The organism is Roseibium porphyridii (assembly GCF_026191725.2).
Classification (GTDB): Bacteria; Pseudomonadota; Alphaproteobacteria; order Rhizobiales; family Stappiaceae; genus Roseibium; species Roseibium porphyridii.
This window is the reverse complement of the sequence record NZ_CP120863.1, coordinates 403,004-629,436: the sequence shown is the minus strand read 5'-3', so window position 1 is coordinate 629,436 and position 226,433 is coordinate 403,004. Positions and strand designations below refer to the sequence as shown.

Sequence of the window (226,433 nt, the reverse complement as noted above, 5' to 3'; positions counted from 1 at the left end):
AATCAGATGATCCGCTATCAGGTTGAGGAAGGGTTGAATGCCGAAGAAATCTATCAACCCGTACAGATGGTTGGCCGCTTGTCCTTGCGAACCACGCGCCAGGAAATCACGTTGCTGGATGGCCAGGTGGACATGATTGCCGCATTCGACATGGACGTTTCCGAAATTCGCAACATGGATCGGCCAGCAAGATCATCCGGCAACCGATTATTGAATTTTTTCACCGGACGCAAAGTGACGCCGCATCAATAACCGCGGCAAAGAAAAAGGCGCGTAAAGGCGCCTTTTTCGTCCTTTAGGGCGTTCATTTGCTCCCAGTCCGCGTGCCTTGGACCCGAGTTTTAATGCTATTCCTCATGCTGATGCCACATGTCAGCGGCCACTTCCCAGCCTTCGTCGCCAGGTTGCAGGACATAGAGATAAGTGCCTGTTGCGTCCATACCAGCGCTTTCGATCTTGGCATCGACTGATCCGATCATTACCGCAAGCGTTCCATCGTCAGATACGAAAAGCGTATCGATCGAATGACTGACGTCTCCCTTGTTCGAGGTAACGAATTCGAACAGCTTCTTGGGTTCTTCCAATCCCTTGACGGCAGGCTTTCCGGGTGCAATCCAGATCGTGTCGTCCGCATAGAGCGACAGGATACCGGCTGCGTCGTGGTTGGAGGCAGCTGCGTTGAAACGATCATTGAGGCCTTCCAGGGCTGCGATAGCGCCTTCCTGATCCGCCGACACGACCAATGGCGCGGCGGAGAGCATTAAGGCGATCGAAAGGCCTACGGTCTTCAATTTGAAACTCATCTGATTAGTCCTGATTTTATTGAGAAGCAGATGCCCGACCCGTGAGCGACCCAGGCAATCTAGGAACCTGTTGGTCTAGGAAACCGGCCTTGTAACAATCACTTCGCGTGTAATTTGCCAGCGATTGTCCTGATTGACCAAATCAATACCGAGCGTGATCTGCTGATTGGGCCCGGTCAGCTCGTTGCGTCTGGAAAGCAGAACATGTGCCGTATCACCATTGACGGAGACATGATGAAACCTGGCCCAGGTTCCGATGGCGCCGTTATTCTGTTCAAGGGTTTTGGTGACGGTTTCGGTCATTTGCTTCTTGTCCAGAACAATGGCCTCGTCCTCAGGGCTCAGCATGATGACGGTCATGTCGTCATGATAGGTGTCATCGAGGATTGAAGCCGTGTTCGAGGAAACATTTTCAATCAGCCGCTCAATTACCGCTTTCGCTGCTGTTGCTTGGTCGTCAGTTCTGGACATGATGTGTTCCTCGGATCGGATAGTTGTTTTCCGGATTTTTGATGAAATTCAGCCCCATCAAGACGGATGAAAGAGCCGGCCGGGCGAACGGTGCATTGGAGATATCCGTGACCTGCAGTTTGCCGGCGTCATTGATCACAAAGAGCCCAGGCTCAGCAAAAGGCCGATCTGTTTCTTCCGCAGATCGAGGATCAGAAACGTAAAGCCCGAGTTGGCGCATCTGGTCGACGGTCAATTCAATGCCGACGGGAAAATCTGCACCGGCTTCGGTGACCTGGGCCTGCGCACGGTTTTCAGGGTCCGCTGAAACGGCAACGACATCGACGCCGATCTTGCTCAAATCGGGAAGAATGGCGTTGAGCTCAGACAAATAGCGGGTACAGATAGGACAGTGTTTGCCGCGGTAGACCACGACCAGCTGCCAGTCATGGCCAGCGCCGGGTCTACCGAGTGTCAGCTCTCCACCACCCAGTTTGGGTACGGTGATTTTTGGGAATACGTCCCCTACAAGAGGCTTTGGATTTGCCATCGAGTGCTCCTTGAGATATATAATGATCGATACATAAATATACGAAATGAGCGCAAGTCAAGGATTATATATTGACCGATACAAAAAAAATGGGTCGTCCGCGCACCTTTGACAGTCGCGAGGCGCTAATGGCGGCGATGAATGTGTTCTGGGCGAAGGGCTATGACGGCGCTTCGCTGAAAGACCTGACAGGTGCGATGGGGATCAGCGGACCCAGCATGTACGCGGCCTTTGGCGACAAACGGGAACTTTTTCTGAAGACCATCGACCTTTACGGCGATGTCGATGGCTGTGCACCGGTTGTGGCTTTTGAAGCCGAACCGGATATCGAGCGCGCCGTCAAGGGGTTCCTGGAGCAGGTGATCATCTACGCCACTGCGCATGAAAGCGGCGCAAAGGGCTGTTTTCTGGCATCGAGCGTGTCAGCCAGCATTGGTGAAGTCGAGGGAGTTTCAGAACGGGTTGAAAAGGCCATCGACGACACGGACAAGCGGCTGGCCGCTCGTTTTGACCTGGAAAAGGAAAAGGGTGTGCTGCCGCCGGATTTCCCTTCTCTGGAGCGCGCCCGCTTCCTGTACGACATTCGTCAGGGATACATGTTTCGGGGCCGTGCAGGCTGGACAGCGGACGCCATGCGCAAGGACATTGACCATCGCGTCAAGATGATCCTGGCCACGCAATCTGCCGGGTGTGCCTAGAGCAACAAAAAAGGCGCCAAATGGCGCCTTCTTCGGATTTCGGTTGGCAGGTTGATCAGCCGTTGGCGATATACTGGCCGCCATTGATGGTCATGACGGCACCTGTCATGAATGCCGCAGAGTCCGACGCCAGATAAACGACGGTCTGTGCGATTTCCTCAGGATGGCCAAGACGGCCGACAGGGATGCCGGAGACGATGCTTTCAAGAACCTTTTCCGGCATTGCAGCGACCATATCGGTGTTGATGTAACCCGGGCAGACGCAGTTGACTGTGATGCCTTTAAAGGCGTTTTCCTGGGCAAGCGCCTTGGTGAAACCGATCACCCCTGCTTTTGCTGCGGAATAGTTGGTCTGGCCCATCTGGCCTTTTTGGCCGTTGATGGACGAGATGTTGATGATGCGCCCCGACCCGCGCCCGCGCATGCCGTTGATGACAGGCTTGGTCATCGTGAACATGGAGTCCAGATTGGTGGAGAGCACTGCCCGCCACTGATCGAAGTCCATCTTGTGGAACATGCCGTCGCGGGTGATGCCCGCATTGTTGACCAGAACCTCGACCGGCCCCAGCTCCTCTTCAACCTTTGCAATGCCCGCAGCGCAGGCGTCAGGATCGGAGACGTCCCATTTAAAGACGTGGATACCGGTTTCTGCCTTGAAGGCTTCGGCCTTTTCGGTATTGCCGGCATAAGTGGCCGCCACCGTATAGCCTGCGTCCTTAAGACCACGCGAAATGGATTCGCCGATGCCACGCGTTCCACCAGTGACCAATGCGACCTTGCTCATTCCCCTTCCTCCTGAATTCCGGTTTCGGACCCTTAGGGCCTCGAGGTTTTTGAACTCTCAGTTTCTTAAAAGCCATGGCCGGACGACGCCGGCCATGATCCAAATCATTTGAACGCTTAGCGCTCCAGACACATGGCAACGCCCATACCGCCGCCGATACACAGCGTTGCAAGGCCCTTCTTGGCGTCACGACGGTTCATTTCGTGGATCAATGTACACAGAATGCGGGCACCTGACGCGCCGATCGGGTGTCCGATCGCAATTGCGCCGCCGTTGACATTGACGATGTCAGGGTTCCAGCCCATGTCCTTGTTGACGGCACATGCCTGCGCCGCGAAGGCTTCGTTTGCCTCGACCAGATCGAGATCAGCAGCGCTCCAGCCTGCCTTGTCCAGAGCCTTCCTTGACGACGGGATCGGACCTGATCCCATGATCGCCGGATCGACGCCGGCCGTTGCCCAGGATGCAATCCGCACCAAAGGTGTCAGCCCACGCTTTTCGGCTTCCGCGGCGCTCATCACCAAAAGCGCAGCCGCGCCGTCGTTGATGCCGGAAGCATTCGCGGCTGTCACAGATCCTTCCTTGTTGAAGGCCGGACGAAGTTTTGCAACGCTTTCTAGGGTCGCGCCATGACGAATATATTCATCATCCTCAACGACACGCTCCGACCTGCGCTCCTTCACGGTGACCGGTGTGATCTCATCCTTGAATTTTCCGGCCTTCTGAGCTGCTTCTGCCTTGTTCTGGGAAGCGACCGCGAATTCATCCTGCTGCTCGCGGTTGATCTGCCACTTTTCAGCGACATTCTCGGCGGTCTGACCCATATGGTAGCCATTGAACGCGTCCCACAAGCCGTCTTTGATCATTGTATCGATCATCTTGTAGTCGCCCATCTTGTAGCCGTTGCGCATATGTGCCGCATGCGGAGACAAAGACATGTTTTCCTGACCACCGGCCATCATGATGGATGCATCGCCGGTCTGGATCTGCTGTGCCGCAATGGCGACCGTCCGCAGGCCGGAACCGCAAACCTGATTAAGGGTCCAGGCGGTCGAACTGTCGGCGATACCTGCGTTGATGGCTGCCTGCCGTGCAGGGTTCTGGCCTTGCGCCGCAGTCAACACCTGACCGAAAACCACCTCGTCGATATCAGCGCCGTCGACACCGGCCTGTTCCATCGCTGCTTTCATAACAATGGTACCAAGATCATGTGCCGGCACATTGGCAAAAGAACCGTTGAACGACCCGACAGGGGTGCGGGTCGCGCTGACAATGACAACATCGGTGGAAGCGCTCATCATACTCTCCAGGACTTGAGGCCGGACGGCCATAGAATGCTGGTACCGTTAGGGCACCTTTGTTCCTTATCGATGAGGCGACTAGAAACCGCACCGGCATGCGTGTCAACCGTGACTCTCCGTATGCGCGGCCTGATTTCGCATTTGCGGCATTATCCTTTCGTCGGCGCACATAAAAAGAGTGGCACGATCCGCTACGATTGGCTTAGTCTCTTAGTTGGAGGAGATGACGCGTCTGCGAAGACGGCGCCATCAAATGCGAAACGAGACGGGAGCAAATCCCGTTCCAGCCGTAAGGCAGATAGGCGGAAGTGACGGATGGCCAAAACCAGCGAGCCAACAATCATCAAGAAATACGCCAACCGGCGGCTCTACAACACGGGCACCAGCACCTATGTCACCCTTGAGGATCTGGCGGTGATGGTGAAGGGGGAAGAAGACTTTGTCGTCTATGACGCAAAGAGCGGCGAGGATATCACCCGGTCTGTTCTGACCCAGATTATCTTCGAGCAGGAAGGCAAGGGCCAGAACCTGCTTCCCGTGACTTTCCTCAGACAACTGATCCGCTTTTACGGCGACAGCATGCAGGGTCTCGTGCCGAGCTTTCTCGAATATTCGATGACATCCTTGACGAAGGAACAGGAAAAGCTGCGATCTCAAATGAGCGAAGCTTTCGGAGCCACAGCCTTCGACGCGATCGAGGACCAGGTCAAACGCAATACTGAAATGTTTGAACGGGCGATGAAGATGTTCATGCCGTTCCCGACAGGTGAGGCCGGAGCCGCATCGGAAGCACCGACAGCCACGGGCAACACCAAGACCGAGAAAGCCGAAACGGCTGATCTTGACGATATGAAGCGTCAGCTCGAGGAAATGCAGAAGAAGATCAATAAGCTCTCCGACAAGCCCTGATCTTTGACGGCGCGCGTACTCGCCGGAATTCTGCCCCTGTCTGACCTTCCGCGGCAGCTTGGGCAGATCGCAGACTTGTATCAGGTCAGTTGGCCGCACTGGTATGGGCCAGGCGGTTCAGGTGACGCAAGAAAAGACCTGAAGGCCTGCCTAATGACGTCAGGCATCTTGCCGCAATGCCTGGTGGCGGTAGATCGAGCCTTACTGCCAATTGGAACCGTATCGCTCAGGTCAACATCTCCAGGCTCCGACGTCTATCCCGGCGCTTGGTTGACGGCTTTGCTTGTGCCGGAAGCCCTGCGCCGAAATGGCATCGGAAGCGCGCTGGTTGCTGCTGCGGAAATCGAGGCGGCGCAACTCGGATTTGATCACATCCTTGCTACGACAGGTTCGGCAACGACCATTCTGAAAAACAGACGCTGGGAACAGATCGATCAGGTGGAAACGGCCAGCGGAAAACTGGCCATATTCCGAAAAGGCCTCTCAACCCGTTGAACCGGATCAGCCGCAATCGGCGACAAGACCGGCAGCAACAATGCCGGCAACTGCGCACGCTTCGTCATTGTCAGAGGTATCTCCGGTTATTCCGACAGCGCCAAGGGTCTCTCCACTCTCGCCTTTGATCAGAACACCACCTGGAACAGGCACGATCGCACCGCCGGAGACGCCGTTCAGCGCGTTGACGAAATGAGGCCGCGACTCCGCGTTTGCATTCAGCCAGCGTGTACCGGTTCCGACAGCCAATGCTCCAATGGCTTTTCCGGCTGCAATCTGAGGGCGCATAATGGATGAGCCGTCCTGCCGTTTGACCAGAACCGCATGACCGCCCGCGTCCAGAATCGCAACGGTAAGAGGCTTCAGTTTGAGTTCGACTGCTTTTTCCAATGCGGCGGAAGTGATTGCCTCTGCCGTTGAAAGTGTCATTCCAAGAGTCATTGTTTACCGCCTGTCTGGTCTGTTGGCCGGTTGGCACCTTGTCCGGCTTGTTCCGCCGCATCGAAGAAACCCGCTCATGCAGGTTTGCGCAATTAACCGCTTCTCCTTAAGGTGCTGCCCGCGATCGGGATTTGCTAGCAAATTGAACGGGTGCCGAATAGGTGGGAAAGTCGGGAAACACTTGCGGCAATTCGGAATAAATAGGCGTTTCGGGCAGGAGATTTTCAGTGAAGCGTGATTTTCAGGCGCCAGGCCGGTCACCGGTTTTTGCGCGCGAAGCAGCTGCGGCAACATCGCATCCTCTGGCAACAAGCACCGCGCTGGAGGTTCTGCAGGACGGAGGCAACGCAGTGGACGCGGCCATCGCCGCCGTTGCCGTGCAATGTGTCGTCGAACCGCATATGACAGGCATCGGCGGTGACTGCTTTGCAATCGTTACCGAACCGGATGGCCGGCTGACCGGCTTTAATGGTTCGGGCGCAGCACCGCGTGCGGCAACACCCGAAAAACTCGCAGAACTCGGTGTAAAGGACATCACCGACACGTCCGCCCATGCGGTAACTGTGCCGGGTGCTGTGCGCGCTTGGGAAACCCTGCACAAGGCGCACGGATCAACGGAATTCGGCAAACTTTTCAAGCGTGCCATTCAATATGCCCGTGAAGGGTTTCCTGTTGCGCCCCGCGTGGCAAACGACTGGGCCAACAATGTCGAGAAACTGGCCTCTGATCCGGTATCGACGGCACGGTACCTCATTGATGGCAACGCACCTGCCATAGGCACGATCCTCAAATACCCGCATCTTGCCGCAACACTCGAGGCTATCGCCACCGATGGTGCGGATGCGTTTTATTCCGGTCCGATTGCCAGCGATATCGTCGAAGCTCTGCAAAGCCGCGGCGGCTTGATGACGGAGGACGACCTCGCCGCGTGCCATACGACCGCTGTCTCTCCTGTCATGAGAGACTACAAGGGGCATACGGTTGCGGAATTGCCGCCCAATGGACAAGGCATCATTGCCTTGGTGATGCTCGGGATTCTGGAAAAGTTCGACCTTGAAAACCTGGATCCAATGGGCCCGGAGAGGTTCCACCTGCAGATGGAAGCAACACGGCTTGCCTATGCAGTCCGCGACAGGTTCGTAACGGATCCTGGCTATATGGACGTTTGCCATTCCGGGTTGATTGCGTCGGATTATCTCGACCGGCTTGCCGCAGAAGTGTCGGTCAACAAACGCATGGCTTCCCTGCCTCAATCTTCACTGAGCCCGCAGACCGATACGGTTTATCTGACCGTTGTAGACAAGGATGGGCTGGCCGTTTCCTTCATAAACTCGCTGTTTTCGGATTTCGGCTCGGGGATCGTTGCACAGGACAGCGGTGTGCTTCTGCATTGCCGTGGCCGAGCGTTCAAGGCGCAGGCAGGTCACGCAAACTCCATTGACGGCGGCAAGCGGCCGCTCCACACGATCATTCCGGCTATGGTGCTCAAGGATGGCAATCCATGGCTGTCCTTCGGTGTAATGGGTGGCCAATACCAGGCCTGCGGACATGCCCACCTGCTGACCAACATCATCGACTATGGAATGGACGTACAGGCTGCAATCGATTTCCCGCGCATGTTCATGGACCTGGATACGCACGAACTCCAGGCAGAGAAACTGATCCCGCCATCGACACTGGACGGCCTCAGAGCACTTGGCCATCAGGTGACGCCGGCCAAGGGAGCCATTGGCGGCAGTCAGGCCATCATGATCGACAAGGCACGGGGGTTGTTGACAGCCGGGTCTGACCCGCGCAAGGACGGCCACGCAGCAGGTTATTGACGAATTGCCCAGCACTATCGGGTACTCTCACTTTGTCCTTGCGAAAGCGTGCGCCTGCGTGTTGATTGCGCCAGGACGCGCCTTCAAATCATAAGGACAGTCATGCCTTCAGTATCAAGGCGAGAATTGTTGCTGGGCAGCGCGGGCGCAGTTTCAGCGTTTGCGGCAGGAGGCCTTGCGGCAAAAGGCTTTGCGGCTACCGATTCCGCAGAGCATATCCTGAGACTTTCCAACCAAGATCACTCCATTTTGCCCGGGACGCTTACGCGCGACATGATGAGCTTCCTCCCTGATGCGCCGCCGCCGGTACTGCGCATGAGGCAGGGACAAAAGGTGGCAATCGATGTCATCAACGATCTGGATGAGCCGACCGTCGTGCATTGGCACGGACTTAGAATTCCCAACCGGATGGATGGCGTGCCTTATCTGACCCAGTATCCGATCGAAACGGGTCAGTCCTTCCGATACGAATTCACGCCGCCAGATGCAGGGACGTTCTGGTATCACCCTCATTGCAATACGCTTGAACAAATTGCGCGTGGCCTGACCGGGATCATGGTGGTCGAAGAACCGGAAGATATTGGTTTCGACCAAGACCTGCCATTGAACATTCGGGACTTTCGCCTCGGCGGCGACGGTCAGTTCATTGCCTTCTCAAAGCCGAGAAATGCTGCGCGCGGAGGCACGCTCGGAACGGTGTCGACCGTCAATTGGCAGAAGGAGCCTGTTTACGAACTGCAGGCGGGAAGCCTTGTCCGCCTCAGACTGGCCGTTACCGACCTGACTCGCGTTGGAACTTACGAACTTGAGGGCGGCGAGGCCCGGGTCATCGCTATCGATTCTCACCCATTACCCAAGCCCCTACCGGCGAAAGACCTGGTCCTGTCGCCCGGTCAGCGTGCGGATATTGCGTTGAAGGTACCGGACCAGGACGGCGAAACGGTAAAATTGTTTCTACGTCGTGCCAATGGTGACCGGCTTCTGGCAACGTTCAGCGCAGCTGGCCAAAGCGTCCGACGAGATTTGAAGGAATTAAAGCCGCTTCCTCCCAATCCGGTGCCTGAGCCGGATCTCGCCAATGCCGAAGTGATCGATTTCGTGTTCGGCTGGTCACCGGAAGGAGATGCTCCGCAAGCCAGCATCTGTGGCTCACTCGGATATACATTCTGGTCGATCAACCGGGTGGCCTGGCCGGGGGATAAGCCTGGACCTTTCGACCCATTGGCGACGATGAAGCTGGGCAAGTCATATGTGCTGCGTCTCAGAAACGAATCTCCGAACGCCCATCCGATCCATCTTCATGGCGTTTCCTTCAAACTGCTGCGGTCAAACAAACGCACCCTGCCGCCGCTCGTGACCGATACGGCTTTGCTTTTGAAGGATGAAACGATGGAAGTGGCCCTTGTCGCTGACAATCCCGGTGATTGGGCGTTCCATTGTCACGTCATCGAGCACCAGAAAACCGGTTTGGCCGGCTTTCTGAGGATCGAGACTTGATAAACCATCACCAGAACCAAATCAGGCAGACAGTGAGATCGTGAAGGAAGTTTCTTCGCTGTCTTCGGAGGCAGTGGCGTATTGCGCCAAATGCTGCTGACGCTCCATTTCGGTCTCAGCGGACATGTTATGGCTCGCCAGAAGCTGGGTTGCGTATTCTGCATGTGAACCGGCGTGAAGGTCACGCTGCAGCTCTTCTGCGGCCTGGTGAGCCGGCATCATGTCGACACCAGCGAATGTTCCTTCAGATACTCCAAAGAGGTCTGAATTGGGAACGAAGTCTGCTGATGGTTTTTGGCGAATTCGCAGGGCGTGAATCGCTGAAACAGGTTTTACTTGCATCTTTTGCTCCGTGGTGGGCCAGTCCGTGGCCAGTCTTTCGGAGGTCCGGGGATTCCGGATCTGCGTTGAAACCTATCGTGACTCGCAAGAGAAAAATGTGACGCGCGTCACAAAAGGGTTGCCAGCTCCGCCGCAACAACAAAAGCAAGCGGTCCAAATCTGCCTGACCCTCAAAAAAGTCGGCGCTAAAAAAGAGCCCGGAGCGATGCTCCGGGCCGAGGCTATCCAGTGGTACATCTGGAATTCAAAAAATCGAGAGATCAGCGCTCGGTCTTGAGAAGGTGACCTGCCCCACGCTGTCGTGGCAGAGCTGCCATGGCCCGATAGCTGTTAGCACCTGACAGAGTGTCTGCTGGGCGGACCTGACGGGCCTGGATGTCATAGTCGCGTGTTGCAATCAGATGAGCCAGAAAGACCGAATTCGGGTAATACCGTCCGGTGTAGGCATCATGGTCACGCTCAAGATCCGGCTTGGGCGGCTCTGGCAGGTAAGACGCAAAGCTATTGCCCTGGCGCTCGCTTTCCGTCTCTCCCATTGAGGGACGTTTGCGCCTCACATTGGCACGTCCTGCCGATGTTACAGGGTTCACTCGCACGTATTAACGCCTCATTGTTTCAAATCGGCACAATCAGTGCCTTCCTGTCTGAAACCTCGCAATCACCATGCCAATATAGGAAGGCGTTAACCTTTTGTCCGCGGAAAACCGCCAAAACAGGGTCACAAAAGTTAACGAAAGTGTGCGCGAATGGGCCAGGTAAGGGGGAAAACGAGGATATTGCGCGCAAGAAGAAAAAGAACTTGCCTTCGCAAAACCGGCAAATCCCGTCCCAATTTGTGATTCTGTCCTGTTTTGATCAGGCTTGGACCAAGGCTCCGGTTTTGGGACTCGGCAAATCAAAGTCGGAAGCATCCAAGCGTCCGGTCTTCAGAAGATGCTGCAGGCAAACCGTGATCGACATTGCGTCATCGAGTGCATCATGATGACGGCCGGGTGGGGTCGGCAACCCGAAGTAGGTCGCAAGTTCACCGCTGGTCGTCCTGCCAATATCCTCCAAAGACATACCGGCCTTGTTCAAAAGGCTTGCCGCGTTCCCGAACCTGTGCGCCGGAATTGGCGGAACCATGCCCGCCACGTAGCAGCTGACTGCCATCAGAAACATTTCGTCCTTGCCCCAGGACCACAGCGTCGCATCGCCGGCGATTCGGGCAAGCCTCAAATGTGCGTCTTCAGGTCTTATTCCTTCAGCGTCGATCCGAGCCTGGGTAATACCGGTCAATTCAGTGAAGAATGGATCGACAACGGTCGGCTTTCCATATCGATCCGCGGTCTTGATAAATATTCGCTCCGTTTCAAGCACACGAAAGCCCGGCTCAAGCGACAGCTTCACAGCACCGATTTGGGCGACACACGGATCGGGGTCCAATGGCCCGCACCACATGCGGTCCTTCGCACCGGGGGCTGTCAGAAACTCGCTGTCAAAGACAATAGTGTGAGACATTCGACCTTCATCGCTTCGTTGCCGGAGAGCACTGAACCTAACAGGGCATGCGCAACACGGTCACGCAGACAAAAGAAAAAGCGCGGCCCGCTAAGGCCGCGCTTTCAAGAAATTTTGTTCCAAACCGCCTGAATTAAGCAGTCAGAGCGCCCTGTGCCTTGTCAACCAGAACCTTGAAGGCATCCGGCTGATTGATCGCGAGATCGGACAGAATCTTGCGGTCGACTTCAACACCAGCCTTGTTCAGACCGTCGATAAACCGGCCATAGGTCAGGCCGTGCTGACGGGTTGCTGCGTTGATGCGCTGGATCCAGAGCGAGCGGAAGTTACGCTTCTTGGCCTTGCGGTCGCGATAAGCGTATTGGCCTGCCTTCTCGACAGCCTGCTTGGCAACGCGGATGGTGCTCTTGCGGCGGCCGTAATAACCTTTAGCGGCCTTCAGAACTTTCTTGTGACGAGCGTGGGCGGTTACGCCCCGTTTGACGCGTGACATTTAGGTGATCTCCTTCGGGGCTGGCGTTATGCGTAAGGCAGGAACTGCTTCACGATCCGTGCATCCTGATCGCTCAACGTGGTGGTGCCACGAGCGTTGCGGATGAACTTGTTCGTGCGCTTGATCATGCCATGGCGCTTGCCGGCCTGCGCGGTTTTCACCTTGCCGGTCGCAGTCACTTTAAAGCGCTTTTTAGCGCCGGACTTCGTCTTCAGCTTGGGCATTTTGCATCCTTTCCTTGGTGCGTCCGCTCAAACGGGCGCTTCTTTCTTGGTGCATTCAGAGCCGACACGGCATGCCCTTGGTTGTCGATGGAGGCCTGCAAGAGAATGCAGAAGACCAGTCCACGACGAGCCGGACGACTCTGGACCGGGCGCTTATATGGGAGGATCTGCGGAAATGCAACCGGAAACGGGCGTTTCCTGGCACCCCGAAATGCCTGCACCCGTCGCACCAACTTGGCGCAACGGGTATCGGCTGATCTGATCTTCAAAAACTGGGCGATGGAAGCCCTGGCCCGAAGTCTTTTTTCATGGCCTATACAGCTCGCTTCGCTTCATCTTTGGCGGCCTCGAGCCTGTCGGCAAATGCATCGGCCGCCGCTATTGCCGTACCTTGCACATGAACGAATTCGACACTCTCTACGCCCAGGAAGTTCAACAGGAATTTAAGATATGGCTGTACAAAGTTTGCTGCGGAAAAGGGTTCACCCGCCAGGTATCCCTCAGCGCCATAAGTACAGACAACAACCGCACGACGCGTTTTGACCAGTCCCTTGAAACCGCCTTCTCCCATGGAAAATGTGTGACCGATGCGGGAAATCTGATCGACCCAGGCCTTGAGTGCAGCAGGAATGGAGAAATTGTAGATCGGGACTGCGAGCAATAGCGTATCTGATGCCTGAATTTCTGCGATCAGACTATCCGACAGGGCTGTTGCGGCTTGCAGTTCAACAGAAAGACCATCCTGAGGGGCATAGAACCCTTCAATGGTTTCTTGGGCGATGAACGGGATTGAGCCGTCGGAAACATTTCGGGTAATGACCCGGCACCCTGGATACTGTGTTCTGAATTCAGCTTCGAAGGCGTCTGCCACGGCTGCAGAATGCGACCCCTGCAGACGGGAACTTGAATTGATGCGAAGCAACTGTGTCATGAACTGACCTCCTTGGTGAATGGTCAGTCGGATTTAGTTTCATGCGCTAGTTCGAAAAATACGTCGAAATGCATCGAAGTCGTGCGTAAGCTGCACGAATGGAACTCTCAACACTCAAGACGGCACTCCTCGTGCGCGACCTTGGCAGCTTCGCTGCCGTTGCCAGACTTCTGGATCTCGACGCTTCGAGCGTGTCGCGCGTCATCGCGCAGCTGGAACAGGATGTCGGATTTCGGTTGTTCCAGCGAAGCACCCGCAGTCTTGCTCCAACAAGCGAAGGGGAACTTTATCTGAACCGCATTGCGCCGCTGTTGGAAGAACTTGAAGCTGCGGGCGACGAAGCCCGAACGACGGCAATTTCTCCGAGGGGAACCTTGCGCATGACGGTCAGCATTTCCTTCGCTCAGGAATGCTTGCTCCCGGTTCTGCCCGAATTCAAGGAAAAATATCCGGAAATTGACGTTGAGCTTCTGGCGTCGGACTCAAACCTCGATTTGAGGGCAGACGGAATTGACCTTGCAGTTCGGTTCGGCTCCATGCCGAAAGGAGACTGGATTGTCAGCAAACTGATGACGACGCGATACCGCGCTGTTGCTTCGCCGGAGTATATTGAAAGAACAGGGCCCGTCCGTCACCCGGACGATCTGTCGGAGCGGGAGTGTATCCGTTTCGCCATCCCAGGCTTTCGAACCTATTGGCAGTTTCGGGAGCATGACAGCACAGAAGCATTCGCCGTCCCGATTGGTGGCGCGACTGTCATATCGAACGCCTTGTCGATCAGGTCGGCGGCCCGTCTCGGCATGGGCATCGCACTCATGCCGATCATGCTGATCAGGCGGGACCTGCAAAAAGGAACGCTGGTTGACCTTTTTCCGGATTACGCCTGCGCGGCAGCATCTTTTGAAACAGCCGCCTGGCTTGTCTACCCGAGCAGGTCTTATCTTCCGCAGAAGGTCAGAGTTATGATCGATTTTCTGAAAGAGCATTACGGGCGGCCTGCACTCTGACCGCCCAGACACCGCATCAGGCGTTCACATCGACCACGACACGACCCTTCACCTGTCCCTTGAGGATATCGGCTCCCAGTTTGGGCAGGTCCTCCAGTGTCGCGGGCTGAATCATTGCCTCCAGCTTGTCCATCGGCAGGTCCTTGGCCAATCTCTCCCAAGCCTTCAGGCGCGCGTCATACGGCTTCATCACGCTGTCGATCCCAAGAAGATTGACACCGCGCAACAGGAAGGGGACGACGGTTGCCGGCAATGCCGCACCACCGGCCAGACCAACCGCTGCGACGGACGCGCCGTATTTCATCTGACCCAGGACCCTTGCAAGCATCGATCCGCCAACCGCGTCGATACAGCCAGCCCAGGTTTCCGATTCCAGAGGACGTTTGACGGTCTCGGCGACATCGTCTCGCGGCACAATGCGGCTGGCACCGAGCGATTTCAGATAATCCCAGGTGCTTTCGCGCCCTGTAACAGCAGCCACTTCGTAACCAAGATTGGCCAAAATGGCTGTCGCGACGGATCCGACACCACCTGCGGCTCCTGTCACCAGAACAGGGCCATTCTCAGGCTTCAGGCCATGCTCTTCCAGCGCCATCACCGCCAGCATTGCGGTGAAACCGGCTGTCCCGATCGCCATGGCATTCCGGGTGCTCAAACCGTCCGGCAACGGAACCAGCCACTCGCCTTTCACGCAGGCCTTTTGCGCATATCCGCCCCACCAGGCTTCACCAACGCGCCAGCCGGTCAGCACAACCTTGTCGCCCGGCTTGTACCAATCGTCGTTGGACTCCTCGACAGTGCCTGCGAAATCGATCCCCGGCACATGCGGGTAGTATCTTACCAGCCCGCCACCCGGTCCGACGCACAAACCATCCTTATAGTTCAGGGTTGAATAATCCACCGCAACAGTCACATCACCTGCCGGCAATTGTGTCTGATCAATTTCCTGAACGGAGGCATTTGTCTTGCCGTCTTCATCCTTGTCGACAATTAGGGCTTTGAACGTCATTTCATCTGGTCCTGTTAAACTGCTGTTTCGGCAATAGACCTGGCCTGTTGGCGCAGGACAAATTTCTGGATCTTACCGGTTGCGGTCTTGGGCAACTCGGTGAAGACAATCTTCTTGGGTCGCTTGAAGCCAGCCATGTTCTCACGGCAAAAGCCAATCAGACTTTCCTCTGTTTCCGCGCTGCCATCCTTCAATTCGACAAAGGCGCAAGGAACCTCGCCCCAGGTTTCATCAGGCAAGGCGACGACGGCGGCCAGCACCACATCCGGATGCCTGTGCAACACGCCCTCAACCTCGACAGAGGAAATGTTCTCTCCGCCTGAGATTATCACATCCTTCAACCTGTCCCGGATCTGGATATAGCCGTTTTGGTGGCGAATGGCAGCATCGCCGGAGTTGAACCGGCCGCCGGAAAACCCATCGGCTGTTGCCTCCGGGTTCTTGTAGTAGCCTTTCATCACGGTGTTGCTTCTGATGACAATCTCGCCTTGCGTTTCCCCGTCCCAGGGAACAGAAACTCCGGTGTCGCGGTCGATGACATCAATCGTTTCCGTCATCGGAAAACCGACACCTTGCCACGATTGCCGCTCGGCCTGTACGTCCGCAGACAGATCGTCCCATTCCTCGCGCCACAGGCATTGCGCGACATGTCCATAGGTTTCGGTCAGGCCATAGACCTGCATTACCTCCAGGCCCAACTGCTTTACGCCGGCGAGAACCGCTGCTGGAGGCGGTGCGCCTGCGGTCATGACCTTGACCTTGTGGCTGATGGCCTTCCGTTGGTCTTCGGGCGTGTTCAAAAGCATGGAGAGGACGATCGGCGCCCCGCCAAGATGTGTTATCTGGTGTTCGGCGATCAGCCTGAAGACCGCCTCGCCGGTGATCTGACGAATACAGACAATCGTCCCGGCCATCAGTGTCATGGTCCAGGCATGACACCAGCCATTGCAGTGAAACATCGGGACTGAATAGAGATAGACCGGATGGCGCGGCAGTTCCCATGCCTGGGGCGTACCCATGCACATGAGATAGGCTCCACGGTGATGATAGACGACACCTTTGGGCCGACCTGACGTTCCCGACGTATAGTTCAGGGCAAGAGCGTCCCATTCGTCGCCAGGCCCTTGCCACGGGAAGTCCGGATCGCCTTCCTTCACCAGTTGGTCGTAGGTCGAAGACCCAATGCAGGCCCCGCCAGGGCCCTGAGCATCAATGATATCGACGGCAGGAACGATGGCCTCATTGATATCAAAAGCCTTTTTGACAACATCAGAAAAGGCAGTGTCAACGAAGACCAGCTTCGCATCGCTGTGATCCAGAATGTAAGCAACCGTTTCGGGTTCCAGCCTCGTATTGATCGTGTTCAGCACAGCTCCTGTCAAAGGGACTGCATAATGCAGCTCGAACATTTCAGGGGTGTTCGCTGCCATGACAGAGACAGTGTCTCCAGGCTTGATACCCATCGCGACCAATTGCGCTGCGACCCTGCTGACACGGTCCTTGACTTCGGACCATGAGTATCGGCGTTCGTTATAAATAATGGCGGTTCGCGCAGGAAAGATCGCCGCTGTCCTTTCAAGAAAGGAAAGCGGGGACAAGGGCACGTAGTTGGCTGCTTGCCTGGAGAAGGCGTCGTAATGCTCCTTCATCTCAGGGCTCCTGATGAATAAACGGCTTTTCCCAGACTGTGGCGGCCCTCATGCCGTGCGGGGTGTCGACCTGCACCTTGGTTCCATCATCCCAATGCGTCATGCGCACCATGCCGAGCGCGACATTGGTCCGATAATCCGGGGAATAGGCTGCCGAGCTCACCGTACCGACTTGGCGCCCCCCTGCAATGATCGGCCACAATTCGTCGCACGGCGGTACCGGATCACCGTCAATCGCAACGCTGCGGATTTGCCTGACAGGGCCTTCCACGGCAACGCGCAGCAATGCATCCCTGCCGATGCAGCCGATGGCGTCCTTCGTCTGGCAGAACCGCCCCAACCCGCATTCATGGGGTGTGTTGTTTCGAGTCATGTCATTGCCATAAGACAGCAACTGACCTTCGATCCGCTCAATCAGGTTTGGGCAACCGGCGCGGACATCCATGTCTTCCCCGGCTTCCATCAAGGCATCCCAGACAGGTTCGCCAAGATCGAACCCTTCAACATAGAGTTCAAAGCCTCCCTGTTTTGAATAGCCTGACCGGGCCAGAACCAGCCTCTGACCCTCAAACTCGACATAGTCATAGTGAAAGAAACGAATGGAGCGGATCCGTTCTCCAAAGACCCGCGCCACCAGGTCTTCGGCTTTCGGCCCCTGGATCGCGAGCGGAGCGACATCGGGTTCATCGACATCGACCTCCAGCCGGAAAGCATGGGCGAGGCCCTTGATCCAGAACAGAAGATCGCTATCGGCCACCGACACCCAGAACTTGTCTTCGGCAAGTTTTGTCGTCACCGGGTCATTCAGCATGCCACCGGTTTCATCGACCATCGGTGTATAGTAGCACCGCTCTTCGCTCATTCCGGACAGGTCGCGCGGCGTCAGCATCTGCGCCAACCGTGCGGCGTCAGGCCCCCAAAGCTCCACCTGCCGTTCGCACGAAACATCCCAAAGCTGAACTTTGGATTTCAGATGACGATAGTCCGCTTCCACGCTTTCAAACACTGTCGGCAGAAGCATATGGTTGTAAACCGTATAACCCTTGACACCGGCGGACTGAACGCGCCGGGAAAATGGGGTCTTTCGGGTACGGCGAGAAACTGAAAGCGCGGGGACCTGCATCTCGATCTCCTTTATGCAGCCTGTTCGGCAGCCGGACCCGACCAGTCGATCTGGCAGATCTCTGCACTGCGGCCATCGAAATCCCAGACCCGGCCAAACGCCCGCACGCGGCCCTGCGTTGCGGTGGCAACGGTGATATCGCGGCCCATCCAGTATTCGGTGTTGGAAATAACGATGTCTTCATCCGGATTGGCACCCGGCACCGGCACGACTTCTCCCTTGATGGCCTTGCCCACCACCAAACGGCGCGTCTTGCCCTCATTGGTGTAAGACACTGGCGCGCGCTCTGCTCCAAGAAACTCACTCACGAGCACTTTGAACAAACCGGTCGTTCCCCGGGCCTGACCTGAGAAGATTTTCACAAGACCGTCAAACGCTTTATCACTTGCACGATCATCAATGAATACGGCGGCTTTCCAGTTTCCACGCGCCATCAATCCGGGTATCTCAATCAAAAGCCCGATATTCAGGCCGGACAGGTCCTCACCCTGATAGTGCCCTTCGTCGATGCGAATTCCTCCCCAGGTCTGGCAGTAACCCTCGGTCGGCGGATGCTTTCCAAGCGACACCACGCAGGGACAGAAGACCGTACAGTTGCAGTTCAAGATCAATTCACCGCGAATGGCCCATCCGGACATTAGTATCTCCCTAGACTGATTGCGTTGTTACGAGTGGCAGGAGGACGACGGTCAGTCCTGCCACAATTAGAAAAACACCAAGCGGTGCGCTGATCCGGGAGCCGATTTGCGCCAGTTTCTCCAGCGTCATCAGCACCATCGCAAGACCCATGAACGCAAGGTTCATTGTGCCCGCCACAAAGGCCAGCAGCATCAAGGCCCAGCAACATCCAAGACAGACAGCTCCGAGCCGCAGGCCAAGTTGAAAGGCTCCCGATACGCCCGGTTTCCAGTGGCTCATGAAAAACGTCAACGGGCTCTGGCAAGCTTTAAGACAAGCCTCCTTGAGCGGACTGAACTGATAGACGCCGGCCAGGATCAAGAGGCCGCCATTGACGAAAACCGAAGTGACCTGGCCGAGCGGATTGAGAAGGCCGGCGCTCGCCAACCACACCTGGATCACGGCCGCCGAAACAGAAAATCCCAGCCAGATTGCCAGGTAACCGCCTCCTAGGGCTGCAAAGGACCAAGTACCTGCAGCTTCGGTGTGGGTCAGATCTGAGTAAGTACGAAGAGCCGGAAATGCGGTCGGCGCCATCATCGCAAGCGCCATCAAAGACCACATCACCACGGCCGAACCGAGCCCGGCATCAGCAGCAGATTGCGAACAAAGCGACAGCAGAAATTGCGCAGCCGAGCCTTGCCACTTCAAGGCCGGATCAACGGCAGCCTGCATGGCGAACAGGACACTCCAGGCCACCAAGATGCTCGCAAAAAACGTAAGCCACATCGCCTTGTGGCCGGGCAAAAGTCGGTCGATAGCCTTCACCCTGTCCTCCCAGACTTGATTGCGCTTACGCTGCTCCTCGTGAATTGAAAAGTCAAACTTTTAATTGTCTGACATTTGTTTTTTCCATTTGACCCTCGAGTCGACGGCCATTAGGTTGATCAGGCTGAAATGAAACTGCATGGCGGGAGAGCTCATTGGCGATTGAATTCAATACGATTCAGAAGGAAGGACTCTCGGTCCAGATCGCCAATGCCATCCGAAATGCCATTCTCGAAGGCCGTCTCGCCGGAGAGGAGCGCCTTCCGAGCGAAGCTGAATTGTCAGAACGTTTCGGTGTGTCACGCTCAACGGTGCGCGAAGCCCTGAAAAGGCTGGCCGCCCAAAACCTGATCCGCAGTGAACGCGGCTCTTCCGGTGGCGCTTTCGTCAACCGCATGACCTGGGACGAAGCCAAAGCCAATCTCGTGACGACCACGCGTCTGCTTATCGGCATGAACGATATTCCGTTTGAAGATGCGATTGAATCCCGGTTCGCACTGGAAATGGCAGCACTGCCGATGGCGGCCCTGAACCGAACCGAAGAACAGCTTGAAGCACTCGAAACAGAGATTGCCCGCCAACGGAATCCAAACACAAGCGACGAAGACTTCTGTGCATCGGATGTCAGCTTTCATTCGGTCGTAGCCGATGCCACTGACAGCCCATTGCTGGCATTCCAGCTTTCATCGGCTTTTGAAGCCATGCAGCCGCTGATGAACATGCTGGTTTATCGACTGCGCGACCGCGAGCGCATCGCCGAAATTCATGAGGCGATGCTTGGTGCGCTGAAGGCCGGCGACAGCGACGCTGCGTCAGCTCAGCTAGAAGCCTTGTCTGCCTACACCCGCGAACTTGCCGCTCAGCGCCGAAAGCCTATCGGCAACTGACTGGCGGCTTCAGACAATTCCACCACCTGCACCGGTCACCGCCGGCCGTATCTCGGCGACCTTGTTCCGATACCCGGAGGCGCGGTATGCCGAAACCGGGTCGATGACACCCCCATTTTCAAGTCGGGCCATGGCAAGAATGGGTTCAACGTCAGTTCTGAAGGCTTGCTTCAGTGTCGCTGAGGCCATCAGGGCGTCGTTGTCCTGCTGAAAGTCATGCAGCGCCGATCTGTCGACAATCAGTGCCTGCGCATAGGCGCGTTGAACTTCCATGGCGCTCACCATGAGGCTCTCGATCGGGTCGGTCACGTTGTGCGACTGATCAAGCATATGCGCAGGAGCGAAACCTTCAGCACTGCGCGTCTCCGCGTCGACCAGCTCGTTGAAGACCAGAAACAGCCGGTAAGGATCGATCGATCCGGTATCCAGATCGTCGTCACCATATTTGCTGTCGTTGAAATGGAAACCGCCCAGTTTCTGGAATTGAATGAGCCGAGCTACGATCATCTCGATGTTGACGTTCGGCGCATGATGCCCGAGATCAACGAGGCAAAAGGCCCGGTCTCCAAGCTCCTGCGCAATGAGGTAATTGGTGCCCCAGTCCTGCACGACTGTCGAATAGAAAGCTGGTTCGAAAATCTTGTGTTCCGTGAAAAGCCGCCAGTTCTCGGGCAACTCCGCATAGATTGCCTTTGCTGAGTCCAGATATCTCTCGAACTGCCGGACAAAATGCGTCTGCCCCGGAAAATTGGAGCCGTCTCCAACCCAGACCGTAAGCGCCGTGGAGCCGATGGCAGTGCCGATCTCGATGCACTCCAGATTATGGTCAATCGCCTGCTGGCGCGTTGCCGCATTGGTATGCGTCAGAGAACCGTATTTATAGGAATGTGCTTGGCCAGGCTGGTCCTGAAAGGTGTTGGAATTCATCGCATCGAACCCAAGACCAAGCGATAACGCACTTGCTTTGAGGTCCGACGGATCCGCCTTGTCCCAGGGAATGTGCAGGGAAACCGACGGCGTCGCGCGGGTCAATTGATGAATAACCGCGCAATCCTCAAGCTTGTCGAATATGTGCCGGGGCTCACCTCTGCCGGGAAAACGCGCAAATCGCGTCCCTCCTGTTCCAACCCCCCAGGAGGGGATAGCAACACCGTAGCCGGAGACCTTGGCTTTTATGTCGTCTATCGCGATGCCGCGACGATCCAGCTGTTCTCCCAGTGTTGCATAGTCGCGGTTCAAGGCAGTCAAAGCCGCTTCGTTTTCCTGGGCGATCACAGAGTTGTCGATCATCATCTTGAAGATCCTTTCCTGACCCTTCCCGGCCGTTGGTCACCAGGCGGTCCGGCACTCGATAGGGGGTGAAACAATGTCTGAATGTGTCTTCCAACCGTGGGGATGTCATCCTGCTCGAACCAGTGCTCCAGGCGACCGCCGGGTTGGACGCTAGCGCGTAAAAGACTGCACATTTCCGGCGTCGACATTGATGATGTTGCCGGTTGATTTTGACGATACGTCGGAAGCGAAGAAATAACTCGCTTCAGCAATATCTTCCGGCAGAACGGATCGCTTCAGAAGAGATCGCTGACGGTAGTGTTCTTCGAGTTCGGATGTGTCTTTGCCGTAGGCTTCCGCCCGTTCCTTCAGCCAGTTTCCGGACCAGATCTTGGATCCTCGAAGCACCGCATCCGGGTTGACCACATTGACGCGGATCCCTTCAGGAGCACCTTCCAGCGCCAAACACCTGGCAAGATGCAGCTCCGACGCCTTCGCTGTGCAATAGGCACTGGCACCCGGTGAGGCCGCCAATCCGTTTTTGGATCCGATGAAAACGATGGAACCGCCTAGCCCTTGTGTCTTGAGAACCTGAAATGCCGCGCGCGACACCAGAAAATAGCCGGTCGACAGGATGGAAAGGTTGCGGTTCCAGAGATCCAGCGTCGTCTCCTCTATCGGCGCAGAGGAGGCAATGCCTGCATTCGACACAAGGATATCGACGCCACCGAATTCCAGCGCAGCCCGAGAAAAACTCTCTGCGACCGCGTCTTCACTCGTGACGTCCATTGTGACGGCCCGGACAACATCCTTGGAGTAGCGCCCGCTCAGATTGTGCGCGGCGGCCGCAAGGGCCTCCTTGTCGATATCCGCCAGGACAACACAGGCTCCTTCGCGCAAAAACCGCTCAGCCGTTGCCGACCCTATTCCGCCAGCACCTCCGGTCACCAACGCAATCCGCCCCGCCAGGCTTTTCGGGTTTGGCATACGCTGCAGCTTCGCCTCTTCGAGCAACCAGTACTCAATGTCGAAAGCTTCCTGCTCACGCAGTCCGCAATAGGTCGAAACGCTGGAAGCGCCCCGCATGACGTTAATGGCATTGGTATAGAATTCGCCTGAAATTCGGGCAGTTGCCTTGTCCTTGGCAAAGGTGATCATGCCGACACCCGGCACCAGATAGACGACGGCGTTCGGATCCCGAAGCGCTGGACTGTTGTCGTATTTACAACGTGCATAATAGGCGGCGTAATCGTCCCGATAGGTTTCCACCGCCTCGCCCAGGCCGGAGAGCGTGGCTTGAATGTCTGGATTGCCCGGGTCGAAATCGACAACAAGCGGCCTGATTTTGGTTCGCAGAAAATGATCGGGACAACTAGTGCCCAGAGCCGCCAGGGCTTCCATGTCATTGGAGTTGACGAATTCCAGAACTGCGTCACTGTCGTCAAAATGTCCGACCATGTGCTGCTTCCCGGAAATCATGCCTCGAATTGCCGGCATGAGACTGGCGGCGATGTCCCGCCGCTCAACCGGCGGCAGAGCATTGAACCTGGCACCGCCAAAGGCGTTTGTGCCCGCAGTTTTGTCCTCGAACCAGCCTATCGCCTTGTTGATGATTTCCAACGTCGTTTCGTAGCACTCCTTGGCGGTATCCGCCCAGGTAAACAATCCATGGCTTTCAAGAACGACACCCCGTGCCTGCGGGTTCGCCTCGCAAAACTTTTCAAGCCACAGACCCAACTCATATCCAGGCCGTTTCCAGGGCAGCCAGCCAATGTCCTCGCCAAAAATCTCTCGTGTGAGCTCCCTGCTGTCAGCTGCCGCGGCGATAGCGATGATTGCGTCGGGGTGCATGTGATCGACATGCGGCATGGGCACATAGGCATGAAGAGGCGTGTCGATCGACGCAGCACGCGGGTTCAGGTTGAAGGTACAGTGTGGCAGGTAGCCGACCATCTCATCTTCAAACTCAAGCCCCCGATAAAGACCTTTCAATGCGCGCAGCTTTTCCATGTAAAGCGTCGCAAAACCATCCATCTCGATGGTGCCGACGTCGCCTCCTGAGCCTTTCACCCACAGGACCTCAACTTCGTCGCCAATAAGCGGATCCTTCTGAAAAACCTTCGCGGATGTGTTGCCACCACCGTAGTTTGTGATGCGCTTGTCGGATCCAAGAAGGTTCGAACGATAAAGAAGAAGTTCAGGCTCACTCATGCCCGACGCCTTTTGATCGTCCCACAGGTTTTCCAGCCGGGACCCGGCGGCCGAATTCAACATGGTGTCCTCCCAGAATACGCCTGACAGCGGTCGTTTGTTTGGCTAGACACTCGCTTGATCAGAATCGAATGTCAATCAAAAACAATCATATCCAATCATATTGCACTGCAAAATGATTATTATTGATCTTTTTTGATTGACAGTGACTGATAATGATGAAAACGTTTGATCAACGGGAGGACTATATGCACGAGAAAGAGCGCCACAGGATCATCTTGTCCGCTGTCCAGGATCGGCCGGTTGTTACGGTCCAGGAATTGGTGGCGTTGACGGATTCCTCGGAAGCAACCATACGTCGCGACATTGCTCAGCTGCATGTGCAAAAGAAACTGCGCCGTGTGCGTGGGGGCGCGGAATCAATTCACCCACCACAATTTGTCGGCCTGGCAGGACGTCCTTTCAGCGTAAACGAAACGATCAACATCGCGCAAAAGCGCGCAATTGCTCAAAAGGCTGTCGAACTCTGCGAAGACGGCGATGCGATCATCATCAACGGCGGCACCACGACATTTCAAATGGTCCACCCGCTGGCGACAAAACGGATGCAGGTATTCACCAACTCCTTCCCGATTGCCGAACATCTTCTCAAGAACTCCAAGAACACGATCATGCTGTCCGGCGGAGCGATCTACCGGGAGCAGAACATCATCTTGAGCCCCTTCGACAATGACGTGACCCGAAATTTCTATGCAAAGCGGATGTTCATGGGTGCGCAGGGCCTCGGCCCTCTCGGTCTCATGGAAGCTGATCCGCTTCTGATCCAGGCCGAACAGAAATTGATCGGCCAGGCGGACGAACTGGTCGTGCTTGCGGATTCATCCAAATTCAGTGCGCGTTCCAGCCTGATCCTGTGTGCGCTTGACCGGATCTCAACCGTGATCACAGACGAAGGCATTCCGGACAACGCGGCCAAGATGCTGGAGCAGGCCGACATCAATCTGATCGTGGCATCGGTAAACGCCACACAGAGCAAGGCGACCTCAAGCGGGTAGCCGGCATTCTGCCGGAACCCTCAACGGGCCGGCAGTTCATTTAGGGAGGAAGCAATGAAACTCTTCAAGTCACTATTGGCTGCAACAGCAGTTGCCGCCGTTTGTATCGCCGCTCCTGCGCAAGCTGAAGACAAGCGCATTGCGTTGGTCGTCAAGGCTCTCGGGATCGGTTTCTTTGAGGCTGCCGCTAAAGGCGCGGAAGAAGCTGCCAAGGAATTGGGCGACGTGGAAATCATCTACACTGGCCCGACAGACACGACAGCGGAAGGTCAGATTGAGGTGATCAACGCCCTGATCGCGCAGAAGGTCGATGCTATCGCGATTTCCGCAAACGATCAGGATGCGCTGGTTCCAGCACTCAAAAAGGCCATGGACCGCGGCATAACAGTGATTTCGTGGGATTCAGGCGTTGCTCCGGAAGGCCGTCAGTTGCACCTCAATCCGTCGTCAAACCCGTTGATCGGCAACATGATCATCAAGCTGGCAGCTGATCATCTGCCAGATGGTGGCGATGTCGCGGTCCTATCTGCATCAGCTACCGCAACGAACCAGAACATCTGGATCGAGGAGATGAACAAGGTCAAGGACAACTACCCCGGCATCAATGTGGTTGCGACCGTGTATGGTGACGATCTGGCAGACAAGTCCTACCGCGAAGCCCAGGGCCTGATGCAAACCTATCCCGATCTCAAGGCGATTATCGCACCGACCTCTGTCGGCATCGTCGCCGCGGCCCAGGCAGTATCGGACGCTGAAAAAGCCGGACAGATCAACGTTACCGGTCTTGGATTGCCATCTGAGATGGCCGGACATATTGAGTCGGGCGCATCCAAGTCGTTCGCCATCTGGAACCCGATCGATCTGGGCTATTCAGCCACGATGCTGGCCTACAATCTCGCGACCGGAAAGGCTGAAGCTGCACCCGGTGCTGAAATTGAAATGGGCCGAATGGGCAAACTTGAGCTGAACGACAACAACGAAGGCGCAATGGCCGACCCGTTTGTCTACGACAGCTCCAACATCAACGACTTCAAAGATATCTTCTAAGCCTTTGCTTAGATCCATCTTAGGATGTCTTGGACCCGGTGCCCTGCACCGGGTCTCCTGAACCAACTAGAACAACTGGCTCCGGGATATGGTTATGCTTGCGAACACGCACGGCATTAAAGACGCGCATCCTCAGTCCGCCAGGGGATCCAAACCGGCTCTGTCCCTGACAGGCATCTCCAAGTCCTTTCCCGGGGTCAAGGCACTGTCTGAGGTTTCCCTGGAGCTTTATCCTGGCGAAGTCACAGCACTTGTCGGCGAAAACGGTGCCGGTAAATCCACCATCGTCAAGATATTGACCGGCATCTACCAGCCGGATGAAGGTGAAATCGTCATAGACGAAAAACGCGTCGCGTTTCCGACTGCTCAAGATGCAGGACGCGCCGGCGTGACCGCAATTCATCAGGAAACTGTTCTGTTTGATGACCTGTCGGTCGCGGAGAATATCTTCATCGGCCACGCCCCCAAGACCCGTTTTGGCTTGATCGACCGGCGCAAAATGCTCATTCAAGCGCAAAATCTTCTGGACAGAATTGGCGCGTCGATCGACCCCCATGTCACACTGAGAGACCTCGGGATTGCCAACAAGCATCTGGTGGCGATTGCTCGCGCGCTCTCTATTGATGCCAGCATCGTCATCATGGACGAACCGACGGCATCGCTCTCGCACAAGGAAATTGAAGAGACCTACGAGCTCGTTGAACGGTTGAAGGCGGAAGGAAAGGCCATCCTCTTCATCAGTCACAAGTTCGATGAAATCTTTCGGATCGCAGACCGTTACACCGTATTCAGGGACGGACAGATGGTCGGTGCCGGACGCATCAATGAAGTATCCGAACGTGAATTGGTCAAACTCATGGTCGGGCGCTCGGTCGATCAGGTCTTCCCGAAGCGCTCTCCGCAGCTCGGCAAGGAAGTGCTCAAGGTTGCCGGCTATTCGCATCCGACCGAATTTGAAGATATTGGCTTCGCATTGCGATCGGGTGAAATTCTCGGTTTCTATGGCCTGGTCGGTGCCGGTCGAAGTGAATTCATGCAGGCGCTCTTCGGTGTAACGCGTCCCTCGAAGGGCGCTATTCGCATCGACGATCAGATCGCCGTTATTCGAGATCCAAATGAAGCCATCGGCCACGGCATCGTCTATGTCCCGGAGGACCGGGGCAAGCAAGGCGCCGTCAAGGGATTGCCGATTTTCCAGAACATTTCCCTGCCGTCCTTGAAGGAAACATCCAGAAACGGCTTTCTGAGGCTGGCGGAGGAATTCAAACTTGCCCGCGACTACACCAGGCGCCTGGACTTGCGTGCCGCGGCGCTCGACCAGGACATTGGTGAATTGTCCGGCGGCAACCAGCAGAAAGTCGTCATCGCCAAATGGCTGGCAACGAAGCCACGGGTCATCATTCTCGACGAACCGACGAAAGGCATTGATATCGGTTCCAAGGCTGCCGTTCACGAGTTCATGGCGGAACTGGCGGCAGAAGGCCTCGCAGTGATCATGGTGTCCTCCGAAATCCCTGAAATTCTTGGCATGTCGGATCGCGTGATCGTTATGAGAGAGGGCCGAATTGCAGCCGAGTTTGAAGGGGCGGAGCTGACTCCGGAACACCTGGTCCGGGCAGCGGCGGGAATTGTGGAGACGCACTCATGATCCACTCTCTGATTAAGTCCCGTGAGACTGTTCTGGCGGCCGCCATTCTTGTCCTCATCGGTGCCATTGCCTCACGGTTCCCCGCCTTCGTCGCTCCGTCAAATCTTGTAAATGTTTTTAACGACACGGCACCACTGATCATTCTCGCACTCGGTCAGATGGTTGTGATCCTGACCCGGTGTATCGACCTGTCGGTTGCCGCCAATCTGGCCCTAACAGGCATGGTTGTCGCAATGCTCAACACGATCTTTCCGGATCTTCCCGTACCGTTGATCATGGTGATTGCCATCGGACTGGGATCAGTGATGGGCCTCATCAACGGTCTTCTTGTATGGAAACTCGACATACCGCCGATTGTTGTCACGCTCGGCACCATGACCATCTTTCGCGGCATCATTTTTGTAATCTCCGGCGGTGAGTGGATCAACGCGCACGAAATGAGCGCCGCCTTCAAGGCGTTTCCGCGGGAGGTCGTCTTCGGGCTGCCGGTGCTGTCATGGATCGCAATCCTGGTGTTGATCGGCTTCATCGTCCTGATCGGACGCACGGCGCTCGGGCGGGCCTTCTTCGCGGTCGGCGGCAATCCACACGCCGCTGTTTATACCGGCATCAACGTCGGGCTGACCCAATGTGCAGCTTACGTCATTTCCGGCGCTCTGGCTGGCCTCACCGGCTACCTTTGGGTCGCGCGATACGCTGTTGCCTATGTCGACATTGCTGGCGGGTTCGAACTTGAAGTCGTGGCTGCCTGTGTCATCGGCGGTATCTCGATTGCGGGCGGCATTGGGTCGGTTGGTGGCGCGCTCCTGGGCGCGCTTTTCCTCGGCATCGTCAAGAACGCCTTGCCTGTGGTCAATATCTCTCCGTTCTGGCAACTCGCCATTTCAGGCAGCGCCATCATCATCGCCGTTGCCTTCAACGCGACATCGAACCGGACCAAAGGCCGGGTGATCCTGAAAAAAGCGGAACATGCAACATGAGCCTTGCGACACACCAGGCCTCAACCGGACGGCAGATCCCGGATCGATTGAAAACCCCGTTACATCGCTTTCTGGCAAGTTGGGAACTGCTGCTACTTTGCGTCGCCGTGGCTGTTTTCATCCTGAACAGCTTCGCTTCTCCTTATTTCCTCGATCCCTGGAATCTTTCCGACGCGACCTACAATTTCACCGAAAAGGCGATGATCGCCTTCGCGATGGCATTGCTGATCATATCGGGCGAGATCGACCTCTCGGTCGCCTCGATCATCGCGCTAGCGTCAACCGCGATGGGGTTCGCCGTGCAACTCGGCGCGGAAACCCCGGCTCTGATCCTCATAGGGCTTGGCGTCGGCCTCCTGTGCGGGGCCTTCAACGGCTTTCTCGTCACAGGCCTCGGTTTGCCGTCCATCGTGGTCACAATTGGCACGATGAGCCTCTTTCGTGGCATCTCCTATATCGTCCTCGGAGACAAGGCTTACACCGGCTATCCTTCTGATTTCGGCTTTTTCGGCCAGGGCTACGTCGGGTGGGTGATAACCTTCGAACTCGTTCTCTTCGCAATTACCGCCGTCCTTTTTGCCATACTCCTACACAGGACCAACTTCGGTCGGGCCGTTTTTGCAATCGGCAACAATCCGGTTGGTGCGCTCTTCTCCGGCATTCGAGTGACCCGCGTTAAGTTTGCGTTGTTTTTGCTCACCGGTCTCATGTCGGGCGTTGCAGCCATCTGCCTGACTTCGCGCCTTGGTGCCACGCGGCCTTCGATCGCCTTCGGCTGGGAGCTTGAAGTGGTCACCATGGTCGTCCTTGGCGGCGTCAGCATCTTGGGCGGCTCAGGATCAATCCCGGGTGTTGTTATCGCTGCATTCGTGATGGGTATGGTGACCTTCGGCTTTGGCCTTTTGAATGTACCGGGCATCGTGATGTCAATTTTCATCGGCCTTCTGCTGATTGCGGTCATCGCATTGCCGAGAATTGTCCGCCAGATCCTCGCCAGACGGAAAGCCTGATCACATGGAAAAAGTCGCTTTCAAGATGTTGCTCAATCCCGGCATGGAAGACGAATACAAGAAGCGGCATGACGAGATCTGGCCAGAGTTGGTCACCCTGTTGAAGGATGCAGGCATCCGGGACTATTCCATTCATCTTGACCCAGACACCAACATCCTCTTCGGAGTTTTGTGGCGCGAAGACAATCACACCATGGAGGCACTGCCCGACCACCCCGTGATGCAGAAATGGTGGGCGCACATGGCTGACATCATGGCCAGCGAACCCGACAACAAGCCTGTCGTGACAGACCTCAAGTCCGTCTTTCATATGGATTGACGGCAAATGGTCACCATCCGGCATGTCGGCGTCATCGATATCGGCAAGACCAATGTAAAAGTTGCTGTTGTCGATCTGGAACAGCGGGTGGAAATTGGCGTTTTGACCCGGCCCAACAACGTGCTCCCGGGGCCGCCCTATCCGCACTATGACATTGATGGCCATTGGCATTTTATTTGTGACGCGCTCAAAGAACTCAATCTCGCCCACGGCATTGACGCCCTTTCGGTCACCGCGCATGGCGCAAGTGCCGTACTCCTGGACAAAGAGGGGCGGCTGGCATCTCCGGTGATCGACTACGAGTTTACCGGACCCGACGACCTTGAAACTGAATATGATGAAATCAGGCCTGCATTTTCCGAAACGGGATCGCCGCGCTTGAGCATGGGCCTGAATGTTGGCGCCCAGATTCATTGGCAGCTGAGCAACGACCCGACGCTTCACGATCGTATTGCCACTGTTCTGACCTATCCTCAGTACTGGACCTACCGTTTGACAGGGAAACTTGCCAATGAGGTGACGTCTCTTGGTTGCCATACCGACCTCTGGTGTCCACAGCAGGCAAGTTACTCAAGCCTCATTGGCAAACTGGACCTGGGTGCACGGATGGCCCCGGTCAAAAAGGCTGCGGACCTTATGGGCCCCCTGTTGCCGGACGTTGCCCAAGAAATCGGAATTCCGGCCGACTTGAAGGTCACTTGCGGCATTCACGATTCCAACGCATCCCTCTACCCGTATCTACAGGAGCGGCGCCCTCCATTTTCCGTCGTCTCCACCGGCACCTGGGTCATCACGCTCGCCATTGGCGGTGTTGACGTTACGCTTGATCCAAGTCGAGACACCTTGATGAATGTGAACGCGCATGGTGACCCCGTCCCTTCGGCGCGATTCATGGGCGGAAGAGAATTTGATCTCGTCATGAGCGGACGCGAGGCTTCCTGCGCGGCCCGCGACGTTGAGCACGTTCTCACCGAGCCAATCTTGCTGTTTCCTGCTGTCGACCCGCGCTCAGGGCCCTTTCAGGGAAAGACCCATAGCTGGAACACCGATGAGACAAACCTTTCTGACGGAGAGCGCTATGCCGCGGTGTCTTTTTACCTTGCCCTGATGACGGCAGAGTGCCTGAAGATAACAGGAGCTCTCGGCCCAAGCCTTGTAGAGGGCCCATTTGCTCGCAACTCCCTTTATCTGGACATGCTGGCAGCAGCGACGGAGCGTTCGGTGGAGACCTCATCAGGCTCCTCCACGGGAACGAGCACCGGCGCTGCATTGCTGCTCGACAAAAAGGTCACCGCGCAGGCTTTTGGATCGGACTTTACAGACAAGGCAGAAACATTCGATGGCCGTTTGACCGGTTACGCAAGCGAATGGAAAAGCGCAGTCCAAAGCCAGCTCAATCGGTCAATTCCGCAACGTTGATCTGGTTTCCTCCGCTATCGGCAGATCACAAAATTGTGACTCAGGGCACAGCAATCGATTCGCACTTGCCGTAACGTGAGATCTTCAGGGGTGCGAGCTTAAGGATTATCGAAAATGCCCGACGTTACCGCACAACAGGCCCAGCAATTGATCTCCTTCGCAACCCAGCGACTTGGCCGGGTTGAGGGCAACGGTGAATGCTGGACACTCGTCAACAACGGTTACCAAAGCGTGGGCTTTATTAAGCCTTCAGGCACATATGTCTGGGGACGTGTCGTTCAACAACTAAGCCAGGCTCAGCCGGGCGATGTGTTTCAGTTTACCCGATTTGAAGTCACGACAAGGGTCACGAACTCGGACGGCAGCTGGTCTGAAACTGTCATGAGCCGGGGCGCACCCAGGCACACCGCCATCCTGGAAAGCATCGATGCAAATGGACTGGCGTCCTTCCTGGAAAGCAACGTGACCGAAGACCAGGTTGTCGTTCGCAACAACTACGGCACCCGAACCTACTCTTCTACCGACGACAACGGTGTCAGAACTTCTGTCACAGTTAGCGGAAGTTTCATCATTTATCGCCCGCAGGTCGCTGCCACACCCTGATGTCCGAAGCCTGTTACGGGACGATCACCATATTCGTCCCGACACCAGCAAGAGATAGCAGCAGCCGCATGTGCGCGGGCGCTACGGCGACACAGCCTTCGGTAGGGCTGTAGTCCTCGCGCGCGATGTGGAAAAAGATGGCACTACCGCGCCCCTTCACGGCTGGAGACATGTTGCAGTCCAGAACAACGACGACATCGTAAAGCTGGTCATCGCGCCACATTTTTTCATGACCGGCGCCGAACGGCAGATCAACGGGTCTGTTGTAACGGCTGTGCGCCGGGTCATCGCACCAGCCGGAGGAAGGCGACAGAGGTTCATGCGGCAAGTCGGTCGGAGGAGGCAAACCCTTGTCGGGACGATAGTAGACATGAAGCAGTTCGAACCGTCCTGCTGGTGTGGCGCCATCACCCTCTTTTTTCCGTGTCACAACGCCTGATCGGCCAAGCGCACACGGAACCGTGATCTGGCCGAGACGCAAAATGCCCTTGGTTCGATCAAGCGGTCGCGCACGAACTTCAAGCGTATCTGCCGTTTTCCGGTGGGCTGTCATTTGATATCCGTTCCGTTTAGTCTGCAGGACAGAAGAACTTGATAAACCAGCCTTAAACCCCGCGTGAAGAAGAATTGACGACGCATGGCTTGTATGGCGAGAATTTCCCACGCACATAGAGGCAGCAACACGCATGTGTAGTTTGCACAAATCAGCGTGATCAGTTTTGAAGATTTTTGGCGAGGACCTCGACAATGACCGCCCGCACGATTTTGATAGTCGACGACGATAACGAACTCCGTGAAGCGCTGGTGGAACAGCTTTCTCTTTATGATGAGTTCGAGACCATCCAGGCGGATTCAGCCACGTCCGGCATCGGCCTTGCCAAGGATGAGCATGTAGATCTGCTCCTGATGGATGTCGGCCTTCCGGATATCGATGGCCGTGAAGCCGTTAAGCTGCTGCGCAAAAACGGCTTCAAAGCACCGATCATCATGCTTACGGGCCATGACGGAGACAGCGATACGATCCTTGGGCTGGAAGCCGGTGCAAATGACTATGTCACCAAGCCGTTCAAATTCGCAGTGCTTCTGGCCCGCGTCCGCGCTCATCTGCGCCAGCATGAGCAGAGCGAAGATGCCACATTTGCAATTGGCCGCTATTCGTTCCGTCCGGCCGCCAAAGTCATGCAGGATGATGCAGGCGGCAAAGTTCGGCTGACCGAGAAAGAAACCTCCATTCTCAAATTTCTCTATCGCGCTGGTGAAAAGCCGGTGACCAGAGACGTGCTGTTGCATGAAGTGTGGGGCTACAATTCCGGTGTCACCACACACACACTTGAGACCCATATTTATCGGCTGAGGCAGAAAATTGAGCGTGATCCATCCAATGCCGAGCTTCTCGTGACAGAAGCCGGTGGATATAAGCTTGTGCCCTGAGAGCTATTCAGCGTAAATCTTGGGCATGAGCCTTGCCCAAGATATTGCGATTCTCAAACAAATCCCGATGCTGTCGGACTTCGCTGAGGACCAGTTGCGTCTGCTCGCCTTCAGCGCCGAAAGCATGGAGTATGGCAGCGGCCAGCGCTTGTTCGATCAGGACGAGCGCGCCGATGGTGGACTTGTTATCACCAGTGGCACGGTTAGTCTGCAAATTCGGGGCGAGGATGGCTTCGACGAGGTCGACCGTGTTGGCGAAGGAACGTTGTTGGGCGAAACCGCGTTGCTGGCGGAAAACAAGCGTCCATGCCGCGCCGAGGCGATTGAAGGCGTTCGCATAATCCGCATTCGCCGCGCGCTCTTCAAACGCATGATCCAGGAATACCCGGAACTCGCCAAACGTCTCTTCGACCAACGGGTCAATCAATTCCGCCACACGGTTTCTGTCCTCCGTCCACTCGGCGACAAGATGGCCGAACTGGAGCAGCTGAACGCGGAACGGCGCGTGCGGGACGACGAGAAGAAGTCGTAGCTCAATAAAAGAGTTTTTTGGAATAGATATTAAAGGGAATGCCGTGAATGGCTGGAGCGGCACGGACGAACCCGAACCCCATTTTCTTTAGTAGCTCTAGCTCTGCATTCATGATTGGTGTTGCGTGAATGGCTACGGAAGAATTCCGATCCCGGCGCACCCTCCAGATACAAACTTCAAGCAACCGTCTAGTGAACTCATGTGTGTCTAGGCCTGGAGGCACAAACAAGTACCGGATGAGGGGCACTGACAGATCAAAGCAGTCCGGTTTGTCGCCCCATGAAGGTATGAAATGCACCGCTGCAACCGGGCCAATTTCTGTTTCAGCAACATAGGCTTCATGCAGAAATTGATAGCTCGGCAGGTTCCCAACCCAACTTGAGAACGCTACCGGATCGCTACAATGGCTCTCCAGAACGTTGCAAGCTGACCTAGCGATTTTGGCAATGGCTGGCTGGTCGCCTATCCGGCCTGGACGGATTGCAACCTTCACCAGACTAGTATCGACATTACGACTTCATGAATCGCGTTGCTATCAAACCCAGGGACGGCTTTCGCCCATGGAGCCTTCGAAGCTGTCGATCTGCTCAGACTTGGCCATGGTCAGACCGATGTCATCAAGGCCGTTGATCAGGCAGTGCTTGCGGAACTGGTCGATTTTGAACGCAATGTCGCCGCTCTCCAGGCCCTGGATCTCCTGTTTTTCCAGATCGATGGTCAGGGTGAAATTGGATCCGCGCTCAGCAGCATGCAGCAGGGTTTCCAACTCGTCTTCGGAGACTTCAATCGGCAAAATGCCGTTCTTGAAGCAGTTGTTGTAGAAAATATCTGCGAACGATGTGGAGATCACGCAGCGGATGCCGAAGTCGAGAAGGGCCCAGGGCGCATGCTCACGGGACGATCCGCAACCGAAATTATCACCTGCGATCAGGATCTTGGCATCGCGATAGGCCGCCTTGTTCAGGATGAAATCGACGTTTTCAGAACCATCGTCATTGGTGCGCATTTCATGGAACAGCGCGGTTCCAAGGCCGGTGCGTTTGATCGTCTTCAGAAATTGCTTCGGAATGATCATGTCCGTGTCGATATTGACGATCGGCATCGGTGCCGCAACACCGGTCAGGGTTTCGAATTTTTCCATCATGGTCTCCTGAAGGGTCAGGCCGGGAGCATCACCTCAAGCCGCAAGGCTTGTGGTCTGATCAACTCCAAGCATCAGATTGAGGTTCTGGACGGCAGCGCCTGATGCGCCTTTGCCCAGGTTGTCGTAAACGGCAATGATCGCGGCCTGTGCGCGCGCATCATTGGCAAAAACGTGAAGGCGTAACCGGTTGGTGTCGTTGAGCGCCTGTGGATTGAGCTCGTCCGACCGTTCCAGCGCTTCCAGAGGAGCAACATCGACGAACCCATCTGGCGCATTGGCATAATGGTCGCTCAAGGCTGCGTGGATTTCAGCACCTGTCGGCACCTTGTCGAGTGCTGCAAGGTTCAGCGGAACGACTGTCAGCATGCCTGTGTAATAGTTGCCGACTGTCGGAGTGAACAGGGGCGCCCTTTCAATCAGTGCATATTCGGTCATTTCCGGAAGATGCTTGTGATTGAAGCCAAGCCCATAGGGCGCAAGCACATTGGCGCTGACACCAAGGCTGTCATATTCGGCGATCATGCCTTTGCCGCCGCCCGAATATCCGGATATTCCGTGAAAATTGACCGCAAAGTCCGACGGCAGCAATTCCGCTGCAACAAGGGGCCGCACAGATGCGATCAGACCCTGAGGCCAGCATCCCGGGTTTGCAACGCGCAGGGACGCGGCAATGACGTCGCTTTGGTTGCGGTCCATTTCCGCAAAACCATAGGCCCAGCCTTCGGCGACCCGATGAGCGCTCGAGGCATCGATCACACGCGTAGTGTCGTTTTCAATAAGCGTCACGCTTTCCTTTGCCGCCGCATCCGGCAGACAAAGGATCGCGATATCAGCCTTGTTGAGGAAATCAGCACGCGCCGCAGGATCTTTCCGGCTTTCTTCCGGAATGGAGAGCAGCTCCAGATCACCGCGCATGGCAAGGCGCTCACGGATTTGCAGACCCGTTGTACCGACTTCACCATCTATGAATACGCGCGCAACCATCGCCCGATCCTCTCCTTATTGGCGGTTTCCCGAAAATCGCCCTGCGTCATACACCCAATCGCGCGACTTGTCACCGTTCCGGCACGCTAGAAGAGCTCAACGAGCCCTTGAGTGATACTCATCATTTGGCCGCATGTCGGTTGCTGCAGCCACCCGATTGGTCATGTTGAAGAAGGCCGCGACGGAAGCGATGTCCCAGATGTCGCGATCCGAGTAGCCGGCATCCCTCAAGCCTTGCCGATCACTCTCCAGGATTTCTGCCGGCCGCTCTGTCAGTTTGACGGCGAAATCGAGCATTGCCCTTTGTTTCTCCGAAAGGTCGGCCACCCGGTAATTCATCACCATCAATTCGCCGAGTTCCGGATCTCCCGACAATTCGCGCACAGCGCAGCCGTGGGCGGTTAGGCAATAAAAACAGTGATTGACGGACGATACCGCAACGGCAATCATCTCTCTATCAAGCTTGGAGAGACCGCTCTCGCTGAGCATGAGGTCGTTATACATGTCCGTGAAGGCGCGCAGTTTGGTTTCGTCAAATGCATAAGCTTTGAGAACATTGGGCACCAGACCCAGCTTCTCCTCGCATAATTCGAAATACGCCTGCGTTTTTTCACTTAATGTTTCAATTGAATCGATTCGCAAGGCCGTGACTTTACTTGACAATTTACTCCTCCCGTCATGAAAACTTTCAGGTCGCCGAAATATGAACTTAAGTCTTAGAACCAGCGCGCGACAGAGCCAAACCAAAAGATCGCCTAAGGGGATGGAAAATGCCGGACAAACACGACGTCGAGAAACTGAAACTCATCGACGCTGTCCACACCACCTTGAACAAAGAGGACCCTGACCTCGCGGAGTTTTCCAGCGCGTTTTACGACCGTGCCGCGGCGGAGGATGTGGTTGCCTACTCCAGTGAAGAACTCACTGCTTTCGTCAAGGATGCCTGGCAGGATTTCCAGACCCACAAACTCGGCACGCACCGGGTCAAACTTTCAGATCCCGCCTTCAAGGCAGCCGGCAACAAAGCCAGCGAACTCACAGTCATCGAAATCGTCAATGACAACATGCCGTTTCTGGTCGATTCGGTTATGGATGAGCTGCAGGAAAGCAAGCTTGAGGTTCATCTCGTCCTGCATCCGATCTTCATCGTCGAACGCGACGACGACGGAAAACTACTTTCGGCGGTGGCCCGCAAAAAGCCGGCAAAGCGCAAGGACCGTCAAGAAAGCCTGATCCATATTCACATCACCCGGGTCGATTCCGACAAGGCTCGTCAGGCCCTGCAGGACAGACTTGATGCGGTTTTGAATTCCGTGCGTTCGGTTGTCACCGACTTCAAGCCGATGCAGGAACGTCTTGCCGAGGCAATTGACACTTACAAAACCACGCAGATCCCCGGAAGCAGCGACGAACTCTGGGAAGCCATCCATTTTCTTGAATGGATGGAGAACGACAATTTCATTTTCCTCGGAATGCGCGAATATACGTTCGAGGGCGGCGTCGAGGAAGGCGAACTTTCGCCCCATGAAGGAACCGGCCTCGGTTTGTTGACCGACCCTGATGTGCGAGTCCTTCGGCGCGGATCTGAATTTGTACAGATAACGCCGGAAATTCGAGAATTCTTGAACAAGCCGGAACCGCTCATCATTGCCAAGGCCAATGTGAAGAGCAACGTTCACCGGCGCGTTCACATGGATTATGTCGGCGCTAAACTCTATGATGACGACGGCAACATGATGGGTGAATTGCGGATTGTCGGCCTATTCGCCTCAACCGCCTACACCGAGCCCACCAACACAATTCCCTTCCTGCGCCGCAAGGTCGCCAGCGTTCTCGCCCGCGCCGGATATGGCTCGGAAAGCCATTCGGGACGCGCGCTGCGCAACGTGCTGGAAGCCTATCCACGCGATGAGCTCTTCCAGATCGATCGCGATCTGCTGTTCAGTTTTGCCATTTCGATCCTTCAGCTGGACGAGCGCCCGCGCATCCGCGTCCTGTCACGGCCGGACAAGTTCGATCGCTATGTCTCGATCCTGGTATTTGTACCCCGTGATCGCTACACAACCGAAGTGCGCCTGAATGTCGGCACGTATCTGGCGACCGTCTATGAAGGCCGTGTGTCCGCCTGGTACGTCACCTATCCTGAAGGACCGCTTGCGCGCGTTCACTACATTGTTGGCCGGGACAAAGGCGAAACACCTGAGCCGCCTCAAGAAGAACTGGAAATTGCGGTCGCCGACATGATCCGGACCTGGTCCGACAGTGTCCGTGACGCGCTCAAGCAGGAGTTCGCGCCCGCGAAGGCACGCTCGCTGGCGGATCGCTATGCCTTGTCGTTCCACGGCGGCTACAAGGAAGTTTACAATGCGCAGTCCGCGCTGCTCGACATCGTTAAACTGGAAACACTGACGGATGAGCACAACACGACGATCACCTTTCACAGGTTGAAGGGATCCAAGGACAACAGGCTATCACTGAAGGTTTATCACAGCGGCTCTCCGATTCCGTTGTCTGCCCGCGTGCCCCTTTTGGAAAACATGGGTTTCCGCGTCATCAACGAGCGCACCTACCGCGTCACGCCTGCAGACCTTGGCATGTCATATCTTCACGAAATGACCCTGGAGGCCCAGGCAGGGGAATCCTTTGAAGTCGGTGACGAACTCCAGTCGCGCCTTGAAAGCATGTTCATGGCGGTCTGGTCCGACCAGGCCGAGAACGACGGCTACAACCGATTGGTCCTGACGGCGGATCTCGCCTGGCGTGACATCGCGGTCATTCGCGCATTGTCCAAATATCTGCGTCAGGCAGGTATTCGCTTTTCCGAAGACTACATGTGGGGCACCTTGAACCGTTATCCGGCCATTGCCGGCAAGCTGGTCGAACTGTTTCACCTGCGGTTCAATCCCGATGTCACCGAAAAGGACCGCACCAACGGCACCAAACGCCTCGAGGAAGAGCTGACAAGCAGCCTGGAAGACGTGTCCAGCCTCGATGATGATCGTATCCTGCGCCGTTTCCAGAACGCGATTGAATCGATCCTGCGAACCAACTTCTATCAGTTGGATGAGGCAGGGCTGCCCAAATCCACTTTCGCGTTCAAGGTCGACAGCCGGTCGATCGACGATCTGCCGCAGCCGAGGCCGTACCGAGAAATCTTCGTTTACAGCCCGAGAGTCGAGGGCGTTCACTTGCGCTTCGGCATGGTAGCGCGCGGTGGCCTTCGCTGGTCCGACAGACCTCAGGATTTCCGCACCGAGGTGCTGGGTCTCGTCAAAGCCCAACAGGTGAAGAACGCCGTGATTGTTCCGGTCGGCGCCAAGGGTGGCTTCCTGCCCAAAAGACTGCCTCCGATGAGCGACCGCGAAGCCTGGTTCACTGAAGGTACCGAGAGCTACAAGATCTTCATCAATGCGCTCCTCGACGTCACCGACAACCTGGGAGAAGACAGCATTCTGCCGCCGGAACGTGTTCAGCGCTTCGATGGTGACGACCCTTATCTCGTCGTTGCCGCCGACAAGGGCACAGCGACATTTTCCGATACGGCCAACGGCATATCCGAAGGACGGAATTTCTGGCTTGGCGATGCGTTCGCATCGGGTGGTTCAGCCGGATATGACCACAAGAAAATGGGCATCACCGCCCGTGGTGCCTGGGAGGCTGTCAAACGACACTTCCGGGAAATGAACAGGGACATTCAGAGCGAACCCTTTACCGCTGCAGGTGTGGGAGACATGTCGGGCGATGTCTTTGGCAACGGTATGCTGTTGTCGAAGGCAACCAAACTTGTGGCCGCATTCGATCACAGGGATATATTCATTGATCCCAATCCGGACCCGGCCAAGACCTGGGACGAACGCAAGCGTTTGTTCGACATGGGCCGCTCTTCGTGGAAGGACTACAATCAGGACCTGATTTCCAAGGGTGGCGGGATCTTTTCCCGTCAGCTGAAATCCATACCTCTGTCTCCGGAAATTCAGAAGCTTCTCGACCTTCAGGTTGCCAGCGCGACTCCGCAGGAAGTCATGATGGCCATTTTGAAAATGGAAGTTGACCTGCTCTGGTTCGGCGGGATCGGCACCTATATTCGCGCTACGACGGAAACCGATGCCGATGCCGGCGACCGGGCGAATGATCCGATCCGCATTACAGCACCGGAACTTCGCACCAAGGTGATCGGTGAAGGTGCAAACCTTGGCCTGACCCAACTGGCTCGCATCGAGTTCAACAAGAAGGGTGGACGCTGTAATTCAGACGCAATCGACAATTCCGCCGGTGTGAACTCCTCCGACATGGAGGTCAACATCAAGATTGCGTTCGGTGCAGCCGTCAAAGCCGGCAAGTTGAACATTGAACAACGCAATGAGCTCCTGGCTGAGATGACCGACGAAGTCGCGGATCTGGTCTTGCGGAACAACTATCTGCAGACCCTCGCGATCTCCATGACCCATTTGCGCGGCATGGAAGACTTCGGTTTCCAGGTCCGCATGATGCGCCAGCTCGAGCAAGCCGATCTTCTGGATCGGGTTGTCGAACAATTGCCTGATGAAGCCACTCTCGACGAGATGCGCAAGGCAGGTCAGTTGCTGACACGTGCGGAGCTTGGTGTGCTCCTGGCCTATGCCAAGCTCACGCTTTACGACGCGTTGCTGGAAAGCACGGTTCCCGACGACTCCTATCTTGCCCGCGAGCTTTTCCGTTATTTCCCGGACCAGATGGCAGAGACCTACAAGGACGAGATCAACGGACACCGGCTGCGCCGCGAGATAATCGCAACCATGCTGGCGAACTCGATGATCAATCGCGGCGGAGCGACCTTCATTACCCGCCTGCGCGACCAGACCGGCGCGACGGCAACAGAAATCGCTCAAGCCTTCGTTGCAGTTCGCAACAGCTTCGACCTGACCGACCTCAACACCGAGATTGATGTCCTCGATACAAAAATCGACGGCAAACTGCAGCTAGAGCTTTATTCCGAAGTGCAGTCCCTGTTGCTGGAACGGGTGGTCTGGTTCAAGCGGAACGTTGCCTTCGACAAAGGGCTGTCTGCTGTTGTAGAGCGTTTCCGGACAGGAATCTCCGCCCTACGTGGCCGCCTCGAGAGCCTGTTGCCGGAAGAGCCGGGTGCAATTTTGAACCAGCGCACAGCTGACTACATCAGCCGGGGCGTGCCGGAAGACCTTGCCAAACGCATTGCCTGGTTGATCGCCGAGCAAGCGATTCCTGACATCGTCATCGTTTCTGAAGAAACCGGTGCTGATCTCGATACTGCTGCAACTGCCTATTTCCAGGTTGCACATCACTTCAGGATCGGAGCCATGCACGAACGCACCGATGAGCTTGATGTGCGCGATTACTATGACGGCCTTGCTCTTGACCGTGCACGGGCAACGCTCTTCGGCGCGCACCGTGCGCTCGCAATTCAGGCCGTCAAATCAGGTGGCTTTGACGGTTGGCTGGAATCCCACACTGCAGAAGTCGCACGCACACAAAGGTCCGTGACCGAAATTCTGGACGGTGCGCTCAGTGTCTCCAAGTTCTCGGTCGCCGCAAGCCTGCTTGCCGAGATTTGCGGCACGGCGTGACCTGGAAAACATGCTAGGACTGAAGAGGGTCGGCAGGACTGCTGCCGGCCCTTTTCGTATCGGCACAGGATGCTCTGATGACAACAGTTGCTGACACCGGCACCCTGAAGACTGATCGCCGTGCCGTTCTGTCCTGGGCACTTTTTGACTGGGCTGCCCAGCCATTTTTCACCCTGGTCACGACCTTCGTCTTCGCTCCCTATTTTGCCGCCTCTCTCGCCTCGACACCCGCGGAGGGACAGGCGTTATGGGGCTATGCAACGGCAGCCGCCGGTCTTGGCATTGCCCTTTCGGCACCGGTGCTCGGATCAATTGCCGATGCAACGGGTCGGAGAAAACGCTGGATCCTGTTGTTTTCCATTCCGTTTCTGATCTGTTGTTGGGCGCTTTGGTACGCCGCTCCAGGCGGAGCCCACAGCATTACGATCGCCTTGTTCGCGTTTGCCATCGGCACACTTTCCATCGAGGTGGCGACTGTATTCAACAACGCCATGATGCCTTCGCTGGTTCCGGCAGCAAAAATCGGGCGGTTGTCGAGTTTTGGCTGGGCAATGGGCTATGTCAGCGGGCTGGTCACATTGGTCATCGCGCTCGGGTTTTTCGCGGCAAGCCCGGAAACCGGACGGACACTCCTGGGCTTCGAACCGGTTCTCGGTCTCGATGCGGCCACCCGGGAGGGAGACCGCGCGGTCGGGCCCTTCTCAGCCGTCTGGTTCATTATCTTCGCGATACCGATGTTTCTGTTCGTTCCCGATGTGCCAAAGCGGGCAAAAATCGGAGCAGCGGTTCGCAAAGGCTTGTCCGAACTCGGCGAAAGCCTCGCCCAGGCCCGCGCCAACACAAACATCTTCCTGTTCCTGGCTTCAAACATGATTTTCAAGGACGGGTTGGTCGCCTTGTTTGCCTTCGGCGGCATTTATTCAGCAGGACAACTCGGCTGGGGATCTATCGAAATCGGGACCTTTGGAATCATTTTGACCATCACGGGTACGCTGGGGCTGCTTCTGGGCGGTCCGATGGATGATCGCTTCGGCGCTAAACTTGTCATTTTGTTTTGCCTGATTGTCCTGATGATCTGTGGCCTTGGAATGATTTCTGTCGACAAGACAACCGTCTTTTTTGTGATCAAGTCAGAGCCTGCACCGGAAGGCGCGCTGTTCGCTTCACTGCCTGAACAGGTTTTCATTGTGTTGGGAGCAATCATCGGTGCTGTTTCCGGCCCGCTTCAGGCATCGTGTCGCAGCCTCTTGATCCGACTGGCGCCGCATGAGCACATGACACAGTACTTCGGGCTGCTGGCACTTTCCGGGAAGGTCACAAGCTTCCTCGCACCTCTTGCGGTTGGTGTCGTAACTGCGATCACCGCCAACCAGGCAGCCGGAATGTCAGTTATTCTCGTGTTCTTCTTTGTGGGTCTGGTCCTGCTCACGATGGTCAAAGAAAAACGCGCCGGATGATCTCCGGCGCGCTCTTTGGTGCTGAATTGAACAGGTCCTAGCCAACCTGACGGACATTATCCAGAAAGCCCACGACTTCCTGTTTCAGGCGATCGGCCTCCTTCTGCAGGACGTCTGCAGAAGCTGAAACCTGCCGCGCCGCATTACCGGTGTCGTCGGCGGACGCTGCGACCTTGACGATGTTCTGTGCAACTTCCTGGGTACCATTGGAGGCTTCCTGAATGTTGCGAGCGATCTCGTTGGTGGCAAGGCCCTGCTGTTCAACCGAGGTTTCAATGCTTGAGGAAATCTCGTTCATTTTCTCGATGGTTTCGGAAATCCCCTTGATGGCTTCAACCGAACCGGCCGTCTCCGTTTGCACGGACTGGATCTGCAGCGAAATTTCTTCCGTCGCCTTTGCCGTCTGATTGGCCAGCTCCTTGACCTCCGCCGCCACAACCGCGAAACCCTTGCCGGCTTCGCCAGCGCGCGCAGCCTCGATTGTCGCATTCAGCGCCAGCAAGTTGGTCTGCTCAGCGATGTCGGTAATGAGTTTGACAACTTCACTGATCCGGTTGGCGGCTTCGGCAAGACCTTCGATCTTTGCGTTGGTCACCTGCGCCTGCTCCACTGCATGCGAAGCAATCTCGGTCGACTGTCCCATCTGGCGGGTAATTTCGCCAACCGATGCCAACAACTCTTCCGCCGCCGAGGCAACGGTTTCCACGTTGGACGATGCCTCTTCGGAGGCGGCCGCCACGGTGGTGCTCTTTTCGCTGGTATCGTCCGCACCCGCTGTGAGTGTAACCGAGGCCGAATTCAGATCCTGAACCTGGCTCATCACCGTTTCGGTCAACTCGGAAATCTGACGGTCGAAATTTTGGGAAAGATCACTGATCCGTTCAGCACGCGCCAACTGTTGACGTTGTGCTTCTTCCTGCTCCGCCGTCAAAGTCTCGGCTTGCTGTGCCTTTTCGCGGAAAACTTCCAGAGCCTTGCTGATTTCGCCGATTTCGTCGCTGCGCTCGGTGCCGTGGATCGGCTCGTCGTACCGACGATCGATCAGGGCCTGAATGCTGCGTACGGACTGTTCCAGCGGACGGCGCACAATTGCGTTGCCGACCAGGTAGATGGAAAGCGCGACGACCAAGAGCAGGACGCCTCCGACGGCCAGGATCATCGTCAGGATCTGCGTTGAAGCCGCATTGAGCGTCTCAAGTGGCACACTTACGACAACGGCAAGTTTCGACCCGGTTTCTCCGATCGGAACAGGCACCACGATACGATGAACATCCGCTCCAAGCGAATTGGAGTATCCCTGATAGTCAAACCGGTTGCCGCTCTCAACGGCTGCAAGCAACTGATCCTGATGCGCCAGATCGGCTTCAGAGCGACCTTCAGACCAGCTCTTTCCAAGGACAGCAGGGTCAGGATGCGCGATCCAGACACCATTTTGCGACAGCAGGTGAACCGACCCCGAACCAAGCGGCTTCTGCTGAGCGAGAACGTCCGAAAGCGGCGTCAGCAAAATGTCGCCACCGGCAACACCGATGACCTTCTTTTCGTTGAAAATCGGGATGCTGAACGAAACGCCGGTAACCGTTTTGCCGTCTGCCTCCCAGCTGTAAGGCTCGGTAACGTAGTCCTTGCCGGAGACATAGGCACCATTGAACCAGAGTTCGGCGGGATCGCTTGTGTCTCCCACATCAATTTCCTCAATCGGACGATAGGCAAGCGTGCCATCGGCCTTGCGGAAGAAATACGGCTGCCATTCGCCGCCGGCGGCCCATTTTTCATTGCCTTTGAATTCAGCGTCTTTCCCGTCAAGCTGGTCACCCGTGACCACGCCCCATGCGCCGGACAGATCCTTGTTGGTGAGTGCAAGATTTTCGACTACCGAATTCCATGCGTCACGATCGACAGCGCCGGCGTTCTTCAATCCGCCAAGGGCACTGGCCAGGGCTTGCGCAGATTTGAGCCCCTTCTCAAGGCCCCGCTGAACAAATTCTGCCTGCTCGCGTGCAACGGTTTCAGCTTCTGTGCGAGCCAGCTTTCCCGTGACATTCGAGGCTTGCCAGCCAATGGCTGTGATGCCGATCGCCAGGGCGACCGTCATGGCCGCAGCGCTGGCACCAATCAGCTTCGTGGTGACCTTCGCTTTCTTAAACACCAATATTCTCCGCGAATCGATAGGCGGCAGATGAGGTCTGCCGGAATGCTCGCGAAGTTACAATTTGAGAGTTAACAAGGTCTTCAAAATCCGAAGTAATTCCGAAGACCTTTTGTCAATTTTTACAGGATTTATATATAGTTAGACTGCAAATCACAGTATTAGTGTCGAAAATGTCGCATGCCGGTCATCACCATGGCGAGCCCGGCTTCATCCGCCGCAGCAATGACATCATCATCGCGCATGGATCCTCCTGGCTGGATAACCGCGGTGGCTCCAGCCTCTGCCGCAGACAGCAGTCCATCGGCAAACGGGAAAAACGCATCGGACGCGACAACACACCCATTTGTAAGCGGTTCGGATAGTCCGGCAGCTTCGGTCGCATCAAGCGCCTTTCGCGCTGCAATCCGCGCTGAATCCACCCGACTCATCTGACCAGCACCAACACCGACAGTTGCACCGTCCCTGGCGTAAACGATCGCGTTGGATTTGACATGTTTCGCGACCCGGAATGCGAATTTGAGATCTGCCAGTTCCTGGTCGCTAGGCGCCCGTTTGGTGACAACTTTCAGATCGAGATCATCGACCACACCATTGTCGCGGGATTGCACCAGCAATCCGCCTGCGACCGACTTGACATAAAGACCCTTCGCACGGGCATCCGCAAGACCGCCCGTTGTCAGAAGACGCAGGTTCTTTTTGGCTGAAATAATCTCTCGCGCCGCGTCGTCGGCGTCCGGAGCAATAATGACTTCAGTGAAGATCTTGACAATTTCTTCTGCTGCAGCGGCGTCCAGGACCTTGTTCAACGCAACGATACCGCCAAAGGCAGAGACAGGATCGCAGCGAAGAGCCTTTTCATAGGCCTCCTTAAGGTCTGCACCCTCTGCAACACCACATGGATTGGCGTGTTTGATGATCGCAACAGCGCTTGTGCGCGACGGATCAAATTCGCTGACCAATTCGAAGGCAGCATCGGTATCGTTGATATTGTTGTAGGAAAGGGTTTTGCCCTGAAGCTGCCGCGCGGTCGCAACGCCCGGACGTTTTTCGCCTGTTTTATAAAAGCCTGCCGTCTGGTGCGGGTTCTCACCATATCTCATCACCTCGGCGAGCGTGCCGCCGACTGCCCGGTGTGCCGGTGTTGCGTCCTCAAGCTGATCAGCCATCCAGTTGGAAACCGATGCATCGTATGCAGCCGTACGGGCAAAAGCCTTGAGCGCTAGTTTCTTGCGCAAGTCCAGCGGCGATTGGCCACCATTCGCGTCCAGTTCGGAAATAACCGTCTCGTAGTCAGCCGGATCGGTCACAACCGTGACATAGGCATGGTTCTTGGCAGCCGCGCGGGTCATTGCCGGACCACCGATATCTATATTTTCAATACCGGTTGCATAGTCGGCACCCGATGCTACGACATCTTCAAACGGATAGAGATTACCGCAGAACAGATCAATCCCGGTGATACCGTGCTCACCCATGGCCAGTTGGTGGTCATTGTCATCGCGGATGGCAAGCAGGCCGCCATGAACCATCGGATGGAGTGTCTTGACCCGACCATCCATGATTTCCGGAAAACCGGTCACCTCAGATATGTCCAGCACCTCCAGACCGGCGTCTTTCAAAGCCTTGTAGGACCCACCTGTGGAAACCAGTTCAACACCGCGCTCTGCCAGCGCCTTTGCGAAATCGACGAGGCCTGACTTGTCGAATACGGAAAGAAGGGCGCGCTTAACGGAAACCAGTTCAGGAACGGGAACGGCTTTGGACACAATGGCCATGAATATGCCTCGCGATTGGGACAGTCTGGGAAGGTTGCCGTCGCCCTATCACGTCTTTGGTCAAATCGAAAGCTGCTTGCTTGGCTAATGCGCCTATTCTTCCAATGGAAGTTCACCGACATCGTCGAAATCGCTGGTGCCCCTGCGGCTCAGCTTGGCAGTCGCAGTTTTGCGGAACTGCCACCCGACGGAAGGCGTTGCCAAGAGTGCACCCGCGACAACAATCTGCTCGCTCTTACGGTGCCCATAGACATCCGACAGATAAATGCTCTCTTCCAGAACGATCTCACTGCCCGGGGCTTCGAACTCCCAGGCTTCGCCATCCCGGCAAACCAGCAGGACGGCCGAACCTCCCCTGATGAGAGACGTGCGCAGCGATGGATGAAGGTGAAACCGGATGGCAAACCCGTGTTCCGGATCAACGTTGCCGATCGCCGAGAACGTATCCAGACCGTCAAGCACCGTGCCATCCGCTGAGAGACTGACATCGCGTTTGTGCAGCACCCGGAACTCGGCAGCATAACCGTCATGGGACGCCGAAATTCGGCTGCCGGCCCTGTCGTCCTCCCGCTCAACCGGAACATTTACCGGACCTGAGAGGATCGGAGCGCCAAGCAGATGACCGAAGGGTTTTTCAGAGAGGAAACGGCTGGAGGACGTGTCCTCGATCGTTGCTGTGGAGTGGGCCGCTGTCGACCGGCTCACCTTGCGCCACAAAGGGTTGGATTTCGGAGAGACCCCGCAGTTGACGACGATGCGATTGGTCGCCGATGAAAACTCAAGCGATAGGCAACCCGCATGGGCATCGCCCGAGACACTCAAGACCGGGGCCGGGCCTGTATCCAGAAGGACGACCGACGACCCACCGCTAAGCCTTTGATATCCCGAATGAGGTGCATTGACCGGTGGCGCGCCACGCGCATCGTCATAGGCCAGAATTGTTGCCACAAGATCGCCCGGTGTTGATCCCATACCGTTGAAATGCGCCAGCGCGCCATCTCCATGACGGAAAAAACGCAGTAGGGGCATCATCCGATCAACCGATTGAAGCATGGCCGGAGGCATCTCCAGCCCTTGCGCGACAAATGCCTGACGAACGGGAAGAAGGTCGGCCAGTATATCGATCAAAGCCCTTGGATTGCGCGATATGTGGCCGCCATCGGGTAGAATCTGCCGGTTCAGTTCGTGTTCCAGACGGCGGATACTCTGGCGGGCGAAACGTCCTTGTCCGGCCATTGAGATGCAGGCTGATGCAATCGCAAGGGCTGCGTGAAGCCGCTCAACACCATCATCGGTCTCGTTGATGGTCTGACGGAGAAATCGAACCTGACGCGCGAGAGACTTGACGAAGCTGCGATAAAAATCGTGGTCGCCATCCTGGAGAATAAAAGGCGAATGGGCGAGCCAGGACAGAATTCGGCGGGTGACAACACCTGCTTCCCAACCGATCTCATGCCAGCGTCCGCTGTATTTGATCCAGTCCTCAACCAGGGCACGCGCATTCTGCCGGGCAATCTGGCTGTCGGCCGCCCGCAGATCCCGGAGCCAGCCGAAGCTGTGCAGCTCGCGCTGCCAGTCCTCATGCACGGCTTTCAGTTCGAACGGTGATTTGCCCTGTGTTTCAACCAGGTGGCCGGAAAACAGAAATCGTCCGCCATAGATATCGGCAGCATTGGTCGCGTCGGCGGTGCGCAGATCCTGAGGCGCAATCAGGAGTCGTGCCGGCACAGACGAAAACGGCTGCATGCGGAACAGCGGTCCGCCATGCATCCATTTCAGGGAGCGTTGCCAAACATGCAGGGCCACAAGACGCCAGATCCGGCTTCTTTCGTTGAGGCTTGCGATATTCACCAAACCATCTCCAACATCGATGGTTCACGCGCGACGATGATACTCTCCGATCACAAACTGAAGAAACGGATCGTTAAGGTTAGCATTTCATTTAGGGAATCATTGCAAGTGAACAGTTTATGCCACGTTAAGACCGCCTGAATCTGGCAGCGAAAAATCCGTCCATTCCCGTAGTTTCCGGCGTTTCACCAGCCTCGTAACACGGCATGCACCGCAAATAACCCTCAGCCGTAATGCATTCTGTGAGACCACCGATCTCATCAGCGTTTATCTCAACCACTTCGATTTTCCCGGTTTGCCGCGCCAGGAACGCACTTACCTGGGTTTCCCCTTCCGCAGCTTCAAGGGAACAGGTGCAATAGACGATCAACCCGCCAGGCTTGACCCAGGCGATCACCCGATCCAGCAGCTCTGCTTGAATTTCCGAAAGTTTCTCAATGTCATACGGCTTCTTGATCCAGGGAACATCCGGGTGCCGACGGATCGTACCGGTTGCGCTGCAGGGTGCATCCAGCAAGACCGCGTCAAATGGCACCGCCGGTTCATAACTTCGAAGGTCAGAAGCAACGGTTTCAACGGACAATCCCAAACGCTGCATATTTTCCGACAGCCTCTTGAGCCGGCCTTTGGAAATGTCGATTGCCGTGACAGTGGCTCCTGCAGCTGCAAGCTGTGCTGTCTTACCCCCAGGGGCCGCACAAAGATCTGCAACCTTCAAGCCTGCAACATTCCCCAGCAAGTGCGCTGGAAGTGCCGCGGCAACATCTTGAACCCACCACGCACCGTCATCAAACCCCTCCAGAGCCTCGACAGCTCCTTTCTTGAAGAGACGCACGGTGCCGACGCCGACGGGCACGCCGTCGAGGCGGCGTGCCCAGTCGGCCGGGTTTTCCTTGACGGAAAGATCAAGCGCAGCTTCTTTTTGATGCGCCGTGGAAATCTTGCGCGCCAAATCTTCACCATAGGCTTCCTGCCAACTGGTCCAGAGCCAATCAGGCGTGTTGAGAAGTTCGGCATCAAGATCTTCAGTAAGGTCACTTCGCTCCCGCCCCAAGCGGCGCAAAACGCCATTCACCAACCCTTTGTAGGGCCGCGCGCGGCGATCCAGACCCGCATGATCCACCGCCAGCGAAACTGCCGCTCTGTCTGGAACATCCAGGAAAAGCATCTGGGCAATGGCAACATGAAGAATGTCGAGAACCCGGCCGGTTTTCTCCGGAATATCCCGATCCAGCAGTCTGGTCAGGATTTCGGCAATCTCGCCCCTGTGCCTCAGGCCCGCTCCGACGATGGCCCGCACCAGGGATCTGTCGTTACCGGCAAGCGCACGAAACCCGGAGTGACCCGACTGTGTGTCCAGCTCTCCGTCTAACGGGCGTTTCTTATGGACGACATTGCCGAGAATATCAGCAGCGACCTTGCGTGCGGCAAAGCCCGGTTTGTCGGCTGGCTGGCTTCCATCAGTGGCAGCAGGTCTACGATTGTTGTTCGGCCGTCTCGTCAAGTCATCTTACCATGTTCAGGAAAACCAAGCGCCGCAGACGGGGGCTCCGGCTGCGGCGCGATGAAACAAGTTTAAGGTGCTGAGGGCAGTTGGCAAAGAAGTTTTTGCGCGTTCGCCTTGTGATCAGCCCCAAGGGCCCTTCGGACTGCGCGGCGGACTTGCCGGTTCTGACCGGCCAGATCCGGCCCAGGGGCCAGATTGCGGAGAAGAGCCGCGGCTGAATGACATCCGGCCACCGGTTCCAAGCCCACCATCGGCAAGTTTGCGCAACTCGTTGATCCTGTTCTCCGTGTTCGGGTGCGTGGAAAACAGATTGTCCATGCGCTCGCCGGACAGCGGATTCATGATGAACATATGCGCTGTTGCCGGATTGGCTTCCGCATCCGGATTGTGAATTCGTTTCACCCCGCCAGCTATCTTGCCAAGCGCGGATGCCAGCCACATGGGCTCGCCACAGATTTCAGCGCCCATCCGGTCTGCCGCATATTCGCGCGTCCTCGAAATCGCCATCTGCACAACCATCGCAGCCATCGGAGCAACGATCATCATCAGCAACATGCCGACAATGCCAAGTGGATTGTTCCTGTTGCCGCCAAAGAAGAAGGCAAAATTGGCCAGCATGGAAATCGCACCGGCAATCGTCGCCGTGATCGTCATGATCAGGGTGTCGTGGTTTTTCACATGCGCCAGTTCATGCGCCATGACACCCGCAACTTCCTCTGGCGTCAGCATGTTCAAGAGGCCGGTCGTCGCGGCAACGGCAGCATTTTGCGGGTTCCGGCCGGTCGCAAACGCATTCGGTTGCGGATTGTCGATGACATAGACCTTCGGCATTGTCAGATCGGCATTCTGCGCTAGACGCTGTATCATTCGATAAAAATCGGGAGCTGAGCGTTCATCGACTTCTCGCGCATGATGCATGCGCAAAACCATCTTGTCGGCGTTCCAATAACTGAAAAGGTTCATGGCAGCAGCAATCGCCAGGGCAATGATCATGCCTGCCTGGCCGCCGATCATGAAGCCTATGCCCATAAACAAGGCGGTCATAGCCGCCAAAAGCATTGCTGTGCGAATGTAATTCATCGCCGCCTGTTTCCATTTCCTTGTTCGGTTCGATCCCGGCCCGTCACCGTGCTCTCGCACTTCGGTACCATTTCCAAGATGGGAATTGCTGCCATTCTTGGCAAGATTGCCCTATATACACATGACAAAAGCGTAATCCGGATGAACAGGAACCATGACGGACAAACCGGACACAGCAACTGCTGCCTATTCGCAGACCGACGCCCCTTCCTTGAAGACGGAAATCGAGGCTGTCCCGAAAAAGAAATTTGAAGATCTGCCACCCGCCGCCCAGCGCGCACTGATGGAAGCAGAAGCGCGACGCAAAGAGATAGACGGTAAGCAGGAAGCGTTGCCTCAAGAGGTCAACGGTCGCGGGGGGCTGGAGCCCACACGCTATGACGATTGGGAAATCAAAGGCCTGACGGTCGACTTCTGATTGCCCCATGTCAGAGACCCTTCGCACAATACTTTCGGCGTGGGACGGCAAGGATACCGGCAAACTGGAAGCCCTTTTCGAAAGTGAACGCGCCAATCCGGTTTTTGTCCAGGCGTTGGTAGGGCTGTGTGAGATCGAGGACTGCCAGCGCAGTGCCACCTGGCTTCTCAAGCGCCACTTCGATCTGAAAGGGCCGCCGCTTCCTGAAGATCTCACACGACAGCATCTCGGCCTGCTTGCCAAAATCTCACATTGGGAAGCAAAGCTGCATGTTCTTCAGTATTTCGAGAAGCTCCAGTTGTCACTAGCGCCTTATGGCGAACTTGAGGGATTTGTCGAAACCGGAACCCGTAGCGACAACAAATTTGTGCGGGCGTGGGCCTACTACGGCCTTGCCGTTCTGGCACTTAGCTACCCTGAAATGATCGACAGGGTGCGCAATATCCTGACGGACGCCCGTGACGTTGAAACTGCCGGATCGGTCAGGGTTCGCATTCGTAAGGCGCTTGAAAAGCTGGGAAATTAACTTAGGCCGTATCGAGCGCGCGCACTTCAGCAGCAATCGCTTTTGCCAGATCCGCCTGCGGTGCGGCTTCAAAGTGAATGGCATCAATGTCGCTCACGGATATCACGCTGGACGTATCAAAGAATCCAACGCCATATTCCGCCGCGATCTGCCGGTAGACACCCGCAATCAGTTTCGACTGCTCGCGGCCGTGAGCATTTGAATAAACGCCGGCAAATTCCTTGCCAGTGAAGTCACCCAGTGGTGGTGGTGCCATCAACAGAACTTTCGGAGCTCGACCTTCGACATCGTCCGTCGCACGGGTTGCGGAAAAAAGGATCCGGCCCATGGCGCGTCCAATTGCATCCGCGCTCATGCAGAAACGATCCTGCAGATCGTTCGTGCCCAGCATGATGGTCATGATGTCGATGGGCATGTGGGTTTTGCGAATGCCTTCCAGATGCGCCAACCCGTTCTTGTCACCCCGCACGGGATCTTCGAACACGGTCGTACGGCCATTGATCCCTTCTTCAACCACATAGTATCGGTCGCCCAGCTCTCTTTGCAGCAACCGTGTCCAACGGATGTCGTGCCCGAAACGGGACTTATCGACCGGATTGAAGCCCCATGTGAGCGAATCTCCGAAACAGACGACGGTTTTAGGCTGTTCAGTCACGAAAGAGGCACCCCCGGCTCAATTGTTTTCTGGCCAGATGAGAGCAAAACCTTTGCAATTAAACAAGCAATTCTTGTCGGCCAGCCCGATCAGCGAAACAAGTCGGACCACCTGCAAGCCGTCTCTATGGGAGCAACTCTGAAAAAGCGATCACCTCAGCTCAAATCATGGCTGAAAATCACAAGACGGCCTGCTTGGTTAATAAGAGCTTTACCATGTGGGCGATAGGGTCGTCTCAAAGTTATGCGTAACGACTGCGGATCCTCGATGACTGCCAGCCAAATTGCCTATCAGCGCGGAGCATGCCTGCCGAGCTCCAATCCGTTTCAACGCCTTGCCGAACTGCTGGACGGTGAGACACCTGGTCTTGACCCAATCATCATGACCATTGGTGAGCCACAGCATGCGATTCCCGATTTTACCGGTGAAGTCCTGTCCAAGAATCTCGCCGGTTTTCGGAGATATCCGCCGATCAAGGGATCGCCGGAATTCCGCCAGGCCATCGCTACATGGCTCGACAAGCGCTATTCGCTTGATGGCATGGTAGACGCTGAAAACGGTGTCCTGCCGCTGAACGGTTCGCGCGAAGGTTTGTCCTTTGGCGCAATTGCGGCGCGGGACCAGCTGGACAAGGGCCTCGACCATCCCGCGGTTATCCTGCCCAACCCGTTTTATCAAACGTATGCTGCTGCTGCCCACGTCGCAGACGGGGAAGCCGTTTTGCTTGACGCAGTTCCCGGCAACAATTTTCTGCCTGATCTCGACAGTCTGGACACAGAGTTGCTCGACAGGACGGTCGCATTTTATGTTGCCTCGCCCACCAATCCGGAAGGCTTTGTCGCTGATATTGCCTATTGGCAGCGGTTGATCGGAATGGCACGCAAGCACCGGTTCTTTATCTTCGCGGACGAGTGCTATTCGGAAATATACCGGGAGACACCGCCTCCGGGTATTCTGGAAGCCGCGAAGGCTATGGGCACCGACTTTGCCAACATCATTGTGTTGAATTCATTGTCCAAACGCTCGAATTTGGCGGGTCTGCGCTGCGGTTTTGCCGCCGGTGATCCGGTTTTCCTTGAAAAATGGTCGAAATTCCGGGGCCTCGCCGCGCCCCAGGTACCATTGCCTGCGCAGGCCGTTGCCGTGAGAGCCTACCAGGACGAGGCGCATGTCGCCGAAAACCGGCGGCTCTACAACGAAAAGTTCAAAGCTGCCGAACGTCATCTGGGCCCAATCCTTGGCAAGGTCACGCCTGAAGCCGGGTTCTTCCTGTGGCTCGACGTGTCCAGGTGGGGAGACGGTGTTGCCGTGACCCGATCCCTTTGGACCGATATCGGCGTGAAAGTCGTACCCGGCAGCTATCTCGCCTCAGATCAATCGGACGGCAGCAATCCGGGACGTCATTACATTCGTGTGGGGCTGACAGCACCGCTGGAACAGACCGAAATCGCCCTTGAACGATTTGCAAATTGGTTGGGAGACAAGTCATGAGACGGGCCGGTGCAGTTCGCGGAAACAGCCGCCGGACAGCGGCAGACCTGCTGGATACGGAAAGCCCGCTCAAGCGCTTCCTTAGACGCAATCTCGTGGGTGCGTCCGGCCTTGGCATCATTGCACTTGCAGCCATGCTGGCGGCAAGCCTTGCAACCTGGTCGGTCGCCGATCCAAGCCTGAACCATGCGACCGAAGGACCCGTCCGCAATGCTCTCGGAGCACCGGGCGCTGTTATCTCTGACATCCTGATGCAGACCATCGGCCTGGCCACTGCCGTTTTCCTGATTCCGCTCGTCCTGTGGGGCTGGCGATTGATGACAGGCCACGAACTCGGTATCGGCAGAAGGCGGCTCTTGTATTGGGTCATTGGTTCAGGCCTGGCCGCTGGTGCTCTTGCGGCACTTCCGGTTCCTGAAAGCTGGCCGCTCCCCACTGGTTTGGGCGGCTTCCTCGGTGACACCGTCCATAGCTTCCCGGCCCTGATCACCGGAAACATGACCAGCGGTGCGGCCACGATTGTCGGCGGACTTGGCCTTGGTGTTCCGGCGATATTGTTCCTGCTGGCCGCTGCCGGGTGGCTCGGTTCAATCGGTCAGCCAAAAGAACGCGTCGAGCCGGTGGCAGCGCCAGCTGGCCATGGCCGCGCCATTGAAGACGAATTGGGTCTTGATGACGATGAAGGTGAATCCCGCCTTGGCATGATGGCAACCGCCTTTGTCGGGCAGGTGGAGCATTGGCGCATGTCGACCGGCGCGCATCTCCGCCGCCTGACGGGACTTAAACGGTCACGCCCTGAACCGGATGACGAGGACTGGGACGAAGACGAGGAAGACATCGAATATGAGGCGGAAGAGGACCATCGCGGTGGTCGCCTGAGCGTTTTCAAACGCGCCCTCAAGGGTCGTCTCATGCCGCAGGACGACGACGGCCTCGACGAGTTTTACGGCCGCGGTCGCGGTGGCGACGATTTCGACCATGACGACCCCTATCAGGAACCGCCCTTCGAAGACGAGGGCGAGAGTTTTGAACCCGACGACCTTCTGATCGACAAGGGCCCCGTTACCGGACGTCCGGCCGTTCCCGTCGGCATCGCTGCGCCGGAACAGGCACCAGCACCTTCGCAGCAACCAGGTCAGTCCGCACAGGCAGCAGCTCAGGCAGGCCGGGTCATTCCACCCGCGCCTCGTCCAAAGCAGAGCAAGCGTGCGATTGACGAAGCTCAGCCGTCCTTCCTCGGAGCGCCGGAAGAATACGAACTGCCACCGTTGCGCCTGCTTGAAGAACCCAAAGCCGGCGGCAAAGTTCCGGGACTTTCAGCGGATGCATTGGAACAAAATGCGCGCATCCTTGAAGGTGTCCTGGAAGATTTTGGTGTGCGCGGTGAAATCATCGAGGTTCGCCCTGGTCCGGTCGTCACACTCTACGAACTGGAACCGGCCCCTGGCATCAAATCGTCCCGCGTGATTGGACTTGCCGATGACATCGCTCGTTCGATGAGCGCAATCTCGGCGCGTGTGGCCGTCATTCCCGGCAAGAACGCGATCGGCATCGAGCTTCCAAATGCCCGACGTGAAACCGTATATCTGCGCGAACTTCTGGCCGCGCAGGACTTTGAAAAGTCCAAATCGAAACTGGCGCTTGCGCTTGGCAAGACAATCAACGGCGAAAGCGTTGTAGCCGATTTGGCGCGCATGCCTCACTTGCTTGTGGCCGGTACCACAGGTTCCGGTAAGTCGGTCTCCATCAACACCATGATCCTGTCACTGCTTTACCGACTGACGCCGGACCAGTGCAAAATGATCATGATCGACCCAAAGATGCTGGAGCTGTCCATCTATGACGGCATCCCGCATTTGCTGACGCCGGTTGTCACCGATCCGAACAAGGCCGTTGTCGCCCTGAAGTGGACCGTCCGGGAAATGGAGGACCGTTACAAGAAGATGTCCAAAATGGGCGTCAGGAACATTGACGGCTACAACACCCGCATCAAGCAGGCGTTGGAAAAAGGCGAAAGCTTTACGCGCACAGTTCAAACCGGGTTTGACCGCGAAACCGGGCAACCGATCTACGAGGAAGAGGAACTGCCGCTCGAGGCGATGCCTTACATCGTCGTCGTCGTGGACGAGATGGCCGACCTCATGATGGTTGCGGGCAAAGACATCGAGGGTGCGATTCAGCGCCTTGCCCAGATGGCCCGAGCCGCCGGCATTCACCTGATCATGGCGACCCAGAGACCGTCTGTTGACGTCATTACCGGCACGATCAAGGCCAACTTCCCGACCCGGATTTCGTTCCAGGTCACATCCAAGATCGACAGCCGCACGATCCTGGGTGAAATGGGCGCAGAACAGCTGCTTGGCATGGGCGACATGCTGTTCATGGCTGGCGGTGGCCGCATTCAGCGTGTCCACGGCCCGTTTGTTTCCGATGATGAAGTCGAAGATATTGTGAAACATCTGAAAGTTCAGGGCACTCCTCAATATCTGGAAGCTGTCACGGAAGAGGAGGAAGCCAGCGACGGCCCTTATGACGGTGGTGGCGGTCTTGCGGGCGGCGGAGAGGGCAACGAGCTCTATGACAAGGCAGTCGCCATTGTCCTGCGAGACAAGAAAGCGTCGACTTCCTACATTCAGCGACGTCTGTCAATCGGCTACAATCGGGCAGCATCTTTGATTGAACGCATGGAACAAGAAGGTGTGATCAGCGCCGCCAACCATGCCGGAAAACGCGAAATTCTGGTACAAAATGGCGTAGAAGACGAGTTTTGATTGCCAAACGCCAAAGCTTTGCCACACACTGACCCTAGCTACTGGTCCGAGTGTCACGGCACAAACGATTAGGATTGAAAATCATGCTGACCCGTTTCGCCCATCGCTTTGTCAAACCGCTGGTACGCGTGGCTCTGGCAGGCGCTCTCACGGTGACGGCCCTTTTGCCCGCTCAAGCCCTGAGCGAGAAGGAAAAAACGACCCTTCAGGAACTGAACACCTACTTCAATGCCGTGAAGACGATGCATGGAGACTTTATCCAGTTCGGCCCCGATGGCAGCCAATCCGACGGCAAGTTCTACATGGCGCGACCCGGCAAGGTACGGTTTTATTACAACAAACCTTCCGTTCTGGACATTGTTGCGGACGGCAAATCTGTCTCTGTGCGTGACCGCAAATTGAACACCCAGGACATCTGGCCACTTGGCCAAACGCCGCTGCGGTTCCTGTTGTCAGACAGCATCGATCTGCAGCGTGACACCAATGTCACCAATGTTCTGGTGGAAGAAGACCTTGTTACCGTGACCATCTTCGACAAGACCAAGTTCAACTCGGGCACATTGACGCTGATTTTCGACGCGGAAGATTTTGCACTGAAGCAATGGACGGTTACCGACCAACAGGGCTACGACACGTCGGTCGCGGTTTACAATGTTGTTTCCAACGGACCGACCAACCCCGACCTCTTCAAGATCGACTATCTGGCCAACGCCCGCCAGGACAAAAACTGACCGCCGCAGCGGAAGATTCCTTGGACGACAAACCGGCAACATCCGCCGGCTCCTCAGGTCAGGCAATTGTCTTTCAGTTGCTGGAAGCGTATTGCGCTGAAAAAGGACTTCGACTGACAGCCGGAGATCCTTATGGACATGCCGGATTGGTCGAAGGTCCGTCGGGAGAGAAACGGTTCTTCAAAGGTTGTCGCTTCGACCTCAACGGCTATGGCGCAGCCGAAATTGCAAAAGACAAGGCCTATACAAACCGGTTCCTGGAACTTGCAGGGCTTGCCACACCGGCAAGTCACTTTGTTCCCTCTGACGGCATTGGCACTGTCGCGGAATTGTCAGCGGATGTTCACCAGTTCACGGACAAGACCGGCTATCCGGTGTTCGTCAAACCAAACGAAGGTCAGGAAGGTCGAGACGTCCTAAAAGCAGTGACAAGCAAGGACCTGTTGACCGCCCTGCAAGCACTTTCGACAAGACACGCGGCATTGCTGGTGCAAGAGGCCGTGCCGGGAACCGACCTGCGGATAGTCGTTCTTGATGGCGAGGTCCTGCTTGCGTTCGAACGCCTCAAACCGATCGTGACCGGTGATGGGACCAGGAACGTGTCGGACCTGATCAACGATCAAACGAAGCTCGACAGAACCGATCAGCGTATCGCAATCGAACTGGCACAGCAGGGTTTGAGATTGGACAACGTTCCGGAAACAGGACAAACCATCAGTCTTCTACCTGTGTGCAATCTGTCTTCCGGCGGGACTGCGCGTCTGGTCACCAAGGGCCTGGCGCCTGAGCTTGTTTCCATTGCCTTGCGCGCTGCCAAAGCCCTTGACCTTCGCTTTGCCGGCGTCGACCTCATTGTTTCCAACGAACACAGCCGCGATTCTGCCGCCATTGTTCTTGAAGTCAATGCAGCACCCGGTCTCAACAATCTCTATCGGCAGGGCCGTGTGGAAGCCGAAGCGGCAACCTCAACCTATCGAAAGGTTTTTGAGGCAATGCTTAGGTTCTAATACGAATAACAGCCCCAGCCTCTCGCCACCCTCTTGTCCTGCAACCTACTCTGCAGCGGCACCGCAGGTTTGTCCGCCGGATCCATAGTTCTTTTCGCGAGACGTTTTCCCGATCCCGGGATTGAAACTGTTTGTCGGATCAAGCGTCTGATAGTGGGCGGCCAAGGCAGGCTTTGCCATGTAAAGGTGGCCAACGTTGTGTTCTGCAGGATATTCAGCACCCCGCCGGTCTAAAAGCGACAACATTTTCTGCTTGACCCGTTTTGGATCAGCACCTTTGCGCACCACGTAGTCCTGATGAAAAACATGGCAAAAGAAGTGGCCATAATAGAGCTTTGAGACAAGGTCTTTTTCGATTTCTTCCGGAAGCGCTTCGAACCAGTCTTCATCGTTTCGTGCCAAAGCGATGTCGAGAGCTATGACATCTTCGACCTCGGCTGCGTGCACAGCATGGTACCTTACGCCGGCACCTGCTGCCGCGAAGCGATGCAGCATCGCTTTTTTGGCTTCGGCTTCGGTGCAGGCAAACCAGGCATCCTTGCCCAGTGTTTCTGTCAGGATCGCTTCGATGGCTTCAGCCATTTGCGTCCCAACTTTCAAAATAAGATGATGTTCGTAACGCTCGCGCCATGTCAGCAGCCGTTTCGGAAGTGGTTCGGGGATCAGGTGGCTCAACAGTTGCATCGTGCGATCAACCAGATTGCGCGGCAAGAACGGCACTTTGTTCAACCGTGCGTCCAGAGCACCCTTGATCGAGAAGAACATTGGCAGCCGATCCGTACCGAACCAGTGGATCATCATCAGCGTGTCTTTGCCGTATCGGCGTGCAACGTCAAAAAGCGTTCGGTGCATGTATTCGCCGCAGATCGGCAACTCATCGCAATCGGTCAAGATGCGTCGACGCAAGACCTCCAGGTCCGCCGGGCTGTTTGTACCGATGTAGTAGACGCGTTCCTCCTCAATGGCCGGATAGGAATCGAGTCTTACTGCAAAAACCGCCAGCTTTCCGGCCGAACCCGAGACCTCGAACAACCTGTCCGGATCTGCGTTGTAACGTGAAGGCGTTGAGGCTGTGACATCACGGACTTTGGCGATGTAATCCTCATCCGACGCGCGACCCACTCCATCCTTCACGTCCGCTTCGGTGAACAGGCCCTTCTCAAGCCGGTCCAGGATCTCTTCCGGTGTATCGCCCAGCTCCATTCCCAGGTGGTTTACAAGGCGCAACACTCCATTGCCGTCCACTTGTGCGTAAAGAGCAAGCTCCGTGTAAGCCGGGCCGCGCTGTGTCAGAGCGCCGCCGGAATTGTTGCAAACGCCCCCGACGATCGATGCGCCGATATTGGATGAACCGATGGTCGAATGAGGCTCTCTGCCAAACGGCTTGAGCAGCTTTTCCAATTTGTAGAGTGTGCCACCTGGATGACTGACGATCTGGTGCCCGTCCTTAAGCACATGGATCTTGTCGAGGCGCAACGTATTCATGATCACGACATTGCGGTCATAGGCACCCTTCGGTGTTGAACCCTCGGTCAAACCTGTATTGGCTGCTTGCATGATGACAATCCGGTCAGCCGCCACGCAGACCTGCAACACACGCCACATTTCAAGAAGTGTGCCTGGGATAACAACAATTTCGGCTTCGCCCTGCCCTGAACGAAATCCCTTTCGAAATCGCTTTGTGTCGATGGGGCCGGTCCGCACGAATTGCGCACCCACGATCTCAATCAGCGCGTCAGCGAACGAGGCATCGGTGGCCTGCTGGGCACCGAAGGGTTGGTGGCCGTGGTTCTCGTCTCTTGGCATCTTCCCGTTTCCCGAATTAAGACCATTGGTCGAATAAAGCGCTTGATTAAGTGCGGCCATAATCTCTTTTGGCCGCACTTAGAGGGTCGATATCGCGTCCTTCGGCATACTTGGTGCCGCAGTTGTCGTGCCTGCTTTTTTGTCAGTATGCGACCGACGGCAACCACGTCGCGAGCGCGGGCCAAATGAAGACCAAAGCCAGGCCGAAGAGCTGCAACAGAACGAAAGGTATGATCCCTTTATAGATATCGGTCAGCTTGATCCCCTCCGGGCAAACTCCCTTCAGGTAGAAGAGTGAGAATCCGACCGGTGGCGTCAGGAACGAGGTTTGCAGCGTTACAGCGACCAGGATCACGAACCAAACGAGAGCAGGCTCATCCATCGCGCCGAACCCTGGAATGTCCAGGCCCAATCCATTGACGATCGGACGCATGAGCGGCAGCACGATCAGCGTGATTTCGATCCAGTCGAGTACAAAGCCCAGCAGGAACACGATGCAGAGAATGAAGATCACGGTGCCGCTCGGGCCGAGACCCGTTGAAGAAACCATGCTTTCAATTAGCTCATCACCGCCAAGTTCCCGCAGCACAAAGGAAAACACAGTCGCACCGAGGAAGATCGCAAAAATGTAGGCGGTGGTGTTGAACGTTGCCTTGAGCACGTTCCAGGTTTTGGTAAAGGTTAGCTTGCGGTAGGCAAGCGCAAGGAGCGTCGCTCCGATGGCCCCGATACCGGACGCTTCGGTAGGTGTGCAGATACCTGCGAATATTGAACCGAGCACGGCAAAGATCAATGCCAGCGGCGGGATAAGTGCGACAAAGATATCCTTGATCGCCGCCCAGTCGGGTGAGCGCGCATCGTCGGGAGCCGGGGCAGCTTTCGGATTGAGCAGAGCAAGACCGAAAATATAGAGCAGGTAGATCGCGCCGAGCAGCATTCCGGGAATTGCTGCCGCCATGAAGAGGTCGCCAACCGAAAGCGCCATCTGGTCCGCCATGATGACAAGCATGATTGAGGGCGGGATCAGAATACCCAGCGTGCCGGATGCAGCAACAACGCCGGTTGAAAGGGTTTTTGAATACCGATGTTGCATCATGGCCGGAAGGGACAGGACACCGAGGAGGACCACTGAAGCGCCTACGATACCGGTTGATGCGGCCAGAATAATGCCGATCAGCGTCACGGTGATGGCAAGTCCTCCGCGCACGGTTCCAAAGAGACGGGTCATCGAAGTCATCAAACGCTCGGCAACACCGCTTTCATCGAGCATCAGGCCCATGAAGATAAACATCGGCAGTGCCACCAGCACCGCATTCGACATGACAGCGTAAACACGGTTCACGACAGCGCCGAGGGTCAGGTAATCAAGACCGGTGAAGGTGTCCTCAAGTCCGGTCCAGGCCATGTTGCCCATGTCGAACTGATAGGCGAGGCCGCAGAAAATCATGCCGGTTCCCGCCAGGGTCCAGGCAACCGGAAATCCGGTGAACAACAACCCGACAAAGCTCATGAACATGGCAATGACGAGCATTTCTTCAGTCGTCTCAACCAGCGTCGACAAACCGGCCGTGATGAGGGCAAAAATTCCGATCAACACCAAAAGGCGCGTGAAGCCGCCGCCTTGCCGTTCGCTTGCATCGGCAACGAAAATCGCGTGAACGTCGTGCAGAAGGCGCGCAAGCGCAGCGATACCCAAAAGTACGAAACTGATGGGAATAATGGCTTTGAACGCCCAGCGATAGGCGAGACCGGTGGCGGAGGACGACCGTTCGTTGACGCGGTAGCTTTCAACGAAGTAGTCGAACCCCTGGTCGACCATCAGCCAGATAAAGGGCGCGAGCAGAAACAGAATTCCCAGAATTTCAACGATGCGTTGCGCGCGGCGTGACAACTGCATATGCAGAAGGTCAACCCGAACATGACTATCGGTCGTCAAAGCATATGAGACACCGATCATGGTCACAAGGCCATAGAAGTGCCATTGCAATTCGTCGAGTTTGGGAAAATTCAGATTGAAGGCGTAGCGCAGGACAACCTGGGCGACAATGGCTGCAATCAAGGCGAGGTTCGCCAACATGACGACGTGGCCGGTGACTTTCACAAGGTTGTCGATCGCCACGGCAAGACCAAAACGATCCTGATCCTCGTGTTCGGTTACCGCCTCATAGGTCTCGGCGAGATCGCCCTGGTAATTGACATTCGTGCTCATTGCACAACTCCTCCTCAAGCCGGCCGCAGCTCACCCGTGGGCGCTCCTCGTTGCGCCAGGAACTCAATTGGCTGAAAAATACTGGGCCGTGCCCGGCAAGCCGGGCACGGCGATTGCCGGATCAGAAGCGCGGCAAGAACGCGTTCTTTTCCCAAAGGTCGTAGTTCGAACGGAACTGGCTAAGGTCCGCATAAACTTCAGCGAAGTACTCGTTGTTGGCACTTTCTTCAGCCGCGACCTCTTCCCAGGTATCCCGGAAAGTCTGCAGCATTTCTGGGCTCCACTTGCGGATTTCAACGCCGTTCTCTTCCACGTTGCGCTTCAGAGCATCGAACTGCAGGGCTTCACCTTCTGCAAAGCTGTCGGCCATGGACGCCTTGCAGGCCTCTGCCAGAATGTGCTGGTGCTGTTCGGAAGCCTCGTTCCAGACGTCTTTGTTGATCAGAAGTTCAAAGACAGTGGCCTGCTGATGCCAGCCAGGGAAGTAGTTGTACTTGGCCACTTTGTGGAAGCCGAGGCGCTGGTCGATGGCCGGCATGGAAAACTCGGTTGCATCGATTGCACCTTTCTCAAGTGCCGGGAAAATTTCACCTCCGGGAAGAAGCGAGGTCGCAACGCCGAGTTTCTCCATCACTTTGCCACCAAGGCCGAAGAAACGCATTTTCAGGCCTTTGAGGTCTTCTGCGGAATTGATTTCCTTTGAAAACCAGCCGGATGTTTCCGGAGCAATGACGGCGCACGGCAGTACTTTAACGTTGTAACCGGCCTCGTCATACATGCGCTGATAGAGATCCAGGCCATTGCCGTAGTAGATCCAGGCCATGTATTCGCCCGCTTCAGGACCAAACGGAATTGCCGAGAAAAGCGGTGCTGCAGGGATCTTCCCTGCCCAGTAGCCCGCAGTGGTGTAACCCGCATTGATTTTGCCCGAGGACACCGCATCCAGGATTTCAAAGGCCGGCACCAGTTTGCCCGGCTCATAGACTTTCATGCGCAGCGTTCCACCGGACATGATCTCAACTTCTTCGGCAACTCGCGGGATCGGCGTGCCGAGGCTCGGCAGTTCGGTCGAAAACGCAACCGGCACTTTCAAAAGCAGCTTGTCAGCGGCAATGGCGGGCTGGGCGGCAAGGCCGGCGGCCAGAACAAGGCCGGTCAAAAATTTGGTCATCGTAACTCCTCCACAAGACCGGGGCAGCGCTATTCAGACAGCTGTCCCGCAACTAAGACACAGAGGTAAATAAAATTATCCACTAAATCAGTCAACAATTTTATTTACCTCTGCGTAGGTGCTGCGCCAATGAAACGGTCGTTCCGATAGGTAAGAAGCTGAATCTTGTTGGGTTTTCTGGCTACATCAGGAAAAACACTTGCCACTGAGGTAAACCAATATTACCTCTACTGACGGAGGTGCCGCATGAATGATCTCAACAGTCTGTTCGAGCCGATAGCTGCAGAGTCAGTGGTCGACCTGGTTGCGAACCAGATTGAAAACCTGATCGTCCAGGGCATCCTTCCCGAAGGTGCGCGGCTGCCCTCGGAACGGGAATTGTCGGAAAAGTTCGATGTCTCACGCCCCAAGGTTCGCGATGCGCTTAAGCGGCTGGAGGAGCTGGGACTGCTTCATGTCCGCCATGGCGAGGGCACCTTCGTTGCCCAACTTTCCGGACAGGCCATGACACCCGCGCTCATTGACCTATATGCGCGACACGGCATGGCCTTTTATGACTATCTTGAATATCGCAAGGAACAGGAAGCCTTTGCCACACGCTTGGCGGCTGAGCGCAGCACGCCGTCTGACAAGGCAGCAATCGCCGAAATCATCGAAGAGTTGAAACAGGCGCACGAAGCCGGTGACCTGGACACTTCGGAGCAGGCGGATGTTCGCCTGCACACCGCAATCGTGAATGCCAGCCACAATGCCATGCTGATCCACATGATGCGGTCTATCTATGATCTCACGCAGCGCGGCGTCTTCTACAATCGCCGCTATTTGCGCACAGTCGATGGCTCTGGCGACTCGCTTCTGCAACAACATATTCGCATTGCCGATGCCGTGATGTCGGGAGACCCAGGTGAAGCCGAAGCTGCCGCCCGCGATCACCTCGATTTTGTCGAGATGTCCTTCCGCATCGGCGAGGAACGTGAGCGCCGCGAAGCCTTTGCCAAGAAGCGCAAACTGGCATTGGAAACCACTGCGGCATCACCCGGACAGGCAAACGGCAGACCATCCAAATAAGCGATGTCAATGAAGAAGGCGGACACAGGATGTCCGCCTTCTCGTGTTTTTAGCAGGTAATACAAGGCCTTAAAACGAAAGGCCAAAGCCGTTCTGTTTCGACCCCGCTTCAGGCGGCAGCCACTCTGGCAAGGAAGTCGTCGACAACGACCTTCAGCCGGCTTGCATGATCAGCCACCTCGTTTGAGGCTGCCTCCACCTGCCCTGCGGACTGCGCTGCCTCAGCAACGGCATTCATGACACCAGAGATACTGTCCGCAACGCCCTGAGTTCCCTCAGCCGCTTCGCGCACATTCTGTGAGATCATGGACGTCGAAGCATCCTGTTCTTCAACAGCTGCAGCAATGGCCGAAGTTGTCTCGTCCGCCTGCTCCATCGTATCCCGGATTTCCTGGATTGCTGTCACACTCTCCGTCGTCGCACTTTGGATTGCCTCGATCTGCGTGGCAATCTCTTCCGTAGCATTCGACGTCTGAGTGGCGAGTTCCTTGACCTCTGCGGCAACAACCGCAAAGCCCTTGCCTGACTCGCCGGCCCTTGCAGCCTCGATGGTCGCATTGAGCGCCAGCAGGTTGGTTTGTTCGGCGATCGCGCGGATCAGGGTCACGACTTCGCCGATCCGGCTCGCAGCTTCTGCCAGTTCAGAAACCTTACTGGTCGTTGTCCGGGCACTTGCCGATGCACCTGTAACGATCTCGGTTGCCCGGGCAACCTGCTCGCCGATTTCCGCAATCGAACCGGCAAGCTGCTCGGTCGCAGCAGCAACCGATCCGACGTTTTCAGACGCTGCAGCAGAGCTGCTTTCCGCTTCGGAGGCCTGCGTCGTTGTCTCAGTTGAGATCTGGTTCAGAACCTGCGCAGTCGACTGCATCTGCTCCATATTGCCGGTAACAGTGCTGAGCACGGCTTCGATTTCATTGCGGAAATCCGTAATCAGATGCTCGATGGTATTCTGGCGGTCCTGCTGCGCATCCTGTTCGGACCTTGCAACGGCTTCAAGATTGTTGCGTTCGACCGCATTCTCCTTGAAGACTTCCATCGCCTGCGCCAAGTCACCGATTTCATCGCGGCGGGCCGTTCCGGCAACCGCGACGTCGAGTTGACCGTCTGCGAGTGCACGCGTGGCATCGACGAGCCCCAGAAGCGGACGAACCATGCCTCGGTCGACAACAAAGACACCGATGGCACCGGCAATCACCAGGCTTGCCAGACCAACGGCAATCAGAGCCATGGAGCCGTTTTCAAAAAGCTTGTTGATGCGCGTGGCCGCAACGTCGACTGCTGCAATTTCCATTTCGATGAGGGATGCAACTGAACGTCCAATCCGCTCCACCGCATAGAACATCTCGTTGACCTGAGCATTCGATTCCGCTGTGCTCTTCAGCTCTTCGAGGTGATCTCTCAGGAGGCCGTTCTCAGGATCACCATAGGCGAGCAGTTCATTCAGCTGGGCCTTGATTTCCTCGGAGTTCAGGCCCTCAAAGCCGTCGCGCATGTGCTTGGCGTCTGCGGTCACTTTTTCCTGAATGGGAACCAGCATTGCCGGGTCGTCGGTCAAGCCACCTTGAACCAGGGTCGCGACGAATTTGTTGGCGAAAGCCTGCGCTTCCAGCGTGCTTTTCAACTGACCGACCTGATTGTTCAGGAGATCGGAGATGATGGCCGAATTTTCCTCAACCGCTGTCTCGGTGTCGATGGTCAGGGTGAAGAGCTGATCGTCAATCTGCATGATGAGCGCATCATCAATGGCTTTTTGCAGTCCGATGGCTTCGTTCAATGTCGCCTTTTGCTGACCAATGCTGAGGGAATTCGAGCCGCGTTTCTCTAGCGTGGTTGCAGCCAGTGTCCGGAGCTGATCGAGTTCGTCGTCAGCGCCGGTGCTCAAATCCAAAGCGCTCAATTCACTCTGATATTGATCGATCTTCGCCTTCGTTGCGATGATCTTGTCTTCAAACACCGTCATAAGAGCCTTGTCGTCGACAAACGCAACTGTTTCAGCCAGTCCGACAAGCAGGTTCACTTCAGCACGGAGTTCCAAATAGAGTCTCAGCTTACCCATCTCGTCATTGGCAAGGCTGTTGACCAGGGATTTGCTTTGTTCTGCGGCATCTTCACCGCCCAGAACCACGGTGAAATAAGCATCGTCCACAATGGGTGTGATCGCATTGTGGACACCGTCATAGGCTTTGAAAAGTGCCGCCATGCGCGCATCTTTTGCATCTCTTGCCGCGATCTTTTCCTTGGTTGCAAGGTCCAGAACACCCAAAGTCTGCTGGAAGGTCTGGCTTTGGGAAAACAGTTCGTCGACGATTGTCCGGTTGGCATCGGATTTTACGAACTTGGCCTCGATACCTTCGATGACCGATACGGACTTTTCGAGTGCCTGAAAGGAAACTTCCTGGGACTGAAGCGTGACGCTGTTGGCAACGGCGGCCGCCGCGGTGGCGACTTCCGTGCTTGTCAGTGCAAGTTGAGCTGCATTTTCAATGGAAGGCAGGCGCTGTTCGGAAAGTTCAGCAAAGCCGCTCTCCACCCTTTGAAACGAGAACAGACCGATCCCGATTGCGGTTGCCGTCAAAAGAACAAGTCCGGCAAATGCGGTAAAAAGCTTCCCGCGAATTCTCAAATTAAAGATCGACTTTTCATTCGACCCACCAAAATTCAATCCCCGAAACCCAAGCATGGCACCCACAGTCCCCAAAAAACACGCATCTGTCGTCACGCCCGAAACCGGAACGACACGTTAAATCCGCTGGCCTGAACAGGTCAGGCCAGCAGATGTGTTTGCTTAGCTGGCAGGCTTGTCGATAGGTGCGAAGCTGCCGTCTTTCTGGATCGTTGTCAGGAACACATCGTCCATGCCCTGGTTGTCATCGGCTCCGAATGTAAGCGTTACACCGCCCAGATCGAATGCACCTGTGGACCAGAAAGCATCAAGGAAACCTTCGCGGGTGACGTCCTTGCCGGCTTTCTCAAGACCCATGACAGCCAAACGGCCGACAATGTAGCCTTCAAGGGAAACGAAACCCGGCTCAGCGGAAGCGTCCTTTGCCTTCAGGGCAGCCTGGTATTCTTTCACCAGCGGTACAGTCACATCCCACGGGAACGGAACAACCTGAGAAATGATGACACCTTCACCGGCATCGCCCAGCTCTGCGGAAAGAGCCTTGGAACCCACGAACGAAATATTGACGAATTCAGCGTCGAGCTTGACCTTCTTGGCCAGCTTGATGAATTCGGCAATCGGCTTGTAGGCGCCAACCATGACGACCGCCTGCGGCTTGGCTTTGCGGATTTCAAGAAGCGCAGATTTCACAGCTGTTGTGTTGCGCTGGTATGTGCCTTCGGCAACCAGTTCCAGGCCGCGCTTTTCAAGAGCTGCCTGCACGCCGGCGAGACCGACGCGGCCAAAACCATCGTCCTGATAAAGAATCGCAATCTTGTCGAGGCCCAGCGCACCGTTGAGATGCTCAATCCAGGCTTCTGTTTCGGCACCATAGGTCGCACGCACATTTACAATGTTGCCATGCGCCGGATCACGCAGGAAGCCGGCTCCGGTGAACGGACCAACAAACGGAACCTTGGCAGCCGTAGCAATCGGCTGGGTCGCCTTGGAAGTTGGTGTGCCGACCGGACCGATCAGGCTGAACACCTTGTTGTCGTTGATGAGCTTGTTGACGGCGGCAATCGAACGATCCGGCTCATAGCCGTCATCCATGCTGACAAGTTCAACCATACGGCCATGAACGCCACCGGCTGCATTTGCCTCGGCAAAAGCGGCTTCGATGCCGAGTTTCATTCCGGTACCCAGCGCGCCGGCCGGACCTTCAAGAGCGGCCGCCTGGCCGAACAGAATTTTGGCGTCACTGACACCGTCTTCCGCATTCGCAGAACCAAATGCAAACAGACAAGTTGCAGCCATAGCTGCAGCAAAAGACTTCCTGGATTTCGACAACATGTGTTACCCCCTAGAGTAAATAGCGTATAGCGACGCTAATTCCTTAGTCTAAGGCAAAGTTGTTAAGTGACCGTTTCGCTCGTTTATGTTTTTATTGTCATAAATACGCATAAAGCAATTTTAAGTTCCCGTAGTAGAGCTAATAGAATATTTAGAAAGTACTGGCCGCTATAATATAAGTTGCTAAATTTAATCGAGACAGCTCATAGGACCCGTTTTGCCTGTGTCACTCTGAGCGGACCCGAATGTGCCAAAACGACGTCTGCAACCTTCCGAAGATCTGCCGGCTTGGGTCGCCATTTTTGCTAAAACCAAGCTTGCCGGTTCAGACGCAAAACAGGATCTGAGAACAAATCTCTACCCTCCGCCACGCTCCCGGTGCATAAACCCAGCTCGGAGGATTTCTGCACATGCATCTCTTGATAATCGGCGCTGCCGGCATGATCGGCCGGAAACTTGTGGCTCGGCTCGCAGCTGAACCGGATTGTTTTGGTTTTGACGTCGATCGGCTGACGTTGGCCGATGTCGTTGAACCCTTGGCTCCTGAACCACTGAAAGATGTCACAACAACGAGAACACTCAGTCTGGCCGATCCCGGCGCTGCCGAAAGCCTGGTCTCCGGCCAGCAGGATACGGGCAGACCTGATGTGATCATTCACCTCGCGGCGATCGTCTCAGGCGAGGCTGAAGCTGACTTCGAAAAAGGATACATGATCAACCTTGATGGCAGCCGTTTTCTTTTTGAGGCGATCCGCAAGGAAGGTTTGCGTCAACCCTATTGTCCGAGACTGGTTTTCGCATCATCTCTCGCCGTATACGGTGAACCTTTCCCGGAGAAAATCGGCGACGAATTTCATCTGACACCGCTCACCAGTTACGGAACGCAAAAGGCCATCGCAGAACTGCTGATCTCTGACTATACGCGCAAAGGCATTTTTGACGGTATCGGCCTGCGGCTGCCAACCATCTGTGTGCGTCCCGGAAAACCGAACAAAGCGGCCTCCGGTTTCTTCTCCAATATTGTCCGCGAGCCGCTGGCAGGTCAGGAAGCCGTCTTGCCTGTTGAAGACAGCGTTCGGCATTGGTTCGCAAGCCCACGCGCCGCCGTCGGTTTCTTCGTCCATGCCGTTCGCCTTGATACCGAGCAGGTCGGTCTTCGCCGCAACCTCACCATGCCGGGCCTTTCCGCTCGTGTCGGCGACCAGATTGACGCCTTGAGGCGTGTTGCCGGTGACAAGGCAGTCAACCTCATTCGCCGGGAGCCAGATGCGGGGATCGCAAGCATCGTCTCCGGCTGGCCGCGAGACTTTGTACCACAACGCGCTCTCGAGCTTGGATTTGAAGCCGAGACGCGTTTTGACGAAATCATTCACATCCACATTGAAGACGAATTGGAAGGCAAACTGATATGAACGCTAACGGGTTTGATATAGATGGCCGGATCGCACTCGTCACCGGGGGCGGCAGCGGCGTCGGCAAGGCCGTAGCGCGCGGTTTGGCATCTGCAGGATGGCGGGTTGTCATCGCCGGACGCAGGTTGGGCGTCCTGGAAGAAACAGCAGCTGCATTGACTTCAGAAACCGGCGGCGACGTAATTCCGATGTCTGCAGACATCGGTGATCCTGCAGCGGTAAAGGCTCTGTTCGAGGCGATCGGCACACGCTTTGGCCGCCTTGATCTCCTTGTCAACAATGCCGGCATTTCAAATTCTGCAGTGCCGCTTGAGGACATCTCCTTTGAGGAATGGAACAACGTGGTCGGCGCCAATCTGACCGGGGCGTTCCTGTGCACGCAGGAAGCGTTCCGGCTGATGAAGGCACAGAAGCCGCAAGGGGGTCGTATTGTAAACAATGGATCGATTTCGGCGACGACGCCACGCCCCTTCTCCGCGCCCTATACGGCAACGAAACACGCCATCACCGGACTGACCAAGTCATCCGCTTTGGACGGACGTCCGTACGATATTGCCTGCGGCCAGATAGATATCGGCAACGCCGCCAGCGAGATGACGTCAAGGATGGGGGGCGGCGTGCCCCAGGCCAATGGCGAGATTGCCCCGGAACCGACAATCAATCCTCAACACATTGCGGATGCCGTGGTCTATATGGCCGGACTGCCACTCGATGCGAATGTGCTGAGCCTGACGGTTATGGCGACAAAGATGCCGTTTGTCGGACGCGGCTAAGCACACTCAAGCCCTTGTTTGGAGATCCCGATGCGCGCAATCACATATGATCGGTTCGGCTCTGCCGAAGATGTTTTGTGCCCGGAGACCCTGCCGGATCCGACGCCTTCGGGCGGCGAGGTGCTGGTCCGAGTGCACGTATCCGGCGTTAATCCATCCGACGTGAAAGCCCGCGCCGGCTCGCGTCCCGGGGTAACCGAGCCGCCATTTCCAAAAATCATTCCGCATAGCGACGGGGCGGGTGTAATTGAAGCCGTTGGCGAAGGCGTCGATCCATCAAGAATTGGCGAGCGGGTCTGGATCTGGAACGGCCAATGGCAACGTGCTTTCGGCACGGCGGCAGAATTTGTTTCACTGCCTGAGGACCAGGCTGTCACGCTCCCAGAAAACGTTTCCTTTGAAGTTGGCGCCGCACTTGGCATTCCAGGCCTGACAGCGGTTCAGGCAGTGCTTGGCAGCGGTCCTGTCTCGGACGGAACAGTCCTTGTCAGCGGTGGCGCTGGAACGGTCGGCCATCTGGCAATCCAGGTTGCCGCAGCTTCCGGGGCCCGGGTTCTGGCAACGGCAAGAGGCGACGAAGCTCTGGCAGCGGCGCGGCAAGCCGGCGCAGAACATGTGTTCGACTATACCGATGAACGGCTTGCGGACCAGATCATGGAGGCAACAGGCGGCGCTCCGGTGGACCGCATAGTCGAAGTAGAATTTGGTCAGAATGTTGAGACCAACACCCGTATCATCGCCGAACGCGGCACAATTGCAGCTTACGGGTCAGCAAAGAACATGACCCCGACCCTGCCGTTTTATCCGTTGATGTTCAAAGCCGTGACGATCGATCTGTTGCTGATCTACATTCTGTCGAAAAAAGAGCGGGATATAGCAACACAACAACTGACCGGTTTGCTTGAACGTAACGCTCTCAACTTCCGGATCTCTGAAATACTGGATCTGACAGACTGCGCCAGAGCTCACGATATGGTCGCCTCAGGGCAGCGCTCTGGATCCGTCCTGTTGAAGGTCTGATGACCAGCAGCTTCAAGCATGCTCCCCTTTTGGCCGACTGGAAGTCCAGCGCCAGGAAGGGCATGCTTATAATTGTCTTTTGAAACAAGGTCGGATCGATGAAAGAGATTGTAATCGCAAGCGCAGCCCGAACGGCGGTCGGGAGTTTTGGCGGCTCGCTCAAGGACACACCGCCCATCGACCTTGCAACCAAGGTTGCCGAAGCGGCCATCGAGCGTGCCGGGATTGAAGCGGGGTCCATCGACCAGGCATTTCTTGGCAACGTGATCCACACGGAGCCACGTGACATGTATATCGCCAGGGTCGCGTCCCGTCAGGCAGGTGTGCCGGATCATGCGCCCGCTCTAACCATGAATCGCCTCTGCGGCAGCGGTTTGCAGTCAATTGTCTCTTCAGTGCAAGCCATCACACTTGGTGATGGCGACGTCACGCTTGCGGGCGGTGCAGAGAGCATGAGCAGAGCAGGATATTCGTTGCCTGGCGCACGTTTCGGCCAGCGCATGGGAGATGCCCAGATCGTCGACATGATGACAGGCGCTCTGCATGATCCGTTCGGCATAGGTCACATGGGTGTAACGGCAGAAAATGTCGCCGAAAAGTATGGCATCGATCGTGACCGTCAGGATGCATTTGCTCTCGAAAGCCATCGCAGAGCCAGTGAAGCCATCAAGGAAGGTCGGTTCAAGGATCAGATCGTTCCGCTGAATGTTGGCCGACGCGGCCGGGAAACGGTGTTTGACACCGATGAACACGTCCGCAATGACGCCAAACCCGAAGACATGGCCAAGCTGCGTCCAGTGTTCAAGAAGGATGGCATGGTTACAGCAGGAAACGCGTCCGGCCTCAATGACGGCGCCGCCGCGCTTATTTTGATGTCGGCGGAAAAAGCCAAAGAGCTTGGCGTGGTTCCACTTGTGCGCATCCGGTCCTACGGAGTTGCCGGGGTTGATCCTGCCATCATGGGTATTGGCCCGGTACCGGCGATGCAAATCGCCATGACACGGGCCGGCATCCAAGCGGATGACCTTGCCGTCGTTGAATCAAACGAGGCATTTGCGGCACAAGCATGTGCGGTCAACGATCAACTGGGGTTGCCGTCGGAGAATGTCAATCCGAACGGAGGCGCCGTGGCACTCGGTCATCCCATCGGTGCAACGGGCGCGATTATCATGACCAAGTTGATCTACGAACTGCGTCGGCGCGAAGAAAGCCTTGGAGCAGCCACCATGTGCATCGGCGGAGGTCAGGGAATTGCCGTGATCGTGGAAAACTTGATGTAGGCTGCACTGCCCCGTTTTTTTAACACCCGAATATTCGGCGGCAGCAACCGGGCTTGCCGCCGAAGCTCCGCAAACTCAATGGGTCAGTAGTCGCCGAGTTTCATATCCCGCGAATAGGTCTCACCCTCGACGTCTTTGGTGACGGCCTGACCGCAAATGGTGGCGCCGCGCGTCGCATCGTAGGTAAGTGACGGGGACCCTTGAAGTTGCCAGCCCTTGTTGAGGGCCTGAGTAACACGGTGACAGAACTCGCTGTCGTCGACGCCGGTGATGAACCGATACAGTTTCATGGAAATTCTCTTTGGTCCTGTGCAGCTGATTGCTTCTCCCGCATGTAGCCCGCTGGAACGTCATCGTCCACCCGGCGCATGCGGAGAAGTCTTTTTTGTCAGCAGCCTGTCTGGATCCTTTTCGAGAAAATACCGGCCGGTAAACTCAGGCCGTCGCGCCCCGGTGCCGGATGGCACAGCCAAGGCTGCCGGCCAGAACACCGACCAGAACTGCGATTGCAAGGTCGAAATAACCAATTTCAGAAGCATGGAAGCCCGCAAAAACAACGGTTTCAAAAACACCGACGAGCCCGCCCATTACCGCGGCAACCAGCCAGTTCCGTGTCATCATCCCAAGCGCCAGGCCCAGGATACCGGGCAGGCTGAGTATGTTGCCCCCAATGGTTCCGAGTAGATCGAGAATGCCAAGCATACTTTAGCCTTTTCTTTCTCTGAGCAGTTGAGAGCGCCAACCGTTGGAATTGGCGCTCAAAGCGTTTTACTTGGACAGTTTGCCGACATAGGACTGAATCGCTGCAACATCGTCGGTCTTCGGAGACAAAGGCGCTTTTTCAGCCTGAATCTCATCAACGATGCGCTTGTATTCCTCCAGGTGCCCCGGTGGCAGCGCGTGTGCGATGCCCTGGTGACAGTCGATGCAGGTCATGTTTTCATCGATGGCCCGCTGGTGTTCGGCTGCCGCCCGGTTTTCCTGGATTGTGAAGTCCATATATTCGAACGAATGGCAATTGCGACACTCCCGGCTGTCGGAAGCTTTCATTTTCCGCCAGACCAGCGATGCCATCTCAAGCCGATGAGCTTCGTACTTTTCAGGCGTACTGATTGTGCCCATGATCTCGTGATAGACGTCTTTCACCGCGATGATCTTGGCCTTGACCTTGTGCTGCCATTCGTGCGGGACGTGGCAATCGGAACAGATCGCACGCACACCCGAATGGTTGTTGTAGTGGATGGTCTCGCGATATTCGCCAAGGTTGGTTTCCATCGTGTGGCAGGAAACACAGAACTCCTCTGTGTTTGTCAGCTCCATGCTCCAGTTGAATGCACCCCAGAACAGGACACCGCCGAGAAACCCGGCAATGACGATGAACCCTACGCTGAAGGCCGATACCGGGCTCCAGAATCCGTTCCATAGCCTGCCAATCAGGCCACGCTTCGGTTTGTCGTTGGGATCTTTCATGATCTCTTATCTCCCGTTCCCTTGTCAGCGCGACGTGCTAGAGGATTGAAAGTCATTTCCGACAAGTTCAGGGGCATTGGCCTGCGGAACGTGGCACTGGTTGCAGAACCAACGGGTTCCGGCAACGGTGTCCAGCTGGTTGCCTTCCCGGTCGAGATAATGGGTCATGGACAGGGTTGGCGCTCCGCGCTCACCGGCAACCGCCCAGTCATGACAACTGAGGCACTGGTTGGTGCGCTTGTCCATCTGGTACTGGGAGATGGAATGCGGGATCAAAGGCGGCTGCTGGCGATAATTGCGTGGCATGCGCCCTTCGATCTGTTTGTGAACGCCGTCGACGGCCCGGGTATCTTCCAACTCGGCACCCCGCAAACTCTGGACACTGCCAGACGACTGGGCGATCGCGAAGCCGGCCAGGACTGTCGTGATCGCGATGGCGGAAATTCCCAAAAGGACCGGCATTTTCATGTCTATTCTCCGATGCTCCGTTCAAGCGGCCTGTTCAGTTGCCGCATCCACCGCCGTGGAGACGGTTTTTTTGGCTCGATTGTCATAGCGGTGGGTAAAGGCGAAAACGTCGACCGAACAGACGTCAATGCAGCGTCCGCAGTTGGTGCAGTCCGGTGACAAAATCAGGGGTGTTTCTCCGTCCTTGCCTTTCAGGGCCGGCGAAATCACATGGTTCTCGGGGCAGACCGCATAGCAATCCATGCAGTCATCGCAATCAACGCGATTCACGGCGCTGACACGCAAGACGCTCTTTGTCCCAACGAGACTGTAGAATGCGCCGACCGGGCAAATATGGCTGCACCAGCCGCGCCGCGACACCACGAGGTCAAAGAGGAATATTGCAACGACAAGCGCCCAGACAAAGCCCATCCCGAATATCAGTCCGCGATGCAGCATCGTGATGGGGTTGATCAACTCCCAGGCGACCGTGCCGGTTATCGCACTGACCAGAAGTACGGTTCCAAGGATCCAGAAACGGGTCGTGCGCTTTGGCTGCCAGCCTTTCTGCAAACCGAGACGCTCATGCAGCCAATGGGCAGCATCGGTGATCGGATTGATCGGACAGACCCAGGAACAATAGACCCTGCCGCCGATCAACGCGTAGACCGCCAGTACAATGACAGCCCCGACAAGAGCGGTGACTTCGGGCAAATGGCCGGCAACAATGCTCTGTGCCAGAACAAGCGGGTCCGTCAGCGGCAACACTTCAAATGTGCGGGAGCCGGCAAGCGTACCGACGACCCACCAGATGCCGAACCAGGGCCCCAGCAGAAAAAGCAGCAGAAAAAACGCCTGTGACAGGCGACGCAACAACAGGAATCGATGAGCGTTGAACCATCCCTTGAGCTGAATGGCTTCCTGGCCAACGGGAAGTCTGGTCTTGGCACTCATTGGCCGCCTCCCGGAAGTTTGAAGGCCGGTTCAAACGCCGGCACTTCAGAGCTGGTACCAGGTATCTCCGGCATTCTGTCCGGCAGATCGATTATGCCTTCAACAACGGGCGCGCCCTTGCGCTCCTTCTCTTCCCAGCCCTTGAGATAGTGCTCGGCAGACGAGCCGCGCGCCAGGCGCGTTGGCAGAACCTTGATGGCCGCATCCGGCAGGACGCAGCTCCTTTCGCAAACGCCGCACCCCGTGCAATGGTCGGCATGCACGGTCGGCGAGAAAATGGCGTGGTGACCCGAACGGGTGTTGTGGGACGGCTCCAGCGTGATTGCTTCGTCAATCACCGGACAAACGCGATAGCAGACATCGCAGCGAAGCCCCAGAAAGTTCAGACAGTTTTCCTGATCCACCAGCACGGCTGTTCCCATGCGAGCGTCATCGATGTTTTTCAGACCGGGATCGAGGGCTCCCGTCGGGCACGCTTCGACACACGGAATGTCGTCGCACATTTCGCAAGGAACCGTGCGCGCAGTGAAATAGGGAGTGCCTGTGGCCGGTCCGTCTTCACCCAGTTCCGCGAGTTTCAGTGTGTCATAAGGGCAGTCGCGCACACACAGGCCGCAGCGGATACAGGCAGACAGAAAGTCAGATTCAGGCAGGGCTCCAGGTGGCCGAAGCGCTTCAGCAGGCAAGGCACGCGCATCGCGTGCCAGATAGGCAAGCAGCGTGCCCGCCACCGCGCACCCGCCCGCCATCCGCGCCGTATCCGTGAGGAAACGGCGGCGGTCGACAGATCTCGGTTTTCCGGTGGCGGACATTGCTAGCTACCTTGGCTTCAATCAGGCGCGCTCGACTTTACAAGCGCACTTCTTGAAGTCGGTTTCCTTGGACAGTGGGCAGGTTGCGTCGAGCGTCAGCTTGTTGATGAGCTGTCCCTCGTCGAACCAGGGCACAAACACCAGGCCTTTCGGCGGCTTGTTCCGGCCGCGCGTTTCCACTCGGCTGAGCATCTCGCCCCGACGTGTGGAGATCAGGATTTCCTGACCGCGACGCAGATCACGTGCACGCGCATCATCGGGATGCATGTAGACGACCGCTGATGGATAAGCCCTGTGAAGTTCCGGCACCCGGCGGGTCATCGACCCTGAATGCCAGTGTTCGAGCACGCGACCGGTGCAGAGCCAGAGATCGAATTCTTCGTCCGGGCTTTCAGCTGCGGCTTCATAAGGCGCGAAGATGATATTCGCTCTGCCGTCAGGCTTGCCGTAGAACTCGACACCTTTGCCTTCCGCAACGTAGGGGTCATACCCCTCGCGGAAGCGGTAAAGCGTCTCCTTGCCGTCAACAACCGGCCACCGCAGGCCACGTGCCTGATGGTAGACGTCGAACGGTGCCAGATCGTGCGCATGACCGCGGCCGAATTCGGCATATTCTTCAAACAGGCCTTTCTGGACGTAAAACCCGAAATCCTTGGATTCGTCGTTTTCGAAACCTTCGGCCGTTTCGGACAATGGGAACTTGTTCACCACGCCGTTGGCAAACAGCACTTCGTAAAGTGTCTTGCCAGCCAGTTCGGGTTTCTTGGCAACCAGTTCCTCACCCCAGGCTTCCTCAACCGTGAAACGCTTGGAGAACTCAATGATCTGCCAGACATCCGACTTGGCATCGCCCGGAGGGCTGACCTGCTGACGCCAGAACTGTGTGCGGCGCTCGGCGTTGCCATAAGCTCCTTCCTTTTCCACCCACATGGCCGTGGGCAGGATCAGGTCGGCAGCCAGGGCCGTGACGGTCGGATAGGGGTCTGAGACGACAATGAAGTTGTCGGGGTTCCGGTATCCCGGGAGCCCTTCCTCATTCATGTTGGGCGCCGCCTGCATGTTGTTGGTGCACTGGACCCAATAGGCGTTGAGATCACCGTCCTTCAGCTTACGATGCTGCAGAACTGCGTGGAAACCGGGCTTCGCCGGAATGGTTCCGGCAGGAATGTTCCAAGCGGTCTCGCAGATTTCACGGTGCTTGTCATTGGCCACAACCATGTCGGCAGGCAGTCGGTGTGCAAAGGTACCGACCTCACGTGCCGTGCCGCAGGCCGAAGGCTGACCGGTCAGCGAGAAGGGTGAATTGCCTGGCTCTGAAATCTTACCCGTCAGAAGATGGACGTTGTACATCAGGCCGTTGACCCAGGATCCTCTGGTGTGCTGATTGAAGCCCATTGTCCAGAGAGACATAACCTTCCGGTTCGGATCGGCATATTGCTGGGCCATGCGCTCCAGCTGCTCAGCCGGAACCCCGGACAACTCGGACACTTTGTCCACGGTATATTCGGCAACGGATGCCGCATACTCATCGAAACTCATGTCTGAAAGCTTGCCGGAATTGGGATTGGCGGCTTCCTGTTGAAGCGGATTGCTGTCACGCAAACCATATCCGATATCCGTATCGGTCTTCTTGATGTTGACGTGAGCGTTGACGAAGTCCCAGTTCACCGCATCGTTCTGAATAATGTAGTTGGCGATGTAGTTCAGGATCGCCAGATCCGTCTGCGGCGCGAACACCATGCCGTTGTCGGCCAGTTCGAATGAGCGATGCTCGAATGTTGACAGGACATGGACTTCGCAATCCGGCTTGGTCAGGCGCGTATCCGTCAGACGCGACCACAAGATCGGGTGCATCTCCGCCATGTTCGATCCCCAAAGCACGAACGTGTCGGCGTGCTCCAGGTCGTCATAGCAGCCCATCGGCTCATCGATGCCGAAGGCACGGATGAATCCGACCACCGCGGACGCCATGCAGTGACGGGCATTTGGGTCGATATTGTTGGACCTAAGGCCCGCTTTCATGAATTTGGCGGCGGCATAGCCTTCCCAGACAGTCCACTGACCGGATCCGAACATACCGACGGAGGTCGGCCCCTTTTTGGCCAGCGCCTCTTTCCATTTTTCGGCCATGACGTCGAAGGCTTGGTCCCAGCTCACCGGCTCGAAGTCGCCATTCTTGTCAAAAGCGCCGTTCTTCATGCGCAGGAGCGGGGTTGTCAGGCGATCCTTGCCGTACATGATCTTCGACAGGAAGTAGCCCTTGATGCAATTGAGCCCACGGTTCACGGGTGCATCCGGGTCGCCCTGAGTCGCAACAACCCGGCCTTCCTTTGTGCCCACCAGAACAGAACATCCGGTGCCACAGAATCGGCAAGCGGCCTTGTCCCAGCGGATATCCGGGGAACGGGGCTGCGCCACGACAGATCCAGCGGTCAGCGGAATGCCTGCGGCGGCGGCAGTGCTTGCCGCTGCAGTCGCTTTCAGGAACGTGCGGCGGGATTCCGAGATAGTCATATCAGGTCTCCGGCATTAGGGAGTGGCGCAAGCATCCGGCTGCGACAGGTCCTCGAAGTGGTGGTAGTTGAGCGTGACGGACATCACGCCGGGAATTTGGTGCATGGCCATGATTTGGTCGGAAGCAATGGTGGTTTCGGTGTCTTCGACAACGACCACGAGGCGGCCATCTTCGCTGGCAGCATGAACTTCCGTTCCGGGCATCGCCTCGATGCCGGCGCGAGCGGCCTCAACCGCTCCCGTGGTCACGTGGACCAGGCAGCCGCAGATATTCATGTTTTCTCCCTCGCGCTCAAATCTTGAGCTCTCTTGAATTGGACAGCTTGTGCCGGGCAAGAGTGTGCGCATTCGCCGCACCCAGTGCATTGATCAAGATCAATGACCGGCTCGGCCTTGCCGCCAACCGCAAGCTTGAATCGAATGGCTCTCGGCTCACAGACATCTTCGCAGGTGCGGCACATAACGCCTTGCAAAGAAAAGCAATTTTCTTGAACTTCGGCGCGCCAGATCCAGCTTTCAACCTGCCCGGCGACCAGCGCGCCCGACGTGCAGGCTTCGGCACAGCTATCGCAAAACGTGCACGCGCCCAAAGCAAAATCAACGACTGGAAGGCGGTCTTCGCCGACTCGAATGATCTTCTCCGGACAGGCCGAAACGCAATCGCCGCACTCTGTACATAGCTTGGCGAACTCGGAAACCGATCCGGGTGGCCGCATGACATTTGCGTCTACAGCGCGGAACCGTCCCCTTAAAAAGTTTCTTCGGCTGGGAGAGGGAGTCGTCAAATTGCCTATCCTTCAGGAATCGGTGGGTTTTCTGATCCTCAAAGGCCTCATTTCGTTCTTGGTGATCCGAATTGCTCAAGCTGCACTGACCGTGCCTCAAACACACTGAAAACACCGGTTTTCAGCCGGTTGCCTATTCAGCTTGAGGTTCACGGTAAAGAAAGAGCGGGGTGACTGCCTTGCTAAAAGTCAAAACGTGCGAAATTATTTTGCAATCGCCGCTTAAGAATTAGGCAATGCGAACAACGTTCTGCTCGCAATCAATCGGCAGATAAAGTCGAAATTCCAAGCACTCCCGAATACACCGGTTCGGTGGCACAAAATCGAACGTTTTCGATCTTACACCACCTCCAGGGAGTACAACTGGGGCTCTATCTATTGCTTGTAACGGCTTACGCCACTGTCAACCACGGGCCGCGATGCTATCGGCGATGCCGATCACCCTTTTGCCCATTTCCGCGTGGAGGCGCTCAACCATCTTGCCGTCGACCTGAATTGCCCCCTTGTCGGAGTTTTCCGGCTTCTCGAACTCCGCGTTGATCTTTCGAGCCCAGGCAATCTCGTCTTCAGTCGGGCTGAAGGCCTTGTGGCAGGAAACGATCTGCTTGGGATGGATAAGCGTTTTGCCGTCCATCCCCATGTCGGCCCCTTGAGCACACTCTTCGGCAAATCCGTCTTCATCTTGAAACGCATTGAAAACGCCATCCAGAATATCGATACCGCCGGCACGGGCGGCCGCAACGCAGGTCATCAGCCAGGGCATCATGGCAGCCCGCCCCGGTGAGAGGCGGGCACGCGTTTCCTTTGCAAGATCGTTGGTTCCCATGACAAAGCAGGACAACCGAACCTGAGTATCCTTGCCACAGGCGCCGATGGCACCTGCATTCAACATGGCCTCCGGGGTTTCCATCATCGCCCATAGCTTCAAGTCAGGCGAACCGCCAAGTGCTGAGATCTTGTGCGCAACCCTTTGAAGATCGGCAGGACTGTTCACCTTTGGCACGAGCACCGCATCCGGATTTGCCCCGACCGCTGCCTCAAGGTCCGCTTCGCCCCAGGGGGTATCAATACCGTTGATCCGGACGACAACCTCCCTGGACCCATAACCGCCAGCTGAAACAGCCTCTACGATCTGAGATCGCGCCAGATCCTTTGCGTCCGGTGCCACGGCATCTTCCAGATCAAGAAGAAGGCAGTCGACGTCAAGCGACTTCGCCTTTTCAAGCGCTCTGGCGTTTGAACCCGGCATATAGAGTGCGGAGCGACGGGGACGGAACGGTGCAGACATAGAGTGATCTCAACATTCAACAGGAAACGGAATTCCAGTTAATCTAGAGGATCGATTTCTCAATTGAAATCAGCCGAAGGGGGAAGACCGGTCCGGAAAAATCATGTGGCTTTGCCGTTGCGTTTTTTGAACAGCATGTCCTTTGCCGCGATCACTGCGCCGAGTGTGATCGCGACACAGGCGATCGCGACCGAGAGCGTCAGAGCCCCAAAGCCAAAAGCAATCAGGAGAAGCGTCGAAAGTAATGGTGCGGAGTAGGCAGCAGCGCCCAGCACCTGAATATCGCCGCGCTTGACGCCGACATCCCAGGTGAAAAACGCCAGACCGACCGGGAAGAGTGCCAGCGCTGCCACTGACGCCCATTCAAGAGAGCCTTCTGGCCAGACGGTATCCTCCAGAGCGACATGACAAAGGGCCGAGAGCAGCGCCGTCATCAGGCAGAACCCGGCAACGGCTTCCGTTGGCACCTTTCCCAGCCGCCGCGACAAGACGGAATAACTTGACCAGAAAAGGGACGAAGCAACCGCCGCGCCATATCCAAGTGCCGACCCGCCCGAAAAATTCAGTCCTTCTCCGCCTGTAATCAGGAGAACAGCCCCCGCAAGACCCAGGAGGGTACCGACAACATGATGAAAGCGTAGATGCTCCCCGGGCAGGAAGGCCGAAAACACCACGATCAGCAAGGGCCAGGTGTAATTTATGAGGTTGGCTTCCACCGGCGGTGCATTGCGAATGGCTGTAAAATAAAAGAAGTGAAAGCCGAACAGCCCGACAGTCCCAAAGGCCCAGACTTTCAGCGGCTGGCGCAGCTGGCCCAACTTGCCTGACACCGCAAGCCAGACAAAAGCCAGCGATCCGGAAATGCCAAAACAAAGCGCATTGAGCAAAAAAGGAGGCACATTGCCTGACCCTGCGCCAAACAGACCCAGCGTCGCCCACATCAGGACCGCGCTCAATCCAATGAGCGTTGCTTTCAGGCGTCCGCTTTCGGTCATCTATCCTGTCCATGCCAAATCGAAGCCGCGGTGATGACATGAAATTCAAGTCGGCGAAAGAGCCGCACCGCAAATTGACAAGGTTCTTGATCCCGATACCCGTTTCAGGACATGTTGTGGCTCAATTCACTGACCTGTCACTTTCGGGGACTTCATGACAACACTGGAAATCAGAGCCCTTGGGCTGAATGATGCCCATCAGCTTGCGCCACTCATTGCTGAAAATGCTCAGGCACTGAGACGTGGCGCGCCGCGGCGCCCGGATGAATACTACGCCGAACGTATTCTTGCTGATAAGACCGCGGAAGCGATCGGTGCGTTCGAAGGTGACATGCTGATCGGCTTTGCCGTATTTTTCGATCTCCCGGAACTGATCACCGGATTGCGCATTGGTCAGATGGACGACATTTATGTTCATCCGGATCACCGCAACAAGGGTGTCGGCCGCCGCATGATTGAAACTCTCGTCTCGGAAGGAAAGAGCCGCGGTTGGCTACATTTGCGCTGGATCGTGCCGGGCAAGAACACACCGGCTGTTGCGCTTTATGAAAAGCTGGCCGAACCGGACCATCGCAAAAGCTATCTGATCCCGATCGATCGTGTTGCAGGTGACTGATCGCAGGCCGACCTGACGGATCAGAAACCGGCCTGGAACAATGGCGGGATCGGCGGCAGCGGGAGAAGTCCGATCCGGGCGATCCCGCGATCGATATTGACCTTCAATGGCACCGTCTTGACGCCATCGACCTCGCTGGCCAAAGGATCCAGGCTTTTCAACACCTGCTCCATCAGTGCCAGTGTCCGATCTCCCGTGGGCGCAAGCGGTTTGAATGCTCCGATAAGAGCCTCGGCATTTCCAAGCGACAGATCCAGTGTTCCGGACAATGTGCCGTCCCCGTTGACGACGAAATCGCCGCCCGCCTTAACCCGGCTTTCACCCAGATTTGCATCGAACACGACAAGCTTTATTGGCAATTCGCCCCCGTTTGACTGCACCAGCCAGGGGAGATTCGCACCTGCCAACAGAGCCGCACCACCAGGAATTTGCAGATGCGCCCGTAAATCGACAGCATCCTGCAGGTTGGGCAATGACCGCAACTGAAGGGCATCGACAGACAGGAACCCTTCGAAAAAATCGGCTTCTCCATCCGACTGCCGCACATGCAACTCCGCCTTTTCTGCGGCGAAACTGCCTGTAGAGACCGGGTTGTTCAAAACAGCTTCGGGTTTTTCAACCACCGCATCGAGTTTGCCGAGTGCGCCGGACCCGAATTTCATGCTGGCCCGGGCGGTTTTCCAAGTCATGTCACCGGACATGCCTGAAAGCGGAATATCCATTACGGCCGGTGCTCCGGCCTCAAAAATAATGTGTGTCGGGTTGTAAATCAGGGCGACGGCTTGGAGGCCGCCGAGTTTTGCGGCAGCGCCCGAACGGTCCGCAGATATCATTTGCCTGCAAGAGACTTCATAGCGAAAGGGAAATCCATTGATCGCCAGATCGGCACAAGATACCTCCAGCCCCTGCGCCGCCATGGTGTTCATCTGGGAATTGAGCTGCTCGTGAAGCAATGATCTGCCGATAAACCAGACTGCAGACCAACCAAGTACGACAATCGCGAGGACGGACATCAGGATAATGTACCGCCGTTTGGTTGGTTTTGAGGGCAGCTTCTCTTTGCTGGACACGTGTTCCCTTACCTTCCTGTAATTCGCTGCAGGTCAGCAGCATTGAATCGGCGGCCACAGATTGTTATCTCCGCACCTGCGCAATTAGAAGACAGGGTGATATGAGCGATTTTTGGGTCTTTGGCTACGGGTCCTTGATGTGGAACCCCGGATTTGATCACCTGCGCGCTGAACAAGCGCTCTTGCGAGGGGCTCATCGCGCGCTTTGCGTCTATTCCTGGGTTCATCGCGGCACTCAGGAAAGACCGGGCCTGGTCTTCGGCCTCGACAATGGCGGCGCTTGCAGAGGACTTGCCTACCAGGTCTCAGAAGATATCTGGCCTCAAACGCTTGAATATCTCCGTGCACGCGAACAAACCACGATGGTCTACAAGGAACACTGGCACCACGTGGAACTGGGCAGTGGCGAGAAGGTCAAGGCACTGGTCTACATGGTCGACCACGGTCATCCGCAATACGCCGGTGCACTTCCGCCTGAAAAACAACTCGAGATCGTCGAAGGCGCCGTCGGGAAGTCCGGCAAGAACCCGGAATATGTCATCAACACAGCTGCACATCTGGAAGAAATGGGCATCGCCGACACGGCTCTCGCCTGGTTGGCCGGCCAGCTGAAAGGCACTGGCAATCCCTGAAGAAGGAGCTGCAAACCCAGGGCTTGGCTCCAACGAAGAAAGGCCGCGCAAACTGCGCGGCCCTTTCTTTTCTCAAGAGCAGATGCTCTTGAAAAGACTTACTGGTGAGGGAAACCTTTTTTGGCAGTGCCGTTCCAGTCGCCGATGAAAGGCAGGATCGTCAGGTTGCTGTCGCTGGCGCGAGTTGCCTGAACGCGAACCGGAACCGGAGTGTTGCCGTTGGAATCACCAACTGTCTGATCCGGGAAGTCTGCAACTGCAGCGCGGTTGACGTAGCTTTTGGTGTTCAGTTTGCCGGCATCGCGAAGTGCTTTGGCGTTAGCGATCTGCATTTGCTGGATGGAAACAGGGTTGTTACCGTTCAGATCACCGACAGTCTGATCAGGAAACTGTGCGAAAGCGCCGCCGATGAGGGCACCGGAAACGAAAGTAGCTGCAACAACAGTCGACAGGATTTTCTTGGAAGTACGCATTTTAAAGCTCCGTATGTATTTACTCAGTTAAGAAATGATGCCGCCCCGAAACTTCGATACTGCATCTGTTTGCGTCTTATCAACGCTGCACACCCGATGTAGGAACTGATTTTGAGAAAAAAACCGAAATAACCTCTATGTGAACTGGTGTTTACTTAAATATACGAGTTCACGCTGCTGTGTTTACCTGTTTACTTAAGTAAAGCAGCATCCATCCGCATATTTTCTTCCTCAAAACAAAAAAGAAAGGCCACGCTCGGAGCGCGGCCCTTTCTTTTTAGTCGGGAGGTTTTTCGGGTCGAAGATTACTGACGCGGGAAACCGTCTTTGCCGCTACCGTTCCAGTCGCCGATGAAAGGCAGGATCAGAAGGTTGCTGTCGGTCTTGCGCGTTGCCTGTGCACGAACCGGAACCGGAGTGTTGCCGTTTGAATCACCAACTGTCTGATCCGGGAAGTCTGCGACTGCAGCGCGGTTGACGAAGCTCTTGGTGCTCAGTTTGCCGGAAGAACGCAGTGCTTTTTCGTTCGCAATCCGCATCTGCTGGATAGAAACAGGGTTGTTGCCATTCAGGTCGCCAACGGACTGATCCGGGAATTGTGCAAATGCACCGCCGATGAGAGCACCGGAAACGAAAGTAGCTGCAACAACAGTTGACAGTGTTTTCTTGATAGTACGCATTTTAAAGCTCCGTGTTTGTTTACTCGTTTAAGATTTGATGCCGCCCCGAAACTTCGATACTGCATCTTGCTTGCGCCTCTTGAACGCTGCAAACCTCATGTGGGGATTGATTTCGAGAAAAAAACACGGATAACCGTCATGTGATGACGTGTTTACTTAAGAATACATAATTCACAGCGCCGTGTGCAGCACGTTACTTAAATACGTCAAATATAACTGAAGCTTTTACTGAATTGCCAAAAACAAACCCTTAGCGTGGAAAAACTCCAGCAAGAACAAGTCTTGTGACGCCCTCGCGGCTTCGTGAGAATGCCGAAGCCTGAGCTCGTCAGAACATCAGTTTGGGGATGTCGCAATGGTTTCCAGCACCGGAGAAGGCTTTGGACCCCGCCTTGCTTCGTCAATAAGGCGATTGCTTGCGGTCTCGATTTCTCGAACCATGCGTTCGTGAAAGACGTCTGCCGGCAGGCCGGGCTGGATCGGCGGAAGGATATCAACGACAACGGTGCCTGGATAAACCTTCCAGGAAGAGCGCGGCCAGTACAGTCCGGCGTTGTGGGCGATCGGCACGACAGGACATCGCAAGTCTTTATAGAGATGCGCAATGCCGTACTTGTATTTAGGCTCAGCCCCTGCCGGTCGACGCGTGCCTTCCGGAAAGATCAGGATTTGGCGCTTCTCTGCGATGGCTTCCTTGGCCGCCTCCATCATTGCCGCGAGCGCTTCGGAACGTTTTCCCCGGTTGATCGGGATTTGTTTGAATTTGGCCGTGTACCAGCCGAAGATCGGAATCCAGCGCAACTCACGTTTCAGAATAAAGGTTGGGCTGGAAAACAGCGGTATCAGTGACACTGTCTCCCAGGCCGACTGGTGTTTCATGGCGGCAATGAACCCGCCATCCGGCAGGTTTTCGCGGCCGCGCACCTCAACTTTCAGGCCAACAGTGATGCGCATCAGCAGCAATAGAACCTTGGCCCAGACCGGCACGACCCACCAGCCCCATTTGCGTGGCAGCAGCATCACGGGCGAAAACAGGATCATCAGAACGAAAGTGACCGAATAGAACAGAACCTGAAAAAGGCTGGAGCGCAGTAAAACCATGGAACCCGTAAATGCTGGATTGGGCGGGAGCCGCTCCGGCTATGCGCTGATCAGCTTCAGCTCACACCCCTCACGGTAATCCGCAGTCGGGCGAGGATATACTTCACATATTCGCGCATGAGAAGCCGGATCGTTGCCGGTTCCCTGTACCAGTCATTCAGGTTCAGGTCTTTTGAGAACACCGGATAGGCAATCAGATCCACCTTGGGCAGTGCACCGGAGAGTTCAACCTCGGCTCGCGGCAAGTGATAAGCGCTGGTCACAACCAGCAAGGAAGAAAACCCGTTCTTTCGGACCCAGTTGGCCGTTTCTGCAGCGTTGCCAGCGGTATTTAGGGCAACCCGGTCAAGATCGACGCTGTTTTTTTCAAGGGGCATGTCCGAAGCCGTCACCGCAGCAAGCTGCTCACGCGTTGTCCCCGGATGAACGCCAGATATCAGCAGCCTGCTTGCCCGCCCTTCTTCCAGAAGACGTATGGCCTCATTGACCCGGGCCTGACCACCCGTAAGCACCACGATTGCATCGGCATTGGCGCTGCCGGGAACTTTCGCACCGGTTACTTGATGGGCAAAAACCAGAAACTGTCCGAGTGCCGCGCCGATAAACGCGGTAAGAACGGCAACCAGCGCAAATCGCAGGCCGAAACGCTTCTTACGCCTTGGCTTTGCGCCGGTCTGCACGGGCTTCAAACTTCTTGAGGCAGGTCTCGATTCGTCCGATGACACGTTCACATGCGAATCCGAGACGATGGGGACACCGTCTTCCAGACCAGGCTCTATGACTGTGTTGGCATGTGACATGGCGGGACTATGATAAGTGATTCGGCCAATTTCGCGGCATTTGCTCCGAAAAATCAATCCACTTTTGCAAGATGGGCTTTCACCGCAAGACCGGATGTCAATGCAGTGAGGATCGCGACCAGGAATACCACGCCGAAAACACCGAAATATCCCGGCAAGCTGACAGATACGGAGCCGACCAATGCCGAGAGTTGATCGGAACTTGCCTGGCCCGACCCCTGCCGTGTCAGCATATCGAGCAGCAGGAAGCTCAGGATAGCGGCCACGCCACCCGATATGCCGCCCTTGAGGCCCAGCATCAGAAAGTGGCGCTGAAATTCACGCGCGATGAAACTGTCTTCTGCGCCAACAAAATGGAGCACTGAAACAACGTCCTTGTTACCAGCCATGGCTGATTGCGTGGCGAAGACCACACTGAGCACCATGGATCCGAGAACGAGGATCATGATTGCAAATCCTCCGGCCACCACGGCACCCGCCATGGCAGACAGGCGAGACGTCCAGACCGAATGATCGTCGAGACTTGCGCCTACGACATTTTGAGAAACGGTGGAAGACAGCTGCTCGAGATTGAGCTGGTCGGGATCAGCCACGGTTATCTGGATTAGCCGAGGCACCGGCAGCCCGTCCAGTTGCAGACCTTCGCCTAGCCAGGGTTCGAGCAACGCTTTGGTTTCGTCGTCAGACATGGCGCGAACCGAACCGATTCCCGGAAACTCTTGCGCAAGAGCGACGGCCTTGTCGATCTCTCGCAGCATATCGACGCCTTCGGTCGGTCGGATCTGGATCGTGATCTCGCGAACCAGATCGTTCTGCCAGGCGTCGGCCGCATCCCAGACAATGGAAACCGCACCAACCGTCAGACATGCCAGAAAACTCATGATTGCCACTACAAGCGTGAGCGCTCGTCCTGCAACGGATTGCGGTGGTACGATGGCCGCAGCCGGCCTCAACTTGGAATCTTCGGTCTGTTCGGTCTTTTTCGGCTTAGGCGCAACTTTGCGCTTGATGCGCTTTGATCTTTTGGGACGCGCTTTCTTACGGGCCGGCTTAACCTCGGCGTCGACGCTTTGCTGATTGTCGGTGTCGTCGGACTGGGCCATTCTGCCGCCTAATCGAAGATTGAAAGGCGCCCGTCGGCAAGCACCATACGTCGGGCATCCACCTGTTCCAGCAATGCGATATCGTGAGTCGCGATGATGACAGATGTGCCCAGTTTGTTTAATTCGATGAACAGGCGCAACAACCGGCGCGCAAGCGGCGGGTCAACGTTGCCCGTCGGTTCGTCAGCCAACAAGACCTCGGGCCGGGTGATCAGGGCACGTGCAATCGCCGCACGCTGCTTTTCTCCACCTGACAGGACCGGCGGCAAGGCATGCATCCGCTCGCCAAGCCCAACCCATTTCAAGAGATCGATGACGTCCGAGCGGTATTCGCTTTCGTCCTTGCCGATCACGCGCAGCGGCAAGGCCACGTTTTCATAGGTCGTCAGATGGTCCAGCAGCCGAAAGTCCTGGAACACAACCCCGATCTTGCGTCGAAGTCGCGGCAGTTCCTGCTTGTCAATCACGCTCAAGTCCCGATCGAAAACCTTTATCAGGCCTCGGGTGGGGCGCAAGGACATGAAGAGGAGCCTGATCAAGCTTGTCTTGCCGGCGCCGGACGGCCCTGTGAGAAACTGAAACGACTGCGGCTCGATCTGAAACGTCAGATCCTGCAGGATTTCAGGTCCCATGCCATATCTTAGTCCGACATTTTCGAACCGGATCACTCAGTTGACTCCTATCGAGGGCTCAAGCAGTGCGCTGAATCTATCCTGTGGCCACCAATCTCACCATGCCGTACCCGGCCTCAGGGAGCCCTCTACATGTGGCTATCCACCAACAATTCAACGTAACTGTTCCAAACCCGCTCTAATGCCTGGCCGTTAACGTTCCATTAATCATATAAAGGTCCATTAGATAACTGAAAGCCCGTCATCGGATTTGCTGGCCCTTGTCCCATATTTCGTGCCGGATTCCGACTTTGTCGGTTACGTAAACGAAACGCGCAAGCAAGCCATGACGAAAGGTCTTCGCGCATGAAGATCAAATGTCCGGACTGCAGTACGTCCTACGAAATAAAGTCAGAGGCGCTCGGCGCAGACGGCCGAAGTGTCAAATGTGCCAAATGCGGAAACCGCTGGTTCGCCAAACCGGAGGAAGAAGAAGAAGGCAACGTTGACTTCGAGGCCGCCAACGGCACGACAGGCACGACGGGTGTCAGCGTCAACAAAGGTCCGACCGAAGACAAGGACGAAGCCGACTGGGCAAAGGATGCTGAGGAAGACGCTGAGGCTGAGGCCGAAGACAACAGCGAACCGGAAGACCTGTCTGAACCCGACATCGAAGACGAAGAAGAGACGGAGAGTTTTTCCGAACCTGTTTCCGAACCCAATATTGGATCCGATGAGGATCGATTTGCCGCAGACCTGAACGAGGACAGCGGCGGCGAAGATCCTTCAGCGAACGCGGATATCGAAAGCTCCGCGAAGCGGCCGAAGATCATCGTTAACCCCGACAAGTTTCGCCGCAATCACCTGGGTGCGCTGTTCAACCTGTTTGCCCGCCTGAATTTCCGGCGCATTGGAGGGGTTTCGCTCTTTGCGGCCGCAATTGCGATCTGTGCCGTCTTCGTCCTGATGCGGGACAACATCGTCAAACAATCGCCGGATCTGGCAAGCCTGTTTCAGGTTATCGGATTTGACGTCAATTTGCGCGGACTTGAATTCCGCAACCTCAGAACCTTTACCGAAGTTGAAGACGGCAAGCGTGTTCTCGTTGTTGAGGGGTCAATCCGCAATCTTCAGAACGAGACCAACAGTGTTCCGGCTGTACGGCTCTCCATTCGCAGTCCGGACCTTCAAGAAGTTTATGCTTGGACGGTTGAACCACGCACTCGCGCATTAAATGGGCTGGACGAAACCCGCTTTAGGACGATATTAGCCGATCCGCCGGAGGGCGCATCGGATATTCAGATCCGGTTTGTTGATCGCGGCAAACGCCAGATAGTGCTTGAGTGACCATGACCGCCAATATTCATACGTTGTTTGACGAAGATGCCATTTCCACCAGAGTTGCCGCGCTTGCGGAGGAAATAGCTGAAGGAAAACCGGAAAAACTGCTTGTTGTAGCCGTGCTGAAGGGAAGCTTCATTTTTGCCGCCGACCTCGTCCGGGCCATGCACCGCGCCGGATTGGAGCCGGAGATGGAGTTCATTCATCTCTCGTCTTATGGCGCGGGAACCGAAGGCTCGGAAAACATCCGGATTTTGCGCGATGTTGAAAGTGACGTTAACGACCGCGATATAGTTCTGGTGGATGATATTCTGGAATCCGGCCGCACCTTGGCCTTCGCTCGCGAGCGTTTGAAGAACCGCGGTGCACGCTCTGTGAAGATCGTAGCTTTGCTCGACAAACCCGAGCGCCGTAAAGCTGCCATATCTGCCGACTATGTCGGTTTTGCCTGTCCTGATAAGTTTGTCGTCGGATATGGTATGGATATGGGCCACGCCTGGCGGCAGTTGCCTTATATTGGATACGTTGCTGCACCCGGGGAGGCTGCTGCAGACGGCAAAACAGGAGAGTGAGCATGGCTCGCATTCTTCTTACGGAAGACGACGAAGCGGTTCGCAGCTTTGTGAAACGCGCGCTCGAATTGGACGGGCACACTGTCGAAGCCGCTGAAGATGGTGGCGAAGCGATTGAAATTCTCACCCGTGAAGACGGCAAGTACGACCTTTTGCTATCCGACATCAAGATGCCTGTCATGGATGGCATCGCGCTCGCGCTGCACACAGCGCGCGACTATCCGGACATGCCAATCCTGCTGATGACAGGCTTTGCCGATCAGCGCGAACGGGCAAATGGTTTGGAGAGCCTTGTTCACGACATCATCACCAAGCCATTTTCACTTGCCGACATCCGCAAGGCCGTTCGCGATGCCATTGCAGGCGATATGCCACAGGACACCCGCCGCTACGCCTAAAGCCGGGCATTGTCCCAGTAAGCAGATCGGATCTGAAACGCAAAACCCCCGCTCAAAGAACGGGGGTTTCTTAATTGTAAGCCGCATGCGGGAAGATCAATATCTCTTCAACAGCCGTTCCAGATAGTCCAGCTCCAGCTGCGGACGGGATGGATCTGAGAACCGCCGGCGAAGCTCTTCCAGAATGCGCCGCGCCCTTTGAACGTCGATCTCATCCGGGATCTGTACTCGGTTGTTGAAGTCGGGTCCTTCGGTCCGGCGTGGTCTGCCGAGCGGATCTTCGTCCATGGGCGAGGGTCCATTCGGGGATCCGGCACCTTCGCCTTGCCCCATCATTTGCTCTGTCAGGCCCTGAGCACCACGCCTGAGAGCATCAAGCGCGTTCCCCTGCTGTCCGAGTGCTTGTTGCCCCTCGCCTTCGCCAAGCGACTGTTGGGCATCGCCCATGGATTCGCCCGCCTCGCCAAGCTCCTGGCTCTGGCCCATACCGTTTTGCTGCAACTGTTCCATCAGCTGTTCCAGCTGCTGAGCCAGGTTTCCCTGACCCTGTTGCAGTTGTTCCAGCATCTGTTCAAGCTGCTCGCGGGTCATTTGCTGCTGCTGGCCCTGTCCTTGCTGGCCTTGTTGGCCCTGCTGCTGCTCGCCGCGACGCTGGTTCTGCTGGTCTTGATTGAACTGATGCGTTTCATCCATCAGCTGCTGTTGACGCTGGATCATTTCGCCAAGCTGATTGAGCATCTCCATCATTTCGCTGGACATGTTGTTGGGCATCATCTGAGGGCGCCCTGCCTGCAGGTTTTCCAGCATCTGCTGCATCTGAGCCAACAATTCGCGGGCAGCGTCGCGCGACCCTGTGCGCGCCAGCTCTTCGATCCGGTTCAGCATCTCGGACAAATCTTGTTGGCTGAGCGTTTGCTGATTGCCATCGAAAGGCTGCATGGCCTGCGGGTTCTGCCGCATTTGCTCAGCAAGCGCCTGCATGTATTCATTCAGGGCTTCGCGCAATTGCTGCGTCAGCTTGGCGATTTCTTCATCGCTCGCCCCTTCTTCCAGCGCCTTGCGTAATGCCTCTTGCGCGTCCCGCAGTTTGCGTTCCGCCGCCGACAGGTCGCCATCTTCGATTGACAGTGCCAGATCCCAGAGAAGCGGCAACAACGCTTTCAATTCCTCATCGGAATTTGCCTGAAGCAATTCGCCATAGGCAAAGCGCATACCAAGGTAGTTTCGCGCCTTGAAGTCGAACAATTGCGGCGCAAGCATCAATGCGTCGAAGGCAATGATCACCTGATCATGGTTTTGTGCATCAAGTGCCAGGTTCCGACGCTGCTCCACGATCGCTCTGGCGAGCGGTTTGCCGAAACGGCGTTGCGGCAGAGTGATGCGATAAGCCGGCGACAGGCCTTCCTGTCCAGCCTGATCACGCGCCAACAATGTCAGATCAACTTCCGAACCGGCCCAGGGGTGAGACGTCAGGTCCCGAATGGTTTCCGCGGTCTTCGCGGTACCAGCCCGCGGTGGCAATGAAAGCGGAAATTGAGGCGCTTCGACAAGGGGACGCGGCACACGGCCCCCGTGATCCGGGTTTGGCAGCGGCGAAATGCGTGCTTCCGCGGCAACGACGCCGTAGTCGTCATTGACCAGATAAGAAAATTTCAGTGCGCCGCTAAGCTGTTCCTCAGGATCGTCTGTCAGACGAATTTCAGGCGCATCATCCGGACGCACGGCAAAGACAAAGTTCAGGAACGGCTCGTCACCGGATCTGAGTTCAACAACACCTGTTGTTTCCAGCGTGATCTTGCGCTCGACCGGCAGCAGTTTCTGCAGTTCGGGATCCTCTGTCTCAGACAGTGCCTCGGGCTCGATCGTGGTTGGTTCAACATCATCTGCACCGGCAAACGTCATCACCAGTTCACGAGCGCCTTGCGTCCTGACCACCAGCACCGAGCCCTCGGGAACGGAAACCGGGGCGGATGGATCGCGCAACTGCGCACTTTCGCCAGTGAGATAGATCGGAGGTTCGCTGGTATATAACGGCGGCGTAACCCAGGCATCCAGGCGGCTTGGAGGCTCAACGCTTGTGAACGGGTTCTGGAAAGCGGAAACCAGACGACCGGTATGATCGCCTTGCGCCGTCACAAAACCAATCAGGACCAGACTGGCAGCAAGAACACGCACCGCCCAGGGATCGCGCCTGAAAGCCTGCGGATCAGGCGCTTTTGATTTGATCGCGGCCAGCCGCTCTGCGGTTCGGCGCTGATGAAGGGCCCATATGGCCTGGCTTTCGGCATTTGCCACACCAACCGAAAGATCGTCCTCAAGCGTTGTCAGCGGCCGGTGGTCTACCCCCGACGCATTTTCAACCCGATGCAGGGCATCCTCGCGAGAGGGCCAGCGAACGTTCACAAGATCTCGCGCAGACCAGATTACAAGGGCTGCAAATCCGACAAGACCCAGAGGTGACACCCAGGCCGGCAGCAGCATCCACAGCCCCAGCCAGGAAAGGCCGACAAAGATCCCGACAACGACAAAGACCGGCAGCATCGCGCGCCACAGCCGCTCGACGAAAAGTGCCCATCGGCTCTGTCCGACAAGACGGTTCAAGCGTGCTCGGATGACGTTCCGCCAGCCATAAGGTTCCGGATAGACTGGCCGATCAGACTGCTGATTGCTATCGTTCGGGCTCAATGGCACCTCCGGTTCATATCCCGCCAAGTGCTGTTCCATGTGAAATTTCAGCACGCAGGATCTGCCCACACCCTAATAAGGTGAGGCATTGGAGGCCGTCCGGCAACCTGTTGGATCAACTAATTCTCTGCAGATTAAGTCACGAACCCTTGAGCCAGTCGGGCATTCGGTCGAGTCCGATCAGTTCCTCAAAGCTGGTCCGTGGCCTTACGACGGCAAATTGGTCAGCATTTACGAGGACTTCCGGGACAAGAAGGCGCGAGTTATAGGTGCTTGATTGCACAGCGCCATATGCGCCCGCTGAATAAATCACCAACATATCCCCAGCCTTCACTTCCGCCATTTCGCGGTTTTGCGCCAGAAAATCGCCGGTTTCGCAAACAGGACCAACAATGTCGGCCATGATTCGCTGCCCGTCGCCGGCGTCCTGCTTCACCGGTCGAACCTCATGATGGGCCTCATAAAGGGTTGGACGAATGAGATCGTTCATGGCTCCGTCGACGATCACAAAGGTCTTGTCGGCACCCTCTTTCACGTAAATGACACTGGTGACCATGACCCCGGCATTGCCGGCAATCATGCGCCCGGGCTCAAACATCACAGTGCAATCAAGCTCGCGGACGTGCTTCTTCACCACCTCGGCATAGGCGTCCGGATGTGGCGGCGGATTATTGTCGGTGACATAGGGAATCCCCAACCCTCCACCAAGATCGACATGATCAATCCTGTGGCCTTCAGAGCGCAGATCCGAAATCAGGTCCCCAAGTCTTGCAAATGCATTGTCGAATGGTTCCAGCTCAGTAATCTGGGACCCGATATGCATGTCGATGCCGGTCACTTGGATGCCCGGCAACCGTGCTGCCTCAGCATACACTTCACGGGCACGCTGCCAGGGAATGCCAAACTTGTTTTCTGCCTTGCCGGTCGCAATTTTGGCGTGCGTTTTTGCGTCCACGTCGGGATTGATGCGTATCGAAACGCGCGCAGTCTTGCCCATAGCTTGTGCAACACGCGACAATTGACGCAGCTCAGGTTCAGATTCGACATTGAAACAAAGAATGTCTTCTTCCAGCGCATAGGCTTGTTCAGCCTCGGTTTTTCCAACCCCGGAAAACACGATCTTTTGGGCCGGCACACCGGCTGCGCGTGCGCGTCGCAATTCGCCTTCAGACACAACATCCATACCCGCGCCAAGCTCGGCAAGCGTTGCCAGTACCGCTTGATTGGAGTTTGCCTTCATGGCGTAGCACACCAAAGACGGAATATCGTCAAAGGCGGAGGAGAAGACCTGGTAGTGCCGGGTAAGCGTCGCGGTCGAATAACAGTAGAAGGGCGTTCCGACGGCGTTTGCGATCTCGCTGATCGAAACGTCTTCGGCGTAGAGTTCGCCATCTTTATAATCAAAGTGGTGCAAGGGATGCCCTCATAAGGATCGATCATCCTGCCTTGTTCGAGGCTGCAAACTGCAGTCAGGACGATCGGAATTAGCGTTACGGCGGACCGGCCGTTGTTCCTGTTCGGGAAATCCTACCGAATGAGGAAATCCAAGGGAAAGGTCTTGTCGCTTGCTGGGGGCTCGGTCGGTGGCGGCGCCGGCGCATCAGCTGGATCAACACCGGCATACGTTTGCTGTGTGGCAGCCCCTGGTTCATCAAGTGAGCCCTTTCGGCCGCACCCGGCCAGGGTCAAGCTCAGGCAAAGGCCAATCAGCGCCAGAGTTCCAAACCGGGTTGTCATCACAAAATTGCCCTTTCCGGAATTCGCATTCGGTCCTTCTCCTCGCATGACAGACAGAATTCGGCAAGGCCGCACTGAACCGTCATGCGAAGATATCGGCCAATTGGTGCGAGAAGTCAGCTCTTGGCGAGGTCCTTGAGCCACCGCCGGGCCTGTTTGCGCACATTGACCGGTGACGTTCCGCCATAGCTGGTGCGACTGCGCACCGACTTGTCGACCGAAAGCACGGAAAAGATTTCATCGGTGATCTTCGGCTCGACAGTTTGCATCTCTTCGAGCGAGACTTTGTGCAGTTCGACGTTCTTTTCAACCGCCATGGCAACGATCCGCCCGGTCACATGATGAGCATCACGGAACGGCAGTCCGAGCACCCTCACAAGCCAGTCGGCGAGATCTGTTGCGGTTGAGTATCCCGATCCGGCGGCTTTTTTCATGACTTTGGTCACCGGCTCCAAATCCCGAACCATTCCGGTCATCGCCGCCAAGGCCAGCGATACACTGGCAAGGCCGTCGAATGCCTGCTCTTTATCTTCCTGCATGTCCTTGGAATAGGTGAGCGGCAAACCCTTCATCATCACCAGGAGAGACTGAAGGGCACCATAGATCCGTCCGGTCTTTGCGCGCACGAGTTCGGCCGCATCCGGGTTTTTCTTCTGTGGCATGATCGACGAGCCGGTCGAGAACTTGTCCGAAAGCTTGACGAAACCGAATTGCGCGGAGCACCAGATAACAATCTCTTCAGCGAGACGCGAAAGATGCATCGCGGTCAAAGACGCTGCAGCAAGAGCTTCGATCACGAAATCACGGTCTGAAACGGCATCCAGCGAATTGGCGGCAGGCCGGTCAAAGCCAAGTACATCTGCCGTCATCTTGCGATCGATCGGGAAGGACGTGCCCGCGAGCGCGGCAGCACCCAGCGGGCTTTCATTCATGCGTTTTCGGGCATCGCGCACGCGGCCCCGATCTCTGGCGAACATCTCCACATAGGCAAGCATATGGTGACCGAAAGTAACAGGTTGTGCCGATTGGAGATGCGTAAAGCCCGGCATGACGTCAGCAGCGTGAACTTCCGCCTTTTGCGAAAGAACCTGCATCAATTCGCTCAGCTGCGCGTCAAGTGTGTCGAGCGTGTCCCGAACCCAGAGGCGAAAATCCGTCGCGACCTGATCATTTCTGGAGCGTGCCGTATGCAAGCGTCCAGCTGCTGGACCGATCAGTTCGGCAAGGCGGGCTTCGATATTCATATGAATGTCTTCAAGCGCCCTGGAAAACTTGAATTTGCCACTTTCGATTTCTGACAGGATTGTGTCTAGACCTTGAACGATCTTGTCGGCATCGTCCTGCGTCACGATCTCTTTATCTGCGAGCATGCGCACATGGGCTTTCGAGCCGTCGATGTCTTGCTTATATAGCTTCCGGTCGTAGTCGATGGAGGCGTTTATCTCCTCCATGATGGCGTCCGGTCCTTCAGCGAACCGGCCTCCCCACATGCGATTGCTCATGTCCTGTCCTTTAAGAGGCGCCCCTTGCGAGGTGTGAACGAATGTCGAAGCCAACCGAACCTGCAAAAAACTCACGGCGAGGTCTCGTCCTAGCCGGGCTTGCTGGTGCTGTGGCCGCTGTAGCGGCTCTATACGTGATCGCCGGACCGAATGGCAATATCGCGAGTGCTCAAAGCTGTTCGGTTGCTCTAGAAGCAGCCAAGGCCGCCAAGCCCCACGCCAAGGGAGAAGTTGCCGCTTTCATTCCTGCCAGCCAGCCCCTGGAGTTGAAACAGCTCACCTTCATGGGGCCGGACAACCAGCCTGTCAGCCTCGCCGATTTCAAAGACAGAACAGTGCTTCTTAATCTTTGGGCGACTTGGTGCGCGCCGTGCAGAAAGGAAATGCCGGCACTGGACGAACTTCAGGCAGACCTTGGCAGCGAAGATTTTGAAGTCGTAGCGGTCAGTCTGGATCGCGGAGGCCCCGACAAACCAAAAGCGTTTCTGGAAGAGATCGGCGTTGGCCATCTTGGGTTTTATCAGGACAGTTCAAACGCCCTGCTGCAGGATCTTCGCAAAGTGGCCCGCGCCACCGGATTACCAACGACAATTCTTGTCGGGCCTGAAGGTTGTGAAATCGGAACAATGTATGGCCCCGCCGAATGGGCATCCGGCGAGGCCAAGTCACTTATCGAGAGTACGATGGTGCGGCAAGGCACCTGAGACGGTGCTTGCCAGTCAGGTCTGATTAAACTGAAATGTCGACAGCGTTGCCGAGGCCTGGAATCTTCCGGGCCTCACGGCGCTCTGCTTCATTTGTGACCTGCGCTTCTTCAAGACGTGCGGCCACCTGCCGTTCCTGATCATTTTGATCCCGGATCGCATTTGTGGCCAGCTCTGCTCTCACGGAGGCCGCATTGACTGCAGCTGAAGAACTGTCTGTTACACTCGCCATAATATTTGCTCCTCTGGCGTGGTGTCGGCATTAGACGAAAATGTCGACCCGGTTACCGAGGCCATCTTCCGGCTTGCGCGTTTCCGCACGCTTTTCCAGCTGTTCGGCCTGTCGGCTCAGATTCTCTGTCCGATTTGAACTGAACTTGGCTTGTCTTTGAACCGTTTCAGCAACGGCTTCCGACTGGCGCGCGTTCATAGCTTTAACCTGCTCAGCGACCTTGTCGGCGCGCGGAGTGGCCAGAGAAGGCTGGAAGGCCTGGTTTTGTCCATATCCTACTGCTTCAGGCATCGTTTTCCCAACTTATGGATACGATTTCACCAGTCAAGTATTACAGGAGGACATGAATTCGAGTGTAAACAGAGAGATTAATCTACATTACTGCTTATTTAATTACTCAAGGTAAGCATAAATATTACATAAAATTGTAGCTAAGTTCGTGCAAGCAAATGAATCAATGAATGTTTTAAGATGCAGTATCTGGCGAGAGCACCCAGATCTGCCCGACAGATCAGAGCACGCGAGCCTGTTTCACCCGGTCGACAGGATAGCTCTATACAGTAACTTTAGGGAATTGCCCGAACAGTACGGGTATGGATCAGACCGTGACGTCGACCTGGCTTCCAAGTCCTGGTGCGGGTGCCGCCTGAGCTGATTGCAGATTCTCGGCACCTTCTTGCAGCAAGGCAACCAGATTGGCATCCTGCTGCACCGACATTTTCAGCATCTCCGACTGTAGCGCCTGAGATGTCTGTGCCTGACTTTGAGCAACAAATGTGCTGGCGATACCAACGCTGTCCATCATTCACTCCTAGAACGACGAGCACACTAGCAAACCGCCCTTAAACAAGCGTTAACAAAGCCTTACTTAAAACACTCAAGATTTAGGAACTGGACGGTTTCATGCTGATCAGGGCTTGCCGGCGTATCTTCCCGGACGCCGTACGCGGCAGTTGTTCAACGAGCCGATAAGACTTGGGCTGCTTGTAGTCTGCAAGATCCTTGGTTGCACGCGAAGCAAGGCGCTCCAAATCAAAAGTGTCAGCATCACGCGGCACAACAAAGGCCGTGATCAAGCTGACGCCATCCCGGACAGACACAGCCGTAACAGCGACTTCCGAGACCTGAGGGTCAGTTGCCAGGACCCGCTCGACTTCCTCCGGCGCGACTCTGTAGCCGAACGCATTCATCAAGTCGTCTGCTCGGCCCTCGTACCAGAAATAACCGTCTTCGTCCCTGCGAGCCCTATCACCTGTCAGGAACCATTCGCCGCGGAATGCAGCTTCGGTTTCTTCAGGCGCATTCCAGTAACCAAGCATCAAACCTGGTTCTGAAGAATGAATTGCGAGCAAGCCCGGTTCATTCGCTTCGGCAAAGAGCGACGCGTTCGATGTCTCGCTCAGGATCGACACTTTGCGCCCTTCTTGAGGCTTACCCGGCGAGCCGGGTCTAACCGGCACCGTCGGTCCGTTTGAGAGATAGGTCGAAATCTCGCTCATCCCGAGAGCTTCATAAAGCTCGCGACCAGTGCTGACTTTCCAGTCGTTATAAAGACGTGCTGGCAGTGCCTCTCCGGCCGTTAGCCCATGCCGTAGACTGGGAAACGAGTCACTTGTGATCTTGCCGTATTTCAGAATGCGCCGATAAAGACTTGGCACCGCAGCAAACAATGATGCGTCGCTACCTTCGATAACGCCGGGCCAAATGTCTGGATCACGTGGGCCATCGTAAACAATACTGGTCGCCCCGTTTGCCCAAGGATCCATCAATCCTGCGCCCAGCGTATAGGTCCAATTGAAGGCACCGGCATGCAAAAGCCTGTCCGAAGACGATATTCCGTACCATCCCTGATACATTGGCCGCCGAGCAAAAGCGGCTCTTTGAGCATGCAGCACGCCTTTCGGCATCCCACTGGTTCCTGATGTGTAGATCAGAAATGCCGGATCGTCGGCAGCCGTTTCCGCAAATGTTCCCGGCGCATATTGTTTCAGAAAGTCAATTCCTTGAGGCCCAAGCGAAAGAACCGCGACATTGTCCGGAATTTCAGTCTTGCCGTCGTGCACCAGCAGGCGCGCACCGCTATCGGACAAAATGGAAGACGTTTCACGGGCCGCGAGCTGTGCCGAGGTTGGAACCGGAACAAAACCGCCTGCGATTGCTCCGAAGAAAACCAGCGGAAAATCGACCGAGTGCCCAATTCGAAGCAGGACTCGGTCTCCAGCTTTCAAACCGGTGTTTTTCAACCCGGCAGCCACGGAAAGCACACTTGAAGTGAGCTTTCCATATGTCCAAGCCTCCTCGAGGCCGCCACCGGCACCCACAATTTCCAGCGCCGTCTTGTCCGGCGCCGGCTCGGCATTGGTCAGGCAATAACGGGCAAGGTTCATCAGAGCCGCTTAGCGGGTCGGCACAGGTATCTCGCCGCGGTAGTCATAAAAACCGCGCTGGGTCTTGCGTCCCAGCCAACCCGCCTCGACATATTTCACCAAGAGCGGACAAGGCCGGTATTTGGTGTCGGCGAGGCCTTCATAAAGCACCTGCATGATGGAGAGACAGGTGTCGAGGCCAATGAAATCCGCCAACTGCAACGGTCCCATCGGGTGATTGGCACCCAGGCGCATGGCCTTGTCGATCGATTCGACCGATCCGACACCTTCATAGAGTGTGTAGATCGCTTCGTTGATCATCGGCAGCAAAATGCGGTTGACCATGAAGGCAGGAAAATCCTCGGCGACCGCAATCTGTTTGCCCAGTCGAACACAAAAGGCTTTTGACGCTTCAAAGGTCTCGTCTTCGGTAGCGATACCGCGAACCAGCTCCACCAACTCCATCAGTGGAACCGGATTCATGAAATGAATCCCGATAAAGCGCTCCGGGCGATCTGTCGTTGCCGCAAGACGGGTAATGGAAATAGACGATGTATTGGTTGCCAGAATGGCTTCTGGTTTCAGGATTGGGCAGAGCTGGGAAAAGATTTTCCGTTTGATCTGCTCGTTTTCAACCGCAGATTCGATCACCAGATCCGCATCAGCAAGAAGATCGAGGTCTTCTACCGCCTTGATCCGGTTGAGTGCGGCGTTGCGCTCTTCTTCGGTAATCAGGGACTTGGAAACCTGACGCGCCAGATTGCCGTTGATCGATGCCAGTCCGGACTCGATCCGCTCCATGGAAATGTCGCTCAAACCGACGTCAAAGCCTGCAAGTGAGCAGACATGCGCAATGCCGCTGCCCATCTGACCTGAGCCGATCACGCCGACTTTCTTAATCTCGACTACCATCCTGAAAATCCGATCGTTAAGTGCATGCCTTCAAAGGCCGGGTTGCGGCTATTTTTGGCAAGTCTTGCGCCGAACAGCAAGAACCCCGGAGCGAAAACCTTCATTCGCCCCGGGGTCCGTGTTCAATTTGCCGCAGGTCTTACTTAACGGCAGCCTCAAGTTCAGGCAGCACATCGAACAGATCGGCAACCAGGCCATAGTCGGCAACCTGGAATATCGGAGCCTCTTCATCCTTGTTGATTGCTACGATCACCTTGGAGTCCTTCATGCCTGCAAGGTGTTGGATGGCACCGGAAATTCCGCAGGCAATATAGAGGTCCGGAGCGACGACCTTACCGGTCTGGCCAACCTGCCAGTCGTTCGGGGCATAACCCGCATCGACTGCGGCGCGCGACGCTCCAACCGCTGCACCAAGCGCATCGGCAACCGGCATGATGACTTCCTGGAATTTTTCCTCAGATCCGAGGGCACGGCCGCCGGAAATGATGATTTTGGCAGAAGTCAGTTCTGGACGATCGGATTTGGAAAGCTCTTCCCCGATAAATTCCGAAAGTCCCGAACCGTCAGCGCCGGCGACGGTTTCAATCGCTGCCGAACCACCCGCTTCAGCCGCGGCAAAAGTCGATGTTCTGACGGTGATTACCTTTTTGGGGTCACCTGACTTGACCGTCTGAATGGCATTGCCTGCATAAATCGGACGCTCGAAAGTCTCTGCATCGACAACCGCGGTGATATCTGAAATCTGCATCACGTCCAGAAGGGCGGCGACACGCGGCAATGTGTTTTTGCCGTTGGCAGTCGCCGGTGCAACGATGGCATCATAATCACTCGCAAGACCAACGATCAGGTCCGCGGTCGGTTCAGCCAGCTGGTGCTCGAGCGCATCACTCTCTGCAACCAGTACCTTTGCAGCGCCGGTCAGTTTGGCCGCTTCCTCTGCCACGGACTGAACGCCCTTGCCGGCAACCAGAATGTGTACATCTGCACCAAGGGCAACGGCGGCTGTAAGGGCCTTTGCGGTTGCATCATTCAAGGCACCACCGGCATGTTCTGCCACAAGAAGTGTTGTCATTGTTCTTTCCTCCTGTGACGGGCCTTAAAGGACACCAGCTTCATTCTTGAGTTTTTCGACGAGCTCGCCAATGGAACCGACCTTGATGCCAGCTTCACGGGCGTCGGGTTCCGTAGTTGAAACCACGCTCAGGCGCGGCGTTACGTCAACGCCGTAGTCATCGGGTGACTTTTCATCGATCGGCTTTTTCTTTGCCTTCATGATGTTCGGCAGCGACGCATAGCGTGGCTCGTTCAAACGCAGATCGGTTGTCACGATAGCCGGCAACTTCAACTTGACGGTCTGCAGACCCCCGTCGACTTCACGGGTTACGTCAACCGTGCCATCGCCGAGATCAAGCTCAGAGGCAAAAGTGCCCTGGCTCCAGCCCAGAAGTGCTGCGAGCATCTGGCCGGTCTGATTGCAATCGTCGTCAATGGCCTGTTTGCCGAGGATCACAAGCCCAGGGTCTTCGGCTTCAACAATACCCTTGAGAATTTTGGCAACTGCCAGCGGCTCGGTCGTCTCGTCGGTCTTGACCAGAATTCCCCGGTCTGCACCCATCGCCAGGCCGGTACGCAAGGTTTCGGTTGCTTGCTGTGGCCCGACTGAAACGACAACAACTTCGCTGGCCTTTCCGGCTTCCTTCAGACGAAGAGCCTCTTCGACAGATATTTCGTCAAACGGGTTCATGGACATCTTGACGTTTGCAAGATCGACGCCCGAACCATCCGGCTTGACGCGGACTTTAACGTTGTAGTCGATGACCCGCTTAACGGGTACGAGGATTTTCATTTGGTCTCAACCTCTTGCTGGGCCGGCTTTCACCGCACCGCATTTTGCAGGCTCGTCCACTCCGGTGACGCTAGGTCACAAACGGCGGAAACAAGCCAATCGTGGCGCATGGCGGGGGACGGTACTGACCAGCGAGGCAGCTGTCAATTGCGCTATTTGGTCTAAAAGGGGAAATTGCCGGGCATAGAAAAACACGCGTCGCAAAGATGATAGTTCGGCGGTGCGAAACGGTAGGGAAACCCTACCATAAACACCAAACATCACCTGGCGAACACGTTGTTGGTGACGATTGAAACACGGTTGCCGCTCGTCGGCAGTTTTGGATTTTCGTTCAGAAAATCAGATCCCTGAAGAACTCGGTGAAAAATTATCTGAAATCGGCTCGGCAAATACCGTTGTCCAGGTTCCATTCACATCCCGGCACGCGGTTCCACGGATGGATAGGTCGAGACCGCCAAAGGTTGTTTCTCGAATATACTGCCGGCACCAGTGCCCACTTTTGCTTCGATATGTCTTGATCGGCGTCAGAACCTCACTCCAATTGCCTTCCTGTCCAACAAAGACCGGTTCACCGCTGACCTTGGTTTCCAGGGCCTCCTGAACGGATTGTGCAAGCAGCATCCGTTCGGTTTCCATATGCGCAGCGAGAGACGAAACGGCATCATCCATGCGGGACTGCATCCAGAAAGTCGTGAAGGCGAAAGTCCCGGCAACGAGTATCAGCGCCGCAGCAACCTGGACAAGCGACCCCGTCCAGGCAGGGAACCTGCGCGGTGTGGAGCCAACACCTCGCTTTTCAAACTCCCGGTCAATCAGGCCCTGAAAACGGTCCATGCTTTCATCCGGGATCGCCGCGGGCATTGCGCTTTGCAACACGAAATCGTCTTGAGACATCAGACGAAGCAATTCGTTGCCCTTGGGCGACTGCCGAATATCGGAAAGCAATTCGGCTCGGTCTTGGTCGCCAATTTCTCGATCGAGGATCTTGCCAATTTTCTCAACGAGGGCGATCTGCTCACGCTTTTCTTCAAGTGTCACAACACACCTCCTGGCATGCTTTGTATGGGAACTTCTGGAGCGGTATCGTCCGTTTCCAGCCATTCTCGCAATTTCAATCTCGCTCGCGCAAGCCGGCTGGTAACCGTCCCGATTGGAACACCAAGCTCTGCCGCAACGTCTTTGTAACTCTGGCCTTCAACGGCGATCTTCAAAAGCACTTCTCGATTGTCTTCATCCAATCTGCCGATAAAGTCCCTTACCTTCTGCAATTCAAGGCTACTGGCGGCCGCCTTCGCGCCGTCGTAGCTCTCTTCAAAGTCAAGCATCGCCAGATCGAATAACCTGGCCCGGTTCGCAGAATCCCTCACGGAGTTGAAATAGTGATTCTGCAGGATCCGGAACATCCAACTGTCCAGGCGGGTTGCAGGGTCAAACTGGTCCAGTGACCGTATTGCGCGCTCACACGTTGTCTGCACCAGATCGTCTGCCTGATCCGGGTTCCGGCACAGCCGCAATGCAAAACTCCTCAGCTTGGGGAGCAGACGGATCATCTCCGTCTTCATATTGTCTTCTGGCAAGAAGTTCTCCGCAAAACCGCTCTCGGGGTTACAACACGTGATGAAAACTTTCGATCCCGACTTTTTTTGGACATTCTTCGGGAAGAAAGAAGAACACTCACGTGTTATGGATCAAAAGGCGCGGAATCGCTCTCAAAAATGCCCGCGCAAGAGAACCGCATAGAAACCTGAACTCATGAACCAGACCCGCCAGAAAACATTGCCAGATCGCCTCTCTGCGATGTTCCGCGTGCTTCCAGGCATTGCGGCCTCGGTACTGGTCTTCTCCGTCGCCTTTTTCAACCCTCTATTCGACGTCAAAGATACCAATGCCGCCTTCGCCAAGTCAGGTGACGACAAGGGTAGTCGTAGCGACAAGAGTGATCGTGGTGGTGATCGCGATGACAAAGGTGGCGGCGGCAATAGCGGCAGTAGTAAGAGCAGCGGCAGTGGCGGCGGAAGCGACCGCTCGGACGATAGGGGCGGAAACTCAGGCAATAGCGGGAATTCGGATTCCCGCAACTCTGCCTCACAAAAGCCAGGATCTGGAGGTCTGCTTAATCGCGTGTTTCGTGATGAACGTTTCAATGGCAACAGCGAACAGTCCGGTGGGTCGCTGTCGGAGCGGGAAGAGCGCGAAGCGATACAAAACGGTTGGCAGTAGATCCAAGAGGCAGGATCGGCTTTGAAAATTTTGAACGCGGGGCTCCACACGAAGGGGCCTGTCTTTTTTTGCTTGTTACTTTCAGCAGCGGGCTGCAATTCTGGGTCCGTATCCAATACTCCTGACGTGACAACATCAGCTATCGGTCTGCAGTCGTCTGACCGATCCCTCGCTCAGCAGAACCTGCAAGTGGTTCTGGAAAGCTCTCTGTCTGGAAAATCACAGAGCTGGCAAAACCCGCAAAGCGGTGCGCGCGGGTCGGCAACTCCGTTGAAGACCTGGAAGACGACCGACGGAACCTATTGCCGCTCGTACAAGGAAAGTATCCGCCTGGCGTCGGGAGAATCCATCGATCGTGACGGCGTTGCCTGCCGTTCATCGGACGCTGTCTGGCAATCAACCTAAAGCGATCACTTCACGACATGGCCTGGTCAAAAAGCTTGACCCCCTTGCGACGGAAAAACAGCACGAGGACGGCGCCGGCGATCAAGCCACCGACATGCGCAATCCAGGCAACCTCGCTCTCGGCCGCTGCGAACACATTGTAAAACTGATAAAGCACCCAGGCTCCGAGCAACCACATTGCGGACAGTCGCAAGGGGATGCGGCCGAGCACTAGCACCCACACCTTGACCCTTGGATGAAGCATCAGATAGGCAGCCACAACTCCTGACACCGCACCTGACGCCCCGATAAGTGGCACCTCGGAGTTAACGTCCAGCGCTGCATAGAGAAAACCCGAAAACGCTGCGCAGATCAGATAAAACAGCAAGTATCGAAAATGGCCCATGGCATCTTCGACATTGTCACCGAATACCCATAGAAACAGCATGTTTCCGATCAGGTGCATAAAGCCACCATGCAGGAAGGCGTATGTCACAATAGACGTCCATTCCGGCAACAGCTGCAGCTGCGGCGCAAGTTCACGGATGTCGAAAAGCACCACCGGGATCAATCCGAGCGAATAAGACGCGGCTGCAACCGCTTCTTGGGCGCCGGCACCTTGAAAAAAGACAAAAATTAGAACGTTGAAAGCAATGAGCGTGAGATTGACGTAAGGGATTGGAACATGAACCCGCCGGTTGTGATCGTAGACCGGAATGAACATGCCCCAATGCCTTTCGTTCTGTGCGTCTTGGTCGTTTAACGGTTTTGACCCGGAACCCAGAGAACATCCTGTTCTCCTTTGTCGTTCAGGTAACGCGACGCCACGAAAAAATAGTCAGAAAGACGGTTCATGTATCTGACTGCCGCTGGGTTGATCTTCTCCACGCCTGAAAGTTCGACCATTAAACGTTCCGCGCGACGTGAAACCGTACGGGCAAGATGAAGATGCGCCGACGCCGAACTTCCGCCAGGGAGCACGAAAGAGCGGAGCGGAGACAGGTCTTTGTTCAGCCCATCAATCGCGTCCTCGAGGGCCTTCACTTGCGCGTCGCTGATCCGCAAAGGCTCATATCCAAGATCCTGATCGGTTTCGGGAGTAGCCAAATCCGCACCCAAATCAAACAGGTCGTTCTGGATACGGCCAAGAACGATATCGACCTCTGAAGCACCATCGCCGGTATGCAGCCGGATCAGGCCAACGACAGCATTGGTTTCATCTACCGTTCCGTATGACTCGATCCGCAGATCGTTTTTCGGCCGGCGCTCGCCAGACCCAAGAGCCGTCGTACCGTCGTCACCTGTTTTTGTATAGATCTTGTTTAAAACAACCATTTTGAATGCCCTTGGATGTTGCTCCTGCAGTCGTTTCTAGCGACCGGACCCGAAGAAATAGAGCCCACCCATCACCAGGACAATCACCAGAAACTGCAAACCGACACGCCAGCGCATCAGCATCTGCGAACGGTTACCAGGACCGTTTCGAAACATGTTCCAAAGACCGGCAAACAGAACCAGGGCTACGGCCGCCATGCCAACGGGAATGAGTGCATTAATGACACCAGCCATCTTGTTAGTCCTCTTTCAGCGCGATGACCCGGCAACTCCGGATCCCATGTCGCGCACTATTCTTCACTATCAGCAGCCCGAATGCAGAACCGGTCCAGCAGACTTGTGGGCAAAACACGTTTTGCCGCTGCCATAACTTTTGTCGGTACCGTGACATGATACCGCGCTTTGGGCCGGTTGGCCTCTACCGCATGAATAAGTTTCTTCACCACCGCCTCAGGCGGCAGTTTGAAGGGTCCCGGCTCACCTGCTTCCATACGTACCCGGCGTTTCTCGTAGGTCTTACGATGTACAGAGGCCTTGAGACCAGTTTCTCCGATCCAACGATCGAAATTTTCAAGGGCATTTTCCGTAAATCTAGTGCCGATTGGGCCCGGCTCTATCAGGCTCACATGAATACCCGTTCCCTTTAGTTCCTGCCGCAACGTGTCTGTATAGGCTTCCAAGGCAAATTTGCTCGCCGTATAAGCGCCGCGATACTTCAAGGCAACGAAACCAAGCACCGAAGAACACTGCACGATACGCCCGCCACTATTTGCGCGCATCGCAGGAATCAAACGCCGTGTCAGATCGTGCCAACCTATGAAATTGGCCTCGAACAGCGCTCTCATCGCCTCCGTCGGGATATCCTCAAGTGCGCCGGGCACAGCGTAGGCACCGTTGTTGAATACGGCATCCAGTTTATGGTCAGTCAGTTGAAGAACGCTGTTGGCTGCCGTCTCGATGCTGTTGGGGTCTTCGTAATCTAGCTGCAGGGCTTCAAACCCTTCTTCGGCCAACCGGTCGACATCCTCCTGACGCCGAGCTGTAGCAAAGACGCGCCAGTTCCGCCCACGCAGAATATGGGCCGACACAGCGCCGATACCGGAAGAGCATCCGGTTATTAGGATCGACCGATGCCTCGGGAAACTCTCTGGATAGTCAATCATTCAAATAAAAATCCGGCGCCCAGCAGACCTTACCTGGCAATGTCCTATCAGATTGGCTCCCCGGAAAGCAATTTGGGAACGGGTCCCGCAAACCCGGCAGCTTCCTTGATAAACTGTGTCTTGATGCCCGGCATGCGATCCACAAGGCCGAGTCCGAAATCCCGGAACGCCCGCAGGACGTCATTATCGTTCGAAAACAGCCGGTTAAGCACGTCGGTCACGACGCCCATCTGAAATGTGTCGAAACGGCGCCAGCGCTGATAACGCTCAAGAATATCGAGCCCCCCGGGATCCTGCCCAAGACGGCGCGCATCGACAACCACTTCCGCGAGCGCGGCAACATCCTTGAACCCAAGGTTCAGACCTTGTCCCGCGATCGGGTGTATGCCATGTGCGGCGTCCCCAATCAGCGCAAATCGCGGATTGACGAAGTCGCGGGCCAGTTTCAGTCCAAGTGGATAGGCGCGCCGCGGGCCATCAACCTCGAGCGTGCCAAGGTGATGTCCGAAACGGCGCTCAAGTTCGAGTTCGAAGGTAAACTCATCAGATCGCACAAGTCTGTCGGCATCAGAAGTTTTTTCGGTCCAGACAAGCGATGATCTGTTCCCGGGAAGCGGAAGGATGGCGAAGGGGCCAGCGGGAAGAAAGTGTTCTTCAGCCCGGCCGTTGTGAGGTCGCTCATGCTTTACGGTCGTGACAATACCCGATTGCCCGTAATCCCAGTTGACCGTTCGGATACCTGCAAGGTCGCGAAGCTTGGAGCGAACGCCATCGGCGGCAACGAGAAGCCGGCTTTTCAAAACCGTGCCGTCCGCCAGCTCAAGTTCAACCTGATCCGGATGTGTCCGGAAAGTGTCTGCTGTTCCTGGCGCAAAGAATTTCACACCGAGTTTTTTAGCAGCCTTGTAGAGCGCGGGCATCATCACGCCGTTGGGCATCATGTGAGCAAAGGGTTCGCCTTCTGTCGCTTCGCCGTCGAAGGTCAGAAAGACGGGTCGCACAGCATCGCGTAACTTGCTGTCTGTGACGATCATTTCGTTGATTGGTTGCGATTCGGCTTCGATTTTAGGCCAAACACCGAGCTGCGTCAGCATTCGGGACGCAGCAGCAGCTATTGCCGAGGCACGTGGGTCATTGTGCAGCTGATCCATGGGTTTGGGATCAACAATGGCGCAACTGATGCTTTCGTCGCCTTGCTTGAGCGCAACGGCCAGGGACAGGCCGACATACCCGCCGCCCGCAATAACAACATCGAACATATCGGCAGCGCTTTTACGTTTCGCCATTCAATTACTCCCCGCCCCGGTTTCCCTAAGGACATCTTGACTTTAACGTCAGGCCCCGTCCAAGACTGGGCCCGAAAACTCGCCGAGGCCACTTTCAGGCCCACCTTTTCGGCACATTATGTAACAAGGATCGCGCCGATGAACACGGCCATTGACAACCTTTTGCAAATACTCGACCTAGAACCGCTCGAACGCAATCTGTTCCGTGGTCGCAGTCCCCAGGTTGGCTGGCAACGGGTTTTTGGCGGTCAGGTCATCGGCCAGGCCTTGGTCGCCGCGTCGAGAACTGTTGTTGAAGACCGGCATGTTCATTCCCTGCATGGATATTTTCTGCGTCCTGGTGACCCGGAAGTCCCCATAATTTACGAAGTCGACAGAATTCGAGACGGCGGTAGTTTCACCACACGGCGTGTGGTCGCCATTCAGCATGGCGAAGCGATCTTTTCAATGGCAGCTTCCTTTCAGGTGCGCGAGGAGGGATTGGATCACCAAAGCGACATGCCGGACGTGCCAACACCGGACGCCTTGCCGAGCGAGCAGGAACTTAAGGAAAAGTTCCTGTCACTGGCGCCTGAAAACATCCGTCGGTATTGGGAACGGGAGCGACCGATCGAGATGCGCCCGGTCGACATGACCCACTATTTCAGCAAGAAACCGCTGCCGCCCAAACAATATGTCTGGGTGCGGGCCACCGGACAGCTGCCGGATGACGAGCGCATTCATCAGTGCGTTCTTGCATACGCATCTGACATGACCCTGTTGGACACATCCCTCTTTCCACACGGTACGTCGGTCTTCAGCCCAAAGATTCAGGCGGCGAGCCTTGATCACGCCATGTGGTTCCATCGTCCATTCCGCGCGGATGACTGGCTGCTCTATGCCACCGACAGCACGTCTTCATCAGGCTCGCGTGGCATGAACCGCGGTTCGCTCTACACGAAAGAGGGGGTCTTGATCGCTTCAACGGCACAGGAAGGTCTGATCCGGCTCCGAAAGAAAGATTGATCGATTTCGGCAACAATTTGCGATGCGACGCAGACGCCTTCGCCGCACTAATCACCGGACAGGGCTTGTGAAACCCGATACCGCAAGCGGGTTTTCGCTCAAAGCCTGGTGATCCGGGGTATCCGGAAGCAAAGCACCAGAAAACGCTTCAAACATCTTGCGTACGAAACCTTCAGGCAGATCCTTGGTGATAAAGACCATCCGAGTTCTATGGTCTTCATCCGGCCAGGCCTCAAGCGTGGCGGGCGGGTGAAAGACATGCTGAACGCCATGGATGACAACCGGCCGCCCGGGATCTTCCGCCAGTTGCACAATGCCCTTAACCCGCAGGAGCTTCGGCCCATGTGCAGAGCGCAGCAAATCCAAGAACATTTCGAGAGCAGAAGCCGGCACAGGCCTGTCGGTAGCCAAAGTAAATGCGCGGATGGATTCGCTGTGCCGATTTACGTCATGCGGATGGTCGTGGTCGTGGCCATGACCTTCACCATGACTATGACTATGACCGTGGTTGTGACTATGTCCATGGCTGTGGCCATGATGATGCGCGTGATCGTGATGATCGTGGTCATGCCCGGAGCCTTCATAAGCCTCTGCATTCAGCCAGGCCGCCACATCCGGTATCTTGCTGTCAGGATCGTAAAGGCCAGCATTGAACAAGGTGGTCGGCGTCGCCTCACCAGACTGCGCATCCAGTCGCTTTGCACCGGGGTTCAGCGTTTCGATTTGCCGCAAAAGCTGTTCGAATTCCGCTTGTTCCGCTTCCGATTCGATCAGATCTTTCTTCGTAAAGACCAGGCGGTCCGCAACCGCAGCCTGTTTGCGGGCTTCTTCGTGGTTTTCAAGGGTCGACAAGCCGTTCACAGCGTCGATGAGCGTGATAACACTGTCCAGCCGATAGCGCATGACCAGATAGGGATGAAGCATCACGGTGTGCAGGATCGGCGCTGGGTCGGCAAGACCAGTGGTCTCGATTACCACCCGCCTCAAGCGCTCCGTACGGCCATTGTCGAGATGGCGCAACAGGTTTTCCAGAGTTGAAACCAGATCGCCTCGGATCGTGCAGCAAAGGCAACCGGACGAAAGTTCGATAATTCCCTCTCCAGCCTGGTCAACAAACAGATGGTCAAGACCGATCTCGCCAAATTCATTGATGATAACCGCTGTGTCGGCCATGGCCGGGTCATTTAGAATCTGGTTCAGCAAAGTGGTCTTTCCCGAACCGAGGAAGCCGGTCAGGACGGAAAGCGGGATAGGGGGCTTGGGCCCCTTTTGCGCAGGCTGGTCCGTTGCTTCTTTGGCAGAAGTCATGAGGTCGAAGTCTCCTGATCGTAGAACTGCCGGGCAGGGTGCAATTCATGCGGCACCGCTAGCATTCTTTTCAGGAGTAGGTCAAAGGTGTTTGGATGTTTGCCGACACTCGGCGAGAGTTACCCGGCGTTCAGGACGGGCTCTTCGGCTTCAGCCGTTTCAGCTTCTTTGTCCGCGTCCACGCCATTCTCGCCGGCTGAAAGATCCATTGGAGTCAGATCCTGAGCGAGATCCTCATTGTCAAAGTCTGCCTGATCTTGCTCATCTGCATCGACAACAATACGCACCGCTTCCGCGGCCTTCCGCAATGTTGCGATGACTTCCTCAACCGAAACCCCTTCTTCCAACTGGTTGGCGGAAAGTTCAGCGAGGCTGGCGAGCGCCTTGATTGTGGCAGTGGATCTCGGTTCAATCATCATGCGATCACTCGCTTCTTTAGTTTCGGCATGTTCTATGCCCGGATGACCTGACGTGTCATTGCCTCACTCAGGCGGGCAAGTGCCCACCCAAGAGAATGCTTACTACACTGTTAAGGAGTAGCGTAAATAAAGGGTTAACCGACTTTTCTGCGCATCCTTACAAAGGCTTAGCTCAGCTATCTACCGATCTGTTATTGTCTGCGAGGGCTGGGAGTCGGTACCGGAACGGAAAAATCGAGGCCTTTGCGGAAGATTGACCCGGGTGCGGCCGGAGAGGAATCTCCGCCAGCGACTTGCTCTGTTTGCGGAATTGCACCCACGGCACTTGCCTCGGCAGTCTGCTGAAGTTTGGCACGGATTTGCATCTCGGCACGGCGCATCGGATTGGCAACGGGCAGCGGAATGTTCTCAGCAGGCGCCAGGACCTCAAGCGCTGAAGTTGATGCGCCGGCTGCTGGCCGCCCACTCGGATTGCCAAGGCTTACCTGCAAGGGTTTGTAAGCAAGACGTCGTGGACCGAGCGTCCGGTCAAGTATCTTCGCCCAGTCAGGCTTGCCATTTGATTTGGTATAGCCACTGGCATCGGCGTTCTTTTCTTTGGTCTTGTCGGCCTTGAAGAAAAGAAAACCACCCCGTTTCTCGTTCTGCATATCGAAACGGGCCATGTACCCGTTCGGTCCCGGGCTTTTGTTTCGCCGGCAGTACCCGTTTGCAGGTGGGTTTCCGGATGACCCCGTTAGGGTGCTGACATTCTGGCCACCGCGCTTGCGAAACCCATTGTCAAAAAGCTGCCGGGCGAATGCTGTTCGCTCAAGACCTGAACCAGCCCCAAGAATAATCGCAATCAATGTCCGGCCCTTGCGGGAGACGCTTGCTGCAACATTGTAACCCGAATTGCAGATGTATCCCGTCTTCATGCCGTTTGCTCCGGGAACACGCAGCAGGAACTCCCGATTTGCCGAGCGAAGCGTCTTTTTGCCAAAACGAATTCCGGGATATTTGTAGAAATCCCGTGATTCCGGGAAGTCCCTTCGAAGCGCCATTGCCAGGATCGCCATGTCTCGCGCAGTCGTCACCTGACCGTTATCCGGCAAACCGTGAGGATTGGTGAAACGGGTGTTCGTCATGCCCAAGCGCCTGGCTTCAGCATTCATGGCCGCAATGAAGGCTGCTTCGGAACCCGAGATTGCCTCGCCCAGCGCCACGGCAACATCGTTTGCCGACTTGATAAGAATGATCTTGAGCGCTGTATCGACTGTGAAACGCGTTCCGACCTTGAAACCCATCTTGCTGGGTGGCTCAGATATGGAATTTTTCGATTGAACCACGGCGGAGTTCAGGGTCGCACGGCCTTCACGGATCGCTTTGAAGGTGACATACGCCGTCATCATTTTCGTCAAGGACGCAGGGTACCACTTGCGCGTTGCGTTTTTCTGGTCGATCACCGCACCCGATTTTGCGTCGACGAGAATGAACGCACCGATATCGGCCCTGGCCTCATCAGGAACCAGGCAAAAAAACAATACGGCAAACATTACAACCGCGGATGTCAGGCGGCCGGCCAGGCTTGCAATCACGGGGATCCCTCGCATGTCATCCTGTAAAACAGGGAAACGCACAAACTGCAATCTCAGTCTAAGGTGCATAGCCTAACGACTGTTGAACTCTAAAAAACCGGAACATGTCCCTAAGGGCAACCCCTTCCGTGCAACCGTCCCGCGCCAAAACTTTTATCAATTGCCGTTTTTTTAGGCATCGTAACTGGTAAAATCGCCCTAACCTTTGAAACGATTGGGCGATTGTCCCTTGCAGAACATCACGGCAAGAGCCCAACAACTTTGGCCCGGCTCTTGCTAAGATTACCAAGGGCATCTTGCCTATTGCATCCCGGAAGAAGCTGGGAACAAGGTGGCGATCAGACGTCAAACAACAAAAAAACCGGGATTCCGGGGAGGCACGCAACTTCATGTATGATGCTGGCGTAGCATCACAATCGACTGCGTCCGCGCGCGAATTGCAACGCGTGAATGGTCACGCACGCGCCGGTTTCCGCTTGTCTGAGGGCTCGACCCGTCTCGCCAACCTTTATCAAAGTGGCGCGGCGAAGATCCGATTGCCAAAGGTTTACGATGAACCGACAACAGCCGTCCTCATCAACACCGCCGGTGGTCTGACAGGAGGCGATCGGCTGTCTCTTGAATTCCATCTTGCAGTAGGCGCACACGCGATTGTGACCAGCCAGGCAGCCGAACGCGCCTACCGAAGCCAGACGGGTCCAGCAAAAGTGACCGCAAAGTTCCAAGTCGGCGCAGGTGCAAAACTCGAATGGCTGCCGCAGGAAACGATCCTCTTTGACGCGTCAAACCTTAGCCGCACGATCGAAGCTGATCTGGCGGAAGATGCCGGTTTGCTCATGTTGGAATCGGTCATACTCGGGCGCAAGGCAATGGGTGAGAAAGTCAGATCCGTGTTCTTCAGGGACAGCTGGCGTATTCGGCGGAGCGGCAGGCTGGTTTTCGCCGATGACGTGCGCCTGGAGGGAGACCCGGAAGTATTCTTGGCCGGACCGGCAACAACATCTGGAAATCTGTGCGTTGCAACTCTTTTGGACTGCTCACCACAGGCAGAAGATCATCTGAACCTTGCAAGGTCCTTGATTGGAGCTTTGCCTTCTGACCGTGTCCGGGCAGCAGCCAGCGCTTGGAACGGCCAATTGGTCGCACGATTGACGGCGGTGAGCGGACAGGATCTGCGCACCGCCTTAGTGAGTTTTTTAACCGGATACCGCTCGGCACCTTTGCCGCGGGTTTGGCATTGTTGACAATAAGGAGCCTTCTTCATGAACCTGACGCCCCGCGAAAAAGACAAGTTGCTGATCTCAATGGCAGCCATGGTCGCGCGCCGCCGTCTGGAGCGTGGCGTGAAGCTGAATCACCCGGAAGCGATTGCACTGATCACCGACTTCGTCGTTGAAGGCGCCCGAGATGGCCGCTCTGTGGCTGACCTGATGGCGGCGGGAGCCACGGTCTTAACGCGCGAGCAGGTCATGGATGGCGTCGCCGAGATGATCCATGATGTGCAGGTGGAAGCCACATTTCCCGACGGTACGAAGCTTGTCACCGTTCACGAACCCATCCGCTGACCCGATTTGAGGACAAAGACATGATCCCCGGAGAACTTTTTCCCGCCGAAGGCGAGATAGAACTCAATGCCGGTCTGGAGACGGCGACACTGGAAGTTTCCAATACCGGCGACCGGCCTGTTCAGGTTGGCAGCCACTATCATTTTTATGAAACAAATGAAGGCCTTTCATTCGACCGTGAAAAGGCACGCGGCATGCGCCTTGATATTCCGGCCGGCACTGCTGTGCGCTTTGAGCCGGGCCAGACCAGAACGGTCACGCTGGTCGCTTACCGCGGCGCGAGAACCGTCTACGGCTTCAATCAGAAGGTCATGGGCGAGCTTTAACGCCGGGAGACATGCATGTTTGGGGTGTTATGGGGATTGATACTGGCGGCGGTGCTTGTCTCGCCAGCGCTGGCAGAAGAAAAGGTCGACTGCAGCAATGCCATGACTCAACTGGAAATGACCACTTGCGCCAATCTTGATTGGCAACAGGCAGATGAGGAACTGAACGCCGCCTATAAAGCAGCGATGGCGAAAATGCGCGAAACAGATGAGTTTCTGCCCGAAGATCAGCGGGGGGCGGCAGAAACCCTTCGCGAGGCCCAACGTGCCTGGATTCCATACCGAGACAAGGCGTGTGACGCCTATGGGTTTCAGGCAAGAGGCGGAACAATGGAGCCAATGCTGGTCTATGGCTGTCGCGCGCAGTTGACCGAGCAACGGACCAAGGAACTTGAGGAATTGACGGAAGGACTGGGAAATTGACCCGTGTTTCGTGCTTCTTGTTCCTGATGCTGGGCATCATCTGCTTGGCCTCAACCAATGCTCCTGCAGTGCTGGCGCAAGAGAACATCGATTGCGGATATCCATTGAACAACGACGAGCGAACCTATTGCGCAGAAAAGGCTTTGAAAGACGCAGAGGCAAAAATGGCGGCTGCATACGTCAAACTCCACGCAAAAGTGGTCGAAATGGATGACGCACTGCCCGAGCACCTGAAAGGCAGCCCCGCAGCACTGGAGGAAGCGCAGGCAGCATGGTCGGACTATGCCGACAAGGACTGCAAGGCTTACGCCTTTCCGTTTATGGGCGGGACGCGCGGGCAGGAACTTTACCGAAATTGCAAGATCGTTCTGACGATGACGCGAACGGAAGATCTGACTGCAACACTAGATGACTACGGCAATTAAACGACACGATTTCTGATCGCCGATTGGAGACACAATGGCTTACAAAATGCCCCGCGCCGCCTATGCGGACATGTTCGGACCAACCACCGGTGACAGGCTTCGCCTTGCCGATACGGATCTGGTAATCGAGGTTGAAAAAGACTTCACCACCTATGGTGAAGAGGTGAAATTCGGTGGTGGCAAAGTCATTCGCGATGGCATGGGACAATCGCAGGCGCCCCGCAGTGCCGGGGCCGTCGACACGGTAATCACAAACGCCCTGATTGTTGATCACTGGGGCATCGTGAAAGCAGATGTCGGCCTGAGAGACGGACGGATTGTCGGCATTGGCAAGGCAGGCAATCCGGATGTACAGCCTGATGTCGACATTGTCGTTGGTCCCGGTACGGAGGCCATTGCCGGTGAGGGCAAGATCCTGACAGCGGGTGCGCTCGACGTCCATATTCACTTCATTTGTCCGCAGCAGATTGACGAGGCGCTGATGTCCGGCGTCACAACCATGCTTGGTGGCGGAACCGGGCCGGCGACGGGAACCAATGCCACAACATGCACACCCGGCCCTTGGCACATCACCCGCATGCTGCAATCGGCAGACAGCTTTCCAATGAACCTGGCATTTGCAGGCAAAGGCAATGCCTCCTTGCCTGCAGCGCTGGAGGAACAGATCCTGGCAGGTGCTTCTGCGCTGAAATTACATGAGGATTGGGGAACAACTCCGGCGGCCATCGATACCTGTCTTTCGGTTGCTGACGAATACGATGTCCAGGTGATGATCCACACCGACACTTTGAACGAAAGCGGCTTTGTCGAAAACACAACCGCCGCCTTCAAGAACAGGACCATTCACGCTTTTCATACTGAAGGGGCCGGAGGCGGCCACGCGCCCGACATCATCAAAGTCTGCGGCGAAACAAATGTTCTGCCCTCGTCCACCAACCCCACGCGGCCTTACACGGTCAATACGCTGGAAGAGCATCTCGACATGCTGATGGTCTGTCACCATCTAGACAACTCCATTCCGGAAGACGTTGCCTTTGCAGAAAGCAGAATCCGCAAGGAAACGATCGCCGCGGAAGACATCCTTCACGACATGGGTGCGTTTTCGATCATCGCATCCGACAGCCAGGCCATGGGCCGGGTCGGCGAGGTGATTATCCGCACCCTGCAGACAGCTCACAAGATGAAGGTGCAACGCGGACGTCTTTCAAATGAGATCGGGGAAAACGACAACTTCCGCGTCAAGCGTTACATGGCCAAGATCACAATCAACCCGGCAGTTGCGCACGGTCTTGACGAACATGTCGGCTCTGTCGAAGTCGGAAAACTCGCCGATCTCGTTCTGTGGGATCCGAAGTTCTTCGGGGTGAAGCCTGACATGGTATTGAAACTCGGCACCATCGCCGCAGCACCCATGGGTGATCCGAACGCATCGATTCCAACACCTCAACCGGTTCACTACAGACCGATGTTCGGCGCCTTTGGCAAAGCCATGACCGAAAGCCGGGTGACTTTCGTCTCTCAGGCGGCCTATGAAAACGGCGTCAAGGACAAGGCTGATCTCTCAAGCTTGGTCTTACCGGTAAAGAACACCAGAGGCGGCATTTCAAAGAAATCCATGGTGCTCAACGATGCAACGCCGGAAGTTGAAGTGCATCCGGAAACCTACGAGGTGCGCGCAGACGGTGAGCTGCTCACCTGTGAGCCGGCGGAGGTCCTGCCGATGGCTCAGCGGTACTTCCTGTTCTAGTCTCAAATCGGCAAGCGTCATGAAACTCCTGCCAACGTCACGACCCCGGATTTTTGAAGACTATCCAACCCTTGCGATTGCTTTGAAGAACTGGCAGCACGAGACCTACCGCCTGGAAGAATTGACATTTGAGGCAGGTGAAGAAGTGTTTCTGGAGATTGATGATGAGGAGCCAACAGTGCTGAGCGAAAGCAAGGCATGCGAACTCAATCTCGAGGCCGAGGAGGAACTTGCCAATCTGAAGGACTCTTTCAGGGACGACATTCCCCTGTCGTCCCCGTTGACCACGTTGATTGTGGACAAAAGCGCAGCATCGTTTGTGGATTTCACAAAGCAGATTGGAAAGTCCTGCTCTTTGCTGGCGAGAGAGTTGGATTGGTCGGAATTTGCGATCATTTCCGATTGTCGGAGATCCATACTGTCTCAGGACAATGATCATCCGCCTGTTCGAGCTGCGCAAAAGAAGTTGGCCGAGTTCGGGCTCACAGCAACAGCACCGGATGGCCTGGTTGTCGACAGACAAGGACTTGAGGCAATCATTGGTGATCTCTTCTGGATTGCACGATGCAACGCGTCCGCACCCTATACTTTTGTCTCCGCCAAGGGGTCTTCAACAGTTGCAACGCTTTGCAAATACGGAAATTTCCACTTCGATTTCTATGCAGAAGACGCAGAAAGAGTGTTTGAAATGGCCGTCCCGTCCGCAGGCTTGTCAATTGTGCCCGATGGCATGTGCTATGAGCGTTTTACACATGATAGTTCAATATCAGGCAGAGCCCTGGACCTCTGAGCAGGCCCAATTGCCTTATCGGCAGCCCTCTCGAAGCGGATTGTCGAGCAGCGCTGAACTCGGGAGTTGAAACGAGAATGTACAAAATCATCGGGTTTCCTCGCACACGCGCTATGCGCGTCATGTGGCTGCTGGAAGAACTGGGTGAACCATACGAGATTGATCCGGCACTGCCGCAATCTGAGCCGGTACGAGAAGTCAATGTCAGCGGCAAGGTGCCGGTCTTGATCGATGGCGAGGCTGTCATCACGGATTCAATTGCGATCTGCACCTATCTGGCCGACAAGCATGGCCGGTTCACCTTTCCAGCCGGCACGCTGCAACGCGCCAGGCAGGATGGTTTCACGCAGTTCGCCGTCGATGTTTTGGAAGGCGCGCTTTGGACGGCGGCGAAAAACTCCTTCATCTTGCCTGAAGACATTCGCGTTCCGCAGATCAAGCCCGTCTGCAAATTCGAATTCAGGCAAGGTTTGGAAACCTTTGAGATTATGCTGGCTGATGGGCCATATGCGATGGGCGAGACTTTCACAATCGCCGACATCATCATCGGACATTGTTCAGGCTGGGCCATATCGGCCAATTTCGACCTGCCAATGGAGGGACCGGTCTTCGACTATTTCAAGCTCTTGCGGTCACGGCCGGGTTTCAAAGCTATGAAGGCAAAGGTAGACGCCGCACAATGATCCGGATCGCCCAAATTCATTCGCATGGTAACTGGCAGGGTAAGGCCACAGATCAGGTAACGCTCGACAGAGAAGATCGACATCGCCGCCGAGCCGTTCTGACGTGCGACCAGGGTTTGACTGTTCTTCTGGACGAACCGACAGCCATACACCTTCGTCACGGAGACGGACTGGAACTCGAAGATGGCCGCTTCGTAGAGGTCTTGGCAGAACCCGAAGACCTGGTGGAAATCGAGGCGGCGAACGCCGCACATCTTGTCAAGATTGCGTGGCACCTCGGCAACCGTCACCTTCCGACCCAACTCCTGGACGATCGCCTCAGGATTCGGCGGGATCATGTGATCGAAAACATGGTCCTAAAACTTGGTGGCAAGCTGACCCCCGTAACAGCACCCTTTGATCCGGAAGGCGGAGCCTACGGCCATGGGCGGACCCATAGCCATGATCACGGGCCCGGTCACGGCCACCACCATCATGCCCACGAACACGCTCATGACTGAAGCCGTCACGCTTCCGGCGCTCTACCGCTTGTTGGCCTTTCTGTCTCCGAGCTTTCCGGTCGGCGCATTCACCTATAGCCACGGCCTTGAACAGGCGATTGAAGACGGGACGGTCAAAACTGCCGAGGACCTTTCCCGTTGGCTCGAGGATATCTTGCGGCATGGGGCCGGGCGCAGCGATGCGATCTTGTTGAAAGCAAGCTATGACGCGACCACTAGAGGCGATGAGGGCTCCGTGGCCGAACTGCAAGAGCTTGCTCTTGCGTTGCAGCCCTCCAAGGAACGCCATCTGGAAACCAGCGCGCAAGGGACGGCGTTCTTGGCGGCTGTCAGACAAAGTTGGCGCCCTGACAGCAGCTCGCCGGCCGCCGATCTTTTCAGACGCCGGGCCGAAGACACAGGTCAAGGCTGGCCTTATCCGGTTGCGCTGGGTCTCGTCGCAGCCGCTCATGAAATTCCCGAGGACGCCGCTCTGGTTGCGTATCTTCATGCTTTTGCGGGCAATATTGTCTCAGCTGCCATACGCGCGGTACCACTCGGTCAAAGCAACGGACAAACCGTCCTGGCATCGCTCGAGCCGATCATATTCGAGGTCGCGGCAGTGGCTAAGCAAGCAAGCCTGGAAGACATCGGATCCTCCACGTTTCTGGCAGATATCGCCTCCATGGCACATGAAACTCAATATTCGAGGTTGTTTCGTTCATGACATCCCAAAATGGTCCTTTGCGCGTTGGCATCGGCGGCCCGGTCGGTGCTGGCAAGACCACCCTGACCGACCGCCTTTGCAAAGCCATGCGCGATGACTTTTCAGTCGCTGTCATCACCAATGACATTTACACAAGTGAAGATGCCGAGGCACTGATGCGCAGTCAGGCCTTGACCAGCGACCGCATTCGCGGGGTTGAAACCGGCGGGTGCCCGCACACTGCAATCCGGGAAGATGCCTCGATCAATCTGGCTGCCGTCCACGACCTTACCCGATCGATCCCGGATCTTGACCTGATCCTGATCGAATCGGGCGGTGACAATCTCGCAGCCACGTTTTCGCCGGAGCTTGCAGATCTGACGCTGTATCTCATCGACGTGGCGGCAGGTGAGGAAATCCCTCGCAAGGGCGGACCCGGAATAACCCGCTCGGACTTGTTGATTATCAACAAGACCGACCTTGCACCTCATGTCGGCGCTGATCTTGGCGTTATGGATCGGGATGCGACCAGAATGCGTAAACAGCGCCCGTTTGTATTCGCAAACATGAAGGCAGGCGACGGAGTTGACGCAGTGGTAAGTTTTCTCATCGATAAGGGAGGCCTGAACGCATAAGGGTCAGCCCTCAATCCAAGGCAACGTTTTCATGGATTCCGTCAGACAAAGCACCTGCGCACACAACAATGCGCTCTGGTGCGACTCGGTTCTGAAGGCCGCTGGCGCCAACTCCCGTTTTCAAACGGGTTTTTGGTCTGCAGAAGATAAAGTTCTCCCGCTGTATCCGAATGTCGTGACACTTACAAAGAAACCGGGTGCGGAGCTCTATAGCGTTTTAAGGTCCCTCCCGTCCGGGGCCTCGGTCAAGGACAGTTTCGATGCGCTTGATCTTTCCGCACTTGGATTTCAAAAGCTTTTCTCAGCCACCTGGCTGTTTCGGTCCGATCAGACCAATCGGAAACCGCCAGTGTCTTCAGACTGGTTAAAAATCAATCATCTGCAGGCATTCAAAAAATGGCTCCAGAATTGGAACGGCAACGAAGCACTTCACAACGTGTTACCGGCCAGGCTTATGGACGTTCCAACGGTCGAATTTGCGGCCATCCAGAAAGACGGAGATTTCCGCGCCGGTGCGGTTTTCAACTCCGGGCCGAAACTGGAGGGGCGTGACGTCATCGGATTATCCAACATTTTCTGTCGCCGAAGCTGGCTCTACAGCGCACTCCACGATCTTCTGGCGCCTTTCCCGCATAAATCCGTATGCACCTACGAGAATGATGAGACCATCCTGCCGGTCTATCGTCAGCTCGGATTTGAAGACTGCGGCCACTTGCGCGTTTGGACAAAAATCTGACCCCCTCAAGCGAAAACTGCCGCTTGATCTTTGCCTCAATACCGACCACGCTGTCGTGAAAAATAGGGAGGGTCGCCAATGATGTTCGACGGCATAAACCTGGTTGCGGTTGCGGCAGCGGCAGTTGCATCCTTCATCTTCGGCTCTGTCTGGTATGGCTTGCTCGGCAAGGCATGGATGAAAGCGGCCAGCTTGACCGAGGCACAGACCAAACCAGATCCCGTTACCCTTGGACTGACCTTTGTCTGTCAGCTCGTGATGGCCTTCGTTTTTGCCGGCATTGTCTATCACACCGGCTCAACCGATGTTCGAGCGGGCATCATATCTGCGCTCATGGTCTGGGTCGGCATCGTGATGACCACGCAGATCATCAATCATCGCTTTCAGGGGAAACCCTGGAGCCTCACTCTGATAGACGGCGGCCACTGGCTCGGCGTCTTCCTTGTTCAGGGCATCGTACTTGGTCTGCTGAGCTGACGAATACGTAATTCCTCGCATGTTTTGAACGCATTAGACCAAGGAATCGGAGACTAAAGCACTAAACCTTGGTTCTGGACTTGGCGTGGGCCGTACGCATAATGGCCCCGGAAAATAGGTCATCGGCTGGGCATGAGGATACCCGGCTGCCGGCCCGACAGTTGTTTGTGGGAGGTTCTCATATGTCTGACTCAGTTTTTCCCGTTCCTGCGGAAGTTGCCGCCCGGGCGCATGTCGACAATACCAAATATCTGGAAATGTATCAGCGCTCAGTGGACGATCCGGACGGGTTCTGGGGCGAACACGGCAAACGGGTCGACTGGATCAAGCCGTATACCAAGGTCAAGAACACGTCTTACGACTACCACAACGTGTCGATCAAATGGTTCGAAGACGGCACTTTGAACGTTTCAGCCAACTGCATAGACCGGCATCTGGCAACACGTGGCGACCAGCCTGCCATCATCTGGGAAGGCGATGATCCGAGCGAATCCAAGATCATCACCTACAAGGAGCTGCACCAGGAAGTGAACCGGTTCGCCAACGTCCTGCACGGGCAGGGTGTCAAGAAGGGTGACCGTGTAACCATCTACCTTCCGATGATCCCGGAAGCAGCTTACGCGATGCTGGCCTGCGCGCGCATCGGAGCCGTACATTCTATTGTCTTCGGTGGTTTTTCGCCCGACAGTCTTGCCCAACGGATTGAGGGCTGCAAGTCAGACTGTGTGATCACGGCAGACGAAGGCCTGCGCGGCGGCCGCAAGGTTCCCCTCAAGGCCAATGTCGACATGGCAGCCGAAAAGGCTCCCGTCAAAAGCGTTGTCGTAGTCAGACGCACCGGCGGTGACATCACGATGCAGGACGGGCGCGACGTCTGGTACCACGAAGAAGCCGCACGGGTTTCCGATCACTGTGAGCCGGTGGAAATGAACGCGGAAGATCCGCTGTTCATTCTTTACACCTCCGGTTCAACGGGACAGCCGAAAGGCGTGCTGCACACAACAGGCGGCTACCTCGTTTATGCGTCCATGACCCATGAATACGTCTTTGACTACCATGAAGGCGATATCTACTGGTGTACGGCAGATGTGGGCTGGGTCACGGGACACAGCTATATCGTCTATGGACCGCTTGCGAATGGCGCTACCACGCTGATGTTCGAAGGGGTCCCAACCTATCCTGGGCCAGGCCGGTTCTGGGAAGTCTGCGACAAGCACAACGTCAACATTTTCTACACCGCACCGACTGCCATCCGTGCATTGATGGGCGCCGGGGACGAGCATGTCACCAACACGTCCCGCAAATCTTTGCGTTTGCTGGGGTCCGTGGGAGAGCCAATCAACCCGGAAGCCTGGAACTGGTATTATGATGTCGTCGGCGAAAAGCGCTGTCCGATTGTCGACACCTGGTGGCAGACGGAAACAGGCGGCATCCTGATCACACCATTGCCGGGCGCGACGGATCTCAAACCAGGCTCGGCAACACGTCCGTTCTTCGGCGTTCAGCCTGCTGTTGTCGATGCGGAAGGTAAGTTCCTCGAAGGTGCAACGGAAGGTAACCTCGTGATCAAGGACAGCTGGCCTGGCCAGATGCGAACGGTTTATGGCGATCATGACCGCTTCGTACAGACCTATTTCGCGACCTACAAAGGCCTATACTTCACGGGCGATGGCTGCCGGCGGGACGAAGACGGCTATTACTGGATCACGGGCCGTGTTGATGACGTTATCAACGTGTCCGGCCATCGCATGGGCACGGCCGAGGTTGAAAGCGCACTCGTCGCCCACCCGATGGTGTCCGAAGCGGCGGTGGTTGGTTACCCGCACGATATCAAGGGTCAGGGCATCTATGCCTATGTCACCTTGATGGAGGGCGAGGAACCTACCGACGAACTGAAAAAAGAACTCGTCAAGCATGTGCGCGCCGAAATCGGCCCGATCGCGTCGCCGGACCTGATCCAGTTCTCGCCCGGCCTGCCCAAGACCCGCTCCGGCAAGATCATGCGCCGTATCCTGCGCAAGATTGCGGAAGACAGCTTTGATAATCTCGGCGACACGTCGACCTTGGCAGATCCGACGGTCGTCGACGACCTGATCGACAATCGCCAGAACCGAGCCTGATCAGACAGACCAAGACCAAACAAAAAAGCCCGCCATTTCGGCGGGCTTTTTTAGTTTCCTGCAGCTGATTATCTTGAAATATAGATCTGCTGAATTTTCTTGGCAATGTTTGCGAATGCCTGGATCAAATCACTCGAAGAACTAGCTTGGTAGTAGTTGCCGGTATCCGCACAAGCCTTCATCACCTTGGCACCATTGGAATTTCCGTTTGTTCCAAAATAAACGCCAAACATTTCAATGTCTTCGTCTCTCATTGCATCACAAAGAGATCTTGCGCGTACTGACGACTCACCGTCGTAACCCCACTCTGATCTTTCAAGCCAATAATTTCGCTTTTTACCGCTTTTCTTTGCTTTGCAGGTGCCGGTGTATTCACCATCATCCTTCAGTTTCTCACATTCAGTGTAAGTCATTTTGACTTTCTCATAGTGAGTGTTGAAATCACCGTCTGTCATAATAAGCGCAAACTTGAGGACATCTTCATCGGTGTAAGCTGCACCTACTGACCCAGAAGGCCACAAGTCACTCCAATTTGGAGAGAGTGTATACCAACCCCATCCAATGCCCGTATGGCCAGCCGTGTAACCATCCGTCTCCAGATCGCCGATTGCCTTTAACAATTTCGACCTGTCATCCGTTAGGGGAAGGATTTCTGAGTCCGAACAATCCTGTGTGCGATATGTGCCCGACCCATCGCCAATTGCCGTCTTGGAATAACTAGCGTCCGTATATTGCTGTTTACCTGCGCGTTCGGTTGCACACCGACTGCTGAATTTTTTTGTTGCCGTTTCAGCGTAGTCCCCGAGATTGACGCCAACGCTATAAGGTACAATCGAAATTTTGACTTTGCCGTCCTTGGAGTCATCTGGGATCAGGATGTTTACAACGGCTTCGGCAGCATCTTTAAGGTCTTCAATCTCCCCTGACATTGAACCCGTCACGTCCACAACGAGCGTTAACTCAACATCGAATTTGGAATAGGTAACCTGCGAACTTGTACCGAATACAAAGGATTCCGGTCCAAGGTCATCGTCGATCAGATTGCCCATATCAAGAAAATAGTTATCGATAGTGGCGTTAGACGTGACGGTGACAAGGCCATTTTCCGGATCGACCGTATAGTCAAGATTGTCGATCGCTTCGTCCAGGAAATGTGCATCGGCCAAGTTGGCTCGAAATGAATCTTCAAGTGCTGCCTTGATCTCATCATCCGACATTACAGATGTGGACAAATCAGCAGCGACAGACAAGGCAGCTGCGTCAAGTGCATAGGATAACTTCTCGCGCGCATTCACTGTGCGTGAAATGTCGACCGATGCACCGATGATGACAATTAGGAACACCGCGCAGATAGCGAAGATCGGCAATACCGATCCTTCACGCGAACTTTTTAGGCGGCGAACATGTTGTCCGAAAGATTTAAAGAGCTGAAAACGCATGACTGCCTCATTGTTTCAAGAGACAGTACTACAAAAAAGTACCTAATTTCTTAAACTGTCATTGTAGCAAATATGAATAAACTATTAACATTATTATAAAAATCTTATACAAAACAATTCGACACCATAGTTTCTGCCTTTTTTCTCACGGCTCCAGCTCAGTATCCCAATAGAGAAAATCGAGCCAGCTATCGTGCAGATAGTTGGGTGGGAATGCGCGGCCGTTGTTGTGCAAGTCCTGAATTGTCGGCTGAAACGGCATGTGCATCGGCCACATGTTGAGCTGTTCGCACGACTTGTTGGATTTGCGCAAATTGCAGGGGGAGCAAGCGGTGATGACATTGTCCCAGGTTGTCAGGCCACCCTTTGAGCGGGGAATGAGGTGATCGAATGTCAGCTCTTCCTTGGAGCTGCAATACTGACACTGGAATTTGTCGCGGAGGAAGACGTTGAAGCGGGTAAAGGCGGGATATCGGCTGGGTTTTACAAAGGTCTTGAGCGAGACAACACTGGGCAATCGAAATTCAAAGCTCGGACTTCGGACCGCTGCATCATATTCGGCAACGATGTTCACCCGATCCAGAAAAACAGCCTTGACGGTGTCCTGCCAACTCCACAGGGACAAAGGGTAGTAGCTCAGGGGCCGGTAGTCTGCATTGAGTACCAACGCCGGATGGGCTCCCTGGGAAACCGCTATCGTCACTCTCCGCTCCTTATCGTTTAGAACGATCTCCCTTCATCAGGGCAAATCGCTCCAACTCCTAAAGTCCGATCAGCCAGCATTCCCGCGTCAGCGCGGGAAACCAAGTTGATCGCGCCGGATTGTTCTGTGCCCGGATAATCGGACAGCGGAACATGTCCTTATGTGACCGGAGTATTGTAGTGCCGAGGTGACAGTCTTGTGAAGCCCGCCTTTTTCAATTCCGGTCACAGTTGTTGAAAGGTGTTTTCCGTCAAAGGATTTTTCGTAAATCTATGAATCATTTGCGCAAACGCCACGCCAGCTGCGTCATTGTGACAGATCTACGTTTGAAACGAAAAAGGGCGCCCGGAGGCGCCCTTGATTTGCTTTATCTTGGTCGAATCAATTCGTCGTCCAGTCCCGGATATCGACAAAATGACCTGCAATCGCAGCCGCTGCAGCCATGGCAGGTGACACCAGATGCGTCCGGCCCTTGTGACCCTGACGACCTTCGAAATTCCGGTTGGATGTCGACGCGCAACGCTCGCCCGGCTTCAACTTGTCCGCGTTCATCGCAAGACACATGGAACAGCCTGGCTCGCGCCACTCAAATCCGGCTTCCTTGAACACAAGGTCCAGACCTTCTTCCTCAGCCTGTTCTTTTACCAGACCCGACCCTGGAACAACCATGGCATTGACGTGAGAAGCGACCTTGTGATTTCCGATAACAGCGGCAGCTGCCCGAAGGTCTTCGATCCGACCATTGGTGCAGGAGCCAATAAAGGCCCGATCGATCTTGATGTCCGTGATCTTTGTACCGGGTTCAAGGCCCATGTAGTCGAGTGCGCGCTTTTTGGAATCGCGCCGGTTTTCGTCATCGATTTCGGCTGGATCGGGCACCACGCCTTCGACTGACACAACATCTTCAGGAGAGGACCCCCAGGAAACGATCGGCGGCAGATTGGCAGCGTCAAGTTCCACGACCTTGTCGAAATAGGCATCAGCATCGGAATAAAGGGTTTTCCAATAGGACAGCGCCATCTCCCAGGCCTCTCCCTTGGGAGCTTTCGGCCGGCCGTCGATATAGTCGAACGTGGTCTGGTCCGGGGCGATCAGACCCGCACGGGCACCGGCCTCAATGGACATGTTACACACCGTCATCCGGCCTTCCATGGACAGCGAACGAATGGCTTCACCAGCATATTCGATCACATAGCCCGTGCCACCGGCTGTACCGATCTCGCCGATAATCGCCAGCACGATGTCCTTGGCGGTCACGCCTTCGGGGATCTCACCCTCGACCTTGACCAGCATGTTCTTGGCTTTTTTCTGGATCAGTGTCTGCGTTGCCAGAACGTGCTCGACCTCAGATGTGCCAATGCCGTGCGCCAAAGATCCGAAAGCGCCATGGGTTGATGTGTGGCTGTCACCGCAGACGATTGTCATTCCAGGCAGGGTAAAGCCCTGTTCAGGACCCACAATGTGAACAACGCCCTGGCGCATATCCAGTTCTGAATAATATTCGATGCCGAATTCAGTGGCGTTCTTGGCAAGCGTTTCGACCTGCAATGCAGATTCCGGATCGTCGATACCGTGTCTGCGGTCAGTGGTCGGGACGTTGTGGTCGACGACCGCCAGTGTCTTTTGCGGCTGACGCACCTTGCGGCCATGCATGCGCAAACCCTCAAACGCCTGGGGGCTTGTCACTTCGTGCACCAGATGACGATCAATATAAAGCAGACCAGTTCCATCCGGCTGCATATCGACTGCATGATCGTCCCAGATTTTGTCGTAAAGCGTCCGTGCCTTAGCCATGGATCTCTCCTCATTTTCGACCGGAGATGCGCGCCTGTCATGAGGCAGCGTTTCTCTCCGGAGTTTCTTCGGACTCAGCTGAGTCTCAAGTCGCGTCCTGTAAACTCAAGCTTTGAAAGCCTGCTGGCACCTTGCACGGCGCCGGTTGCCCTAGTGAATGGCGCAGCGTTGCTTGAAGGTCAAGCATTGCCGAGTTGAGTTGAATTCAACTGAGATTGACCGTCAGATCGTCAGCCATCACCAGACTGCAAAAAAGGCGGCCTCTGGGACCGCCTTTCCAAAAAGTGTTTTCAAGCCAGATCGGCTTATTCTGCAGCGTTTTCAGCTGCTTCTGCTTCGGCCTTTTTCGCTTCTGCCTTGGCAACTTTTGCAGCAGCAGCTTCAGCGCGCTGCTCCTCGTTGAGGCGCTTGGAGCGAACATTGGTGTTTTCGGTGATGCGTGCAGACTTACCACGACGGTCGCGCAGATAGTAAAGCTTCGCGCGGCGCACTTTACCGCGGCGGACAACTTCCACGCCTTCAAGCATCGGAGAGTAGATCGGGAAGACACGCTCTACGCCTTCACCGTAAGAAATCTTGCGAACCGTGAAGCTCTCGTTGATGCCGCCGCCGGAACGGGCGATGCAGACACCTTCGTAAGCCTGTGTACGTGTCCGGTTACCTTCGGTGACCTTCACATTGACGCGAACGGTATCACCTGGAGAAAATTCCGGCAGTTTGCGCTGCTCTTCAATTTTCGCCATTTCTTCAGCATTAAGCTGTTCGATGATGTTCATGGCATTTTTCCCTTTTCATTTACAAAGCGGTCAGAGCGCTGTCCGGTTCTAAGGCCGGAAACGGGTTCACCGACTTTGGGCCATGGTGCATTATCTGCCGGAATTTTCTGAGTATTTGCGTCTCAGGAGAAGCAATTCAGGAAACACGCCCCCTATCAGGATGGTCATGCCTCTTCCAACATCGCGGGCGTATACAGGAAATCTCGCAAAATGTCATTAGAGAATATGCAAAAATGGGCTTCTTAATCTGAGGTTTGCCGTCAATTGACGTATTTGGTTCGGCTACGACCTCCCCGGGCACATTCGAGCACTCAATCCACGTCATCTTCATCCGCCATATAGGCATCCCATAGATCCGGTCTGCGTTCACGGGTGAGGCGCTCTGCTTCGGCCATGCGCCAGTCATGGATTTTCTTGTGATTTCCCGAAGTCAGAACTTCTGGAATGGCACGTCCTTCAAATTCCGCAGGGCGCGTATAGTGCGGGTGCTCCAAAAGCCCGGTTTCGAAGCTTTCCGTATCTGCACTTTCCATATTCCCCATGACACCGGGGATCAGCCGGATAATCGCGTCCAGCATCGTGATCGCACCGATCTCGCCGCCCGACAGTATGTAATCGCCTATTGAAACCTCTTCGAGATCCCGCCCGTCGATCACACGTTGATCAACACCTTCAAAACGACCACAGATGATAATTGCGCCGGGCCCGGCGGCCAGCTCGTGGGCGCGTTCCTGCGTGAAGGGAAGTCCGCGCGGGCTCATCAATATTCGTGGACGCGGGTCTTCGGAAGACGCTGCGGCATCGATCGCCTTTGCCAGAATGTCTGCACGCAGAACCATTCCAGCACCACCGCCAGCAGGCGTGTCATCTACTGAGCGATGTTTATCTGTTGCAAAGTCCCGGATCTGGCGTGTCTCAAGGTTCCAAAGGTCCTTTTCCAAAGCTCTACCAGACAAGCTGTGGCCAAGCGGGCCTGGAAACATGTCCGGGTAAAGGGTCAACAGTGTCGCCTTGAACGCCATTGCGCTTCGTCTTTCAGTGCTTTTCCGGCCGGGTTACATCGCCGATATCTGTGCAGTTAGGAATAGGTTAACCATAACAAAAAAAGTCAACGCACCCTTACAGGTTCTTAACCTGAAGGAAGCACTGATTAGGGTACGGCCCATCGTGTGGCAAGTGCGTTTCAGTCAGGTGTCCCAAGGTGGTCAGGTTTCCAGTCTTCCGTTTCAAACTACCGGCGTTCGTGCAGGACCGGATTGACCGGCATTATCTTGATATCTCCATGAGCCGTTTGTTGCCGCTGGTCATCCTGATCAGCTTCGGTGTGCTTGTAGGACTGGTGTTCAACACCGGCGTCAGCCATCCCTATGACAAGGTCATCCATATCGGCTTCTTCGCGTTACTGACCCTTTCCATCCATGCACTGTTTTGTTGTCGCTTGCGGATATCGGCCGTTGTCGCCTTTGCCATGGGTTTGGCAGGAGAAGTGGTTCAAGGGTTTTTACCGCATCACGAAATGTCGCTTCCTGACGCGTTCGCCAATGGTATTGGCGTGACCCTGGTTGTTGCGTTGATTGCCCTTATCCGGTCCGAGGCACGGCAGGCCGTCAAGGACACTCCGGAAGAACTTGATTTCAGTGGTATGGGTCTAGAACCGGTCCCGACGCGTTACCTGTCAGGTGCGCCTTCTGAAGGCTCAGGCGTTCCTTCGGAAAAATAGTCTTCAGGCAAGTCAAGAAGAACCTTGCCATTGGTGAGGTCGATTTCAGGCACAAAGTCCTTCGTGAAGGGCACGTAAAACGTTCGGCCACGCTTAGGACGAATCTCGAGCAGATCACCGGCACCGAAATCCTGCACCGCAACGATCTTGCCCAGGACCTCATTGCCCTGATCCAGCACCGTCAAGCCATTTAAATCTGAATAGTAGAATTCATCGTCATCAGTCTCGGGAAGCTGGTCGCGGTCGACATAGAGTTCGACGCCGTTCAACGCTTCCGCCTGATTGCGATCAGTGACGCCCTTGAAGCTGGTAATCACGACCGTCTTTTGCACACGCGCTTTATTGACCTCAAACGACCGTTTCCCGTCTTTTGTGGTCAGAACCCCATAGTCGGTGAAGGAGAGCGGGTCATCACCAAAAGGCTTGACCCGCACTTCCCCGCGAATGCCATGAGCTGCACCGATCTTTGCAAGGAGGATCTTCTGATCTTCAGACGAAGTCATGTCAAAAGACCTCCAGCGGCAAGACCGGTGCGCTTAAACATCATTGCTTATTCAGCAGCAGCTTCTTCAGTTGCTGCTTCTTCAGCTGCCGGCTCAGCAGCCGCTGCAGCGGCTTCTTCTTCGGCCATGCGCTTGGCTTCCAGACGCTCTTTCGCCTTTGCACCCGGCTCAGCTTTTTTCGGGTTGTTGCGTGCTTCGCGTTTCAAAAGACCGGCAGCATCCAGGAAACGGTGTACGCGGTCCGTCGGCTTTGCACCGTTGTCGAGCCAGTATTGAATGCGCTCGACATTCAAATTGACGCGCTCTTCGGAATCCTTCGGCAGCATCGGGTCGTAAGAACCAACTTTTTCAATGAAGCGGCCATCACGCGGGGAGCGGATATCTGCAACAACGATACGGTAATACGGGCGCTTCTTGGAACCGCCGCGTGCCAGGCGAATTTTCGTAGCCATTTTTATTTCTCCAGTTTCTAGCTGCCGGCTTTCGCGGCAATGGCTTCATGGTGCCGGATCACTTCGCGAACGATGAAGTTCAGCAGTTTCTCGGCAAAATCAGGATCGAGATTGGCGTCGCCGGCCAGTTGCCTCAGCCGCTCGATCTGAATCTTTTCCCGCGCCGGATCAGCCGGCGGCAGGTCGTTTGTGGCTTTCAGTACACCCACTTTCTGGGTGCATTTGAACCGCTCTGCGAGCATGTGAATGAGCGCTGCATCGATGTTGTCGATAGAGGCTCTGAGTGATTTCAACTCACCAAGCGCTTCGCTCTCTGCGAGCCGTGTTTCAGCTTCGCTCATCGCTTTTTGCCCTTACCCATTCCCGGCAATCCGGGCAGCTTCGGGCCACCCAGACCAGGCAGGCCCGGCATACCGGGGGGCAGTCCGGCACCGCCCAGACCGCCAGGCATGCCACCGGGCAGTCCCTTGGGCAGCTCCATGCCACCCGGCAATTGACCGGATTTGGCCATTTCCTCAAGCTGCTTCGGATCGACATCGGGCATTCCGCCGCCCATGCCGCCCATCAGCTTGCCCAGCATGCCTTTGCCCTTGCCCATCTTCTTCATCATGTCCGCCATCTGGCGATGCATCTTCAGGAGTTTGTTGACGTCAGCTACCTGAACGCCGGAGCCTGCGGCAATACGTTTTTTACGGCTGGCTTTCAGCAGATCAGGCTTCTGCCGTTCCGTCGGTGTCATTGATTGAATGATCGCAACCTGCCGCTTGAACATCTTGTCGTCGATGTTGGCCGCTTCGATCTGCTTTTTCATTTTGCCGACACCGGGAAGCATGCCCATCATTCCGGACATACCGCCAAGTTTTTCCATCTGCTTCAGCTGTTCGGCAAGATCGTCCAGGTCGAAATGACCCTTCTGCATCTTCTTGGCCATCTTGGCGGCTTTTTCCGCGTCGATGGCCTCGGCCGCCTTTTCCACCAGCGAGACGATGTCGCCCATGCCCAGAATACGGTCGGCGATACGTTTCGGGTGAAAGTCTTCAAGAGCGTCGGATTTTTCACCGGTACCGATCAACTTGACCGGTTTGCCCGTAACCGCCTGCATGGACAAGGCCGCACCGCCGCGACCATCACCGTCCATACGTGTCAGCGCAATACCGGTGATGCCGACCCGTTCGTCGAAATTCTTGGCCAGATTAACGGCGTCCTGACCAGTCAGGGAATCGGCTACAAGCAGTATTTCGTGAGGCTGAGCTGCGGATTTGACTTCCGCCATCTCGACCATCAGCGGCTCATCGATATGAATGCGGCCGGCAGTATCGAGCAGGACAACGTCATAACCGCCAAGCTTTGCAGCCGACATGGCTCGATTGGCGATCTCAACAGGGCCCTGGCCTTCGATGATCGGCAACGTGTCGATCTCGTTCTGCTCACCAAGAACCTTCAGCTGCTCCTGAGCCGCCGGACGGCGGGTATCAAGCGATGCCATCAGGACACGGCGCTTGTCGCGCAGGGTCATCCGCCGGGCAATCTTTGCAGTCGTGGTCGTTTTACCTGAACCTTGCAGACCGACCATCATGATTGCGACCGGCGCGGGCGCATTGAGATCGATCGGTTGCCCTTCTTCGCCGAGCATCTCAATCAGCTGATCGTGCACAATCTTCACGACCATCTGGCCAGGCGTGACGGACTTTACCACTTCCGCGCCGACAGCCCGGTTGCGAACCTTGTCGGTAAAGGAGCGAACGATCGGCAACGCGACATCGGCTTCAATCAGCGCACGGCGAATTTCGCGCAGCGCTTCATTGACGTCGTTTTCGGACAACGCACCACGGCCCGTGAGCTTGTCGAAAATTCCGCTTAATCGATCGGACAGGCTTTCAAACATCAGTGGTCCTTAAACTCGTCAGTTTCGGGAGAACTCCCGATCCATATGGGCAACCGGTACACAAATCCAAACAGTTCGAGCCATGCAAAGCAGTTTAGCACCCGAGGGCGCAACGCGCTGTCGGGTGTTAACCTCCGGGCTCTCTTTACACCTGTGCGGGTCCCGGTCGGCAGTTCGAATTTCAGTCACTCAAATGGAGTTGGCGGGTCTATGCCTGAAACGTTGGAAGGAGTCAAGGAAGCTGCGGCAATTGCCGTCCCCCGATTGTGCAGCCCGACCGCGCCTAGTAGCCCAGCGCTTTCATCATTGCTGCAACACCATCTTCGACTGTACCCGTGTTTTCAATTCTGACCAGGTTCGCAACCTGGTCCGGCTCCAGATCAGCCCTTTGAAGCCGTCGCCTGATGTCATCTTTGGTTTCCCGCCCACGGGCGGACAGACGCTCGGCAAGCACTTCAATTGGAGCCGTAATCAGAAGAACGATAGCCGATTGATACTTTTGCGCCGCCCGCTCAAGAACTTTCCGTGATCCATTGGCAATCACCGTCACTCCCATGTCGATGGCCGCATCATAGGATTTCGGAATGACATAGCCCAGACCGTGCGCTTCCCAGGAAAGGGCAACCTCCTGCCTCTCGGCAAGTCGTTCGAATTCATCCCGACTGAGCGTATCGTGGTCTTCCGCCTCCGGGTCTGCGTCACGTGTAATGGCGCGACGCGCAAACACCACATCACTTCTGAACTTCAACCGCTCATGGAGGGCCGCCATAAGCGTGTCTTTTCCGGCTCCGCTCGGTCCAACAACCAAAACCATGCGGCCCGGGCCAAGTCCGGCATCATCAACCGGCATGTCAGGCAACCCGCCGGCCCTCACGCCAGACACCCCGGACAATCGGAATGTGTCCGACCATCTTCACCTGGATGAGATCCGCCCGTAGACCCGGCGACAATGCACCTCGGTCAGACAGTCCAATGGCGTTGGCCGGTGTCGATGTCACCATGGCAACGGCTTTCGGCAAAGAGATGCTCTCGATCTCTTCCGCCAGCTGAAACGAGGCCTGAAGAAGAGACACTGGAACATAGTCGGAGGACAAAACATCCAGAACACCGGCTTCTGCAAGTTCCCTTGCAGACACGTTGCCGGAGTGTGAGCCGCCCCGGACCACGTTGGGTGCTCCCATAAGGACCGCCATACCGGCCGCATGAGACGCCTTTGCCGCCTCAACCGTCGTTGGAAACTCAGCAATCTTCGTATTCAGGTTGATCGCCTCATCGACATGATCCTGTGTTGCATCGTCATGACTTGCTATGGCGATACCGCGTGCCAGCGCAATTTCCGAGAGCTTTTGCCGGTTTTCCGGTGCCAGGCCGCTGGCACGCTCCTGACGTCGGCGGATAAACTCCTCCATCTGCGCGTCAGAAAAGCCTTTTTTGCCCTGATAATAGATCTTGTAGGCATCCAGCGAAACGAATTGGCGCTGCCCGGGCGTATGGTCCATCAACGAGATCAGGCGAATGCTGTCGTCGTCTTCGAACACCTTGAAAGCCTCGAGCACATCCGGTGCCGAAACTTCACAGCGGAGATGGATAAAGTGGTCGGCCCGCAGTCGATGTTCCTGCTGTCCGGTTTCGATCGCGTCTGCGAGCTTGCGCATATCCGGATATCTAAGATCAGCGTCTTCATCCATGCCGACCCGCAATGCATCGAACACAGTTGTAATACCGGCGCAGGCAATTTGCGCATCGTGCGCCTGAACGGCTGAAACCGGGTTCCAGCGAACCTTTGGGCGCGGTGCATAGTGTGTTTCAAGGTGGTCCGTATGCAGCTCAACCAGACCTGGAAGCAAATAGTCGCCGTCACAATCGTGACCATCTGTTTCTGTGGGAGACGCGACACCGGCAATCAGCCCCGCTTCGTCAATTTGAAGCGAACCGTTCAACACATCGTCGGGCAGAACGAGTTTGGCGTTCTTGAAGACCTTGGGCTGCGTGCTCATGCGTTCTCCTTGCGGGTGAAACTGTCATCGGAAAGCTGGGCGTTGCACGGCGCTGTGCCGCCTGTGAGTTCAAAGATTTTCCGAACCTGAAATGGTGCCCCCGGCTCAGGCTCCACATAAAGCCCGAAATGGCGGCATCCGCGAGGAATGCCCGTCTCCCTTGCAAAGAAGGCACGCGCGGAACCTGTCAGCTTTTCCGCCTCTGTTTCCACTTCGAGTTTGTTCGAAAGCGTCATGTGAAAACGGAATTCATCAAAGATGTAAGGATAGCCCCAGTCTTTCAGGTAAACGTCTTGCTTTGGGGTCAGGCCGCCTTTGCGTCGCCGCTCCAGATCAGCATCGGAAAGTGGTGCCCTGAATTTTTCAAAGTGACGGACGCACAATTCGGCAAAAGCCTTCAGATCCGGTTCGTCCTGGTCAGGTGTGAGCGCCAGAAACTTTCCCAGCCTGTTGACTCCCAGTTTTTGGATTTCAAAAGGTGCAATGCGGCCAGCGAAATCTTCGCAAGCGCTCACCAGTGCCTTTTCCGTTTCACCCTGGCGCAGAAAGAACGGCGCTTTCAGTGTCCCATGAAAACCGTAACGTCGCGGACTGGACGTCAACTCGGCAAACCGCGTATCAGACAGTCCTTCGATGCCGGGCTGCGCTAGCGGATCTCCCGTGAAAGGGTCCCTGCCAAGCCAGGCATTGCCAAGAAGCATCAGGCTGTCATCTGCCGTAGCGGCGAAATAAATTGCATAGCGCATGGTGAACAATCATGTGAAAGGTGGGCGGCTGCAGACGGCCTATCGGTGGGCAATGACCGTTCTGTGACAATTGTCGCCCACCTGCAAGTCCAGAGCGGCTTTTTGATGTATTTCCTGCCGCCACTAGGCGGCTGCCTCGGAGCTGAATGTCGTGACATCGATAATACGGTCGGCTATTTCCTGGCGCACATCCTGATCATGCAGAATGCCGACCATGGCGACGCCCTGCGCCTTTTTCTCTTCCACCAGCCGGACAACCACCGCCCGGTTGGCAGCATCGAGTGATGCGGTCGGTTCATCGAGCAGCAGGACCGGATAGTACGCAATAAAGCCCCTTGCTATGTTGACCCTTTGTTGCTCACCGCCAGAGAAGGTTGCCGGAGGCAAGGTCCAAAGACGTTCAGGAACATTCAGACGCGCAAGGAGGTTTCTTGCCTTGTCACGGCCTTCCTCTTCGCTTGAACCTTGGGCGATCAGCGGTTCAGCGACAACATCCTCTGCCGAAACACGCGGGATCGTGCGCAGAAACTGACTGACATACCCAATGGTATCGCTGCGCAGTTTCAGTATATCGCGGGGTTCAGCGCCGGCCACGTTGACAATATCGTCACCGACGGTCACCAGAATCTGGCCCTGATCGCAACGATAGTTGCCATAGATCATTTTGAGGATTGAGCTTTTGCCGGCACCGGACGGGCCGCCCAGCACAACGCATTCACCGGCATCAACCGAGAATTCGACCTTGTCGACGACAGGAATGACGGTGCCCCCTTGCAGGTGCATGGTGAATGTCTTGCTGACACTGTTGAGATAGAGACGAACAGCCATTGGAAGTGACCCCGTTCAAACTTGAAGAATGGAAGAGACAAGCAGCTGCGTATACGGCTCGCGCGGATCGTCCAGGACCTGATCGGTCAACCCGGCCTCAATCACATTGCCATGGCGCATGACCATGATCCTGTGCGAGAGCAGCCTTGCCACCGCAAGGTCATGGGTGACGATGACTACGGAAAGGCCAAGGTCGGCCACCAAACGGCGCAAGAGGTCAAGCAGACGAGCTTGAACGGAAACATCCAACCCGCCAGTCGGCTCGTCCATGAAGACCAAACGCGGACGTGTCACCAGATTTCGCGCGATCTGCAACCGCTGACGCATGCCACCGGAAAAGGAGCGCGGGTCATCATCGATCCGGTCGCTTTCGATCTCGACGCGCCCAAGCCAGTCATCTGCCGTGGAACGAATGTTCCCGTAATGCCGATCGCCAACGGCCATCAGTCTTTCACCGACATTTGCACCGGCGGACACATTCATGCGCAGACCATCGGCCGCATTCTGGTGCACAAAGCCCCAATCTGTGCGCATCAGAAGGCGACGCTCGGCTTCCGTCAATTGATAGAGATTGCGCATCGTGCCATCACGCATGCGGTATTCGATTGCCCCTGCGGTTGGTGCAAGACGGGTTGAAAGGCAATTCAGCAAAGTCGTTTTGCCTGACCCGCTTTCTCCGACAATGGCCAACACTTCACCGGGCCAAAGATCGAACGACACGTCCAGACACCCGACCCTGTCGCCATAATATCGCGTGACATTATGAACCTGCAACAAGGGAGCTTCGGATTGAAATACGTTCATCGGACAGTCTCCTCTGGTGCGCCACCGGCAATTTGCGTGGCTGCCGGATCAGCGGCCATCGGTCCAAGATGTCCGTTCGCCCGGCGTTCCTCGCAATGGTCACTGTCAGAACAGACGAACATCCGGCCGCCTTGGTCATCGAGGATGACTTCGTCGAGATAGACATTTTCCGCACCGCAAAGTCCGCAGGGTTTGTCGAATTTTTGAACTTCGAAGGGATAGTCCTCGAAATCCAGGCTCTTCACCTTCGTATAGGGTGGAATTGCATAGATCCGCTTCTCGCGGCCAGCGCCGTAAAGCTGGAGCGCCGGCATCTGGTCGATTTTCGGATTGTCGAATTTGGGTGTCGGCGAAGGGTCCATGACATAGCGGTCATTCACCTTCACAGGATAGGCATAGGTCGTTGCGATATGACCGTTTTTCGCGATGTCTTCGTAAAGCTTCACATGCATCAGACCATAATCTTCAAGTGCATGCATCTTGCGGGTCTCGGTCTCTCGAGGCTCCAGGAACCGAAGCGGTTCGGGGATCGGCACCTGAAAAACAAGGATCTGGTCTTCCCTCAATTCCTTTTCAGGTATCCGGTGACGTGTCTGGATGACGGTGGCTTCGGAAGTCTCATAGGTGGTTCTGACACCTGCCGTCTTTTCGAAGAAGCCACGGAGCGAGACTGCATTTGTGGTGTCGTCTGAACCCTGATCGATCATCTTCAGGCAATCATCCTTGCCCAATATCGAAGCAGTCACCTGAACACCGCCCGTCCCCCAGCCATACGGCATCGGCATCTCCCGGGAGGCAAAAGGAACTTGGTAACCGGGGATGGCGATACCCTTGAGGATCGCTCGTCGAATCATACGCTTGGTCTGTTCGTCCAGGTAAGCGAAATTGTACTCGCCCTGGTCATAGATCTGAGCCGTGTCGTTCATTCCGCAGCCTCCTGGGCAGCATCGCCGCTGTCTTCTTCCTGTCGGCGTTTTTCGAACCATTCGGCACGCATCTGGCGCACCAGAACGAGTTCGGCCTGAAAGTCGACGTAGTGTGGTAGTTTCAGGTGTTCGACAAATCCGGTCGCCTGGATATTGTCAGAGTGAGACAGCACAAATTCGACATCCTGTGCCGGTGCGACCTGCTCTTCGCCCAATTCTTCAAAGCGCATGGAGCGATCGACCATCGCCATGGACATGGCCTTGCGTTCGACCTGACCGAAAACGAGGCCATAACCTCGCGTAAAGGTCGGCGCAGTCTTGGCCGAACCCTTGAACTGGTTGATCATCTGACATTCGGTAACCTTGATGGTTCCGAGCGTGACCGCAAACCCAAGCTCTTCGGCAAAGAACTCAACCTCGACCTCGCCGTAACGGATTTCCCCGGCAAATGGGTGCGTCCGGCCGTAGCCGCGCTGCGTCGAATAGGCGAGCGCCAGGAGAAAGCCCTCGTCGCCGCGGGCCAGGTTCTGAAGGCGCAGATCCCGGTCCGCCGGAAACGACAGCGGTTCGCGGGTCAGGTCGCCGACCGGAGCCGTCTCGTCTGAAACGGGATCCGGCTCCATCAGCCCTTCATCGCCCAGGAGATCCGTGACCCGTGGCATCGCAACCTCGTCGGGCGGTGAGGTTTCGGCCACCGGTTCTGCATTGTCGTCTTCCGCGGCCAAGGCGAAATCGAGCAAGCGGTGGCTGTAATCGAAGGTTGGCCCGAGCACCTGCCCGCCTGGAAGATCTTTGTAAGTTGCTGAGATCCTGCGCTCAACCAGCATGTCCGCGGTATCGATAGGCTGACTGTATCCGAAGCGTGGCAGCGTCGTGCGGTAAGCCCGCATCAGGAAAGCTGCCTCAATGAGATCACCCCTTGATTGCTTGATGGCCAGGGCTGCCAGTGTCTCGTCGTAAAGAGAACCTTCGCCCATGACGCGAGCAACCGCATGGCTGAGCTGCTGCGCAATCTGTTCGAGTGTCAGCGACGGGACGGAAGTATCGCCCCGACGGCGTTTCGCAGTCAGCTTGTGAGCATTGCGGATGGCCTTCTCACCACCCTTGACGGCAACGTACATGGCTCAGATCTCCGAAAACAGAACACGGGAGGAACGGGGCAGGGCGCATATGCGTCCATTGCCGGAGAAGATCAGATCAACTCCTCGCGGAAACAGACGATTGTTGGCCGAGACCTGATCCCAAAAAACCGGCGGTAAAGGCCCAGTCGAGAGGCTTGCCTTATCCTTGATGCCCGGCCCTTCAAGCATCACTGCCTGGTGTTTGCTGAATTCCTGCAAGGACAGGACCACCGTGGTAGAGCGATCCGGATATTCCGCCGAGCCTTGATTGAAGCTGGTCAAGGGCACCAGGTGAGCAGGATCGGCAACAAGTGCGAAGGCCGCCTCAACGGGTTCCTTTACGATCGGAGCCCCCGTGTGAAAACGCAGAAACGATTTGACTGCTTCACTCGTCATCAAGGGCCGGTCAAGCCAGACGGGGGTGTCATAGTCCAGCAGTGTCAAAGCAACGGCCGCAACGGTGGGTGTGAGAGGTGCGGGCGGTGCCAAGTCGACTTCCTGGATCGACTGCTCCGTTCCAGGCCGCGCCATGGCATTCATGATCGCCCGGAAGCACTCTTGTGCATCATGAACCGGATCCTTGAATCCCGCAGCAAGCGCGTTGGACTGCTCACTTGCATTGATTGCCGTGTCCATCAGTTGTCTCCGCGTACCATGGTAAAGAAATTGACTTTGGTCGCTTCGGTCTCCTGCTTGACGGTTTCTTTTTCCGTGCTTTGCAATCCATCAAGCGGCCCAATGATGTCCGTCTCAATCTTGTCGCGGCCATCACTGGTCTGCCAAAGCGCGTCGATCACTGCCGATTGCAGCGCTTTTGTTTTGTTTCGGCCAAGCGCGTAGCTGCTCCCTGTTTCTCCTGTTTTCAGGCGCACGACACAGCGGGTCACCGTCACCTCGCCCAGATTGAACGGACTGCCCGTGCCACCCATTCGACCGCGCACCATCACCAGACCCGTCTCGGGTTGACGAACAAGGTCATAATCGGGCGGCGGCAGTGTCCCGTATTTTTCCGCAACAGCCTCAGGCGAGGCAGCCGCGAGCGTTGCCATGGCTTTCCGGCGGGCTTCCGCCGTTCCGTCCGTCTTGGGTTGAGAAGATTTTTCAGTCATGAAGCGCGCCTTTTTTGCTTGGGCGGTTCCTAAGAAGAAGATGCAGGCAGCACCTGCTTAAGCAGTATTTGTCTATTTGTCTATACAAATAAACTGATTGACTAATTGCTACTGAAATTTGATGACGTTCGCATGACGAACAACAGCTCGGTTGATCGTGGCGCTGGAATAACGGTTTGGCGACAGATCATGGAAACACTCAAGGCTGACATTATTGGCGGAGTCTTTGAGAAAGGCAGCCGCTTGCCGCCGGAATCCGATCTTGCCGCGCGGTTCGGCGTGAACCGACACACAGTCCGTCGGGCAATTGCCGCGCTGACGTCGGAGGGCATTCTCCGGGCCGACCAGGGCCGCGGAACATTCGTTGCTTCAGCGCCGCTCAGTTATCCAATCGGCCCTCGTACCCGGTTTTCGGAAATTGTATCCGGTCAACACCGGGCCCCAAGCGGCCGGCTGATCGGCTCTTCCATCGTAGACGCCGACGCATTCCTGGCCAACCAACTTGGTGTACCGCTGGGAGTTCCCTTGATCAGGGTGGAAACACTGAGAGTGGCAGACGGAACCCCGATGATTGTTGCAACAAGCTGGTTTGAGCAATCTCGGGTGCCCAATCTGGTCGCGGACTATGCCGAAAACGGTTCAGTCACCAAAGCATTGAAAGCCGCCGGCATTGAAGACTATCAGCGCAAGGAAACGCGTATAACAGCCGAACTTGTCGACGCTCAGGACGCCCGCCAGCTTGGTCTCGCACTCGGTCAGCCCGTAATGGTGATGGAAAGTCTGAATCTCGACGACAGCGGAAAGCCGCTCCAATACACACGCGCGCGCGTTGCAGCTGACAGGATCCAGCTCGTCGTCAATGGTGACGGCTAGGCGCGAAGACCTCTTGTCAATTTACCTGGCGAGCAAATCCAAGAAGGAGCGATGCGATTCCCTCAAGGATGAGAGACGCCAAAATCCCTTGATTTCGACCATTGGCCCAAACCCAACTGGTAGGTTCAGCCCTTATTATTTTTTCCTTTGCGGAATAATATCTTTTCTTATTCCACGGCAATGCGTCGACTATTGTGAAGGATAAAGACCTTCATCCTTTAACAAAATTAAACAACAAGAGTTCACGACTGGTCGTATTCGCGAAATGATTCAGAGACTTACTCTAATGCATACACAAGTGTTTCTCATTTTTATGTAAAACGATCATTTTATCTCAAACACAACTTCTGGTATTTCTATCTGAGCTGACTGAGTACGTATTTTACCGTACGTAAAGTCTTTGAGCGCTATCCGTTTTGCAAAGTGGGGACAGAAAAGGCTCGAAGAATGACCGTTCAGCATCGAATATTGATGGGTTTTGGGCTCATTGCTCTATTCATCGCCGCCGTTGGCGTCTGGGCATATATCAGCTTGTCGGTTGTTGGTGAGGACATTGCCGCCATGGAAGACATGAGCGGCGATGCGCTTCTGGCATCCGAAATGAATGCCGATATGGCCAAGGTTCTGGTCAATACCAACAAGTATATTCAGACCCGGTCAGAAGAGGCTCTACAAGCCACAAACGAATTCCTTCGGCAGATGGAAGATGGGATCAAGACCGCCGAAAATGAAATTCGAAACCCAGCGCGTGTGGAACTTGTTCAAAAAATCAAATCCGGTCTGACCGACTTTACCGGCGGCCTTGAACAGGTCGTTGCGCTCTATCGCGAGCGCGATGAACTTGTCCTGAACAAGCTCGACAAGATCGGCCCAATAGCCCGCAAGAATCTTTCATCCATAAACGAGACGGCAACTGAAGACGGTGACTACGAAACCGCGAACCTTGCGGCCAGGGCGTCGCAGGACTTTCTGCTGGCGCGTCTTTACGTTCTAAAATTTCTTGCAACCAACGACACTACAGACTTTGAGCGCGCCATGATGGAAATGAGCGTCATAGAAAAAGAGCTGGCCCTGCTGGATAACAGCATCGAAAACCCGGAACGCAAAGCCACCTTGGCAACTACAATCCCCATGATCGTAGACTATAAGTCCTCGGCCCAGCGCGTTCATGACATCATTGTCGAGCGAAATTCAATTCGAACAGGCGTGCTCGACAAGACCGGTTTTGAAGTCAACGGATGGGCTGCACAAGTCAAGGAAAGTGCCGTTGAGGACAACAGTGCTCTCGGACAAAAAACACTCCGCGAGGCATTCGTTGCCGAATGGCAGATCATCGGCGCATCCGCATTTGCGTTCGTGCTGGCAATAACCCTCGCAATATTCATTTCCTTCGGCATTACGCGCCCACTCGCGCGTCTCGTTGGTGACGCCGGCAGGCTTGCCGACGGCGACACAGCAGTTGAATTCGCCGAAGCACGTCGCCCGGACGAAATCGGCAACGTGGCGAGATCCGTGGCCGGGTTCCGCGATGCAGTAGTCCAGCGTCAGGAGCTGACAATCCGTCAGGAAGCTGAACAGCAGGAACGCGAAAAGAGGAATGCGCGCGTTGCAGACCTCCTTGAAACGTTCAGTGCTCAGATCAGCGATATGCTGAACTCGGTCAAGGGCGCAACGGTTTCAATGCAATCCACGGCCACCCAGATGACACAGACCGCACAGGACACGAGTGGTCAGGCCAGCGACGTCGCCGCGGCTGCCGAAGAAGCAACGACCAATGTTCAGACCGTTGCCAGCGCAACTGAAGAACTTGCCGCCTCTTTGCAGGAGGTTAGTCAGCAAGTCAGCCATTCCTCGGAGATCTCAGACAAGGCTTCCTCGGAGGCCAAAAGAACCAATACGCAAATTGGTGGACTGGCAACCGTTGCAGAAGACATCGGAGAGGTCATAAGCCTCATTCAGAACATCGCTGAACAGACAAATCTTTTGGCGCTCAATGCAACGATTGAGGCCGCACGCGCCGGAGAGGCGGGCAAGGGCTTCGCCGTGGTCGCCGCGGAAGTGAAGGACCTTGCGAGCCAGACTGGCAAGGCAACAGAGGAGATTTCACAAAAAATCTCAGCGATCCAGGCAGAGACACGAGACGCCGTTGGCGGCATCGAGGCAATCGGAGAAATCATCGAGGAAATGAACACCGTTTCCGCCTCGATCGCCTCCGCAGTCGATCAACAGACGTCCGCGACGTCGGAAATTGCCTCCAATGTGGATCAGGCCTCACGCGGTACCACGGTGGTGAGCGAGCAGATCGCCAAAGTGTCCGGCGCAGCCAGTGAAACGGATACCGCTGCACACAGCGTACTTCAAGCCTCAGCGCAGCTGGCACAAAGGGCTGAAGATATGCGCAGCACAATCGAGACATTCCTGTCGGAGGTGCGTGCTGCATAGACACCAATTGACTGAGAAACTTGAGAAAAGGGCGCACAACCGCGCCCTTTTTTGTCGTTTTGAACAAATCTGTCACTTGCGCGGATCACAGAACCTGCCGGCAGACTATTGGCACCGGATGGGCCTCTTTTGACCGCCTCACTGACATAACCCATTGATCTGTTTCGCTTGTGCGCACCGGTCTTGTTGAAAGAAACGGTGCTGAAGTTTGCGGTGAACCTGTGCTTGAAGGGCTATCGGGACACGCCTAAGGTGCGGTGTGCGTGGTTTTCGCGACACCGTGACCAAGAGGAGATCTCACTTGCCTCTCTACCAAACGTCTTCCAGCCGGCGTGACGAAGTTTTCGATATCTACACTCGCGACTTGTCCGAACAGCCCTTGCCGAAATACAGGATGCCTGAGAATTCATCTCTCGCGGACACGGTCTACAACCTCATTCACGATGAGCTGCTTCTTGACGGTAACTCTCGCCAGAACACGGCGACTTTCTGCACCACTTACGCGTCGCCGCAAGTTCAAAAGCTGATGACGGACTGTGTCGACAAGAACATGATCGACAAGGACGAGTATCCTCAGACTGCGGAAATCGAGAACCGCTGCGTGCACATTCTGGCCGATCTGTGGAATGCGCCCGAGGCGGGAGCGACGCAAGGTTGCTCGACAACGGGATCTTCGGAAGCGGCCATGTTGGGCGGCCTGGCCCTTAAATGGAAATGGCGCAAGCGGCGCGAGGCGGAAGGCAAGCCTGCTGACAAACCAAACCTGATTTGCGGGCCCGTTCAGATCTGCTGGCACAAATTCGCCCGATACTTCGACATAGAGCTCCGTGAGCTGCCGATCCTTGATGGCGAATTGGGAATGCGTCCGGACCAGGTGGCGGATGCGGTTGACGAAAACACCATCGGTGTAGTTGCTACGCTCGGAGTAACCTTCACCTGCGTTTATGAGCCTGTTGAGCAGATTTCAGTCATTCTGGATCAGATCCAGGCCGAACGCGGCCTTGATATTCCGCTGCATATCGACGCTGCTTCCGGCGGCTTTATCGCACCATTCCTGCACGAGGACGTCGTCTGGGATTTCAAACTGCCCCGCGTCAAATCCATCAATGCGTCAGGCCACAAATATGGATTGGCGCCCCTAGGGGTCGGCTGGGTTGTCTGGCGCGAAAAACAGGACCTGCCTGAAGAACTGATCTTCAATGTCGATTATCTGGGCGGTCAGGTTCCGACTTTCGCCCTGAACTTTTCCCGGCCTGCCGGCGAAATCATCGCGCAGTACTATCAGTTCCTCCGGCTCGGCAAAAAGGGCTATACCGATGTTCAGGGCGCATGCGCCGCTGCCGCTCAGTACCTCGCTGACGAGCTGGAAAAAACCGGTCACTTCGACATTCTCTACAACGGTGACGGAGGTTTGCCTGCAGCCTGTTACTCTTTGAAGAACAGCACCGAGCGCGGTTACACGCTCTATGATGTTTCCGAACGCATGCGAATGAGGGGATGGCAGATCGCCTCTTACCCGCTTCCAAAGGACAGGCATGATCTGGTCGTGCAGCGTGTCCTTGTTCGACACGGAATGGGCCGCGATCTTATGGCATTGCTGGTGGACGACATGAAGCGAACAATTGCTTTCCTGGATCGCAATCCGTTGTCGAACATAGAAGCAGGACCAACCTTTCATCACGGGAAGTGAAGAAGATGAGCGAGACAGCAAAGCCTGGCGGCAAGACCTCCGCACCCTCCGGAGCCGCAAGGATCTCCGTGCTTGGTCTTGCCATGATGACAGTCGCCGCCGTGGTCAGCCTGCGCGGCCTGCCGCTGATGGCGGACGAAGGCACCGAGCTGCTGTTTTACATCGGCTTTGCGTCAATCATTTTTCTGGTTCCTGCCGCACTTGTTGCTGCAGAACTCGGAGGTATGTTCGCCCGCTCCACGGGCGGCGTTTACGATTGGGTGAAAGCACCCTTCGGGGCGCGTGCCGGCTTTGTCGCCATCTGGCTGCAATGGATCCAGAATGTGGTCTGGTACCCGACCGTACTGGCCTTTGCTGCGGCTTCTCTGGCCTACGTCATCGGCAAGCCAAACTTGGCCGATGACGGAATTTACACAGGAACGGTCATCATCTGCGCTTACTGGTTCGCAACCGCAATCGCATTGACCGGCACCAGCGCCGCCGCGCGCTTTACATCCATCGGATTTGTATTGGGAACCGTCGTTCCCGGCCTTCTGATCATCGCGCTTGGTGCGGCGTGGATCGCGGAAGGCAATGTCATCGCTTTCCTGCCAGCCGCAGCGGAAGGCGCTCACGCTCACATCCGGCTTTTCCCGCACATTACCGGGCTTTCGTCCATCGCCTTTCTGGGCGGTATCGTGTTGCTGTTCGCTGGCGTTGAAGTACATGCGGTCCACGCCAATGAACTCAAGGATCCGCATCGCGATTTCCCGAAAGCCATTTTGCTTTCGGTGCTTGTGATCGTGGTGTTGTTTCTGCTCGGGTCGTTGGCCCTGGCAGCAATTGTTCCTGCAGACAAGATTGCACTCGACCAGGGGCCGATGCAGGCCTTCAGCATCGCATTGGGAGGTTTCGGCTTAAGCTGGCTGGTTCCAATTCTCGCGCTTTTGATTGCGCTCGGGGCACTTGCCGGCGTGATGTCGTGGATCACCGGACCGAGCCGAGGCCTCTTGCGCACGGCACGCGATGGTGAGCTGCCGCCACTTCTTGCAAAGATCAACAAGAATGGCATTCAGGTGGTCATCCTGCTGGTGCAGGGCTGCATCGTCACGGTTCTCGCGTCACTCTATTTCTTCCTGAAAGACGTCTCCGTGGCCTTCTTTCTGCTCTCCGCGATGACCATTACACTCTATCTGGTGATGTACATGATGATGTATGCAGCTGCAGTACGCCTACGCATCACCCATCCCGAAATGCCACGATCCTACAAAGTGCCCGGTGGCATGGCCGGAATGATGGCGATTGCGGGTATCGGCTTCGCCGGTGTCGCCTTTGCATTCGTGACTTCATTCTTTCCGCCCACCCAACTGCCGGTTGGAAGCCCGACGAGCTATGTCGCCGTCGTGGCAACAGGCTTTGTTGTCTTTACGGGTCTGCCGATCCTCATACACTCGCTGAAGCGACCTTCGTGGGTGAAGGTGGAAGAAGAGGAAACATGAGGTTCCGCGATCGCGACCAAGAAAAGATGCACCTTTCCTTGGCAATGATCATCTGACCAAAGATAACAGCTCCTGGAGGTTCCAGGCCTTCATTTCGGGAAAGCTCGATTACGTCCAGAACTTTGGCGTTTCGCGTGTAGCTTCCCAATAGCCTTTGGCGTGTTGCCATTTGGACTGGCATTGAGCCTCATGCCAACCGATGACAAAGCCGATAGCCTGGGTTGCGGCAAGTTCGCCCGCTCCGCTGACCTTGCATTTTTCAGGCAGACTTTCCGCCATGGCGACATCATTCAGATAACCGAAAATGTCCTGGAGTTTCTTCATTCGCTTCAAGAACGGTTTGACCGTCTCCTGCGGATAAAGGCTGCCGTAAAACTCGATGCCATAGCGCATCTTCTTCATAGCCTTGCGCATTTCATGTCGCTCTGGGATCGTCAGATCCTCCAGGTGCTTTCCGAATTTCAGAACCTTCTTCCATTGTTTGGCAAGCGCTTTGCTGGCATGACTCTCGATAGGTTGTGCAAGCAGTGCTGTTTGATCGAAATTTTCCGGATCGAGCCAACCCCGGCCTTCCGTATAGGCGGCAAGGTCCAGCAGAAAGGCGTTCACTTCCTCCGATTGCAGATGATCGGTCAGTGTCTTGCGCGTGTCTTGCCCTCGCAAAGCATTCAGCGTGTCCAGCAGTGCATCGAAGGAAAGCGTTTCGGGAGCCTTATCGACAAGCGGCGACACGATCTCGTCGATCAGAACATCAAGATCGCGCAAGGCTCCGGCCTCGGCCGCAATCTTGCGCGCCATCTGATCCAGAGGCGCTGCCGTTGCCGGATAAAGGATAGGCCTGAAAAGCCGGAATGCGCTTCTCAAACGACGCAGGCCCACCCGGAGCTGATGAGGCCCTTCAGGATCTTCCGATGCGAGGACCGCAAGCCGGTTTTCCGAAATCTGTGTGAGGCAGGAACGCAGGACATCGCGGAACGCAAGCTCGACGCTGGACCCTTTTGAAAAACTGATCGCTTTGGCAAAAAACGGCTTTCGTTCATCCTCCGCGGCGCCCTCGGAAAACCGGAAACCCCGCTCGGCTTTGCTGAAGGGAGAAAACCGGAAGGGCACATCCTTCAAAAGTGCTTTCGCAGCTTCATAGATCGATAGACTTGGACCCGCTTTCAGTTCCATTTCCAGCTCAACCAGCGGCTGGCTGCCAGAGCCCGCCAGGATGTTTCCGGTATCAAAAGCAATCTCGATATGCGAACCGTCTGACGCACGGGTCAGCTCGCGGGTGGTCCGCTTCATCACCGTTTCAAAGCATTCACTCAAAGGCTTTTCGCCAATGATATCGCTGAGCTTTTCCTGGACTGACGGATCCTCGATGACGGAAAAATCAAGGGCCCGGCTCTTCACAGGGTGCTCGGATTCAATTGGCGATGACAGACCGCCCATCACGCCGGTACCCAGTTTGGCCGTTTGCACCCAACTGCGCCCCGACTTCCTCACACGCAAGGAGATTTTAGCCCTGCGCAATGCCTGATCCGGTGTATCAAAATAGATGGATTGCAGGGTCTTGGTAACCGACCTGCTGGCCGTAAAACCTTCAATGGTACCAGCGCTTTTCATGGCATCTTGCGCCATTGGGTCAAGTTCGAGCTTAAGCTCGATTTCACGTCCTGATTTACTCATGCAAATTTTCTATCCAAGGTAAATCAGCTTGTCCAGAAAAAGCGCACAATTTGCGCTTTTCTTCGCAGGCTAAGTAATTTGAGTCGGCGCTTGGGATAGTGGAACACTTTCGGGCTCAGGACGCATCATCCGATGTGCGGGCCTTTTGATCCCGACAATTTAAAGGCTTCCTTTATCCGTTTCACCTGACTACATAAAACAGACACACCGCTTTCTTCTCTAACCGCTTGCATCCTCCAAGACTGCATGATAGGCACGCTCTCCGGTGTCAGTTGCCCCTCTGGCGGAACTGGTAGACGCGCGGGATTCAAAATCCCGTTCCTTCGGGAGTGCCGGTTCGATTCCGGCGGGGGGCACCACTGTTCAAACGCTCAGCCCATTCGCGGCCACGCTTTCAACCCTTCTTCGCAGCCTCAAAAAAACAAACTCGATCCGCATTCCAGTGCCGGACACCCCAAAAAGTGACCGACTGCGCTTATTTCCGTAGGTGACTTTTAACCCCTCTCCAGTTATGGAGGCGACATGTTGAGACGCCTTTATGACTGGACACTGTCCCTCGCTGCCGGACCGCGCGCACCCGCCGCGCTGGGCTCCGTTTCTTTCGTCGAGAGTTCCTTCTTTCCGATCCCGCCGGATATCCTTTTGATCCCGATGGTCATCGCCCGCCGGGAAAAGGCCTGGTGGTATGCATTTTTGTGCACGTTGACCTCCGTTGCCGGCGGTATTCTCGGATATCTGATCGGCATGTTCCTGTTTGAGCAGGTCGCTCAACCGATCCTTTCCTTCTATGGAAAAATGGACAAGTTCGACGAGTTTCGGGTCGTGTTCAATGACTGGGGTTGGTGGTTCGTCTTCATAGCCGGCTTGACCCCGTTTCCTTACAAGGTCATCACCATCGCTTCGGGTGTAGCAGGCCTGAGTTTGCCGGTATTCATCTTGGCAAGCATTGTTTCCAGGGGCATACGCTTCTTTATCGTCGCCGGACTGCTCTATGTTTTCGGTCCACCGATCAAGGAGTTTATCGAAAAACGCCTCGGTCTCATGTTCACCATATTTGTGGTGCTGCTGGTCGGCGGTTTCCTGTTGATCAAATTTATCTAAACCGAACGAGGGTGCGATGTCGGCGGACCGGATGGCGCAAAACCTGATTGGGCTGATTTTTGTCGCGGGGCTGGCAGTCATTGCAACTGCCTGGGGTTTCCAGCTGATCGGCGGCTATATCCCTTGCAAGCTCTGCCTGGAGCAGAGAATTCCCTATTATGTCGGCCTGCCGCTCACTGTTGTGGCTTTCATCCTGCATATTCGTGGACGCAGCGGAATGGCATTGCTGACGCTACTGGCGGTGGCAGCTGTTTTTGTCTATGGCGCCGGATTGGGCATCTACCAATCTGGTGCAGAATGGCAGTTCTGGGACGGACCGAATGATTGTGGCGGCGGGAGCGCTGCGCCGGCTTCAGCCGCAAACATGCTTCAGGCGCTTCAGTCGACACGCGTCGTCAGCTGCACGGAGGCCAGCTGGCGGATGCTCGGCCTGTCCTTTGCGGGCTGGAACGCTGTTGCCTCCGCCGGTCTTGCCGCTCTTGCGCTTTTGTCCGCTTTTCTGTTGAAACGGCGCGAAAATCAAACAACGATAGGCGCATGAGCGGATCCAAGCACCCAAAGGAAAAGCAGCGCGAAGAAGCGCTAAGAGCAATCGACAGGGTTGAAGCGGAAAGCGAAACCATCGTCGGTTCGACCTTCGTGCGCATGGCGGACAGAGCCAAGAACCACCTCAACGCCGCAGACAAGGATCCAGACGACCGGATCGAGATAATTGGCACGCGGATCGGCCGGTCGCTCGGTGTTGTGTTTGCGTTGGGACTGGTGATCTATCTCTTCGTTACCTACGTCATGGGTTAGCGACGACAAATTGAGCGGCGGCGCGAATTGCGGGCCGTCAGGGAACCAAAATGGCATCTATCAACCCGATAAGCAGGAGCGGATGGTCAGAGCGCAGAGCGCCGGGCCTCAAGGATTTCGAGGCCATGGCCAGCGAAATTCTGGCCGGCCTGCCGGACGATTTGCTGCTGCGCTGCGGACATTTGCAGATCAGCCTGGCCGATTATGCACCCGATGACGTGCTGGATGAACTCGGGATTGAGGATCCGCATGATCTTCTGGGCCTGTTTGAAGGTCAGGGGCTGGCACAAGGCGGCGATGCCGTTGGCACCGGCCAGATGCCCAACCGGATTTGGCTGTTCAGACGGCCCATTCTGGACTATTGGGCGGCAATGGACGAAACGCTGGGCGACGTAGTCGCACATGTCCTCATACACGAAATCGGCCACCATTTCGGCTTGTCCGATCAGGACATGGAACGAATAGAAGCCGCAACCGAGCGATAGTTCCGGTCACGGCTTCCAGCAGTTTTGTGAGCAGAACTTATTCAGCGGCTTCTTTTTGCGCCCGCGAAATTGATTCAATGATCAGTTTCTTGGCTGCTTCCGCACCTTCCATACCGGTGACTTTTACCCATTTGCCGGGCTCAAGATCCTTGTAGTGCTCGAAGAAGTGCTTGACCTGCTGGACGGTGATTTCCGGCAGATCGGTGACATCGGAAATCGCGTCGTAGCGCTTGCTCAGCTTGTGTGACGGAACGGCGATGATCTTTTCATCCTGGCCGGACTCATCTTCCATCAGCAACACACCGATCGGACGACAGTTCATAATGGCACCTGGAACGATAGGCCGCTGATTGACAACCACCACATCGATCGGATCGCCGTCACCGCAAAGCGTGTGTGGCACAAAACCGTAGTTTCCAGGATATCGCATGGGCGTATAGAGAAAGCGGTCGACATACATCGCCCCGGCTTCCTTATCCATCTCATACTTGATCGGTTCACCGCCGACGGAAACCTCGACGATGACATTGATGTCTTCCGGCGGGTTCTTGCCGATCGGCACAGCGTCCATACGCATTGAAACACTCCTGTTGATCTGTGGTGCGTCTATCGCAACCCAGCCGGATAAGTGCAAGTCCTTAATTATTGCATTGCACCTAATTGATGAGCATGCCTCTAATGACGGAAAAGCCAGTCAGGGGGAATCCATGTCACCATTTTTCCGAAAGGTATCGCGGATATTGGCCGTTTTCGCGGCAGTCGTGGCGCTGACAACAGGAAACGGCACTGCTGAAACCATCGAAAGTACTTACACCAAAATCCAGCTTCAGAATTGCGTGCAGTTGGAAACCGCCGCGGAAGAGGGCACATTTGGCGGCTCCTGGGAATGCCCCGGATACAAGGGTCAATCGGTCTACGTTGCCGAGGGCGACCTTCGCATGTTTGTCTCTTTCGGACCTTCTGCAGCGGATGAACCGGCGGCCGGCCAGACCTTACCAAACTTCAATACGGTCAATGACACCCTGGAATGGCGGCTGCGAGACGGTCAACCATTTGCGACTATCCTGCGATGGTTTCCAAGTTACGGCGATGGCGGCAAGACAGGCAGCGTCCTGATTGTCACTCAGCTGAAAGCAGGCGGCGAAACCTGCCAGATTGCCCGCGTTGACGCGCAAACGAACAAGAATGCCAATGTTCTTGCAAGACAGGCGGCGGACACGATGGCCGGCCAGTTCGATTGTTCCAGACCGCCTGAAACAATTGGGAATGCAGGAAACACTCAATGAGGAGAAGGGAGAGTCAGCCGCCGGTGGCTGGCCACACATAGATCGACAGTTCCAAACGCCGACCACCCAACCGGTACCATGACTTTGCCGCAAGCCGTCCACCAACGGCCTTGTAGAACGCCCTGGCGGGTTTGTTTTCACTGAGCACCTGGATGGCAATACCGGACAGGTTTCTGGTTTCCAACGTATCCTGAACGCTTTCAAAAAGTGTACGCCCGAACCCGAGGCCCTGATACTCGGGCTTCAGGTAAAGTTCATAGATTTCACCGTCCATTCCGGTTCTGTGCAGACGGCAGGGGCCATAGGTTGCATATCCTGCAGGCGTGTCGGCTATGCTGAGAATTTTGATTTCAACGCCTCTCGCAAGAGCGCCCCGCCACCAGCCGGTTCCCCTGCGTGAGATCATCTTTTGAAGATCAACACCGTGCAATACGCCCCTGTAGGCTCCAAGCCAGGCTTCACTATGAATACCGGCTAGCGCCTCACAATCAGCGGCTCGGGCCGCGCGGAGATCAATCAGGTCCGTAGTCATTCTTTTGAAAGGATACATCAAGCAACGGGACGGAAAAGAGGCAATCCGTTGCGATTGACAAAAAGATGGGGTTGCCAGTTTCGCTGTTCGATTGATTGCGAATGATGGCGCTCGACAACAGGATCTGGAAAATGAAAAGGGCCGGCTTTACGCCGGCCCTTCAGGTGCCCTGATGTTTGACTCACTAAATCTGGCTGGCTGGTAAGAACCCCGGGGGGCTGGGGGGCTAATGCATTCCGCGATCCCTACTGGCCATACCCATCAGGGTATGATGCTAATATGGTGCGCCAAAATGGCTGGCCAAGGGCTGGAATGCGGCAAAATCAAGGAAATTTAGGCGTTCTTTCAAGGCAAACCACCGTTACATTGAGCGCCCTCATCTCATCGGCTTTTTACTCGGCAATTATGACGTAAAAACTGACGTATGTGCTGTTCTTTCATTTGTGGGCTTGCCATCGGGGCCTATGCCAACGCATCATGACAGCTGGGTGACAAACGGGATTCAGGCGTGATTCTCGTTTCAAGCGAAACCGCAAACGGAAATGGAGGCGGAATGAGCGAAGCCGATGACAGCGCGTTTCAGCGCGGTGCGAGATTGACCCTCTCACCGCAAAGCCAACCGGCTCCCCCTCCAAGACCTGTCGTTTCATTTCATCGAAAAGAACTTGATACCATCCTTCGGCTCTACGGCCGCATGGTTGCGGATGGTGAATGGCGCGACTACGCAATCGACCTTCTAAAGGACAAGGCAGTCTTTTCCGTCTTCCGCCGATCCTCGGAGATGCCACTTTTTCGAATTGAGAAAGACCCAAAGCTGGCGCGGCGGCAGGGCGCATATTCTGTGGTCGCCACAGGTGGCATGATCCTGAAGCGTGGCCACGACCTCGCACAGGTGCTCAAGGTCCTTGAAAAGAAAAAGCATCTTCGCGTCGTCGACGCCTGAACCGATTTCCCGTTCAGATAAAAAAAGCCCGGCAAAAGAGCCGGGCTTTTCAGTTTCAGTTGCAGTGCAGATTATTCGCGATTGCCGAACAGCGACAACAGCATCAGGAACAGGTTGATGAAGTCGAGGTACAGACGAAGAGCGCCCATGACGGACTTCTTCGTGGCGACTTCACTGCTGTCACCTTCGTAGTACATTTCCTTGATCTGCTGCGTGTCGTAAGCCGTGAGGCCGGCAAACACCAGAACACCGATCACTGAAACGGCAAACATCAGAGCAGACGATGCCAGGAAGATGTTGACGATCGAAGCGATGATGATGCCGATCAGGCCCATCATCAGGAACGAACCCCAACCAGACAGGTCTTTTTTGGTGGTGTAACCGAAGATGCTCAACGCGCCGAAGGATGCGGCGGTGATGAAGAACACCCGTGCAATGGAGCCACCGGTATAGACCATAAAGATCGGCGCAAGCGAAATGCCCATGATGGACGCGTAGACCAAGAACATTGTTCTGGCGGTGCTAGCGCTCATCGACTGAATGCGCGCGGACAGCCAGAGAACCATTCCGAGCGGCGCAAACAGCAGCACGAAGTAAATCGGCCCACTGAAGAGCGTTTGTGCAACGGCAGGATTGCTGACAGCCAGCATATACGTGCCGAGTGCGAGGAAGCCGGTCAGCGCGAGGCCGAGTGTCATGTAGTTGTAGACACCCAGCATATAGCTGCGCAGGCCCTGATCGATGCCGGCCTCGGCGCGTGCGCCGGCAACCGAGTAGGCACCCTGAGATTGACGGTCAAAGGTCGACATGGTCGTGGTATTCCCCTTCTAGATAGAAGCACGTGAACTTACGTGCAGCACAACTCCCTCAACATATGGGAAAATGCGGACATAAGCTCAAGACGGTTTTCCTGAAAAAATCGTAATCTTTTCCGCTCAAACCCGCAACAATTACCCAAATAGTCTGATTCAGCGCTTATTTCATCGCTTTCAGGCGCGATGCAATTTGCCGATCGCAGTCCCCGCCAGGGTTGCGAACCACCTCTTCGGCGGCAAAATCGAGGATTTCGCGTTCTTTGTCACGCATCTGTTCGACCGAAACGCCAGGCTTGAACCACTGCAAAACAGCGTAGTCACCACCGGCGTCCGTCAGAAACGCCAGCGGTTTGCCGTCTTCCATGATGCCCATGCGGCCGACACGAACTTCCTCAACGGTGACATTGCGAGCGTCTCCATCAACGGTCAGCCGGCTTTTGGACAGCTTCATCTTCTTGAGTTTTGAAGACGCCGTTCCGTTCCAGGTCCGGTAGAACCGATTGCCTTTTTTCTCAACTGAAAGACAGGAGTTCTTGTAATTCGGAATGGACAGACGCTCGGCGGTCACTTCAAACGGCTCTTCACCCTTCGGTGCCAACGTGTATTTCATCGCATGTTCACCCGTCCGGTAAACACGGATGCCGACCGGCGTATAACCACTGTCGTTGATCGTACGGGTAAAGAAATCGAACTGGTTCTGATCATTGGTGCCGGCGCGGCGATAGAGCCAGCGCTTTGGCAGTCCGTCTTCGAACACCAGCCAGTCGCTGACCACAAGCCCGCGCGGCCCATCTTTTGTGTTCAATTGCCAGACGCCGGTATGAAACGGGCTTTCCGCAAATGCGGGCTGACCAAACGAAAACGTCGTTGCGGCAGCAAGTACCACGCCTTTGGCCAGTGATCTGAGAATGGTTTTTTTAGTGAATTCAAGCATGGAACAAGCCCCTGTTTACTCTAGGCCCTAGTCGGATAGCCAAGATCAAAACAGCATGCAAGCGGCGTCGGGCCGAAGTTCGACCGAAAGCGCCTGTTTTTCATGAAAGTTTCCTGACATGGATAATTTCCATATCAGGTCGCTTGTATCAGTCGAGGTCCTAGAGGTTTCTAAGAACCGGGGCCGGCTTTTCACCCAACACGCGCCAAGTGCCGATCAGGCCGAAGCCGACTGTCAGGACGAGTGCAACAAGCGCGGCACCCGCAGCTGTAACCGGCATGACGACGAACGATCCACCCATGATCTGAGTGATCACGTACCAGGCTGCCACACCTCCGGCCACCAGGGCAAAAAGGGCGGTCACCAATCCGAGGATCGCGTATTCGAGGCCGTAGGCAATGATCAGGCGTGTGCGTGTGGCACCCAAGGTCTTGAGTATAACGGCATCGTAAATGCGACTGCGGTGGCCGGCAGCCAACGCACCTGCCAGAACAAGCACGCTGGCAATCAGCGTGATCGAGCTTGCTCCCCGGATGGCCCAGGCAAGTTGTGCCACCAGATCATTGACCTGGGATATGGCGTCCTTGACCCGAACCGCAGTTACGGTCGGGAACGTGTTTGATACGGTTTTCAAAAGCGCCAGCTCAGCGTCCGTCGGCACTTCTTCGTCCCAGCCGAGTGTCATGAGATGGGCATGAGGAGCACCCGCAAAGGTGTTCGGCGAAAAGACCATGACGAAGTTGATTGCCAAGGACTGCCATTCAACATCCCTCATGTTGGCGATCTCTGCGGTAATTTCCCGGCCCAAGACGTTGACCGTGACCTTGTCGCCAATAACCAGCCCAAGGTCTGTCGCGGCCTCGGCGTCGAATGAAACCAATGGTATGCCGCTGTAGTCTTCCGGCCACCATTCTCCTGCCGACAACGTGGAGTTATCCGGAAGCGTGGCCTCGTATGTGATGCCACGGTCACCGCGAAGAACCCAGTCCGAGCCATCTTGTGCCGGCACGAAATCCTCAGACGGGATGTCGTTCAGGCTCACGATCCTGCCGCGCAACATGGGCACGCTTTGGAGGTTGGCGTTCGGCGCTTCGTCCTCAAGTAGCGTCTGGAAGGTGTCGCGTTCATGGCTTTGGATATCGACAAAGAAGAAGCTTGGCGCCTGATCGGCAATCGTGGCCGTCAATTCCCGCCGCAGGTTGCCATCGATCAGCGCGAGTGCCACCAACAAGGACAGCCCAAGACCCAGCGACAAAACAACAGAAGGTGTCAAGGCACCAGGGCGGTGAATATTGGCAATTGCCAGGCGCAGTTCCGTAGATCTGACGCTCGGCAGGCGTTTTGCGGCAAACATGATCAGACGCGCAACAATCACAAGCAAAAGGAACGCACCCGCTGAAGCGACGATGTAAACTCCAGCAATGGTCTTGTCGTGAGCAAGCAGGATTGCAATGGCGGCCAGGGCCACAACCGTGACCATGGTTGCGAACAGATACCGCTTGCGCGGAAACTTAGCCCCGCCTGTCACGATATCCCTGAATAGGGCGGTCGGCGGAACATCATGAGCGCGACCGAGAGGCCACAATGCGAATGCAAGTGCTGTCAGAAGTCCATAGATCAAACCAAGACCGAGCTCGGCAGGATAAATGTTGGCGGCAAGCTGAACCGGCAACACGCCGGACAATGCCGCACCAGCCGCAAATGGTATCAATGCGCCAATGACAAGGCCGATGGCGATCCCGATCAGTGCCAGAACAATCATTTGAACCAGATAGATCTGGAATACAAATCCGCCGGTCGCACCCAGGCACTTGAAACTGGCAATGACTTCACGCTTGGTCTCCAGATACGCCCGGATGGCGTTTGCGACACCCACACCTCCGACCACAAGTGCGGTCAGACCGACGAGCGTCAAAAACTGGGCGAACCGACCGATACTGCGCTGCAAACCAGGCGAGGCATTCGCACGCGAACGTATGCGCCATTCGGCGTCGGGCTGGTTCTGCTTCACGCTTTCCACCACTCCTGAAAGCGTTTCAAGACTGGGGGCCGGATCCATCCGAACGCGGTAGTGCCAGCGTATCAGACTGCCAGGCTGGACAAGGTCGGTATCCGGAAGCGCTGCTTCAGACACCATCAGCCTTGGACCAAACTCCATGCCGCCGGCAAGTTTGTCCGGCTCGATTTCAATGACATCAGAAATACGCAAGGTCGTGCGCCCGAGCGCAATCGTATCACCAACGGAAATATTCAGACGCGCAAGTAGGGCGAGGTCTGCCACGGCACCCCAGACACCATCCTGTTGTGCAATGGCGGTTGTCAGCGGTTGGCCCGACTGAAGGTCGAGTGACCCATAAAGGGGATAAGGGTCATCAACCGCCTTCAATTCGACCAGAGCCTGTTCCGATCCATCCAGTCGCCTGGCCATCGCGCGCATCGTTGCAACGCCTGAGACAGCCCCAAGACTGTCCAGAAACGCGGCTTCCTCCGCATTGGCTTCGCGGTGGATCAGGCGGAAGGACAAATCGCCGCCGAGAATCGCCTGACCTTCGCGGGAGATTCCCTCTGTGAGGGCCCGTGAAACAGACGTAACGCCTGCGATTGCGGCAACGCCAAGAGCGATACAGGCGATAAAAATGTAAAACCCTTTGAGCCCACCGCGCAGCTCTCGCAAGGCAAAACGCGTTGCCAGAGGAAAGGTCTGGTTGCCTGACCCGGTCGTTCCGGGAACAAAGCCGCTCACGCGGAAACCTCTTCAATGCCGGATTTCGCTGATAGCGCTTCTTCGATCTCGCCGGACCGAACCCTGATCATGCGGTCGCATCTCTCTGCCAGCGATGGATCATGCGTCACCAGCACCAGTGTTGTCTTGCGATCGCGCTGCGCGGAAAACATCAGATCGACAATCTGTGTTCCTGTGCTGTCATCCAGGTTACCAGTCGGTTCATCCGCAATAAGAATTTCAGGTTCAACCACCAGCGCTCGCGCAACCGCCACGCGCTGCTGTTCGCCTCCGGACATTTGCGCCGGATAGTGGTGCATCCTGTGACCAAGACCGACGGCTTCAAGCTCGGCAGCCGCTTTCTCGTATGCAGAAGGATCTCCAGCCAGCTCGAGCGGAACAGTGACGTTTTCCAGCGCGGTCATATTGGGGACGAGGTGAAACGACTGAAAGATGATCCCGACGTTGCGCCCCCGAAACCGTGCAAGCTGATCCTCACTCAGAGGTCCAAGTTCCGAACCTGCCACATTGACGGACCCGTCATCAGCACGTTCAAGACCAGCCATAACCATGAGCAGCGTTGATTTGCCCGAGCCGGACGGACCCACGAGTCCGACGGATGTTCCTTTTTCAATGTCCAGATCAATGCCCTTTAGAATATGAACACGTCCGGCACCTTCACCGAGCGTCAAATGAACGTTTTTTAGGGCAATCGCGGGTGCATTTGTCATCGTCAGGCCTCTATAGTGGACACTGGATCGTCGTTCCGACGCCTGCATGCCCTCGACATTTGGTCGCATTGCGACCATATGGGACCGATGTAGCGCCTATTCCAGTCCTGAAAGAATGTTAGCGTGAACCGTCTTATCGCTGTTGTCTTTATCCTGCTCTATTCCTTTTATCCGGTTTCCGCTCAGGCGGCTGACCTGAAGCTCGTGGTTCTGGGCGACAGCCTGTCGGCCGGATATCAACTTCCACCAGACGCAGGGTTTACGACCCAATTGCAAAAAGCGCTGGATTCTCGTGGGCATTCAGTTGAAGTCGTCAACGCCGGTGTGAGCGGCGACACGACGTCAGGCGGCCTCTCCAGGCTGGACTGGTCTGTTGCGCCCGATACCGACGCGGTGATTGTTGAACTTGGTGCCAATGACGCCCTCAGAGGTATTTCTCCGGAGATTACGAGAAAGAACATCGAGGAGATCACCGCGCGTCTGCGTGAGCGTGGAATTGAGGTGATGCTGGCCGGTATGCTTGCCCCCCGAAATCTTGGCCCGGAATACGCCGATGTCTTCGACCCGATCTACTCGGAGGTTGCCAAGGCCCATGGAGCCTTGCTGTACCCGTTCTTTCTGGAAGGCGTCGCACTGAATCCCGACTTGAACCTGTCGGACGGCATGCATCCAAATGCGGATGGCGTCGCTGTCATTGTTGAAAACATTCTGCCGAAGGTTGAAGACCTGTTGGCCAAAGCACAATCGTCATAAGGGCCAGCGCCATTCGGCAGCCAGATATGCCCTTTTCTTGAAAATTGAAGGAAGACCAGATGGAACAGCGCCGGCTCGGACGCACAGACATCAATGTGAGCGCTCTTTGCCTCGGAACGATGACGTACGGCGAGCAGAACTCGGAGGCCGAAGGTCATGCCCAGATGGACTATGCTCTCGATAGAGGCATAAATTTTTTTGACGCAGCCGAGCTCTATCCGATCCCCCCGAAAAAGGAGACCCAGGGCCGCACGGAAAGGATCATTGGCAACTGGTTCAAGAAAAGCGGCAACAGGGACAAGGTCGTCATGGCCACCAAGGTTGTCGGCCGTTCCGAGATGAACTGGTTCCGCAAGAACGGCGAAAAGAGCAAACTGACCCGTGAGCAGATTGAACAGGCCGTCGATCGCAGCCTGACAAACCTGCAGACTGATTACATCGATCTCTATCAGATCCACTGGCCTGACCGGAACCAGGCTGGCTTTGGCTCCATGCCGACACGCTGGAAAGATGCCATTCCGGCCGAAGACGAAAACAGCATCCAATCGACACTCGAAGTCATGTCCGACCTCGTGAAATCAGGAAAAGTGCGCCATATCGGCCTTTCAAACGAAAGCGCATGGGGAACAATGCGGTATCTGGCAGCCTCTGACGTGTTCGACCTGCCACGCGTGGTCTCCATTCAAAATGCCTATTCCTTCGTCAACCGAACCTTCGAGACAGGCATTGCAGAAATCGCCCGCAGGGAAGATGTCGGGCTTCTGGCCTATTCTTCCCTCGCTCAAGGCTATTTGACCGGTAAATACCGCAACGGGGCGCTGCCGGCCGGAGCACGCAAAACCCTCTTCAATCGCATGCAGCGCTATGAGCATCCGCGCACGCTCCAGGCGGTGGATGCCTATCATGCCCTTGCCAGCGAAGCCGGCCTTGACCCTTCTCAGCTGGCGATCGCATTTGCCAAGTCCAGATCTTTCATGACCTCTGTCATCATCGGCGCGACAAGAATGGACCAGCTTGAAACTGACATTGGCGCGGCCGACCTCGTTCTCAGTGATGACATCTTGGAAAAGATCGACGAAATCCACCAGGAATTCGGCAATCCCGCACCTTGATTGCAACTGCAGGTCTTTGAGAATCAAATCACATCAGATGCCGTGTCAGAGATCTTCTGGCGCGGCGTTTTCACATTTGAGTAGAGTTTTTCATATATTTTACAGATACTTAGATTTTTGTCTTGCGATTTTCATGAAGTTGATTCCTCATGGGATTCATCAGCGACAGCGGAGGGAACACCCATGCCGCGCCTATTTACAGGCCTTGAGATACCGTCAGAGACGGCACTCATGCTTTCTATGCTCCGGGGAGGCCTTCGGGGTGCTCGCTGGATCGATCCCGAGAACTTTCACATCACACTTCGGTTCATCGGCGACATAGATGACCGGACAGCAGATGAAGTTGCAGCAGCCCTCGACCGGATCCGCCGGGATCCGATTGATATCCGGCTGAACGGGCTCGGTTCCTTCGGCAATGGCAAGCCACACGCGGTCTGGGCTCGCGTCGAGCCGAATGCAGAGCTCGCCGAATTGCAAGCCGAACAGGAACGGATCATTCAGCGGCTGCACCTGCCCGCAGAACGACGAAAATACGTTCCGCATGTCACGGTGGCGCGTTGCAGGTCGTCGACCAACGAGGATGTGGCCAAATGGCTCAGTGAGCGCGGCAACTTTCAGGCACAGCCCTTTGTTGCAGGCAGATTTGTTCTGTTTTCTGCCAAAGCAAGCGTAGGGGGTGGACCTTATCTGGTTGAAGAAGCCTACCCGCTCGCGGCTTGATCCAATCGCAACGGTTTGGGTGGCTGCAAAGCAGTCTTCTTGGCACTCAGACCGAACTGATCTCAGCCTGCATTGGAGCGACGGGTCAAGAGCCCTTCATAGACCGCAAGCGTTCTGGCGCACATCGTTTCGACTGTGAAGTTTTGTTGCACATGAGCAAGTGCGCGGCTTGTCAGGTCTCTTTTTGATTTTTCATCCATTAGCAACGCCGACCTTATGGCATCAGCCAGAGCCTGAGGATCACTTGCGGTAACCCGCCATCCTGTTCGTTGAGAACCCGGAACATCCGGTGGCGCTAGCACCGTTTCCGGCACCGCTCCCAGATTGGAAACAATCACCGGCACCGACGCGGCCTGCGCCTCCACGGCAGCACGGCCAAAGGCTTCCGGCTCGACAGAGGCAACCACCGCAAGGTCCGACAGTGCCATCGCTGCCGGTACATCGGCACAATGACCCACAAGCCTCACCCGATCATGAAGGCCAAGACCTGCAATCTGATTTTTCAACTCGGCAACATATCCGTCGCGCCCTTGCGCATCGCCGGCCAAAATCGCAATCGGTTCGCTCAAGCCATCATCTTTCAGAAGCGCCATCGCCTCGATCAGAACGGACTGTCCCTTCCACGCCGTCAGACGAGCCATGTTCATGATGATCGGATGGCCGTTTGGAATCCCCCAGCTGTCTTTAAGTGCCTGTTGACGCAACGCACTGACATTATCCGGATCCAGGCTCTTCAGGTCCGACCCCCGCGGGATAATGGCGATGCGGGATTTGGCAAAGGGATGTCGTTTGCCAATCAGTTTGGCAATGAATTCAGAATTGGCGATCACGGCATCACCGCGCGCCATCACGGAATTGTAGTATGCCTTTAGTGCATTCGATTGATTGTAGGTGCCGTGGTAAGTGGTCACAAATGGGACATTCGTGCGTCTCGCTGCCCTCAGCGCCGACCAGGCAGGAGCTCTGCTTCTTGCGTGAATGAGATCCACACCACGTTCTGAAATGAGAGTCGCGAGCCGTTTGGTATTTTTCCAGAGAGTCACCGGGTTCTTGGACTTCACCGGAAGCACGATATGCTCGGCTCCGAAGGACTCCAGCTCCGGCACCAACTGACCGCCCTGGCTAACGACCAACGCCTGAGCGCCGTCTTCAACAATCGCCCGTGCAACATCGAGTGTCGTGCGTTCGGCTCCGCCCGAATTCAGGTCCGGGATCACTTGCAAAACAGTCGAGGCCGGGGGCAGGGGCGGCAATTGAGGCCTCCAAAGTGCTTTTCAAGGCGGGATGTGTGTGCCAAAGGCAGAGTAGAAGAAATAGACTATGTTGAGAGCCTTAATATGGGTGCGCAAGAACCGCAATTCATCTCGGTCGGAAAAAACGACTCTTTGCGGAAGATCGCGGTTTTGAAAGACGCCGGAGAAGCGCCCGGTCTTTTTTGGCTGTCCGGCTTCAAATCCGACATGTCCGGCACGAAGGCCGAAGCGCTTGCTGCTCACGGTGAAAGTCTTGGCAAGCAGGTGGTCCGGTTTGACTATTCCGGTCACGGACAATCCGGCGGCAAATTTGAAGACGCCTGTGTTTCGGATTGGCTGGAAGAGGCAACAGCCGTTTTCGACAGCTCTGCAGACAAGGAAACAGTTCTGGTCGGCTCCTCTATGGGTGGCTGGATTGCTCTTCTGCTTGCATTGAAACGAAAGGAAACTGGCAAAATCAAGGGACTGGTTCTGATCGCTCCTGCTATCGACTTCACCGAGGAGCTGATGTGGAAACAGCGGTTTACCGACGAGATTCGGGAAACCATCCTCACCAGCGGACGCTGGTCCCAACCGTCGGCTTACGACGACAGCCCATATGTAATCACACGCAAACTGATCGAAGACGGACGCCTGCACCTGCTTTTCGACAAGCCGCTTTTTCTTGGGTGTCCGATCACAATTCTGCAGGGTGCTGAGGATCCCGACGTACCACGACAACACGCCGAACGTCTTGTCGATGCATTGCCGCAGGATGACGTGACATTGTCCGTCGTTCCTGACGGAGACCATCGTCTGTCCAGACCAGAAGACATCGACTTGCTGCTAAGATCGGTCGACGCATTGATCGGCAGCTGAGACGACCTCAAACAGGCATGGTTTCCCGGCCCTGCTTCTGAACTCGATACCAGGCCCAGAAGAGACGCGCAGCCACGCCACGATGTGGCGACCAGGCTGACGCAATCTCATCGAGCTGCTTGGGATCCGGCTTTTCCTTCAGCTCAAGCGCATCACGAACCGCAATCTGAAGCGCAAGATCACCGCTTGGAAAAATGTCAGGATGGCCGGCACAAAAAAGCAGGAAAATATCTGCCGTCCAGCGGCCAATACCCTTGATCGAACACAGCTGGGCATGTGCCTCGTCGGCAGGCGCCTCGGCCAGTTGAGTGAGGTCCAGGCCGGATTGGCAAGCCTCTGAAACGGCGCGTAGCGTACGGATCTTCGGTCTCGATAGCCCAGCGCCTGCAAGATCTTCGTCCGAAAAGGCCTTCAGGCGATCTGAAGTCAGTGGCTGCACGAGCGTTTGCAATCGCGCAAATATTGCGGCAGCGCTCGCAACGGAAACCTGCTGACCAGTGATGATTTGGGCAAGGCCTTCAAAGTCAGCAGCCCTGCGCCGCAGCGGAAGTTCACCCGCGGCCAAGGCGATCGTTGAAAGCCTTGGATCAAGGGTTTCCAGTCCACGCAGGCCTGCCTCGATATCATCTGATGTGGCAATCGGTTTCATGATCGGTGTGATAGCTTCAGCAGATTTGCATGACAGACAGGGAATGGTAGGTAGGACTTGAACGACCAACTCCAATCCGTCAACCCGGCTCACCACCTTCATGTCCCGACCCGCCTTCCGGTTTGCCCCTTCGCCCAACGGACATCTGCACCTCGGGCATGCCCTGTCCGCACTCTTGAATGTCAGAGCTGCCAACGCGTTGAACGGACGTTTTCTGCTTAGATTGGAAGATATCGACCTGACGCGCTGCACGCCTGATCTGGAGCGGGAAATGCTCGAAGATCTCGACTGGTTGGGTGTACCGCTGGAAGAGCCTTTGCTTCGCCAGTCGCAGGCATTCGAGCACTACCGCAAAGCTCTTGAACAGCTCCAGGACCTCGGACTTGTTTATGCCGCCTACCTGACGCGCGCAGAAATCCGGACATTTGTCGCCGACTACGAGACCAACGGCAGGATCTGGCCGCGTGATCCGGACGGCGCACCTATCTATCCGGGAGACCATGCCGTTTTGACCGAGCGGGAACGCAAGGCCAGGGCCTCGAGCGACGCTCCCTTTGCTTTGCGCCTGAATATGGCAGACGCTCTTTCGAAAATTGGCAAGCCACTAAGCTGGCAGGAAGGCGGTTCAGAGGGCAAAGCGCTGTTCCAGCCCGATCAGCAGATTGCGGTCGAGGCAGCGGCCTGGGGAGATGTGGTTCTCGCCCGCAAGGACACGCCGACGAGCTATCATCTGTCCGTGGTGGTTGACGATGCGCGCCAGGGCATTACAGACGTTTTACGAGGAAAGGACCTCTATCACGCGACCAGTGTGCATCGGGTCTTGCAGGAATTGCTGGACCTGCCGCAACCGCGCTATCGTCATCATCGTCTGATTTTGGGAGCCGACGGCCGCAAATTGTCGAAATCCAGCAAAGACACGAGCCTCAGATCTTTGCGCGAATTGGGCATGACACACGCCGAATTGCGACGGCGGCTCGAGCTCTAGCTCAACTTGAACCAGATTTCCAAAAAACCGATCCAGAGGCTGGTCGTCACGATGGCGCATAATGTGGTCATGGTAATCGCATTTGCCGACATGGCGTGACCGGTTCCGTATCGGTTCGCGAATATATACGCGTTAATGCCCGTTGGGCATCCGGCCGTCAAAGTTGCAACAGCCGTCCAGAGCGGAGGCAACTGAAAGACAAACGCGCTGACAGCAAAGACCACGCCCGGCATGATGAGGATCTTGATCACGCTGAGCAGAACGCCCGGAAGCACATTGCCACGCATGCCGTATTGAACAAGGCTCATGCCGAGAGACAACAGCGCAAGTGGCAGCGCCGTAGCAGCAATCCTGTTCAGAACATCCTGCCCGATGTCCGGCAGGTCAAAGCCGGTCAGCCGCCAGAAAAAGGCGAGTACGATGGTAACGACAATGGGATTTTTCATCAGGCTCTTCAGTGCGCCTGAAAGCAACCGGCCGAGCGGAGGCAAAGGCTCGCCGCTGTCAATCGCTGCAGCACGCTCCATGACAATGGCCATCGCCACCGTCATGATTGCCAAGTGAACCGAAATCACCAAAAGAAGAGGCACCAGGCCCTCGTCGCCGTAAACAGCTGCCACCAGAGGCAACCCGACAAGAACGGTATTGGCAAATGCAGCGGATATTCCGCCAATCGCTCCGGCGCGGGCATCTCGTCCGAAGCCCTTCCGAATAACCAGGGTTCCAAGCGCCCAGGCAACACCGACACCAACGAAATAGGCGGCCCAAAGCTCAAAAGGAAACCCTGCCGACAAGTCCGCATTTGTCAAAGTACGGAAAATCAGGATGGGAATGGCAACGACGTAGACGAATTGACCCAGTGCCTCGCTGACGGTTTGAGCAAGAACCTTGAAACGGGCAAGTGCATAACCGATCCCGATGAGCAGGAAAACCGGAGCAACAATGGCAAAGTTTTGAGCAAGCATGAAACACTGCGCCGCAAAAGCGCTTTTCAACCGGGTTTGGTGGCAGAACAGTTGACGAAACAGCCGGTCCTGAAGGACCGGATGGACAGCGATGTGCCCGCAAGGTAAGCACGAATGTAGTCAGATTGGCTTTTCCCCGATGGTTCGGCAAGCCCTTTTGGCGTGAAACTGGCGAAGGACATGGGCTTCATGGCAAATCATGATGAAGATGGCGCGAAGATTGCGCTTCTGGCCCACGATCTCAGAACCCCGCTTGCGGCCATGCGGCTGACGGCTGAAATGATCGGTGAGGGGTCTCTGGACGTTGCCCAGGCAGAGCAACTGTCGGTCCTGATACGCTCCATTGATGCCCTGACGCAGCTCACCGGCGATCTCCTGAATGCTGGGGAACAGGTTGAGGAAACCCTTTCGTCCCACTATCGGATTTCCGAAATCATGCTTGAGGTGACCGATCTCTTTCGCCCGGTTGCTGAGGCAAGAAGCCTGACACTTGATGTTGTCTGTGAAGAAGACGTAAGGGGAAAAATGATCCGCAAAGGTGGGTCGCTCCGCCGAGTGCTCACATCGCTGCTGGACAACGCCGTCAAATACACGGACGCCGGAGGCATCATCGTCGAACTGTCGGCCATGACACCGGAAGAAACCTCAGCTTCGCTTGGCGACGACGAATACTGGGTCAGTCTTTCAATTACGGACACCGGACCTGGGATAGATCCCGACGAAAGAGACCGTCTCTTCAGGCCCTTTGTTCGGGGCCGTCATGGCAAGGCTTCTGCTCCCGGCACCGGTCTCGGACTCTGGGGTACCGCAGAACTCGTGAGAGAAATGAAGGGACGGCTCAGACTGGCTCAGCCCAAAAGTGGCGGAAGCTGCTTTGAAGTGCAGATCCCGCTGGAAACACAAGATGCAATCGAACGGTTGACGGATCCGGCACCCTCATCTGGCACGGAACCCGTTGCATCGCGTCCCGGCATGACGCTGCACGTCCTGGTGGTCGACGACAACGAAACCAATTGCAGGCTTCTAGCCGCTCTGCTTGAGTCCTTCGGGATGTCATGCGACATCGCGCATTCCGGTGAACAGGCCATCGGGCTGGTTCAAAAAGAAATATATGACGCTGCACTTCTGGATCTGCACATGCCCGGCATGAGTGGCCTCGAAACGGCAGAAGAGCTGCGCAACCTAGAACAAGGCAGCGAGCTCCCGCTCATTGCAGTCACCGCTGCACTCGAGTCTATTGGCGATCAACGCTTGCGACAGGCAGGTTTTCAGGAAGTCTTGACCAAACCGCTGTCCCCGGCCTTGCTTTACAAAGCCCTTGAACACGCAAATTCTTAAGCGCTCGCCCTAACGGTTTCCAATGCCTGCTCAAGGCGATCATCGCCCCAAAAGAGGGCACCGTTCGGAGCAACAAAACTGGGGGCACCGAAAATTCCAAGCTTCTCAGCTTCGCTCACTGCAGCACGCAGTCCGATTTTCGTTTCTGGCGAAACCGCATCAGCCAGTGCCTGCTTGGCCGGTGCGCCAACCTCAATGAGAAGATCGGCCATCAGGGCTTCGTCCTCAATCTCCAACCCTTGCCCGAATTCTGCAATATAGACCGCCCGGCTAAATGCTCCGATCCACGGCTGATCCCGGCCGGCAAACGCGATCCTTGCCGCCAAAAGCCCATTTTGCGGAAAGGGACTGGGCATCTGGAATGGCAAACCGTATCGCTCACACTGGCGCTCCATGTCGCACCACATGTAGCGGCCCTTTGCCGGCTGAAGGTTGAAAGGGGATGTATTCCAGCCTTGTTTTTTGAAGATAGGCCCAAGCAAAAAAGGCCTCCAGGCGACGCTGACACCGAAATCAGCGGCAAGCGCTTCGATGCGCATGGCTGTGAGATAACTATAGGTCGAAGCGAATTCGTACCAGAATTCGACAACCGGTTCGCGATCCTGCCTCAATGGGACGATATTCGAGCTTGAATCTTGATCTGCCGGATCGTCACTTTGCAATATATTCAACTCCAAAAACACCTTTGCCGACCCTCCCGGCAAGGAAGGATTGGACAGGCCTGCAGGATGCGCTAAAGAGCAGCCATGGAACGAGACAGCCACCCCAACCATAGTCAGAAGTCTGGACTGCGAAAAGCCGGTAACTGGTGCGTTGCCCACCCGATAGCTTTGGTATGCGCATATGTTGTTGTTGTTTCTCTGTTTTTTCTGGCATTCCCGGGCATTGATCTAAAGGTCAGCAATCTCTTCTTTTTCGGCGAAGCCGGTTTTGCGGCTCAAAACGAGCCCTTCCTGCGGGACGTCAGGCATCTTGGACCTTTCCTGGTGAAGGTCATTGCCGTTGTCTGCGTGCTCATTCTGGTGATCAAGCTGGTAGTGCCTGGACGCCCACCTATTCTGCCCCTGCGCAAGCCGGTCTTTCTTTTAACGACATTGATCCTGGGACCGGGCATCCTGGTCAACGCGATCCTGAAGGACAATTGGGGACGCCCACGCCCGCGCTCAGTTGAAGAGTTTGGCGGAGATCTTCCCTTTCAACCTGTCTGGAAGATGACCGACTACTGCGACAAAAACTGTTCTTTTGTTTCCGGAGAAGCCTCGGCAAGCATTTGGCTTGTCTCGGTCGCATTTCTGGTTCCCGCGAGCTGGCGCAGGGCGGTGCTCGCATTTGTTCTGCCACTTTGCCTCATCCTGTCGGCGAACCGTGTTGCATTTGGCGGTCATTTTTTCTCCGACACCCTGATTTCCTGGGGCTTGACGTTCTTGCTGATCCTGATCGTCTACCACTTGCTCTACATAAAAGAACCGCCCCTTTTCACCGATAGGGGTCTGGACGAGTGGTTCACTGTAAAGGGCCGCAAGCTTCAACGCCTTGTTCGGCGTCTGCTGGTGCGATCGCGTCGGTCCTTGCGGGGTGCTGTTCGGATTTTCTCCGACCGATAGACGCGTCTTCCGAAAAATACAGTCACATCACTTGCGCGGTCTGGTGCGCTTTAAAATGCGCGCAAAGCGCAGGGGCGAGCGGTCCTCCACCCAACTGATTGCATCATTTATCTGAGGAGTTTTTCGCCTTCGATTGCGCAGCATGCGGGCGGCGCTTCGGCTGGTGCCGACAATCACGATCATCCCCAGCGCAAGCAGCGGAACACCCGTTGGTACAGGCAACCAGACAGTTGCCAGGCCGAACAGAATGCAAATCGCGGCCAGTGACCACCAGAAGACTTTCATGAACCAACCATGGAGTGCAATCTCGACGATCACCCATAGCGCAATTTCTGAGACGGATTTATGAACCCTGAGACCGGGAGCCTGAATTTTATGCGGTCACGAGTGCTGCTCCGTCAATGTGCCCAAAAGCCGTTGTCCACCCGCCCTGATCAATCGATAAACATTTTCAAAACTGTCTGACCCGCCGCAATATGGGTCGGGAACTTCCTGCACCGGATCGTCGAGCAACAGCCGGATATGGGCCGTCCCACCATTGCTCCAGCTGTTCAGTTTGGTCAGGTTGCTTCGATCCATGGCAACAATTGTGTCAAAACGGTCGAAGTCAGCATCTTCTACCTGGCGCGCTTTTTGGCCGGAAATATCTACGCCATATTTCGCGGCGATCTCGATTGATCGCGGGTCCGGCGGGTCACCAATGTGCCACGCTCCCGTTCCGGCGGAATCAATTTCAAATTCACCACTTCGCCCCGCATCGAAAACAAGGCTCCGAAACACACCCTCAGCAAGGGGCGAGCGGCAGATATTTCCAAGACAAACGAAAAGAACACTTTGGACCAACAGGCGCCTCCCATATCTATTTGTCCACCGTGCGGACTTGTGCACAGAATTGCAAATGGCTCTATCAGAAACGCAGCACATGCCGGTCCTGTTTGAGTTCGCCTTCACCCTTTCATTTCATTTGAGTAGACTGCCAACTGAGTGTTGGCTGAGCAGGAGAGGCAAATGGTTGAACGATTGAAACCTGAAGATCGGGCGGCCGGGCTTCAAGACCTGCCGGGCTGGCACCTTTGTGACGGTCGCGAGGCAATCACCAGGACTTTCAGATTCCGGGACTTCACCGAGGCGTTCGGGTTCATGACACAGGTAGCGCTGATTGCAGAAAAGATGAATCATCATCCGGAATGGTCCAATGTCTATCGCACGGTCGAGATAACGCTGGCAACGCATGATGTTGGCGGTTTGAGTAGCCTCGATCTGAAGTTGGCTGGTTCCATCGACAAGATTGCCGGTGACGCCTAGTCCGAAAACGGCAGGTTCAATTGTTCGACAATTTCAAATTAAGAAACAATGACCTGATTGATTGTCTGATCTCAACATGCTGACCCGCCTGGATCAATGAGGCTGAATGAATTGGCTTTGGGCGACACAAGAAGTCCTGGAGATCTTTCGACCGATGTTCTCGTCATTGGCGGTGGAACAGCTGGTTTCGGGGCTGCGGTTGCAGCCGGCAGGCAAGGCCTTTCTGTCAGCCTGATTGAGTCAAGCAACAAGATTGGCGGCGTGATGGCTTTCTGCCCCGGAATGCCCTGGGGCGCGGCCTATCCATGCGGCGTGAGTATTGGCGGCTTGATGGAGGAATTGGCCAATCGACTGTTTGAAATGGATCCACCTGCTGCCGAAAAACGGCCTTGCACGCTTGAGAACTTCGGCCACGAAATTCAGTACGATCACGATATCGCAACGCTGACCATGTTCGAGATGCTCGAGGAAGCCGGTGTTGATGTACACCTGAACACTACCGCCTTAGCACCGCGAATGGTGAGTCAAAAAATCGCTGCCGTGGAGTGCTTCAATCGGCACGGCGGTTACACGATTGTTGCGGGCATCGTCATCGATTGTTCAGGGGACGGTGACATTTCGGCTAAAGCGGGCGTTCCATATGCACTGGGCGACAGGCAGGGCAACATGATGGGTGTCACGCTGACTTTCCAGATGATTGGTGTCGATCAGGATGCCGTTTTTGCCGAAGGCGATCCATATTTCGAACGGTTTGCGGCCAGGGGAATTGCAGAAGGACGATTGCATGAGGATCTTGCAAAACTCTATCTGATGCGGGGATTTCACGCGGACACGGTTTTTTGCAATTCCGTTGTTATCCGCGGTGTTGATGGAACTGATGCCGGTGCCGTCAACCGGGCCACGCTTGAAGGCAGGCGCAGATGTCGTCAACTCGCGCAATTCCTGAGAGAGGATGTCCCTGGATTTGAAAGCGCAAGATTGATGTATCTCGGCCCAACGGTCGGGGTTCGCGAGACGCGAAAGCTCGAAGGTCAGTATCGGGTGACAGGCGACGACCTTGCAAACGCCACCAAGTTTTTGGACGGTGTCGTCTGCTGCGACAATCCTGTCGATGACGTCATGCGCGGAAACGGCGCCATGACCCACGACGCAGTTGTAGGAGAGGGTGCCTACTACACAATCCCGTTTCGATCACTTGTTCCCAAAAACATTGAAAATCTGATGTTCGCAGGCAGGATTGTTTCTGCTGATGCCGTCGCATTTGCATCGGTTCGCGGCATGCCTCAGTGTGTTGCAATGGGCCAGGCAGCGGGGACTGCAGCCGCAATGGCGCTGAGAAACGAACAGACCATTCAGGAAATCGACAGTGACGACCTCATCGCCGCGCTTAAGGAGCAAGGGGTGAATGGTTTGCGCGGAGAACGATTGAAGGACAATTGTTAGGCTGAGGTTGCGATCTTTGCTGTCATAAATCGTGCCCCAAGTGTCAGCCACCTTTCGCAAGCTGGAACCTGTGGCCTCCCTCCAGCTTTTCGGCCGCCAGCAACTCGTGACCATTTTCCTGGCAAAAATGCGGGATGTCTATTTCCGCCATCGGATCGGTCGTCAGCACCGTGAGTTGGTCGCCGGTATTCAGACGCGTCAATGCCTTTCTGGTCTTCAGCACTGGTAGCGGGCATTTCAATCCCTTTAGGTCAAGCAGCGTTTCCGTCACAGATTGATCCTATCCCTTGTCTTCAAATTCGACCTGACACTTGGCAGCAAGTCGCTAAGATAGTCACGCAAGTGGGAAATTGACAGTGTTCGCAGAAGATTAGATGCTGCCTGCACTATAGACTTAGACACGTTCGGAACAGGACAGACAATGACAAGCCGCGCAATTTCCGCACTGGATATTCTTGATTTCTGGTGGCGGGCCGGACCTTCAAAATGGTTCGCGAAAGACGACAAGTTTGACAAGTCCTGTAACGACCGGTTCCTGCCTGCGATTGAAGCCGCCAAGGAAGGCAAGCTCGACCATTGGGCAGAAACCGCAGACGGCACATTGGCTTTACTGCTGCTTCTAGATCAGATGTCGAGAAATGTTTACAGAGGTTCTCCCAAAGCCTTCGAAGCAGATGAAAAAGCCGTTTCAATCGCCGAATACGCCATCGCTCACGGCTTTGATCGTGCGTTCCCGATAGAGGCAAGAGGGTTTTTTTACCTGCCTTTTGAGCACTCGGAAGACATGAGGCATCAGGAGAAATCGGTCGATCTGTGTCGCAGGCTCGGTGACAAGGAACTTTATCATTACGCGTTGATACACATGGATGTCATACGCAGGTTTGGGCGGTTTCCCCATCGAAACAAGGTTCTTGGTCGAAAAAGCACCGAGGAAGAAGAAGCCTATCTGGCCGATGGAGGTTTTTCGGCCTGATCGCATTAACCTTGGTCGATATGCCATTGATTTTGAAGAAATGATCGGTCGAGCAGTCTGCCGTTTTTTTATGCGAGTGCTCGGCTCCGATTCAGAGTGATCAAAATTTAACCAGCGATTACATGTCTGCATAAAAAATATGCAGAAAAACTGCCTCCAAAGGCGTCATTGAATTTTTCCGTTAATTTTCATTTCCTCCCGCATTTCCTCAGAGTCCGCAGAAATCCGCGAAAAACAAGGTGAAAAGAGCAAGTTGGCACGGTCCTTGATTAAGAAAGGCCGACACCGACCCGACGCCATTCACTGTGGCCAGGCCAAAGACCTGAAAAGACCCTTCCAGAGGGGACATCAACCAGGCGGCAAGTTGGGGACGGTCGGCCGAGCTTCTTCGACGGGAAGGGGCACTAATAAGGGGAATGGAACGAGCAATGAAAATCGTGATGGCCATCATCAAGCCGTTCAAGCTCGACGAAGTGCGTGATGCCCTCACCGGCATCGGCATCCAGGGGCTGACGGTGACCGAAGTGAAAGGCTATGGCCGCCAAAAGGGGCACACCGAAATCTACCGCGGAACCGAATACGCAGTCAGCTTCTTGCCGAAGCTGAAGATCGAGGTCGCCGTGGATTCTGGCTCCGTCGACAAGGTCGTCGAAGTGATTTCAGGTGCAGCAAAGACCGGTCAGATCGGTGACGGCAAAATCTTTGTCCACTCGATCGATCAGGTCGTGCGCATCCGTACCGGCGAAACCGACGCCGAAGCTCTGTGATTTAGGTAAGGAAACGTAACATGAAAAATCTTGTCGCTAAGGGCGCGACGACGCTGACCGTGTTGAGCCTCATGGCTCTTCCGGCACTCGCCCAGGATACCGATGCGGCGGCAGCTCCGGCTGTATCGCCAGAAGTCGCCTACATCTTCAACACTCTGCTGTTCTTGATCGGTGGTTTCCTGGTCATGTGGATGGCAGCCGGCTTCGCCATGCTTGAAGCTGGGCTCGTTCGCTCCAAGAACGTCTCCATGCAGTGCCTGAAGAACATCTCGCTTTATTCCATCGCGGGCATCATGTTCTGGATTACGGGCTACAACCTTATGTACACCGGTGTTGACGGTGGCTTCATGGGTTCATTCGGTCCCTATTCCTTTGACGCTGTTGGCGGAGACGCGCTCGACACCGGCTATTCCACAGCATCTGACTGGTTCTTCCAGATGGTCTTCTGTGCGACCACGGCATCGATCGTTTCCGGTACACTTGCAGAGCGCATCAAGCTTTGGCCGTTCTTGATTTTCACTGTTGTTCTGACCGGCTTCATCTACCCGATCGCAGGGTCCTGGCAGTGGGGCGCAGGTTGGCTGTCCGAAATGGGCTTCTCCGACTTCGCTGGTTCCACGCTGGTTCACTCTGTCGGTGGCTGGGCTGCTCTTGCCGGTGCGATCATCCTTGGCGCACGTAAAGGCAAGTATGGTGCCGACGGCAGCGTTCACCCGCTTCCTGGATCTTCCATGCCTTTGGCAACACTGGGTACTTTCATCCTGTGGCTCGGCTGGTTTGGCTTTAACGGTGCATCCCAGCTTGCAATGGGTTCCATCGGTGATGTGTCCGACATCTCACGCATCTTCGCCAACACAAACATGGCTGCAGCCGCTGGCGTTGTCGTCGCCGTGATCCTGACTCAGGTTCTCTACAAGAAAGTCGATGTCACGATGGCCCTGAACGGCGCCCTTGCCGGTCTGGTATCCATCACCGCTGAGCCACTGGCACCAAGTGTTTGGCAGGCTGTCCTCATCGGTGGCGTCGGTGGTGCGATCGTTGTCTTCACGGTTCCGCTTCTCGACAAGCTGAAAATCGACGACGTCGTCGGCGCTATCCCGGTTCACCTGATTGCAGGTATCTGGGGCACGCTGATTGTTCCGCTTTCCAACGGTGATGCTTCCTGGGGCACGCAGATCGTCGGCATTGTTGCCTACGGCGCGTTCACTCTGATTGCTTCGGCTGTCTTCTGGTTCATCCTGAAAGCTGCCATGGGCATCCGGGTATCCGACGAGGAAGAAGCGCTTGGTCTCGACAAGGTTGAGGTTGGCGTGGAAGCCTATCCGGAATTCGGCACCGGTTCTCAGCGCCTCTAACAAGAAGCGCTGATACAAAATCTCCCAGGCGGTCTATTGGCTCAGACCGCAAACTTGGAAAGCCCGGGGGCAACCCCGGGCTCTTTTTTGCTTACCTCATAAGCTCGACGTTTAGCCGGCCACTTTCAGGCTACTTGCAACCAGCTGCACCGCTTCGGAGGCTTGCTTGGCCAGTTCGATATTTCGGGCAGATCCGGTAATCGCGCTTTCGGTGTCCTGACGAACTTTTTGCAGGTTGGAAGACACTTCGTCCAAGGCGGTGGTGCGTTCCGTCATTTGGCGAAAGGTTGTTTCATTGCGAGCCGTCAACTCGTTCAGGTATTCCTCAACGGATGAAACTTGTTCAAGACCATCAGCACTTTGGGATTCGGAAAGCTTGAGCTTGTCGGTTGTCGTCTCGATCAGATCACGTGACCTCGAAATCGATCTGTTCATTTCCGAAAGAATACCGGAAATGGATTCAACAGCATTTTCGGTCGACCCGGCCAGCACCTTCACTTCTCCTGCTACGACCGAAAAACCCTTGCCGGCGTCTCCCGCACGTGCAGCTTCGATGGTTGCATTCAGGGCAAGCAGGTTGGTTTGAGCTGAAATTGAGGATATTTCCTGTGCCAGAGCCTCCACATCGCCAAACCGGCCAGCGAGCTCCTCAGTGGCTGCACTCAATTGACCTATCAGGTCTGCTGCTGAAAGGCAGGTATCGACAACACCTCGAATACTTTCGCGCGCCTTGGTCATGCGGCCGCCAGCATTTACCAAATCGTCCGTGCAGTCCTTGGCCTGCAAACCAACAGACTGAAGGTCTTCCTGAATTTGCTCTGCAGTTGAAATCAGATCGGCTAGGAATTCCGCCCGTTCCTTGCTCGCGGCATTTACTGCCCTCGCGTTCTGGCCAATCTGTGAAACATCAGCGCCGGCTTTCGCCAGCTGTTCAATCTGATCGCTTGCGTCACGGTCACTGCCTGCAATCTGGTCAAGGTCGGTTTCTCTGATCTCTAGAGCCTCCGGACGTATGTTCACGTCTGTTTGGTCCAGAGGCTGAGGAACCGCTGGCCCCTGTCTTAATGTCATCTTTGCGCTGACGATTGAAACGGTGAACGGCACGGCCGTCGAAAGCAACGCCTGCCAAATGACAAATTCCGCGTGGCCCATAAAAACATCGATCTGATTGATGCCTGTCAGGATCGATCCAACAATAAGTGCGGTAATGACAGCTCGTTTGAACATTTCAACCATTTCTCAATGTGAGTGTCCTGCTAGGGTCGCTCAACATAGTTAACACCGAAGAAATAGCCCTCAGTAAGCTGATCTCGTACTGACTATAAATTAAGCTGATGCCACTTTTTTAGTCTCGCAGATGTGACTGTTCGCGCCATGAGACAACGCCATTCGATCAAAAGATCGGCAGTTTTCTGCCCTATCTTTCACCGTTTGCCCGTTTGGCATGCAACTTGAATGCATATCTCCCCAAAACGCATAACGAATTGGCAAATTGCCTAACTGGGGGTCAATCATGAATTCAACTGGAGTGGGCGGCGACGTCTTTTTTGTGCTGGTCGGGGCAATCCTCGTCTTCGCAATGCATGGCGGGTTCGCCTTTCTTGAGGTCGGAACCGTTCGGCACAAAAACCAAGTCAATGCACTGGTGAAAATCCTGGTCGATTTCGCGTTGTCGACTGTCACGTACTTCTTTGTTGGTTACGCATTCGCCTATGGCACGACGTTCCTCGTCGATGCCGCAACATTGTCCGGTGGTGGCGGAGGATTTGAACTCCAAGGCCTGACATTGGTGAAATTCTTTTTCCTGACCACCTTTGCCGCCGCCATCCCCGCGATTATCTCCGGCGGAATTGCGGAACGAATGAAATTCTGGCCCCAATGCGTGGCAACAGTGGCATTGGTTGGCATCGTCTATCCACTCTACGAAGGAATTGTCTGGAACGGGAACTTCGGTTTTCAAGCCTGGTTGGAAGCAACTTTCGGGGCACAATTCCATGACTTTGCCGGATCCGTGGTCGTTCATGGGGTTGGCGGCTGGATCGCGCTCGGCGCCGTGCTGCTGCTAGGTGCGCGCATGGGCCGTTACGATTCCAAAGGACGTCCGATTGGCATTCCACCATCTTCCTTGCCTTGGCTTGCCATGGGGTCCTGGATGCTTTGTGTCGGCTGGTTCGGTTTCAACGTTATGACAGCAGGCTCCCTGGACGCGGCTTCGGGTCTCGTTGCAATCAATTCGCTTATGGCAATGGTCGGCGGCATTCTGGCGGCGCTGGTCGTGGGCAAAAACGATCCGGGTTTCGTTCACAACGGCGCACTTGCCGGTCTGGTCGCCGTTTGTGCGGGGTCTGACATCATGCATCCGATTGGCAGCCTGATCGTTGGAGCAGGTGCCGGCGCAATCTTTGTGATCGGTTTTGAGATGTGCCAGAACAAATTGAAAGTCGACGACGTTCTGGGCGTCTGGCCACTTCACGGTATCTGCGGTGCATGGGGCGGTATCGCTGCCGGGATCTTCGGTCTTGAATCACTCGGTGGCCTTGGCGGCGTTTCCTTGATGTCACAAATAATCGGAACCGTAGTCGGGGCAACATATGCACTGGCTGCCGGGTTTGTGGTCTACGGCATCTTGAAAAGCACTATGGGCCTGAGGTTGTCGCAAGAGGACGAGCATCTGGGCGCGGACCTTGCGATTCACAAGATCAGTGCAAATCCGGAGCATGACCTTGGACGGTGACTGAACTGACAATTTTGGGATTGGATCGGCGGCCCACCCGGGCCGCCGGTTTTATGCATGGGCACCGTTGTTCAACAATTCTGCCAGGTTCTGGTGAGTATCAACGACCCGATGCGCGCCGGCTTCTTCAAGCTGCGCAGCATGCGTATCATGGCTGTGACCGCCGCCAACAAAACCCCACACGGTCATTCCCGCTGCAAGCCCGGCTTTCACGCCGTTTGAGCTGTCTTCAATCACCAATGTATTCGCGGGTGAAACACCGAGCTTTTGAGCCGCAAACAAAAACAGGTCCGGGGCAGGTTTTCCGTTTTCCACCTGCTCGCCGGAATAGATATGCGGGTCGAAATACGCAAAAAGCCCTGTGTGTCTAAGCTTTTGAATCAACCGCTGTAATCTGGATGAGGAAGCGACCGCCCGAGGGCCCTCGTGTTCATTCAACAGCTGTTTGATACCTGAGATTTCCAACAGCTCCGTTTCCATCCGCCGCATTGTTGCAACATCCAGCTCTTCGAAGAAGTTTTCAGGCAACGGCCCTTTGCCAAGATCACGATGGTCCCGGTCGAGCGCGGCCCAGAAGTCCTCGCTCCCGAGGCCCTGAAATCGATCCATGTACTCATCCAGATCGTATTGAAGGCCAATCCGCGCGAGATGCTCGCGTTCCACCTGCACATAAATCGTTTCCGAATCGACCAGTACACCGTCGCAATCAAACAGGATTGCCTCAAAAGCCATCGAACCCTCTTCCCTTATGTCATTCTCAATGTGAACCGTCGAACAGACCCTTAACCACCTGTCTTTGAAACAAGATGACAAGTAGAGCCGGCGGCAGGATTGCCAAGATAGCCAGTGATAGGCCGAACAGGCTCGCACGGCCGAAAAACTGCATGCCGCGAACGAGCGTATAGGTACTTTCTTCAGACGTGACGATGACCGGCCAAAGATACTGGTTCCATCCGGTCACAAAGAGGACCAGAAAAAGCGCAGCCGCGGTTGGAACCGACAGGGGCAGCAGAATATCCTTGAAAAACTTGATTGCACCGGCCCCATCAAGACGCGCCGATTCCATCAGCGTATCTGGAACCGTCATGAGAAACTGCCTGAAAAACAGCGTTCCCAACCCAGACGCCACGAGCGGCACGATCAGGCCTGCGCGCGTGTTGACAAGACCCAGATCAGCGACAACGGCGAAAGTTGGCAAAAAACGCGATTCCAGCGGAAACATAAGGCTGAGCAGCAGCAGCCAGAAAATGATGGAAGCGTACTTCACCCGGAAATAGATCAACGAATAGGCAGCCAGCAAGGAAACTGAGACCTTCAACGCGGCAAATCCCGCGCCAAGCAGAAACGAGTTCCAAACCATCGTCAGCACAGTAACATCGCCCGTAAATCCGGCATTCGCGGATATCAGAGTCCCATAATTCTCCAGGACAGAAGAGCCCGGGTCCAGACGCGGTACCACCGGAACGCCTGGTGCATGTGTTGTTGCAGCAAAAATCGAATAGACCGGCAAACACATGAAGAGGGCACCCGCGATGAGTATCGCGTGATCAACAATACGGGCCTGCCACCGGCGAAATGAATGCATCAGTGTTTCTTCCAGTCTCCGCTCACGCGTCTACAGCCAGCAGCATCAAAGAACGACAATACCGGAATGCTTCGCCTTGTGTTCAGGTTCCACATGAATGGTAATCCGCGCGCCCGGCACATCTTCCGCAATGGCAACCTCAATCCTGTCGCAGATTTCATGCGCCTCTTCCACCGACATCGTTCCGGGCACAACCAGATGAAAATCCACGAATGTCGATCTGCCTGCGATGCGTGTTCTGAGATCATGTGCCTCAAGAGCGCCTTCTCCGTGTTCGGAGATCAAAAGTCTAATCTTTTCAAGTACATCACTGGATGCAGCCTCGTCCATCAGGCCACCAACTGATTCCTTGACCAATTCCCAGCCAGTCCAAAGAACCGTCAAACCGACAACCACAGCCAGCATCGGATCAAGGATTGTCCAGCCGGTCATCAAGACAAGGACAACTCCGGCAAGAACGCCAGCTGAACTTATGACATCCGTCATCAGGTGCTTGCCGTCAGCGACCAGAGCCGGTGACCTGGTCTGCCTGCCAAAATGCATCAGGTACCTGGCCCAGGCACCGTTTATCAACGCTGCAGCCAGGTTCATTGCGATGCCTTCAAGGGAGTATTCGGGCCTGTCACCCTGAACGAAACCGAGCCAAGCAGCCCTGAAAATCATGATCGCGGCCAACACAATCATGACACCTACGAGAACGGCGGCAAAATACTCCGCCTTGTCGTGTCCATAGGGATGGTTGCTGTCAGCAGGTTTCGCGGCAAACCAGATCGCCGCCAATGCCGCTATGGACGACGCAATATTGACGATGGTTTCTAGTGCGTCGGAATAAAGAGCGACAGAGCCCGTCAGCAGGTAAGCGCCAACCTTTAGGCACAGAACCAGAATACCGATGGCAATGCTTGCAAAGGCAATCCTGAGCCTTGGTTTCAGGTCCACTCCAGTCCCCCGGGCACAATCTGCAAGACACTCAGGTCAGGCAGCACTGTTGACCCGGCAAGGGGTAGCAGTTTTTTCGTCGGTTACAACCCGGTCCAGGAAATTAAATCCGGCGCTGGAGGGTTTCAAACCAGCTGAAACCATTCCCTGACGGTCTAGGAACCGCCATTCCAGTCCATTACCGCTGCTCCGATGATTTCGCCAGGTCCATCAGGCCCTTCGACCTGTACCAGAATTGCGCACCGCGCATCGCCTTTCAGCATCAGTTTGGATTTTGGCATCCGAAAGGTCTCGGCGCCTCCCGACCACATGCCCAGGGGCTGAATATTTCGAACCACGTTGACATACTTGATCTTTCGTCCGGCATTTTCACCCCGGCCGATATCCACCATCGCCTCATCCTGGATCTTAAGGAAATAGACGGTCGCCATCTCGGCGCCTTCAGGCAAGAGGCCATCGACCTTCGCCTCGACAACCATATCGGTAATCTTCAGATCCACTTTGGAGGTAAACGGCTGAGCGCGCGCGAGCGCAGCACGGACTTCCCCTTCCCGGCTTCCGACCACATGCTCTTCGCCATTAATGACCATTTGCGGCGTATAGACAGACCGGTCTCCGCGCTGATTTGCGTAGGCGCGCTGCCGCTGGGAGTGAACCGGGCTGGCAAGCGTGTCCTTCCAACCGAGATAGTCCCAATAGTCCACTGGCATCAAAACCGTAAGCGTATCGTCGCTGTTGTTCTTCACCAGGTCTTCTGCCAATCGGTCTGCCGGCGGACAGGACGAACACCCCTGGCTCGTGAACAGTTCAACGACTTTTTTCGGCTGTGCTTCTGCTGTGTTCCAGGCTGTTGTTACTATTAACGCGGCGACCGCGACCAACCCGGACCGGAATGCCTGCCCGGCTTTCCAGCGAATATGACCCACCATTTGGCTCGTTTCCCTTGTTTGCTTGATGACAAGATAGGCAAACAGACCTTCAATCGCGAGTCACGAGCCGGTGACTTTACCCGCGATTCAAAGGTTTCGCAGAAACGTGACTTTCACCAAAGTTCCGGTGACCTCACTCAGCGGAGGTGATTTCTATTCAAAAACAGTCCCGTACTCAGCCACCGGCGAGTATTTTCTCAAGTTCCGGGAGGAAAGTTTCTGAATAAGACTGCGGGCCAAGTGGACCGATAAACTTATACCGGATCATGCCGTTTTCATCGACAATGAAGGTTTCCGGCACTCCGTAAACGCCCCAGTCGATCGCAGCCCGGCCGGAAGCATCCGCGCCGACACGGTCATATGGGTTTCCCAGGCTGCCAAGAAACCGCCGGGCGTTTTCAGGTTTGTCCTTGTAGTTGATACCGACCATTTCGATGCCATCAACCTTGGCAAGCTCTTCAAGAAGCGGATGCTCCTGCCGACAGGGCCCGCACCAGGATGCAAACACATTGACGACAGAGACCTTGCCCTTGAGATCTTCACTGGAAAACCCGGTAACTGCTTTGCCGTCCTTCTCCAAACCCTCCACAGGTGCAAGTACAAACTCAGGCGCAGGTTTGTTGATCAAGGCAGACGGGATCTTCTGAGGGTCCCCGCCGAGCGTCAGCTGAAACAGGAAAAGCCCAGCCAGGGCCGCAAAAACCACCAGAGGCAACAGAACGAGGATCGGCACGCCGCGCTTTGGTTGTTTTGGACCGGCTTCTGTGTCGGATGCGCTCATGGAACTACCTGCTCCCATCCTGCGGTCGTGCACGCACGATGCCCTGATCCGCCAGTTCTTTCAGAGCCTTTTCCTGATTGGCGCGGTCGATCCTGACCCACGCAATCAGCACAATCACGGTCAACAGACAAAGGCCATAGGAGGAAAGAATGAAACCCGCATGTGGTCCAAGATCCATCTGATTACTCCGCGGCCTGTGTGGAAGCTGTGGCGGTGCTCGGGAAGGAAACGCTTGCAGCCCGTTGACGCAATGCCCTCACTCTGCGGCGCATGATCTCGTTGCGCATGGCCATGAGATGCAGAACAAAGAACAGCAAGGTGAAGGCAATAGCCATGATCAGAAGGGGCCAAAGAATGTCCGGGTGAATGGTAGGGCCATCCATCCGCACCACACTTGCCGGTTGGTGCAAGGTATTCCACCAATCGACGGAAAATTTGATTACCGGCAGATTGAGAGCACCCACAAGTGTGAGCACAGCCGCAGCTTTACCGGCCTTGATCGGATCATCCATTGTCCGCCAAAGCGTCATCAGTCCGAGATACATGATCAGGAGAACAAGAACGGATGTCAGGCGCGCATCCCACACCCAGTAGGTTCCCCACATGGGCTTTCCCCAGAGAGACCCGGTCACCAAAGACATAAAGGTGAAAGCCGCGCCGATCGGCGCCGCGCTTTTGGCCGAGACATCTGCCAGCGGATGTTTCCACACCAGAGTCCCGAGCGACGACATCGCCATGATCGAGTAGCACATCATCGCCAGCCAGGCCGCCGGAACATGAATGAACATGATCCTTACAGTGTCACCTTGCTGATAATCCTCAGGTGCTACGAAGAAACTCATGTAGAGACCGGCAGCGAAGGCCAGTACACACAAACCGATCAGCCAGGGCAGAACAATCTGCACCAGCCTCAAAAACCGCGTCGGATTTGCATAGTCCCAAATAGACATCGAAGCTCTATCTAATTCCCTCTCCGCTGTCCTTCAATGCACTGAAAAACAACAATCGCGCCTTGCTTTCGATCAATTCTAAAAATTTAAGCCAGAAATCCGGTTCAGTCACCCGCAAAACGCAGCGCAAGGGCTGCGGCAATCGGCCCAATCACGGCAGCGATCAGCGACAGAGAACAAAGGATCAGAAACGGCGTCATGAACGGCACCGGATCATGGATGGCGGCATCGGCCGCGCTGACACCAAAAATCAACACCGGTATAGCAAGGGGCACAACGAGCACGGCCAGCAACAAGCCACCTCGGCGCAACGATACGGTCAAGGATGCTCCAATCGCCCCGATCAATGTGAGTGCCGGCGTGCCCACAAGAAGTGTCAAGGTGACCGCCCCCATCGCAACAGGATCGATATTCAGAAAGATCGAAAGAAGAGGCGCGGCAACAACCAATGGAAGGCCTGTCGCCACCCAATGGGCAAGACACTTGATCAGAACAACCAATTCCAGCGGCCGTCCGGCCATCAGCATCAGATCGAGTGTTCCGTCCTCCCGGTCTGCCTGGAATAGCCGATCAAGCCCGAGAAGCGTCGCAAGCAGCGCTCCAATCCAAAGTATCGCGGGTCCAATCCGGGCCAAGAGATTGAGGTCCGGCCCGACACCAAAGGGAATGACGGTTACAACGGCAAGAAAAAACAGCACGCCGACGAGCGCACTGCCGCCAATCCTCACGGACAAGCGCAAATCACGCTGAAACAGCGCCATGGCCCAGGATGACATCAAAAGTCCTCCTCGGTCAGCTGCGTCTCTACGATTTCCGCCTTCAGATGCAAGATCTGAACTTGGTCGAGCGCCAGATCTGTATGGGTCGCCGTCACGATAAGCCCCCCAAGTGCAAGATGCCCGTTCATGAGTTCGAGCAATTGGCCTTCCGATGCCTTGTCGAGTGCCGATGTTGGTTCATCCATTAGCCAGACAGGGCGTGGCGTCACGAGCAATCGACACAATGACAGTCTGCGCCTTTGTCCAGCGGAAAGGTAGGCTGCCGGCAAATATGCGGTATGACCGATACCCAAAATCTGCAGAGCCTCAAGTGGCTCCATTTTTTTACCGGCAAAGGCCGAAACCGACACAGGCGCAGAATAACTTTGCCAGAAGACGAGGTTTTCAAGCACCGACAAGGCAGGCTTCACCGCATCCTGATGACCAAAATAGTGAGCTTGTTCCTGTGGCTGCCTGTCATCTTGCCCACCTTCCAGGCGAATTTCTCCCTTGCTCAGAAAGACCAGTCCGGCGAGCGTACGAAGCAGTGAAGATTTGCCAATGCCATTCGCGCCCGTGACAACGAGCGCGGTACCGCTTTCAAGCGTAAAGGAGAGGTCCTGAAAGACACGGCGTCCGCCACGGTCTATGGTCAGGTTTTCCGCAATGAGTTTCAGAAGATGCTCCGGCGTTCTTGAAAAGGACAGGCCTTGTTAGTGTGCACTGAAGGTCGTTGGCAAGAGCGCCATGAATGGCATCAGTTTGCCAACATGCCCTTGATCTCGGTCATTTGGCGATCAATTGACCTCTTTCAGCTGCGCACAAAAAAGACCAGAACCCGTTCCAGCTGCTCTGATCTTCTATTAAGTAAAATGAAAACAAGGGCTTATCGAGTTTCGACGCCAAGTTTCCTGCACAGCTCATCCAATTGCTCAAGCGACGTGTATTTGATTTTCAAGTCGCCGGATTCCTTGCCAGGTTTATGACCAACGGTCACTTTGAGCCCCAGCGTGTCAGCCAAACGCTTTTCCAGCGCCTTCGTATCGGCATCCTTTTCAGCCTTCACGACCGGTGCCTTGTCACCCTTCAATCGGGCAAGGGCATCCGGATCCTGCGAAATCTTTTCCGCATCGCGGACCGTCAGGCCCTTTTCGACGATCAACTCGGCAAGAGCCGCCGGGTCATCAACGGTAATCAATGCGCGTGCATGGCCGGCTGTGAGCAGGCCCTCCGCAAGATAGTCTTTCACGGAATTCGGCAGTTTCAGCAGCCGCATCGTATTGGCTACATGGCTGCGGCTCTTGCCGATCACTTTGGCAAGCTCGCCCTGGCTGTAACTGAACTCCGCGGTCAGCTGCTCATATCCCATCGCCTCTTCGATAGGGTTTAGGTCGGCCCGCTGAACATTCTCAATGATTGCCAGTTCCAGAGCTTCCTGGTCGGTGACATCCCGCACGATGATGGGCGCTTCATGCAGACCTGCCCTTTGCGCGGCTCGCCACCGACGTTCACCGGCTATGATCTCGAACCGTTCCGATTTGCCGGCTTCCGGGCGCACCAGAATTGGCTGAACTATCCCTTTGGCTTTCAAAGACTCGGCAAGATCGGCAAGATCTTTCTCAGTGAAGGTCTTGCGGGGATTGCGCGGGTTCGGAACCAGATGCTCAATCGGCACCTTGCGCGTATCTCTTACGATTTTCTCAGGCGCTGCGGTGGCTTCCGGGGCAGAATCGCCGATCAATGCTGCCAATCCTCGGCCCAAACGCTTGTTTTTGCCGTCTCTTTCCGCCATATCGCACCTTTTTCTTCTTATAAATCAATAGGTTAATTCGACAGCACCAACAACGGCACTGCTGAATGAACCCATCGAACCGGATCCGAATCTTATCAGGCAGCCACTTTGCGCAGCTGACGCTCTCGCTGGATGATCTCGGAAGCGAGCCGCAGATATGCCTGACTGCCGGCACACTTCAAATCGTACAACAATGCCGGCTTGCCATAGGACGGCGCCTCGGAAATGCGGACATTGCGCGGAATGATGGTTTCGTAAACTGCGTCGCCCATCGTTTCTCGAACATCGGCAACAACCTGATTGGAAAGGTTGTTGCGGCTGTCATACATGGTGAGAACAATACCATGAATGCTGAGCTCGGCGTTCAATGCGCTCTTGACCTGCTCCACTGTACTGAGCAACTGGCTAAGTCCTTCAAGTGCAAAGAACTCACATTGCAGAGGTACCAGAATGGAATGAGATGCTGAAAGAGCGTTGATCGTCAGAAGGTTCAGTGAAGGCGGACAATCGACCAGCACGTAGGTGAAGCCAATTTCCTGAAACAGCCTTGACCTGGTCAGACTTTCAATTGCAGCGCGCAACCGGAATGCTCGATCGCTTGTCGACGCGATCTCGAGCTCAAGACCCAAAAGATCCATGGTGGAAGGTGCGACCCAAAGACGTTGCACCGCGGTTTCACGGACAGCCTCAGCCAGAGAACAGTCACCGCTCAGAATTTCGTAAGTCGACAACCCACGGTCCCGGTGTTCAATCCCGAGACCCGTCGAGGCGTTGCCCTGAGGATCGAGATCAATCACGAGTACCTTCTCACCAATCGCAGCAAGCGCAGTACCGAGATTGATTGCAGTGGTGGTTTTCCCCACCCCGCCTTTTTGGTTTGCCAACGAAAGCACACGCGGCATTTCGGGAAGCATGCTCATTGCCACAACACCTTCCTGGGCTACTCCGGCCGGTTGGAAATATTTGAGAAAAGAAGCATCCGGCTCTCAGGATCAACAAGACTGATCTTTTCTATCATGTCGAAGTGCCAACGGGCAGAGGCTTCGTTAACTTCTCGTTGAAAATCCTGACCTTTGTGGAAAACAGCCTTTGCTCCCTTCGCTGTGAACGGCTCGGAAAGCTGGAAAAGTAAATCCAAGGACGCCAAGGCGCGCGCGGAAACAGCATCAACCGGCCCATGCTGCCACTCTTTCGCAACCGATTCGATCCGGCCAGCATGTACTGTTCCGTTGGAACCAGTCTCTCGAAGTGCCGTTCGAAGGAAGGCCGCCTTCCGCTGGTTGCTCTCGATCATGTGCACATGAGTGCCCGGATCTTCGGCAAGAAGGATTGCTGTGACCACACCGGGAAACCCGCCACCGCTGCCGACATCGACCCAGGTTTTTGCCTCTGGATAACTCCACTGGGTTTGAAGACTGTCGGCTACGTGACGTGTCCATATGTCTGGAATTGTCGACGGAGCAATAAGGTTTTGTGCGGGTTGCCACTTGAGAACGAGGTCGACATAGATCTGAAGCCGTTCCAACGTTTCACGTGAAACATCCCCATAGTTTTGCACAGCCTGTCCAGAGCTGTTCAACACGATCGGACGGCCCATCAGGCCGCACCGATCTTCTGACTGCCCCGCTTGAGATGAGACAGGATCAGCGTCAAGGCTGCCGGTGTTATCCCATCCATACGAGAAGCCTGACCCAATGTAGCCGGTCGAATGTCGGTCAGCTTCTGCTTCACTTCGTTCGACAGCCCGATAATTGCTTCGTAATCGAAACCATCCGGGATCGCCAAGGCTTCATCCCGCTTCAGTGCCTCGATGTCCGCTATCTGCCGATCGAGATAAACAGCATAGAGAGCATCTGTTGCCACCTGCTCCGTGATCACTGGGTCAATCTCGGAAAGCTCGGGCCAAATGCCTGTCAAAAGCTCGTAGGTCACATTCGGATAGGAAAGCAGATCGAACGCTGTCCGACGCACACCATCCTGGTTGACTGGCAAGCCCTTCTTCTGGGCCTCCGAGGGTGTCACAGACAACTGTTTCAACAAAGCCCGTGCCTCGGCAATGGCCGCCATCTTTCTTTCGAATGCCTGGCGCCGTTCTTCAGAAACACAACCTACCTCAAGACCAAGCGGCGTCAGTCTCTGATCCGCATTATCGGCACGCAGCGACAACCGATACTCAGCGCGCGACGTAAACATTCGATACGGCTCGGAAATGCCTCGGGTAATCAGATCGTCGATCATCACACCGATATAGCCCTGAGAGCGATCGACGACGAACGGCGATTTTCCAGCTTCCGCCAATGCCGCATTCAAGCCGGCCACCAGGCCTTGAGCTCCAGCTTCTTCATATCCGGTCGTCCCGTTGATCTGACCGGCAAGATAAAGACCCTGACATCTCTTTGCTTCCAGCGTCGGCCTGAGCTCCCGCGGGTCGACATGGTCGTATTCAATCGCATATCCCGGCTGGAAGTATTCAACATCTTCAAGACCAGGAATGGTTCTCAAAAAGGCAATCTGGACATCTTCTGGCAAGGACGTGGAAATGCCATTCGGATAGACCGTGTGGTCATCGAGGCCCTCCGGCTCCAGAAAGATCTGGTGACCGTCACGCTCCCCAAACCGAACGATCTTGTCCTCGATTGAGGGACAGTAACGGGGTCCGCGGCCTTTGATCTCACCGGAATACATCGCTGATCTCGAGAGATTGTCCTGAATGATCTGATGCGTTTCAGGCGTCGTCCGCGTGATATGGCAGGGCACCTGAGGTGTCGTGATCGTTTCGGTCATTGTTGAAAACGGAACCGGCTCTTCATCACCTGGTTGGACTTCAAGTCGATCCCAATGGATTGTGCGTCCATCAAGCCTTGCGGGTGTTCCTGTCTTCAGGCGTCCGAGATCAAATCCAATTTGCTCAAGCGATTCAGACAAACCGAGGGCGGGAGCCTCCCCCGACCTGCCGGCAGGGATCTTGCGATCGCCAATGTGGATCAGACCACGCAGGAAAGTTCCACTCGTCAAGACAATCCTGCCGCACGAAACGCTACGACCGTCGGCCAGCTCCAGTCCTGAAACGACATGACCCTCAGCATCATCGTTGAAGAGGATCTTGAAAGCTTCTCCCTCAACGACCGTCAAGCCGTCGATGACGGCAATCTCTTTCTGCATTGCCTCGCGATAGAGCTTGCGGTCGGCCTGAGCGCGCGGCCCTCGAACCGCAGGACCCTTCCGCCGGTTGAGCATGCGAAACTGGATCCCACCCTTGTCGGCAACACGACCCATCAATCCATCAAGGGCATCGATTTCTCTGACCAGATGACCTTTGCCCAATCCACCAATCGCCGGATTGCAGGACATCACCCCAATGGTATCGAACCGATGGGTTACAAGTGCCGTCTTGGCACCGGTGCGCGCCGCCGCTGCAGCGGCCTCACAGCCGGCATGACCGCCACCCACTACGACCACATCAAATGTCAGGTCCTTGTCACTCATAAAGTCTCACCGTCTTGACCGGGGCTGCCACTATGTTCAAGCACCCGCCAAACCATCATCTTCTATTTTCGGGATCCGCATCCGATGCCCAGCATCAGATTATCACAAGGCCGACTGAACGGCACAACGCTGCCGCTTATATAAAGCGGGCCGACCCGTAGGTCAAAGCGGAATCAATGAGAGAGACCAACCGCGGAAACTTCACTTTCAGATACGCGGATAATGCTTCCTGATTCACGTGAAACACATTCCGGTTCAGAATCAATTCAGGAAAATCCGACATTGATTCACGTGAAACAAATTATTTCCCGATACAGAAATCCCTGAAAATCACATCCAGTAGATCTTCAACATCAATACGCCCGGTGATCCGGCCAAGCGCATCCGCTGCACCGCGGAGATCTTCTGCTCTGAGTTCTCCCGGAAGATGGTCTGCGTCAACTGCCGTGCGCAGTCCGGAAAGACACTCCGTGAGATAGTGCCGGTGCCTTTCCCGTGTCGCCAACGGTGACTCACCGATAGAAATCGTTTCCGCAGCAAAACGTGTAAGGTGATCCAAAAGTGATGTCATACCGCCTTCAGATTTGGTTGAACAAGAGATTTCTGGGATTATTCCGGAAGAGTCTTGTTCCGGAAGAGTCTCAAAATCTTGCTTGGTATTGACCGTCCAAACGGGAACACCATCCTCGAGATCAACTGCCAACGCACTCGACGCTTCCTTCATTGACACGCCGTTCGGTTCAACCGCCCACAAGATCAGGTCCGCTTCGCGGCCCTTTGCCTCGGCACGGCGAATGCCCTCTCGTTCTACTATTCCTTCGGTCTCGCGCAATCCGGCAGTGTCTACCAGCGTGACCGGATACCCCGCTAGATCCAGATGCACTTCTATAACATCTCTCGTGGTGCCAGCTTCCTCCGTCACGATAGCGACATCCCGGCCCGCAATGGCATTCAACAAACTGGACTTGCCTGCGTTGGGTGCACCCATAAGCACGACCTGTAACCCGGATCGCAAACGCTCACCACTCTTCGACTTCAGCAAGTGATCAGCGATCTCATCATGGAGATCGGAGGCTTCCACCCAGACTTGGTCAGCTACGCTGCCCGGTACATCCTCCTCGTCGGCAAAATCGAAGTCGGCTTCAATCATTGCTCGCATGTGTATCAGCCGTTTGCGCCAATCTTCATAAAGCCGACCGAGGGCTCCGCCCATCTGCCGAATTGCCTGTTTACGTTGGCTCTGTGTTTCAGCCGCAATCAGATCCGCCAGTCCCTCAACTTCAGTGAGGTCCATACGTCCGGCATCGAAAGCTCTTCGTGTGAATTCACCAGCTTCAGCAGGACGGCTGTTTTCAAATTGGCCAAGTACGGAGAGGACACTGGAAACCACCGCCCTTCCCCCATGGCAGTGAAGTTCTGCAACATCTTCACCGGTAAAACTGCGCGGACCCTTGAAGAAGAGGACCAGGGCCTCATCCAGAAGATCACCCGATTGCGGGTTTCTCAACTTGAGCAGAGAGGCAACACGTGGCTCTGGTATCGTACCGCAGAGACTTCTGACGATCTCCTGTGTACCGGCCCCAGAGACACGGATAACAGCAACTCCAGACGGAACTGCCCCGCTTGAAAGCGCAAAAATCGTGTCAGCCATGTGCGTTCATCCAAGCAGGGTTTGATGCCAAAATCTCTTTATCAAGTCTGCTTTTCCAGGGAAAGGCAGGTCGTCATACGTTCCGTTGACGAATCGAAAAGCTCTAACCGGGTGTCTTAGTCATGTGACTGTTTCACGTGAATCAATTTCCGCCTTCAAGACCTCGAACACTACACTGCTCTCCAGCAGTGCGACGAGCTCCTTTGGCTTTTAAAAAATCCTAGAGATCGCCATCGCTCTTTGAACTTAATTCGCGAACAATCGGCGCAAAGATCAAAAGTTGGTTCGTCGCCGATTCAATTCATTGGATTCACGTGAAACAGGATGAAGTTGCAAGGCTGAGCCGCGAGGCTGTTTCACGTGAATCCAGGTAAGCCCACAGTTCTTCTATTGAACCTGCGTCAGCCAGACGTCTTTGCTCAAGCGGTAAAGAACATGAAGAGCTACCGGATGATCCTCAGGCAAGCTTGGGTGCAGAAAATCTCCCTCAGCGTCGCGGGTCATGCCAATCCGTTCCATGACTTTTTGAGAAGGCAGGTTGTCCGGGATCGTAAAGGCAACGATCTCGTCAAGACCAATTGTTTCAAAGCCGAATCGAAGCCACGCTCGCGCAGCTTCACTTGCATATCCGTGCCCCCAGGACGATTCCTTCAAGCGCCAACCAATTTCAACACAAGGTTCGAATGGAAGCGGTGCGGCGTAGGTTGGTCGATTCAAGCCCACCATACCCAGGAATTCACCCGTATCTTTTACCTCAATCGGTGCCATGCAGAATCCGTCGCTTCCCTGCTTCTCCCGGCATTTCGAAATCAGGAGTTCAGATCTCTCCCTCGACATAACATCAGGGAAATACCGCATAACTTCGGGATCCGCGCATAGAGCTGCAAAAGGATCCAGATCGTCATCCCGCCACGCACGTAACAATAGTCTTTCAGTTTCCAGATAGATGTCTGAGGTCATGAAACGGGTCCGAATCAAAGTCAGTGGATTCACGTGAAACAATGCTTAACAAAACGTAAAAGGCGCAGTCCCTTTGGAACCGCGCCCTTCAATAAAATTCGATCCGTTTGGGATCAAGTGTTCATGCTGTCGAAGAACTCGTCGTTGGACTTGGTTTGCTTCAATTTATCGAGCAGGAACTCAATTGCATCAACAGTGCCCATCGGATTGAGAATACGGCGAAGAACGAACGTCTTCTTCAAACGCTCATGCGGCACAAGAAGTTCTTCCTTGCGCGTTCCGGAACGCTGAATGTCGATGGACGGATAGACACGTTTGTCGGAGATCTTCCGATCAAGAATAATCTCCGAGTTACCCGTTCCCTTGAATTCTTCAAAGATGACTTCATCCATACGGCTGCCCGTGTCAATCAGCGCCGTTGCGATGATGGTCAGGGAACCTCCCTCCTCGATATTACGAGCTGCGCCGAAGAAACGCTTCGGGCGCTGCAATGCGTTCGCATCAACACCACCCGTCAGCACCTTGCCCGAAGACGGAACAACAGTGTTGTAAGCGCGGCCCAATCGCGTGATGGAATCGAGCAGGATAACAACATCCCGGCCATGCTCCGTCAGACGTTTCGCCTTCTCGATAACCATCTCCGCCACCTGCACGTGACGTGAAGCCGGTTCGTCGAATGTGGAGGAAACCACTTCGCCGTTCACCGTGCGCTGCATGTCCGTTACTTCTTCCGGACGCTCATCGATCAAAAGAACGATGAGATAGCATTCTGGATGATTGTTCGTAATCGACTTTGCAATGTTCTGCAGGAACACTGTCTTACCGGTACGCGGTGGTGCAGTGATCAGAGCGCGTTGGCCCTTGCCGAGAGGAGCCACAAGGTCAATGACCCTGGAAGAAAGATCTTTGATGGTCGGATCTTCGATTTCCATCCGGAAACGTTCATCCGGATAAAGTGGTGTCAGATTGTCAAAATGGACTTTGTGCCGTGCTTTTTCCGGATCTTCGAAGTTGATCGTGTTGACCTTCAAAAGAGCGAAATAACGTTCGCCTTCTTTCGGGCTGCGAATCTGCCCTTCGACCGTATCGCCGGTACGCAAGGAAAAGCGCCGTATTTGCGATGGCGAGACATAGATGTCGTCCGGGCCAGGAAGGTAGTTTGCGTCCGGAGATCGAAGGAAGCCAAAGCCATCCTGCAATACTTCGACGACACCTTCGCCGATAATCTCCACATCCTGTGCAGCAAGATTTTTCAGGATGGCGAACATCAGCTCCTGCTTACGCATGGTGCTGGCGTTTTCGACCTCAAGCTCTTCAGCAAATTGCAGCAGCTCTGTCGGTGTTTTTTCTTTTAGGTCTTTAAGTTTCATTTCCCGCATCGAGTTGGGGTTATTGGTGTTGTTTTGGATATTTATTTGGAAGGTCGTTCTGCGCCGGGAAGATGGGTCGGCCAGAAGATATCTGAAAGACGTTTAGATGTGTCCAGATTGTACGGCGTCTGCGGTGCGATAAAACGAACCATCGCCGTTTTGAAGTTGGCGGAAGATACGTTGTTTTCAAGTGAATCGCAAGCCCGCAAATCTGCCGGTCAAATGCACTGATGTCGCACTGCCGCAAAGCAAAACGGCGGCCCGTTTCCGAACCGCCGTTCAAAAGCAGAATTCAGCAACCCTTAAAATGGTTTCACGATCACGAGAATAACAATCCCGATCATCAAAACTGTCGGAACTTCGTTGAGAAGTCGATAGAAACGGGCTGATTTTGTATTCTCATCATTCGCGAATTTCCGCACACAGCCACCGAGGTAACCGTGCATCGCAGACATTGCGATAACGAGTGTCAGTTTCGCGTGAAACCAGCCGTCCTGCCAGGCCTGCAATTCATACGCTGCCCATAAACCGAATATCCAGGACGCGCCCATCGCAGGACCGATGATTGCTTTGTAGAGCCGGCGTTCCATGACCTTGAAGGTCTCGGACTGTACAGACCCTACCTCGGCATCAACGTGGTAGACGAACAGTCGTGGCAGATAAAGCATCCCTGCCATCCAGGCGATGATCGAGATGACATGTAGGGATTTGACCCAAAGAAAAATATCCATCAACTAGCCCTTGCGCACCAACTCGACCATCCGCGCAACATTTTCCGGATCCGCATCCGGAGTCACGCCATGTCCGAGATTGAAAATCAACGGGCCTTTGTCGAACGTAGACAAGACATGGCCAACACCGTCTTCGAGGGCCTTTCCGCCCGCCACCAACCGCATGGGGTCGAGATTTCCCTGAATTGGAACGCGCTTTTGAACGTCGAGCGCAACCTGGTCGGGAGCTGTCCAGTCGAATCCGACGGCATCGACACCTGTTCCATCGATATAAGCAATCATCCGGGCAGATGACGCTTTCGGAAAACCTATGATCTTTGCATCCGGCCGAACCGCACGCACACCTTCGACAATCTGTCTTGTTGGCTCGATCGACCACCGCTTGAAACCGGCTTCGTCCAGCACGCCCGCCCACGTATCGAATATCTGAACGGCATCTGCTCCTGCGTCGAGCTGACGGATGAGATAGCTGATGGAAGCTTCAATCAGTTGATCGATGAACCGTTGCATCAAATCAGGATCTCTATAAGCACCGACGCGGGCAGCCACCTGATCCTGAGTGGTGTGGCCTGCAACGGAATAGCAAGCAACCGTCCAGGGAGCACCGCAGAAGCCCAGCAAGGTGGTTTCCTCGGGAAGCTCTGCTCTGAGGCGAGAAACGGTCTCTATGACCGGTTTAAGGTGATCCTCGGCCTTGTCCTGCTCCAAACGATTGAGAAGATCTGATGAGAGAGGTTCAAGCACAGGACCTCTGCCCTCTTCAAACCGAACCGGATACCCGATTGCATCCGGTACGACGAAGATGTCCGAAAACAGAATGCTCGCATCAAAACCATACCGGCGTATCGGCTGGAGGGTGACCTCAGTCGCAAGATCCGGAGAGTAGCAGAAATCGAGGAAGTTTTTGGCCTTCGCTCTGACTTTCCTGTACTCGGGAAGGTAACGTCCTGCCTGTCTCATCATCCAGATGGGAGGTGGCCAGAGTTTTTCTCCTGCAAGAACCCGCATCACGGCTCTGTCCTGGGATTTCATACGCTTGGCCTTTCCCACATTTCAAATCAAATAAGATTCTTAATTTGAATCTGTTTTTTTAGTTTGTGCGTGGATTACCGGGATCATTTTCTATCCACAATCCTTACGCATGAATTTCTGTCCGGGAAAAACCAGGCCGTCTGTGCAGCTGAATCTCTCCCCAGGAGTCGATAACAGGATTACTTGCATAATTACAGTCACTTGTCGGTTTGTTTACCTTTCGTTAAGAAATTGGGCACTGGTGGACAATCTGTCGATATGTCACAGCGCCTTTGTGAATCCACTTCTATCAACAACCGTTTCGGCATCAGTTCCCGCACGATCAAGCATTGTTAATAAATCATGCTGAGCGGGCATAAACTTCATGCTAGGCACGGGGGAGCAAGAAAGACTCCCAATCGATCAACAGCCCTGGGGATGACACCGTGAATAAGTCGAGACACTACTTCCATCTGCATCTCGTGTCCGACTCCACCGGCGAAACGCTGATGACTGTAGCGCGTGCGGCTACCGTGCAATACGAAAATGTCCAGGAAATAGAACATGTCTATCCTCTGGTCCGGTCGCAGAAGCAGCTGGATCGCGTTATCAGCGAAATCGAAAAGGCCCCGGGCATCGTTCTGTACACTTTGGTGGATGAAGAGATCGCCAATCGGCTTGAACAGAAATGCCGTGAACTCGGTGCACCGTTCGTAAATATTCTCGATCCGGTTTTCGCGGTGTTTCAATCCTATCTGAATGTAACCCAGACGCATCGGATCGGAGGCCAGCACGAACTGGACGCAGAATATTTCAAGCGCATGGAGGCCATCAACTACACAATGATGCATGACGATGGGCAGATTTGGGACGATCTGGAATCTGCCGATATCGTATTGCTCGGAATTTCCCGCACCTCCAAAACTCCGACATGCATTTACCTCGCGAATAGAGGCATCAAGGCCGCCAACGTGCCGTTGGTTCCGGGAATTCCATTGCCGGACCATGTCAAAAAATTGGAAAAACCGATGATCGTGGGGCTGATCGCGTCCGCTGAACGTATTCAGCAGATTCGGCGAAATCGAGTTTTATCTTTAAATTCAGAAGGTTATAATGACACCTACGTTGATCGGAAAGAAATCTCGCAGGAAATCACTATGACGCGGCGGCTCTGCTCCGAGCAGAGTTGGCCGCTGATCGATGTCACGCGCCGGTCCGTTGAAGAGACTGCTGCTGAAATCCTGAGCCTTTTCAGGGACTTCAAGTCAGATCAGACCAATGCGCAAAATGTGTAAATTGAACAGAACACTCAAGAGGGATTGATGGGACTTGTTTTGGCAAGCGGAAGCAGGATCCGCGCACAGCTTCTGGAAAATGCCGGACTGACGATCGAAGTTGATCCGTCCGACGTCGATGAGCGGGCAGTTGAAGCGCCCCTGCTAAAAGCCGAATTTCCACCGGAAGACTTGGCAAGTGTTCTCGCAGAGGCCAAAGCGGAGAATGTCAGTGCGCGCCGTTCCGGTGATCTCGTGATTGGAGCAGATCAGATCCTGGCTTTTGAAGGTCAGCGTCGAACCAAACCCGATGATATGGAAGCGGCTCGACGCCAACTTCTGGAATTTTCCGGCAAAACTCATGAACTTCATTCAGCAGTCGTCCTGTCAAAAAACGGCGAGGCGATCTGGCGAAGAGTGTCCACGGCGCGTCTGACGATGCGCACCCTCAGCCCGGCATTTGTAGGGCATTATCTTGCGAACGCAGGCGATGCAGTTCTTTCCAGTGTCGGCGCTTATCAGCTCGAAGGGCTTGGTGTGCAATTGTTTGAGAAGATCGAAGGTGATTACTTCACCATTCTGGGCTTGCCTCTGTTGCCGCTTCTTGAGCAGTTGAGAGAATTGCAAGTTATTGAAAAATGAGTGAAAAAATCAAAAAATCGGCGGTAACGGGACATCCTGTAGCCCACTCTCGATCTCCCCTAGTTCATGGATACTGGCTGAAGAAGCACGGGCTTTCCGGTTCTTATGACCGGATCGATGTCGCTCCGGAATCCGCGGAAGCGTTCTTCGGTGACTTTGCCGCCTCCGGTCTGGTTGGAGCAAATGTAACAGTGCCGCACAAGGAAGTCGCAGCCAGTGCTTGCGACTGGTTGGATGAAGCGGCTCAAACGATGGGAGCTGCAAACACATTGTGGCTCGATGCGAACGGGCGTCTTTGCGGATCCAACACCGATGGGCTGGGATTCTTGGGAAATCTGGACCAATTGGCACCTGAATGGGACGTTTCACGTGAATCGGCTGTTGTTTTGGGAGCTGGCGGAGCTGCCAGAGCCATAGTCTGGGCTCTTTTGTCTCGAAATTTCACACATGTGCATATCGTCAACAGAACACTGGAAAAAGCCAGGACAATTGCCGGTGAGTTTGGTTCCAAAACAATCGCCCATGATTGGAATAGCCTGGGGAAATTGCTTGGAAAAGCAGATGTTCTTGTTAACACAACGTCATTGGGAATGACAGGTAAGCCAGTGCTTGAAATCGACCTGACCCCATTGCCAAAGTCGGCGCTTGTCACCGACATTGTTTATGTCCCGTTGAAAACCGACCTCCTGAAAAGAGCTGCGGAGCGCGGCAACCCAACCGTCGACGGACTGGGCATGCTGTTGCATCAGGCCGTCCCGGGCTTTGAACGTTGGTTCGGGGTGCGGCCGGAAGTCGACGACGCTCTGCGGACCATCGTTCTAGAAGACCTCGGAGTGAACGGGTGATCAGGATCGGACTGACCGGCTCCATCGGTATGGGAAAATCAACGACTGCGAATATGTTCGCAGCTTCCGGCGTTCCGGTTCATGATGCCGACGCAACTGTTCATGCGCTTTATGCAGGCCGGGCTGCTCCGCTCATCGAAGCTGCGTTTCCAGGAACGGTTTCTGGGGGTCAGGTCGACCGGAAGCGACTATCGCCGCACGTTCTTGGCAGACCGGAGGCCATGAAACGCCTCGAAGCGATCGTGCATCCGCTTGTTCGCGAAGAAGAAGAGGCCTTTCTCGCAGCGGCTCGCCGGGCTCGACAACGCATCGTCATGATGGACATTCCCCTCCTTTTTGAAACGGGAGGCCAGGACCGCGTGGATATGGCTGTTGTTGTAACCGCAAGTCCGGAAGTTCAAAAACAACGAGTTCTGGCCCGGCCTGACATGACCGAAGACAGGTTTAGGACAATTCTCGAACGTCAAATGCCCGATGTCGATAAACGCAGACGGGCACATTTCCTGATTGATACCGGGTTGGGCATGGAGCCAGCCCGTCGGCAGGTCAGAGCAATTTTAAGGGCATTGGCGGCGTGCCAGTAAGCCGGGTCAATACAATCCCAAAACTCGAGCGCAGAACACAGTTTCAGAACCAAGGGTCTTATAGCAACTCGCTGACCCTACTGAATTTTTCCAGTTTTCCCGAATCTGGGTGGCCGGGACATTGTTCAGTTTTACTGCGTCCTGCTGAAGACGTAGAACCGTGACCATCCCGTCGTCCCAGGCGAAGATGAAGGTGGACGCTCCTTCGCCGGGTGTATAGTTCAAATCGCATTCGCCCGCTTTCTGTTGCTGTTTGTCGATCAAGATGCAATCTGGGCCCTTGTCGGTTTGCCAACCACCCGCAAGCACACTCGAACAGAAAACGCTAGACACCATAAAACCAGCAATGGAGCGGCTAATCGCCATTTTGATTTCCTTTCGGTCGCTACTTTCTGCGCGAATTCTGACCGGGGATTGTTCCAGAGATTGAACACCGTGGAAAACACGACCTTCGCCTTGCCTCCGGAACGTCAACCTGCACAGTGAATCGAAGAGGCAAAGGCTAAAAAAATGCGTGAAATATCCTTCGATACGGAAACGACGGGCCTTAATCCCCGCGGCGGCGACCGTCTGGTGGAAATTGGCGGGGTTGAACTTATCAACCACATCCCGACAGGAAATTCCTACCACGTTTACATCAACCCTGAACGGGACATGCCGGAAGAGGCCTTTCGAGTTCATGGCCTGTCCGAGGAATTTCTTTCAGATAAGCCCTTGTTCAAGCAGGTTGCTGACGAGTTTCTGGAATTTGTCGGTGATGCGACGCTGGTCATTCACAACGCAGCCTTTGATATGGGTTTCATCAATCATGAGCTGGCACAGGTCGGCAGAAAATCTATTCCAAATACGCAGGTGATCGATACGCTTGAAATCGCGAGGCGCAAGCATCCGTCGGGACCGAATTCTCTTGATGCGCTCTGCTCCCGTTATGGTATCGACAACTCGAAACGCGTGAAGCACGGTGCGTTGCTCGATGCGGAAATTCTCGCTGAAGTCTATCTCGAGTTGATTGGTGGGCGTCAGACGGCCCTCGGCCTGATGCCGGAGGAAGAGACAACCGCTTCAAGTGGAACTTCGCTTGAGATTGGTGAACTTGGAAGCTTCAACGCCAGACCCAGGCCGGCGCCGCTCGGTTCCTTCCTGGGCGACAGCGAACACCAAGCCCACAAGAATTTCGTCCAGGGTATGGGTGACGATGCAATCTGGCGGAAGTACAGCAGCTAGTCCAACTCTGCGGCAACGGGTCTTCTCGGCCGAAATCCGTTTCCAGAGACGCCGGCGAATTGAGTTTAAAAGAGAGCTTCTAAATCAAGATCCCAGCAGCCATCGTGCCGTATCGAAATGCTTGTAGGCTTGGTCACTACTGAAAGCCCATGCCATTGTCTGGCCGATGGTCCAACAACGCGCACGCTCGCGATCCAGACCGAGATCCGCAGATAACCGGTCCAGACGATAAAGCGCTGCCCTTTTGGTGTGGCCAAACTCGGAGCTTCGCACGATCGGGCTAAGGCAAAACGCCGGGTCACCGCTTAAGGGTTTTGGATCGATTGCCAGCCAGGCGTCTCGGTCAGCTGAAAGAATGTTGTGTCCGTGCAGGTCCTGATGAAGCAGAACCTTTTCGGTTTGATCCTGAGCGAGTGATTTTAGAGCTTCGACTGCGGCATCGACGAGGCGCTGTTCACAGGGTTTTCCAGCCCTGATCCAGTCAGGATGCATCGTCGTGGCCCAGATTTCAGCTTCGCTGGCAAGCGACGAAAAAGGTGTATTTGCCGGAACAAGGAGCTTTTGAAGTAATCCAGTCAGCACCTCCATCTGGTCGATGCCGGACGCTTCGGCAAGAAGGTCGCCTGGTCGGCACCGCTCCAACAACAAAGCACCGAGCTCTGCGTCATGCGCCAGCAGCTTCACCGCTCCATTGCCGTTCCAAAGCTTCAGCGCATCGGCTTCATGGCGGGACTCCCGGTCGATGAATGCGATTTTCAGAACAGCATCTACGCCGTCCTTTTTCGCGGGCAACACGTAGGAAACGTTGCCCCCGGAAAATGGCGGCCCAGACAGATCCAGATTGAAACTGCTTTGTGCTGCCTCCAAAAGATCGGAAAGCGAACGCAGCCAATCACGACCGTCTTCGCGTCGGTTCAACCAAAGAAGCGATTTGGGGATCTGAAACTCAGGCCCTGATAGCGGCAAAATCCAGCCTTTGCTAACGGCTCAAAGCATGGAGGGCAGAACCCGGTCCGGCGGTCGATGCCCATCCATGAAGGTCTTGATGTTGATGATGACCTTTTCACCCATCTCAATCCGGCCTTCAATGGTCGCTGAGCCCATATGGGGCAATAGGACCACGTTTTCGAGTTTGACCAGTTTTGGATTGACGGCGGGTTCGTGCTCGAACACATCCAGGCCGGCTCCTGCAAGTTCGCCCGCCTCCAGCAACCGGATAAGAGCGTTTTCGTCGATGACTTCGCCCCGTGCGGTGTTGACGACATAAGCATCGTTTTTCAGCAGTTTCAGACGACGCGCCGACAGAAGGTGGAATGTGCCCGGCGTGTGCGGACAGTGGATGGAAACCACGTCCATGCGTGCCAACATCTGGTCCAGGCTCTCCCAGTAGGTAGCCTCCAACTCTTCCTCGATGTCTTCGGCAACGCGGCGGCGGTTGTGATAATGGATGGACATCCCGAATGCCTTGGCGCGGCGCGCAACAGCCTGACCGATACGACCCATGCCGATAATTCCGAGCCGTTTGCCCCAGATCCTGTGTCCGAGCATCCATGTTGGTGACCAACCGGCCCAGTCGCTGCCTTCGATCGCCTTGATGCCTGTGGCAAGACGACGCGGCACCGACAAAATCAGCGCCATGGTCATGTCAGCGGTGTCTTCCGTCAGAACACCCGGCGTGTTGGTAACATTGATGCCGCGATTGTTTGCGGTGACGACGTCGATATTGTCGACACCGTTGCCGAAGTTGGCGATCAGTTTCAGGTTCTCGCCTGCCTGCGACAAAACCGACGAATCGATTCGGTCCGTCACCGTCGGAACAAGAACATCCGCAGTTCTGACGGCTTCCACGAGCTCTGCCTGACTAAAAGGCCTGTCATTTTCGTTAAGTCGGGTTTCAAACAGCTCCCGCATCCGCGTTTCAACGACGTCCGGGAGCTTCCGGGTCACAACAACGACAGGCTTCTTTTTCGCCATACCAACTGCCTTTCGCGCTTCGTTGAGGCTTTGTTAACCACAACGGTTTCACCTTGACGCTGCGCTGTGCGCACGCGGAGGAGACCACTCCCTTTTCCATACCAGATGGTCCGGCAGAAACAAGGGATCGGTTTCAATCGACATGTATTGCCCAAGGGCCAAATCTGACCCGCTGGTTTTCGCATGCGAATTTCGGTACAGATTTGCCTCAAAGCAATGATCTAAAACAATTGGACAACCGGACGATATGGCTCGTTTGACTAAAGGTACCCGCCTCCTTGTGTGCTTGATGATCCTTTTTACCGGGTTGTCGGTCGCGACCGTGCCCGCAAAGGCCCAGGACACGAGCAACGGGGCGACGGGATTGCCGCTTCCACGCTTTGTAAGCTTGAAGTCAGACAGGGTGAATGTACGGCTTGGCCCGTCGCGTGAACACGCTGTTGCCTGGACCTTTGTGCAATCGGGCTTGCCCGTCGAGATCATTCAGGAATTTGAGAACTGGCGCCGGATCCGTGATTGGGAAGGCAAGCAGGGCTGGGTGTTCAAGTCTTTGCTTTCCGGCCGTCGTACGGCCCTGGTTACTCCTTGGGAGAAAAATGACCGTACACCGCTTCGCAACCGGTCGCGATCGGATGCCGTGATTGTCGCCGAGCTCGAGCCCTTTGTGCTGACATCCGTTGACCAGTGTGCTGGCGGCTGGTGCAAGGTGAATGGCACGAACTATGAAGGCTGGCTCGACCAGACCCGGCTGTTTGGTGTCTATCCGGACGAGCTGATCGAGGATTGATCGCTCCGGCATGTGTTGAGCAATCGAGCCGAAAACGTCATAGACCAAATAAAAAAGGCGGCCATTCGGCCGCCTTTTCGTTTGATGTCAGCGAAACTCAGTCGGTCTTGGTTTCTTGAGCTTTCAATTCGTCAAGACGCGGCATGGACATGATGTTGTAGCCGCTGTCGACAAAATGAACTTCACCGGTCACACCGCCGGAAAGGTCCGACAGCAAATAGAGTCCAGTCCCGCCGATCTCATCCAGAGAAACTGTCCGGCACAAGGGCGAGTTACGTTTCTGGAAATTGAACATCAAACGGGCATCGGACACGCCGGAGCCGGCCAGTGTCCGGACCGGTCCGGCCGAAATGGCGTTTACGCGAATGTTCTGTTCACCATAGTCGACCGCCAGATAGCGCACCGAAGATTCCAGAGCAGCTTTGGCAACGCCCATGACGTTGTAGTTCGGCATGACCTTGGTCGACCCGCCATAGGTCAGGGTGATCATGGATCCCCCGTCTGTCATGAGGGCGGCCGCGCGTTTGGCGATTTCCGTAAAAGAGAAGCAGGAAATCAACATCGTGCGGGTAAAATTGTCCCGCGTCGTATCGGCGTATTTTCCGCGCAACTCCGCCTTGTCGGAAAAGGCAATGGCATGGACCAGAAAATCGATGCTGCCCCATTCTTCCTTCAAGGTGTTGAAGACGGAATCGACGGAATCGATATCTTCAACGTCGCAAGGCAGCAAAATGTTGGAGCCGACCGATTCAGCAAGCGGCTTCGTCCGTCTCCCGAACGCCTCGCCTTGATAGGTAAAGGCAAGTTCCGCGCCGTGATCGGCGAGTGCTTTGGCGATCCCCCAGGCAATTGAGTGATCGTTGGCAACGCCCATCACAAGGCCGCGCTTGCCCTTCATCAATTCAGACATTCAATTCTCCTCAGCCGTGATAGCGCGACAGGGCAAGCGACGCGTTGGTTCCGCCGAAACCGAAGCTGTTGGAAAGCACGGTATCAAGGCCGGCATTGTCGACCCGTTCGGTGACAATTTCTTCGGGTTTAAGGGCAGGGTCGAGTTCTGCGATGTTCGCGGATGCGGTCATGAAATCATTCTGCAACATGAGCAGGCAGTAGATAGCCTCCTGCACTCCAGTTGCACCAAGGCTGTGACCCGTCAAAGACTTTGTGGACGATGCCGGTGGCTGGTTTTCACCGAAGACCCGGCGAATTGCTTCGATCTCTCCCACATCACCGACCGGCGTCGATGTGCCGTGCGTGTTGACGTAGTCCACCTTACGGTCGCCGAGGGTTTCAATGGCAAGGCGCATGCAGCGCTCACCGCCCTCACCGGACGGTGCCACCATGTCGTAGCCATCGGAGTTGGCCGCATATCCGGTGACTTCCGCGTAGATTTTTGCACCGCGGGCTTTGGCGTGCTCGAGCTCTTCAAGCACCACGACGCCGCCGCCGCCGGCAATAACAAAACCGTCGCGAGTCGCGTCGTAGGCCCGTGCCGCTGTTTGCGGAGTGTCGTTGTATTTCGAAGACATGGCGCCCATGGCGTCGAACAGACAGGAAAGGGTCCAGTCGAGTTCTTCACCGCCACCGGCAAACATCACATCCTGTTTGCCGAACTGGATCTGTTCAGTGGCCGCACCGATGCAATGTGCGGAGGTCGAACAGGCCGAGGTGATGGAATAGTTGATGCCCTTGATCTTGAAAGGCGTTGCCAGGCAGGCTGAGTTCGTGGAACTCATGCCACGGGTCACCATGAAAGGCCCCATGCGTTTGGGCGCACCTTTTTCAAGCACGATCTGATGAGCCTGAAAGAGGTTCTTGGTGGATGGGCCGCCGGAACCCATGATCAGGCCTGTGCGGGTATTGGAAACGTCTTTTTCCTCAAGTCCGCTGTCCGCAATCGCCTGTTCCATGGAAATGTAGTTATAGGCCGCACCGTCGCCCATGAAACGAAGCTGACGCTTGTCGATGAGGGACGGAATATCGACATCGGGCATGCCATGAACCTGACTCCGGAAGCCATGCTCTGCATAATCCGGAGCAAAACTGATACCGGATTTGCCCTCCCGCAGACTTGCCAGCACTTCTTGTGCGTTCGATCCGATGGATGACACGATACCGATGCCGGTGACGACAACGCGTCTCATTGCGGTCTCCTACTTTCCTTTGGCACTGCCGGTACTAAGTCGATTGAGCCCGGGTCTTCTGCCTATACATAATGCGGAAACCGGCGCTCCCAACAACAAAGAAGCACCGGCTACAAATGAAGTCCATGTGGACTGACGTCAGGTCTTGGCCAGACCCACACGCAGATCGGTCGCCTTGTAGATCTGTTGCCCGTCGGCCTTGAGCCAACCATCGGCAATACCAAGAACCAGACGGCCTTTCATGATGCGCTTGAAATCGATCCCGTATTCGACCAGCTTCACGTCCGGTGTGACCATACCTTTGAATTTGATTTCGCCGGTAGAAAGCGCCATGCCCTTGCCTTCCAGGCCGAGCCAGCCGAGGCAGAATCCGGTCAGCTGCCAGAGGGCGTCAAGGCCGAGGCAGCCTGGCATCACCGGGTTGCCCTGAAAATGACAGGGAAAGAACCACAGGTCAGGCTTGATATCGAACTCGGCGCGGGCAAAACCCTTGTCGAACTCGCCGCCGGTTTCGGAAATTTCCGTGATCCGGTCAAACATCAGCATTGGCGGAAGAGGTAGTTGGGCATTGCCCGGGCCAAACAGCTCGCCGCGGCCGCAGGCGAGAAGAGCTTCATAGTCGTAGCTGGAGCGGCGCTCGGTCATTCAAGATCCGTCTTTTTGTTTCCTGCCCCGGGCTCCCTGAGGCGGGATTGAGTCATTTTTCGTGTATTTGAGGCGCCTTCCTAACACAGGGGAACCATGACTGAAAGATGTCAGTTGAGCCAAATGACTTTGTTTTTTCTAGCTGGTTGTCATGATTTCGTGCTGTCACAAACAGATAAATAGATCTCGGAATAAGATGCTTTGGCGTTTAAAACTTGCATATTAGGTACAAGAAATGGCAGATATAGGCCAATGCTGAGGGAAACGGCTGTTGGTATCTCACGGAAAGACTACCAAATTGTCGTTTGAAAACAAAGTTTTAGACTTGGACCGGATGGGAATGACGACACATATCGCAAGCGTATCTGCCGGTAAAAATGTCACCGACATGCTGCGAAGTGCCGGATTGCGGCCAACGCGTCAACGTGTCTCCCTCGCGGAACTTCTCTATTCCCGTGGAGACAGGCACATTTCTGCAGAGTTGCTTCATGAAGAAGCCGTCGCGGCAGATGTGCCGGTGTCACTGGCGACGGTTTACAACACGCTGCACCAGTTCACCGAAGCCGGACTTTTGCGCGAAGTCGCGATCGACGGCAACAAGACATATTTCGACACCAACACCTCCGACCATCATCACTTCTTCATCGAAGGCGAAAACCGGGTGATCGATATTCCAGGTGAAGGCGTCGGTATCGACAAGCTTCCCATCGCCCCGGAAGGCATGGAAGTTGTGCGCGTCGAAGTCGTGGTGCGCGTGCGCGAAAAACGCTGACTACGACATGTTGGTCTATGTGCTACCAAGTTCACAGACAAAATAGTCGGACGTTTCGCCTATTTCATTCAATAAGCGTTGGCCCTGGCCTTTGAAGCCGATCTTTTTCAAAAGGTCGGAAGATCTTCTGTTGTCTGGAGCCGTGATCGCACAGAGCGTCTCGATCTTCAGCTTCTGGCATGAGTGTTCAAGAACGGCCTGTGCTGCTTCACGTGCAATGCCTTGCCCTCTGAATTCCTCCAGAAAGGCATATCCGAGATCTGGATATTCCAGTTCGTCCCGCACGACCAATCCACAGACGCCAGCCGGTTGGCCGGTTTCTTTCACCTCGACGACCCACAGCCCCACATTGAATTGAGCAAATCGAGCCAGGGGCTTGTCCTGTATGTATGCCCTGGCTTCTTCTTCAGAAGTGATACCGTTATCAGCTATGAAACGGATGTAGTCAGGATCCTTCATCAGTTTCAGATAGAAGGCCGCATCATCCAACGACGGCAATCTGAAATTCAGCCGGTCGCATTCGGGCAGGGAACCAGCGGGAAATTTCAAGAGTTGTTATCCTTCTCGGCCAGCGCGCGGGTGCGCACGGCAATTTCCGGTATGGAATCGAACACTTCCCTTTCCGGGCTCTTGCACAAGTCGTAGATGACGCATCGCCGACATTCGGGTTTGCGAGCCTTGCAGATATATCGACCATGCAGAATTAGCCAATGATGAGCATGAAGCGCGAATTCCTGCGGTACCGCCCTTTCCATAGCCTTTTCGACATCAAGTGGTGTCTTGCCGGGTGCCAGTCCAATCCGGTTGCCCAAGCGAAATAGATGCGTATCGACCGCAATGGTCGGGTGCCCAAAGAAGATGTTCAGAACGACGTTCGCAGTCTTTCGGCCAACGCCTGGAAGCAACTCCAGAGCTTCGCGATCTTCAGGAACGTCGCCGCCATGATCGCGGATCAATTGCTCAGACAGGAGTATGACGTTTTTCGCCTTGTTCTTGTAAAGACCGATTGTCCGGATCTCTTCGCGAACCTTGTCTTCTCCAAGCGCCACCATCTTTTCGGGCGTATCGGCAATTTGAAACAGGTTTCTGGTTGCACGATTGACGCCGACATCCGTTGCTTGCGCGGAAAGCACGACGGCAACGAGCAACGTATAGGCATTGACGTAATCCAGTTCCCCTTGAGGTTCGGGATTGTCGGTATGGAACCGTTTGAAGATCGCGAAGGTCTCCGCTTTGGTATAGCGAGAGCGCTTCAAGACCTTGCCCGGGTTGTCGACCGATGGCGACTTTTTGCTCTGCTTCGCCATCTTGGCTGCCTTGCTGCCGCTTTTTCGGGCGCTTGAACTCTTTGCTTGCGTCATAACCTCTCTATAATCTCGCTCTATGAGCAAGAACAATCCGAAAACCGACGGCAACGCGGATTTTGAGGAGATGGATCGGCCGTTTTTCACTGCCGTGCTCACCCCTCATCGGTCACTCGGTCCAAAAGGGTTCATGATCCTTATGGTCGTTTTTGGCCTTGTCTGCTTTGTTGCGGGTGTTTTGTTCTGGCGGATAGGTGCTTGGCCTGTCTTCGGGTTTTTCGGTCTGGATATTGCCATTCTCTGGTTTGCGTTCCGTATGAATTACCGCTCGGCGCGTGCTTTTGAAGAGGTCGTCGTTTCGCGCAACGAAATTGCGATCCGTAAAGTTGGTCCGGGCAACCGCTACCAGGAATATCGTTTCAATCCGTTCTGGGTGCGGCTGAGCGTTGACAGGATTGAAGACGAGGGTGTCGTAAAAATTCAGCTGAACAGCCGCGGCGAGACTGTTGATCTCGGAAACTTTCTCAACCCGGATGACCGAACCAGTTTTGCCGGTGCCATGGCCAATGCGTTGACCGTCGCCAAATCAGGCGGCGTCTGAAAGAGGGGTTCAAATGCGCTCTTCAACGGGTGTCGGCTGAACCTTGAGCGTTGCAATCAGCACCAATAGTGCGAGCAGAGCGCTTCCTGCAGCAACATAGAGCACGGTCTTGAAATCACCTGCACTGGCGATGAAACCCATGGAAACGCTGCCTATCATGCCGCCAAGAAACAGGCTGTTCATATAGACAGCTGTCGCGCGGCCCGGCCGATCCGGTGCGAAACTCTGGACGAAGGTGATCGAAATACCGGCAAACAAGCCGTAATACGTGCCTTCAAGAATTGAAACTACGATCACGTGCCAAATCTCCGTGACCTGTGCGAACAGGACCATGCTGGTTGCCGCAAGGCAGGCAGCCAGAAGCAGAACCTGTCTGGTGCCGATCCGCTCTGCCACATGTACCGAGCCGAAGATGACAAAGATCTCGACCACACATTTGATCGACAAGGAAAGGCCAGGGGTCGCACCTGGAAGACCGGTTTCCTGAACAAAAAACAATGGCATGGCCGAGACGAAAAGTGAGTTGGTGATGACAAATCCGAGACAGATCAGCCCGGCGACCAACAGTTTCCAGTTGATTGGATCGTTCTGGCCTTCAGATTTCGGTTTTCGCTTCGACCTAAAGGACCTTGGCACCACGGTCGCCCAAAGCAACAGATAGAAAAGGGACACGACAAACGCCGCCATAAATGCGGACGAAAACCCGAATTGGGAGACAAGCGTGAAGGAAACGGCTGGGCCAATCATCCATGCGAGCGAAACCGTCATGCGAAGCCACGAGTTGATGCGCGTGATGTCGAGACCCTGGCGTTCTGAATAGACGCGGCAAAACGTGAAGATGGTGCCACCACCCATGTTGGTCAGGCTCATGAGCGGTGCGATGAGCAGGATCAGCATCAAGAGGCTGGTGACCTGCGTTAGGAAGGCTGTCACAAGTACAAAGGCGCAAACGGAAATCAGTAACAACCGTTTAACCCGATAGCCCTGGTCGAGCCGTTCCCCAGCCCAACGATTGGCGACAAGCGTCATGGGCATGAGCAAGCCGGTGTAGAGCCCAACTTGCCAGGGTTCGGATCCGAGCCCCTCGACAATGAAGAAACTCATCAAGGGAATGAGAGATGAGACACCAAGGCTGTTGGTGAACTGCAGCAGTAGTATCAGCACCACCTGACGGGGTAGCTGCGGAAATGAAATCATGAAATTGGGCCGGACGAACGGTATTCTTGCGAAGGTTGTACAGATTAGTTCAGTTCGCTTTAGCCGTCACCTTTTTCCGTTCGGGGCTGTCAATCCGTGCCTTTGTGCGCCCGCAAGGCTTTCAGTCGGTATAGGGCTTCAAGGGCTTCACGGGGGGTCATGTCGTCCGGATCGATTTCCTGCAAGGCATCGTCAAGCGGATCTTCTTCTGCAAAGCCTCCGGCAACGGTTGGCGCAGGCGTCGTAATACTGGCAAAGAGCGGCAATTCGTCAATCAGGCTTTCGGCAGGTGACCGCCTGTCCTGCTCTTCCAGTTGGCTGAGCACTTGCCTGGATCGCTCGACCACTTTCCCCGGCAATCCCGCAAGTTTTGCAACCTGAATCCCGTAGGACCTGTCAGCTGCTCCGGGCACAATTTCGTGCAGGAATATGACATCGCCCTTCCATTCCTTCACCGAGACCGTTGAGTTGGACAGACGTTCGAGCTTTGCCGACAGCGCCGTCAACTCGTGATAATGGGTCGCAAAAAGGGCGCGCGACTTGTTGACCTCGTGAAGGTGCTCGATTGTCGCCCAGGCAATTGACAGTCCGTCGAACGTTGCTGTGCCGCGCCCGATTTCGTCCAGTATGACCAGCGAGCGGTCACCGGCCTGATTGAGAATGGCTGCGGTTTCAACCATTTCCACCATGAAGGTCGATCTGCCTCTGGCAAGATCATCGGCGGCCCCAACCCTTGAAAACAAACGGTCGACGACACCGATATGTGCGGCGGTTGCCGGTACAAAGGCACCCATTTGAGCAAGAACGGCGATCAGCGCATTTTGGCGCAAATATGTCGACTTACCAGCCATGTTCGGACCAGTGATCAGCCATATGTGGCCGATATCTTCGTCCTGATCAGGCCCTAGATTGGAATCGTTGGCGACAAAACTGTCTCCAGCGGACTTTTTAAGGGCCAGCTCAACGACCGGATGTCGGCCGCCCTTGATGTCAAAGGCACGGCTCTCATCGACCGATGGGCGAACGTAGTTTTCTTCCTGGGCAAGTTTTGCAAGCGCTGCGGTGACATCCAGTATGCCGAGGCCGTGCGCAGCCGCCTTGATCGTGTCACCCGCATTGATAATTGCAGCCGTCAACCGCTCGAAAATATCCAGCTCGATGGCAAGTGAACGCTCGCCGGCACTGGCAATCTTGGATTCCAGATCCGCCAACTCGGTGGTCGTGAAGCGCATTGCACCTGCCATGGTTTGGCGGTGAATGAAACGGCCAGGGTCTGCCGTCAGCTGTTCTGTTTGCGCGGTAGGTGCCTCGATGAACCAGCCAAGCACGTTGTTGTGTTTGATCTTGAGGGACCGGAGACCGAGTTCTTCTGAGTAATCGGCCTGCAGCTTTGCAATCACCTTGCGGCTTTCGTCGCGCAATGACCTTAATTCGTCAAGGTCGGCATTGTATCCGGTCGCGATAAAGCTGCCGTCCCGCTTTAACAAGGGCGGATCTTCCTTGATCGCACGAACCAACTCGGCACCAAGCTCATGTGGCGCCTGTTCCAGACTAGCGCGAGCGGCGGCGACCTCGGCCGGAATGTCGTCGGTTGAATGCCCGGTCTGGTCCAGAACGGCACGTGCTGATGCCAAGCCCTGTGCCACTGACAGAATATCGCGGGGACCGCCACGGTTGAGCGCAATGCGTGAGAGCGCTCTGGCCATATCCGGTGCGCCTTTTAATGTCTGGCGCAGTCCTTCTCGCATAATTTCATTTTCGAGAAAGTGCTCGACCGCGTCGTGGCGTTGTTGGATCGCTGAGACGTTGACCAGCGGACCTGCCAGGCGGCTGGCAAGCAGGCGGGAGCCGCTGCCTGTAACGGTCCGGTCGATGGTGGCAAGCAAAGAGCCCTGTTTTTCGCCTGAAAGCGTGCGCGACAGTTCAAGATTGGCGCGTGTTGCCGGGTCGATCAGCATGCGGCCAGCGCCTGCTTCGCGCATTGGCGGGTCCAGCGGTGGCCGTTCACCCAATTGGGTTTTTTCAATATAGGACAGAATCCCGGCAGCAGCCGACAGTTCGGCACGGCTGAATGTGCCAAATCCATCGAGCGTCTTGACCCCGAAATAATGCGCCAGGCGATCCACAGCGGTCGAACTATCGAAAAAAGCGCGCGGCACAGGTGACAGCGCGCCGCCTGCCTGTTCGGCAAGAAGCCGCAACTCGCTTTCTTGCAGCAGGTTGTCTGCCAGGATCAGTTCGCGTGGCGAAACTTGCGCCAGATCGGCTGCAAGACGTTGCTGATCTGTCTCCGAAACTTGAAAGGAACCGGTCGACATGTCGATCCACGCAAGGCCGTAAACCGCGGTGCCGTCCAGTGATCCTCCCTTCAGCCGGGTCAGGGCCATCAGGAAATTGTTCGAACCTGCATCAAGAAGCCGTTCCTCGGTCAACGTTCCCGGGGTAACAAGCCGAACCACGTCCCGTCGGACAACGGATTTCGATCCTCGTTTCTTGGCTTCGGCGGGGTCCTCTGTCTGTTCGCATACGGAGACGCGGAAACCCTTGGCGATCAGCTTCTGCAGGTAGTCGTCGGCGGCATGTACGGGCACACCGCACATGGGAATGTCGTCACCTTGGTGCTTGCCACGTTTGGTCAGTGTGATGCTCAAGGCGGCCGACGCAATTTCGGCGTCTTCGAAAAAAAGCTCGTAGAAATCACCCATCCGGTAGAACAGCAGGCTATCCGGATTGGCGGCCTTGATCTCCAGGAACTGGGCCATCATTGGCGTGACTTTGCCATCGGCCTGAACCGGTTTTTGTACGCTCATCCCACTCATGTCCGATACCTAGCAAACCTCGCCTCCCATTCCACCAAGGGCGTAAGGCATCTTGGCTTGAGGCTTCATTTTCCAGGGGATAAGGTCGAAGACCCGCCCAAGGGTCAGTTTCGACCCGCAAACGCGTGCCCGCGCATCACGGAGAGGAACCGCCCGCGTCATGTCCGCTGAAAAAAAGTCGTCGAAAACAAACATCAGCTTCACTGATCAGGAAGCGCTGCAATTCCATCAGGAAGGTAGGCCCGGAAAACTGGAAATCACGCCGACCAAGCCCATGGCAACTCAGCGTGACCTTTCCCTGGCCTATTCCCCTGGCGTGGCCGTGCCGGTGCTCGCCATCGCGGAAGACCCGAGCCGCGCCTATGACTACACCACCAAGGGCAATCTGGTCGCAGTCATCTCAAATGGTTCGGCGATCTTGGGACTTGGCAATCTGGGCGCGTTGGCGTCAAAGCCCGTGATGGAGGGCAAATCCGTTCTCTTCAAGCGCTTTGCAGATGTCGATTCCATCGACCTCGAAGTGGAAACGGGCGAAGTGGAGGAGTTCATCAACTCGGTCCGCTACCTCGGTCCGTCCTTTGGTGGCATCAACCTTGAGGACATCAAGGCGCCGGACTGCTTCATCATCGAACAGCGGCTTCGAGAACTGATGGATATACCGGTATTCCATGACGATCAGCATGGAACGGCGATCATTGCCGCCGCCGGCCTCATCAATGCTCTACATCTGACCGGCCGGGACATGAAAAACACCAAGGTGGTCTGCAACGGCGCCGGCGCCGCAGGCATTGCCTGCATCGAGCTGGTCAAGGCCATGGGCATTCCGCATGAAAATGTGACCCTGTGCGATACAAAGGGCGTCATTTACAAAGGCCGTGCCGAGGGCATGAACCAATGGAAATCGGCACATGCCATCGAGACGGATGCCCGGTCGCTGTACGACGCGCTAAAAGGTGCTGACGTTTTCTTCGGTGTTTCCGTTAAAGGGGCTCTGACCCCGGATATGCTCAGGGTTATGGCACCCAACCCGGTCATCTTCGCCATGGCCAACCCGGACCCGGAAATCACACCGGAAGAAGCTGCGGCTGTCAGGGACGACGCCATCGTTGCAACGGGTCGCTCCGACTATCCGAACCAGGTCAACAACGTGCTCGGGTTTCCTTATATTTTCAGAGGTGCGCTCGATGTTCAGGCAACGACTATCAACGATGAGATGAAGGTTGCCTGCGCCCATGCGTTGGCGGATCTTGCTCGCGAAGAGGTGCCGGACGAAGTCGCGGCGGCATATCGTGGCAATCGCCCGAAATTTGGACCTGAATACATCATCCCCGTTCCCTTCGATCCACGTCTCATTCACGCAATTCCGCCCGCTGTGGCGCAGGCAGCTATGGATTCAGGTGTCGCCAGACGCCCGATTGTCGATATGGAGGCCTACAAGCACCAGCTTTCTGCCCGCCGCGATCCTGTTGCCGGAACGTTGCAACGCATCTTCTCGAAGGTTCGCCAGCAGCCGAAACGTGTTGTATTTGCTGAAGGCGAAGAGGAGCCGGTGATCCGTGCTGCCGCCAGTTTCGTGTCGCAGGGTCTTGGAGAAGCGATCCTTATCGGTCGCGAAGACGAGATTAAAAATGTGGCAGATCAAGCAGGGATCGACCTCAACAAATCGGGTGTTTCGATCCAGAACGCGCGGCTTTCCGACCGGAATGCGGATTATGCCCAGTATCTTTACGGTCGCTTGCAGCGCAAAGGATATCTGTTGCGCGACTGTCAGCGCATGGTCAACAACGACCGCAACTACTGGGGAGCGATCATGGTGGCGCGGGGTGATGCTGACGCCATGGTAACCGGCCTCACCCGGAATTATTCCGTTGCTCTCGACACGGTGAAGGCAACAATCGATCCGAAGCCGGGTCACCGGGTGATCGGTGTGACGCTTGCACTGGTTCGGGGTCGGACGGTCCTGATCGCAGATACGGCAGTGATCGATATGCCAAATTCAGAAGAATTGGCCGATATCGCGGAAGAAGCGGCGCATGTTGCTCGTAAGCTCGGATATGAACCAAAAGTGGCTATGCTCGCTTACTCGACCTTCGGCCATCCGCGTGGAGAACGCTCTGAAAAAGTCATCGAGGCCGTGAAGATACTCGATCGCCGCCGCGTTGATTTTGAATATGACGGCGATATGGCTGCCGACGTCGCGCTCAACATGGAACGCATGGCAGCCTATCCATTCTGTCGCCTGTCCGGCCCGGCCAACGTGCTGGTCATGCCGGCGTTCCACTCCGCATCGATTTCAACAAAGATGCTTCAGGAGCTGGGCGGTGCCACGGTGATCGGTCCGCTTCTGGTTGGTTTCGACAAGCCAATCCAGATCCTGCCGATTGGCGCGAAAGACAGCGACATCGTCAATATGGCTGCGATCGCGGCGTTCAACGTCACCTGATAGCTTAAGGTCTTGCCTGTTCGGGTCGGAGTTCCTCCGGCTCGAACCAGGGCTCATTCTCAAGCGCTTTCACAAGATCACGCACCCGATCGGCATTGTTCTCGGCCAGCAGGCCATCTCGGTTCCAAAGACCGTTCTCAAGGCCGATGCGTGCCTTGCCGCCATTCCTGATTGCCGAGACCAAACAATCGGTTTCCTGATGGCCAAAGGCACATACGGCCCAATCAAGTTCCAGATCTGCAGGGTGCGTTTCAAGTGTGTTCAGGTACGGCATCAAATCTGACGGGGTACTTTCCTGGTCGTCGGCGTATCGGCCAAGGACAAAAAGCAGCTGATGCCGTTTACCTGGAATGGTGCCGTCCTTCGCGAGTTCGAAAAAACGAACCAGGTCCTCTGCGCGATAGAGAATGTGCTGGATCGTCGTCCCATTGGCACGTGTTCTTTCATAGAATGCCCGCACCGTTGCACCAGCTTCGTGCGGAACCATTTCAGTCACCGCAATCGAAACCCAGCTTGGCTTGAGATCATCGACAAGGTCGCGCTGGGCCTTGTCGTCATAAATCCCTGCTGCTTCTGTCGTAATTTGGACCCGCATCCTTGGGACTGAGAGGCGCATTTCCGCGAGCAGCTCGCGGTAGAGCCCGGCATCCAGAACATGAGTGCCATCCGGCCTGCGGACGTGGGCGTGAATTGCACCAGCGCCTTCCTCAAAGCAGCTTTTGGCTGCTGCAACGGTTTCCGCAATTGTGACCGGCAACGCCGGATGATCTCTTTTTGTGCGACGAGCACCGTTTGGCGCTGCCATGATCAGCGGCAGCGCGTTGCAAGAGGTTTTCAGTGTCATTTTTCAAAAGACTGCTTTGAACGCCTGGTTCAGTTTGTCGGTGACTTCGTCCACCTGAGCGTCACTCATGATGAATGGAGGCGCCAGAAGCACATGGTCGCCCTGAACTCCGTCAACGGTTCCACCCATCGGATAGCAAATGAGACCGGCTTCGAAAGCGGCTTTCTTCAGCGCTTTGTTGATACCTCGCGCCGGTGCAAAGGGAGACTTGGTGCCACGATCCTCGACGATTTCCAGACCACGGAAAAGGCCTCGCCCGCGAATGTCACCCACGTTGGCATGCTGGCCGAAGGCGTCTTTGAGCGCTGCGTCCAGCTTGCTGCCCATCGGCATGACCCGATCGGCAATGCCGCCCTGCAGTTTTTTGAATACGGCCAAAGCCGCCGCACAGGCTGTTGGATGGCCGATATAGGTGTGTCCGTGCTGAAAGAAACCTGAGCCTTCCTCAATGGCTCTGTAGATTGCGCTCGTGCACAGCATCGCTCCAATAGGCTGGTAACCGGCTCCAAGGCCTTTGGCGATGCACAAGATATCAGGGGCCACATCATCTTGCTCGCATGCGAAAAGCGTTCCGGTCCGACCCATTCCGCACATGACTTCGTCCAGGATCAGAAGAACACCGTGTTGATCACAGATCTCGCGGATGCGCTTGAAATAGCCCTCGACCGGCGGCACGGCGCCAGCAGTCGCCCCGACGACCGGCTCTGCAACGAAGGCCATGACATTTTCCGGACCGAGACGTTCGATTTCCGTCTCCAACTCATTGGCAACGCGCTGACCATAGTCAAAAGCCGTTTCGTCATCCCGACGACCCCGATATTCGTAGCAGGCCGAAATATGCGACGTTTCGATCATCAGCGGTGCAAATGGCTCTCTCCGCCACTGGTTACCGCCTGTTGCGAGCGCACCCAGGGTGTTGCCGTGATAACTTTGACGACGCGCGATGACACGGTGCCGAGAGGTTTCGCCTTTTTCCAGAAAGTACTGCCGCGCTAACTTCAAGGCGGCTTCCATCGCCTCAGATCCGCCAGAAACGAAATAAACCCGGTCAAGGCTTCCAGGAGCCGCTTCGATCAGGTGGTTCGCGAGATCTTCTGCAGGTTCGGAGGTGAAGAAGCCCGTGTGAGCGAAGGCGATTTGATCGACCTGCGCCTTGATTGCTCGCGTTACGTCCGGATCGCTGTGACCGAGGCAGGAAACCGCCGCACCGCCGGATCCGTCAAAGTATTTTTTCCCATTTTTATCAATGATATAGCAGCCATCGCCTTGAGTGGCGACGGGTGGATTGGCTTTGGTATGGCGGGGAAAAACATGGGACATAATTCAATTTCCGGAAGGAGGGTCAGATATCATGGCAGGCGGCTTTGTGACATTTGTATCAGAAATTGCCGAATCCTGAAACATTTGTTTCTTGTCTTTGTTAACCACGTTTTTCATTCAAATTTTAATCAAATTCCGGGACCTTGGTGCGGGGGAGTGTATTGCAACCGATAATCGACAGGGCCCGCCAGTTATGCGTCAGCGCGTCTTAGCTTGGACAGTTTTTCTCGGATTGATCACCGCTCTAGCAGGTTGCGGCACCGTCGCGGGTGTCTCCGGCATGGGCTGGATGACGGCCTCCCACAATTCGATCAACTACAACGACACCGCCTGGTGTGTTCCGCGCAAGCTCAAAAAGGTGCTGAATCGCGTTGCCAAACGGTATGGCAAGGTCACGGTTCATTCCACCAAGCGGTGGTGGCTGGAAAACTGGTGGAAGGGCGGCGCGAAGGATTCCTACCACCTGAATTGTCAGGCCGTTGATTTTTCAGTGGCCGGAAACCCGTCTTCAGTTATTGCATTCCTGAAATCGCAAAGGGAAGTCGGCGGTTACAAGCACTATTCTTCCGGTCACTATCACATCGACACCGGTCCACGCCGCACCTGGTAAACTTGGCAGCTACTTCAGTTCGCCGAGTTCGAGGGCCATTTCCCAGGCCACGGGGTCAAATCCGACAAAGTTCTTCGCTTCGCCTTCAACAATCGGTCGCTTGATGACTGACGGGTGCTCGATCATGACATCGAGTGCGCTCTTGGCGTCTGTCACGCCTTCCTGGGTTGCCTCATCAAGGCGGCGCCAAGTGGTTCCTCGCTTGTTCAAGATCGAGTCCCAGCCAAACTCACCGACAAATTTGGCGAGTTTGTCCGCGTCCACACCATCTTTCTTGTAGTCGTGGAAATCATAGGAAACCCCGGCTTCTTCCAGAAATTTCCGCGCTTTTTTGACCGTGTCGCAGTTCTTGATTCCGTATAGCTTCATGAATTGGCGTCCCTGTATATTCGTCCTGCAGGACACTTGCCGTTAAAGAAGCGCGTTTCAAGAGGGCAACGTTTGTTGCTGAATTCTTTCCACTATCCGGCTTGACCGAACCTGACTCTCGGGTCACTGATCTTTAGACGCGAAGTAATCTGGCGCTTTGCCTGCGCTTTTTTGGATCGAGACTATCAAGCGGAGAGGACGTTACGGCACGATGACCGTTCCCGGAACAACATCTGTTTCCGAAAACGCGCAAGACCCCAAAAATGCCGCTACGCCGGGATCGGGTACCTGGCCACAACGCTTGCAGCTGTGGAGTGGTTTGATCCTTTTTGCCTTTTGCCTGAGCCACTTCATCAATCATGCCCTCGGTATTGTCTCATTTGATGTGATGAACAAGGCGTCTTTCTGGCACTACTGGGTCTGGCGCAGTGTGCTTGGCGAAAGTGTACTCAGCATCGCTGCGCTCACACATGTCGGCCTTGCCTTGTGGCGGACAAGCAAAAGACGGACGTTGAAGATGTCGCGCTGGGAGTTCGTGCAACTCACGCTCGGCCTTTATATTCCATGGCTGCTGATACCGCACATCACGACAACCATGGGCCTTGCAAACGCATTTGACTTTTCTCCGACCTATTCGCAAATGCTCACAATACTTTGGCCCAATCACGGGCTTGGGCAGTCAATCCTGTTGCTGATTGTCTGGATCCATTCAATGCTGGGATTGCATTTCTGGCTAAGGCTTTATCCGTTTTATTCTCGTGTGATGCCCGCAATTGCCGTTTTTGCGGTTGCTTTGCCGGTTGCCTCGATCTGGGGATGGATTGAAGCGGCGCGTCGTCTGGCCCTGACCCAGGACATCGCGGTCAAGATCACCGAAGAACAGCAGCTCTGGGCCCGAGAGGCGATTGTGCAAATTCGCTCCGTTGCCTTAGGACTGATTGCCGTAAGTCTGCTGGCGATCCTGATCCGCTATCTTTTCAGCTTGAGGGCGCGGAACCTTTCAATCGACTTTCCCGGTGGACTTTCCATCAAGGCACAACCGGGTGCAACGCTCCTTGAAATCAGCCGCATGAATGATATCCCGATTGCCTCCGTTTGCGGAGGACGGGCGCGCTGTTCCACCTGCCGGATCAAGGTGTTGGAGGGGGCGACGGCCCTTGGCCAGCCAAGCGACGCAGAGGCATCTGTTCTTGCAAGGATCGGCGCAAACGAAGATGTGAGGCTGGCATGCCAGGTCCGGCCACAGAAGAACATATCGGTACAGCCTCTGGTTCCGGTCAAAGCCAAAGGCACAAGTGGCGAAAACCTTCAGGATGCCTATTACTGGGGCGTCGAACAGGAAGTTGCGGTCATGTTTGTGGACCTGCGCAACTTCACAGGCATTACCGAATCCCAGTTGGCCTATGACGTTGTGCATCTTCTGAACGAGTACCTCGACCAGGCATCTTCAGCCATCCGTGCCGAAGGCGGTTATGTCGACAAGTTCATAGGCGATGGCATCATGGCAATCTTCGGCATGGATACTGGACCGCAAACGGGCGCTTGCCAGGCCCTGCGTGCAGCAAGGCGCATAGAAGCGGTAATGCAATCGCTGGATTCCGAAAAGGGGCCGCAGTTTCATGACCCGATCAGGCTGGGCATCGGACTTCATCTCGGGCCGGCTATTTTGGGTCGCATCGGTTCGGCCGGTTCCGCTCGTGGCCTGACCGCGCTTGGTGATGTTGTGAACACAGCAAGCCGCTTGGAGACCGCAAACAAGGATCATGGCAGTTTTCTGGTTGTCTCGAAAGCCGTTGTCGACGCTGCGGAAGCTGGCATTACTGGTGCAGAAACAGCGGAAATCAAGCTCAGAGGCAAGGAAATTCCCTTGCAGATCTTTGCTATGAAAAGTTTAGATGGACTCAGATTGCCGGGGGATGCTCCCACCGACGCCTGACGACAAACCGGAGGTTACGTGAGCCGTATCTATACGCCGCGGGAGATGCTGGAGAAGCTGATCTCCTTTAACACCGTGTCCGATCAAAGCAATCTTGGTTTGATTGCCTTTGTCGAAGACTATCTGGAAAGCCATGGTGTTTCGTCGACACGGGTGCCAGACGACACCGGTCAAAAGGCAGCGCTCCATGCCACCATAGGTCCCGAGCGGGATGGCGGTGTGGTTCTATCCGCCCATACGGATGTGGTGCCGGTGCAGGGTCAGGCCTGGTCGAAGGATCCCTTTGCGGCCTGGGTGGATGGTGACCGGCTTTTTGGCCGGGGTTCAGCGGACATGAAGGGATTTGCCGCGACGGTTCTTGCAAAGGTGCCCGACTTTCTGGCAACGGAACTCAAAAGTCCGATACACATTGCGCTTTCTTATGATGAGGAAGTTGGTTGCCTCGGTGCACCACCCCTTATTCGAGATCTCCTGTCCAGGGGATCGCGACCCGATCTCGTTGTCGTCGGCGAGCCGACAAATATGAAAGTCGTTACGGGTCATAAGGGGATTGTGGTTTTCAAAACCAGTATCCAGGGGTATCCAGTTCATTCCAGCCAGCTTCATCGCGGCGTATCGGCGATTTCCGCGGCAGCTCGATTGATCTCCTGGATGGATGCCAAGACGGCAGAAAACAAGGCGGCGGCAGATCCCGAGTGTCCTTTTGAACCTCCTTTTACAACGCTGCACTGTGGACAGATCGCTGGTGGTGAAGCGCACAATATTACCGCGGAACGCTGCGAGTTTTTAACCGATATCCGGCTGCTTCCGGGTGACAATGCCGAAAACTGGCTGAATGCGTATCGCAGTTTTATTGAGACCGAGGTCCTGCCGGGAATGCAGGCTATCTCTGAAAACTGCCGGATCAATATCGAGGTGATCGCCAATGTTCCAGGGTTGACAGAGGAAGACGACGGTTTGGCGGAACGGACAGTGCGACGGTTGACAGGCGACAACGCGCGGCATGTCGTGGTCTACGCCACGGAGGGCGGAATTTTTCAGGAACACGGACTGTCGACGGTGGTCTGTGGTCCGGGGTCGATCGATCAGGCGCATCAGCCCGACGAGTATATTGAATTGGCCGAACTCGATCGTTGTTCGGCCTTTCTGGACAGGCTCGCAGGAGAGATGACGTAATTTCCTGCCCAAACAGGTTTGAACACAGACAGTTACAGTGTCATAGTTCAGTCAATTCAGGCGTGCGGACAATACTGAAACCAGTAGCCGTGCATCTGTGAATTCCGACTTTCGGAAGAAAAAGAGGGGAAAATGAAAACCAAATCAATCGTGGCCGCCGCAGCATTGCTGACGGCAGGAGCAGGTTCGGCCGTGCAGGCTGAAACACTCAAGTTTGCGTTTCAGGGCACCTTGAACAACCTGGATCCTTATACTTTGAACGAAACATTTACATTGTCGTCGCTCGGCAATGTCTATGAAGGTTTGACACGCAGGGGTTCGGATCTGGCCATCGAGCCGGCGCTGGCCGAACGTTGGGAGATCGTGGAACCGAACCGTTGGCGCTTCTATTTGCGCAAAGACGTGAAATTCCACAACGGCAATGATTTCACGGCGGAAGACGTGGCATTTTCGGTCGAGCGTGTTCAGTCGGAGGGGTCTGATCTGACGACCCGTGTTCCAGCCGACGCCAAAGTCGAGATTGTGGACGACCACACGGTCGATTTCGTTCTTTCAGGTCCAAATCCCATCCTGCATTACGAATGGGACACCTTCTACATCATGGACAAGGAGTGGACGGTTGAAAACGACGCGGTCAAGGTGACCTCGGCTTCCGATTCCACGGCAAATTTCGCAGCTCTCAATGCCAACGGCACTGGTCCCTTCAAGGTTGCCAGTCATGAAGCTGGTGTGAAAACGGTTTATGAGAAAAACGACGGTTGGTGGGATACTCCGACACACAATCTCGATACGGTCGAATTTACACCGATTTCATCTGACGCGACCCGGGTTGCCGCCCTATTGTCCGGCGAATTGGACATGGTGTATCCGATCCCGGTTCAGGACATCAAGCGGATCAATGACAACGCTGGTACCGTGGCACTGACCGGTCCCGAATTGCATACGATCTTCCTCGGCATGGATCAGATGCGTGACGAGCTGCTCTATTCGGACGTCAAGGGCAAGAACCCGTTCAAAGATGCCAAGGTGCGCAAAGCGTTCTATCAGGCAATCGATATTGAAGGCATCAAGAAGAAGGTCATGCGGGATCTGTCGACACCGTCGGCAATCATGATTTCTCCGTTCCTTTTCTCAAAGGCGGGTGCATTCGAGCGGTATCCCTATGATCCGGAAGCCGCGAAGGCTCTTCTTGCAGAGGCAGGCTACGCAGACGGCTTTACGGTTGGCATGGATTGCCCGAATGATCGTTACGTCAACGATGAAGCAATCTGTCAGGCAGTGGCCGCCATGCTGGCGCGCATCGGTGTGAAAGTTGATCTGAACGCACAGCCGAAGGCAAAGTACTTTGCCAAGGTGCTGGCATCAGGCAATTTCGACACGTCGTTCTATCTGCTGGGTTGGACACCCGGTTCTCTCGACAGCTGGAACGTACTTTCCAACCTGATGAACTGCCGTGATGAAGCCGGAACTGGCTCTCCCTTCAACCTCGGCGGTTTCTGCGACGAGAAAATCGACAGCCTGACCAAGGAAATCCTTGTGGAAGTCGATCCGGAAAAACGCGATGGCCTGATTGAAAACGCTTACCAGATCAGCCACGACAACGCGTATTACATTCCGCTTCACCAGCAGGGCCTTGCCTGGGGTGTTGCTGACAATGTCGAGCTGGTTCAGCGGGCCGACAACCAGTTCAAGTTCCGCTTTGTGACCAAGAACTGATCGGCCACTGCCAACGCGCGCTCCCGGCACAGCCGGGAGCGTTTTTTCCTATCTGAACCCAAAGAGCCGTAATGATTGGTTTTGCAACGCGCCGTTTGCTTCAGGCGGTGATTGTCATGCTGGTGGTCGCACTGCTGGCCTTCACCATGTTCCGTTTCGTCGGAGACCCCATCAATCAGATGGTCGGGATCGAAACGTCAATCGAAGAACGGGAAGCCTTGAGGGAAAGGCTTGGTCTGAACGACCCGATTGCGGTTCAGTTCTATCGCTTCATCACCAAAGCAGCCCGGTTTGATTTCGGCACCTCCTACCAGTTCCGTCAGCCGGTGTCTGAGCTCTTTGCCAAACGCATTCCGGCGACGCTTGAGCTCAGTCTGACCTCGGCCTTATTTGCTTTGATTGTCGGTATTCCAATGGGAATTTACGCCGGTCTGAACCGAGAATCGCCCATTTCGAAATTGTTCCTGTCTGTGTCCCTGGTCGGCATATCGTTACCGACCTTCTTTATCGGCATATTGCTGATCTTCTTGTTTTCCGTGACGCTTCAATGGCTGCCGAGTTTCGGGCGCGGCGAGACCGTCCAGATAGGTTCCTGGTGGACAACCGGATTTCTGACCGTTTCAGGTCTCAAAGCGTTGATTTTGCCATCCATCACGCTGGGCCTCTATCAGATGACGCTGATCATGCGTCTTATCCGGGCAGAGATGCTGGAAGTTATCCGCACTGATTACATCAAATTTGCCAGAGCGCGCGGCTTGCCGGACAGGCTGGTCCATTTCCGGCACGCGCTGAAGAACACCCTTGTGCCTGTGATCACCATCACCGGCCTGCAACTTGGCGCGATCATCGCCTTTGCAACCATTACCGAGACGGTGTTTCAGTGGCCCGGCATGGGACTGATGTTCCTGCAGGCGGTTCAAAACGTCGATATCCCGATCATGTCGGCCTATTTGCTGCTGACAGCGTTCCTCTTTGTCGCAATCAACTTCATTGTCGACATGCTCTATTTCTTCATCGACCCGCGTTTGCGGGTTGGCCGGCCGTAAGGGGACTGACCGACCATGCCCTATGTCTCCAACGAAGAAGCGAAAGCGGCGGTTGCCGACCGGTCCGGATCTGAGGCGGCTCCGGGACGGCTTTCAAAGATTGTCGACAGTGATCTCTTCCATTCCTTTTTGAGATCCAAGGTGACGGTCGTCGCAGCCTGCGGGACTTTTATCTTGTTCCTGCTGGCTATTCTTGCGCCCTGGGTTGCGCCCCACAATCCGTTCGATCTTGCTTCGATCTCCATTCTGGATGCCCGCGTTCCGCCGGTCTGGATGGAATATTCCGATCCGCGCTTTCCACTCGGCACGGACGACCAGGGACGGGATCTGCTGTCCGGCATTTTTTACGGCATGCGAATTTCGCTTATCGTCGGCTTTTGTTCTGTGATCGCTGCGGCTGTTCTGGGCATCACGCTCGGTCTCGTCGCCGGTTACATGGGTGGCCGCACGGATGCCGTCATCATGCGTATCGCCGACGTTCAGCTGACTTTTCCGGCCATTTTGATTGCACTGCTGATTGACGGAATCGCAAACGGAATTTTCGGCTCCCTCGATCGGGAGGTCTTCGCGTTCTACATCCTGATCGTCTCGCTGGCATTGTCGTTCTGGGTGCAATATGCCCGAACCGTTCGCGGATCCACGATGGTTGAAAAGAACAAGGAATATGTTCAGGCCGCGCGCGTGATAGGTATTCCTTCTGTGATCATCATGGCGCGCCATATCCTGCCCAATGTCATGGGCCCGGTGATGGTTATCGCAACGATCAATCTTGCGCTCGCCATTGTGACCGAAGCGACCCTCTCCTTCCTTGGAGTTGGCATGCCACCCACCCAGCCTTCGCTCGGCACACTTATCGCCGTCGGAAACGATTTTCTCTATTCGGGCGAATGGTGGATTGCCATTTTCCCTGGTCTTGCCTTGGCGC

At 55.4% G+C, this 226,433-nt stretch carries 229 protein-coding genes and 1 tRNA gene (2 of these 230 running past the window's edge); 94 read left to right on the top strand and 136 right to left on the bottom strand.

Annotation, left to right across the window (positions count from 1 at the left end; genetic code table 11):
- Positions 1–252, top strand: the 3' end of a protein-coding gene (locus K1718_RS03035) for a DUF3299 domain-containing protein (RefSeq protein WP_152499345.1). The gene continues 477 nt to the left of window position 1, outside the view; only the last 252 of its 729 coding nucleotides appear in the window; the start codon falls outside the window, past its left edge; its stop codon occupies positions 250–252.
- Positions 253–347: 95 nt separating this feature from the next.
- Here K1718_RS03035 and K1718_RS03030 read toward each other — a convergent pair whose 3' ends face one another.
- From K1718_RS03030 to K1718_RS03020, 3 genes are all read right to left on the bottom strand, one after another.
- The gene (locus K1718_RS03030; protein ID WP_265679792.1) at positions 348–803 is read right to left on the bottom strand and encodes a YybH family protein; all 456 of its coding nucleotides are present in this window, start codon (positions 801–803) and stop codon (positions 348–350) included.
- A 75-nt stretch (positions 804–878) separates the two neighbouring features.
- Positions 879–1,274 (bottom strand): hypothetical protein, encoded by a 396-nt coding sequence (locus K1718_RS03025; RefSeq protein WP_265679793.1) that lies wholly within the window; start codon positions 1,272–1,274, stop codon positions 879–881.
- Positions 1,261–1,803 (bottom strand): redoxin domain-containing protein, encoded by a 543-nt coding sequence (locus K1718_RS03020; RefSeq protein ID WP_265679794.1) that lies wholly within the window; start codon positions 1,801–1,803, stop codon positions 1,261–1,263. Before K1718_RS03020 ends, K1718_RS03025 begins: the two co-directional genes overlap by 14 nt.
- 71 nt (positions 1,804–1,874) lie before the next feature.
- On the opposite strand from K1718_RS03020, the gene K1718_RS03015 reads away from it, so the two are divergent.
- Positions 1,875–2,501: a TetR/AcrR family transcriptional regulator gene (locus tag K1718_RS03015; protein ID WP_265679795.1), complete on the top strand. Its 627-nt coding sequence runs from the start codon at positions 1,875–1,877 to the stop codon at positions 2,499–2,501.
- A 55-nt stretch (positions 2,502–2,556) separates the two neighbouring features.
- On the opposite strand, the gene phbB is transcribed toward K1718_RS03015, so the two are convergent.
- Positions 2,557–3,285, bottom strand: a complete 729-nt coding sequence (gene phbB / locus K1718_RS03010; RefSeq protein ID WP_152499341.1) for an acetoacetyl-CoA reductase — start codon at positions 3,283–3,285, stop codon at positions 2,557–2,559.
- A gap of 116 nt (positions 3,286–3,401) precedes the next feature.
- Entirely contained in the window at positions 3,402–4,583 is a 1,182-nt protein-coding gene (locus K1718_RS03005) for an acetyl-CoA C-acetyltransferase (protein ID WP_265679796.1), read from the bottom strand.
- Between the two features lie 318 nt (positions 4,584–4,901).
- Between K1718_RS03005 and phaR the strand changes: the two genes are divergently transcribed.
- Complete coding sequence (gene phaR, locus K1718_RS03000; protein ID WP_265679797.1) at positions 4,902–5,495, top strand: polyhydroxyalkanoate synthesis repressor PhaR; 594 nt, start codon at positions 4,902–4,904, stop codon at positions 5,493–5,495.
- 153 nt (positions 5,496–5,648) lie between these two features.
- Positions 5,649–5,990 carry a GNAT family N-acetyltransferase gene (locus K1718_RS02995; protein ID WP_265679798.1) on the top strand — a complete coding sequence of 114 codons (342 nt, stop codon included), beginning with the start codon at positions 5,649–5,651 and terminating at the stop codon, positions 5,988–5,990.
- A gap of 6 nt (positions 5,991–5,996) precedes the next feature.
- Here K1718_RS02995 and K1718_RS02990 read toward each other — a convergent pair whose 3' ends face one another.
- Positions 5,997–6,431, bottom strand: coding sequence for a GlcG/HbpS family heme-binding protein (locus K1718_RS02990; RefSeq protein ID WP_265679799.1), 435 nt, complete (start codon positions 6,429–6,431; stop codon positions 5,997–5,999).
- Positions 6,432–6,658: 227 nt separating this feature from the next.
- Here K1718_RS02990 and ggt point away from each other — a divergent pair, with 227 nt between their 5' ends.
- Together ggt and K1718_RS02980 are read left to right on the top strand one after the other, a co-directional pair.
- Positions 6,659–8,254: a gamma-glutamyltransferase gene (gene ggt / locus K1718_RS02985; RefSeq protein WP_265679800.1), complete on the top strand. Its 1,596-nt coding sequence runs from the start codon at positions 6,659–6,661 to the stop codon at positions 8,252–8,254.
- A gap of 102 nt (positions 8,255–8,356) precedes the next feature.
- On the top strand, positions 8,357–9,751 hold the full coding sequence (locus K1718_RS02980; protein ID WP_265679801.1) for a multicopper oxidase family protein: 1,395 nt from the start codon (positions 8,357–8,359) through the stop codon (positions 9,749–9,751).
- Positions 9,752–9,772: 21 nt separating this feature from the next.
- On the opposite strand, the gene K1718_RS02975 is transcribed toward K1718_RS02980, so the two are convergent.
- From K1718_RS02975 to K1718_RS02950, 6 genes are all read right to left on the bottom strand, one after another.
- Positions 9,773–10,093 carry a hypothetical protein gene (locus tag K1718_RS02975; protein WP_265679802.1) on the bottom strand — a complete coding sequence of 107 codons (321 nt, stop codon included), beginning with the start codon at positions 10,091–10,093 and terminating at the stop codon, positions 9,773–9,775.
- Positions 10,094–10,353: 260 nt separating this feature from the next.
- A complete protein-coding gene (locus tag K1718_RS02970; RefSeq protein ID WP_265679803.1) occupies positions 10,354–10,650 on the bottom strand; it encodes a hypothetical protein in 297 nt (98 codons plus the stop codon).
- Positions 10,651–10,948: 298 nt separating this feature from the next.
- Positions 10,949–11,593, bottom strand: coding sequence for a 3'-5' exonuclease family protein (locus K1718_RS02965; protein WP_265679804.1), 645 nt, complete (start codon positions 11,591–11,593; stop codon positions 10,949–10,951).
- A 133-nt stretch (positions 11,594–11,726) separates the two neighbouring features.
- Positions 11,727–12,086, bottom strand: a complete 360-nt coding sequence (gene rplT, locus K1718_RS02960; RefSeq protein ID WP_152499332.1) for a 50S ribosomal protein L20 — start codon at positions 12,084–12,086, stop codon at positions 11,727–11,729.
- Positions 12,087–12,112: 26 nt separating this feature from the next.
- Positions 12,113–12,310, bottom strand: a complete 198-nt coding sequence (gene rpmI, locus K1718_RS02955; protein ID WP_145345317.1) for a 50S ribosomal protein L35 — start codon at positions 12,308–12,310, stop codon at positions 12,113–12,115.
- Positions 12,311–12,623: 313 nt separating this feature from the next.
- Entirely contained in the window at positions 12,624–13,241 is a 618-nt protein-coding gene (locus K1718_RS02950; RefSeq protein WP_265679805.1) for an FMN-dependent NADH-azoreductase, read from the bottom strand.
- A gap of 98 nt (positions 13,242–13,339) precedes the next feature.
- On the opposite strand from K1718_RS02950, the gene K1718_RS02945 reads away from it, so the two are divergent.
- The gene (locus tag K1718_RS02945; RefSeq protein WP_265679806.1) at positions 13,340–14,248 is read left to right on the top strand and encodes a LysR family transcriptional regulator; all 909 of its coding nucleotides are present in this window, start codon (positions 13,340–13,342) and stop codon (positions 14,246–14,248) included.
- Positions 14,249–14,264: 16 nt separating this feature from the next.
- Here the strand turns inward: K1718_RS02945 and acuI are convergent, their stop codons facing one another.
- Genes acuI through K1718_RS02920 form a run of 5 tightly spaced genes read right to left on the bottom strand, consistent with a single transcriptional unit; the run spans position 14,265 to position 19,475 of the window.
- Positions 14,265–15,257, bottom strand: coding sequence for an acryloyl-CoA reductase (acuI, locus tag K1718_RS02940; RefSeq protein WP_265679807.1), 993 nt, complete (start codon positions 15,255–15,257; stop codon positions 14,265–14,267).
- A gap of 14 nt (positions 15,258–15,271) precedes the next feature.
- Positions 15,272–16,906, bottom strand: coding sequence for an acyl-CoA synthetase (locus K1718_RS02935; RefSeq protein ID WP_265679808.1), 1,635 nt, complete (start codon positions 16,904–16,906; stop codon positions 15,272–15,274).
- A gap of 1 nt (position 16,907) precedes the next feature.
- The gene (locus K1718_RS02930) at positions 16,908–18,029 is read right to left on the bottom strand and encodes a dimethylsulfoniopropionate demethylase (protein WP_152499327.1); all 1,122 of its coding nucleotides are present in this window, start codon (positions 18,027–18,029) and stop codon (positions 16,908–16,910) included.
- Positions 18,030–18,040: 11 nt separating this feature from the next.
- Complete coding sequence (locus K1718_RS02925) at positions 18,041–18,667, bottom strand: DUF1326 domain-containing protein (RefSeq protein WP_265679809.1); 627 nt, start codon at positions 18,665–18,667, stop codon at positions 18,041–18,043.
- Positions 18,668–18,677: 10 nt separating this feature from the next.
- Positions 18,678–19,475 carry a DUF2182 domain-containing protein gene (locus K1718_RS02920; protein WP_265679810.1) on the bottom strand — a complete coding sequence of 266 codons (798 nt, stop codon included), beginning with the start codon at positions 19,473–19,475 and terminating at the stop codon, positions 18,678–18,680.
- Between the two features lie 155 nt (positions 19,476–19,630).
- Here K1718_RS02920 and K1718_RS02915 point away from each other — a divergent pair, with 155 nt between their 5' ends.
- Positions 19,631–20,362, top strand: a complete 732-nt coding sequence (locus K1718_RS02915) for a FadR/GntR family transcriptional regulator (RefSeq protein ID WP_152499325.1) — start codon at positions 19,631–19,633, stop codon at positions 20,360–20,362.
- Positions 20,363–20,371: 9 nt separating this feature from the next.
- Here the strand turns inward: K1718_RS02915 and rhaI are convergent, their stop codons facing one another.
- Together rhaI and K1718_RS02905 are read right to left on the bottom strand one after the other, a co-directional pair.
- Positions 20,372–21,655 (bottom strand): L-rhamnose catabolism isomerase, encoded by a 1,284-nt coding sequence (gene rhaI / locus K1718_RS02910; protein WP_265679811.1) that lies wholly within the window; start codon positions 21,653–21,655, stop codon positions 20,372–20,374.
- Between the two features lie 150 nt (positions 21,656–21,805).
- Complete coding sequence (locus K1718_RS02905; protein ID WP_265679812.1) at positions 21,806–23,908, bottom strand: bifunctional rhamnulose-1-phosphate aldolase/short-chain dehydrogenase; 2,103 nt, start codon at positions 23,906–23,908, stop codon at positions 21,806–21,808.
- A 185-nt stretch (positions 23,909–24,093) separates the two neighbouring features.
- On the opposite strand from K1718_RS02905, the gene K1718_RS02900 reads away from it, so the two are divergent.
- The 8 genes from K1718_RS02900 (at position 24,094) to K1718_RS02865 (ending at position 31,926) form a co-directional block, all read left to right on the top strand.
- The gene (locus K1718_RS02900) at positions 24,094–24,900 is read left to right on the top strand and encodes a DeoR/GlpR family DNA-binding transcription regulator (RefSeq protein WP_152499322.1); all 807 of its coding nucleotides are present in this window, start codon (positions 24,094–24,096) and stop codon (positions 24,898–24,900) included.
- Between the two features lie 54 nt (positions 24,901–24,954).
- Entirely contained in the window at positions 24,955–25,947 is a 993-nt protein-coding gene (rhaS, locus tag K1718_RS02895) for a rhamnose ABC transporter substrate-binding protein (protein WP_152499321.1), read from the top strand.
- Between the two features lie 94 nt (positions 25,948–26,041).
- Positions 26,042–27,595: a sugar ABC transporter ATP-binding protein gene (locus K1718_RS02890; protein ID WP_265679813.1), complete on the top strand. Its 1,554-nt coding sequence runs from the start codon at positions 26,042–26,044 to the stop codon at positions 27,593–27,595.
- A complete protein-coding gene (locus K1718_RS02885; RefSeq protein ID WP_173005841.1) occupies positions 27,592–28,575 on the top strand; it encodes an ABC transporter permease in 984 nt (327 codons plus the stop codon). Before K1718_RS02890 ends, K1718_RS02885 begins: the two co-directional genes overlap by 4 nt.
- A complete protein-coding gene (locus tag K1718_RS02880) occupies positions 28,572–29,585 on the top strand; it encodes an ABC transporter permease (protein ID WP_265679814.1) in 1,014 nt (337 codons plus the stop codon). Before K1718_RS02885 ends, K1718_RS02880 begins: the two co-directional genes overlap by 4 nt.
- Positions 29,586–29,589: 4 nt before the next feature.
- A complete protein-coding gene (gene rhaM / locus K1718_RS02875; protein WP_152499318.1) occupies positions 29,590–29,904 on the top strand; it encodes an L-rhamnose mutarotase in 315 nt (104 codons plus the stop codon).
- 6 nt (positions 29,905–29,910) lie between these two features.
- Positions 29,911–31,323 carry an FGGY-family carbohydrate kinase gene (locus K1718_RS02870; protein ID WP_265679815.1) on the top strand — a complete coding sequence of 471 codons (1,413 nt, stop codon included), beginning with the start codon at positions 29,911–29,913 and terminating at the stop codon, positions 31,321–31,323.
- Between the two features lie 114 nt (positions 31,324–31,437).
- Entirely contained in the window at positions 31,438–31,926 is a 489-nt protein-coding gene (locus K1718_RS02865; RefSeq protein ID WP_152499316.1) for a hypothetical protein, read from the top strand.
- Positions 31,927–31,939: 13 nt separating this feature from the next.
- Here K1718_RS02865 and K1718_RS02860 read toward each other — a convergent pair whose 3' ends face one another.
- Positions 31,940–32,479 (bottom strand): L,D-transpeptidase family protein, encoded by a 540-nt coding sequence (locus tag K1718_RS02860; protein ID WP_265679816.1) that lies wholly within the window; start codon positions 32,477–32,479, stop codon positions 31,940–31,942.
- Between the two features lie 194 nt (positions 32,480–32,673).
- Between K1718_RS02860 and K1718_RS02855 the strand changes: the two genes are divergently transcribed.
- A complete protein-coding gene (locus K1718_RS02855) occupies positions 32,674–33,357 on the top strand; it encodes a response regulator transcription factor (protein ID WP_152499314.1) in 684 nt (227 codons plus the stop codon).
- Between the two features lie 25 nt (positions 33,358–33,382).
- Positions 33,383–33,889 carry a Crp/Fnr family transcriptional regulator gene (locus tag K1718_RS02850; protein ID WP_152504080.1) on the top strand — a complete coding sequence of 169 codons (507 nt, stop codon included), beginning with the start codon at positions 33,383–33,385 and terminating at the stop codon, positions 33,887–33,889.
- A 535-nt stretch (positions 33,890–34,424) separates the two neighbouring features.
- Here K1718_RS02850 and leuD read toward each other — a convergent pair.
- The 3 genes from leuD to K1718_RS02835 form a co-directional block, all read right to left on the bottom strand.
- Positions 34,425–35,030, bottom strand: coding sequence for a 3-isopropylmalate dehydratase small subunit (leuD, locus tag K1718_RS02845; RefSeq protein ID WP_152504079.1), 606 nt, complete (start codon positions 35,028–35,030; stop codon positions 34,425–34,427).
- A gap of 36 nt (positions 35,031–35,066) precedes the next feature.
- Positions 35,067–36,017, bottom strand: coding sequence for an N-acetyl-gamma-glutamyl-phosphate reductase (argC, locus tag K1718_RS02840; RefSeq protein ID WP_152499313.1), 951 nt, complete (start codon positions 36,015–36,017; stop codon positions 35,067–35,069).
- A 96-nt stretch (positions 36,018–36,113) separates the two neighbouring features.
- Positions 36,114–36,680: a peroxidase-related enzyme gene (locus K1718_RS02835; RefSeq protein WP_152499312.1), complete on the bottom strand. Its 567-nt coding sequence runs from the start codon at positions 36,678–36,680 to the stop codon at positions 36,114–36,116.
- A gap of 107 nt (positions 36,681–36,787) precedes the next feature.
- On the opposite strand from K1718_RS02835, the gene K1718_RS02830 reads away from it, so the two are divergent.
- Positions 36,788–41,599, top strand: coding sequence for an NAD-glutamate dehydrogenase (locus K1718_RS02830; protein ID WP_265679817.1), 4,812 nt, complete (start codon positions 36,788–36,790; stop codon positions 41,597–41,599).
- Between the two features lie 77 nt (positions 41,600–41,676).
- Positions 41,677–43,056 carry an MFS transporter gene (locus K1718_RS02825; RefSeq protein ID WP_265679818.1) on the top strand — a complete coding sequence of 460 codons (1,380 nt, stop codon included), beginning with the start codon at positions 41,677–41,679 and terminating at the stop codon, positions 43,054–43,056.
- Between the two features lie 37 nt (positions 43,057–43,093).
- Here K1718_RS02825 and K1718_RS02820 read toward each other — a convergent pair whose 3' ends face one another.
- The 5 genes from K1718_RS02820 to htpX all read right to left on the bottom strand — a co-directional run bounded on the left by K1718_RS02820 (position 43,094) and on the right by htpX (position 51,421).
- Complete coding sequence (locus tag K1718_RS02820; RefSeq protein ID WP_265679819.1) at positions 43,094–45,205, bottom strand: methyl-accepting chemotaxis protein; 2,112 nt, start codon at positions 45,203–45,205, stop codon at positions 43,094–43,096.
- A gap of 161 nt (positions 45,206–45,366) precedes the next feature.
- Positions 45,367–46,983, bottom strand: coding sequence for a bifunctional phosphoribosylaminoimidazolecarboxamide formyltransferase/IMP cyclohydrolase (gene purH / locus K1718_RS02815; RefSeq protein WP_265679820.1), 1,617 nt, complete (start codon positions 46,981–46,983; stop codon positions 45,367–45,369).
- A gap of 93 nt (positions 46,984–47,076) precedes the next feature.
- On the bottom strand, positions 47,077–48,834 hold the full coding sequence (locus K1718_RS02810; protein WP_335343016.1) for a heparinase II/III family protein: 1,758 nt from the start codon (positions 48,832–48,834) through the stop codon (positions 47,077–47,079).
- A gap of 127 nt (positions 48,835–48,961) precedes the next feature.
- Positions 48,962–50,338, bottom strand: a complete 1,377-nt coding sequence (locus tag K1718_RS02805; RefSeq protein ID WP_265679821.1) for an RsmB/NOP family class I SAM-dependent RNA methyltransferase — start codon at positions 50,336–50,338, stop codon at positions 48,962–48,964.
- 123 nt (positions 50,339–50,461) lie between these two features.
- Complete coding sequence (gene htpX, locus K1718_RS02800) at positions 50,462–51,421, bottom strand: zinc metalloprotease HtpX (RefSeq protein ID WP_265679822.1); 960 nt, start codon at positions 51,419–51,421, stop codon at positions 50,462–50,464.
- Between the two features lie 154 nt (positions 51,422–51,575).
- Here htpX and K1718_RS02795 point away from each other — a divergent pair, with 154 nt between their 5' ends.
- Both K1718_RS02795 and K1718_RS02790 read left to right on the top strand, forming a co-directional pair.
- Complete coding sequence (locus K1718_RS02795) at positions 51,576–51,839, top strand: DUF1674 domain-containing protein (RefSeq protein ID WP_265679823.1); 264 nt, start codon at positions 51,576–51,578, stop codon at positions 51,837–51,839.
- 7 nt (positions 51,840–51,846) lie between these two features.
- Positions 51,847–52,365 (top strand): hypothetical protein, encoded by a 519-nt coding sequence (locus K1718_RS02790; protein ID WP_265679824.1) that lies wholly within the window; start codon positions 51,847–51,849, stop codon positions 52,363–52,365.
- 1 nt (position 52,366) lies between these two features.
- Here the strand turns inward: K1718_RS02790 and K1718_RS02785 are convergent, their stop codons facing one another.
- Positions 52,367–53,020 carry an SGNH/GDSL hydrolase family protein gene (locus K1718_RS02785; protein WP_265679825.1) on the bottom strand — a complete coding sequence of 218 codons (654 nt, stop codon included), beginning with the start codon at positions 53,018–53,020 and terminating at the stop codon, positions 52,367–52,369.
- Between the two features lie 267 nt (positions 53,021–53,287).
- On the opposite strand from K1718_RS02785, the gene K1718_RS02780 reads away from it, so the two are divergent.
- The 4 genes from K1718_RS02780 to K1718_RS02765 all read left to right on the top strand — a co-directional run bounded on the left by K1718_RS02780 (position 53,288) and on the right by K1718_RS02765 (position 59,020).
- A complete protein-coding gene (locus K1718_RS02780) occupies positions 53,288–54,511 on the top strand; it encodes an aminotransferase class I/II-fold pyridoxal phosphate-dependent enzyme (protein ID WP_152499302.1) in 1,224 nt (407 codons plus the stop codon).
- On the top strand, positions 54,508–57,282 hold the full coding sequence (locus K1718_RS02775; RefSeq protein ID WP_265679826.1) for an FtsK/SpoIIIE family DNA translocase: 2,775 nt from the start codon (positions 54,508–54,510) through the stop codon (positions 57,280–57,282). The genes K1718_RS02780 and K1718_RS02775 overlap by 4 nt, the downstream gene beginning before the upstream one ends.
- An 83-nt stretch (positions 57,283–57,365) precedes the next feature.
- Positions 57,366–58,013, top strand: coding sequence for an outer-membrane lipoprotein carrier protein LolA (locus K1718_RS02770; RefSeq protein WP_265679827.1), 648 nt, complete (start codon positions 57,366–57,368; stop codon positions 58,011–58,013).
- A 20-nt stretch (positions 58,014–58,033) separates the two neighbouring features.
- Entirely contained in the window at positions 58,034–59,020 is a 987-nt protein-coding gene (locus tag K1718_RS02765) for an ATP-grasp domain-containing protein (RefSeq protein WP_265679828.1), read from the top strand.
- Between the two features lie 45 nt (positions 59,021–59,065).
- Here the strand turns inward: K1718_RS02765 and dld are convergent, their stop codons facing one another.
- The 3 genes from dld to K1718_RS02750 all read right to left on the bottom strand — a co-directional run bounded on the left by dld (position 59,066) and on the right by K1718_RS02750 (position 64,206).
- A complete protein-coding gene (dld, locus tag K1718_RS02760) occupies positions 59,066–60,886 on the bottom strand; it encodes a D-lactate dehydrogenase (RefSeq protein WP_265679829.1) in 1,821 nt (606 codons plus the stop codon).
- An 82-nt stretch (positions 60,887–60,968) separates the two neighbouring features.
- Positions 60,969–63,035, bottom strand: coding sequence for a TRAP transporter large permease subunit (locus tag K1718_RS02755; RefSeq protein WP_265679830.1), 2,067 nt, complete (start codon positions 63,033–63,035; stop codon positions 60,969–60,971).
- 121 nt (positions 63,036–63,156) lie between these two features.
- On the bottom strand, positions 63,157–64,206 hold the full coding sequence (locus K1718_RS02750) for a TRAP transporter substrate-binding protein (RefSeq protein WP_152499296.1): 1,050 nt from the start codon (positions 64,204–64,206) through the stop codon (positions 63,157–63,159).
- Positions 64,207–64,452: 246 nt separating this feature from the next.
- Here K1718_RS02750 and K1718_RS02745 point away from each other — a divergent pair, with 246 nt between their 5' ends.
- Positions 64,453–65,274 carry a FadR/GntR family transcriptional regulator gene (locus K1718_RS02745; RefSeq protein ID WP_152499295.1) on the top strand — a complete coding sequence of 274 codons (822 nt, stop codon included), beginning with the start codon at positions 64,453–64,455 and terminating at the stop codon, positions 65,272–65,274.
- 109 nt (positions 65,275–65,383) lie between these two features.
- On the opposite strand, the gene K1718_RS02740 is transcribed toward K1718_RS02745, so the two are convergent.
- Positions 65,384–67,957 (bottom strand): methyl-accepting chemotaxis protein, encoded by a 2,574-nt coding sequence (locus K1718_RS02740; RefSeq protein ID WP_152499294.1) that lies wholly within the window; start codon positions 67,955–67,957, stop codon positions 65,384–65,386.
- 105 nt (positions 67,958–68,062) lie between these two features.
- Positions 68,063–69,232: an ABC transporter substrate-binding protein gene (locus K1718_RS02735; RefSeq protein WP_247649326.1), complete on the bottom strand. Its 1,170-nt coding sequence runs from the start codon at positions 69,230–69,232 to the stop codon at positions 68,063–68,065.
- A gap of 410 nt (positions 69,233–69,642) precedes the next feature.
- Between K1718_RS02735 and denD the strand changes: the two genes are divergently transcribed.
- The 4 genes from denD to bktB all read left to right on the top strand — a co-directional run bounded on the left by denD (position 69,643) and on the right by bktB (position 73,717).
- A complete protein-coding gene (denD, locus tag K1718_RS02730) occupies positions 69,643–70,644 on the top strand; it encodes a D-erythronate dehydrogenase (RefSeq protein WP_265679831.1) in 1,002 nt (333 codons plus the stop codon).
- The gene (locus K1718_RS02725; RefSeq protein WP_265679832.1) at positions 70,641–71,417 is read left to right on the top strand and encodes an SDR family oxidoreductase; all 777 of its coding nucleotides are present in this window, start codon (positions 70,641–70,643) and stop codon (positions 71,415–71,417) included. Before denD ends, K1718_RS02725 begins: the two co-directional genes overlap by 4 nt.
- Before the next feature lie 30 nt (positions 71,418–71,447).
- Positions 71,448–72,437 (top strand): NADPH:quinone reductase, encoded by a 990-nt coding sequence (locus K1718_RS02720; protein WP_265679833.1) that lies wholly within the window; start codon positions 71,448–71,450, stop codon positions 72,435–72,437.
- A gap of 98 nt (positions 72,438–72,535) precedes the next feature.
- On the top strand, positions 72,536–73,717 hold the full coding sequence (bktB, locus tag K1718_RS02715) for a beta-ketothiolase BktB (RefSeq protein ID WP_265679834.1): 1,182 nt from the start codon (positions 72,536–72,538) through the stop codon (positions 73,715–73,717).
- Between the two features lie 83 nt (positions 73,718–73,800).
- Here the strand turns inward: bktB and K1718_RS02710 are convergent, their stop codons facing one another.
- From K1718_RS02710 to yddG, 11 genes are all read right to left on the bottom strand, one after another.
- Positions 73,801–74,007: a DUF1737 domain-containing protein gene (locus K1718_RS02710; RefSeq protein WP_152499289.1), complete on the bottom strand. Its 207-nt coding sequence runs from the start codon at positions 74,005–74,007 to the stop codon at positions 73,801–73,803.
- Positions 74,008–74,152: 145 nt separating this feature from the next.
- Positions 74,153–74,419: a hypothetical protein gene (locus K1718_RS02705; RefSeq protein WP_209006781.1), complete on the bottom strand. Its 267-nt coding sequence runs from the start codon at positions 74,417–74,419 to the stop codon at positions 74,153–74,155.
- 66 nt (positions 74,420–74,485) lie between these two features.
- Positions 74,486–75,187 carry a NapC/NirT family cytochrome c gene (locus K1718_RS02700; protein ID WP_152499288.1) on the bottom strand — a complete coding sequence of 234 codons (702 nt, stop codon included), beginning with the start codon at positions 75,185–75,187 and terminating at the stop codon, positions 74,486–74,488.
- 24 nt (positions 75,188–75,211) lie between these two features.
- Complete coding sequence (locus K1718_RS02695; RefSeq protein WP_265679835.1) at positions 75,212–75,655, bottom strand: nitrate reductase cytochrome c-type subunit; 444 nt, start codon at positions 75,653–75,655, stop codon at positions 75,212–75,214.
- Positions 75,656–75,676: 21 nt separating this feature from the next.
- Complete coding sequence (gene napH, locus K1718_RS02690; RefSeq protein ID WP_152499286.1) at positions 75,677–76,588, bottom strand: quinol dehydrogenase ferredoxin subunit NapH; 912 nt, start codon at positions 76,586–76,588, stop codon at positions 75,677–75,679.
- Positions 76,585–77,400, bottom strand: coding sequence for a ferredoxin-type protein NapG (gene napG / locus K1718_RS02685; RefSeq protein WP_152499285.1), 816 nt, complete (start codon positions 77,398–77,400; stop codon positions 76,585–76,587). Before napG ends, napH begins: the two co-directional genes overlap by 4 nt.
- A gap of 21 nt (positions 77,401–77,421) precedes the next feature.
- A complete protein-coding gene (gene napA / locus K1718_RS02680) occupies positions 77,422–79,914 on the bottom strand; it encodes a nitrate reductase catalytic subunit NapA (RefSeq protein ID WP_152499284.1) in 2,493 nt (830 codons plus the stop codon).
- Positions 79,915–79,929: 15 nt separating this feature from the next.
- Entirely contained in the window at positions 79,930–80,190 is a 261-nt protein-coding gene (locus tag K1718_RS02675) for a chaperone NapD (RefSeq protein ID WP_152499283.1), read from the bottom strand.
- Positions 80,187–80,630 (bottom strand): ferredoxin-type protein NapF, encoded by a 444-nt coding sequence (locus K1718_RS27490; RefSeq protein ID WP_418068105.1) that lies wholly within the window; start codon positions 80,628–80,630, stop codon positions 80,187–80,189. Before K1718_RS27490 ends, K1718_RS02675 begins: the two co-directional genes overlap by 4 nt.
- A 472-nt stretch (positions 80,631–81,102) precedes the next feature.
- Positions 81,103–81,987, bottom strand: a complete 885-nt coding sequence (locus K1718_RS02665; protein ID WP_265679837.1) for an HpcH/HpaI aldolase/citrate lyase family protein — start codon at positions 81,985–81,987, stop codon at positions 81,103–81,105.
- A 101-nt stretch (positions 81,988–82,088) separates the two neighbouring features.
- A complete protein-coding gene (yddG, locus tag K1718_RS02660; protein ID WP_152499280.1) occupies positions 82,089–82,982 on the bottom strand; it encodes an aromatic amino acid exporter YddG in 894 nt (297 codons plus the stop codon).
- 154 nt (positions 82,983–83,136) lie between these two features.
- On the opposite strand from yddG, the gene K1718_RS02655 reads away from it, so the two are divergent.
- Complete coding sequence (locus tag K1718_RS02655) at positions 83,137–83,598, top strand: GNAT family N-acetyltransferase (protein ID WP_152499279.1); 462 nt, start codon at positions 83,137–83,139, stop codon at positions 83,596–83,598.
- A 20-nt stretch (positions 83,599–83,618) separates the two neighbouring features.
- Here K1718_RS02655 and K1718_RS02650 read toward each other — a convergent pair whose 3' ends face one another.
- Positions 83,619–84,668 (bottom strand): DUF2125 domain-containing protein, encoded by a 1,050-nt coding sequence (locus tag K1718_RS02650; RefSeq protein WP_265679838.1) that lies wholly within the window; start codon positions 84,666–84,668, stop codon positions 83,619–83,621.
- Between the two features lie 101 nt (positions 84,669–84,769).
- Here K1718_RS02650 and K1718_RS02645 point away from each other — a divergent pair, with 101 nt between their 5' ends.
- Positions 84,770–85,300: a gamma-glutamylcyclotransferase gene (locus K1718_RS02645; protein WP_265679839.1), complete on the top strand. Its 531-nt coding sequence runs from the start codon at positions 84,770–84,772 to the stop codon at positions 85,298–85,300.
- 98 nt (positions 85,301–85,398) lie between these two features.
- Here K1718_RS02645 and K1718_RS02640 read toward each other — a convergent pair whose 3' ends face one another.
- The 6 genes from K1718_RS02640 to ftsE form a co-directional block, all read right to left on the bottom strand.
- On the bottom strand, positions 85,399–85,773 hold the full coding sequence (locus tag K1718_RS02640) for a hypothetical protein (RefSeq protein WP_152499276.1): 375 nt from the start codon (positions 85,771–85,773) through the stop codon (positions 85,399–85,401).
- A gap of 305 nt (positions 85,774–86,078) precedes the next feature.
- The gene (locus K1718_RS02635; protein WP_152499275.1) at positions 86,079–86,453 is read right to left on the bottom strand and encodes a hypothetical protein; all 375 of its coding nucleotides are present in this window, start codon (positions 86,451–86,453) and stop codon (positions 86,079–86,081) included.
- A 336-nt stretch (positions 86,454–86,789) separates the two neighbouring features.
- On the bottom strand, positions 86,790–87,554 hold the full coding sequence (locus K1718_RS02630) for a lysophospholipid acyltransferase family protein (RefSeq protein ID WP_265679840.1): 765 nt from the start codon (positions 87,552–87,554) through the stop codon (positions 86,790–86,792).
- Between the two features lie 56 nt (positions 87,555–87,610).
- On the bottom strand, positions 87,611–88,354 hold the full coding sequence (locus tag K1718_RS02625; RefSeq protein ID WP_152499273.1) for a YdcF family protein: 744 nt from the start codon (positions 88,352–88,354) through the stop codon (positions 87,611–87,613).
- Positions 88,355–88,407: 53 nt separating this feature from the next.
- A complete protein-coding gene (locus K1718_RS02620) occupies positions 88,408–89,457 on the bottom strand; it encodes a cell division protein FtsX (protein ID WP_152499272.1) in 1,050 nt (349 codons plus the stop codon).
- A gap of 8 nt (positions 89,458–89,465) precedes the next feature.
- On the bottom strand, positions 89,466–90,125 hold the full coding sequence (ftsE, locus tag K1718_RS02615) for a cell division ATP-binding protein FtsE (RefSeq protein ID WP_152499271.1): 660 nt from the start codon (positions 90,123–90,125) through the stop codon (positions 89,466–89,468).
- A gap of 309 nt (positions 90,126–90,434) precedes the next feature.
- On the opposite strand from ftsE, the gene K1718_RS02610 reads away from it, so the two are divergent.
- The 3 genes from K1718_RS02610 to K1718_RS02600 are packed head-to-tail and all read left to right on the top strand — an operon-like array spanning position 90,435 to position 92,379.
- Positions 90,435–91,415 (top strand): MJ0042-type zinc finger domain-containing protein, encoded by a 981-nt coding sequence (locus tag K1718_RS02610; protein WP_265679841.1) that lies wholly within the window; start codon positions 90,435–90,437, stop codon positions 91,413–91,415.
- Positions 91,416–91,417: 2 nt separating this feature from the next.
- Positions 91,418–91,981 (top strand): hypoxanthine phosphoribosyltransferase, encoded by a 564-nt coding sequence (gene hpt, locus K1718_RS02605; RefSeq protein ID WP_152499269.1) that lies wholly within the window; start codon positions 91,418–91,420, stop codon positions 91,979–91,981.
- Between the two features lie 2 nt (positions 91,982–91,983).
- A complete protein-coding gene (locus K1718_RS02600; protein WP_265679842.1) occupies positions 91,984–92,379 on the top strand; it encodes a response regulator in 396 nt (131 codons plus the stop codon).
- 96 nt (positions 92,380–92,475) lie between these two features.
- Here K1718_RS02600 and K1718_RS02595 read toward each other — a convergent pair whose 3' ends face one another.
- The 3 genes from K1718_RS02595 to argH all read right to left on the bottom strand — a co-directional run bounded on the left by K1718_RS02595 (position 92,476) and on the right by argH (position 98,303).
- A complete protein-coding gene (locus K1718_RS02595; protein ID WP_265679843.1) occupies positions 92,476–95,103 on the bottom strand; it encodes a TIGR02302 family protein in 2,628 nt (875 codons plus the stop codon).
- A 100-nt stretch (positions 95,104–95,203) separates the two neighbouring features.
- Positions 95,204–96,478, bottom strand: a complete 1,275-nt coding sequence (gene lysA, locus K1718_RS02590) for a diaminopimelate decarboxylase (protein WP_265679844.1) — start codon at positions 96,476–96,478, stop codon at positions 95,204–95,206.
- A 439-nt stretch (positions 96,479–96,917) separates the two neighbouring features.
- Complete coding sequence (gene argH, locus K1718_RS02580) at positions 96,918–98,303, bottom strand: argininosuccinate lyase (RefSeq protein ID WP_152499264.1); 1,386 nt, start codon at positions 98,301–98,303, stop codon at positions 96,918–96,920.
- 41 nt (positions 98,304–98,344) lie between these two features.
- Between argH and tlpA the strand changes: the two genes are divergently transcribed.
- Positions 98,345–99,007 (top strand): thiol:disulfide interchange protein TlpA, encoded by a 663-nt coding sequence (gene tlpA / locus K1718_RS02575; RefSeq protein ID WP_265679845.1) that lies wholly within the window; start codon positions 98,345–98,347, stop codon positions 99,005–99,007.
- 25 nt (positions 99,008–99,032) lie between these two features.
- On the opposite strand, the gene K1718_RS02570 is transcribed toward tlpA, so the two are convergent.
- From K1718_RS02570 to K1718_RS02530, 9 genes are all read right to left on the bottom strand, one after another.
- Positions 99,033–99,239 (bottom strand): hypothetical protein, encoded by a 207-nt coding sequence (locus K1718_RS02570; protein WP_152499262.1) that lies wholly within the window; start codon positions 99,237–99,239, stop codon positions 99,033–99,035.
- A gap of 30 nt (positions 99,240–99,269) precedes the next feature.
- Positions 99,270–99,530, bottom strand: a complete 261-nt coding sequence (locus K1718_RS02565) for a hypothetical protein (protein ID WP_152499261.1) — start codon at positions 99,528–99,530, stop codon at positions 99,270–99,272.
- A gap of 307 nt (positions 99,531–99,837) precedes the next feature.
- Positions 99,838–100,044 carry a putative motility protein gene (locus K1718_RS02560; RefSeq protein ID WP_152499260.1) on the bottom strand — a complete coding sequence of 69 codons (207 nt, stop codon included), beginning with the start codon at positions 100,042–100,044 and terminating at the stop codon, positions 99,838–99,840.
- Positions 100,045–100,123: 79 nt separating this feature from the next.
- Entirely contained in the window at positions 100,124–101,626 is a 1,503-nt protein-coding gene (locus tag K1718_RS02555; RefSeq protein WP_265679846.1) for an acyl-CoA synthetase, read from the bottom strand.
- Positions 101,627–101,635: 9 nt separating this feature from the next.
- A complete protein-coding gene (locus tag K1718_RS02550) occupies positions 101,636–102,517 on the bottom strand; it encodes a 3-hydroxybutyryl-CoA dehydrogenase (RefSeq protein WP_152499258.1) in 882 nt (293 codons plus the stop codon).
- A 139-nt stretch (positions 102,518–102,656) separates the two neighbouring features.
- Positions 102,657–103,589: an electron transfer flavoprotein subunit alpha/FixB family protein gene (locus K1718_RS02545; RefSeq protein WP_265679847.1), complete on the bottom strand. Its 933-nt coding sequence runs from the start codon at positions 103,587–103,589 to the stop codon at positions 102,657–102,659.
- A gap of 24 nt (positions 103,590–103,613) precedes the next feature.
- Positions 103,614–104,363 (bottom strand): electron transfer flavoprotein subunit beta/FixA family protein, encoded by a 750-nt coding sequence (locus K1718_RS02540; RefSeq protein ID WP_265679848.1) that lies wholly within the window; start codon positions 104,361–104,363, stop codon positions 103,614–103,616.
- A 339-nt stretch (positions 104,364–104,702) separates the two neighbouring features.
- Positions 104,703–105,401, bottom strand: coding sequence for a hypothetical protein (locus tag K1718_RS02535; RefSeq protein WP_265679849.1), 699 nt, complete (start codon positions 105,399–105,401; stop codon positions 104,703–104,705).
- Complete coding sequence (locus K1718_RS02530) at positions 105,398–105,940, bottom strand: RNA polymerase sigma factor (protein WP_285806057.1); 543 nt, start codon at positions 105,938–105,940, stop codon at positions 105,398–105,400. The genes K1718_RS02535 and K1718_RS02530 overlap by 4 nt, the downstream gene beginning before the upstream one ends.
- A gap of 175 nt (positions 105,941–106,115) precedes the next feature.
- Here K1718_RS02530 and K1718_RS02525 point away from each other — a divergent pair, with 175 nt between their 5' ends.
- Together K1718_RS02525 and K1718_RS02520 are read left to right on the top strand one after the other, a co-directional pair.
- Positions 106,116–106,583: a hypothetical protein gene (locus K1718_RS02525; RefSeq protein WP_265679850.1), complete on the top strand. Its 468-nt coding sequence runs from the start codon at positions 106,116–106,118 to the stop codon at positions 106,581–106,583.
- Between the two features lie 126 nt (positions 106,584–106,709).
- A complete protein-coding gene (locus K1718_RS02520; protein WP_209006780.1) occupies positions 106,710–106,988 on the top strand; it encodes an RT0821/Lpp0805 family surface protein in 279 nt (92 codons plus the stop codon).
- Between the two features lie 10 nt (positions 106,989–106,998).
- Here K1718_RS02520 and K1718_RS02515 read toward each other — a convergent pair whose 3' ends face one another.
- The 5 genes from K1718_RS02515 to K1718_RS02495 are packed head-to-tail and all read right to left on the bottom strand — an operon-like array spanning position 106,999 to position 110,751.
- Positions 106,999–107,691, bottom strand: coding sequence for a rhomboid family intramembrane serine protease (locus tag K1718_RS02515; RefSeq protein WP_265679851.1), 693 nt, complete (start codon positions 107,689–107,691; stop codon positions 106,999–107,001).
- Positions 107,692–107,726: 35 nt separating this feature from the next.
- A complete protein-coding gene (locus K1718_RS02510) occupies positions 107,727–108,302 on the bottom strand; it encodes a cob(I)yrinic acid a,c-diamide adenosyltransferase (protein ID WP_152499250.1) in 576 nt (191 codons plus the stop codon).
- Positions 108,303–108,338: 36 nt separating this feature from the next.
- Positions 108,339–108,536: a twin transmembrane helix small protein gene (locus tag K1718_RS02505; RefSeq protein ID WP_152499249.1), complete on the bottom strand. Its 198-nt coding sequence runs from the start codon at positions 108,534–108,536 to the stop codon at positions 108,339–108,341.
- A 56-nt stretch (positions 108,537–108,592) separates the two neighbouring features.
- Positions 108,593–109,465: an SDR family oxidoreductase gene (locus tag K1718_RS02500; protein ID WP_265679852.1), complete on the bottom strand. Its 873-nt coding sequence runs from the start codon at positions 109,463–109,465 to the stop codon at positions 108,593–108,595.
- 47 nt (positions 109,466–109,512) lie between these two features.
- On the bottom strand, positions 109,513–110,751 hold the full coding sequence (locus K1718_RS02495; protein ID WP_265679853.1) for a ubiquinone biosynthesis hydroxylase: 1,239 nt from the start codon (positions 110,749–110,751) through the stop codon (positions 109,513–109,515).
- Between the two features lie 138 nt (positions 110,752–110,889).
- Here K1718_RS02495 and tesB point away from each other — a divergent pair, with 138 nt between their 5' ends.
- Positions 110,890–111,756 carry an acyl-CoA thioesterase II gene (tesB, locus tag K1718_RS02490; protein ID WP_152499246.1) on the top strand — a complete coding sequence of 289 codons (867 nt, stop codon included), beginning with the start codon at positions 110,890–110,892 and terminating at the stop codon, positions 111,754–111,756.
- A 51-nt stretch (positions 111,757–111,807) separates the two neighbouring features.
- Here the strand turns inward: tesB and K1718_RS02485 are convergent, their stop codons facing one another.
- From K1718_RS02485 to K1718_RS02475, 3 genes are all read right to left on the bottom strand, one after another.
- Positions 111,808–113,064, bottom strand: a complete 1,257-nt coding sequence (locus K1718_RS02485; RefSeq protein ID WP_265679854.1) for a CobW family GTP-binding protein — start codon at positions 113,062–113,064, stop codon at positions 111,808–111,810.
- Between the two features lie 119 nt (positions 113,065–113,183).
- A complete protein-coding gene (locus tag K1718_RS02480) occupies positions 113,184–113,483 on the bottom strand; it encodes a hypothetical protein (RefSeq protein WP_152499244.1) in 300 nt (99 codons plus the stop codon).
- A gap of 191 nt (positions 113,484–113,674) precedes the next feature.
- On the bottom strand, positions 113,675–115,075 hold the full coding sequence (locus K1718_RS02475) for a D-alanyl-D-alanine carboxypeptidase family protein (protein ID WP_209006779.1): 1,401 nt from the start codon (positions 115,073–115,075) through the stop codon (positions 113,675–113,677).
- 374 nt (positions 115,076–115,449) lie between these two features.
- On the opposite strand from K1718_RS02475, the gene K1718_RS02470 reads away from it, so the two are divergent.
- The 14 genes from K1718_RS02470 to acs all read left to right on the top strand — a co-directional run bounded on the left by K1718_RS02470 (position 115,450) and on the right by acs (position 126,172).
- The gene (locus K1718_RS02470; RefSeq protein ID WP_265679855.1) at positions 115,450–116,304 is read left to right on the top strand and encodes an urease accessory protein UreD; all 855 of its coding nucleotides are present in this window, start codon (positions 115,450–115,452) and stop codon (positions 116,302–116,304) included.
- An 18-nt stretch (positions 116,305–116,322) separates the two neighbouring features.
- Entirely contained in the window at positions 116,323–116,625 is a 303-nt protein-coding gene (locus K1718_RS02465; RefSeq protein ID WP_265679856.1) for an urease subunit gamma, read from the top strand.
- Between the two features lie 20 nt (positions 116,626–116,645).
- On the top strand, positions 116,646–116,951 hold the full coding sequence (locus tag K1718_RS02460) for an urease subunit beta (protein ID WP_265679857.1): 306 nt from the start codon (positions 116,646–116,648) through the stop codon (positions 116,949–116,951).
- A 15-nt stretch (positions 116,952–116,966) separates the two neighbouring features.
- A complete protein-coding gene (locus K1718_RS02455; protein ID WP_265679858.1) occupies positions 116,967–117,374 on the top strand; it encodes a lysozyme inhibitor LprI family protein in 408 nt (135 codons plus the stop codon).
- On the top strand, positions 117,371–117,799 hold the full coding sequence (locus K1718_RS02450) for a lysozyme inhibitor LprI family protein (RefSeq protein WP_209006778.1): 429 nt from the start codon (positions 117,371–117,373) through the stop codon (positions 117,797–117,799). Before K1718_RS02455 ends, K1718_RS02450 begins: the two co-directional genes overlap by 4 nt.
- Positions 117,800–117,833: 34 nt before the next feature.
- Entirely contained in the window at positions 117,834–119,546 is a 1,713-nt protein-coding gene (gene ureC, locus K1718_RS02445; RefSeq protein ID WP_152499239.1) for an urease subunit alpha, read from the top strand.
- 19 nt (positions 119,547–119,565) lie between these two features.
- The gene (locus tag K1718_RS02440) at positions 119,566–120,336 is read left to right on the top strand and encodes a hypothetical protein (protein ID WP_265679859.1); all 771 of its coding nucleotides are present in this window, start codon (positions 119,566–119,568) and stop codon (positions 120,334–120,336) included.
- Positions 120,337–120,413: 77 nt separating this feature from the next.
- Complete coding sequence (locus tag K1718_RS02435; protein WP_152499237.1) at positions 120,414–121,019, top strand: glutathione S-transferase family protein; 606 nt, start codon at positions 120,414–120,416, stop codon at positions 121,017–121,019.
- Complete coding sequence (locus K1718_RS02430; RefSeq protein ID WP_265679860.1) at positions 121,016–121,519, top strand: urease accessory protein UreE; 504 nt, start codon at positions 121,016–121,018, stop codon at positions 121,517–121,519. Before K1718_RS02435 ends, K1718_RS02430 begins: the two co-directional genes overlap by 4 nt.
- On the top strand, positions 121,461–122,225 hold the full coding sequence (locus K1718_RS02425; RefSeq protein WP_265682420.1) for an urease accessory protein UreF: 765 nt from the start codon (positions 121,461–121,463) through the stop codon (positions 122,223–122,225). Before K1718_RS02430 ends, K1718_RS02425 begins: the two co-directional genes overlap by 59 nt.
- A complete protein-coding gene (ureG, locus tag K1718_RS02420) occupies positions 122,222–122,839 on the top strand; it encodes an urease accessory protein UreG (RefSeq protein WP_265679861.1) in 618 nt (205 codons plus the stop codon). The genes K1718_RS02425 and ureG overlap by 4 nt, the downstream gene beginning before the upstream one ends.
- Positions 122,840–122,870: 31 nt before the next feature.
- Positions 122,871–123,575, top strand: coding sequence for a hypothetical protein (locus K1718_RS02415; RefSeq protein ID WP_265679862.1), 705 nt, complete (start codon positions 122,871–122,873; stop codon positions 123,573–123,575).
- Positions 123,576–123,653: 78 nt separating this feature from the next.
- A complete protein-coding gene (locus tag K1718_RS02410) occupies positions 123,654–124,052 on the top strand; it encodes a DUF1761 domain-containing protein (protein WP_152499232.1) in 399 nt (132 codons plus the stop codon).
- A gap of 182 nt (positions 124,053–124,234) precedes the next feature.
- The gene (acs, locus tag K1718_RS02405; RefSeq protein WP_265679863.1) at positions 124,235–126,172 is read left to right on the top strand and encodes an acetate--CoA ligase; all 1,938 of its coding nucleotides are present in this window, start codon (positions 124,235–124,237) and stop codon (positions 126,170–126,172) included.
- A 68-nt stretch (positions 126,173–126,240) separates the two neighbouring features.
- Here the strand turns inward: acs and K1718_RS02400 are convergent, their stop codons facing one another.
- The 5 genes from K1718_RS02400 to trmD all read right to left on the bottom strand — a co-directional run bounded on the left by K1718_RS02400 (position 126,241) and on the right by trmD (position 131,906).
- On the bottom strand, positions 126,241–127,611 hold the full coding sequence (locus K1718_RS02400) for a pilus assembly protein (protein WP_265679864.1): 1,371 nt from the start codon (positions 127,609–127,611) through the stop codon (positions 126,241–126,243).
- A gap of 145 nt (positions 127,612–127,756) precedes the next feature.
- Positions 127,757–128,314, bottom strand: a complete 558-nt coding sequence (locus K1718_RS02395; RefSeq protein ID WP_152499229.1) for an HNH endonuclease — start codon at positions 128,312–128,314, stop codon at positions 127,757–127,759.
- A gap of 381 nt (positions 128,315–128,695) precedes the next feature.
- A complete protein-coding gene (gene leuC, locus K1718_RS02390) occupies positions 128,696–130,108 on the bottom strand; it encodes a 3-isopropylmalate dehydratase large subunit (protein ID WP_152499228.1) in 1,413 nt (470 codons plus the stop codon).
- 305 nt (positions 130,109–130,413) lie between these two features.
- Entirely contained in the window at positions 130,414–130,884 is a 471-nt protein-coding gene (gene rplS, locus K1718_RS02385; protein ID WP_152499227.1) for a 50S ribosomal protein L19, read from the bottom strand.
- A 311-nt stretch (positions 130,885–131,195) separates the two neighbouring features.
- Entirely contained in the window at positions 131,196–131,906 is a 711-nt protein-coding gene (gene trmD, locus K1718_RS02380) for a tRNA (guanosine(37)-N1)-methyltransferase TrmD (RefSeq protein ID WP_152499226.1), read from the bottom strand.
- A gap of 179 nt (positions 131,907–132,085) precedes the next feature.
- Between trmD and K1718_RS02375 the strand changes: the two genes are divergently transcribed.
- Positions 132,086–132,604, top strand: a complete 519-nt coding sequence (locus tag K1718_RS02375; RefSeq protein WP_265679865.1) for a VanZ family protein — start codon at positions 132,086–132,088, stop codon at positions 132,602–132,604.
- Here K1718_RS02375 and rimM read toward each other — a convergent pair.
- The 13 genes from rimM to phnG all read right to left on the bottom strand — a co-directional run bounded on the left by rimM (position 132,553) and on the right by phnG (position 142,975).
- Positions 132,553–133,107, bottom strand: a complete 555-nt coding sequence (rimM, locus tag K1718_RS02370) for a ribosome maturation factor RimM (RefSeq protein ID WP_265679866.1) — start codon at positions 133,105–133,107, stop codon at positions 132,553–132,555. The genes K1718_RS02375 and rimM overlap by 52 nt on opposite strands.
- Positions 133,108–133,154: 47 nt before the next feature.
- Positions 133,155–133,559 (bottom strand): 30S ribosomal protein S16, encoded by a 405-nt coding sequence (rpsP, locus tag K1718_RS02365; protein WP_152499223.1) that lies wholly within the window; start codon positions 133,557–133,559, stop codon positions 133,155–133,157.
- 17 nt (positions 133,560–133,576) lie between these two features.
- Entirely contained in the window at positions 133,577–133,900 is a 324-nt protein-coding gene (locus tag K1718_RS02360; protein WP_265679867.1) for a chorismate mutase, read from the bottom strand.
- Complete coding sequence (ffh, locus tag K1718_RS02355; RefSeq protein ID WP_152499221.1) at positions 133,897–135,444, bottom strand: signal recognition particle protein; 1,548 nt, start codon at positions 135,442–135,444, stop codon at positions 133,897–133,899. The genes K1718_RS02360 and ffh overlap by 4 nt, the downstream gene beginning before the upstream one ends.
- A gap of 283 nt (positions 135,445–135,727) precedes the next feature.
- Positions 135,728–136,294 carry a phosphonate metabolism protein/1,5-bisphosphokinase (PRPP-forming) PhnN gene (phnN, locus tag K1718_RS02350; RefSeq protein WP_265679868.1) on the bottom strand — a complete coding sequence of 189 codons (567 nt, stop codon included), beginning with the start codon at positions 136,292–136,294 and terminating at the stop codon, positions 135,728–135,730.
- A gap of 1 nt (position 136,295) precedes the next feature.
- Positions 136,296–137,441: an alpha-D-ribose 1-methylphosphonate 5-triphosphate diphosphatase gene (locus K1718_RS02345; RefSeq protein ID WP_265679869.1), complete on the bottom strand. Its 1,146-nt coding sequence runs from the start codon at positions 137,439–137,441 to the stop codon at positions 136,296–136,298.
- Complete coding sequence (locus K1718_RS02340; protein ID WP_265679870.1) at positions 137,438–138,187, bottom strand: DUF1045 domain-containing protein; 750 nt, start codon at positions 138,185–138,187, stop codon at positions 137,438–137,440. Before K1718_RS02340 ends, K1718_RS02345 begins: the two co-directional genes overlap by 4 nt.
- A gap of 123 nt (positions 138,188–138,310) precedes the next feature.
- A complete protein-coding gene (gene phnL, locus K1718_RS02335) occupies positions 138,311–139,015 on the bottom strand; it encodes a phosphonate C-P lyase system protein PhnL (protein WP_265679871.1) in 705 nt (234 codons plus the stop codon).
- 15 nt (positions 139,016–139,030) lie between these two features.
- The gene (gene phnK, locus K1718_RS02330; protein WP_152499216.1) at positions 139,031–139,819 is read right to left on the bottom strand and encodes a phosphonate C-P lyase system protein PhnK; all 789 of its coding nucleotides are present in this window, start codon (positions 139,817–139,819) and stop codon (positions 139,031–139,033) included.
- Complete coding sequence (locus K1718_RS02325; RefSeq protein ID WP_265679872.1) at positions 139,816–140,745, bottom strand: alpha-D-ribose 1-methylphosphonate 5-phosphate C-P-lyase PhnJ; 930 nt, start codon at positions 140,743–140,745, stop codon at positions 139,816–139,818. Before K1718_RS02325 ends, phnK begins: the two co-directional genes overlap by 4 nt.
- Positions 140,742–141,866 (bottom strand): carbon-phosphorus lyase complex subunit, encoded by a 1,125-nt coding sequence (locus K1718_RS02320; protein WP_152499214.1) that lies wholly within the window; start codon positions 141,864–141,866, stop codon positions 140,742–140,744. Before K1718_RS02320 ends, K1718_RS02325 begins: the two co-directional genes overlap by 4 nt.
- A gap of 3 nt (positions 141,867–141,869) precedes the next feature.
- Positions 141,870–142,502 carry a phosphonate C-P lyase system protein PhnH gene (gene phnH, locus K1718_RS02315; protein WP_265679873.1) on the bottom strand — a complete coding sequence of 211 codons (633 nt, stop codon included), beginning with the start codon at positions 142,500–142,502 and terminating at the stop codon, positions 141,870–141,872.
- Positions 142,502–142,975: a phosphonate C-P lyase system protein PhnG gene (gene phnG / locus K1718_RS02310; RefSeq protein ID WP_265679874.1), complete on the bottom strand. Its 474-nt coding sequence runs from the start codon at positions 142,973–142,975 to the stop codon at positions 142,502–142,504. Before phnG ends, phnH begins: the two co-directional genes overlap by 1 nt.
- Before the next feature lie 132 nt (positions 142,976–143,107).
- Between phnG and phnF the strand changes: the two genes are divergently transcribed.
- From phnF to K1718_RS02290, 4 genes are all read left to right on the top strand, one after another.
- Positions 143,108–143,848 (top strand): phosphonate metabolism transcriptional regulator PhnF, encoded by a 741-nt coding sequence (gene phnF / locus K1718_RS02305; RefSeq protein WP_152499211.1) that lies wholly within the window; start codon positions 143,108–143,110, stop codon positions 143,846–143,848.
- Between the two features lie 447 nt (positions 143,849–144,295).
- Positions 144,296–146,290, top strand: a complete 1,995-nt coding sequence (locus K1718_RS02300) for a HAMP domain-containing methyl-accepting chemotaxis protein (protein ID WP_265679875.1) — start codon at positions 144,296–144,298, stop codon at positions 146,288–146,290.
- Between the two features lie 301 nt (positions 146,291–146,591).
- Entirely contained in the window at positions 146,592–147,980 is a 1,389-nt protein-coding gene (locus K1718_RS02295) for a glutamate decarboxylase (RefSeq protein WP_265679876.1), read from the top strand.
- Positions 147,981–147,985: 5 nt separating this feature from the next.
- The gene (locus K1718_RS02290; protein ID WP_265679877.1) at positions 147,986–149,458 is read left to right on the top strand and encodes an APC family permease; all 1,473 of its coding nucleotides are present in this window, start codon (positions 147,986–147,988) and stop codon (positions 149,456–149,458) included.
- A 108-nt stretch (positions 149,459–149,566) separates the two neighbouring features.
- Here K1718_RS02290 and K1718_RS02285 read toward each other — a convergent pair whose 3' ends face one another.
- Complete coding sequence (locus tag K1718_RS02285) at positions 149,567–151,132, bottom strand: CYTH and CHAD domain-containing protein (RefSeq protein ID WP_265679878.1); 1,566 nt, start codon at positions 151,130–151,132, stop codon at positions 149,567–149,569.
- A 274-nt stretch (positions 151,133–151,406) separates the two neighbouring features.
- Between K1718_RS02285 and K1718_RS02280 the strand changes: the two genes are divergently transcribed.
- The 5 genes from K1718_RS02280 to K1718_RS02260 all read left to right on the top strand — a co-directional run bounded on the left by K1718_RS02280 (position 151,407) and on the right by K1718_RS02260 (position 153,516).
- Positions 151,407–151,491, top strand: a tRNA-Leu gene (locus K1718_RS02280).
- 163 nt (positions 151,492–151,654) lie between these two features.
- Positions 151,655–152,233 (top strand): YqaA family protein, encoded by a 579-nt coding sequence (locus K1718_RS02275; RefSeq protein ID WP_152499206.1) that lies wholly within the window; start codon positions 151,655–151,657, stop codon positions 152,231–152,233.
- Between the two features lie 16 nt (positions 152,234–152,249).
- Positions 152,250–152,774 carry a disulfide bond formation protein B gene (locus K1718_RS02270; RefSeq protein WP_265679879.1) on the top strand — a complete coding sequence of 175 codons (525 nt, stop codon included), beginning with the start codon at positions 152,250–152,252 and terminating at the stop codon, positions 152,772–152,774.
- The gene (locus K1718_RS02265) at positions 152,771–153,031 is read left to right on the top strand and encodes a hypothetical protein (RefSeq protein ID WP_265679880.1); all 261 of its coding nucleotides are present in this window, start codon (positions 152,771–152,773) and stop codon (positions 153,029–153,031) included. Before K1718_RS02270 ends, K1718_RS02265 begins: the two co-directional genes overlap by 4 nt.
- A gap of 50 nt (positions 153,032–153,081) precedes the next feature.
- Positions 153,082–153,516, top strand: coding sequence for a metallopeptidase family protein (locus K1718_RS02260; protein ID WP_152499203.1), 435 nt, complete (start codon positions 153,082–153,084; stop codon positions 153,514–153,516).
- A gap of 37 nt (positions 153,517–153,553) precedes the next feature.
- Here the strand turns inward: K1718_RS02260 and ppa are convergent, their stop codons facing one another.
- On the bottom strand, positions 153,554–154,093 hold the full coding sequence (gene ppa, locus K1718_RS02255; protein ID WP_152499202.1) for an inorganic diphosphatase: 540 nt from the start codon (positions 154,091–154,093) through the stop codon (positions 153,554–153,556).
- A gap of 130 nt (positions 154,094–154,223) precedes the next feature.
- On the opposite strand from ppa, the gene K1718_RS02250 reads away from it, so the two are divergent.
- Positions 154,224–154,802 carry a hypothetical protein gene (locus K1718_RS02250; protein ID WP_152499201.1) on the top strand — a complete coding sequence of 193 codons (579 nt, stop codon included), beginning with the start codon at positions 154,224–154,226 and terminating at the stop codon, positions 154,800–154,802.
- A 13-nt stretch (positions 154,803–154,815) separates the two neighbouring features.
- Here K1718_RS02250 and K1718_RS02245 read toward each other — a convergent pair whose 3' ends face one another.
- Positions 154,816–155,334 carry a GNAT family N-acetyltransferase gene (locus K1718_RS02245; protein ID WP_152499200.1) on the bottom strand — a complete coding sequence of 173 codons (519 nt, stop codon included), beginning with the start codon at positions 155,332–155,334 and terminating at the stop codon, positions 154,816–154,818.
- A 553-nt stretch (positions 155,335–155,887) separates the two neighbouring features.
- On the opposite strand from K1718_RS02245, the gene K1718_RS02240 reads away from it, so the two are divergent.
- A complete protein-coding gene (locus K1718_RS02240; RefSeq protein WP_152499199.1) occupies positions 155,888–156,277 on the top strand; it encodes a DUF2794 domain-containing protein in 390 nt (129 codons plus the stop codon).
- A 71-nt stretch (positions 156,278–156,348) separates the two neighbouring features.
- Here the strand turns inward: K1718_RS02240 and K1718_RS02235 are convergent, their stop codons facing one another.
- The 4 genes from K1718_RS02235 to K1718_RS02220 all read right to left on the bottom strand — a co-directional run bounded on the left by K1718_RS02235 (position 156,349) and on the right by K1718_RS02220 (position 161,479).
- Positions 156,349–157,086: a Bax inhibitor-1/YccA family protein gene (locus K1718_RS02235; protein WP_152499198.1), complete on the bottom strand. Its 738-nt coding sequence runs from the start codon at positions 157,084–157,086 to the stop codon at positions 156,349–156,351.
- Positions 157,087–157,252: 166 nt separating this feature from the next.
- A complete protein-coding gene (locus K1718_RS02230; protein ID WP_265679881.1) occupies positions 157,253–158,026 on the bottom strand; it encodes a hypothetical protein in 774 nt (257 codons plus the stop codon).
- A 160-nt stretch (positions 158,027–158,186) separates the two neighbouring features.
- A complete protein-coding gene (locus K1718_RS02225; RefSeq protein WP_265679882.1) occupies positions 158,187–160,769 on the bottom strand; it encodes an ABC transporter permease in 2,583 nt (860 codons plus the stop codon).
- A complete protein-coding gene (locus K1718_RS02220; RefSeq protein ID WP_265679883.1) occupies positions 160,766–161,479 on the bottom strand; it encodes an ABC transporter ATP-binding protein in 714 nt (237 codons plus the stop codon). Before K1718_RS02220 ends, K1718_RS02225 begins: the two co-directional genes overlap by 4 nt.
- A 123-nt stretch (positions 161,480–161,602) precedes the next feature.
- On the opposite strand from K1718_RS02220, the gene K1718_RS02215 reads away from it, so the two are divergent.
- From K1718_RS02215 to thpR, 3 genes are all read left to right on the top strand, one after another.
- Positions 161,603–162,232 carry an arylesterase gene (locus K1718_RS02215; protein ID WP_152499194.1) on the top strand — a complete coding sequence of 210 codons (630 nt, stop codon included), beginning with the start codon at positions 161,603–161,605 and terminating at the stop codon, positions 162,230–162,232.
- Between the two features lie 59 nt (positions 162,233–162,291).
- Positions 162,292–163,344 (top strand): NADP(H)-dependent aldo-keto reductase, encoded by a 1,053-nt coding sequence (locus K1718_RS02210; protein WP_265679884.1) that lies wholly within the window; start codon positions 162,292–162,294, stop codon positions 163,342–163,344.
- A 183-nt stretch (positions 163,345–163,527) separates the two neighbouring features.
- A complete protein-coding gene (gene thpR / locus K1718_RS02205) occupies positions 163,528–164,064 on the top strand; it encodes an RNA 2',3'-cyclic phosphodiesterase (protein ID WP_265679885.1) in 537 nt (178 codons plus the stop codon).
- Positions 164,065–164,126: 62 nt separating this feature from the next.
- Here thpR and K1718_RS02200 read toward each other — a convergent pair whose 3' ends face one another.
- Positions 164,127–165,317 carry a glycosyltransferase family 4 protein gene (locus tag K1718_RS02200; protein ID WP_265679886.1) on the bottom strand — a complete coding sequence of 397 codons (1,191 nt, stop codon included), beginning with the start codon at positions 165,315–165,317 and terminating at the stop codon, positions 164,127–164,129.
- A gap of 84 nt (positions 165,318–165,401) precedes the next feature.
- On the opposite strand from K1718_RS02200, the gene K1718_RS02195 reads away from it, so the two are divergent.
- Positions 165,402–166,175, top strand: coding sequence for an alpha/beta hydrolase (locus K1718_RS02195; RefSeq protein WP_265679887.1), 774 nt, complete (start codon positions 165,402–165,404; stop codon positions 166,173–166,175).
- A gap of 7 nt (positions 166,176–166,182) precedes the next feature.
- Here the strand turns inward: K1718_RS02195 and K1718_RS02190 are convergent, their stop codons facing one another.
- Positions 166,183–166,824, bottom strand: a complete 642-nt coding sequence (locus K1718_RS02190) for a DNA-3-methyladenine glycosylase family protein (protein WP_265682422.1) — start codon at positions 166,822–166,824, stop codon at positions 166,183–166,185.
- A 100-nt stretch (positions 166,825–166,924) separates the two neighbouring features.
- Here K1718_RS02190 and gluQRS point away from each other — a divergent pair, with 100 nt between their 5' ends.
- On the top strand, positions 166,925–167,809 hold the full coding sequence (gene gluQRS, locus K1718_RS02185; RefSeq protein ID WP_265679888.1) for a tRNA glutamyl-Q(34) synthetase GluQRS: 885 nt from the start codon (positions 166,925–166,927) through the stop codon (positions 167,807–167,809).
- Here gluQRS and K1718_RS02180 read toward each other — a convergent pair.
- Entirely contained in the window at positions 167,806–168,774 is a 969-nt protein-coding gene (locus K1718_RS02180; protein WP_265679889.1) for an AEC family transporter, read from the bottom strand. The two genes, gluQRS and K1718_RS02180, sit on opposite strands and share 4 nt — an antisense overlap.
- A 189-nt stretch (positions 168,775–168,963) precedes the next feature.
- Here K1718_RS02180 and K1718_RS02175 point away from each other — a divergent pair, with 189 nt between their 5' ends.
- The gene (locus K1718_RS02175) at positions 168,964–170,112 is read left to right on the top strand and encodes an ATP-binding response regulator (RefSeq protein ID WP_265679890.1); all 1,149 of its coding nucleotides are present in this window, start codon (positions 168,964–168,966) and stop codon (positions 170,110–170,112) included.
- Here the strand turns inward: K1718_RS02175 and K1718_RS02170 are convergent.
- Positions 170,109–170,774, bottom strand: a complete 666-nt coding sequence (locus tag K1718_RS02170) for a 2-hydroxychromene-2-carboxylate isomerase (RefSeq protein WP_335343015.1) — start codon at positions 170,772–170,774, stop codon at positions 170,109–170,111. The genes K1718_RS02175 and K1718_RS02170 overlap by 4 nt on opposite strands.
- A gap of 84 nt (positions 170,775–170,858) precedes the next feature.
- Here K1718_RS02170 and K1718_RS02165 point away from each other — a divergent pair, with 84 nt between their 5' ends.
- Positions 170,859–171,716, top strand: coding sequence for a phosphatase PAP2 family protein (locus K1718_RS02165; RefSeq protein ID WP_152499186.1), 858 nt, complete (start codon positions 170,859–170,861; stop codon positions 171,714–171,716).
- Between the two features lie 27 nt (positions 171,717–171,743).
- On the opposite strand, the gene K1718_RS02160 is transcribed toward K1718_RS02165, so the two are convergent.
- Positions 171,744–172,034 (bottom strand): hypothetical protein, encoded by a 291-nt coding sequence (locus tag K1718_RS02160; RefSeq protein ID WP_265679891.1) that lies wholly within the window; start codon positions 172,032–172,034, stop codon positions 171,744–171,746.
- 63 nt (positions 172,035–172,097) lie between these two features.
- Positions 172,098–172,559 carry a low molecular weight protein-tyrosine-phosphatase gene (locus K1718_RS02155; protein ID WP_247649322.1) on the bottom strand — a complete coding sequence of 154 codons (462 nt, stop codon included), beginning with the start codon at positions 172,557–172,559 and terminating at the stop codon, positions 172,098–172,100.
- Between the two features lie 165 nt (positions 172,560–172,724).
- On the opposite strand from K1718_RS02155, the gene K1718_RS02150 reads away from it, so the two are divergent.
- Positions 172,725–173,021 carry a 4a-hydroxytetrahydrobiopterin dehydratase gene (locus tag K1718_RS02150; protein ID WP_152499185.1) on the top strand — a complete coding sequence of 99 codons (297 nt, stop codon included), beginning with the start codon at positions 172,725–172,727 and terminating at the stop codon, positions 173,019–173,021.
- Between the two features lie 117 nt (positions 173,022–173,138).
- Entirely contained in the window at positions 173,139–174,464 is a 1,326-nt protein-coding gene (locus K1718_RS02145; protein ID WP_285806056.1) for an FAD-dependent oxidoreductase, read from the top strand.
- Between the two features lie 43 nt (positions 174,465–174,507).
- Here K1718_RS02145 and K1718_RS02140 read toward each other — a convergent pair whose 3' ends face one another.
- The gene (locus K1718_RS02140; RefSeq protein WP_152499183.1) at positions 174,508–174,735 is read right to left on the bottom strand and encodes a sulfurtransferase TusA family protein; all 228 of its coding nucleotides are present in this window, start codon (positions 174,733–174,735) and stop codon (positions 174,508–174,510) included.
- Between the two features lie 150 nt (positions 174,736–174,885).
- Here K1718_RS02140 and K1718_RS02135 point away from each other — a divergent pair, with 150 nt between their 5' ends.
- From K1718_RS02135 to K1718_RS02125, 3 genes are all read left to right on the top strand, one after another.
- Entirely contained in the window at positions 174,886–175,437 is a 552-nt protein-coding gene (locus K1718_RS02135; protein WP_152499182.1) for a DUF924 family protein, read from the top strand.
- A 428-nt stretch (positions 175,438–175,865) separates the two neighbouring features.
- Positions 175,866–176,204: a P-II family nitrogen regulator gene (locus tag K1718_RS02130; RefSeq protein WP_173005836.1), complete on the top strand. Its 339-nt coding sequence runs from the start codon at positions 175,866–175,868 to the stop codon at positions 176,202–176,204.
- A gap of 20 nt (positions 176,205–176,224) precedes the next feature.
- Entirely contained in the window at positions 176,225–177,559 is a 1,335-nt protein-coding gene (locus K1718_RS02125) for an ammonium transporter (RefSeq protein WP_152499180.1), read from the top strand.
- A gap of 111 nt (positions 177,560–177,670) precedes the next feature.
- Here K1718_RS02125 and K1718_RS02120 read toward each other — a convergent pair whose 3' ends face one another.
- Complete coding sequence (locus tag K1718_RS02120; protein ID WP_265679893.1) at positions 177,671–178,786, bottom strand: methyl-accepting chemotaxis protein; 1,116 nt, start codon at positions 178,784–178,786, stop codon at positions 177,671–177,673.
- A 286-nt stretch (positions 178,787–179,072) separates the two neighbouring features.
- Between K1718_RS02120 and K1718_RS02115 the strand changes: the two genes are divergently transcribed.
- Positions 179,073–180,293, top strand: a complete 1,221-nt coding sequence (locus K1718_RS02115) for an ammonium transporter (protein WP_152499178.1) — start codon at positions 179,073–179,075, stop codon at positions 180,291–180,293.
- A gap of 51 nt (positions 180,294–180,344) precedes the next feature.
- Here K1718_RS02115 and K1718_RS02110 read toward each other — a convergent pair whose 3' ends face one another.
- The 18 genes from K1718_RS02110 to hemE all read right to left on the bottom strand — a co-directional run bounded on the left by K1718_RS02110 (position 180,345) and on the right by hemE (position 197,257).
- Entirely contained in the window at positions 180,345–181,025 is a 681-nt protein-coding gene (locus K1718_RS02110; RefSeq protein WP_265679894.1) for an HAD family hydrolase, read from the bottom strand.
- A 25-nt stretch (positions 181,026–181,050) separates the two neighbouring features.
- Positions 181,051–181,878, bottom strand: coding sequence for an ABC transporter permease subunit (locus K1718_RS02105; RefSeq protein WP_152499176.1), 828 nt, complete (start codon positions 181,876–181,878; stop codon positions 181,051–181,053).
- A gap of 45 nt (positions 181,879–181,923) precedes the next feature.
- Positions 181,924–182,811, bottom strand: a complete 888-nt coding sequence (locus tag K1718_RS02100) for a cation diffusion facilitator family transporter (RefSeq protein ID WP_152504069.1) — start codon at positions 182,809–182,811, stop codon at positions 181,924–181,926.
- A 161-nt stretch (positions 182,812–182,972) separates the two neighbouring features.
- Positions 182,973–183,746, bottom strand: coding sequence for a DUF1223 domain-containing protein (locus K1718_RS02095; RefSeq protein WP_152499175.1), 774 nt, complete (start codon positions 183,744–183,746; stop codon positions 182,973–182,975).
- Positions 183,747–183,921: 175 nt separating this feature from the next.
- Positions 183,922–184,527 carry a DsbE family thiol:disulfide interchange protein gene (locus tag K1718_RS02090; protein WP_265679895.1) on the bottom strand — a complete coding sequence of 202 codons (606 nt, stop codon included), beginning with the start codon at positions 184,525–184,527 and terminating at the stop codon, positions 183,922–183,924.
- Between the two features lie 4 nt (positions 184,528–184,531).
- The gene (gene ccmD, locus K1718_RS02085; RefSeq protein ID WP_152499173.1) at positions 184,532–184,705 is read right to left on the bottom strand and encodes a heme exporter protein CcmD; all 174 of its coding nucleotides are present in this window, start codon (positions 184,703–184,705) and stop codon (positions 184,532–184,534) included.
- Positions 184,706–184,709: 4 nt separating this feature from the next.
- Complete coding sequence (locus K1718_RS02080) at positions 184,710–185,477, bottom strand: heme ABC transporter permease (RefSeq protein WP_152499172.1); 768 nt, start codon at positions 185,475–185,477, stop codon at positions 184,710–184,712.
- A 104-nt stretch (positions 185,478–185,581) separates the two neighbouring features.
- Positions 185,582–186,253, bottom strand: coding sequence for a heme exporter protein CcmB (ccmB, locus tag K1718_RS02075; protein WP_152499171.1), 672 nt, complete (start codon positions 186,251–186,253; stop codon positions 185,582–185,584).
- Complete coding sequence (gene ccmA, locus K1718_RS02070; protein WP_335343021.1) at positions 186,253–186,885, bottom strand: heme ABC exporter ATP-binding protein CcmA; 633 nt, start codon at positions 186,883–186,885, stop codon at positions 186,253–186,255. The genes ccmB and ccmA overlap by 1 nt, the downstream gene beginning before the upstream one ends.
- A gap of 236 nt (positions 186,886–187,121) precedes the next feature.
- Positions 187,122–188,027 carry a ParB/RepB/Spo0J family partition protein gene (locus K1718_RS02065; RefSeq protein WP_265679896.1) on the bottom strand — a complete coding sequence of 302 codons (906 nt, stop codon included), beginning with the start codon at positions 188,025–188,027 and terminating at the stop codon, positions 187,122–187,124.
- Positions 188,028–188,122: 95 nt separating this feature from the next.
- Positions 188,123–188,947, bottom strand: a complete 825-nt coding sequence (locus K1718_RS02060) for a ParA family protein (protein WP_152499168.1) — start codon at positions 188,945–188,947, stop codon at positions 188,123–188,125.
- 20 nt (positions 188,948–188,967) lie between these two features.
- Positions 188,968–189,624 carry a 16S rRNA (guanine(527)-N(7))-methyltransferase RsmG gene (rsmG, locus tag K1718_RS02055; RefSeq protein WP_265679897.1) on the bottom strand — a complete coding sequence of 219 codons (657 nt, stop codon included), beginning with the start codon at positions 189,622–189,624 and terminating at the stop codon, positions 188,968–188,970.
- A complete protein-coding gene (gene mnmG, locus K1718_RS02050; protein ID WP_265679898.1) occupies positions 189,624–191,513 on the bottom strand; it encodes a tRNA uridine-5-carboxymethylaminomethyl(34) synthesis enzyme MnmG in 1,890 nt (629 codons plus the stop codon). The genes rsmG and mnmG overlap by 1 nt, the downstream gene beginning before the upstream one ends.
- Before the next feature lie 301 nt (positions 191,514–191,814).
- The gene (mnmE, locus tag K1718_RS02045) at positions 191,815–193,164 is read right to left on the bottom strand and encodes a tRNA uridine-5-carboxymethylaminomethyl(34) synthesis GTPase MnmE (protein WP_265679899.1); all 1,350 of its coding nucleotides are present in this window, start codon (positions 193,162–193,164) and stop codon (positions 191,815–191,817) included.
- A gap of 387 nt (positions 193,165–193,551) precedes the next feature.
- Positions 193,552–194,124 carry a GNAT family N-acetyltransferase gene (locus tag K1718_RS02040; protein WP_152499164.1) on the bottom strand — a complete coding sequence of 191 codons (573 nt, stop codon included), beginning with the start codon at positions 194,122–194,124 and terminating at the stop codon, positions 193,552–193,554.
- A 113-nt stretch (positions 194,125–194,237) separates the two neighbouring features.
- Positions 194,238–195,503 (bottom strand): transcription termination factor Rho, encoded by a 1,266-nt coding sequence (gene rho / locus K1718_RS02035; RefSeq protein ID WP_152499163.1) that lies wholly within the window; start codon positions 195,501–195,503, stop codon positions 194,238–194,240.
- 293 nt (positions 195,504–195,796) lie between these two features.
- Entirely contained in the window at positions 195,797–196,225 is a 429-nt protein-coding gene (gene hemJ, locus K1718_RS02030) for a protoporphyrinogen oxidase HemJ (RefSeq protein ID WP_152499162.1), read from the bottom strand.
- A 3-nt stretch (positions 196,226–196,228) separates the two neighbouring features.
- Positions 196,229–197,257: a uroporphyrinogen decarboxylase gene (gene hemE, locus K1718_RS02025; protein ID WP_265679900.1), complete on the bottom strand. Its 1,029-nt coding sequence runs from the start codon at positions 197,255–197,257 to the stop codon at positions 196,229–196,231.
- Positions 197,258–197,745: 488 nt separating this feature from the next.
- Here hemE and K1718_RS02020 point away from each other — a divergent pair, with 488 nt between their 5' ends.
- From K1718_RS02020 to coaE, 4 genes are read left to right on the top strand one after another with little or no spacing between them, the layout of a single operon-like run.
- Complete coding sequence (locus tag K1718_RS02020) at positions 197,746–198,531, top strand: pyruvate, water dikinase regulatory protein (protein ID WP_285806077.1); 786 nt, start codon at positions 197,746–197,748, stop codon at positions 198,529–198,531.
- A gap of 27 nt (positions 198,532–198,558) precedes the next feature.
- Complete coding sequence (locus K1718_RS02015) at positions 198,559–199,152, top strand: Maf-like protein (protein ID WP_265679902.1); 594 nt, start codon at positions 198,559–198,561, stop codon at positions 199,150–199,152.
- Positions 199,149–199,997, top strand: a complete 849-nt coding sequence (locus K1718_RS02010; RefSeq protein WP_265679903.1) for a shikimate dehydrogenase — start codon at positions 199,149–199,151, stop codon at positions 199,995–199,997. Before K1718_RS02015 ends, K1718_RS02010 begins: the two co-directional genes overlap by 4 nt.
- Positions 199,994–200,581 (top strand): dephospho-CoA kinase, encoded by a 588-nt coding sequence (gene coaE / locus K1718_RS02005; protein WP_265679904.1) that lies wholly within the window; start codon positions 199,994–199,996, stop codon positions 200,579–200,581. The genes K1718_RS02010 and coaE overlap by 4 nt, the downstream gene beginning before the upstream one ends.
- A gap of 6 nt (positions 200,582–200,587) precedes the next feature.
- Here the strand turns inward: coaE and K1718_RS02000 are convergent, their stop codons facing one another.
- Positions 200,588–200,947, bottom strand: a complete 360-nt coding sequence (locus K1718_RS02000) for a hypothetical protein (protein ID WP_152499157.1) — start codon at positions 200,945–200,947, stop codon at positions 200,588–200,590.
- A 144-nt stretch (positions 200,948–201,091) separates the two neighbouring features.
- On the opposite strand from K1718_RS02000, the gene dnaQ reads away from it, so the two are divergent.
- On the top strand, positions 201,092–201,805 hold the full coding sequence (dnaQ, locus tag K1718_RS01995) for a DNA polymerase III subunit epsilon (RefSeq protein ID WP_152499156.1): 714 nt from the start codon (positions 201,092–201,094) through the stop codon (positions 201,803–201,805).
- Positions 201,806–201,889: 84 nt separating this feature from the next.
- Here dnaQ and K1718_RS01990 read toward each other — a convergent pair whose 3' ends face one another.
- The gene (locus K1718_RS01990) at positions 201,890–202,771 is read right to left on the bottom strand and encodes an aminoglycoside phosphotransferase family protein (RefSeq protein WP_265679905.1); all 882 of its coding nucleotides are present in this window, start codon (positions 202,769–202,771) and stop codon (positions 201,890–201,892) included.
- Between the two features lie 21 nt (positions 202,772–202,792).
- Positions 202,793–203,779, bottom strand: coding sequence for a 2-hydroxyacid dehydrogenase (locus K1718_RS01985; protein ID WP_152499154.1), 987 nt, complete (start codon positions 203,777–203,779; stop codon positions 202,793–202,795).
- Positions 203,780–204,068: 289 nt separating this feature from the next.
- Here K1718_RS01985 and K1718_RS01980 point away from each other — a divergent pair, with 289 nt between their 5' ends.
- Positions 204,069–204,566, top strand: coding sequence for an SH3 domain-containing protein (locus tag K1718_RS01980; RefSeq protein WP_152499153.1), 498 nt, complete (start codon positions 204,069–204,071; stop codon positions 204,564–204,566).
- A 97-nt stretch (positions 204,567–204,663) separates the two neighbouring features.
- On the opposite strand, the gene fabI is transcribed toward K1718_RS01980, so the two are convergent.
- From fabI to fabA, 3 genes are all read right to left on the bottom strand, one after another.
- Complete coding sequence (gene fabI / locus K1718_RS01975) at positions 204,664–205,476, bottom strand: enoyl-ACP reductase FabI (protein WP_265679906.1); 813 nt, start codon at positions 205,474–205,476, stop codon at positions 204,664–204,666.
- Between the two features lie 10 nt (positions 205,477–205,486).
- Positions 205,487–206,710 carry a beta-ketoacyl-ACP synthase I gene (fabB, locus tag K1718_RS01970; protein WP_152499151.1) on the bottom strand — a complete coding sequence of 408 codons (1,224 nt, stop codon included), beginning with the start codon at positions 206,708–206,710 and terminating at the stop codon, positions 205,487–205,489.
- Positions 206,711–206,848: 138 nt separating this feature from the next.
- The gene (gene fabA, locus K1718_RS01965) at positions 206,849–207,355 is read right to left on the bottom strand and encodes a 3-hydroxyacyl-[acyl-carrier-protein] dehydratase FabA (RefSeq protein ID WP_152499150.1); all 507 of its coding nucleotides are present in this window, start codon (positions 207,353–207,355) and stop codon (positions 206,849–206,851) included.
- Positions 207,356–207,695: 340 nt separating this feature from the next.
- Here fabA and irrA point away from each other — a divergent pair, with 340 nt between their 5' ends.
- The gene (irrA, locus tag K1718_RS01960) at positions 207,696–208,127 is read left to right on the top strand and encodes an iron response transcriptional regulator IrrA (RefSeq protein ID WP_247649321.1); all 432 of its coding nucleotides are present in this window, start codon (positions 207,696–207,698) and stop codon (positions 208,125–208,127) included.
- A 15-nt stretch (positions 208,128–208,142) separates the two neighbouring features.
- Here irrA and K1718_RS01955 read toward each other — a convergent pair whose 3' ends face one another.
- Together K1718_RS01955 and nth are read right to left on the bottom strand one after the other, a co-directional pair.
- Positions 208,143–208,676, bottom strand: coding sequence for a GNAT family N-acetyltransferase (locus K1718_RS01955; protein WP_265679907.1), 534 nt, complete (start codon positions 208,674–208,676; stop codon positions 208,143–208,145).
- A complete protein-coding gene (gene nth, locus K1718_RS01950) occupies positions 208,673–209,434 on the bottom strand; it encodes an endonuclease III (RefSeq protein WP_265679908.1) in 762 nt (253 codons plus the stop codon). Before nth ends, K1718_RS01955 begins: the two co-directional genes overlap by 4 nt.
- A 76-nt stretch (positions 209,435–209,510) precedes the next feature.
- Here nth and K1718_RS01945 point away from each other — a divergent pair, with 76 nt between their 5' ends.
- A complete protein-coding gene (locus K1718_RS01945) occupies positions 209,511–210,032 on the top strand; it encodes a DUF2244 domain-containing protein (protein ID WP_152499147.1) in 522 nt (173 codons plus the stop codon).
- 9 nt (positions 210,033–210,041) lie between these two features.
- On the opposite strand, the gene K1718_RS01940 is transcribed toward K1718_RS01945, so the two are convergent.
- Positions 210,042–211,229, bottom strand: coding sequence for an MFS transporter (locus K1718_RS01940; protein ID WP_265679909.1), 1,188 nt, complete (start codon positions 211,227–211,229; stop codon positions 210,042–210,044).
- An 89-nt stretch (positions 211,230–211,318) separates the two neighbouring features.
- Positions 211,319–214,048 (bottom strand): DNA mismatch repair protein MutS, encoded by a 2,730-nt coding sequence (gene mutS / locus K1718_RS01935; protein ID WP_265679910.1) that lies wholly within the window; start codon positions 214,046–214,048, stop codon positions 211,319–211,321.
- Positions 214,049–214,208: 160 nt separating this feature from the next.
- Between mutS and K1718_RS01930 the strand changes: the two genes are divergently transcribed.
- A complete protein-coding gene (locus tag K1718_RS01930) occupies positions 214,209–216,491 on the top strand; it encodes an NADP-dependent malic enzyme (RefSeq protein WP_265679911.1) in 2,283 nt (760 codons plus the stop codon).
- Between the two features lie 4 nt (positions 216,492–216,495).
- Here the strand turns inward: K1718_RS01930 and K1718_RS01925 are convergent, their stop codons facing one another.
- Entirely contained in the window at positions 216,496–217,335 is an 840-nt protein-coding gene (locus K1718_RS01925; RefSeq protein ID WP_265679912.1) for a beta-keto acid cleavage family enzyme, read from the bottom strand.
- A gap of 3 nt (positions 217,336–217,338) precedes the next feature.
- Positions 217,339–218,655 carry an aspartate aminotransferase family protein gene (locus K1718_RS01920; RefSeq protein WP_265679913.1) on the bottom strand — a complete coding sequence of 439 codons (1,317 nt, stop codon included), beginning with the start codon at positions 218,653–218,655 and terminating at the stop codon, positions 217,339–217,341.
- A gap of 232 nt (positions 218,656–218,887) precedes the next feature.
- Here K1718_RS01920 and K1718_RS01915 point away from each other — a divergent pair, with 232 nt between their 5' ends.
- Positions 218,888–219,265 carry a YcbK family protein gene (locus K1718_RS01915; protein WP_209006769.1) on the top strand — a complete coding sequence of 126 codons (378 nt, stop codon included), beginning with the start codon at positions 218,888–218,890 and terminating at the stop codon, positions 219,263–219,265.
- Between the two features lie 9 nt (positions 219,266–219,274).
- Here K1718_RS01915 and K1718_RS01910 read toward each other — a convergent pair whose 3' ends face one another.
- The gene (locus tag K1718_RS01910) at positions 219,275–219,634 is read right to left on the bottom strand and encodes an ArsC family reductase (protein ID WP_152499141.1); all 360 of its coding nucleotides are present in this window, start codon (positions 219,632–219,634) and stop codon (positions 219,275–219,277) included.
- 211 nt (positions 219,635–219,845) lie between these two features.
- Here K1718_RS01910 and K1718_RS01905 point away from each other — a divergent pair, with 211 nt between their 5' ends.
- From K1718_RS01905 to K1718_RS01885, 5 genes are all read left to right on the top strand, one after another.
- Positions 219,846–221,570 (top strand): adenylate/guanylate cyclase domain-containing protein, encoded by a 1,725-nt coding sequence (locus tag K1718_RS01905; protein ID WP_265679914.1) that lies wholly within the window; start codon positions 219,846–219,848, stop codon positions 221,568–221,570.
- An 18-nt stretch (positions 221,571–221,588) separates the two neighbouring features.
- Positions 221,589–222,746, top strand: a complete 1,158-nt coding sequence (gene argE, locus K1718_RS01900) for an acetylornithine deacetylase (RefSeq protein ID WP_265679915.1) — start codon at positions 221,589–221,591, stop codon at positions 222,744–222,746.
- Positions 222,747–222,878: 132 nt separating this feature from the next.
- Positions 222,879–224,462 carry an ABC transporter substrate-binding protein gene (locus K1718_RS01895; protein ID WP_265679916.1) on the top strand — a complete coding sequence of 528 codons (1,584 nt, stop codon included), beginning with the start codon at positions 222,879–222,881 and terminating at the stop codon, positions 224,460–224,462.
- 71 nt (positions 224,463–224,533) lie between these two features.
- Complete coding sequence (locus K1718_RS01890; protein ID WP_152499138.1) at positions 224,534–225,508, top strand: ABC transporter permease; 975 nt, start codon at positions 224,534–224,536, stop codon at positions 225,506–225,508.
- Positions 225,509–225,523: 15 nt separating this feature from the next.
- Positions 225,524–226,433 carry the 5' portion of an ABC transporter permease gene (locus K1718_RS01885; RefSeq protein WP_265679918.1) on the top strand. It continues 68 nt past the right edge of the window, so 910 of the gene's 978 nt are visible here — the first part of the coding sequence; it begins with the start codon at positions 225,524–225,526; the stop codon falls past the right edge of the window.

What these genes read in the sequence shown, in the direction of transcription:
- K1718_RS02885 (WP_173005841.1), top strand. Translation starts at nt 27,592, where the DNA reads ATGATCCACTCTCTGATTAAGTCCCGTGAGACTGTTCTGGCGGCCGCC.
- K1718_RS02265 (WP_265679880.1), top strand. Translation starts at nt 152,771, where the DNA reads ATGAGCGGATCCAAGCACCCAAAGGAAAAGCAGCGCGAAGAAGCGCTA.
- K1718_RS02825 (WP_265679818.1), top strand. Translation starts at nt 41,677, where the DNA reads ATGACAACAGTTGCTGACACCGGCACCCTGAAGACTGATCGCCGTGCC.
- K1718_RS02655 (WP_152499279.1), top strand. Translation starts at nt 83,137, where the DNA reads ATGACAACACTGGAAATCAGAGCCCTTGGGCTGAATGATGCCCATCAG.
- hpt (WP_152499269.1), top strand. Translation starts at nt 91,418, where the DNA reads ATGACCGCCAATATTCATACGTTGTTTGACGAAGATGCCATTTCCACC.
- K1718_RS02065 (WP_265679896.1), bottom strand. Translation starts at nt 188,027, where the DNA reads ATGGCGGAAAGAGACGGCAAAAACAAGCGTTTGGGCCGAGGATTGGCA.
- phaR (WP_265679797.1), top strand. Translation starts at nt 4,902, where the DNA reads ATGGCCAAAACCAGCGAGCCAACAATCATCAAGAAATACGCCAACCGG.
- K1718_RS02880 (WP_265679814.1), top strand. Translation starts at nt 28,572, where the DNA reads ATGAGCCTTGCGACACACCAGGCCTCAACCGGACGGCAGATCCCGGAT.
- phnH (WP_265679873.1), bottom strand. Translation starts at nt 142,502, where the DNA reads ATGGACACGGCAATCAATGCAAGTGAGCAGTCCAACGCGCTTGCTGCG.
- rpmI (WP_145345317.1), bottom strand. Translation starts at nt 12,310, where the DNA reads ATGCCCAAGCTGAAGACGAAGTCCGGCGCTAAAAAGCGCTTTAAAGTG.
- K1718_RS02975 (WP_265679802.1), bottom strand. Translation starts at nt 10,093, where the DNA reads ATGCAAGTAAAACCTGTTTCAGCGATTCACGCCCTGCGAATTCGCCAA.
- K1718_RS02435 (WP_152499237.1), top strand. Translation starts at nt 120,414, where the DNA reads ATGTACAAAATCATCGGGTTTCCTCGCACACGCGCTATGCGCGTCATG.
- K1718_RS03005 (WP_265679796.1), bottom strand. Translation starts at nt 4,583, where the DNA reads ATGAGCGCTTCCACCGATGTTGTCATTGTCAGCGCGACCCGCACCCCT.
- rho (WP_152499163.1), bottom strand. Translation starts at nt 195,503, where the DNA reads ATGCGGGAAATGAAACTTAAAGACCTAAAAGAAAAAACACCGACAGAG.
- K1718_RS02260 (WP_152499203.1), top strand. Translation starts at nt 153,082, where the DNA reads ATGGCATCTATCAACCCGATAAGCAGGAGCGGATGGTCAGAGCGCAGA.
- tesB (WP_152499246.1), top strand. Translation starts at nt 110,890, where the DNA reads ATGAACACGGCCATTGACAACCTTTTGCAAATACTCGACCTAGAACCG.
- K1718_RS02515 (WP_265679851.1), bottom strand. Translation starts at nt 107,691, where the DNA reads ATGTTCATTCCGGTCTACGATCACAACCGGCGGGTTCATGTTCCAATC.
- K1718_RS02220 (WP_265679883.1), bottom strand. Translation starts at nt 161,479, where the DNA reads ATGACAAATGCACCCGCGATTGCCCTAAAAAACGTTCATTTGACGCTC.
- K1718_RS02850 (WP_152504080.1), top strand. Translation starts at nt 33,383, where the DNA reads ATGAGCCTTGCCCAAGATATTGCGATTCTCAAACAAATCCCGATGCTG.
- K1718_RS02620 (WP_152499272.1), bottom strand. Translation starts at nt 89,457, where the DNA reads ATGGCCCAGTCCGACGACACCGACAATCAGCAAAGCGTCGACGCCGAG.
- K1718_RS01930 (WP_265679911.1), top strand. Translation starts at nt 214,209, where the DNA reads ATGTCCGCTGAAAAAAAGTCGTCGAAAACAAACATCAGCTTCACTGAT.
- bktB (WP_265679834.1), top strand. Translation starts at nt 72,536, where the DNA reads ATGAAAGAGATTGTAATCGCAAGCGCAGCCCGAACGGCGGTCGGGAGT.
- K1718_RS02000 (WP_152499157.1), bottom strand. Translation starts at nt 200,947, where the DNA reads ATGGCGATTAGCCGCTCCATTGCTGGTTTTATGGTGTCTAGCGTTTTC.
- K1718_RS02195 (WP_265679887.1), top strand. Translation starts at nt 165,402, where the DNA reads ATGGGTGCGCAAGAACCGCAATTCATCTCGGTCGGAAAAAACGACTCT.
- K1718_RS02610 (WP_265679841.1), top strand. Translation starts at nt 90,435, where the DNA reads ATGAAGATCAAATGTCCGGACTGCAGTACGTCCTACGAAATAAAGTCA.
- K1718_RS02325 (WP_265679872.1), bottom strand. Translation starts at nt 140,745, where the DNA reads ATGAACGACACGGCTCAGATCTATGACCAGGGCGAGTACAATTTCGCT.
- K1718_RS02010 (WP_265679903.1), top strand. Translation starts at nt 199,149, where the DNA reads ATGAGTGAAAAAATCAAAAAATCGGCGGTAACGGGACATCCTGTAGCC.
- K1718_RS02095 (WP_152499175.1), bottom strand. Translation starts at nt 183,746, where the DNA reads ATGGTGGGTCATATTCGCTGGAAAGCCGGGCAGGCATTCCGGTCCGGG.
- K1718_RS02110 (WP_265679894.1), bottom strand. Translation starts at nt 181,025, where the DNA reads ATGGCTTTTGAGGCAATCCTGTTTGATTGCGACGGTGTACTGGTCGAT.
- K1718_RS02860 (WP_265679816.1), bottom strand. Translation starts at nt 32,479, where the DNA reads ATGACAGCCCACCGGAAAACGGCAGATACGCTTGAAGTTCGTGCGCGA.
- tlpA (WP_265679845.1), top strand. Translation starts at nt 98,345, where the DNA reads ATGTCGAAGCCAACCGAACCTGCAAAAAACTCACGGCGAGGTCTCGTC.
- K1718_RS01920 (WP_265679913.1), bottom strand. Translation starts at nt 218,655, where the DNA reads ATGTCCCATGTTTTTCCCCGCCATACCAAAGCCAATCCACCCGTCGCC.
- K1718_RS02060 (WP_152499168.1), bottom strand. Translation starts at nt 188,947, where the DNA reads ATGAGCATGCTTCCCGAAATGCCGCGTGTGCTTTCGTTGGCAAACCAA.
- K1718_RS02080 (WP_152499172.1), bottom strand. Translation starts at nt 185,477, where the DNA reads ATGTCTATTTGGGACTATGCAAATCCGACGCGGTTTTTGAGGCTGGTG.
- K1718_RS02505 (WP_152499249.1), bottom strand. Translation starts at nt 108,536, where the DNA reads ATGGCTGGTGTCATTAATGCACTCATTCCCGTTGGCATGGCGGCCGTA.
- K1718_RS02460 (WP_265679857.1), top strand. Translation starts at nt 116,646, where the DNA reads ATGATCCCCGGAGAACTTTTTCCCGCCGAAGGCGAGATAGAACTCAAT.
- rsmG (WP_265679897.1), bottom strand. Translation starts at nt 189,624, where the DNA reads ATGGGCCGTCCGATCGTGTTGAACAGCTCTGGACAGGCTGTGCAAAAC.
- K1718_RS27490 (WP_418068105.1), bottom strand. Translation starts at nt 80,630, where the DNA reads ATGCGGCCACCCGGATCGGTTTCCGAGTTCGCCAAGCTATGTACAGAG.
- nth (WP_265679908.1), bottom strand. Translation starts at nt 209,434, where the DNA reads ATGGCGAAGCAGAGCAAAAAGTCGCCATCGGTCGACAACCCGGGCAAG.
- K1718_RS01910 (WP_152499141.1), bottom strand. Translation starts at nt 219,634, where the DNA reads ATGAAGCTATACGGAATCAAGAACTGCGACACGGTCAAAAAAGCGCGG.
- K1718_RS02165 (WP_152499186.1), top strand. Translation starts at nt 170,859, where the DNA reads ATGGAACGAGACAGCCACCCCAACCATAGTCAGAAGTCTGGACTGCGA.
- K1718_RS02640 (WP_152499276.1), bottom strand. Translation starts at nt 85,773, where the DNA reads ATGCGTACTTCCAAGAAAATCCTGTCGACTGTTGTTGCAGCTACTTTC.
- K1718_RS02190 (WP_265682422.1), bottom strand. Translation starts at nt 166,824, where the DNA reads ATGAAACCGATTGCCACATCAGATGATATCGAGGCAGGCCTGCGTGGA.
- K1718_RS02780 (WP_152499302.1), top strand. Translation starts at nt 53,288, where the DNA reads ATGACTGCCAGCCAAATTGCCTATCAGCGCGGAGCATGCCTGCCGAGC.
- K1718_RS02410 (WP_152499232.1), top strand. Translation starts at nt 123,654, where the DNA reads ATGATGTTCGACGGCATAAACCTGGTTGCGGTTGCGGCAGCGGCAGTT.
- mutS (WP_265679910.1), bottom strand. Translation starts at nt 214,048, where the DNA reads ATGAGTGGGATGAGCGTACAAAAACCGGTTCAGGCCGATGGCAAAGTC.
- K1718_RS01905 (WP_265679914.1), top strand. Translation starts at nt 219,846, where the DNA reads ATGACCGTTCCCGGAACAACATCTGTTTCCGAAAACGCGCAAGACCCC.
- K1718_RS02115 (WP_152499178.1), top strand. Translation starts at nt 179,073, where the DNA reads ATGAATTCAACTGGAGTGGGCGGCGACGTCTTTTTTGTGCTGGTCGGG.
- K1718_RS02925 (WP_265679809.1), bottom strand. Translation starts at nt 18,667, where the DNA reads ATGTCCGGATGGGCCATTCGCGGTGAATTGATCTTGAACTGCAACTGT.
- denD (WP_265679831.1), top strand. Translation starts at nt 69,643, where the DNA reads ATGCATCTCTTGATAATCGGCGCTGCCGGCATGATCGGCCGGAAACTT.
- phbB (WP_152499341.1), bottom strand. Translation starts at nt 3,285, where the DNA reads ATGAGCAAGGTCGCATTGGTCACTGGTGGAACGCGTGGCATCGGCGAA.
- K1718_RS02595 (WP_265679843.1), bottom strand. Translation starts at nt 95,103, where the DNA reads ATGGAACAGCACTTGGCGGGATATGAACCGGAGGTGCCATTGAGCCCG.
- K1718_RS02710 (WP_152499289.1), bottom strand. Translation starts at nt 74,007, where the DNA reads ATGAAACTGTATCGGTTCATCACCGGCGTCGACGACAGCGAGTTCTGT.
- rpsP (WP_152499223.1), bottom strand. Translation starts at nt 133,559, where the DNA reads ATGGCTACGAAAATTCGCCTGGCACGCGGCGGTTCCAAGAAGCGCCCG.
- leuD (WP_152504079.1), bottom strand. Translation starts at nt 35,030, where the DNA reads ATGGAAAAATTCGAAACCCTGACCGGTGTTGCGGCACCGATGCCGATC.
- K1718_RS02870 (WP_265679815.1), top strand. Translation starts at nt 29,911, where the DNA reads ATGGTCACCATCCGGCATGTCGGCGTCATCGATATCGGCAAGACCAAT.
- acs (WP_265679863.1), top strand. Translation starts at nt 124,235, where the DNA reads ATGTCTGACTCAGTTTTTCCCGTTCCTGCGGAAGTTGCCGCCCGGGCG.
- phnL (WP_265679871.1), bottom strand. Translation starts at nt 139,015, where the DNA reads ATGGCTGTTCGTCTCTATCTCAACAGTGTCAGCAAGACATTCACCATG.
- K1718_RS02770 (WP_265679827.1), top strand. Translation starts at nt 57,366, where the DNA reads ATGCTGACCCGTTTCGCCCATCGCTTTGTCAAACCGCTGGTACGCGTG.
- K1718_RS02345 (WP_265679869.1), bottom strand. Translation starts at nt 137,441, where the DNA reads ATGAGCACGCAGCCCAAGGTCTTCAAGAACGCCAAACTCGTTCTGCCC.
- K1718_RS02865 (WP_152499316.1), top strand. Translation starts at nt 31,438, where the DNA reads ATGCCCGACGTTACCGCACAACAGGCCCAGCAATTGATCTCCTTCGCA.
- K1718_RS02745 (WP_152499295.1), top strand. Translation starts at nt 64,453, where the DNA reads ATGAATGATCTCAACAGTCTGTTCGAGCCGATAGCTGCAGAGTCAGTG.
- rhaS (WP_152499321.1), top strand. Translation starts at nt 24,955, where the DNA reads ATGAAACTCTTCAAGTCACTATTGGCTGCAACAGCAGTTGCCGCCGTT.
- K1718_RS02695 (WP_265679835.1), bottom strand. Translation starts at nt 75,655, where the DNA reads ATGAAAATGCCGGTCCTTTTGGGAATTTCCGCCATCGCGATCACGACA.
- K1718_RS02180 (WP_265679889.1), bottom strand. Translation starts at nt 168,774, where the DNA reads ATGCTTGCTCAAAACTTTGCCATTGTTGCTCCGGTTTTCCTGCTCATC.
- napG (WP_152499285.1), bottom strand. Translation starts at nt 77,400, where the DNA reads ATGTCCGCCACCGGAAAACCGAGATCTGTCGACCGCCGCCGTTTCCTC.
- ureG (WP_265679861.1), top strand. Translation starts at nt 122,222, where the DNA reads ATGACATCCCAAAATGGTCCTTTGCGCGTTGGCATCGGCGGCCCGGTC.
- rimM (WP_265679866.1), bottom strand. Translation starts at nt 133,107, where the DNA reads ATGACTTCGTCTGAAGATCAGAAGATCCTCCTTGCAAAGATCGGTGCA.
- K1718_RS02965 (WP_265679804.1), bottom strand. Translation starts at nt 11,593, where the DNA reads ATGTCTCACACTATTGTCTTTGACAGCGAGTTTCTGACAGCCCCCGGT.
- rplT (WP_152499332.1), bottom strand. Translation starts at nt 12,086, where the DNA reads ATGTCACGCGTCAAACGGGGCGTAACCGCCCACGCTCGTCACAAGAAA.
- leuC (WP_152499228.1), bottom strand. Translation starts at nt 130,108, where the DNA reads ATGGCTAAGGCACGGACGCTTTACGACAAAATCTGGGACGATCATGCA.
- K1718_RS03020 (WP_265679794.1), bottom strand. Translation starts at nt 1,803, where the DNA reads ATGGCAAATCCAAAGCCTCTTGTAGGGGACGTATTCCCAAAAATCACC.
- rplS (WP_152499227.1), bottom strand. Translation starts at nt 130,884, where the DNA reads ATGAACATCATCGAACAGCTTAATGCTGAAGAAATGGCGAAAATTGAA.
- purH (WP_265679820.1), bottom strand. Translation starts at nt 46,983, where the DNA reads ATGGCCATTGTGTCCAAAGCCGTTCCCGTTCCTGAACTGGTTTCCGTT.
- K1718_RS02905 (WP_265679812.1), bottom strand. Translation starts at nt 23,908, where the DNA reads ATGTTGAATTCGGCCGCCGGGTCCCGGCTGGAAAACCTGTGGGACGAT.
- K1718_RS02570 (WP_152499262.1), bottom strand. Translation starts at nt 99,239, where the DNA reads ATGGCGAGTGTAACAGACAGTTCTTCAGCTGCAGTCAATGCGGCCTCC.
- K1718_RS02550 (WP_152499258.1), bottom strand. Translation starts at nt 102,517, where the DNA reads ATGGTAGTCGAGATTAAGAAAGTCGGCGTGATCGGCTCAGGTCAGATG.
- mnmE (WP_265679899.1), bottom strand. Translation starts at nt 193,164, where the DNA reads ATGGCTGACACGATTTTTGCGCTTTCAAGCGGGGCAGTTCCGTCTGGA.
- K1718_RS02735 (WP_247649326.1), bottom strand. Translation starts at nt 69,232, where the DNA reads ATGTTGTCGAAATCCAGGAAGTCTTTTGCTGCAGCTATGGCTGCAACT.
- hemE (WP_265679900.1), bottom strand. Translation starts at nt 197,257, where the DNA reads ATGAAATCCCAGGACAGAGCCGTGATGCGGGTTCTTGCAGGAGAAAAA.
- K1718_RS02555 (WP_265679846.1), bottom strand. Translation starts at nt 101,626, where the DNA reads ATGAACCTTGCCCGTTATTGCCTGACCAATGCCGAGCCGGCGCCGGAC.
- K1718_RS02290 (WP_265679877.1), top strand. Translation starts at nt 147,986, where the DNA reads ATGAGCGAGACAGCAAAGCCTGGCGGCAAGACCTCCGCACCCTCCGGA.
- K1718_RS02525 (WP_265679850.1), top strand. Translation starts at nt 106,116, where the DNA reads ATGAACCAGACCCGCCAGAAAACATTGCCAGATCGCCTCTCTGCGATG.
- K1718_RS02235 (WP_152499198.1), bottom strand. Translation starts at nt 157,086, where the DNA reads ATGTCGACCTTTGACCGTCAATCTCAGGGTGCCTACTCGGTTGCCGGC.
- K1718_RS02415 (WP_265679862.1), top strand. Translation starts at nt 122,871, where the DNA reads ATGGATTCCGTCAGACAAAGCACCTGCGCACACAACAATGCGCTCTGG.
- K1718_RS02270 (WP_265679879.1), top strand. Translation starts at nt 152,250, where the DNA reads ATGTCGGCGGACCGGATGGCGCAAAACCTGATTGGGCTGATTTTTGTC.
- K1718_RS02250 (WP_152499201.1), top strand. Translation starts at nt 154,224, where the DNA reads ATGTCACCATTTTTCCGAAAGGTATCGCGGATATTGGCCGTTTTCGCG.
- phnN (WP_265679868.1), bottom strand. Translation starts at nt 136,294, where the DNA reads ATGCCGGTTGATGATGCCGGACTTGGCCCGGGCCGCATGGTTTTGGTT.
- K1718_RS02320 (WP_152499214.1), bottom strand. Translation starts at nt 141,866, where the DNA reads ATGTACGTTGCCGTCAAGGGTGGTGAGAAGGCCATCCGCAATGCTCAC.
- K1718_RS02990 (WP_265679799.1), bottom strand. Translation starts at nt 6,431, where the DNA reads ATGACTCTTGGAATGACACTTTCAACGGCAGAGGCAATCACTTCCGCC.
- irrA (WP_247649321.1), top strand. Translation starts at nt 207,696, where the DNA reads ATGACGACACATATCGCAAGCGTATCTGCCGGTAAAAATGTCACCGAC.
- argH (WP_152499264.1), bottom strand. Translation starts at nt 98,303, where the DNA reads ATGAGCAATCGCATGTGGGGAGGCCGGTTCGCTGAAGGACCGGACGCC.
- dld (WP_265679829.1), bottom strand. Translation starts at nt 60,886, where the DNA reads ATGGCCGCACTTAATCAAGCGCTTTATTCGACCAATGGTCTTAATTCG.
- ppa (WP_152499202.1), bottom strand. Translation starts at nt 154,093, where the DNA reads ATGCGTATGGACGCTGTGCCGATCGGCAAGAACCCGCCGGAAGACATC.
- K1718_RS02705 (WP_209006781.1), bottom strand. Translation starts at nt 74,419, where the DNA reads ATGCTTGGCATTCTCGATCTACTCGGAACCATTGGGGGCAACATACTC.
- K1718_RS02980 (WP_265679801.1), top strand. Translation starts at nt 8,357, where the DNA reads ATGCCTTCAGTATCAAGGCGAGAATTGTTGCTGGGCAGCGCGGGCGCA.
- K1718_RS02950 (WP_265679805.1), bottom strand. Translation starts at nt 13,241, where the DNA reads ATGACACAGTTGCTTCGCATCAATTCAAGTTCCCGTCTGCAGGGGTCG.
- K1718_RS02495 (WP_265679853.1), bottom strand. Translation starts at nt 110,751, where the DNA reads ATGGCGAAACGTAAAAGCGCTGCCGATATGTTCGATGTTGTTATTGCG.
- K1718_RS02480 (WP_152499244.1), bottom strand. Translation starts at nt 113,483, where the DNA reads ATGATGATTGAACCGAGATCCACTGCCACAATCAAGGCGCTCGCCAGC.
- K1718_RS02125 (WP_152499180.1), top strand. Translation starts at nt 176,225, where the DNA reads ATGAAAAATCTTGTCGCTAAGGGCGCGACGACGCTGACCGTGTTGAGC.
- K1718_RS02790 (WP_265679824.1), top strand. Translation starts at nt 51,847, where the DNA reads ATGTCAGAGACCCTTCGCACAATACTTTCGGCGTGGGACGGCAAGGAT.
- K1718_RS03030 (WP_265679792.1), bottom strand. Translation starts at nt 803, where the DNA reads ATGAGTTTCAAATTGAAGACCGTAGGCCTTTCGATCGCCTTAATGCTC.
- K1718_RS02565 (WP_152499261.1), bottom strand. Translation starts at nt 99,530, where the DNA reads ATGCCTGAAGCAGTAGGATATGGACAAAACCAGGCCTTCCAGCCTTCT.
- thpR (WP_265679885.1), top strand. Translation starts at nt 163,528, where the DNA reads ATGCCGCGCCTATTTACAGGCCTTGAGATACCGTCAGAGACGGCACTC.
- K1718_RS02430 (WP_265679860.1), top strand. Translation starts at nt 121,016, where the DNA reads ATGATCCGGATCGCCCAAATTCATTCGCATGGTAACTGGCAGGGTAAG.
- K1718_RS02015 (WP_265679902.1), top strand. Translation starts at nt 198,559, where the DNA reads ATGGGACTTGTTTTGGCAAGCGGAAGCAGGATCCGCGCACAGCTTCTG.
- K1718_RS02440 (WP_265679859.1), top strand. Translation starts at nt 119,566, where the DNA reads ATGAAACTCCTGCCAACGTCACGACCCCGGATTTTTGAAGACTATCCA.
- K1718_RS02725 (WP_265679832.1), top strand. Translation starts at nt 70,641, where the DNA reads ATGAACGCTAACGGGTTTGATATAGATGGCCGGATCGCACTCGTCACC.
- K1718_RS01945 (WP_152499147.1), top strand. Translation starts at nt 209,511, where the DNA reads ATGAGCAAGAACAATCCGAAAACCGACGGCAACGCGGATTTTGAGGAG.
- K1718_RS02755 (WP_265679830.1), bottom strand. Translation starts at nt 63,035, where the DNA reads ATGAGCACGAATGTCAATTACCAGGGCGATCTCGCCGAGACCTATGAG.
- K1718_RS02855 (WP_152499314.1), top strand. Translation starts at nt 32,674, where the DNA reads ATGACCGCCCGCACGATTTTGATAGTCGACGACGATAACGAACTCCGT.
- K1718_RS02995 (WP_265679798.1), top strand. Translation starts at nt 5,649, where the DNA reads ATGACGTCAGGCATCTTGCCGCAATGCCTGGTGGCGGTAGATCGAGCC.
- K1718_RS01925 (WP_265679912.1), bottom strand. Translation starts at nt 217,335, where the DNA reads ATGACACTGAAAACCTCTTGCAACGCGCTGCCGCTGATCATGGCAGCG.
- dnaQ (WP_152499156.1), top strand. Translation starts at nt 201,092, where the DNA reads ATGCGTGAAATATCCTTCGATACGGAAACGACGGGCCTTAATCCCCGC.
- K1718_RS02510 (WP_152499250.1), bottom strand. Translation starts at nt 108,302, where the DNA reads ATGGTTGTTTTAAACAAGATCTATACAAAAACAGGTGACGACGGTACG.
- hemJ (WP_152499162.1), bottom strand. Translation starts at nt 196,225, where the DNA reads ATGGATATTTTTCTTTGGGTCAAATCCCTACATGTCATCTCGATCATC.
- K1718_RS02625 (WP_152499273.1), bottom strand. Translation starts at nt 88,354, where the DNA reads ATGTCACATGCCAACACAGTCATAGAGCCTGGTCTGGAAGACGGTGTC.
- K1718_RS02795 (WP_265679823.1), top strand. Translation starts at nt 51,576, where the DNA reads ATGACGGACAAACCGGACACAGCAACTGCTGCCTATTCGCAGACCGAC.
- K1718_RS02135 (WP_152499182.1), top strand. Translation starts at nt 174,886, where the DNA reads ATGACAAGCCGCGCAATTTCCGCACTGGATATTCTTGATTTCTGGTGG.
- argC (WP_152499313.1), bottom strand. Translation starts at nt 36,017, where the DNA reads ATGGTTGCGCGCGTATTCATAGATGGTGAAGTCGGTACAACGGGTCTG.
- K1718_RS02425 (WP_265682420.1), top strand. Translation starts at nt 121,461, where the DNA reads ATGATCACGGGCCCGGTCACGGCCACCACCATCATGCCCACGAACACG.
- K1718_RS02230 (WP_265679881.1), bottom strand. Translation starts at nt 158,026, where the DNA reads ATGCTTGAATTCACTAAAAAAACCATTCTCAGATCACTGGCCAAAGGC.
- K1718_RS02635 (WP_152499275.1), bottom strand. Translation starts at nt 86,453, where the DNA reads ATGCGTACTATCAAGAAAACACTGTCAACTGTTGTTGCAGCTACTTTC.
- K1718_RS02700 (WP_152499288.1), bottom strand. Translation starts at nt 75,187, where the DNA reads ATGAAAGATCCCAACGACAAACCGAAGCGTGGCCTGATTGGCAGGCTA.
- K1718_RS02545 (WP_265679847.1), bottom strand. Translation starts at nt 103,589, where the DNA reads ATGACAACACTTCTTGTGGCAGAACATGCCGGTGGTGCCTTGAATGAT.
- K1718_RS02645 (WP_265679839.1), top strand. Translation starts at nt 84,770, where the DNA reads ATGAGCGATTTTTGGGTCTTTGGCTACGGGTCCTTGATGTGGAACCCC.
- K1718_RS02890 (WP_265679813.1), top strand. Translation starts at nt 26,042, where the DNA reads ATGCTTGCGAACACGCACGGCATTAAAGACGCGCATCCTCAGTCCGCC.
- K1718_RS02475 (WP_209006779.1), bottom strand. Translation starts at nt 115,075, where the DNA reads ATGCGAGGGATCCCCGTGATTGCAAGCCTGGCCGGCCGCCTGACATCC.
- K1718_RS01940 (WP_265679909.1), bottom strand. Translation starts at nt 211,229, where the DNA reads ATGATTTCATTTCCGCAGCTACCCCGTCAGGTGGTGCTGATACTACTG.
- K1718_RS01980 (WP_152499153.1), top strand. Translation starts at nt 204,069, where the DNA reads ATGATCCTTTTTACCGGGTTGTCGGTCGCGACCGTGCCCGCAAAGGCC.
- K1718_RS02560 (WP_152499260.1), bottom strand. Translation starts at nt 100,044, where the DNA reads ATGATGGACAGCGTTGGTATCGCCAGCACATTTGTTGCTCAAAGTCAG.
- K1718_RS02400 (WP_265679864.1), bottom strand. Translation starts at nt 127,611, where the DNA reads ATGCGTTTTCAGCTCTTTAAATCTTTCGGACAACATGTTCGCCGCCTA.
- K1718_RS02210 (WP_265679884.1), top strand. Translation starts at nt 162,292, where the DNA reads ATGGAACAGCGCCGGCTCGGACGCACAGACATCAATGTGAGCGCTCTT.
- rhaI (WP_265679811.1), bottom strand. Translation starts at nt 21,655, where the DNA reads ATGATGATCGACAACTCTGTGATCGCCCAGGAAAACGAAGCGGCTTTG.
- K1718_RS02130 (WP_173005836.1), top strand. Translation starts at nt 175,866, where the DNA reads ATGAAAATCGTGATGGCCATCATCAAGCCGTTCAAGCTCGACGAAGTG.
- K1718_RS02830 (WP_265679817.1), top strand. Translation starts at nt 36,788, where the DNA reads ATGCCGGACAAACACGACGTCGAGAAACTGAAACTCATCGACGCTGTC.
- K1718_RS02240 (WP_152499199.1), top strand. Translation starts at nt 155,888, where the DNA reads ATGAGCGAAGCCGATGACAGCGCGTTTCAGCGCGGTGCGAGATTGACC.
- K1718_RS02275 (WP_152499206.1), top strand. Translation starts at nt 151,655, where the DNA reads ATGTTGAGACGCCTTTATGACTGGACACTGTCCCTCGCTGCCGGACCG.
- yddG (WP_152499280.1), bottom strand. Translation starts at nt 82,982, where the DNA reads ATGACCGAAAGCGGACGCCTGAAAGCAACGCTCATTGGATTGAGCGCG.
- ccmB (WP_152499171.1), bottom strand. Translation starts at nt 186,253, where the DNA reads ATGTCATCCTGGGCCATGGCGCTGTTTCAGCGTGATTTGCGCTTGTCC.
- acuI (WP_265679807.1), bottom strand. Translation starts at nt 15,257, where the DNA reads ATGACGTTCAAAGCCCTAATTGTCGACAAGGATGAAGACGGCAAGACA.
- K1718_RS02500 (WP_265679852.1), bottom strand. Translation starts at nt 109,465, where the DNA reads ATGATTGACTATCCAGAGAGTTTCCCGAGGCATCGGTCGATCCTAATA.
- K1718_RS02665 (WP_265679837.1), bottom strand. Translation starts at nt 81,987, where the DNA reads ATGTCTGCACCGTTCCGTCCCCGTCGCTCCGCACTCTATATGCCGGGT.
- napH (WP_152499286.1), bottom strand. Translation starts at nt 76,588, where the DNA reads ATGAGTGCCAAGACCAGACTTCCCGTTGGCCAGGAAGCCATTCAGCTC.
- phnG (WP_265679874.1), bottom strand. Translation starts at nt 142,975, where the DNA reads ATGACTGAAAAATCTTCTCAACCCAAGACGGACGGAACGGCGGAAGCC.
- ffh (WP_152499221.1), bottom strand. Translation starts at nt 135,444, where the DNA reads ATGTTTGAAAGCCTGTCCGATCGATTAAGCGGAATTTTCGACAAGCTC.
- K1718_RS02775 (WP_265679826.1), top strand. Translation starts at nt 54,508, where the DNA reads ATGAGACGGGCCGGTGCAGTTCGCGGAAACAGCCGCCGGACAGCGGCA.
- K1718_RS02630 (WP_265679840.1), bottom strand. Translation starts at nt 87,554, where the DNA reads ATGGTTTTACTGCGCTCCAGCCTTTTTCAGGTTCTGTTCTATTCGGTC.
- K1718_RS01985 (WP_152499154.1), bottom strand. Translation starts at nt 203,779, where the DNA reads ATGGCGAAAAAGAAGCCTGTCGTTGTTGTGACCCGGAAGCTCCCGGAC.
- phnF (WP_152499211.1), top strand. Translation starts at nt 143,108, where the DNA reads ATGACGAACAACAGCTCGGTTGATCGTGGCGCTGGAATAACGGTTTGG.
- K1718_RS02360 (WP_265679867.1), bottom strand. Translation starts at nt 133,900, where the DNA reads ATGAGCGAAGCTGAAACACGGCTCGCAGAGAGCGAAGCGCTTGGTGAG.
- fabB (WP_152499151.1), bottom strand. Translation starts at nt 206,710, where the DNA reads ATGAGACGCGTTGTCGTCACCGGCATCGGTATCGTGTCATCCATCGGA.
- K1718_RS02750 (WP_152499296.1), bottom strand. Translation starts at nt 64,206, where the DNA reads ATGACCAAATTTTTGACCGGCCTTGTTCTGGCCGCCGGCCTTGCCGCC.
- K1718_RS02930 (WP_152499327.1), bottom strand. Translation starts at nt 18,029, where the DNA reads ATGCAGGTCCCCGCGCTTTCAGTTTCTCGCCGTACCCGAAAGACCCCA.
- K1718_RS02150 (WP_152499185.1), top strand. Translation starts at nt 172,725, where the DNA reads ATGGTTGAACGATTGAAACCTGAAGATCGGGCGGCCGGGCTTCAAGAC.
- K1718_RS02340 (WP_265679870.1), bottom strand. Translation starts at nt 138,187, where the DNA reads ATGCGCTATGCAATTTATTTCGCCGCTACGGCAGATGACAGCCTGATG.
- K1718_RS02540 (WP_265679848.1), bottom strand. Translation starts at nt 104,363, where the DNA reads ATGAAAATCCTCGTACCCGTTAAGCGGGTCATCGACTACAACGTTAAA.
- K1718_RS02175 (WP_265679890.1), top strand. Translation starts at nt 168,964, where the DNA reads ATGGCAAATCATGATGAAGATGGCGCGAAGATTGCGCTTCTGGCCCAC.
- K1718_RS02675 (WP_152499283.1), bottom strand. Translation starts at nt 80,190, where the DNA reads ATGAATATCTGCGGCTGCCTGGTCCACGTGACCACGGGAGCGGTTGAG.
- gluQRS (WP_265679888.1), top strand. Translation starts at nt 166,925, where the DNA reads ATGTCCCGACCCGCCTTCCGGTTTGCCCCTTCGCCCAACGGACATCTG.
- rhaM (WP_152499318.1), top strand. Translation starts at nt 29,590, where the DNA reads ATGGAAAAAGTCGCTTTCAAGATGTTGCTCAATCCCGGCATGGAAGAC.
- K1718_RS02285 (WP_265679878.1), bottom strand. Translation starts at nt 151,132, where the DNA reads ATGAGTAAATCAGGACGTGAAATCGAGCTTAAGCTCGAACTTGACCCA.
- ureC (WP_152499239.1), top strand. Translation starts at nt 117,834, where the DNA reads ATGGCTTACAAAATGCCCCGCGCCGCCTATGCGGACATGTTCGGACCA.
- fabI (WP_265679906.1), bottom strand. Translation starts at nt 205,476, where the DNA reads ATGTCTGAATTGATGAAGGGCAAGCGCGGCCTTGTGATGGGCGTTGCC.
- K1718_RS02105 (WP_152499176.1), bottom strand. Translation starts at nt 181,878, where the DNA reads ATGCATTCATTTCGCCGGTGGCAGGCCCGTATTGTTGATCACGCGATA.
- K1718_RS02470 (WP_265679855.1), top strand. Translation starts at nt 115,450, where the DNA reads ATGTATGATGCTGGCGTAGCATCACAATCGACTGCGTCCGCGCGCGAA.
- K1718_RS02245 (WP_152499200.1), bottom strand. Translation starts at nt 155,334, where the DNA reads ATGACTACGGACCTGATTGATCTCCGCGCGGCCCGAGCCGCTGATTGT.
- K1718_RS01895 (WP_265679916.1), top strand. Translation starts at nt 222,879, where the DNA reads ATGAAAACCAAATCAATCGTGGCCGCCGCAGCATTGCTGACGGCAGGA.
- K1718_RS02465 (WP_265679856.1), top strand. Translation starts at nt 116,323, where the DNA reads ATGAACCTGACGCCCCGCGAAAAAGACAAGTTGCTGATCTCAATGGCA.
- K1718_RS02120 (WP_265679893.1), bottom strand. Translation starts at nt 178,786, where the DNA reads ATGTTCAAACGAGCTGTCATTACCGCACTTATTGTTGGATCGATCCTG.
- phnK (WP_152499216.1), bottom strand. Translation starts at nt 139,819, where the DNA reads ATGAACGTATTTCAATCCGAAGCTCCCTTGTTGCAGGTTCATAATGTC.
- K1718_RS02040 (WP_152499164.1), bottom strand. Translation starts at nt 194,124, where the DNA reads ATGACCTCAGACATCTATCTGGAAACTGAAAGACTATTGTTACGTGCG.
- K1718_RS02935 (WP_265679808.1), bottom strand. Translation starts at nt 16,906, where the DNA reads ATGAAGGAGCATTACGACGCCTTCTCCAGGCAAGCAGCCAACTACGTG.
- ccmD (WP_152499173.1), bottom strand. Translation starts at nt 184,705, where the DNA reads ATGGATCTTGGACCACATGCGGGTTTCATTCTTTCCTCCTATGGCCTT.
- K1718_RS02600 (WP_265679842.1), top strand. Translation starts at nt 91,984, where the DNA reads ATGGCTCGCATTCTTCTTACGGAAGACGACGAAGCGGTTCGCAGCTTT.
- htpX (WP_265679822.1), bottom strand. Translation starts at nt 51,421, where the DNA reads ATGAATTACATTCGCACAGCAATGCTTTTGGCGGCTATGACCGCCTTG.
- fabA (WP_152499150.1), bottom strand. Translation starts at nt 207,355, where the DNA reads ATGACCGAGCGCCGCTCCAGCTACGACTATGAAGCTCTTCTCGCCTGC.
- K1718_RS02020 (WP_285806077.1), top strand. Translation starts at nt 197,746, where the DNA reads ATGACTGTAGCGCGTGCGGCTACCGTGCAATACGAAAATGTCCAGGAA.
- K1718_RS02740 (WP_152499294.1), bottom strand. Translation starts at nt 67,957, where the DNA reads ATGCTTGGGTTTCGGGGATTGAATTTTGGTGGGTCGAATGAAAAGTCG.
- K1718_RS01890 (WP_152499138.1), top strand. Translation starts at nt 224,534, where the DNA reads ATGATTGGTTTTGCAACGCGCCGTTTGCTTCAGGCGGTGATTGTCATG.
- mnmG (WP_265679898.1), bottom strand. Translation starts at nt 191,513, where the DNA reads ATGAGTGACAAGGACCTGACATTTGATGTGGTCGTAGTGGGTGGCGGT.
- trmD (WP_152499226.1), bottom strand. Translation starts at nt 131,906, where the DNA reads ATGGCGTTCAAGGCGACACTGTTGACCCTTTACCCGGACATGTTTCCA.
- K1718_RS02485 (WP_265679854.1), bottom strand. Translation starts at nt 113,064, where the DNA reads ATGACTTCTGCCAAAGAAGCAACGGACCAGCCTGCGCAAAAGGGGCCC.
- K1718_RS02900 (WP_152499322.1), top strand. Translation starts at nt 24,094, where the DNA reads ATGCACGAGAAAGAGCGCCACAGGATCATCTTGTCCGCTGTCCAGGAT.
- K1718_RS02090 (WP_265679895.1), bottom strand. Translation starts at nt 184,527, where the DNA reads ATGAGCGCATCCGACACAGAAGCCGGTCCAAAACAACCAAAGCGCGGC.
- K1718_RS02455 (WP_265679858.1), top strand. Translation starts at nt 116,967, where the DNA reads ATGTTTGGGGTGTTATGGGGATTGATACTGGCGGCGGTGCTTGTCTCG.
- K1718_RS02300 (WP_265679875.1), top strand. Translation starts at nt 144,296, where the DNA reads ATGACCGTTCAGCATCGAATATTGATGGGTTTTGGGCTCATTGCTCTA.
- napA (WP_152499284.1), bottom strand. Translation starts at nt 79,914, where the DNA reads ATGACTATCTCGGAATCCCGCCGCACGTTCCTGAAAGCGACTGCAGCG.
- K1718_RS03025 (WP_265679793.1), bottom strand. Translation starts at nt 1,274, where the DNA reads ATGTCCAGAACTGACGACCAAGCAACAGCAGCGAAAGCGGTAATTGAG.
- K1718_RS02945 (WP_265679806.1), top strand. Translation starts at nt 13,340, where the DNA reads ATGGAACTCTCAACACTCAAGACGGCACTCCTCGTGCGCGACCTTGGC.
- K1718_RS02720 (WP_265679833.1), top strand. Translation starts at nt 71,448, where the DNA reads ATGCGCGCAATCACATATGATCGGTTCGGCTCTGCCGAAGATGTTTTG.